Source organism: Kitasatospora sp. NBC_01539 (assembly GCF_045040525.1).
GTDB lineage: Bacteria > Actinomycetota > Actinomycetes > Streptomycetales > Streptomycetaceae > Kitasatospora.
This window is the reverse complement of sequence record NZ_CP109390.1, coordinates 1,317,021-1,547,706: the sequence shown is the minus strand read 5'-3', so window position 1 is coordinate 1,547,706 and position 230,686 is coordinate 1,317,021. Positions and strand designations below refer to the sequence as shown.

The 230,686-nt window shown below is 71.9% G+C and carries 173 protein-coding genes and 6 pseudogenes (2 of these 179 only partly in view); 93 read left to right on the top strand and 86 right to left on the bottom strand.

What is annotated here, in order from left to right; all coding sequences use genetic code 11:
• The 5 genes from OG335_RS06495 to OG335_RS06475 all read left to right on the top strand — a co-directional run.
• On the top strand, nt 1–1,605 hold the 3' portion of the coding sequence (locus OG335_RS06495; protein ID WP_405010042.1) for a glycoside hydrolase family 27 protein. Its footprint begins 168 nt before the window's first position; 1,605 of the gene's 1,773 nt are visible here — the last part of the coding sequence; its start codon lies off the left edge, out of view; its stop codon occupies nt 1,603–1,605.
• Nucleotides 1,606–1,652: 47 nt separating this feature from the next.
• Nucleotides 1,653–3,401: a glycoside hydrolase family 27 protein gene (locus tag OG335_RS06490; RefSeq protein WP_405010041.1), complete on the top strand. Its 1,749-nt coding sequence runs from the start codon at nt 1,653–1,655 to the stop codon at nt 3,399–3,401.
• A 678-nt stretch (nt 3,402–4,079) separates the two neighbouring features.
• The gene (locus OG335_RS06485) at nt 4,080–5,003 is read left to right on the top strand and encodes a 5-dehydro-4-deoxyglucarate dehydratase (protein ID WP_405015322.1); all 924 of its coding nucleotides are present in this window, start codon (nt 4,080–4,082) and stop codon (nt 5,001–5,003) included.
• Between the two features lie 82 nt (nt 5,004–5,085).
• Complete coding sequence (locus OG335_RS06480; protein WP_405010040.1) at nt 5,086–6,300, top strand: hypothetical protein; 1,215 nt, start codon at nt 5,086–5,088, stop codon at nt 6,298–6,300.
• Nucleotides 6,301–6,559: 259 nt separating this feature from the next.
• A complete protein-coding gene (locus OG335_RS06475) occupies nt 6,560–7,876 on the top strand; it encodes a glucarate dehydratase family protein (RefSeq protein ID WP_405010039.1) in 1,317 nt (438 codons plus the stop codon).
• 117 nt (nt 7,877–7,993) lie between these two features.
• Here OG335_RS06475 and OG335_RS06470 read toward each other — a convergent pair whose 3' ends face one another.
• Nucleotides 7,994–8,884, bottom strand: coding sequence for an SDR family oxidoreductase (locus OG335_RS06470; RefSeq protein ID WP_405010038.1), 891 nt, complete (start codon nt 8,882–8,884; stop codon nt 7,994–7,996).
• 394 nt (nt 8,885–9,278) lie between these two features.
• Here OG335_RS06470 and OG335_RS06465 point away from each other — a divergent pair, with 394 nt between their 5' ends.
• The 5 genes from OG335_RS06465 to OG335_RS06445 all read left to right on the top strand — a co-directional run bounded on the left by OG335_RS06465 (nt 9,279) and on the right by OG335_RS06445 (nt 16,591).
• Nucleotides 9,279–9,953, top strand: coding sequence for a FadR/GntR family transcriptional regulator (locus OG335_RS06465; RefSeq protein ID WP_405010037.1), 675 nt, complete (start codon nt 9,279–9,281; stop codon nt 9,951–9,953).
• A 459-nt stretch (nt 9,954–10,412) separates the two neighbouring features.
• Nucleotides 10,413–11,600: a sugar ABC transporter substrate-binding protein gene (locus tag OG335_RS06460; RefSeq protein WP_405010036.1), complete on the top strand. Its 1,188-nt coding sequence runs from the start codon at nt 10,413–10,415 to the stop codon at nt 11,598–11,600.
• Nucleotides 11,600–13,150 carry a sugar ABC transporter ATP-binding protein gene (locus OG335_RS06455; protein ID WP_405010035.1) on the top strand — a complete coding sequence of 517 codons (1,551 nt, stop codon included), beginning with the start codon at nt 11,600–11,602 and terminating at the stop codon, nt 13,148–13,150. The genes OG335_RS06460 and OG335_RS06455 overlap by 1 nt, the downstream gene beginning before the upstream one ends.
• A 5-nt stretch (nt 13,151–13,155) precedes the next feature.
• Entirely contained in the window at nt 13,156–15,348 is a 2,193-nt protein-coding gene (locus OG335_RS06450) for an ABC transporter permease (protein ID WP_405010034.1), read from the top strand.
• Nucleotides 15,349–15,424: 76 nt separating this feature from the next.
• Nucleotides 15,425–16,591, top strand: a complete 1,167-nt coding sequence (locus OG335_RS06445; RefSeq protein WP_405010033.1) for a flavin reductase — start codon at nt 15,425–15,427, stop codon at nt 16,589–16,591.
• An 871-nt stretch (nt 16,592–17,462) separates the two neighbouring features.
• Here the strand turns inward: OG335_RS06445 and OG335_RS06440 are convergent.
• On the bottom strand, nt 17,463–18,254 hold the full coding sequence (locus OG335_RS06440; RefSeq protein ID WP_405010032.1) for a hypothetical protein: 792 nt from the start codon (nt 18,252–18,254) through the stop codon (nt 17,463–17,465).
• 219 nt (nt 18,255–18,473) lie between these two features.
• Nucleotides 18,474–19,172: a hypothetical protein gene (locus OG335_RS06435; protein WP_405010031.1), complete on the bottom strand. Its 699-nt coding sequence runs from the start codon at nt 19,170–19,172 to the stop codon at nt 18,474–18,476.
• A gap of 112 nt (nt 19,173–19,284) precedes the next feature.
• Here OG335_RS06435 and OG335_RS06430 point away from each other — a divergent pair, with 112 nt between their 5' ends.
• A complete protein-coding gene (locus tag OG335_RS06430) occupies nt 19,285–19,935 on the top strand; it encodes a TetR/AcrR family transcriptional regulator (protein ID WP_405010030.1) in 651 nt (216 codons plus the stop codon).
• Nucleotides 19,936–20,187: 252 nt separating this feature from the next.
• On the opposite strand, the gene OG335_RS06425 is transcribed toward OG335_RS06430, so the two are convergent.
• Nucleotides 20,188–21,468, bottom strand: coding sequence for an acyl-CoA dehydrogenase family protein (locus OG335_RS06425; protein WP_405010029.1), 1,281 nt, complete (start codon nt 21,466–21,468; stop codon nt 20,188–20,190).
• Nucleotides 21,469–22,605: 1,137 nt separating this feature from the next.
• Here OG335_RS06425 and OG335_RS06420 point away from each other — a divergent pair.
• Both OG335_RS06420 and OG335_RS06415 read left to right on the top strand, forming a co-directional pair.
• Nucleotides 22,606–23,127, top strand: coding sequence for a nuclear transport factor 2 family protein (locus OG335_RS06420; protein ID WP_405010028.1), 522 nt, complete (start codon nt 22,606–22,608; stop codon nt 23,125–23,127).
• Nucleotides 23,128–23,796: 669 nt separating this feature from the next.
• The gene (locus OG335_RS06415) at nt 23,797–25,350 is read left to right on the top strand and encodes an ABC transporter substrate-binding protein (protein WP_405010027.1); all 1,554 of its coding nucleotides are present in this window, start codon (nt 23,797–23,799) and stop codon (nt 25,348–25,350) included.
• A 237-nt stretch (nt 25,351–25,587) separates the two neighbouring features.
• Here OG335_RS06415 and OG335_RS06410 read toward each other — a convergent pair whose 3' ends face one another.
• From OG335_RS06410 to OG335_RS06395, 4 genes are all read right to left on the bottom strand, one after another.
• Nucleotides 25,588–27,327, bottom strand: a complete 1,740-nt coding sequence (locus OG335_RS06410) for a CocE/NonD family hydrolase (protein WP_405010026.1) — start codon at nt 27,325–27,327, stop codon at nt 25,588–25,590.
• Nucleotides 27,328–27,775: 448 nt separating this feature from the next.
• A complete protein-coding gene (meaB, locus tag OG335_RS06405) occupies nt 27,776–28,762 on the bottom strand; it encodes a methylmalonyl Co-A mutase-associated GTPase MeaB (protein WP_405010025.1) in 987 nt (328 codons plus the stop codon).
• A gap of 14 nt (nt 28,763–28,776) precedes the next feature.
• Complete coding sequence (gene scpA, locus OG335_RS06400; protein ID WP_405010024.1) at nt 28,777–31,005, bottom strand: methylmalonyl-CoA mutase; 2,229 nt, start codon at nt 31,003–31,005, stop codon at nt 28,777–28,779.
• The gene (locus OG335_RS06395) at nt 31,005–32,843 is read right to left on the bottom strand and encodes a methylmalonyl-CoA mutase family protein (protein ID WP_405010023.1); all 1,839 of its coding nucleotides are present in this window, start codon (nt 32,841–32,843) and stop codon (nt 31,005–31,007) included. Before OG335_RS06395 ends, scpA begins: the two co-directional genes overlap by 1 nt.
• Nucleotides 32,844–33,721: 878 nt before the next feature.
• Between OG335_RS06395 and OG335_RS06390 the strand changes: the two genes are divergently transcribed.
• The 8 genes from OG335_RS06390 (at nt 33,722) to OG335_RS06355 (ending at nt 42,135) form a co-directional block, all read left to right on the top strand.
• The gene (locus tag OG335_RS06390) at nt 33,722–34,099 is read left to right on the top strand and encodes a hypothetical protein (protein WP_405010022.1); all 378 of its coding nucleotides are present in this window, start codon (nt 33,722–33,724) and stop codon (nt 34,097–34,099) included.
• A complete protein-coding gene (locus tag OG335_RS06385) occupies nt 34,096–35,289 on the top strand; it encodes a CaiB/BaiF CoA transferase family protein (RefSeq protein ID WP_405010021.1) in 1,194 nt (397 codons plus the stop codon). The genes OG335_RS06390 and OG335_RS06385 overlap by 4 nt, the downstream gene beginning before the upstream one ends.
• 211 nt (nt 35,290–35,500) lie before the next feature.
• Nucleotides 35,501–35,995: a flavin reductase family protein gene (locus OG335_RS06380; protein WP_405010020.1), complete on the top strand. Its 495-nt coding sequence runs from the start codon at nt 35,501–35,503 to the stop codon at nt 35,993–35,995.
• A gap of 129 nt (nt 35,996–36,124) precedes the next feature.
• Entirely contained in the window at nt 36,125–37,249 is a 1,125-nt protein-coding gene (locus tag OG335_RS06375; RefSeq protein WP_405010019.1) for a zinc-binding alcohol dehydrogenase family protein, read from the top strand.
• A complete protein-coding gene (locus OG335_RS06370; protein ID WP_405010018.1) occupies nt 37,246–38,904 on the top strand; it encodes a bifunctional 3-(3-hydroxy-phenyl)propionate/3-hydroxycinnamic acid hydroxylase in 1,659 nt (552 codons plus the stop codon). Before OG335_RS06375 ends, OG335_RS06370 begins: the two co-directional genes overlap by 4 nt.
• Nucleotides 38,870–40,012: a DUF3500 domain-containing protein gene (locus tag OG335_RS06365; protein ID WP_405010017.1), complete on the top strand. Its 1,143-nt coding sequence runs from the start codon at nt 38,870–38,872 to the stop codon at nt 40,010–40,012. The genes OG335_RS06370 and OG335_RS06365 overlap by 35 nt, the downstream gene beginning before the upstream one ends.
• 87 nt (nt 40,013–40,099) lie before the next feature.
• Nucleotides 40,100–40,975, top strand: coding sequence for a fumarylacetoacetate hydrolase family protein (locus OG335_RS06360; protein ID WP_405010016.1), 876 nt, complete (start codon nt 40,100–40,102; stop codon nt 40,973–40,975).
• A gap of 482 nt (nt 40,976–41,457) precedes the next feature.
• Nucleotides 41,458–42,135, top strand: a complete 678-nt coding sequence (locus OG335_RS06355) for a GntR family transcriptional regulator (protein WP_405010015.1) — start codon at nt 41,458–41,460, stop codon at nt 42,133–42,135.
• 101 nt (nt 42,136–42,236) lie between these two features.
• On the opposite strand, the gene OG335_RS06350 is transcribed toward OG335_RS06355, so the two are convergent.
• Nucleotides 42,237–42,836, bottom strand: a complete 600-nt coding sequence (locus OG335_RS06350; protein ID WP_405010014.1) for a nuclear transport factor 2 family protein — start codon at nt 42,834–42,836, stop codon at nt 42,237–42,239.
• An 83-nt stretch (nt 42,837–42,919) separates the two neighbouring features.
• On the opposite strand from OG335_RS06350, the gene OG335_RS06345 reads away from it, so the two are divergent.
• Nucleotides 42,920–43,807: a LysR substrate-binding domain-containing protein gene (locus OG335_RS06345; protein ID WP_405010013.1), complete on the top strand. Its 888-nt coding sequence runs from the start codon at nt 42,920–42,922 to the stop codon at nt 43,805–43,807.
• Nucleotides 43,808–43,887: 80 nt separating this feature from the next.
• Here OG335_RS06345 and OG335_RS06340 read toward each other — a convergent pair whose 3' ends face one another.
• Nucleotides 43,888–44,403, bottom strand: coding sequence for a MarR family winged helix-turn-helix transcriptional regulator (locus tag OG335_RS06340; protein WP_405010012.1), 516 nt, complete (start codon nt 44,401–44,403; stop codon nt 43,888–43,890).
• 65 nt (nt 44,404–44,468) lie between these two features.
• On the opposite strand from OG335_RS06340, the gene OG335_RS06335 reads away from it, so the two are divergent.
• Together OG335_RS06335 and hisC are read left to right on the top strand one after the other, a co-directional pair.
• Entirely contained in the window at nt 44,469–45,539 is a 1,071-nt protein-coding gene (locus OG335_RS06335; RefSeq protein WP_405010011.1) for an amidohydrolase family protein, read from the top strand.
• Nucleotides 45,540–45,601: 62 nt separating this feature from the next.
• Complete coding sequence (hisC, locus tag OG335_RS06330; protein ID WP_405010010.1) at nt 45,602–46,741, top strand: histidinol-phosphate transaminase; 1,140 nt, start codon at nt 45,602–45,604, stop codon at nt 46,739–46,741.
• Nucleotides 46,742–46,908: 167 nt separating this feature from the next.
• Here hisC and OG335_RS06325 read toward each other — a convergent pair whose 3' ends face one another.
• From OG335_RS06325 to OG335_RS06315, 3 genes are all read right to left on the bottom strand, one after another.
• The gene (locus tag OG335_RS06325) at nt 46,909–47,943 is read right to left on the bottom strand and encodes an ABC transporter permease (protein WP_405010009.1); all 1,035 of its coding nucleotides are present in this window, start codon (nt 47,941–47,943) and stop codon (nt 46,909–46,911) included.
• Entirely contained in the window at nt 47,940–49,508 is a 1,569-nt protein-coding gene (locus OG335_RS06320; protein ID WP_405010008.1) for a sugar ABC transporter ATP-binding protein, read from the bottom strand. The genes OG335_RS06325 and OG335_RS06320 overlap by 4 nt, the downstream gene beginning before the upstream one ends.
• Before the next feature lie 149 nt (nt 49,509–49,657).
• The gene (locus OG335_RS06315; RefSeq protein WP_405010007.1) at nt 49,658–50,704 is read right to left on the bottom strand and encodes a substrate-binding domain-containing protein; all 1,047 of its coding nucleotides are present in this window, start codon (nt 50,702–50,704) and stop codon (nt 49,658–49,660) included.
• A gap of 978 nt (nt 50,705–51,682) precedes the next feature.
• Here OG335_RS06315 and OG335_RS06310 point away from each other — a divergent pair.
• Together OG335_RS06310 and OG335_RS06305 are read left to right on the top strand one after the other, a co-directional pair.
• The gene (locus OG335_RS06310) at nt 51,683–54,334 is read left to right on the top strand and encodes a glycoside hydrolase family 97 catalytic domain-containing protein (RefSeq protein ID WP_405010006.1); all 2,652 of its coding nucleotides are present in this window, start codon (nt 51,683–51,685) and stop codon (nt 54,332–54,334) included.
• Between the two features lie 129 nt (nt 54,335–54,463).
• Nucleotides 54,464–56,137 carry a glycoside hydrolase family 27 protein gene (locus tag OG335_RS06305; protein ID WP_405010005.1) on the top strand — a complete coding sequence of 558 codons (1,674 nt, stop codon included), beginning with the start codon at nt 54,464–54,466 and terminating at the stop codon, nt 56,135–56,137.
• 174 nt (nt 56,138–56,311) lie between these two features.
• Here OG335_RS06305 and OG335_RS06300 read toward each other — a convergent pair whose 3' ends face one another.
• Nucleotides 56,312–57,595, bottom strand: coding sequence for a glycoside hydrolase family 6 protein (locus tag OG335_RS06300; protein ID WP_405010004.1), 1,284 nt, complete (start codon nt 57,593–57,595; stop codon nt 56,312–56,314).
• A gap of 98 nt (nt 57,596–57,693) precedes the next feature.
• Nucleotides 57,694–58,659 (bottom strand): glycoside hydrolase family 6 protein, encoded by a 966-nt coding sequence (locus tag OG335_RS06295; protein WP_405010003.1) that lies wholly within the window; start codon nt 58,657–58,659, stop codon nt 57,694–57,696.
• Nucleotides 58,660–59,055: 396 nt separating this feature from the next.
• Here OG335_RS06295 and OG335_RS06290 point away from each other — a divergent pair, with 396 nt between their 5' ends.
• The gene (locus OG335_RS06290; protein ID WP_405010002.1) at nt 59,056–59,508 is read left to right on the top strand and encodes a CorA family divalent cation transporter; all 453 of its coding nucleotides are present in this window, start codon (nt 59,056–59,058) and stop codon (nt 59,506–59,508) included.
• A gap of 137 nt (nt 59,509–59,645) precedes the next feature.
• Here the strand turns inward: OG335_RS06290 and OG335_RS06285 are convergent, their stop codons facing one another.
• The 10 genes from OG335_RS06285 to OG335_RS06240 all read right to left on the bottom strand — a co-directional run bounded on the left by OG335_RS06285 (nt 59,646) and on the right by OG335_RS06240 (nt 73,157).
• A complete protein-coding gene (locus OG335_RS06285) occupies nt 59,646–61,358 on the bottom strand; it encodes a ThuA domain-containing protein (RefSeq protein WP_405010001.1) in 1,713 nt (570 codons plus the stop codon).
• A gap of 116 nt (nt 61,359–61,474) precedes the next feature.
• A complete protein-coding gene (locus tag OG335_RS06280; RefSeq protein WP_405010000.1) occupies nt 61,475–64,321 on the bottom strand; it encodes a PQQ-dependent sugar dehydrogenase in 2,847 nt (948 codons plus the stop codon).
• A gap of 462 nt (nt 64,322–64,783) precedes the next feature.
• Nucleotides 64,784–65,797: a sugar phosphate isomerase/epimerase family protein gene (locus OG335_RS06275; protein WP_405009999.1), complete on the bottom strand. Its 1,014-nt coding sequence runs from the start codon at nt 65,795–65,797 to the stop codon at nt 64,784–64,786.
• A 51-nt stretch (nt 65,798–65,848) separates the two neighbouring features.
• Nucleotides 65,849–67,249: a nucleotide pyrophosphatase/phosphodiesterase family protein gene (locus OG335_RS06270; RefSeq protein ID WP_405009998.1), complete on the bottom strand. Its 1,401-nt coding sequence runs from the start codon at nt 67,247–67,249 to the stop codon at nt 65,849–65,851.
• A complete protein-coding gene (eboE, locus tag OG335_RS06265) occupies nt 67,246–68,430 on the bottom strand; it encodes a metabolite traffic protein EboE (RefSeq protein ID WP_405009997.1) in 1,185 nt (394 codons plus the stop codon). Before eboE ends, OG335_RS06270 begins: the two co-directional genes overlap by 4 nt.
• Nucleotides 68,430–69,281 carry a TatD family hydrolase gene (locus tag OG335_RS06260; protein ID WP_405009996.1) on the bottom strand — a complete coding sequence of 284 codons (852 nt, stop codon included), beginning with the start codon at nt 69,279–69,281 and terminating at the stop codon, nt 68,430–68,432. The genes eboE and OG335_RS06260 overlap by 1 nt, the downstream gene beginning before the upstream one ends.
• Nucleotides 69,281–70,015 (bottom strand): EboA domain-containing protein, encoded by a 735-nt coding sequence (locus tag OG335_RS06255; RefSeq protein WP_405009995.1) that lies wholly within the window; start codon nt 70,013–70,015, stop codon nt 69,281–69,283. Before OG335_RS06255 ends, OG335_RS06260 begins: the two co-directional genes overlap by 1 nt.
• Entirely contained in the window at nt 70,012–70,986 is a 975-nt protein-coding gene (locus OG335_RS06250) for a sugar phosphate isomerase/epimerase family protein (protein WP_405009994.1), read from the bottom strand. Before OG335_RS06250 ends, OG335_RS06255 begins: the two co-directional genes overlap by 4 nt.
• Before the next feature lie 87 nt (nt 70,987–71,073).
• Nucleotides 71,074–71,916, bottom strand: a complete 843-nt coding sequence (locus tag OG335_RS06245) for an SCO3242 family prenyltransferase (protein ID WP_405009993.1) — start codon at nt 71,914–71,916, stop codon at nt 71,074–71,076.
• A complete protein-coding gene (locus OG335_RS06240; RefSeq protein ID WP_405009992.1) occupies nt 71,913–73,157 on the bottom strand; it encodes an inositol-3-phosphate synthase in 1,245 nt (414 codons plus the stop codon). Before OG335_RS06240 ends, OG335_RS06245 begins: the two co-directional genes overlap by 4 nt.
• A 460-nt stretch (nt 73,158–73,617) precedes the next feature.
• Here OG335_RS06240 and OG335_RS06235 point away from each other — a divergent pair, with 460 nt between their 5' ends.
• The 6 genes from OG335_RS06235 (at nt 73,618) to OG335_RS06210 (ending at nt 81,192) form a co-directional block, all read left to right on the top strand.
• Complete coding sequence (locus OG335_RS06235; protein ID WP_405009991.1) at nt 73,618–74,784, top strand: ROK family protein; 1,167 nt, start codon at nt 73,618–73,620, stop codon at nt 74,782–74,784.
• Nucleotides 74,781–76,349 (top strand): sugar ABC transporter ATP-binding protein, encoded by a 1,569-nt coding sequence (locus OG335_RS06230; RefSeq protein ID WP_405009990.1) that lies wholly within the window; start codon nt 74,781–74,783, stop codon nt 76,347–76,349. The genes OG335_RS06235 and OG335_RS06230 overlap by 4 nt, the downstream gene beginning before the upstream one ends.
• Nucleotides 76,346–77,350, top strand: a complete 1,005-nt coding sequence (locus OG335_RS06225) for an ABC transporter permease (RefSeq protein WP_405009989.1) — start codon at nt 76,346–76,348, stop codon at nt 77,348–77,350. The genes OG335_RS06230 and OG335_RS06225 overlap by 4 nt, the downstream gene beginning before the upstream one ends.
• Nucleotides 77,351–77,429: 79 nt before the next feature.
• Nucleotides 77,430–78,479 (top strand): substrate-binding domain-containing protein, encoded by a 1,050-nt coding sequence (locus OG335_RS06220; protein WP_405009988.1) that lies wholly within the window; start codon nt 77,430–77,432, stop codon nt 78,477–78,479.
• An 80-nt stretch (nt 78,480–78,559) separates the two neighbouring features.
• Nucleotides 78,560–79,753, top strand: a complete 1,194-nt coding sequence (locus OG335_RS06215; RefSeq protein WP_405015321.1) for a Gfo/Idh/MocA family protein — start codon at nt 78,560–78,562, stop codon at nt 79,751–79,753.
• Nucleotides 79,754–80,007: 254 nt separating this feature from the next.
• Nucleotides 80,008–81,192 carry an ROK family protein gene (locus tag OG335_RS06210; protein WP_405009987.1) on the top strand — a complete coding sequence of 395 codons (1,185 nt, stop codon included), beginning with the start codon at nt 80,008–80,010 and terminating at the stop codon, nt 81,190–81,192.
• 105 nt (nt 81,193–81,297) lie between these two features.
• On the opposite strand, the gene OG335_RS06205 is transcribed toward OG335_RS06210, so the two are convergent.
• From OG335_RS06205 to OG335_RS06155, 11 genes are all read right to left on the bottom strand, one after another.
• Nucleotides 81,298–83,082: an IlvD/Edd family dehydratase gene (locus OG335_RS06205; RefSeq protein WP_405009986.1), complete on the bottom strand. Its 1,785-nt coding sequence runs from the start codon at nt 83,080–83,082 to the stop codon at nt 81,298–81,300.
• Nucleotides 83,079–84,008, bottom strand: coding sequence for a dihydrodipicolinate synthase family protein (locus OG335_RS06200; protein ID WP_405009985.1), 930 nt, complete (start codon nt 84,006–84,008; stop codon nt 83,079–83,081). Before OG335_RS06200 ends, OG335_RS06205 begins: the two co-directional genes overlap by 4 nt.
• Nucleotides 84,009–84,015: 7 nt before the next feature.
• Complete coding sequence (locus OG335_RS06195; protein ID WP_405009984.1) at nt 84,016–84,687, bottom strand: GntR family transcriptional regulator; 672 nt, start codon at nt 84,685–84,687, stop codon at nt 84,016–84,018.
• 80 nt (nt 84,688–84,767) lie between these two features.
• Nucleotides 84,768–87,575: a glycoside hydrolase family 2 TIM barrel-domain containing protein gene (locus tag OG335_RS06190; RefSeq protein ID WP_405009983.1), complete on the bottom strand. Its 2,808-nt coding sequence runs from the start codon at nt 87,573–87,575 to the stop codon at nt 84,768–84,770.
• A 221-nt stretch (nt 87,576–87,796) separates the two neighbouring features.
• A complete protein-coding gene (locus tag OG335_RS06185; protein WP_405009982.1) occupies nt 87,797–89,338 on the bottom strand; it encodes a glycoside hydrolase family 28 protein in 1,542 nt (513 codons plus the stop codon).
• Nucleotides 89,339–89,450: 112 nt separating this feature from the next.
• Nucleotides 89,451–91,547 carry a PQQ-dependent sugar dehydrogenase gene (locus OG335_RS06180; protein WP_405009981.1) on the bottom strand — a complete coding sequence of 699 codons (2,097 nt, stop codon included), beginning with the start codon at nt 91,545–91,547 and terminating at the stop codon, nt 89,451–89,453.
• A 425-nt stretch (nt 91,548–91,972) separates the two neighbouring features.
• Nucleotides 91,973–94,354 (bottom strand): ricin-type beta-trefoil lectin domain protein, encoded by a 2,382-nt coding sequence (locus tag OG335_RS06175; protein WP_405009980.1) that lies wholly within the window; start codon nt 94,352–94,354, stop codon nt 91,973–91,975.
• Between the two features lie 1,138 nt (nt 94,355–95,492).
• Nucleotides 95,493–98,558 carry an alpha-mannosidase gene (locus OG335_RS06170; RefSeq protein WP_405009979.1) on the bottom strand — a complete coding sequence of 1,022 codons (3,066 nt, stop codon included), beginning with the start codon at nt 98,556–98,558 and terminating at the stop codon, nt 95,493–95,495.
• A gap of 56 nt (nt 98,559–98,614) precedes the next feature.
• Nucleotides 98,615–99,523, bottom strand: coding sequence for a carbohydrate ABC transporter permease (locus OG335_RS06165; protein WP_405009978.1), 909 nt, complete (start codon nt 99,521–99,523; stop codon nt 98,615–98,617).
• Nucleotides 99,524–100,417 (bottom strand): carbohydrate ABC transporter permease, encoded by an 894-nt coding sequence (locus OG335_RS06160; protein ID WP_405009977.1) that lies wholly within the window; start codon nt 100,415–100,417, stop codon nt 99,524–99,526.
• Nucleotides 100,414–101,799: an extracellular solute-binding protein gene (locus OG335_RS06155; RefSeq protein ID WP_405009976.1), complete on the bottom strand. Its 1,386-nt coding sequence runs from the start codon at nt 101,797–101,799 to the stop codon at nt 100,414–100,416. The genes OG335_RS06160 and OG335_RS06155 overlap by 4 nt, the downstream gene beginning before the upstream one ends.
• A gap of 143 nt (nt 101,800–101,942) precedes the next feature.
• On the opposite strand from OG335_RS06155, the gene OG335_RS06150 reads away from it, so the two are divergent.
• On the top strand, nt 101,943–103,178 hold the full coding sequence (locus tag OG335_RS06150) for an ROK family protein (RefSeq protein WP_405009975.1): 1,236 nt from the start codon (nt 101,943–101,945) through the stop codon (nt 103,176–103,178).
• A 231-nt stretch (nt 103,179–103,409) separates the two neighbouring features.
• On the opposite strand, the gene OG335_RS06145 is transcribed toward OG335_RS06150, so the two are convergent.
• From OG335_RS06145 to OG335_RS06135, 3 genes are all read right to left on the bottom strand, one after another.
• The gene (locus OG335_RS06145) at nt 103,410–103,811 is read right to left on the bottom strand and encodes a hypothetical protein (protein WP_405009974.1); all 402 of its coding nucleotides are present in this window, start codon (nt 103,809–103,811) and stop codon (nt 103,410–103,412) included.
• A 213-nt stretch (nt 103,812–104,024) separates the two neighbouring features.
• On the bottom strand, nt 104,025–105,506 hold the full coding sequence (locus OG335_RS06140) for a glycosyltransferase (RefSeq protein WP_405009973.1): 1,482 nt from the start codon (nt 105,504–105,506) through the stop codon (nt 104,025–104,027).
• On the bottom strand, nt 105,503–105,664 hold the full coding sequence (locus tag OG335_RS06135; protein ID WP_405009972.1) for an LPXTG cell wall anchor domain-containing protein: 162 nt from the start codon (nt 105,662–105,664) through the stop codon (nt 105,503–105,505). Before OG335_RS06135 ends, OG335_RS06140 begins: the two co-directional genes overlap by 4 nt.
• A 263-nt stretch (nt 105,665–105,927) precedes the next feature.
• On the opposite strand from OG335_RS06135, the gene OG335_RS06130 reads away from it, so the two are divergent.
• Nucleotides 105,928–106,089: a hypothetical protein gene (locus OG335_RS06130; protein ID WP_405009971.1), complete on the top strand. Its 162-nt coding sequence runs from the start codon at nt 105,928–105,930 to the stop codon at nt 106,087–106,089.
• Nucleotides 106,090–106,322: 233 nt separating this feature from the next.
• Here the strand turns inward: OG335_RS06130 and OG335_RS06125 are convergent, their stop codons facing one another.
• The 6 genes from OG335_RS06125 to OG335_RS06100 form a co-directional block, all read right to left on the bottom strand.
• Complete coding sequence (locus OG335_RS06125) at nt 106,323–107,021, bottom strand: hypothetical protein (protein WP_405009970.1); 699 nt, start codon at nt 107,019–107,021, stop codon at nt 106,323–106,325.
• Nucleotides 107,022–107,182: 161 nt separating this feature from the next.
• Complete coding sequence (locus OG335_RS06120; RefSeq protein ID WP_405009969.1) at nt 107,183–108,295, bottom strand: PP2C family protein-serine/threonine phosphatase; 1,113 nt, start codon at nt 108,293–108,295, stop codon at nt 107,183–107,185.
• Between the two features lie 351 nt (nt 108,296–108,646).
• A complete protein-coding gene (locus OG335_RS06115) occupies nt 108,647–108,958 on the bottom strand; it encodes an SCO5918 family protein (protein ID WP_405009968.1) in 312 nt (103 codons plus the stop codon).
• Between the two features lie 192 nt (nt 108,959–109,150).
• Nucleotides 109,151–110,644 (bottom strand): DEAD/DEAH box helicase, encoded by a 1,494-nt coding sequence (locus tag OG335_RS06110; RefSeq protein ID WP_405009967.1) that lies wholly within the window; start codon nt 110,642–110,644, stop codon nt 109,151–109,153.
• 366 nt (nt 110,645–111,010) lie between these two features.
• Entirely contained in the window at nt 111,011–111,214 is a 204-nt protein-coding gene (locus OG335_RS06105; RefSeq protein WP_030918248.1) for a cold-shock protein, read from the bottom strand.
• Between the two features lie 775 nt (nt 111,215–111,989).
• Nucleotides 111,990–112,214 (bottom strand): hypothetical protein, encoded by a 225-nt coding sequence (locus tag OG335_RS06100; protein WP_405009966.1) that lies wholly within the window; start codon nt 112,212–112,214, stop codon nt 111,990–111,992.
• Between the two features lie 1,057 nt (nt 112,215–113,271).
• Here OG335_RS06100 and OG335_RS06095 point away from each other — a divergent pair.
• The 5 genes and pseudogenes from OG335_RS06095 to OG335_RS06075 all read left to right on the top strand — a co-directional run bounded on the left by OG335_RS06095 (nt 113,272) and on the right by OG335_RS06075 (nt 118,909).
• On the top strand, nt 113,272–113,883 hold the full coding sequence (locus OG335_RS06095) for a hemolysin III family protein (RefSeq protein ID WP_405015320.1): 612 nt from the start codon (nt 113,272–113,274) through the stop codon (nt 113,881–113,883).
• A 181-nt stretch (nt 113,884–114,064) separates the two neighbouring features.
• Entirely contained in the window at nt 114,065–115,309 is a 1,245-nt protein-coding gene (locus OG335_RS06090) for a PP2C family protein-serine/threonine phosphatase (RefSeq protein ID WP_405009965.1), read from the top strand.
• A gap of 150 nt (nt 115,310–115,459) precedes the next feature.
• Nucleotides 115,460–115,569, top strand: a pseudogene (locus OG335_RS06085) (cation transporter); the annotation flags it as partial.
• Between the two features lie 257 nt (nt 115,570–115,826).
• Complete coding sequence (locus OG335_RS06080; RefSeq protein ID WP_405009964.1) at nt 115,827–115,994, top strand: hypothetical protein; 168 nt, start codon at nt 115,827–115,829, stop codon at nt 115,992–115,994.
• Between the two features lie 437 nt (nt 115,995–116,431).
• Nucleotides 116,432–118,909, top strand: a complete 2,478-nt coding sequence (locus OG335_RS06075; RefSeq protein ID WP_405009963.1) for a beta-glucosidase H — start codon at nt 116,432–116,434, stop codon at nt 118,907–118,909.
• 270 nt (nt 118,910–119,179) lie between these two features.
• On the opposite strand, the gene OG335_RS06070 is transcribed toward OG335_RS06075, so the two are convergent.
• The 3 genes from OG335_RS06070 to OG335_RS06060 all read right to left on the bottom strand — a co-directional run bounded on the left by OG335_RS06070 (nt 119,180) and on the right by OG335_RS06060 (nt 122,392).
• Nucleotides 119,180–119,959 carry an IclR family transcriptional regulator gene (locus OG335_RS06070; RefSeq protein ID WP_405009962.1) on the bottom strand — a complete coding sequence of 260 codons (780 nt, stop codon included), beginning with the start codon at nt 119,957–119,959 and terminating at the stop codon, nt 119,180–119,182.
• 72 nt (nt 119,960–120,031) lie between these two features.
• Nucleotides 120,032–121,276 carry an MFS transporter gene (locus OG335_RS06065; protein WP_405009961.1) on the bottom strand — a complete coding sequence of 415 codons (1,245 nt, stop codon included), beginning with the start codon at nt 121,274–121,276 and terminating at the stop codon, nt 120,032–120,034.
• A 216-nt stretch (nt 121,277–121,492) separates the two neighbouring features.
• A complete protein-coding gene (locus OG335_RS06060; protein ID WP_405009960.1) occupies nt 121,493–122,392 on the bottom strand; it encodes a LysR family transcriptional regulator in 900 nt (299 codons plus the stop codon).
• 154 nt (nt 122,393–122,546) lie between these two features.
• On the opposite strand from OG335_RS06060, the gene OG335_RS06055 reads away from it, so the two are divergent.
• The 10 genes and pseudogenes from OG335_RS06055 to OG335_RS06010 all read left to right on the top strand — a co-directional run.
• Nucleotides 122,547–123,488, top strand: coding sequence for a fumarylacetoacetate hydrolase family protein (locus OG335_RS06055; RefSeq protein WP_405015319.1), 942 nt, complete (start codon nt 122,547–122,549; stop codon nt 123,486–123,488).
• Complete coding sequence (locus tag OG335_RS06050; protein WP_405009959.1) at nt 123,485–124,456, top strand: cyclase family protein; 972 nt, start codon at nt 123,485–123,487, stop codon at nt 124,454–124,456. Before OG335_RS06055 ends, OG335_RS06050 begins: the two co-directional genes overlap by 4 nt.
• A 130-nt stretch (nt 124,457–124,586) precedes the next feature.
• Nucleotides 124,587–125,714: an FAD-dependent oxidoreductase gene (locus OG335_RS06045; RefSeq protein WP_405009958.1), complete on the top strand. Its 1,128-nt coding sequence runs from the start codon at nt 124,587–124,589 to the stop codon at nt 125,712–125,714.
• Complete coding sequence (locus OG335_RS06040) at nt 125,711–126,721, top strand: amidohydrolase family protein (RefSeq protein WP_405009957.1); 1,011 nt, start codon at nt 125,711–125,713, stop codon at nt 126,719–126,721. The genes OG335_RS06045 and OG335_RS06040 overlap by 4 nt, the downstream gene beginning before the upstream one ends.
• A 12-nt stretch (nt 126,722–126,733) precedes the next feature.
• Entirely contained in the window at nt 126,734–127,669 is a 936-nt protein-coding gene (locus OG335_RS06035) for a VOC family protein (protein WP_405009956.1), read from the top strand.
• Nucleotides 127,670–127,766: 97 nt separating this feature from the next.
• On the top strand, nt 127,767–128,729 hold the full coding sequence (locus tag OG335_RS06030) for a fumarylacetoacetate hydrolase family protein (RefSeq protein ID WP_405009955.1): 963 nt from the start codon (nt 127,767–127,769) through the stop codon (nt 128,727–128,729).
• A 65-nt stretch (nt 128,730–128,794) separates the two neighbouring features.
• Nucleotides 128,795–129,507: pseudogene (locus OG335_RS06025) on the top strand (SDR family oxidoreductase).
• A 14-nt stretch (nt 129,508–129,521) separates the two neighbouring features.
• Nucleotides 129,522–130,298 carry a CoA transferase subunit A gene (locus tag OG335_RS06020; RefSeq protein WP_405009954.1) on the top strand — a complete coding sequence of 259 codons (777 nt, stop codon included), beginning with the start codon at nt 129,522–129,524 and terminating at the stop codon, nt 130,296–130,298.
• Entirely contained in the window at nt 130,298–130,948 is a 651-nt protein-coding gene (locus OG335_RS06015; protein WP_405009953.1) for a 3-oxoacid CoA-transferase subunit B, read from the top strand. Before OG335_RS06020 ends, OG335_RS06015 begins: the two co-directional genes overlap by 1 nt.
• An 82-nt stretch (nt 130,949–131,030) precedes the next feature.
• Nucleotides 131,031–131,387, top strand: a pseudogene (locus OG335_RS06010) (DUF4158 domain-containing protein); the annotation flags it as partial.
• Between the two features lie 87 nt (nt 131,388–131,474).
• Here the strand turns inward: OG335_RS06010 and OG335_RS06005 are convergent.
• From OG335_RS06005 to OG335_RS05970, 8 genes are all read right to left on the bottom strand, one after another.
• The gene (locus OG335_RS06005) at nt 131,475–131,915 is read right to left on the bottom strand and encodes a MarR family winged helix-turn-helix transcriptional regulator (RefSeq protein ID WP_405009952.1); all 441 of its coding nucleotides are present in this window, start codon (nt 131,913–131,915) and stop codon (nt 131,475–131,477) included.
• A gap of 104 nt (nt 131,916–132,019) precedes the next feature.
• Nucleotides 132,020–132,901 (bottom strand): fumarylacetoacetate hydrolase family protein, encoded by an 882-nt coding sequence (locus OG335_RS06000; protein WP_405009951.1) that lies wholly within the window; start codon nt 132,899–132,901, stop codon nt 132,020–132,022.
• 36 nt (nt 132,902–132,937) lie between these two features.
• On the bottom strand, nt 132,938–133,972 hold the full coding sequence (locus OG335_RS05995) for a cupin domain-containing protein (protein ID WP_405009950.1): 1,035 nt from the start codon (nt 133,970–133,972) through the stop codon (nt 132,938–132,940).
• Nucleotides 133,973–133,991: 19 nt separating this feature from the next.
• Complete coding sequence (locus tag OG335_RS05990; protein WP_405009949.1) at nt 133,992–135,206, bottom strand: FAD-dependent monooxygenase; 1,215 nt, start codon at nt 135,204–135,206, stop codon at nt 133,992–133,994.
• A 341-nt stretch (nt 135,207–135,547) separates the two neighbouring features.
• On the bottom strand, nt 135,548–138,190 hold the full coding sequence (locus OG335_RS05985) for a family 78 glycoside hydrolase catalytic domain (RefSeq protein WP_405009948.1): 2,643 nt from the start codon (nt 138,188–138,190) through the stop codon (nt 135,548–135,550).
• Nucleotides 138,191–138,264: 74 nt separating this feature from the next.
• Entirely contained in the window at nt 138,265–139,167 is a 903-nt protein-coding gene (locus OG335_RS05980; RefSeq protein WP_405009947.1) for a carbohydrate ABC transporter permease, read from the bottom strand.
• 5 nt (nt 139,168–139,172) lie between these two features.
• Nucleotides 139,173–140,057, bottom strand: coding sequence for a carbohydrate ABC transporter permease (locus tag OG335_RS05975; protein WP_405009946.1), 885 nt, complete (start codon nt 140,055–140,057; stop codon nt 139,173–139,175).
• A 100-nt stretch (nt 140,058–140,157) separates the two neighbouring features.
• The gene (locus tag OG335_RS05970) at nt 140,158–141,474 is read right to left on the bottom strand and encodes an ABC transporter substrate-binding protein (RefSeq protein ID WP_405009945.1); all 1,317 of its coding nucleotides are present in this window, start codon (nt 141,472–141,474) and stop codon (nt 140,158–140,160) included.
• A gap of 269 nt (nt 141,475–141,743) precedes the next feature.
• Between OG335_RS05970 and OG335_RS05965 the strand changes: the two genes are divergently transcribed.
• The gene (locus tag OG335_RS05965; protein WP_405009944.1) at nt 141,744–142,757 is read left to right on the top strand and encodes a LacI family DNA-binding transcriptional regulator; all 1,014 of its coding nucleotides are present in this window, start codon (nt 141,744–141,746) and stop codon (nt 142,755–142,757) included.
• A gap of 96 nt (nt 142,758–142,853) precedes the next feature.
• Here the strand turns inward: OG335_RS05965 and OG335_RS05960 are convergent, their stop codons facing one another.
• Nucleotides 142,854–143,873, bottom strand: coding sequence for a LacI family DNA-binding transcriptional regulator (locus tag OG335_RS05960; RefSeq protein WP_405009943.1), 1,020 nt, complete (start codon nt 143,871–143,873; stop codon nt 142,854–142,856).
• A gap of 167 nt (nt 143,874–144,040) precedes the next feature.
• Here OG335_RS05960 and rhaI point away from each other — a divergent pair, with 167 nt between their 5' ends.
• The 7 genes from rhaI to OG335_RS05925 all read left to right on the top strand — a co-directional run bounded on the left by rhaI (nt 144,041) and on the right by OG335_RS05925 (nt 154,315).
• Complete coding sequence (gene rhaI / locus OG335_RS05955; RefSeq protein ID WP_405009942.1) at nt 144,041–145,207, top strand: L-rhamnose isomerase; 1,167 nt, start codon at nt 144,041–144,043, stop codon at nt 145,205–145,207.
• A gap of 104 nt (nt 145,208–145,311) precedes the next feature.
• A complete protein-coding gene (locus OG335_RS05950; protein WP_405009941.1) occupies nt 145,312–147,351 on the top strand; it encodes a bifunctional aldolase/short-chain dehydrogenase in 2,040 nt (679 codons plus the stop codon).
• 186 nt (nt 147,352–147,537) lie between these two features.
• Nucleotides 147,538–149,010 (top strand): rhamnulokinase family protein, encoded by a 1,473-nt coding sequence (locus tag OG335_RS05945; RefSeq protein ID WP_405009940.1) that lies wholly within the window; start codon nt 147,538–147,540, stop codon nt 149,008–149,010.
• A gap of 82 nt (nt 149,011–149,092) precedes the next feature.
• Nucleotides 149,093–149,848, top strand: a complete 756-nt coding sequence (locus tag OG335_RS05940; protein WP_405009939.1) for a (Fe-S)-binding protein — start codon at nt 149,093–149,095, stop codon at nt 149,846–149,848.
• Nucleotides 149,845–151,284, top strand: coding sequence for a lactate utilization protein B (locus OG335_RS05935; RefSeq protein ID WP_405009405.1), 1,440 nt, complete (start codon nt 149,845–149,847; stop codon nt 151,282–151,284). Before OG335_RS05940 ends, OG335_RS05935 begins: the two co-directional genes overlap by 4 nt.
• A complete protein-coding gene (locus tag OG335_RS05930; RefSeq protein ID WP_405009938.1) occupies nt 151,281–151,916 on the top strand; it encodes a lactate utilization protein C in 636 nt (211 codons plus the stop codon). Before OG335_RS05935 ends, OG335_RS05930 begins: the two co-directional genes overlap by 4 nt.
• A gap of 164 nt (nt 151,917–152,080) precedes the next feature.
• A complete protein-coding gene (locus tag OG335_RS05925) occupies nt 152,081–154,315 on the top strand; it encodes a SpoIIE family protein phosphatase (protein ID WP_405009937.1) in 2,235 nt (744 codons plus the stop codon).
• A gap of 39 nt (nt 154,316–154,354) precedes the next feature.
• Here OG335_RS05925 and OG335_RS05920 read toward each other — a convergent pair whose 3' ends face one another.
• Nucleotides 154,355–155,044 carry a TetR/AcrR family transcriptional regulator gene (locus OG335_RS05920; protein WP_405009936.1) on the bottom strand — a complete coding sequence of 230 codons (690 nt, stop codon included), beginning with the start codon at nt 155,042–155,044 and terminating at the stop codon, nt 154,355–154,357.
• A gap of 199 nt (nt 155,045–155,243) precedes the next feature.
• On the opposite strand from OG335_RS05920, the gene OG335_RS05915 reads away from it, so the two are divergent.
• The 4 genes from OG335_RS05915 (at nt 155,244) to OG335_RS05900 (ending at nt 162,455) form a co-directional block, all read left to right on the top strand.
• Nucleotides 155,244–156,716 (top strand): MFS transporter, encoded by a 1,473-nt coding sequence (locus tag OG335_RS05915; RefSeq protein ID WP_405009935.1) that lies wholly within the window; start codon nt 155,244–155,246, stop codon nt 156,714–156,716.
• A 78-nt stretch (nt 156,717–156,794) separates the two neighbouring features.
• Entirely contained in the window at nt 156,795–158,588 is a 1,794-nt protein-coding gene (locus OG335_RS05910; protein ID WP_405009934.1) for a glycoside hydrolase family 3 protein, read from the top strand.
• Nucleotides 158,589–158,645: 57 nt separating this feature from the next.
• The gene (locus OG335_RS05905; RefSeq protein ID WP_405009933.1) at nt 158,646–161,231 is read left to right on the top strand and encodes a family 78 glycoside hydrolase catalytic domain; all 2,586 of its coding nucleotides are present in this window, start codon (nt 158,646–158,648) and stop codon (nt 161,229–161,231) included.
• A 27-nt stretch (nt 161,232–161,258) separates the two neighbouring features.
• Complete coding sequence (locus OG335_RS05900) at nt 161,259–162,455, top strand: hypothetical protein (protein ID WP_405009932.1); 1,197 nt, start codon at nt 161,259–161,261, stop codon at nt 162,453–162,455.
• 432 nt (nt 162,456–162,887) lie between these two features.
• Here the strand turns inward: OG335_RS05900 and OG335_RS05895 are convergent, their stop codons facing one another.
• The 3 genes from OG335_RS05895 to OG335_RS05885 form a co-directional block, all read right to left on the bottom strand.
• Nucleotides 162,888–163,769 (bottom strand): alpha/beta fold hydrolase, encoded by an 882-nt coding sequence (locus OG335_RS05895; RefSeq protein ID WP_405009931.1) that lies wholly within the window; start codon nt 163,767–163,769, stop codon nt 162,888–162,890.
• A gap of 144 nt (nt 163,770–163,913) precedes the next feature.
• Nucleotides 163,914–164,918, bottom strand: a complete 1,005-nt coding sequence (locus OG335_RS05890; protein ID WP_405009930.1) for an NADP-dependent oxidoreductase — start codon at nt 164,916–164,918, stop codon at nt 163,914–163,916.
• A gap of 131 nt (nt 164,919–165,049) precedes the next feature.
• Nucleotides 165,050–165,736: an SDR family oxidoreductase gene (locus OG335_RS05885; protein ID WP_405009929.1), complete on the bottom strand. Its 687-nt coding sequence runs from the start codon at nt 165,734–165,736 to the stop codon at nt 165,050–165,052.
• 112 nt (nt 165,737–165,848) lie between these two features.
• Between OG335_RS05885 and OG335_RS05880 the strand changes: the two genes are divergently transcribed.
• Complete coding sequence (locus OG335_RS05880; protein ID WP_405009928.1) at nt 165,849–166,409, top strand: TetR/AcrR family transcriptional regulator; 561 nt, start codon at nt 165,849–165,851, stop codon at nt 166,407–166,409.
• Nucleotides 166,410–166,784: 375 nt separating this feature from the next.
• Here the strand turns inward: OG335_RS05880 and OG335_RS05875 are convergent, their stop codons facing one another.
• Nucleotides 166,785–167,321, bottom strand: coding sequence for a GNAT family N-acetyltransferase (locus tag OG335_RS05875; protein ID WP_405009927.1), 537 nt, complete (start codon nt 167,319–167,321; stop codon nt 166,785–166,787).
• Nucleotides 167,318–168,310 (bottom strand): hypothetical protein, encoded by a 993-nt coding sequence (locus OG335_RS05870; protein ID WP_405009926.1) that lies wholly within the window; start codon nt 168,308–168,310, stop codon nt 167,318–167,320. The genes OG335_RS05875 and OG335_RS05870 overlap by 4 nt, the downstream gene beginning before the upstream one ends.
• A gap of 505 nt (nt 168,311–168,815) precedes the next feature.
• Here OG335_RS05870 and OG335_RS05865 point away from each other — a divergent pair.
• From OG335_RS05865 to OG335_RS05805, 13 genes and pseudogenes are all read left to right on the top strand, one after another.
• On the top strand, nt 168,816–169,034 hold the full coding sequence (locus OG335_RS05865; protein WP_405009925.1) for a hypothetical protein: 219 nt from the start codon (nt 168,816–168,818) through the stop codon (nt 169,032–169,034).
• Nucleotides 169,035–170,328: 1,294 nt separating this feature from the next.
• A complete protein-coding gene (gene kdpF, locus OG335_RS05860) occupies nt 170,329–170,418 on the top strand; it encodes a K(+)-transporting ATPase subunit F (protein WP_405009924.1) in 90 nt (29 codons plus the stop codon).
• 2 nt (nt 170,419–170,420) lie between these two features.
• The gene (gene kdpA / locus OG335_RS05855; RefSeq protein WP_405009923.1) at nt 170,421–172,082 is read left to right on the top strand and encodes a potassium-transporting ATPase subunit KdpA; all 1,662 of its coding nucleotides are present in this window, start codon (nt 170,421–170,423) and stop codon (nt 172,080–172,082) included.
• A complete protein-coding gene (gene kdpB / locus OG335_RS05850) occupies nt 172,082–174,196 on the top strand; it encodes a potassium-transporting ATPase subunit KdpB (protein WP_405009922.1) in 2,115 nt (704 codons plus the stop codon). The genes kdpA and kdpB overlap by 1 nt, the downstream gene beginning before the upstream one ends.
• 19 nt (nt 174,197–174,215) lie before the next feature.
• Nucleotides 174,216–174,845, top strand: a complete 630-nt coding sequence (kdpC, locus tag OG335_RS05845; protein WP_405009921.1) for a K(+)-transporting ATPase subunit C — start codon at nt 174,216–174,218, stop codon at nt 174,843–174,845.
• Nucleotides 174,846–174,956: 111 nt separating this feature from the next.
• Nucleotides 174,957–177,488, top strand: coding sequence for an ATP-binding protein (locus tag OG335_RS05840; RefSeq protein WP_405009920.1), 2,532 nt, complete (start codon nt 174,957–174,959; stop codon nt 177,486–177,488).
• Nucleotides 177,489–177,553: 65 nt separating this feature from the next.
• A pseudogene (locus OG335_RS05835) lies at nt 177,554–177,845 on the top strand (transposase); the annotation flags it as partial.
• 363 nt (nt 177,846–178,208) lie between these two features.
• On the top strand, nt 178,209–178,979 hold the full coding sequence (locus tag OG335_RS05830) for a hypothetical protein (RefSeq protein ID WP_405009919.1): 771 nt from the start codon (nt 178,209–178,211) through the stop codon (nt 178,977–178,979).
• A gap of 200 nt (nt 178,980–179,179) precedes the next feature.
• Nucleotides 179,180–180,817 (top strand): TIGR02677 family protein, encoded by a 1,638-nt coding sequence (locus OG335_RS05825; protein ID WP_405009918.1) that lies wholly within the window; start codon nt 179,180–179,182, stop codon nt 180,815–180,817.
• Entirely contained in the window at nt 180,817–182,145 is a 1,329-nt protein-coding gene (locus tag OG335_RS05820) for a TIGR02678 family protein (RefSeq protein WP_405009917.1), read from the top strand. The genes OG335_RS05825 and OG335_RS05820 overlap by 1 nt, the downstream gene beginning before the upstream one ends.
• Complete coding sequence (locus OG335_RS05815; protein WP_405009916.1) at nt 182,142–186,350, top strand: TIGR02680 family protein; 4,209 nt, start codon at nt 182,142–182,144, stop codon at nt 186,348–186,350. Before OG335_RS05820 ends, OG335_RS05815 begins: the two co-directional genes overlap by 4 nt.
• Nucleotides 186,347–187,624 (top strand): TIGR02679 family protein, encoded by a 1,278-nt coding sequence (locus tag OG335_RS05810; RefSeq protein WP_405009915.1) that lies wholly within the window; start codon nt 186,347–186,349, stop codon nt 187,622–187,624. The genes OG335_RS05815 and OG335_RS05810 overlap by 4 nt, the downstream gene beginning before the upstream one ends.
• 137 nt (nt 187,625–187,761) lie before the next feature.
• Nucleotides 187,762–188,694 (top strand): phosphorothioated DNA-binding restriction endonuclease, encoded by a 933-nt coding sequence (locus tag OG335_RS05805; protein WP_405009914.1) that lies wholly within the window; start codon nt 187,762–187,764, stop codon nt 188,692–188,694.
• Between the two features lie 58 nt (nt 188,695–188,752).
• Here the strand turns inward: OG335_RS05805 and OG335_RS05800 are convergent, their stop codons facing one another.
• The 4 genes from OG335_RS05800 to OG335_RS05785 form a co-directional block, all read right to left on the bottom strand.
• Complete coding sequence (locus OG335_RS05800; RefSeq protein ID WP_405009913.1) at nt 188,753–190,654, bottom strand: DNA/RNA helicase domain-containing protein; 1,902 nt, start codon at nt 190,652–190,654, stop codon at nt 188,753–188,755.
• Nucleotides 190,655–190,789: 135 nt separating this feature from the next.
• Nucleotides 190,790–190,999 (bottom strand): hypothetical protein, encoded by a 210-nt coding sequence (locus OG335_RS05795; protein WP_405009912.1) that lies wholly within the window; start codon nt 190,997–190,999, stop codon nt 190,790–190,792.
• Between the two features lie 8 nt (nt 191,000–191,007).
• Nucleotides 191,008–191,487 (bottom strand): hypothetical protein, encoded by a 480-nt coding sequence (locus tag OG335_RS05790; RefSeq protein ID WP_405009911.1) that lies wholly within the window; start codon nt 191,485–191,487, stop codon nt 191,008–191,010.
• Nucleotides 191,488–191,545: 58 nt separating this feature from the next.
• Nucleotides 191,546–191,962, bottom strand: a complete 417-nt coding sequence (locus OG335_RS05785) for a spore-associated protein A (RefSeq protein ID WP_405009910.1) — start codon at nt 191,960–191,962, stop codon at nt 191,546–191,548.
• Nucleotides 191,963–192,691: 729 nt separating this feature from the next.
• Here OG335_RS05785 and OG335_RS05780 point away from each other — a divergent pair.
• Nucleotides 192,692–193,873 (top strand): PP2C family protein-serine/threonine phosphatase, encoded by a 1,182-nt coding sequence (locus tag OG335_RS05780; protein WP_405015318.1) that lies wholly within the window; start codon nt 192,692–192,694, stop codon nt 193,871–193,873.
• A gap of 132 nt (nt 193,874–194,005) precedes the next feature.
• A pseudogene (locus tag OG335_RS05775) lies at nt 194,006–194,266 on the top strand (ISL3 family transposase); the annotation flags it as partial.
• A gap of 543 nt (nt 194,267–194,809) precedes the next feature.
• On the opposite strand, the gene OG335_RS05770 reads toward OG335_RS05775, so the two are convergent.
• From OG335_RS05770 to OG335_RS05720, 11 genes are all read right to left on the bottom strand, one after another.
• Nucleotides 194,810–195,634: a CHAP domain-containing protein gene (locus tag OG335_RS05770; protein WP_405009909.1), complete on the bottom strand. Its 825-nt coding sequence runs from the start codon at nt 195,632–195,634 to the stop codon at nt 194,810–194,812.
• Nucleotides 195,635–195,712: 78 nt separating this feature from the next.
• Complete coding sequence (locus tag OG335_RS05765) at nt 195,713–196,603, bottom strand: peptidoglycan-binding protein (RefSeq protein ID WP_405009908.1); 891 nt, start codon at nt 196,601–196,603, stop codon at nt 195,713–195,715.
• Between the two features lie 193 nt (nt 196,604–196,796).
• Entirely contained in the window at nt 196,797–197,228 is a 432-nt protein-coding gene (locus OG335_RS05760; RefSeq protein WP_405009907.1) for a hypothetical protein, read from the bottom strand.
• 315 nt (nt 197,229–197,543) lie between these two features.
• On the bottom strand, nt 197,544–197,816 hold the full coding sequence (locus OG335_RS05755; RefSeq protein ID WP_405009906.1) for a hypothetical protein: 273 nt from the start codon (nt 197,814–197,816) through the stop codon (nt 197,544–197,546).
• A 663-nt stretch (nt 197,817–198,479) separates the two neighbouring features.
• Entirely contained in the window at nt 198,480–200,489 is a 2,010-nt protein-coding gene (locus tag OG335_RS05750; protein ID WP_405009905.1) for a BTAD domain-containing putative transcriptional regulator, read from the bottom strand.
• Nucleotides 200,490–201,417: 928 nt separating this feature from the next.
• A complete protein-coding gene (locus tag OG335_RS05745; protein WP_405009904.1) occupies nt 201,418–202,680 on the bottom strand; it encodes a helix-turn-helix domain-containing protein in 1,263 nt (420 codons plus the stop codon).
• Between the two features lie 276 nt (nt 202,681–202,956).
• Nucleotides 202,957–203,463 (bottom strand): hypothetical protein, encoded by a 507-nt coding sequence (locus tag OG335_RS05740; RefSeq protein ID WP_405009903.1) that lies wholly within the window; start codon nt 203,461–203,463, stop codon nt 202,957–202,959.
• A gap of 76 nt (nt 203,464–203,539) precedes the next feature.
• Complete coding sequence (locus tag OG335_RS05735) at nt 203,540–203,857, bottom strand: hypothetical protein (protein ID WP_405009902.1); 318 nt, start codon at nt 203,855–203,857, stop codon at nt 203,540–203,542.
• 453 nt (nt 203,858–204,310) lie between these two features.
• Nucleotides 204,311–205,237: a hypothetical protein gene (locus OG335_RS05730; RefSeq protein ID WP_405009901.1), complete on the bottom strand. Its 927-nt coding sequence runs from the start codon at nt 205,235–205,237 to the stop codon at nt 204,311–204,313.
• 67 nt (nt 205,238–205,304) lie between these two features.
• Nucleotides 205,305–205,652 (bottom strand): peptidase M23, encoded by a 348-nt coding sequence (locus OG335_RS05725; RefSeq protein WP_405009900.1) that lies wholly within the window; start codon nt 205,650–205,652, stop codon nt 205,305–205,307.
• Nucleotides 205,653–205,880: 228 nt separating this feature from the next.
• Nucleotides 205,881–206,291: a spore-associated protein A gene (locus tag OG335_RS05720; protein ID WP_405009899.1), complete on the bottom strand. Its 411-nt coding sequence runs from the start codon at nt 206,289–206,291 to the stop codon at nt 205,881–205,883.
• Nucleotides 206,292–206,879: 588 nt separating this feature from the next.
• Between OG335_RS05720 and OG335_RS05715 the strand changes: the two genes are divergently transcribed.
• From OG335_RS05715 to OG335_RS05700, 4 genes are all read left to right on the top strand, one after another.
• The gene (locus OG335_RS05715) at nt 206,880–207,812 is read left to right on the top strand and encodes a hypothetical protein (RefSeq protein WP_405009898.1); all 933 of its coding nucleotides are present in this window, start codon (nt 206,880–206,882) and stop codon (nt 207,810–207,812) included.
• Between the two features lie 108 nt (nt 207,813–207,920).
• Complete coding sequence (locus tag OG335_RS05710; protein ID WP_405009897.1) at nt 207,921–208,310, top strand: peptidase inhibitor family I36 protein; 390 nt, start codon at nt 207,921–207,923, stop codon at nt 208,308–208,310.
• Nucleotides 208,311–208,462: 152 nt separating this feature from the next.
• The gene (locus OG335_RS05705; RefSeq protein WP_405009896.1) at nt 208,463–208,876 is read left to right on the top strand and encodes a spore-associated protein A; all 414 of its coding nucleotides are present in this window, start codon (nt 208,463–208,465) and stop codon (nt 208,874–208,876) included.
• A gap of 588 nt (nt 208,877–209,464) precedes the next feature.
• Complete coding sequence (locus OG335_RS05700; RefSeq protein WP_405009895.1) at nt 209,465–209,596, top strand: hypothetical protein; 132 nt, start codon at nt 209,465–209,467, stop codon at nt 209,594–209,596.
• Between the two features lie 580 nt (nt 209,597–210,176).
• On the opposite strand, the gene OG335_RS05695 is transcribed toward OG335_RS05700, so the two are convergent.
• Nucleotides 210,177–211,115, bottom strand: coding sequence for a DUF6801 domain-containing protein (locus tag OG335_RS05695; RefSeq protein ID WP_405009894.1), 939 nt, complete (start codon nt 211,113–211,115; stop codon nt 210,177–210,179).
• Nucleotides 211,112–213,457 (bottom strand): helix-turn-helix transcriptional regulator, encoded by a 2,346-nt coding sequence (locus OG335_RS05690; RefSeq protein WP_405009893.1) that lies wholly within the window; start codon nt 213,455–213,457, stop codon nt 211,112–211,114. Before OG335_RS05690 ends, OG335_RS05695 begins: the two co-directional genes overlap by 4 nt.
• Before the next feature lie 220 nt (nt 213,458–213,677).
• Here OG335_RS05690 and OG335_RS05685 point away from each other — a divergent pair, with 220 nt between their 5' ends.
• The 7 genes from OG335_RS05685 to OG335_RS05655 all read left to right on the top strand — a co-directional run bounded on the left by OG335_RS05685 (nt 213,678) and on the right by OG335_RS05655 (nt 221,001).
• On the top strand, nt 213,678–214,361 hold the full coding sequence (locus OG335_RS05685; protein ID WP_405009892.1) for a vWA domain-containing protein: 684 nt from the start codon (nt 213,678–213,680) through the stop codon (nt 214,359–214,361).
• A 110-nt stretch (nt 214,362–214,471) separates the two neighbouring features.
• Nucleotides 214,472–215,329: a protein phosphatase 2C domain-containing protein gene (locus tag OG335_RS05680; RefSeq protein WP_405009891.1), complete on the top strand. Its 858-nt coding sequence runs from the start codon at nt 214,472–214,474 to the stop codon at nt 215,327–215,329.
• On the top strand, nt 215,326–217,275 hold the full coding sequence (locus OG335_RS05675; protein ID WP_405009890.1) for a hypothetical protein: 1,950 nt from the start codon (nt 215,326–215,328) through the stop codon (nt 217,273–217,275). The genes OG335_RS05680 and OG335_RS05675 overlap by 4 nt, the downstream gene beginning before the upstream one ends.
• Nucleotides 217,276–217,336: 61 nt before the next feature.
• A complete protein-coding gene (locus OG335_RS05670) occupies nt 217,337–217,564 on the top strand; it encodes a hypothetical protein (protein ID WP_405009889.1) in 228 nt (75 codons plus the stop codon).
• 37 nt (nt 217,565–217,601) lie between these two features.
• Nucleotides 217,602–218,474, top strand: a complete 873-nt coding sequence (locus OG335_RS05665) for a sensor domain-containing protein (protein WP_405009888.1) — start codon at nt 217,602–217,604, stop codon at nt 218,472–218,474.
• Entirely contained in the window at nt 218,471–220,351 is a 1,881-nt protein-coding gene (locus OG335_RS05660; protein WP_405009887.1) for a hypothetical protein, read from the top strand. The genes OG335_RS05665 and OG335_RS05660 overlap by 4 nt, the downstream gene beginning before the upstream one ends.
• 35 nt (nt 220,352–220,386) lie before the next feature.
• Nucleotides 220,387–221,001: a hypothetical protein gene (locus OG335_RS05655; RefSeq protein ID WP_405009886.1), complete on the top strand. Its 615-nt coding sequence runs from the start codon at nt 220,387–220,389 to the stop codon at nt 220,999–221,001.
• 406 nt (nt 221,002–221,407) lie between these two features.
• Here the strand turns inward: OG335_RS05655 and OG335_RS05650 are convergent, their stop codons facing one another.
• The 5 genes from OG335_RS05650 to OG335_RS05630 form a co-directional block, all read right to left on the bottom strand.
• Entirely contained in the window at nt 221,408–221,893 is a 486-nt protein-coding gene (locus OG335_RS05650) for an NUDIX domain-containing protein (RefSeq protein WP_405009885.1), read from the bottom strand.
• Nucleotides 221,894–222,036: 143 nt separating this feature from the next.
• The gene (locus OG335_RS05645; protein WP_405009884.1) at nt 222,037–222,537 is read right to left on the bottom strand and encodes an NUDIX domain-containing protein; all 501 of its coding nucleotides are present in this window, start codon (nt 222,535–222,537) and stop codon (nt 222,037–222,039) included.
• Nucleotides 222,534–223,910, bottom strand: coding sequence for an NUDIX domain-containing protein (locus tag OG335_RS05640; protein ID WP_405009883.1), 1,377 nt, complete (start codon nt 223,908–223,910; stop codon nt 222,534–222,536). Before OG335_RS05640 ends, OG335_RS05645 begins: the two co-directional genes overlap by 4 nt.
• The gene (locus tag OG335_RS05635) at nt 223,907–225,835 is read right to left on the bottom strand and encodes an ABC transporter ATP-binding protein (protein WP_405009882.1); all 1,929 of its coding nucleotides are present in this window, start codon (nt 225,833–225,835) and stop codon (nt 223,907–223,909) included. The genes OG335_RS05640 and OG335_RS05635 overlap by 4 nt, the downstream gene beginning before the upstream one ends.
• A 186-nt stretch (nt 225,836–226,021) precedes the next feature.
• Nucleotides 226,022–226,669 (bottom strand): hypothetical protein, encoded by a 648-nt coding sequence (locus tag OG335_RS05630; RefSeq protein ID WP_405009881.1) that lies wholly within the window; start codon nt 226,667–226,669, stop codon nt 226,022–226,024.
• A gap of 127 nt (nt 226,670–226,796) precedes the next feature.
• Between OG335_RS05630 and OG335_RS05625 the strand changes: the two genes are divergently transcribed.
• The 3 genes from OG335_RS05625 (at nt 226,797) to OG335_RS05615 (ending at nt 229,304) form a co-directional block, all read left to right on the top strand.
• Nucleotides 226,797–226,928, top strand: a complete 132-nt coding sequence (locus OG335_RS05625; RefSeq protein ID WP_405009880.1) for a hypothetical protein — start codon at nt 226,797–226,799, stop codon at nt 226,926–226,928.
• 161 nt (nt 226,929–227,089) lie between these two features.
• Complete coding sequence (locus OG335_RS05620) at nt 227,090–227,389, top strand: hypothetical protein (RefSeq protein ID WP_405009879.1); 300 nt, start codon at nt 227,090–227,092, stop codon at nt 227,387–227,389.
• Nucleotides 227,390–227,558: 169 nt separating this feature from the next.
• Nucleotides 227,559–229,304, top strand: coding sequence for a glycoside hydrolase family 27 protein (locus OG335_RS05615; protein WP_405009878.1), 1,746 nt, complete (start codon nt 227,559–227,561; stop codon nt 229,302–229,304).
• Nucleotides 229,305–229,594: 290 nt separating this feature from the next.
• Here OG335_RS05615 and OG335_RS05610 read toward each other — a convergent pair whose 3' ends face one another.
• Entirely contained in the window at nt 229,595–229,999 is a 405-nt protein-coding gene (locus OG335_RS05610; protein WP_405009877.1) for a type II toxin-antitoxin system PemK/MazF family toxin, read from the bottom strand.
• 166 nt (nt 230,000–230,165) lie between these two features.
• Between OG335_RS05610 and OG335_RS05605 the strand changes: the two are divergent.
• Nucleotides 230,166–230,686, top strand: a pseudogene (locus OG335_RS05605) (IS701 family transposase); its annotated part runs 397 nt beyond the window's last position; the annotation flags it as partial.

Here is a 230,686-nt window from a genome sequence, read left to right as displayed (position 1 = left end):
TCGGGCTGGAGCAGCTGGAGTTTCATCCGGAAGGACCCGACCGAGGCGAACATCCAGGCGCAGGCCGCCGCGCTGGCCTCCACCGGGCTGCTCAACCACGGCTACACCTACGTCAACATCGACGACTTCTACTACCTCGACCCCGGCACGGACGTCGACGCCTACGGCCGCTGGGTGATCGACGGTGCCAGGTTCCCGCACGGGATGAAGGCCGTCGGGGACTACGTGCACGGCAAGGGCGAGAAGTTCGGCATGTACCTCACCCCGGGCATCCCGGTGGCGGCGTACAACCGGAACACCCCGATCGAGGGGACGTCCTTCCACGCCCGCGACATCGTCTCCGACACCACGCACTACGAGACGAACTACAACTTCCGCGACGGCTCGATGTACTTCATCGACTACGCCAAGAACCCCGCCGCCGCGCAGGCTTTCCTCAACTCGTGGGCGAAGCTGCTGGCCTCCTACGGCGTGGACTACCTGAAGATGGACGGCGTCCACACCTCCGACAAGGACGACGTCCAGCACTGGTCCCAGGCACTGGACCAGTCCGGGCGCGTCATCCACTTCGAGCTGTCCAACTCCCTCGACATCAACCAGGGCCCGTTCTGGAAGCAGTACGCCAACGGCTGGCGGGTCGGCGGTGACATCGAGTGCTACTGCAGCACCCTGACGAACTGGAACGCCGTCTCCCAGCGGTTCAACACCCTGCCGGCCTGGGTGCAGTACGACTCCTCCGGCGGCTACGGCGACCCCGACTCCATCGAGGTCGGCAACGGGACGAGCACCGGCCTGACCGTCGACGAACGCCGCACCCAGCTCAGCCTGTGGGCCATCTCGGCCGCGCCGCTGCTCCTCGGCACCGACCTGACCCACATGGACGCCGGCGACCTGGCCCTGCTGACCAACGACGAGATCCTCGCCGTCGACCGGGCGGGCCGTCCCGCCCACCCGGTGGTGCAGGGCGCGCAGCAGCAGACCTGGTGGGCCTACAACTCCGACGGCTCCTACACCGTCGGCCTGTTCAACCTCGGCGGCTCCACCGCGAACGTCACCGCGAACTGGTCGGACCTGGGCTTCACCGGAAACGCCACCGTCCGCGACCTGTGGAGCCACACCGACCTCGGCACCTCCAACGGGAAGTTCACCGGATCGGTCCCCGGCCACGGCTCCCGCGTGCTGCGCGTCACCCCGGCCGCCGGTCACGGCACCATCGGTGCCCCGCTGGTCAGCAAGCTCTCCGGCCGCTGCGCCGACTCCCCGCAGGGCACCACCTACAACGGGGTGCAGCTGGAGGTCTGGAACTGCAGCAGCAACGGCAGCCCGAACCAGAACGTCACCTACAGCACGTCGGACAAGACCCTTCGTCTCGAAGGCAAGTGCTTCGACGCCCACGACAAGCAGACCGCCGCCGGCACGCACGTCGAGATCTACGACTGCAACGGCGGGACCAACCAGCAGTGGAACAAGAACGGCAACGGCACCATCACCGGCGTCCAGTCGGGGCTCTGCCTGGACGTCACCGGTGCCACCAACCCCAACGGCGCCGGCCTGGAGCTGTGGACCTGCAACGGCGGGGACAACCAGCAGTGGACCTTCAAGTGACCCGCACACCACCGACAACCAAGGCATTCGCACAACGTGGAGGACAGATGAGATCTCGATGGGTAGCAGTGGCGCTGGCAGCCGCCGTCGGCGTGGGACTGGCGGGTCCGCAGGCGCTGGTGCAGACGGCCGCGGCGTCGGACAACGGCATCGCCGTCAACGCCCCGCTGATGGGCTGGAGCGGGTGGGGGTTCCTGCAGCGTGACCCCTCGGCCGCCAAGTTCAAGGCCCAGGTGGACGCCCTCGTGTCGAGCGGGCTGAAGGACCTCGGCTACAACTACGCCAACATGGACGACTTCTGGTACAAGTGCCCGGGCAGTCAGGGCCCCGACGTCGACTCCAACGGCCGCTGGGTGACCGACGGTTCGCTGTTCCCGGGCAGTGACGGCAAGGACGGCATGCAGTCCCTCGCGGACTACGTGCACAGCAAGGGCCTGAAGTTCGGCCTCTACGTGACGCCGGGCATCTCCGCCCAGGCGGTGGCGAAGAAGACGAAGATCGCGGGCACCTCGTACACCGCGGACCAGATCGCCACGACGAGCAGCGCGAGCAACTTCAACTGCAAGGGCATGCGCAACATCGACTTCAGCAAGCCCGGTGCGCAGGAGTTCATCGACTCCTGGGCCGACCAGTTCGCCGACTGGGGCGTGGACTACCTGAAGCTGGACGGTGTCGGTACGTCGAAGACGGCGGACGTCACGGCCTGGTCCAAGGCGTTGAAGCAGACCGGTCGCCCGATCGCGCTGAACCTCTCCGCCAGCCTGTCGGCATCCAACGGTCCCACCTGGTCGTCGCTGGCCAACTCCTGGCGGATCGACGGTGACATCGGCGCCAGCCCGAAGGGCTACAGCTTCCCGCTCACCAGCTGGACCAACGTCTCCAAGCGGTTCGACGACGCGGCCACGTACCAGCCGTACGCCGGGAAGGGAGGATGGAACGACCTCGACTCCTTCGGTGTCGGCAACGGTGACGACGACGGCATCACCCCGCCTCAGCGGCAGACGAACATGGCGCTGTGGGCGCTGGCCAGCTCCCAGTACATGCTGGGCGCCGACCTGACCCACCTCGACGCGGGCGACAAGGCGCTGCTGGCCAACAAGCGGCTCATCGCGATCGACCAGGACGGCATCCCCGCCGCCCGGGTGATCAAGACCGACACCGAGCAGGTCTTCGCCAAGCGCGAGAAGAACGGCACCTGGTACATCGGCGTGTTCAACACCGACACCTCCTCCAGCCACACCTTCAGCCTCCCGCTGGCCCAGCTCGGGCTCACGGGCACGGCGAAGATCACCGACATGATCAACAACGACAAGCCGCTCGGCACCGTCAGCACCTACACCACCGGCGTGGCCGCCGGCGGCGTCGCCCTCATCTCCGCGGTTCCCACCTCCGGCACGGGCGGCACCGGCGCACTGGTGAGCGCCCAGTCCGGCAAGTGCATCGACACCGCCGGCGGCAACGTCTACTTCCCGGGCACCAAGGAGCAGATCTGGGACTGCAACGGCGGCATCAACCAGCAGTTCTCGCCGACCTCCTCGGACGAACTGCGCACGATGGGCGCCACCGAATGCCTCGACGTGTACGAGGGTTCCACCACTCCTGGCGCCAAGGTCGATCTGTGGCCGTGCAACGGCAGCTCGGCCCAGAAGTGGACGGTCAGGAGCGACGGCACCGTCGTCGCCCAGAAGTCCGGTCTGTGCCTGGACGTGACGGGCGCGAAGACCGCGAACGGCACTCCGCTGCAGCTGTGGACGTGCAACGGCACCTCGGCCCAGAAGTGGTCCTGGGCCTACTGACCCCTGACCCCACCCGATGACCTCCGGTCCGACCGTGTCCCGGCCGCTTCGCAGTGGCCGGGACACGGTCGGACGGGAGCCGGCACGATCTCCCCTCGCGCTCGCGTCCTCGCGCCCGGGTCTTGCGCCCGGGTCTCACGCCCGGGTCCTCGCGCACGTGCGGGCCGCGGACCTCGGTAGCGCGACCCCCCCAGGGTCCGGACCGGTCCGGACCCTCCGACCGGCGCGTCGACGCGTCGAGGCCTCGCCGCCCCCGCTGCCCTCGGTCGCCGGGCCGCGCGAGCACCCCGTCCTTGCCCGCGTCCGGGATCACGCGGTGCGATGTCGTTCACGAGTGTGCGGCCGGCCGTCACGCGGCCCCTGGCGGTCGGCCGTCGGCGGACCGCCGCCGGGTCGAGCCCTTCCGCTCCCCGGCCCTTCCCGCCGCCGCCGAAGGCCGAACCCGCCCGGCCGCGGACGGCGTTCCTGCCGTCCTCCCCGGGCCTGCCGTACGAGAGGGCCCGTGGCCCCGGCGGCCCCGGGGGAGCGCGGTGCGTGCGGGCACGCCGCGCCCGCCTCCCCTCCCGTACATCGCCCTCGTCGGACTTGACCCGGCTCCGGTCGGGTTTTACTGTCATGACAGATGTTCTCAAACATGAATACCGTCCACATATATGAACATGAGGAGTGGCATCCACGATGCTCGAAGGTGTGCAGTTCTTCCCCGTGACACCGTTCACGCCGAACGGCTCGATCAACCTGGAGGTGTTCGCCGAGCACGTGCGAACCGGCCTCGACCACGGAGCCGGCGGCGTCTTCGTGGCCTGCGGAACGGGTGAGTTCCACGCGCTGTCGCTGGAGGAGTACGCCCAGGTGGTGCGCACCGCGGTCGAGGTGACGGCCGGGCGGGTGCCGGTCTTCGCGGGTGCCGGCGGGACCCTGCCGTTCGCGCAGCAGTTCGCGCGGCTCGCGCACGAGGCCGGGGCCGACGGCCTGCTGCTGCTGCCGCCCTACCTGGTGCAGGCACCCCCGGCCGGCCTGGTCGCGTACACGAAGGCCGTCGCGTCGGCGACCGACCTCCCGGTGATCGTCTACCACCGCGGCAACGCGCGCTTCGACGTCGCGTCGGCCGTCGAGGTGGCCCGGCTGCCGCAGGTCATCGGGCTGAAGGACGGCTTCGGAGACCTCGAACTGCTCTCCCGCATCATCCTCGGCATCCGCTCTGCGCTGGAGGACGACGGCAAGTCCTTCCTGTTCTTCAACGGCCTCCCCACCGCCGAGGCGACGGTGCCCGCCTACCGCGGCATCGGTGTGGAGCTGTACTCCTCCGCCGTGTTCTGCTTCGCCCCCGAGATCTCGATGACCTTCCACCGGGCCGCCGCCGCGGGGGACACGGCACTCGTCGAGCGCCTCCAGCACGAGTTCTTCCACCCCCTGGCCGCGCTGCGCGACCTCGTCCCCGGATACGCGGTCTCCCTCGTCAAGGCCGCCGTCCGCCGGCGCGGCCTCGACGTGGGAGGGGTCCGAGCGCCCCTCGTCGACCCGTCCCCCGAGCACCTGGAGGTCCTGTACCGCCTCACCGACACCGGGCTCGCGATCTGCGCCCACGAGGCCCTCCGGTGAGCCGGGCGATCCGGATCGCCGGCGCCACGGCCGGCCCCGTCGCGCTTCGCGCTCCCGCGCCGCCTGCCAGGAGGACCCCCCGGTGGTGACCGACGGCGACGGCTCCCTCCGTCCCGCAGCCCCCCCGGGCCGCGCGGTGGGCTACGCCTACCCCTGGGACTTCCGTGACGACCCTGCCGCGGCACAGCGGGCCCGTGCCCTGGGACTCGACGCCGTCGCCGTCGCCGCCGCGTACCACACCGTGCGCTCGGCGAGTCCCCTCCATCCCACCCGGCGCCTCACCGAGGTGCCCCACGCGGCCTCGTACGTGCCCGTACGGGCGGAGGCCTGGCGCGGACGCCGGCTGCGTCCCGCCCCGGCGGCGTGGCTCCCCTCGGCCGACCCGTTCGGTGACGCCTGCCGCGCGCTGCGGCAGGTCGGCCTCGACGTCTACGCCTGGACGGTCCTCACCCACAACAGCCACCTCGGCCGGTCACACCCCGATCTGACCGTCCGCAACGCCTACGGAGAGCACTACTCCTACGCCCTGTGCCCCTCGTGGGACGAGGTCGCCGACTACTGCGTCACCCTGACGGGCGAGGTCGTCGGGACCGGCTACCCGGACGGGCTGGTCCTGGAGGCGTGCGGCCCGCTCGGGGCCGTCCACGGCGGCCACCACGACAAGGCCGGACTCGCCGGGTGGAGCGCCACGGACCAGCAGCTGTTGTCGCTGTGCTTCTGCGGCGCGTGCGGGCGCCGGTATGCCGCTGCCGGCCTCGATCCGGCGCACACCGCCGCGTGCGTGCGGAGCGCTCTCGGGCGCCCGGGATCCGCCGACAGCGTGGAGGAGGCTCTGGGTCCGGAAGCGGCCGGCCTCCTCCGCGAGGTCCGGGGATCGACGGTCGGCCGGTTGGGCACGGCGGTCGCCGAGCAGGCGCGCGCCGTGGACCGCGGTGTGCGCCTGGTGCTGCACGCGGCCCCCGACCCGTGGGCGACCGGCGCGTTCACGGCGGTGGGCCCGGTCCATCTCCCGCGGATGGACGTCCTCGTGGCGTCCTGCTGGGACCCGGGACCGGCGGGAGAGGCCGCCCTGCGCGGTCTGCGCGCGCTGGCCGGCCCGGACGTCGCCGTCGGCGGGTACCTCCAGGCCGACGGCACCTGGGGGGGAGCCGAGGGCGTGGCGGACCGCGTGGCCCGCTACCGGGCGGCGGGCATGGAGGAACTCCACCTCTACCACCTCGGCCTGGTCGGTGAGGAAGGGCTCCGCCTGATGGCGTCCATCCGTGCCGCGGCGGGCCTTCCCCCGGCCGCGGCGTGAGGCGCCGACCGGCTGCCCGACCCCTCCGCCGGTCCCGCCGGTGGCGGGGATGCCGTCGGTGACGGGCGCGGCCGTACGGCGTGCCGGGTGATCCGTTCGCCGATGCCGGCCCGGCGTCGGTGTCGTCGGTGTGCCCTGAACCCCGGCCGCACCGGCGGTCGGTACGCGGTCCGGCCCCGGGGCGCTTCAGGTGCGGGATGCGTTGACGGCGTGGTCGGCCGGACCTAGGCTTGTACGCATGGGTGAACAGAATTCACATATGAAGACGAGCCGAGTGGCGGACACGTCGACCGGCCTTGCCATCGCCGAAGTCCGGCTGACCCCGATCCTGATCGCCGACCCACCGCTGCTCAACACGCAGGGCATCCACCAGCCGTACACGCCGCGGCTCGTCATCGAGGTCATCACCGCCGACGGCACGTCCGGAGTCGGCGAGACCTACGGCGACACCCGCTACCTGGAACTCGCCGCACCGCTGGCCGCCGCGCTGCCCGGCCACTCGGTCAGCGATCTGAACGGCCTGTTCGTCCTGGCCGAGCAGGTGTGCACCGACCCCTCCGAGGTCTCCGACTCGGTCGACGTCGGCGGACTGCGCGGTGTCCAGACCGCCGACAAGCTGCGGCTCTCGGTCATCTCCGGCTTCGAGGTCGCATGCCTGGACGCCCTCGGCAAGACCCTCGGACTGCCGGTGCACGCGCTGCTCGGCGGCAAGGTCCGCGATGCCGTCGACTACAGCGCCTACCTCTTCTACCGGCTCGCCGCCCATCCGCAGGGCCAGGGCGAGTCCGACGACTGGGGAGCCGCCCTCGACCCCGCGGGCGTGGTCGCGCAGGCCCGCCGGTTCGTCGACAGGTACGGCTTCGGCTCCTTCAAGCTCAAGGGCGGCGTCTTCCCGCCCGACGAGGAGATCGCGGCGGTCCGCGCCCTCGCCGAGGCGTTCCCCGGGCAGCCGCTGCGGCTCGACCCCAACGGCGCCTGGTCGGTGGAGACCTCGCTGTACGTCGCCCGCGAACTCGCCGGCGTCCTGGAGTACCTGGAGGACCCGGCCAGCACCACCGAGCGGATGGCCCGGGTCGCGGCCGGCACCGACGTCCCGCTGGCCACCAACATGTGCGTCACGACGTTCCCGGAGATCGAGGAGGCCTTCGCCCGCAAGGCCGTCCAGGTCGTGCTCTCCGACCACCACTACTGGGGCGGACTGCGCAACACCCGCGAACTCGCCACGATCTGCCGCACCTTCGGCGTCGGCCTGTCCATGCACTCCAACACCCACCTGGGCATCAGCCTGGCGGCCATGACGCACGTCGCCGCCACCGTGCCCAACCTGGACTACGCCTGCGACTCGCACTACCCCTGGCAGACCGACGACGTCATCACCGAGCGGCACGTCTTCACCGGCGGCCGGCTCACCGTCTCCGACCGCCCGGGCCTGGGCGTGGAACTCGACCGGGAGGCGCTCGCCGACCTGCACCGGCGCTGGCTGGACGACGACGGCACCATGCGCGACCGCGACGACGCCGCCGCGATGCGCAAGGCCGACCCGGAGTGGACCACGCCCGCGGTCCCCCGCTGGTAGCGGGCGGACCCGGCCCCGCAGTCCCGCGCCCGCGCACCCGGGGTCCGGTGCCGTTCAGGCGGCTGCGGGGACTCCCGGGCGCGCCGCGCGGAGGCGAATCCTCCGGCGGGGCGGCCGTCAGCCCGGCTGCGCAGCGCCCGCAGCGCTGAAGGCGGCGAACTCCGTGCGGGTGAACTGCTCGAAGGTCGTCGGGGTCCGGCCGAGCAGCCACGTCAGCACGTTGGGGTTCCCGATGAAGTCGTGGCTGCTGTAGCGGCCGCTGATCGCTCGCAGGAGCCGGGCCTGGTAGGGGAACTCGGCCGGGTCGTCGGTTCCGAGGGCGGCCTTGAGGAACACCTCGGAGTCGATCTGCTCGGCGACGACGTCGCGACCCGTCACCTCCGCGATGACGTTCGCGAGGTCGTGGGCCGTGTAGCGTCCGGGGGCGACCAGCTCGTAGGTGGCGCCTGCGTGGCGGTCGCTGTCGAGGAGGACGTCGGCGACCACTTCGGCCACGTCGCCCACGTCGACCATCGACTGGTGGCGGTCGAGTGCCCAGGAGAGCAGGAAGACGCCCCTCTCGAAGGCGGGCTTGAGCCGGTGGCGCAGCATGTAGTTGGCGGGCTGCAGGATGGTGAACTCCATCCCCGACGAGAGGAGGTGCTCCTCCAGGTCGCGCTTGATCTCGTGCTGCACGAGGTCGGTGATGATCGGGTGGAGCGCCGAGCTGAGGACGAAGTGCCGTACGCCGGCCGCCCGGGCGGCATCGATGGCGGCGAAGCCCATGTCGCGTTCCCGGGGGTGGAGGGCCGGCCCGACGTAGTGGACCTTCTCGACACCGTCCATGGCCCGGGCCAGCACGTCCGGGTCGCTGATGTCGCCGACGACGACGTCGGCCACGCCGGTCTCGCGGAGGGTGCGGGCCGACTCGTCGGAGCGGACGCAGGCGCGAAGGGCGACTCCGGCCGCCAGGAGGCGCGGAACCAGCAGCTTGCCCTGGTTGCCGTTCGCCGCTGTCACGAGTATCACTGTCGTCTCCTCTGTGCGGTGCTGCGGTGTTCTGTTCGGTGTTCTCGCCCGGACCCGGACCCGGACCCGGAGGCCCCTGGGGCGTCGCGACGACCGGGGCGCGTACGCATCCGACGCGCCCGATCCCATCGCCACGCCTTCGGGCTTCGCTGTCCTCCCGTCCGCGTTCGTCGGCGGCAGGGGCCGGCCGGTCCCGGCTGCGCCGGGAGCGGGCCGGGTCCGGGTACCGGGCGAACCTTGGCGCTAATGAGCCTAACCATTAGGCACGGATGGTCCAGCATGCGATTCCCGGGCGGTTCCGTCAAGGCGTCGGCCGGGCGGGATCCCCAGGTCGGCCCCGCTCGACCGACCCCACCCGGAGCCGGTCGCCGGAGGTATCCGTTAGCCTCCGTGCATGGTCCTTTCTGCGCCCCGCACCCGTGCCGAGGAGGTCGTGGTCTACGTCGAGGACGCGATCGAGAAGCGTGGGCTGCGTCCCGGTGACCGCATCGGCACCCGGGCCGATCTGCGTGAGCAGACCGGTGTCGCGAAGGCCACCGTCAACGAGGCGATCCGGCTGCTGCAGGAGCGGCGGCGGATCGCGGTCCGGCCCGGTCCGGGCGGGGGGATGTTCGTCGCGGCCGCCGATCCGGTGGTCCGGCTCGGACGCACGCTCCTCACCGTGCACGGCGAGCCGCTGGCGGTCGCCGAGGCCATCGAGGTCCGCGAGCAGCTGGAGCCGCTCGTCGCCGTGCACGCGGCGCAGCACCGGTCGGCGAGGGACGCGCGCGAGCTCAGGTCGCTGATCACCGCGATGGGGAAGAGCCTCGACGACATGCCGAGGTTCGTCTCGCTCAACTGGGACCTGCACCTGCGGATCGCGGCGATCTCGCCGAACGCCGTCCTGCGGGGCACCTACGTCGGTCTCTACGAGTTCGTCAACCACGTGTCGCTGGTGAACCCGCAGCCCCGTGACGGCGACTACCTCGCGCAGCGCCTGCGGGTCCACGGCGACCTGGTCGCCGCCATCACCGCCGGCGACGTCACCGCCGCCCGGCACGCCGCGGAGGCGCACCGCCACTCGGGCTGAGCCCGCCGGACTGCCGGTCCGGATCCCGCTTCGGCCTCGGTTGCCGAGATTCCGGTAGGTGCCGCCGCCCCCTGCCGCCCGCCGTCGCCGGCCCCCTGCCGCCCGTCGCCGCCATCGCCGGTCCGCTGTCCCGTTCGGCCGCCCCGCCCTCGTGTCCTGCCGTCCGGCCGTGCCGCCCGCGGGGGAGGCGTCGCGCTCCACCTGCGGGTCGACGCGGCCGGGTCGGCTTCGGCGAGCGACTATCGGACCTAACCATTAGGTTTTGATCACCATCCTGAAACGTGGACGTCACGGCACGGCAAAACCCTTGACACGTCCATCGGCTCGATGGAGGGTACGGCCTATTGGTTCGGCCCATTTGTCTCAGGATCCTGTCACGGAGCCTGCGCGGACAGCCTGGGAGCGAACCCGTTCGCAGCGTCAGATCCCTGCCCTCACAGCCCCACAGGAGTGTGCACGATGCTCGCAAAGACCACTGATTCGAGACGAGTCGTCGGCGGAAGCCGCACGAACCGCCGCAACGCCTGGCGGACGGTCGCGGCCTGCATCTCGGCGGTCGCCGTCGTCGCGGTCTCGGCCTGTAGTTCCTCGTCGGGCTCGGCGGACTCGCCCGCCGCCGCGAAGCCGGCGCAGGCTGCGAACGTCGACGCGGCGAAGGCTGCCATCGCGCGCTACGTCGCCCCGCCGACCGCCTTCCCGGTGACCGAGGCGCTGGCGCAGAAGCTCCCGGCCGGCAAGAAGTTCGTCTACCTGCAGTGCGCGACCCCCGTCTGCGCCCTGGTGGGCACGTTCGTGCAGCAGGCGGTCAAGGGTGCGGGCGGGACCCTGACGGTGATCAACGCCGGTGCGACGGCCCAGACGGCACAGGCCGCCGCATCGAGCGTCAACGCGATGAAGCCGGACGCCGTCATCCTCGGCGCGATCGACCCGGCCCTGTTCGGCGGCGGCCTGAAGAAGCTCTCCGACGCCGGCGTCAAGGTGGTCTCCCTCCAGATCGCCAAGGACGTGAAGCAGTACGGCATCACGTTCAACTACCTGGGTGAGGAACTGAGCCGGCGCAACGGCAAGCTCCTGGCCGACTGGGCGATCACCCACAAGGGCGCCGAGGCCGACACGGTGCTCTACACCCTGCCCGCCCTCGACATCTCGGGCCCGGTGCAGAAGGCCTTCCAGGACGAGATGAAGGCCAACTGCCCCTCCTGCAAGGTGCGCGTCGTGCCCATCGACGTGAGCACCATCGGGACGACCGCGCCGCGCACCATCGTGACCGACCTCCAGGCCCACCAGGGCACGAACACCGCGGTGTTCGTGAGCCTCTCCGCGGCCGGCGGCCTGCCGGCGGCGCTGAAGGCCGCGGGCCTGTCGGTCACCACCGTCGGCTTCGGGCCCACCACCGGCAACCTCCAGGACATCAAGAACGGTGCGCTGACGGCCGCGCTCGCCATCGACTTCCCGGTCTCCACCTGGACGGCGGTCGACGCGACCGCCCGTCTGATCACGGGCGGCCTGCCGACGGCGGGCGAGCAGGCCGGCGAGGTGCCCGAGCAGTTCCTGGAGCAGAAGGACATCACCTTCGACCCCACCCACGGCTGGTCGGCGTTCCCCGACTACGCCCAGCAGTTCGCCAAGCTCTGGCAGGTGTCCTAGTGGCGGACACCACGGCGCCACTGCTCCGGATCGAGGGCATGTCGAAGACGTTCCCGGGCCTGAAGGCCCTGGACGACGTGTCGCTGGAGGTCCGCCCGGGCGAGATCGTGGCGGTCCTGGGGCACAACGGCTCGGGCAAGTCGACCCTGGTCAAGATCCTGGCCGGCGTGCACCAGGCCGATCCCGGGACGGTCGTCGAGGTCCGTGACGCCACGGGAGCACTGGTGGCGGGCCCGGCGGCCCGGGAGGGCCTGCACTTCATCCACCAGGACCTCGGCCTGGCCGACATCCTGACGACGGTCGAGAACCTCGGGCTCGGCACCTCGGCGCGCGGACGGGCGTTCGCGCCCGTCCGCGGCGCCGCCGAGCGCCGCCACGCCCGGCAGCTCCTCGCCCGGTTCGGCGCCGACCTGGACGTGACGATCCCGGTCGGGAGACTGTCGCCGGCGCAGCGGGCGATCGTCGCCATAGCCCGGGCCATGGACGGCTGGACCCGTCCGGACAACGTGCTGCTGCTCGACGAGCCCACGACGGCGCTGCACGGCGACGAGGTGCAGGTGCTGTTCGAGGCGGTCCGGCGGGTCGCCGCGTCCGGGGCGGGGGTCGTCTTCATCTCCCACCGGCTCGACGAGGTGCTCGAACTCGCCGACCGCGTCGTGGTGCTGCGCGACGGGCGGGTGGTCGCCGAGGAGACCACCAGCCGGCTCGACCACGACGCCATCGTGAAGCTCATCGCCGGCCGCGAGATCGCGGACACGGCCGCGACCCCTCGGGACGCGACCGGCGAGCCGGTGCTGACCGTCACCGGCATCAGCGGCACGGAGATCAGCGACTTCTCCCTGACCCTGCGGGCGGGCGAGATCGTGGGCGTCAGCGGCATCCTCGGGTCGGGACGGGAGCAGCTCGCACCGATCCTGTTCGGGGCCCAGCACCGGACCGGCGGCCGGGTGGAGGTCGACGGGCAGGAACTGATCCCCGACGACACCCGGACGGCGATCGAGAGCGGGATGGCGTACGTGCCCGCCGACCGCCGCCGACACGGCGTGGTCATGGAGATGAGTGTCCGGGAGAACCTGACACTGCCGCTGATGCGCCCGCTGCGACGGGCCTTCGGGCGCCTGGACGGACGGGCCGAACGGGCACTGACCCGCTCGTGGATGCAGACCGTCGGGCTGCGCCCGGCCAGTCCGGAGCAGCAGCTGAAGCTGTTCAGCGGCGGCAACCAGCAGAAGGTCGTGCTGGCCAAGTGGCTGCGGGTCCGTCCTCGCGTGCTCCTGCTCGACGAGCCCACCCAGGGCGTCGACGTGGGCGCCATCGCGGCCATCTACGAGCTGGTCCTGGCCGCGCGACGCGACGGGACGGCCGTCCTGCTCTGCTCCTCGGACACCAAGGAGCTCGTGTCGCTGTGCGACCGCGTCCTGGTGCTCAAGGACGGCCGGGTGGTGAGCGAGATCCCGCGCGCGTCCCTGACCGAGGAACGGCTGATCCGCGACGAGCTGGGACTCGAGACCGCCGGAAGCAGTCGCAGCGGCACGAACGGACCGGAGTGAGGAACATGCAGACATCCGAGATCACCACGGATCCCGCGCGGGCCGCCGCCGGCACCGTGCCCGATGCGGTGCACGAGGTGCACTGGTCGGTGGGGTTGCGGCGGGCGGTGGCGTTCCGCAACGTCTCCGCGCTGTATCTGCTGGCTTTCATGGTGGCGGTGTTCGCGCTGTGGGTGCCGGACACGTTCCTGACGTCGGGGACGTGGCGGTCGCTGTTGTCGGATCAGGCGATCACGTGTCTGGTGGCGGTCGGTCTGGTGGTTCCGACGGCGGCGGGTGTGATCGATCTGGCGATCGGTGCCGAGGTGGGGTTGGGTGCGGTGCTGGTCGCGCGGTTGCTGGTGGGGCATGTGCCTCTTCCGGTGGCGGTGGTCCTGTCGCTGTTGGCGGGTGCGGCGGTCGGGGGGTTCTCCTGGCTGATGATCACTCGGGCCCGGATTCCGTCGTTCATCGCGACTCTGGCGATCGCGTCGCTGCTGGCGGCGGCGACGGCGTGGGTCTCCGACAGTCAGCAGATCGTCGATCTGCCCGCCGGTTTCGCCGAGCTCGGTACGGGCCAGCTCTTCGGCATCACGTATCCGGTGTACGTCATGCTCGCCGTGGCGGGGCTGCTCTGGTACGTGCTGGAGCGCACGCCCGCCGGCCGCCGCGTCTACGCCACGGGCGGCAACGCGGGTGCCATGGGCGGCAACAGCGAGGCCGCCGCGCTGGCCGGGGTCCGGGTCTCCCGGATCGTGCTGTCGGCGCTGGTGACCTCGGGTGTGGTCGCCGCACTGGGCGGGCTGCTGCTGACCTCCCAGCTGTCGACCGGTGACCCGACGGTGGGGCCCGGTTACCTGCTCCCGGTGATCGCCGCGGTCTTCCTGGGCTCCACGCAGTTCCGCGGCGGCCGGTTCAACATCTGGGGCACCGTCGTCGCCGCGTACACCCTCGCGGTGGGCGTCAAGGGCCTGCAGCTCGCCGGTCTGCCCGTGTGGATCCCCGACCTGTTCAACGGCGCCGCCCTCCTCGCCGCCGTCGGCCTCGCCGCCTGGCGCCCGCCGACGGTCACCCGCCGGGAGGCCCTGCGCCGGCTGGTCCGGAACAACACCACCACCGCCCGGGCCGGCAGGCGAGCCCGGCGGAGTGCGCTGCTCGCCCGGGCGGCCACCCCGACCGCCGCCGCCGGCACCGTGCCCGATGCGGTGCACGAGGTGCACTGGTCGGTGGGGTTGCGGCGGGCGGTGGCGTTCCGCAACGTCTCCGCGCTGTATCTGCTGGCTTTCATGGTGACGGTGTTCGCGCTGTGGGTGCCGGACACGTTCCTGACGTCGGGGACGTGGCGGTCGCTGTTGTCGGATCAGGCGATCACGTGTCTGGTGGCGGTCGGTCTGGTGGTTCCGACGGCGGCGGGTGTGATCGATCTGGCGATCGGTGCCGAGGTGGGGTTGGGTGCGGTGCTGGTCGCGCGGTTGCTGGTGGGGCATGTGCCTCTTCCGGTGGCGGTGGTCCTGTCGCTGTTGGCGGGTGCGGCGGTCGGGGGGTTCTCCTGGCTGATGATCACTCGGGCCCGGATTCCGTCGTTCATCGCGACTCTGGCGATCGCGTCGCTGCTGGCGGCGGCGACGGCGTGGGTCTCCGACAGTCAGCAGATCGTCGATCTGCCTGCCGGTTTCGCCGAGCTCGGTACGGGTCAGCTCTTCGGCATCACGTATCCGGTGTACGTCATGCTCGCCGTGGCGGGGCTGCTCTGGTACGTGCTGGAGCACACTCCCGCCGGCCGCCGCATCCACGCCACCGGCGGCAATCCGCAGGCCGCCGCGCTCGTCGGCGTGCGTCCCTCCCGGATCGTGCTGTCCGCGCTGGTGACCTCCGGCGTGGTCGCCGCACTGGGCGGGCTGCTGCTGACCTCCCAGCTGTCGACCGGTGACCCGACGGTGGGGCCCGGCTATCTGCTCCCGGTGATCGCCGCGGTCTTCCTGGGCTCCACGCAGTTCCGCGGCGGCCGGTTCAACATCTGGGGCACCGTCGTCGCCGCGTACACCCTCGCGGTGGGCGTCAAGGGCCTGCAGCTCGCCGGTCTGCCCGTGTGGATCCCCGACCTGTTCAACGGCGCCGCCCTCCTCGCCGCCGTCGGCCTCGCCGCCTGGCGCAGGACACCCGGTACCCGCACGATCGATCCGGGTCGCTCCAAGCGCCCGCAGCCCGCAGCCCGATAGCAGTCCGAAGCCGAACGCGGGCGCCCCGGTCCCTCCGGGGCGCCCGCGCCGACACGAGAAACCGAAGGAGAGCTTGATGGTCAAGGCCGTCGACCCCGCACTGTTCCGCGAAACGCTGGGGCACTACCCGACCGGGGTGGCCGTGGTCACAGCGGTGGCCGAGGACGGACGCCCCGCCGGCATGGTCGTCGGGACGTTCTCGTCGGTCTCCCTGGACCCGCCGATGGTCGCGTTCTTCCCGTCCGTCAACTCCGGGAGCTTCCGGCACCTCCGGACCGCCTCGGCGTTCTGCGTCAACGTCCTGGCCGCCGATCAGGAGCCGCTCTGCCGCCGCATGGCGACCGGCGGAGCGGACAAGTTCGACGGCGTGCGCTGGCGGCCCGGGCCCCTCGGCTCGCCCGTCCTGGAGGACGCCGTCTCCTGGATCGAGTGCACGTACGAGGACATCCGGGAAGCGGGCGACCACTTCGTCGTCCTCGGACTCGTCCACGAGCTGGCCGTCCAGCGGCCGACCCTCCCGCTGCTGTTCTTCCAGGGCGGCTACGGGCGGTTCTCCCCCGGCTCCCTCATCGCCACCCCTGACCCCGACCTGATCCAGGCCGCACAGCTGGCCGAGACGGTCAGGTCCCTGGTCGAGGACCTCGGCACCGAACTCGCGATGGACTGCGGCGTCCTGGTCAAGATCCGCGGGGACGCCGTGCAGGTGCTCGCCGCGAACCGGGGATCCGCCGCCGAGCCGTTCCCCCTCGGCCACCGGCAGCCGATCGTCCCGCCCCTCGGAGCGGCCTTCCTGGTGGACTCGACCCCGGCGGAGGTCGAGGAGTGGCTGGGGCGTGCCCCCGACGACGGCCACGACCGCCGCGATCTCCACCGCGCCCGGCTCGACCAGGTGCGCGAGTGCGGCTACTCGCTCCTCGCGGCCGAGCCGCGACTGCTCCAGCACCAGCAGGAGGCACTCTCCGCGTTCGAGCTGTCCGACCGTCTGCCGCGCACCGAGCGCGCGGTCCGGCAGGCCACCTCCGAGCTGGCCGAACTGTTCTGCCCCGACCTCCTGCCGGGCGAGCTGTACGACCTCGCGTCGATCGTCGCTGCCGTGCCCACCGGCGCGGGCATGCCCCCGATGGCGATCCGGATCAGCGGCATGCCCGCCGCCGTCCCGGCGGAACGGATCGAATCCTGGGTCGGCAGGCTCAAGCAGACCGCGGCCGCCGCCGGAGCGGCCATGACCGGCGCCCGCGGGTAACCGGCAGCGGCGGCGGCTCCGTCCGGGCCGGACCGGACGGAGCACCGGCACGACCGCGGGGCGAGATCCTGAATCTCCACGGCTTCGCGTTCGACGCCCGGCATCGACCTCCGCCCCCGGAGCGAGGACTCCGGAGCGGGGCCTCCGGCGGCCGGTCACGTGGAGCCGTCGGACGACCTGCACCGGGCCGTGTCACAGTCACGTCGGCGCTGTCTCGTCCGGAACGTCTCCTGCTTCGCCACGGTCGTGCTGCCGCAGGCCGGGACGGGCGGCGGCAGCACGACCGGCGCCGGCGGTGGACCGACCGTCGGCGTGCTGCTGTTCCTGACCCGGGCCGTGCCACGTCCGGCCGCCGTGAGCCGGGCCGACCGCGGCTTCCGCGCGCACGGCGGCCCGCGGCGTCCTGGTCGGACTGCGACGCAGCACGGTGCCGGGGGCTGCCCTGGCACCGTGCTGCGTCGAGGTGATGGTCTGTTGTCGGCAACGGGTGAAACGATTTCAGCCGTTGCCGACATCTGTGGCGCAGCCGTGAGCGGCATGCGCGGCGTCAGCATGCTCCACTCCAGGCCGTCAGGACCGACCCGCTCTCGCCGTCCTCGGCCTACGCGTCCCTCGGCCTGCCCGCCCACCTCGGCCGGGGCCCGGGCACGCTGCCGGACGATTCCCCCTGCGCACGGCTCCGTTGCACCGGACGTGGGAGAAGTCCGGGCCCTTGCCGGGCGTGCCCGGGAGCCGGCCGGCCGCGTGCCCGTCGGTCCGGACACGTGCGCTGCACGGGCTCAGGCCGTGGCGGAAGCCGGGTGTGGTCCTCGGGTCGGCGGCCGCCGCGTCGGCCGCGGAGAGTGTCGTGCCGTCCGTCGCCCTCGCGCGGTCACCGACGCGTACGGCGGGCCGGTTCGGATGCGGCGGCGAGGGTGCGGGTGAAGAACGCCGCCACGGCGTCGACGGTCCCGATGGCGGCGAGGGGGTCGTGCTCCGGGCCGCGGTGCAGGACGGAGGCGCAGCCTCCGGCGGCGGTGACCACGTGGGCGAGGCGAGTGCCCTGGCTCGCGGCCACGCTGTGGTCGTTGGCGCGGTGAACGACGAGGAGGGGTACGTCGTTGCCGGTGGCGAGGGCGATCTCGCTGACCCGGTGCAGCACTTCGGCGTCGGGGTGGCGGCGTGACACGACGGCGCGCCGCGAAGGGGTCAGGTCCGGTGCCCGGGTGGCGCCCCAGGCGCTGTCGACGCCGGCCAGGGCCTGGACCCGGCACCGGATGCTGACGGTGCCGTAGGCGGCGAGGGCCGCCAGGTAGGCGCCCTCACCCGAGCCGAACAGGCCTATGCGGTCGACGGCGGGGCCGAGTGCGGTGCAGCCGGAGCGGAGCAGACCCACCATGCTGCGGATGCCGTGGAGGGCGAGGTCGAGTGGCAGCGGGCCGGGTTCGCGGACGACGGCGACGGCCAGGCCGTGCGCGGCCAGCGCGGGTGCCCACCGGCTTCCGGTGCCGCCGGTGGTCCGGGCCTGCGTGTACGGGGAGACGTCGATGACCAGCGGGAGCCGGGGACGGGAGGCGATCGGCAGGTGGAGGTCGACGACCGGTGCGTCGGGGTGGGTGCTCAGGATGTCCCGCTCGATGCGGGTGAGGGCGGGGCGGTCGGCTCTGTCGGCCGGAGACTGCATGCCGGCTCCTGTTCCGTGGGTTCCGTGGAGGGGCGGGCCGGGCCCTGCGGCATGCTGTCCGGGAATGCCGCAGGGCCCGGCCCGACCTGGTCCCCGGCGGGCCGCGGTGGCGGCTTCGACGGGAGTGGGGTGCCGGGCCGGTTCAGCGGCCGCGGCGGTTCGCCGGCCGCACCCGCACGGCTCGTGGCCGCCGGGGGGCGGACCGTGCCGGACCCGGTCTCAGCTGCGGGCCGCGGCCGCGGCGGTGATCCAGTTCTTGAACTCGATGGCGAAGTGCCGGAGGTGGTGCTCCAGGACGTCCTGCGGGCACGCGGTGGGCATGTAGACCGACAGGCTGGAGGTGAAGCCGTCCTCGGTGTCGCCGAACTGGATCAGCACCCGCCCGATGATCGTGCCGTCGGCGAGGAAGAGGTTCGTGGCCTGCTTGTGCGGGAAGTCGGCCTCCGGGAGGCGTTCGTCCGCGTCCGCGGCCCACGCCATCGCCTCCGTGCCCCAGCCGCCCAGGTAGAAGGAGCTGACGTGGGGGCCGACGTTCTCCACCACGTGGACCAGCCCGTCCGCCTGGTTGGTGATCGAGTAGTGCTCCGGGTGCGCGGCGAGGAGGACGTTCTCGTCGGCGAAGGCCTCGTCCATCCAGACCAGGAACTCGCTCGCCTTGAGGTCGCCCTGCGTCGCGAGCACCGTCGTCCCTCCTCTGAAGCTGCCGTCGGAGGCGAGGGCGCTCTCGCGCAGGGAGGCGTTGCCCTCCTCGATGTCCGCGGCCAGGAGGTCGAGCAGGCCCTGGCGGCCCAGCCGTGCCCTGAAGCGGGCCAGGGCGCGGCGGGCGTAGAACAGCTCGAGGTCGTCGATGTCGGCGGTGCCGGGAGGCCCCGACACGAGCGTCACGGTCACGGGCGAGGGGGTCTGGTCTGCGGTCATTCCTGCGTCTCCTGTGAAATGTGAATGCGAATGTACATTTCCGATAGTACGTAAGCGGGTGCGCGCCTTGTCAAGGTCATGGGCGGTGGCTGTCGCCGATAGCATGCGGACCATGACTGACGAGCCGAACCGCCGCGTGCACTACCGGGAGCCCCGGCAGGCACGCAGCGCAGCGACACTGGCTCGCGTCCTTCAGGCGGCGGAGGAGCTCGCCGCCTCGGTCGGCCTGGAGGAGATGACGATCACCGGCGTCGCCGCACGCGCCGGGGTCGCGGTCGGCTCGATCTACCGCCGCTTCGAGGGCAAGGAGCAGTTGATCACCGCCCTGACGGAGCGGATGCTGGAGCGGCGCGAGGAGTACGTGGCCGACCGGCTGCGCGAGGCCGAGCCGTCGCTCTCCGGCGTCATGGACGCCTACGCGCACGCCTTGCTGCAGTCCTTCGCCGACAGCAGCACCCTCTTTCCCGAACTGCTGCGCGCGCGGGGAGCCAGCGCCCCGGACCGCGGGGCCCGCGCCGTCACCGAGATCCAGCGACTCCTGCTCGACGCGGCAACCCCGTACGCCGGCCAGATCCGGCGCTCCGACCCGCAGGCGGCGCTGGACACCGTGGCCCGCGCCGTCCTCGGTGCCTGCTTCCACACCGCCGTCCACCCCGACCGCCCCGTCGGCGAGGCCGCCCTGCGCCGGTACGCGGACGAACTCGGCGACATGGCGACGGGCTATCTCCGCACCCCCGACCGCCGGCCCGCCGCTCGCGCCTGAGCCGCCGCCTGAGCCGCCGGCAGGGCCGGGCACCGGCGACCCGCAGGCGCCGAGAGCATGCCGGGTACGGGTCCGTCCGGCGTTCTCCGCTCGGGTGCCGATGTCCCTGCCGCGAGCGGGCTGCCGGTGCGGCGGTCCGGCGTCGGTGCCGTGCGCGCGGCGGAGGTGTCCGCGGGGCCTTCTGCTGCCGGCCGGACCGCCGACCGTTCCTCCGTCGAACAGCCGGCGGTCCGGCCGCCGTCGTGCGGGTCCTCAGCCGGCCTTGTTCACCGCGGTCGGTGCGGCGGGGGCGAAGCGGTCCAGCGTGGTGATGCCCGCGACCTTGTGCGGCTGGGCCCCGGCCATCAGCCGTCCGTAGTTCTCGGAGAGGGCTTCCAGGTTGAGGGCGCCGTGCAGGGTGATGACGCGCGCGTCGCGCCAGGCGCGCTGGATGGGTTCGCTCTCCATGATCGCGGTCGAGCCGGAGTTCCGCTGGAGCAGCTCGATCGCCTCCGCGCACCACTTGGCCGCGTAGGCCGTCTCCATGAGGACCCGGCCGCTGAACATCTGCATGTACGCCGGATCGGCCGGCGTGCCGGCGGCGGCGAGCGCCCCGAGACGGTCGGTCTCCTCGGCGTTGGCCCGGGTCATCAGGACGGCGGACTGGATCTTGGAGTGGACCTCGGCGAGCATCAGGTGCGTGAGGGGGGCTTCGAGCTGGTTCTTGTACGTGGTGCCGCGGACGGGCCGGCCGGCGGAGCGTTCGAGGAACCGCTCCAGGGCGCCCTGGGCGAGGCCGATCGACATCCCGGCCATGGTGCTGAACGCCCAGCCGAGGGAGGGCACCTTCCAGAGGTCGCCCTTGAGGCCGTTGTCGAGCTCCCCGCCGACAATGTGACGGAAGTCGACGCCGCGGTGCTCCGGAACGAAGAGCTCGTCCGCCGCGAGGGTGATGGAGACGCTGCCGGTGGCGCACATGCCGGCGACCTGCCAGTCGTCGAGGAACCGGAGCTCGTCGCGCGGCACCTGGAGACCCACCAGGTAGGGGCCCTCGCCGTCGTCGGCGATGCAGCCGAGGTTCGTGAACGGTGCCCAGAGCGAGTCGCTGCCGAAGGTCCAGGGGCCGCCGGAGACGATCCATCCGCCCTCGACCCGCTTCGCGCGCCCCCGGGAGGCCGGGAAGTGGCTGGAACCGGCGACCCGCGGTCCGACCCAGTCCGGACCGTAGACCTCCTCGACGACGCGCGCGCCCGAACCCGCAGGGATCCAGTTCGTCGAGGCTCCTGCCCAGACGCTCCACCCGCACGAGCCGTCCCACTTGGAGACCTCGGAGATGACGTCCAGTTGCTCCCGGACGGTCAGCTCGTAGCCGCCGAACTCGGCCGGGCTGCCGATGTCGAAGACGCCGGTGGCATCCAGGTCGGCGATGGTCTCGTCCGAATGACGGCCCGCGCGCTCCGCGTCGAGCGCGCGCTCCCGCAGGGTGGGCCCGAGTGCGCGGACCTTTTCGAGGATCGTCGTCAGCCGGTCGGACGGTTCGTGGGTCGAAGCCATCGTCGTTGTCTCCTGTCATGATGTTCGTGCAGATCGAGGCTGCTCTGGTCCTGCCGGGGAACACCTCGGAGGCCCCATCGGCAACCGGGCGTTGTCATGGACGCCGCTGGGGCGATGGCGGTGGGCGACGGTGGTCGCGGTCGCCCCGGAACGCCGGCGCGTCCTCCGGCCGGGTGCCGCAGCGCCCGCCGCCGGAGTGCCGGACGGCCCCGACGCCGTCGTGGCCGGCGGCCGAGGCGTCGGGCCCGTGCGAACCGGTGGTGGGTGTCGGCACGGTCGTGGTACTCGATTCTGGCTGGGCGGCGGTTCGGGCGCGCGTGGTGGCGGATGCCGGCGCCAGGGTGCCGGCGAGGACGTCGGCGCCCGGCCCGCACGGTGCCGGGACGAAGGGGCTGCGACGGGCGACGGCAGTGCCGACCGGGTTCGCGCGGCTCCGCGCGACGCGGTGCTCGCTGTGGTGAACCTGATCCGAGCTGCCGCCGCTGAGCCGTCGCAGGCCCGGCGGAAGAGATTGCCGTCATGGGCACCGTAGGAGGAGGCATAGTGAAGTGTCAACATTTCTGCCATGTTTCACCGAGGTCGGCCAGTCATGAACCCCTGGGGTCCGGGATCGCCCCACCCGGCGATGGACCTCTGACATCTGATCCGTTCCAGGTGGGGAGCCGTATGGGGCTGTAGCGGCGCCAGGATCCGCCACCCCGGGGGAGCATCCTCGGTGTTCGCCCCCGGTTTCCGGCGGGTAGCGCCCGGCCGCTCGGCATGACGAAGAGTGTTGACAGTCTTTCGGTGGCTCCTGATGATGGTGCCCATGCCCGCCACTCCTTCCGTCGGCCCCGTGCCGTCTCCGGGCACGGCGGGGGCCGATCCGACCGCTGCCTTGCCGGAGCCGCCGGACGGTAGTGCCGTTATCGCAGGCTGACTCTTGATCGACACCGCACGCACGCCGGGACGTGCCGCCACAACCGCGGGGCCGGAGAACACGCCCCGTCGACAGGCGCACGCGGCATCCCGCCCGGACCGCGCTCGCGCGGCCGGCGCCACGGCACCGTCCCGGGGTGAATCGGCGTGGCGGGCGAACGATCGTGCTGCCATCGGACCTTCCACCCGGCGGCGGCTTCAAGGACAAGGAGCACGAACATGGCTGAACACGACAAGGCAGAGATCATCGAGGTCCTGAACCTCTACGGTCTCGCACTCGACGCCCACCAGTGGGACCTGTTCGACCGCGTCTTCGCGGAGGACGTGACGGCGGAGTTCGGTCCGGCCGGTGCCGCGTGGAAGGGGCTCGCCGAGTTCAAGCGCTCCTTCGCCGAGTTCCACGAGGGGCTCGACAGCCACCAGCACACGATGATGGGCCACGTGGTGCACGTCGACGGAGACAGGGCCAACGCCTTCAGCTACGGCAACTGGCTCCTCGTGCGCGACTCGGCCGACGGCGGCCCGTCCTGGCAGGGCACGGGCTGGTACGACGACGAGCTCGTCCGGACCGACGGCGGGTGGCGCATCCAGCACCGCGTCTGCCGGCTGATGTCCTGGACCGGCAACCCGCTGGTCCCCGAGCCGAACGCCGAACACCACCCCGACATGCACACGAACGTGCTGCGCCGGCACGCCGAGGAGGGAAGGATCGCCTTCCTGAAGGCCATCCAGGCACAGTAGACACGGAGGCGGCGTCCCGCGGAGCGGCGTAGCGGGGATCTCGGAGCAGTCCCCGGTCGACGGGTGGCCGTCGCGCGTCTCCCGGACCGGACCGGCGCGTCATCGGACCGTGCACGCCGCCCCCGTCCCGCCGCCCCGCTCCGCCCCACGGAGTCACGGCCCGTGCGCCGGGCCCGGCGCACGCCGCAGGAGCCGATCGGGGCCGACGCCCCGCTCGGATCGGCGCCGAGCCGGGCAGGCACACCCCCGCGAAGGGCCGACACGGCCGGCTGCGGACCACGACGGACACCCGCACGGCCGAAGCCGGCTCCGCCACCACCCCGGCGTCGACGAAGGCACGGTCCGCGGCCACGCCCACCCTTCTCCACGTCCGCGTACACCTCCACGGACACCTTCCGCGTCCATCTCCACGTCCGCCTCCACGGACAGCCGTAACCCCGGGCCTGCGGCCGACCCCGACGGGACGGCCGCCCCCGCACGTGCCGACGACCGACCGCGGTCCTGCCCGTTCCCGCGCAGGACCGCGGTTCCGTCCCGGCCCTTCGCCTGCCGGGACCTCCGAGCAGAGCCGGAACGCTTCCGGTTTCCCGGCCGGGAAACCGGAACCCCGTGCGTCCCCACCGCGCATGACGCCACCCCGTGACCCCGGCGTGGGACCCCACCCCCTGCATGGAAGACGAGGACCCGATGCTGCCCGCACCCCGAAGACACCTTGCCGCTGCGTTCTGCCTCTCGACGGTACTGGCGTGCAGCGCCTGCAGTGGTTCAGGCGTCACCGCGTCCGGGGCCGGCGGCCGGACGATCACCATCGCCACCCCGAGCGCACTGCCCGACCTGGACCCGTACTCCTGCACCGGCGGCCAGGACCAGACCATTCTGGGCGCCACCTACGACACCCTGCTGCGCCTCGCCTCCGACGGCAGCTTCCAGCCCTCCCTCGCCACCTCCTGGCGCTACGAGAGCCCGGTCCGGTTCACCCTCCGGCTGCGCGAGGGCGTCACGTTCGCCGACGGGACGCCGCTGGACGCCGAGGCGGTCAAGCGGAACCTGGACCGGGCCAGCCTCTCGGGCGGCGCCGCCACGGCGAACTTCGCCGCCGCGGTCCGCTCGATCGCGACCGAGGGCCCGACCGGCATCGCCCTCACCCTGCACCAGCCGTACCCGGACCTGCCGGCCGTCCTGGCGGGCTGCACCGGCATGATCGTCAACCCCGAGCGCCTCATCACCCCCGAGACGCTGGCCTCCGCCATGGACGGCTCCGGCCCGTACGTCTACGACGCGGCCGGCAGTGACGGCACCCGGTACGTCTTCCACCGCAGGAAGGGCTACTGGGACCAGGACTCCTACCCCTTCGAGAACGCGGTCTTCCAGGTCATCCCCGACATCGAAGCCGGGTACGACGCCCTCGCCGCCGGCCGGGTGGACGTCGCGGCCGGCCCTTCCACCACCCTCCCCGGCACGGGAGCGGCCGCCATCCGCGGTCAGGACGTCGAGTACCTGGTCAACCTGCTCGACCGCGAGGGGACCCGAGTGCCCGCCCTCAAGGACGTACGGGTCCGGCGTGCCCTGAACCAGGCCGTCGACCGGGCCGCGATCAACACCACCTTCTTCGGCGGCACCGGACGGCCCACCGCCCAGGTCGTCCCGCCGGGCGCGCCGGGCTACGACGCGGCACTCGACGGCGCCTACCCCCACGACGTGGCCAAGGCGAAACAGCTCCTCGTCCAGGCCGGCTACCCGAACGGCTTCACCCTGCAGGTGCTGTCCACCCAGAACTTCAAGTCCGACGCCATCCTGCAGCCGGTCATCGCGCAGTGGGCCGCGATCGGGGTCAAGGTCCAGAAGGTCGTGCAGCCGTACGACGAGTACCTGCACAGCCTGGCGAGCAAGGTCTTCCCCGCGGTGGTCATGCCCATCCAGGGCACCCCGCCGTACAGCGCGCTCGTCAACAACTTCGGCGAACGCAGCCAGCGCAACCCCTACCGCAGCACCGACGCCGTCCTCGCCGCGGCCACCCGGCAGGCCTCGGACGCCACCAGCCCCAAGGCGGTGGACGGGCTGCACGGCATGAACGCCCGGCTGATCGACCAGGCCTGGTACGTCGGCATCGGCTCCAGTGCGGTGACCTGGCTCTACAACCCGAAGAAGCTCACCGGCGTCGGCGTCCAGGACGGGGGGTACAGCCCCCGTCTCTACAACTGGCAGCCGGTACAGGATTCCTGACCCGGCCGTCGTCGTCGTACCACTGTGCGCCCGGACCCGCCAGGGTCCGGGTGCACAGTCGTGCGAGGGCCCGTTCTCGTGCCGGAGGAGTTCGGCGGGCCGTTCCCCGCGCCAGGCCGCCGAAGGCGGGGCAGGGCTTCGCCCGTGCTGCGGCCTGCATGGCCGCAGCACGGGCGGGACGACCGCGGAGGCGCTGATTCAGGTCGGTGAACCGGTGCCTCCGCGGCCGAAGCGGAGCTAGGCGGTCCTGACGGGGAGCTGGAGGTAGGACGGGTGCTCGCCGCCGGTGTGGATGATGTGCCTGCCCTGGTTGCGGGGGATGTAGTCGCGGGTCATCGGCATGAGTCCGCCGAGGGCGTTCTGTCCGCTGACGACGAGGCGGAGCTGTTCGCCGGGGTGGAAGACCAGGCCGACCGGGAAGAGGTCGACCTCGATGTCGACGATCTCGCCGGGGCTGAGCTTCTCGGTCCGGTCGAAGGTGTGGGCGGGCACGTCGTCGGTGGTGAGTGCCTTGTCGAGGTGCCGGGCGGAGACGCGCAGGCGTCCGTTGGAGCCCTTGTACCGCAGCACGGAGGCGCCGTTTTCGGTGAGGTCGTGCAGCATCGCGCTGCGACCGGGCACGGTGAACTGCTGCAGTGGGGTGCCGTGGCGGTCGAGCTTCTGGACGAGGACGAACAGGTCCATGTCGTCCGCGCCGTCCGCCTCGACCCGCAGCCGGGCCTTGGGGTAGCCGACCAGCGTCGTCTCCTCGTCGAAACCGACGACGAAGGAGGCCAGGCCCGGGCCGGCTCCGGTGTCGTAGACGGCCTTCGCCTCGCCGGCGGGCGGGGTGGTGGTGAGGGTGCGGGTGAGGCCGTCGAGGTAGTACTTGGTGGAGGTGACGCCTGCCGGGGGGAAGGTGTCCGCGGGCTGGTTGACGCGGTCGCCGCCCTGGAGGTCGAGGAGGCTGTAGCGGACGCGGGGGGTGTGTTCCCAGCCGTTGTCCCGGTCCTTGAGGTAGTGGTCGAAGAAGCGTCGCAGGTCCTCGACGTTCTCGTCCTCGTAGTAGTCGGGCCATTCCTGGGTGTTGTGGATGCGGAGCCACTTGTCCTGGGAGGCGATCCGGCGCCACCCGCGGAAGGTGCCCGCGGTGTGCAGGGTGTTGGAGTAGCTGGCGACGATGTAGGCGGGGACCGTGATCCGCTCGAAGCGGGGGGTCTTGTCCTCCCACAGGTCGTCCACCAGCGGGTGGTGTTCGACTTCGGTGAGGATGTCCTCGCGGAGGTTGTTGCCCTCGTAGCTCTGCTTCTGGAGTCGCTCGGCGAAGCCGGTGTCGGGCATGCCGCCGCGCATGACGAGGTCGCGGTAGACGTCGCTGAGGCCCTCGACGGGGTTGATCGCGGCGAGGTGGGGGGGCTGTTCGGCGGCGGTGAACCACTGGGCGATGGCGAGGTAGGAGGTGCCGGTCATGGCGACCTTGCTGTTGCACCAGTCCTGGACGCCCAGCCATTCGATGAGGTCGTGGCAGTCCTCGCCCTCCTGGCGCCCGAACATCGCGCTGTCGCCTTCGGAGTTGGCGATGCCCCGGGGGTCGGGGTTGCAGACGGCGTAGCCCTGCGCGCACCAGTAGGCCGGGTCGGGGCCCTCGAACTTCTGGAGTCCGGAGAGCGCCCCGTTGTCGATGCCGAGCATGGTGAACAGGCCCAGGACGCTCGGGGCGGTGCCGTGGTTCTTGCCGTAGGGGCTCCAGGCGACGAGGACGGGGACCTTCTCGGTGCCGGCGGGGCGGAAGACGTCGACGCGGATGGTGGTGCCGTCGCGCAGGGTGACGGGGACGTCCTTGTCGAGCACGACGTCGGCGGGCAGTGCCCGGAAGCGGGGATCGATCCGGGAGCCGGCCGGCAGGGTGCGGGTGCCGGGGTCGAACTCGTTCAGCAGCCCGTGTACCGGGCCCGCCTGGTAGTGCGACGGCTCGAACGCCTTCTCATCCTGGATCATTGCCGTTTCCTTCATCTCTGGGTGGGGTCGAGACCGCTGCCGTGCCCTGCCCGGTCGGGCAGGGCACGGCAGGGCTGCCGGAATCGCGGCCGCACGGCCGGCGATGGACGGAGCGGACGGGGGGAACGAAGCCGAGGGCTCGGGAGTGCATCCGTGACCGGTAGCCCTGCATGCCGTACGCTCCTCCGGCGCAGTGCCGGGGGCGATGCGGACTGGTCCGTCCGGCGATCGGCTCGGCGACGGCAGGCCCGGGAGGGGTGGGGGCTCTGCAGACCGGAGCGCGATACATGCATCAATGTAATCTGTAGCCGAGTTCCAGTCCAGGAGTGGGACCTGATCGGGGCCGGCCGACCCGTTCACTCACGGCCCTGTCACCGGAGGCAGCCGCCCGGATGCGCTCCCGGCCCCGCTGCCGGACCTCGGGCGGGGGGTTGCGCGGCGCGACGCCTCAGGTGCCGCTCTCGCGGAACGCGGCCAGGATCCGTCCGGCGGCCAGAGTCGCCGTCAGCCCGCCGTCTCGGACCTGCTGCTCCAGGGCGGGTGCCAGCGCGCGTACCGCCGGATCGGCATGGAGCCGGCCGAGGAGCTCATCGTGGACCATGGCCCAGGTCCAGTCGACCTGTTGGGTGCGGCGGCGTGCGTCGAGGGCGCCGGTGGCGTGGAGGGTGCGGCGGTGCTGTTCCAGGCGTTCCCACAGGGTGTCGAGGCCGGTGTTGTCGCGGCCGCTGCAGGTGAGGACGGGTGGGGTCCATTCGGCGTCCGGTGGCGTCAGCAGGCGGAGGGCGCCGGTGAGTTCGCGGGCGGCGGTTTTGGCGTCGTGTTCGTGGGGGCCGTCGGCTTTGTTGACGGCGATGATGTCGGCGAGTTCGAGGATGCCTTTTTTGATGCCCTGGAGTTGGTCGCCGGTGCGGGCGAGGGTGAGGAGGAGGAAGGTGTCGACCATGTCGGCGACGGTGGTTTCGGACTGTCCGACGCCGACGGTTTCGACGAGGACGGTGTCGTAGCCGGCGGCTTCCATGATGATCATGGATTCGCGGGTGGCGCGGGCGACGCCGCCGAGGGTGCCGGAGGTGGGGGAGGGGCGGACGAAGGCGTTCGGGTCGGTGGCGAGTTTCTCCATGCGGGTCTTGTCGCCGAGGATGGAGCCGCCGGTGCGGGTGGAGGTGGGGTCGACGGCGAGGACCGCGACGTGGTGGCCGCGGCCGGTGAGCATGGTGCCGAGGGCTTCGATGAAGGTGGATTTGCCGACGCCGGGGACGCCGGTGATGCCGATCCGGACCGCGTTGCCGCTGTGCGGCAGCAACTCGGTCAGCATCGCCTGCGCCAGGGACCGGTGGTCGGGCCGGGTCGACTCGACGAGCGTGATGGCGCGGGCGACGACCGCCCGCCCGCCGTCGAGCACCCCCTGCACGTACTGGTCGAGGTCGAGCGCCATGGTGCGTGCCGGCCTCAGAGCTCGTGTCCGAGGTCGGCGGCGAGGGACTTCAGCAGGCCGTACGCCGCGTCCGGGATGACGGTGCCGGGTGGGAAGACGGCGGCGGCGCCCATGTCGAGGAGGGTGGGGATGTCCTGGGGTGGGATGACGCCGCCGACGACGATGGTGATGTCTTCGCGGCCGGCTTGGGCGAGTTCGGCGCGGAGGGCGGGGACGAGGGTGAGGTGTCCGGCGGCGAGGGAGGAGACGCCGACGATGTGGACGTCGGCTTCGACGGCCTGGCGGGCGACTTCGGCGGGGGTCTGGAAGAGGGGGCCGACGTCGACGGTGAAGCCGAGGTCGGCGAAGGCGGTGGCGATGACCTTCTGGCCGCGGTCGTGGCCGTCCTGGCCCATTTTGGCGACGAGGATGCGGGGGCGGCGGCCTTCGGCTTCCTCGAAGCGTTCGACGAGTTCGCGGGTGCGGTGCACGTTTTCGGAGGGTCCTGCTTCGTCGCGGTACACGCCGGAGATGGTACGGATCTGGCCGGAGTGGCGGCCGTAGACGGTTTCCAGGGCGTCGGAGATCTCGCCGACGGTGGCCTTGGCGCGGGCGGCGTTCACGGCGAGGGCGAGGAGGTTGCCGTCGAGGGTGCCGTCGCCGGTGGGGCCGTTGTGGGCGGCGCGGGTGAGGGCGTGCAGGGCGGCGGTGCAGGCGGTTTCGTCGCGTTCGGCGCGCAGTCGGCGGAGTTTTTCGATCTGCTGGGTGCGGACGGAGGTGTTGTCGACGGTGAGGACGTCGATGGGCTGGTCGGTGGCGGTGCGGTATTTGTTGACGCCGATGACGGGCTGGCGGCCGGAGTCGATGCGGGCCTGGGTGCGGGCGGCGGCTTCCTCGATGCGCAGTTTGGGGATGCCGGCGTCGATGGCTTTGGCCATGCCGCCGGCGGCCTCGACTTCCTGGATGTGGGCCCAGGCGCGGGCGGCGAGGTCGTGGGTGAGTTTTTCGACGTAGGCGGAGCCGCCCCAGGGGTCGATGGAGTGGGTGGTGCCGGATTCCTGCTGGAGCATGAGCTGGGTGTTGCGGGCGATGCGGGCGGAGAAGTCGGTGGGCAGGGCGAGGGCTTCGTCGAGGGCGTTGGTGTGCAGGGACTGGGTGTGGCCCTGGGTGGCGGCCATCGCCTCCACGCAGGTGCGCGTCACGTTGTTGAAGACGTCCTGGGCGGTGAGGGACCAGCCGGAGGTCTGTGAGTGGGTGCGCAGGGAGAGGGATTTGGGGTTCTTGGGGTCGAACTGCTTGACGAGTTTGGCCCACAGCAGGCGGGCGGCGCGGAGTTTGGCGATCTCCATGAAGAAGTTCGTGCCGATGGCCCAGAAGAACGACAGGCGCGGGGCGAACGCGTCGACGTCGAGGCCGGTGCCGAGGCCGGCGCGGAGGTATTCGATGCCGTCGGCGAGGGTGTAGGCGAGTTCGAGGTCGGCGGTGGCTCCGGCTTCCTGGATGTGGTATCCGGAGATGGAGATGGAGTTGTAGCGGGGCATCTTCTGGGAGGTGTAGGCGAAGATGTCGGAGATGATCCGCATGGAGGGCTGTGGGGGGTAGATGTAGGTGTTGCGGACCATGAATTCTTTGAGGATGTCGTTCTGGATGGTCCCGGCGAGTTTCTCCGGTGGGACGCCCTGTTCTTCGGCGGCGACGATGTAGAGGGCGAGGACGGGCAGGACGGCGCCGTTCATGGTCATGGAGACGGACATCCTGTCGAGGGGGATGCCGTCGAAGAGTTGGCGCATGTCGTAGATGGAGTCGATGGCGACTCCGGCCATGCCGACGTCGCCGGTGACGCGGGGGTGGTCGCTGTCGTAGCCGCGGTGGGTGGGCAGGTCGAAGGCGACGGAGAGGCCCTTCTGGCCGGCGGCGAGGTTGCGGCGGTAGAAGGCGTTGGATTCTTCGGCGGTGGAGAAGCCGGCGTACTGGCGTACGGTCCAGGGCTGGTTGACGTACATGGTGGGGTAGGGGCCGCGGAGGTAGGGGGCGATGCCGGGGTAGGTGTCGAGGAAGTCGAGGCCGGTGAGGTCGTCGGCGGTGTAGAGGGGTTTGACGCCGATGCCTTCGGGGGTGTCCCACACCAGGTCGTCGACGTCCTTGCCGGTTTCCTGTTGCCAGGCCTGGCGCCACTGCGTGCCGGTCACCGTCGGGGCGGTGCCGTCCGGGTCCAGCCCGATCGTGGTGAAGTCGGGAATCGCATTCCCCGGACGGTCTCCCATCAGGACACTCCCATACGGTCGAGGGCGGCGGAGAGTACGGCGACGGCGTCGCATCCGCCGAAGAGGTAGGAGTCCACGCCGGCGTACTGCCCGGCGGGACCTGCCAGGTACACGTGCTCGGCCCCGGCGGCCCGGAGGTCCCGGGCGAGGGGCTCGGCCTGCTCCGCGTAGAGGGCGTCGCTGGAGCACAGGCAGACCTGGTCCGTTCCGCTCGCCTCGAAACCGCCTTCGGTGACGGGCTCGATGCCGCCCGCCCGGAAGAGGTTGGCGGCGAAGGTGAGGCGCGCGGTGTGCGCGGCGGCGGGCCCGATGGCGGCGAGATGGACGCGGGGCCGGGCGCCGGTCACGGCGAGGTGGGCGTCGGAGCGGGCGCGCAGGGCTTCGAACGCCTCGTCGCGCCGTACTCGGGGCAGGCCGCCGGAGAGTGGTGCGGGTGCGGGTTCGCGGACCAGGGCCTTTTCGGCGAGGTTCGGGAACTCGCTGACGCCGGTGACGGGTTCGCGGCGCTTCGCGAGCGCCTTCGAACGCTCCGCCCAGGTGGCGGCGGTCTGTTCGGCGACGAGGCCGGAGGTGAGGGCGGCCCGCTGGCCGCCGGCGGCCTCGATCTCCTGGAACCACGCCCAGGCGGCGTGCGCGAGCTCGTCGGTGAGCCGCTCCACGTACCAGGAGCCGCCGGCCGGGTCGATCACCCGGGCGAGGTGGGACTCCTCCAGCAGGATCGACTGCGTGTTGCGGGCGATCCTGCGGGCGAACGCGTCCGGCAGGCCGACCGCCTCGTCGAAGGGCAGTACCGTCACCGCGTCCGCCCCGCCCACGCCGGCGGCCAGGCAGGCCACGGTGGTGCGGAGCATGTTCACCCACGGGTCGCGGGCGGTCATCATCACGCGGGAGGTCACCGCGTGCTGGCGCTGCGCGGAGGCCTCCGGCGCCACCCCGGACACCTCGGCCACCCGGGCCCAGAGCCGGCGGGCGGCACGGAACTTGGCGATCGTCAGGAACTGGTCCCCGGTGGCGGCGAGGCGGAACTCCAGCTGGCCGGCGGCCGTGTCGACGGGCAGTCCGGCCGCGGTCAGCGCCCGCAGGTAGGCCACTCCCGTGGCCAGGGCGCAGCCGAGTTCCTGCGCGGGTGAGGCGCCGGCTTCGTGGTAGGGCAGGGCGTCGACGGTCAGGGCGCGCAGGCCCGGGTAGGTCTGCGCGCAGCGGGCGGCGAGCGTCGTGGCGTCGGCGAGCAGCGTGTCGGTGGGGTCGTCGTCGCCGGTGCGGGCGAGCAGGCCCAGCGGGTCGGCGCCGAGTGTGCCGGAGGCGGCGTCGGCGGGCACGTCGCGGGCGGTCAGCAGTGCGAAGAGCTGTTCGGCGGCGGGGGCGAACTCCGCTGCGGCGTCGAGTGCGAGGGCGGCGAGGTCGAGGTAGACGCCGTCCAGCGCGTCCGGCAGTGCCGCGAGGGGCAGCCGGCCGGAGCCGAGCGCGAGCCACAGGGAGGTGGCGCCGTTCTCCAGGTCGGCGAGGACCGCCTCGTTGGTGCGGCGCGGGTCCGGGTCGGCGTGCAGCTGGCGCACGTCCCAGCCGGAGACCGTGGCTCCCTGGGGCCGGCCGCCGCGGACGAACGGCGGGAAGCCGGGGAAGCCGGCGTCGGCCGGGGCGTCCTGGGCGGTGTACAGCGGGCGGGCGCGGAGCCCGTCCTGGAGCTGGGTGGTGAGCGCGTCCTCGGCCTGCTCGCCGCTCGCGGGCTGCGAACCGGATTTGCGCAGCACGCCTTCGACGAGGCGCTGCCACTGCTCACGGGTCGCATCGGGGAACTCGGAGGCCAGGGGAAGCCTGTCGTCGGGCAGGACTGTCATGGAGGTCCTAAAGGAGGCGCTGGACGTGGTGGTGGGGCGGTCACGGCGGGCGGTGGACGTGGCGGAGCCGGGACCGGTTCGTTCGGCGGCGGCCCGGACGGACGGGGTGCGTGTCGCGCCGGGCCGCCCGGCGTACGGGTCGGTGCTCGCCGACGGTGGCGTGCCGTCGCCGTCCACCCCGTCCGTCTCCGCCCCGTCACGCCCGGAGGTGCCGTGGGCGTGACGGGTCCGCATGAGGGTGTGCGGTCAGACAACTCAACAGGAAGCACAAGAAATATGTCAACACTTTCCCGGCGGTCGGCGGAGGAGCGGCTCCGGCTCGTGGTCGATGCCCGGCGGTGGCCCGGCGGGTGTGCCGTTCCGGCCGCGGCCCGCCGCGTGCCGCCGGACCCGACTACTCCCATCTGCTGTTTTCTTTGACGGGGCGCAACCCGCTGCAAGGCCGGGCGCCTGCCGCCGGCCGGTCGAGGGCCGCCTCGACACGGGCCTCGGGCGGGGCCGCGGCGTGACGGGGCTTCGCGGCCTGAGGAAACGCGGGATGGCCGTCTCGAATCCGAGCTCAACGAGTCCGGAGCAAAATGTTGACATCTTTGCTGTGGCTCGTATCGTGGTGTCACAGCCGCCACCGCTTCGGTCGGGCCCGCAACGGCCCGTCGGTGGCGGTCTGGGGCAGGTGTCCGTCAGCGACCGCACCTGCGCCCCGCAGACCCGGGTGAGGATGCGGCCGGCGCCGTCATCGCCCGCCGCGTCCTCCCCGTCCCGGAACCGTGCGGGCAAGCCGGTGCGACGCCCCGCCGGCAGCCCGGACCGCGCCCCGTCGAGGGCATCCGCCGCTGCCGGTGCCCGACCAGCAGCCCAGCCAGAATCGAGTACCGCCCGTGTCGATAGACATCGTCCCGCTCACCGGGGCCCAGCGTTTCGAGCCCGCCGGCCACCACGGCGTCGGACCCGTCCACCTCTTCGGCGGAGAGCAGTACGAGGGTGCCGTGACGGTGGCCCTGTCGCACTACCTGCCCGGCGGCGCGGCGGACATGTCGCCCGTGCCGGTGGAGACGCTCTACCTCGTGCTGACCGGCACCCTGACCCTCACGGACGCCGACGGCGCCACCCACGTCCTGAACGCCCTCGACGGGGCGCGGCTCACGACCGGCACGGCCCGCAGCGTCGAGAACCTGACGAACCTGCCCGCGAGCATGCTGGTGATCCGGCCGAACCCGGCCGCGCTGCCGTCCTGTGCGCCGGAGGCCCGGTCGTGACCGGCCCGCTGGAGGGGCTGCTCGTCGTCGACCTCACCCGCGCGCTCGCCGGACCGCAGGCCGGGATGATGCTCGGTGACCTCGGAGCCCGCGTGATCAAGGTCGAGAGCCCTGCCGGGGACGACACCCGCTCCTGGGGCCCGCCGTTCGTCCGCATCGGCGACAACACCCCGGAGTCGACGTACTTCCTGTCCTGCAACCGGAACAAGGAGTCGATCGCGCTCGACCTGAAGCGTGACGAGGACGCGGAGCGGCTGGCCCGGCTCGTCGAGCGGGCGGACGTCCTGATGGAGAACTTCAAGCCCGGCACGCTGGACCGGCTCGGGTTCGGCAGCGCGCGTCTGATGCAGCTCAACCCGCGCCTGGTGGTGTTGTCGATCAGCGGCTTCGGGCACGACGGGCCGGAGGCCCACCGCGCCGGGTACGACCAGATCGCGCAGGGCGAAGCCGGACTGATGTCGCTCACCGGCCCGGACGAGGACCACCCGCAGCGGGTCGGCGTGCCGATCGGCGACCTGCTCGCCGGCATCAACGGCGCGTTCGGCGTGCTGGCGGCGCTGCGGGACCGCGACCGCACCGGCAAGGGGCAGATCGTGCGCACCTCGCTGCTGGCCGCGGTCGTCGCCGCGCACGCCTTCCAGGGCACCCGCTGGACCGTGGCCGGGGAGGTCGGCCGGGCGCAGGGCAACCAGCACCCGACCATCGCCCCCTACGGACTGTTCCGCTGCGCGGGCGGCAGTGTGCAGATCGCCTGCGGGAACGACGGCATGTGGCACCGCCTCTGCGCGGCGTTCGGCATCGGTGCCGACGACCCGAGGTACGCGACGAACGCCGACCGCCTGGCGAACCGGGAGAGCCTCACCGAGCTGCTGGAGAAGGCATTCTCCGGCCACGAGGCGGACGCGCTCCTGCGGACGCTGGAGGAGGCCGGCATTCCCGCAGGCCGGGTCCGCACCCTCGACGAGGTCTACGAGTGGGAGCAGACGCACTCCCAGCGCCTTCTCGTCGACGTCGAGCACCAGAGCCTGGGGAAGATCACCCTGCCCGGTTCGGCCCTGCGGACCTTCACCGTCGACGCCACGGGCGCCGAGACCGAGACGACCCGCGTCGACCACGTCCCGCCACCCGTCCTGGACGCCGACGCCGACGCCATCCGCGCGTGGCTGGACGCCCCCACGCCGCGGTCCTGAGCCCGCGACCGGACCCGCCGCCCGCGACCGGACCCGCCGACGCGGGGCGCCGGGGACGCACCGGGGAGGCTTCCCCGGACCGCAGCAGCCCTGCCGCCGCACGGTACGGCCGTTCGGTGCGGCGGGCAGAGCCCCCACTGGTGACACACAGGGCGATCACGTCCATGCCGACCGGGACGAGCGCACGGCGCCGACCGGACAAGGAGTTCCGATGAGAGATATCGAGCCGGTGACGGCCGCGGAGCAGCTGCGGCGGGCCTTCGGGTGTTTTCCGTCCGGGGTGACCGCGCTGTGCGCGCGGGGTGACGGCGGGCCGGTGGGTCTGGCCGCGAGTTCGTTCACGTCCGTGTCGATGGAACCGCCGCTGGTGTCGGTGTGCATCCAGCACACGTCCACCACGTGGCCGAAGCTGCGGGAGCGGCCCCGGCTGGGGCTGAGTGTGCTGGCCGAGGGGCAGGACGAGGTCTGCGCGCGGCTGGCGAGCCGGACGGGTGACCGTTTCGCCGGGACGGACTGGTCCGCCTCCGAGCACGGCAGCGTGTTCGTGGAGGGCGCCACGCTGTGGCTCGACTGCTCGATCCACGAGGAGGTCCCGTTCGGCGACCACGACATCGTGCTGCTGCGGGTGCACGGCATCAGTGCCGCCCCGGACACCTCCCCGCTCGTCTTCCACGCCAGCCGCTTCCGGAGCCTGGCCGGCGTCTGACCGGACGGCGGGTCGGTGCTCCGGCACGACGACACACCGCCGGACGCGGTCCCGCAGGCCCCCTTCGATGAGCCCCCGGTGCCCAGAGCTTGAAAGTAGAGATCCATGCTGCGTGAAGGAAGACTCGACGTGCGGGACGGGACAGTCGCGGCGATCGTCGACGCCCCCGGTGCCGAACCGCGGCTGGGCCCGGTCGCGCTGCCGCCGCGGACGGCCGGCACCACCCTCGTGTCCGTGGTCGCGGCACCGCTGAACCCGCTCGACCTGGTCATCGCCTCCGGGACGTTCCACTCCGCCCGCCACGAGGAGCCCTACGTCCCGGGCAGCGAGTGCGTGGGCGTCGTCCTCGAATCCGACCGCTTCCGGCCCGGCACCCTGGTCTACGCCGAGTGCCACGCCTCGCCGGCCACCCCGGGCACCTTCGCCACGCAGGTGCTCGTCGACGACGAGGACCTGCTGCCGCTGCCCGACGGCATCGACCCGGTGCGGGCGGCGGCCGTCGGCAACTCCGGCACGGCGGCGTTCATGCCCCTCGTCGAGGAGGCCCGCCTGCTCCCCGGGGAGACGGTGCTCGTGCTCGGAGCCACCGGCGCGGTCGGACAGATCGCGATCCAGGTGGCGCGGGGACACGGGGCGGGCCGGGTGGTGGGCGTCGCCCGCGACCGCGCGGCGCTGGAGCGCCTGCCCGCCCTCGGTGCGGACGCCGTCGTCGAACTGCGCGCCGGTGAGGACGCCGACCAGCTGGCGGCCCGGCTCCTGGAGGCGGCCGGTCCGGTGGACGTCGTCCTGGACGGCGTGTACGGGCTGCCGCTGGAGGCGGCGCTGCGGGCGTGCGCCCCCCGCGCCCGCCTCGTCAACATCGGCAACCCGGCCGGCGCGACCGCGCTGGTTCCGGCCGGTCTGCTCCGCGGCAGGCAGCTCACCCTGTCCGGTTTCGCCGGCCTGCACACCCCGCTGCGGGACAAGCGGGCGGCCCTGACCTGGCTGTGGACCGCCCTGGTCCGCGACGAGCTGCAGGTCGAGGTCCGCACCTGCCCGCTCGGGGAGCTCCCCTCGGCGTGGCGGGCGCAGGCCGCCTCGCCGCACGCCAAGTACGTCATCCTGCCCGAGGGCGTCGAGCGCCCCGGCCCCACCCCGACACGACGGGAGCACACGACCGTGACCCATCCATCCGCACCGCCCGGGACCGCGGTGGCCGACCCCGGGCCGGCCACCGCCGCGGGCACCTCCGGAGCGGGGGAGCAGGGCGCATGACGACCCGACCCGAGCCCGGATCCGCCGCAGCCCTGCGGCCGGTCGTCGACTGCGTGGTCGTCGGCGGTGGCCCGGTGGGCCTGCTGACCGCGGTCCTCCTGGCGCAGGCCGGCCTGCAGGTCTCCGTCGTGGAGCGGCAGGCGCAGCGGTACCCGCTGCCGCGGGCGTGCACCATCGACCACGAGGCGCTCCGCATCCTCCAGGCCGCGGGCCTCATGGCCGACCACGCGTACCTGTTCGAGCCGTCGCAGGGCGAGCGTGGCGGGTACGAGTTCCGCAACGGCGAGGGCGAGCTCCTGCGGGCCATCGACTGGAACCGCGTCGCCGAGTCGGGGTGGGCGAACACCAACGGTTTCCACCAGCCCGACCTGGAGGCGGTCCTGGAGGACCTGGCGGTGGCGACGCCGGGTGTCACGGTGCACCGCGGCTGGACCTTCCAGGACCTGGACCAGGACGCCGGAGAGGTGTCCGTGCGGGTCGCCTCCAACGACCGGCCGGCCGAGGCCGTGGAGATCCGGTCGCGGTGGCTCGTCGCCGCGGACGGGGCGAACAGCCCGGTCCGTACCCGGCTCGGCATCGACGTCGGGGACTCGGGGTTCCAGGCCGACTGGCTGGTGGTGGACTACCAGCCGCTGGTGGAGGAGGACTGGAGCGCCTTCGTCACCCAGTACTGCGATCCGGCACAGCCCGCGACCGCGGTCAACAGCGGTCCGGGGCGGCGGCGGTTCGAGTTCATGCGCCGCGCGGACATGACGGTCGGGGAACTGGGCCGCGACAGCACGGCGTGGCAGCTGATGGCGCCCTGGGGCGTGACCCCGGAGACCGCCCGGCTGGAACGGCACGCCGTCTACACGTTCCGCGGGCGGTGGGCGCAGTCCTGGCGCGAGGGCAACGTCTTCCTGGCGGGCGACGCGGCCCATCTCATGCCGCCCTTCCTCGGGCAGGGGCTGTGTGCGGGTCTGCGGGACGCCAGGGCGCTCACCTGGCGCATGGGCCTGGTGCACCGGGGCCTGGCGTCGCCGTCGGTGCTCGACACGTACGGTCCCGAACGCACCGGGCACGTGCGGGAGATCATCGACGAGGCGGTGGCCGCGGGCCGGGTCATCTGCGAACTCGACGCCGACCGGGCGGCCGTCCGGGACGCCGAGATGAAGAAGCGGTCGGCGGATCCCGGTGCCGCCGCCCAGGAGCCGCCGCACCCCCGGCTGGGCGAGCCGTCGCTGACGGTCCCGAGCAGGGGTGCCGACGGACGGCTGGCACCGCAGGCGCGGGTCCGGGCCGGCGACCGGGTGGGCCTGTTCGACGACGTCGTCGGCGGCGGCTGGCAGTTGGTCAGCCGCGCCGGGGATCCCGCCGGGCTCCTGGACGACGAGGACCTGGCGTGGTTCCGGCGGATCGGCGGCGTGATCGCCGACGTGTCGGACACGGGCCCCGTCCAGGACCTCGACGGTGCCTACGAGCGCTGGTTCACCGCGCACGGGTGCGAGACGTTCCTCGCCCGGCCGGACTTCTACGTGTTCGCGGCCGGCGAGCACACCGACATCCCCCGCTTCGTCTCGCACCTGCGCCGGGCGCTGGGCCGGGGCACGTCCGACCACGAGGAAACCAAGGAGGAACGTCATGACGGCGACGCCGCATCCGCATTCACACGGTGACCTTCCGGAGGCGCACCTGCCGCGGCAGGGAGGCTCGTTCGACGCGACGCTGATCACGTTCGCGGCGATGGCGCTCTTCGACGGCCTGACGGCCGACCAGCGCGCACGGGTGCTGCTCCTGCACACGGACCCCGGCCGGACGCACTGGAACTTCCTGCCGGAGTCCGGCCGGCACGGCCTCCCGCTCGGAGAGCTCGACCGTGCCCAGGAGGTGCTGGCGCACCGGCTGATCGCCGAGTCGATGTCGATCCCGGCGTACGCCCGGGTGGTCCAGGTGATGGCCAACGAGCACGTGCTGCGCGAGCTCAACCTGCCGGTGTTCGGTCACGTCGCGGCGGCCTTCCGCGACGCCCGCGGCTACTTCCTCAGTTTCTTCGGCCAGCCGCAGCCGGACAGCACGTGGGGCTGGCGGCTGGTCGGTCACCACCTGTCGATCAACGTCACCGTCGTCGACGGCGACCTGGTCAACGCCACCCCGTTCCTGCTCGGCGCCGAACCGGCCCGCTTCGGCCCCTTCCGGATCCTCGGCGAGGAGGAGGACGCGGCCTTCGTGCTGCTGGACAGCCTCACCGGCTCCCAGCAGGAGCAGGCGGTCATCCACTCCAAGCCGCCCGCGGACTTCGTCACCCGCACCGTCGCGACCGTCGGCGAGGTCGAGTACCCCGCCTACCACGGGGTCGGCCGCCGCGACGCGATGATCACCGACGAGGACCGCAAGGCCCTGGCCTACTTCCGCGCGCATCCGCGCGGCATCCGCGCCGGCGACCTCTCGGCCGTCCAGCGCGGACACTTCGACGACCTGCTCGCCCGGTTCGTCGAGCGGGCCCGCCCGGGCCTGGTGGGCTTCGAGATGGACCGCATCGCGGCCGCCGGCGGCGTCGACGACCTGCACTTCGCCTGGGCCGGCGGCACGTCCCTCGAACTGCCGCACTACTTCCGGATCCAGGGCCCGGTCACCCTCGTCGAGTTCGACAACGCCGAGGACAACGCCAACCACGTGCACAGCGTCTGGCGGGACCCCTCCAACGACTTCGGCGCCGACCTGCTGATGCGGCACCACCTCGAACACGACCACACCGGCCCGCACGCGGATGACGACGTCATCTGACCGGCGGAGCCTGCGTCTGCGACACACCGACCATCGACGGAAGAGAAGTCTCCCGGGCCGAGCCCGGGGACCAGGAAGGGAACCCCAGTGAAAATCGTGGGCGTCAGGCGATCACGCAACGACTCCACCGTGGAGGTCGCGACCCTGTCCGAGCAGGGCGACGAAGTCACCGTCATCGCCGCCCTCGCGGACTTCTGGGCCGACCCGGCCGGGCATCTCTCCCGCCCGCCCACGGGCCCGACCCTCCCCGTCGCCTCGGTCGAGCGGGTTCCCCCCGTGCTCCCCGACGCGCGCGTCTTCTGCATCGGGCTCAACTACTCGGACCACGCCGCGGAGGGCAGCTTCCGCGACCAGGACCTGCCGCCGTACCCGACGCTGTTCGCCCGGTGGACCCGGTCCCTGACCGTGGACGGGGCCGAGGTCCCCGTCCCCTCCAACGAGGAGGGTCTGGACTGGGAGGGCGAGGTCGTGGCCTGGGTCGGAGCGCCGCTCGTCGACGCCACCCCGGAGGAAGCCCTGGCAGCGGTCCTCGGCTACTCCGCCTTCAACGACCTGACCTCCCGCAGGGCGCAGAAGCTGACCTCCCAGTGGACCCTGGGCAAGAACGGCGACCGGTCCGGCCCCCTCGGCCCGATCGTGCCCGCCGCGGAGGTCGGCGACCTGAAGCAGGGCCTGCAGCTCCGGACCCGCGTCAACGGCGAGACCGTGCAGGACGCCCGCACCGACCAGATGATCTACCCGGTCGGGGAGACGCTGTCCCTCATCTCCCACACCCTGACCCTGCGGCCCGGCGACCTCCTCGCCACCGGGACGCCGGCCGGGGTCGGCTACGCCCGTACGCCCCCGCGGCTGCTGCAGCCGGGCGACACGGTCGAGGTCGAGGTGGAGCGCCTGGGCACGGTGCGCAACACCGTGGTCGGCAACCACCACCGGTCGGAGGCCGTCCGCGCCGTCCACCACTGACCGGCCGGCGGGATCGGGGCTCCGCTGCCCCCGAAGCCGGCCGTCACGACCCGGGACCCCCGTCCCGGGTCGTGATGCACCCGGTCGCGGTGCACCCGGTCGCGGTGCATCCGGTCTGGTCCCTGCCGTGCCGTGTCCCCGCACCGTGTCCCCGCACCGGGTCCCCTGCCCGGAGAGTGTCGACACTTTTTCGTCACCCTGCCGACGAGGCGGGCCGGGTGTGCGTGTCGGTGTGGGTGCGGGGCCGGGCTGCGGCGCCGGCCGGAGCGGAATCACCCCGAAAGTGTCGGCAGACCGGTCGCGGGCGTCGGCTACGGTGGAGGGTGCGGTCGGTCCGCGCAGTCAGGCCGTCCAGTCAGTCCGTGCGGTCCGTCCGTGGGGTGGGGTGGGCTGCGGAGATCCTGTGGGAAAACGTGAGAGGCCGGCGTGCGATGACAGCACTGTCAGTTGAGGTGGCGGACAGATCGGCGCATCCCGACGAGGTGAGCCGGGCGCATCACGCGCTGCGGCGCGCGATCATGCACGGCCGGTTGCGGGCCGGTGACCCGTTGTCGCAGGTCGAGCTGGCCCGGCAGCTCGGGGTGAGCCGGGGCCCGTTGCGGGAGGCGTTGCGGATCCTGCAGCGTGAGGGGTTCGTCCAGCAGGAGTCGCAGCACCGGGCCCGGGTGGCGGCGTTCGGTGACGAGGACCTCGACGAGCTGTACGCGATGCGGATCACCCTGGAGTCGCTGGCGATCGGTATCGCGGTGCCGCGGATGACCGGGGAGCACCTGGAGCGGCTCGACCGGCTGCTGCTGGAGATGGACGACAAGGCGCGGGCCGGGGACGTCGAGCAGTGGGAGTGCCCGCACGAGGAGTTCCACCGCGCCCTGGTCCACCCGTCCGGTCCGCGGTTGGAGCGTGAGCTGGCCCTGCTGTCGGACCACGCGACGCGTTACCGGCTGGCTTTCGTGTCGTGGAACCCGCTGGAGTGGCAGGCGGGTACGAGTGAGCAGCACCGGACGATCGCGGAGGCGGTGAAGGCGCGGGACGCGGACGCGGCCGCGCACGCGCTGGCCGCGCACCTCGGCCGCACCGCGCTGGTCGTCCTCTCGATGGCCTCGCCCACCTACGAACCGGTGCGGGTCCGCAAGGCCCTCGCCGCGGTCTGCGCCCCGTAGGCCGGCCGCCGGCCGCCGGACCGGGTGGGCCTCGCGCGCGGGCGTGGCCCCGCCGGGGTGGGAGCGGTGGGGACGGTCTCGTGGCAGGACCGCGGCCTGCGTCAGGCCGGGGGCTGCTCGCCGAGCCAGGCGAACGCGGACTTCACGATGACGCTTTCCAGTTCGCTGCCCTGGGTCGCGAAGGTGCGCTGCACGGGGAACCCGCTCCTGTCGAGCAGGTAGGCCAGGGCCGCGTACTCGCGGGGGTAACCGGCCACCACCTCGGGGTCGATCTCCGCCGTCCCGGTGGGGAAGGTGAAGGTGGCGAAGTCGTACACGCTCTTGCGGTCGGCTATGCGCCAGACGCCGTCCCGGCGCTCGATCCGGTCGATGAACCGGTTGTGACCGTTGCAGCCCAGGCCGAGGCTGTCGTTCTCGACGACGATGACCGCGTTGGTCTCGCCGACGGCACGGGTGCCGTCGGCGGAGAAGGTCACGGCGGGCGGCGTGATGAGGTGCTTGGTGCGCAGGCCGGTGGTGGACATCCGCGCGGACGCGTCGACGAAGTCGGAGGCCGCGCCCTCGAACCAGGTGATCTCGATCCGCGCGTCCGGGTGGAACAGCTCCCGGAGCCGGTCCCACCGGCCCTGGTCGCGGTGGATCCAGCCGGTCATGAGGTCGGCGATGTCCTGACGGTCCTGAAGTGTTGTCGATGTCGGCATATGTACAGTCTTGGACAGCATCTTCCATCGCACAAATTGTTAGATCTGATCTATTGTTCGTTGAAAACGATCGGAGGCCGGGCGTGGAACTGCGGCACCTGCGGTACTTCGTGGCCGTCGCCGAGGAGAGTCACTTCGGCCGTGCGGCCGCGCGGCTGCACGTGACCCAGTCGACGCTGAGCGCCCAGGTGAAGGCGCTCGAACGCGAGGTGGGAGGTCCGGTCTTCCTCCGTACCAGCCGCCGGGTGGAGCTGACGGAGGCGGGGGAGCTGCTGCTGGTCGAGGCGCGGCGGACGCTGGCGCAGGCCGGCCGCGCCCTGGACGTCGCCCGGCAGTCGGTCCGAGGCGAGATCGGGGCGCTCCGGATCGGGTTCTCCGGGATCGCCGTGCTGGAGGGCACCCTCTCCGCGGACCTGCGCCGCTTCCACGCCGCTCACCCCCGGGTGGAGCTGCACCTGACCGAACTCCCGCCCGCCGCACAGGTGCAGGGCCTCCGCGACGGCACGCTCGACATCGGGTACAGCCCCGACAACGGCCTCGGGGACGTGGACGACCTCGTGGTGGGGCGCAGGGCGCGGACGGTCCTGTCGATCGCCCTGCGCCACGACCACGCGCTGGCCTCCGCCTCCTCGGTCACACCGGCCGATCTGGAGGGCGAGGACCTCGTCGTGTACGCGGCCGACGAGGACGACGAGAGCGTGCTCGACCGGTTCGGGGCCGCCCGGGCGACGCACCGGGGGCGCGTCCACCTGGTGACCGGCACCCTCGGCGTGCTCGCGCTCGCCTCGGCCGGCGTGGGGGTGGCCGTGGTGCCGGCCGCGGCGGAACGCATCGGGCTGCCGGACGTCGTCTTCCGGCCGCTGCGCGGCATGGCGGCCGAGGTGGACGTGGTGCTGCTCGGCCGCCCCGACGACCTCGCCGGCCCGGTCCGCGCGTTCGTGAGGTCGTGCGCCCCGGCCGTGGAGGCGTGAGCGGGCCTCGGAACGGCAGGTCGGGGGCCGTCGAACCCCGGGCGGGCCGGTCCGGGCGCGGTGCTGCCCGGCGGGCGGGGCTACGGGTACCCGAGCCCCCGGGAGGTGCCGGAGGCGGGGGAGGCGGGCGGGGCGTCCTCGACGGCACCGAGGATCGACTGCAGATGGTGCAGGGCGTCCTCCAGGGTCGCGGCCGGCACGGCGGACAGCACGCGCCGGAGCGCCGTGGCCGCCTGGGCGGTGGCGGCCTGGGCGGTGGCGACCCCCGCGGGCGTCAGCCGGACGTTGTGGCTCCGGCCGTCCGCGGGGTCGGGCACGCGGGTGACGAGGCCGCGGGTGTCGAGCCGGCGGAGGACGTTGCTCAGTCCGCCGGTGGTCAGCAGCAGGCGCGCCGTGAGCTCCTTGGGCCGCAGTTGGTAGGGGCTGCCGGCCGACCGCAGCGCTCCGAGCACGTCGAGCTCCGCGGCCGTGAGGCCCTGGGCCGTCAGGGCGGGGGTGATGGCCTGTTCGAGGAGGCTTTCCAGGCGTACGACGTGCTGGGAGAACGACAGGGCCAGGCGGTCGTCGCCGGAGTCGTCCGGGCTGGTGGCGGTCATGGCCTCACTCTAGCAAGGAGGCTTTTCTGATAGCTTTCAAGAAAGCTATCTGTCGAGGAGACCTCATGCCGACTGTCACTGCGATCGACGGCGTCCGCGTGTTCACGGGCACCGGCCTGACGGAGCCCCGCCGCGTCTGCGTCGAGGGAACGGACATCGTCTCCGGGGGCACCCCGGACTCGGTGGTCGACGGTACGGGCAAGGTGCTGCTCCCGGGCCTGATCGACGCGCACATGCACACCGTGCGCGGCCGGGACGACCTGGAGAAGCTGGCGCGGTGGGGCGTCACCACCGGTCTGGACATGGCGGCCTGGCCGCTCCCGTTCGTCACCGACATGCGCGCCCAGCAGGGTGTGGCGCAGATCCTCAGCGCGACGACGCCCGCGGTCGGCCCCGGCGGCAACCACGCGCGGATGCCCGGGTTCCCCGCGGACGGCATCGTCACGAGCCCGCGGGAGGCGCGCGCCTTCGTCGAGCGCCGCGTCGCCGACGGCGCCGACTACATCAAGATCGTCACCGAGTCCGCCCCGCCCGCCGGCATGGACCAGGAGACCGTGAACGCGATCGTCGACGCGGCGCACGGGCACGGTCTCCTCGTCGTGGCGCACTCGATCACCACCGGCGCCTTCCACGTGGCGGTCGACGCCGGCGTCGACATCAGCACGCACGCACCCCTGGACGCCGTCCTCGACGACGACACCGTGCAGCGCATGCGGGCCGCCGGAACGGTCTCCTCGCCCACGCTGACGATGATGCGGGGCATCGCCACGGCGCGCGCCGCGGCAGGGCTCAGGTACGAGCACGCCCGCGACACCGTCACGAAGTTCCACGAGGCCGGCATCCGGCTCCTGGTCGGCACCGACGCGAACTCCGCCCCCGGCGTCCCGTTCGCGCCCGGGCACGGCGAATCCCTGCACGACGAGCTGGCGCTCATGGTCGACGCCGGGCTCACCCCCGTCGAAGCACTCCGCGGGGCCACCGAACTCACCGCCCGGACGTTCGGGCTGGACGACCGCGGCGTGATCGAACCGGGCCGGCGCGCCGACCTGCTCCTCGTCGACGGCGACCCGACCACGGACATCACCGCCACCCGCACCATCGCCGGTGTCTGGATCGCAGGGGAGCGCGTGCGATGAGCCCGGGCCCCGCCCCCGCCCCGGCCTCCCCGGCGACACCGTCGGCCTCGGCAGCTCCCCGCATGAGCAGGGCGAACCCCGACGGACCGGGGACCCGCGCCCACAAGGGCCCACCACCCCGGCTGCGCGCCCTGCTCGACACGATCCCCGCCTACGTGCCCGGCCGTCCGGCCGCTTCCGCCGACGGGCCCGGCTGGAAGCTCTCCTCCAACGAGAACCCCTACCCCCCGCTCCCCGGCGTGCTCGAAGCCGTCACCGCCGCCGCCGGACGGATGAACCGTTACCCGGACCCGCTCTGCACCGAACTGACGGACCGGCTGGCGGCACACCTCTCGGTGCCCGCCTCCCACCTCGCCCTGGGCACCGGCTCCAGCGGACTGCTGCAGCAACTCCTGCACATCGGCGCCGGCCCGGGCGACGACGTCGTGTACGCCTGGCGGTCCTTCGAGTCCTACCCCATCGTCACCCGGCTGTCCGGGGCACGTCCCGTGGAGGTGCCGCTCACCCAGGACGAGGCGCACGACCTCGACGCAATGGCGCAGGCGGTCACCGACCGCACCCGGCTGGTGTTCGTGTGCACGCCCAACAACCCCACCGGCAGGGCGCTGCGCCGGGACACCCTGGAGCCGTTCCTCGACCGCCTGCCGCCCGACGTGCTGATCGTCCTGGACGAGGCGTACGCGGAGTTCGACGGCGACCCGCACCGCGCCGACGGCCTGGAGCTCCACCGGGACCGGCCGAACGTCGTCGTCCTGCGGACCTTCTCCATGGCCTACGGCCTCGCCGGCCTGCGCGTCGGCTACGCGGTGGCCCACGAACCGGTCGCCGACGCGCTGCGCAGAGTCGCCGTGCCCTTCGGCGTCTCCACGGCGGCGCAGAGTGCCGCCGTCGCGTCCCTCGACCGGCAGGCCGAGCTGACGGAACGCGTCGGGAGACTGGTCACCGAACGGGAACGCCTCCGCGGAGCACTGCTGGAGCAGGGCTGGACCGTGCCCGACAGCCGGGCCAACTTCGTCTGGCTGCGCCTCGGCCGGCTGACCGGGGCCTTCGCCGACCACTGCCGTGACGCCGGTGTCTCCGTGCGGCCCTACGGCCGGGACGGCGTCAGGATCACCGTCGGCGAACGGCGGGCCGGCGACGCCCTGCTGGCCGCGGCAGCGCGCTTCCGCCGGCAGGCCTCCGCCCCGTCGCCCGGCGGCTGAGGACCGGCCGGACACGGGGCGGACGAGGGCGGCCGGGCCGCACGCAGAAGGCTGCCCCGCCGGCGGTCGGGCCGGCGGGGCAGCGGTGCAGGGGCAGGACGTGAGGGGTGCGGCCTGCCCGGGGCGAGGAGGCGTCCGGCGGGGACCGACGCTCCGGTGTGCCGCGGTCAGGCGGGCAGGCCGATGGCGCGTTCGCCGCTGCGGCGCTGCTGGATGACGACGGCGACGACGAGCAGCACGCCCTGGGCGACGTTCTGCCAGAAGGTGTTGATGCCCTCGACGGTGAGGCCGTTCTCCAGGGCGCCGAGGAGGGCGACCGCCAGCAGGGTGCCGCCGATGCCTCCCTTTCCGCCCTTGAGGGCGCAGCCGCCCAGGGCGGCGGCGGTGATGGCCTTGAGTTCGAGGCCTTCGCTGCCGGAGGTGGGCTGGCCGGAGCCGGTGCGGGCGGTGAGCAGGATGCCGGCGACGGCGGCGACCACGCCGATGAGGGCGTAGACGGAGACGAGGTACTTGTTGATGTTGATGCCGGCGAGGCGGGCGGCGGTGTCGTTGCCGCCGATCGCGTAGATGTTGCGGCCGATGTCGGTGTACTTGAGCAGCAGGTGCACGGCGAGGGAGGTGAGGATGAGGATCCACACCATCACCGGCAGGCCGGCGATCTTGCCGCGGCCGAGGAAGACGAAGACGTCGTCGTTGAGGACGTAGCCCTGGGCGCGGCCGTTGGAGATCAGCTGGGCGAGGCCCTTGTAGGCGGCGAGCCCGGCGAGGGTGGCGATGGTGGGGTTGACCCGGCCGTAGACGATGACGACGCCGTTGAGGGCGCCCACGAGGACGCCGACACCGACGGCGGCGGCCATGCCGACGAAGGCGTTGGAGCTCGCACTGGTGAAGGCCATGGCGCTGACGACGGAGGCGACGCCGGCCTGGGAGCCCACCGAGATGTCGAGGCCGCCGCAGATGATGACGACCGTCTGGACGACGGCGAGCAGACCGGTGATGGTCGCGGCCTCGGCGATCACCTGGATGTTGTTGACGCTCAGGTAGTTGTCGTTGAGCACGCCGAACAGGGCGAGGACGGCGACCAGCGCGCCGATCAGGCTGAGGTTCTGGCCGCCGACCGTGGCGAGGAAGGTCAGCGGGTTCGGGCCCTTGCGCCGGTCGGGGCCGCTGTCGGCGGCTCGGCGGGTGGTCGTGGTACTCATGCGGATGCTCCAGGGGCGGGGGCGATGTCGTCGGCCATGGCGAGGTTGAGGATGGCTTCTTCGGTCGCGTCGGCGCGATCGAGTTCGCCGGTGATGTGGCCGTTCTGCATGACGACGATGCGGTCGGCGAGTCCGAGGACCTCGGGCAGTTCGGAGGAGATGACGAGGATGGCCACGCCTTCCTCGGCGAGGTCGGCGATGATCCGGTAGATCTCGGCCTTGGCACCGACGTCGATGCCGCGGGTCGGCTCGTCCAGGATCAGCACCTTGGGCCTGCGGGCGAGCCAGCGGGCCAGGACGACCTTCTGCTGGTTGCCGCCGGAGAGCTTGCGGACCTCGTGTTCGATGGACGGGGTGCGCACCCGCAGCCGGTCGGCGTACTCCTGCGCGAGCTCGCGCTCGGCGGCGCGGCGGACGAAGCGGAAGCGGCGCAGGCGCTCCAGGACGACCAGCGAGGTGTTGTCGCGGATCGAGCGGTGCAGGAACAGGGCCTGCGCCTTGCGTTCCTCGGGTGCGAGGCCCAGGCCCGCGCGGATGACGGCTCCGGGCTTGCCCGACGGCAGTCGCTGTCCGTCGAGGGTGACGGTGCCGGAGTGGATCGGCAGGTCACCGGCGAGGGCGAGGGCGAGCTCGGAGCGTCCGGCACCGATCAGCCCGGCGAGACCGACCACTTCGCCGGCGTGGATCTGCAGGTCCACGCCGCGGACGTCGTCGGTGGTGACGCCCCGGACGTCGAGGACCAGGCGGTCGGTGGCGACGCGGGTGCGGGAGAACATCGAGGACAGGTCGCGGCCGACCATGAGGCGTACCAGCTCGCCCTCGCCGGTGGTCGCGGCGTCCTGGACGCCGGCGAGGGCGCCGTCACGCAGCACGGCGATGCGGTCGGCGAGCTGGAAGATCTCCTGCATGCGGTGCGAGACGTACACGACGGCGACACCCTCGTCACGCAGCCGGCGGATCAGTGCGAAGAGCGCGTCGACCTCGTGCTCGGACAGTGAGGAGGTCGGCTCGTCGAAGGCGACGACCTTCGCCTCGCTGGTCAGCGCCCGCAGGATCTCGACGATCTGGCGCTGCGCGGGGGTGAGCTGGGAGCCGAGCAGTCCGGGGTCGAGGACCTTGTCGAAGCCGTACCGCTTCAGGTCGGCGTTGATGCGGCGGCGGAGCTCGGCGCGGTCGAGGCGCCGTCCGGCCTTGCGGGGCAGAGAGCCGGCGTAGACGTTCTCCGCGACCGAGACGTGCGGGATGATCTCGGGTTCCTGCGGAATGATCCGGATGCCGGCGCGGCGGGCGTCGGTCGGGGAGGAGAACTGGACGGGCCTGCCGTCGAGGACGACGGTGCCCTCCGTGGGCTGGTGGTCGCCGGTGAGGATCTTCAGGAGGGTCGACTTGCCGGCGCCGTTCTCGCCCATGAGGGCGGTGACCTGACCGGCGGGGAAGTCCAGGGTGACGTCGCCGAGAGCCTGCACCGCGCCGAACCGTTTCGAGACGTGTCGCACGCCGGCACTGCCGGGAGGCGGTGCGCCGGGCGGGCGGGGATCCGGGTTCGTGTCGTGTGCTGGGCTCACGGTGGTCACCTTCGGGTTGTGCGGGAGGCGGGACGCGGGAAGCGCTTGTCGCGCCGGGGCCGGTGGAACGGGTGGAGGGCGCCGCCCCGGGTCCTGTCGGGGCGGGGGGCCGGGGCGGCGCCGGTCATGCCTGGCGGGTGCGCCGGGTGTCAGCTGCAGGTGACGCCGGCGGACTTCCAGGTGGTGGCGTCGACCATGGTGGTGGGGGCGAAGGCCTCGGCCGGGAAGGCCTTGCTGTTCTTGAGGTTGTCGTACATGGTCTGGACGGCCAGCGCCCCGACGTCCTTGCCGTTGATGAAGAGGGCGGCCTTCATGCCGGAGGGCTTGCTGCCGCTCCAGTCCTTGCAGGCGAGGTAGGCGCCGAGGCCGACGCCGATGACGTTGTCGGCGGTGATGCCGGCGTTCTCCATGGCGGTGACGCCGCCCTGGACGTTCTCGTCGTTGCAGCCCCAGACGATCCAGTGCTTGACGCCCGCGTTGGCGGTGATGGTCGCGGCGATCTTGTCCTGCGCGCCGGTGGGGGTGTTGTCGGTGGCGACGTCGATGTTCTTCACGTCGGCGCCGGCCCCGGCGGTGAACGCGTCCTTGGCCGCCTTCACGCGGTCGCCGCAGACGGTGACGTCCTGCTTCCAGGCGGAGATGATGCGGGTCTCGGCCGGGTTCCAGGAGGCCTTCTTGAACTCCTCGGCGGCGCGCTTGCCGACCTCGCCGCCCATCTGCTGGCCGGAGAAGCCGATCCGGGCGACGAGGCCGTCCTTGGCGCAGGCGGACGGGTCGGGGCCGGTGGCGCAGATCTGGTCGTCGGAGGTCAGCAGGGCCACCTTGGCGTCCTTGGTCAGCTGCACGACCTGGGGGCCGACGGCCGGGTCCGGGACGACGATGATGACGCCGTTGGTCTTCTGCGCGATGGCGGACTGGACCTCGCTGACGGTCTTGTTGGCGTCGTTGCCGAGGTTGACGACCTTCAGGTCGATGCCGAGCTCGGCGGCCTTGGCCTTGGCGCCGGCCGCCTCGCCGACGAAGTACTCCTGGTCGCCCTGCTTCTGCAGGTAGGTGATCGAGATCTTGCCGTTCACCGGTGCCGCGGGAGCGGCGTCCGGCTTCGTCGACTCCTGCCCGGTGGAGCAGGCGGTGGTCAGGCCGAGGGTGAGCAGCAGGCCGGTCGCGGCGACGGCGCGGCGGGTGGTGCGGAACATGGGCAGAGCTCCTTGAGCGCGCGCCGGGATGGCGCTGGGGGGTGCGGGGGAATGCGGTGATGTCGGGAGTGCATGCCGACCACGGTGGGAGAGGAGCGGACCCCTCCGGAGCTGTCCGGCCGACTGCGGCGACCAACCTCACCAATAATCAACATGTTCAAACGGTATGCAACATATGACATCTCTGTTGCGCAGCAACGTCAAGGGGATGGGAGGACCGATATCGCCTCGTGACCATCCCTCGCACGCGCCTCGCCCCGCCGGGATTCGTTCAGCCAAAAACCTAAATGGACATGCCTGTTGGGGCACTGATCCGCCGGCCGGCGCAGACCTGCCCCGCGGCACCCCACTCCCCGGGCACACCCGCTGCCGACCTGCCACTTCACTCACATTCCGACACCGGGGCCGACAGGCGGTCGACGGCAGTCGGAAGAGGGCGGTCGCGACGGGCCTGCGGGGGCCTCTCCCCCCTCGCTCCGGCGGCGACGACGGCGCCGGCGCTCCTTCCGGCGGCGGCCCGCGCGTTCCGTCGACCCCTCCTGTCAGGGGTATTGACTTGGCGCGCCGGCCACCGGTCTGATGGAGCTGCCTCCGTTCGACCTTGTTGGTTCCGGACTCCTCCCGCGAGGAGTTGCTCACGGTCCACCGCTCGGACGCGCACCGACCGCGCCGGTCGGCCCCGGCACGCCCGCCGGGAGCCCCGCGTCCTCCAGCGGCGACCGTGCTGCCGCGGACGCGCCCGCCGCGTCCCACCGGCCCCCACCAGGGGCATCGGCCCGTACGCCGACGGCGGTCCGGTGCGGCCGTCCCCGCCCGGCCCGGTCCGGTCGTGCACTCCTTCCCGCGAGGAGTCGCTCACGGTCCACCGCCCGCACGCGCACCGACCGCACCCGTCTTCCCGTCCCCACCCCAGCGCCGCGCTGCTCCCGTACGCCCGCCGGCAGGAGCCGCACGTCCTTCTCCCGAAAGGAATCCCCCATGTCGGAAGGGAAGTTGCGCCGAGCACTGCTCACGCGCCACGCCCTGGCCGCGGCCCTCGCGGCGACCTTCTTCTCCGCCACCCCGGGCGCTCCCGCCGCCCACGCCGCCACCGCCGCGGCGGCCACCACGTGGACGGTCGCCGGGCCGTCCGCGGGCTCGCCCACCTCCGCGCAACTCGCGCTGACCGACGGCCAGCTGACCTTCGGCGTGTCGAACCAGGGCCGGGCGATCCTGTCGCCGTCCCCGATCGGCATCGAGACCACCGCGGCCGACCTCACGCGGAACCTGGCGTTCACCCGGCGCCAGGACCGCACGGTCACCGAGGCGTACGCGATGACGACCGGCAAGCAGCTCAACCGCCGCACCACGTACAGCGAGACGACGCTGTCGTTCATCGGCGCCGGCGGCGCCGCGCTGGACGTCGTGGTGCGGGTCTCCGACACCGGTGCCGCCTACCGCTACGTGCTGCCCGGCAGCGGCTCGGTGACGGTGCGCCGCGAGGCGTCCTCCTGGAACGTCCCGACGTCGGCCACCGCCTGGCTGGTGCCCCCGCACCGCGAGGACCAGGGCAAGTGGTTCCAGACGACCGCCGGCGGAGCACCCGCGAACACCTACGGCATGCCGGCGCTGTTCCAGGTCGGCGGGACGTACGCGCTGGTGGCCGAGACCGACCTGGACGGCCGCTACGCCGACAGCCGGCTGACCCACGCCGCCGGCTCCGGCACGTACTCGACCACGATCACCGGCGCGCCCGTCACCGCGACCCTGCCGCTGGCCACCCCCTGGCGCACCGCGGCCGTCGGCGACCTGGCGAGCGTCACGACCTCGACCATCGTCGACGACCTCGCGCCCGCCTCCAAGGTGGCCGACACCTCGTGGGTCGAGCCCGGCACCGTCGCCTGGTCCTGGCTGACCGAGCACTCCAGCCCCGGTGACCCGGCCCGCCAGCGCCAGTACGTCGACTTCGCCCGGCACAACGGCTGGGACTACGTCCTGGTCGACGAGGGCTGGCAGTCGAGCTGGGTGCCGGACCTCGTGGCCTACGCCGCGCAGCGCGGCGTGCGGGTCATCCTCTGGTTCAACTCCGACAGCCTGCAGACCGCCCAGCAGCGCGACCAGTGGCTGCCGCTGGTCAAGAGCTGGGGCGTGGCCGGCCTCAAGATCGACTTCAGCTACGAGTACACCCAGCCGACCCTGAAGTGGTACGACGCGGTCCTCGCCCAGACCGCGCAGCAGAAGCTGATGGTGAACTTCCACGGCTCCGCCACCCCGCGCGGCATGCAGCGCACCTGGCCGCAGGTGATGACCGCCGAGGCGGTGTTCGGCGCCGAGCAGCAGCAGAACCGGGCCGTCTTCAACACCTACCTGCCGTTCACCCGCAACGCCGTGTCGAGCACCGACTTCACCCCGGTCGTGTTCAGCCTGACCAACCGCGACACCACCGACGCCCACGAGCTCGCCACCGCGGTGGTCTTCGAGTCGGGCTGGCAGCACCTCGCGGACAACCCGGAGAGCTACCGCTCCCGGCCCGAGGCCCTGCGCATCCTCGACCAGCTCCCCACCGCGTGGGACGAGACGCGGCTGCTCGGCGGCACCCCCGGCCAGGAGGCCTACCTGGCCCGGCGCGGCGGCGGCCGGTGGTACCTCGGCGGCATCTCGGCGCTGGCGGCGAAGACCTTCCAGTCGCCGCTGGGCTTCCTCGGCGGCGGCCAGTGGCTGCTGGAGACCGTCCGGGACGGCTCGGGCGGGCTGCTCAGGGAGACCAGGGTCGTCACGAACACGGACACGCTGTCCGTTCCCGAGGCGCGCAACGGCGGCTTCGCATCGGTCGTCTGCCCCTACACCAGCGGGATGACGACCTGCGGCACGACCGACACCGACGGCATCCTCAAGGGCCGCGAGTCCGGCCTGTGCGTCGACGTGCCCGGCAACAGCCAGGCCAACGGCACGGCCGTCGCCCTGTGGGACTGCAACGCCGGCGCCAACCAGGCGTGGACCCTGAACCCGTCCGGCCGGCTGTCGGTGTACGAGACGAAGTGCCTGGACGTCAAGGGCGCGGGCACCGCCGACGGCACGGTGGTGCAGATCTACGACTGCAACGGCACCGGCGCCCAGAAGTGGGCGGTCAACGCCGACGGTTCGATCGTCAACACCGGCTCCGGCAAGTGCCTGAGCACGAACGGCCACGGCACGGCCCTCGGCACCGGACTGGCCATCCGCACCTGCAACGGCGGCGCCGACCAGAAGTGGGCGCGCGGCGACGTCTCCGCCCCCCTCAAGGGGCAGGAGTCGGGCAGGTGCCTTGACGTGCCGAACGGCAACGAGGCCAACGGCACCCGGCCCGCGCTGTGGGACTGCAACGGCGGCACCAACCAGCTCTGGACCTCGACGGCCACCAACCAGCTGCGGGTCTTCACCAACGAGTGCCTGGGAGCCGTCGGCGGGGCCACCGCAGACGGGACCGCCGTCGAGATCCGCGACTGCAACGGCTCGGCCGCGCAGCAGTGGCGGGTGCGGGCCGACGGCGCGGCCGTGAACGTCGGCTCCGGCACGTGCCTGGACGCCACCAAGCACGGCACGGCCAACGGCACCCTCGTGGCGCTGTGGACCTGCAACGGCGCGGCCAACCAGAAGTGGGCGCGCGGCTGATGCCCCCGGCCCGCCCGCGGCCGGACGCGGCACGCGCCGGCCGCGGGCGGGCCGAGCCCCCGATCCGACGTGGTCGATCTCATCCGGTATCGGCGGATCGTACGCCGATCATCTCGCCAGGAGCCGTACATGCCTCACGAACAGCACAGTTTCCGACGACGTTTCGCGGCTTCGGCTGCTTCGCTCACGCTGGCCGCCGGCGGTCTGGCAGGTGCGACCGCGGCGACCCTGGGAGTCGCGGTCGGTGTGCAGGTCGCCGCCGTGGCCGCCGCGCCGGAGGCCGCCGCGCTGGAGAACGGTCTGGCCCGGACGCCGCAGATGGGCTTCAACAACTGGAACACCACGGGCTGCGGATCGCAGTTCAACGAGGCGATGGTCAAGGGCATCGCCGACATCTTCGTCTCCGACGGCCTCAAGGCCGCCGGTTACACCTACGTCAACGTCGACGACTGCTGGGCGCTGCCCTCGCGGAACGCCGCGGGCAACCTCGTCCCCGACCCGGTGCGCTTCCCGAACGGCATCAAGGCCGTCGCGGACTACGTGCATTCCAAGGGCCTGAAGTTCGGCATCTACTCCAGCGCGGGCACCAAGACCTGTGCGGACAACGGCTTCCCCGGCAGCCTCGGACACGAGAAGCAGGACGCCGCCCTGTGGGCCTCCTGGGGTGTGGACTACCTGAAGTACGACAACTGCAACAACACCGGCGCCGACGCGAAGACCCGGTACACGACGATGGGCGACGCCCTCAAGGCGACCGGCCGCCCGATCCTCTACAGCATCTGCGAGTGGGGCTCCAACTCGCCCTGGAACTGGGCGCCGCCCATCGGCAACTCCTGGCGCACCACCGGCGACATCAACGACACCTGGTCGAAGATGATCGACATCTCCCACAAGAACCAGTCGCGGGCGCAGTACGCCAAGCCCGGTGCCTGGAACGACCCGGACATGCTGGAAGTCGGCAACGGCGGCATGACCGACGCCGAGTACCGCACCCACTTCAGTCTCTGGGCGCAGATGGCCGCACCCCTGCTCATCGGCAGCGACATCCGCAGTGCGAGCCCGGCGACGCTGACCATCCTGAGGAACACCGACGTCATCGCCGTCGACCAGGACTCCCTGGGCAAGCAGGGCACCGTCGTCTCCTCGTCCGGCGGGCTCGTCGTGATGACCAAGCAGCTCGCCAACGGCGACCGCTCGGTCACCCTCACCAACGAGAACGGCTCCGCCGCCACTGTCGGCACCACGGCCGCCGCGGCCGGGGTGCCGAGTGCGTCCTCGTACAGGCTCACCAACCTGTGGACCAAGGCGGTGTCGTCGACGAGCGGCACGATCAGCGCATCGGTGCCCGCGCACGGCACGGTGATGTACCGGGTCTCGGCCGGCACCGGTAGCAGCACCGGTACGACCCACCCGCTGATCAGCGCCTCCTCGCAGCGCTGCCTGGACGCGGAGGGCGACAGCACGGAGCCCGGCACCAAGATCGAGATCTGGGACTGCCACGGCAGTGCCAACCAGGCCGTGACGCTCACCGCCGTCGGCGAGCTGCGCCTCTACAACGGCTCGCAGTGCATCGACGCCTACGACAAGGGGACCGACCCGGGCACCGTGGTGCAGCTGTGGACCTGCAACGGCGGAGCCAACCAGCAGTGGAGGCTCAACCCCGACGGGACCGTCACCGGCGTCCAGTCGGGACTGTGCCTCGACGTCAAGGGCGGCAACAAGCCCGAGGGGAACGTCAACGGGACCCAGCTGCAGCTGTGGACCTGCGGCGGGGGCGCCAACCAGCAGTGGAGCCTGGGCTGATCCGTCCGTCCGTCCGCCCGTCCGACCGGAAACGGACCCGGCACGCACGCGTCAGGCGTGCGTGCCGGGTCCGTTTCCGGGATGTCCGCCCCGGCCGTCGAGGATGTGCCGTCCGGGGACGAGGCGGTTCGGGCCGCTGCCGGAACCAGGGGCCGGGACGCCCGGGAATCCGGGTCAGCGGCGGTTGAAGGTCAGGGCGGGGACGGCGTTGCGGACGAGGGTGCGGGCCTGGGCGGGCCACCACGCTCCGGCGGCGGGGTCGACGACGCCGTACTCCGGGTCGACGGTGCCTCCGGGGATCCCGCGGTTGCACTCGCCGTCGGACTGGCCGACCGTCTTGATCCAGAGGTAGGCGTCGACGAGCGGGACGCCGGTGTTCGCGGTGGGTCGTGCTCCGATGCCGCGGCCGGGGGCGTTGCACCAGGTCTGCGGGTCGGGGTAGGTGCCGGTCGGCGGGTTCCAGGTGCCGCGGCCGTTGCGGCTGGTGTCCTGGACGAAGTGGGTGAGGTCACCGGTGGGCGGGGTGCCGGCGTTCTCCTGGAACCACTGGTCGGTCCAGTGCCAGGTGCCGGGGTCGTCGGCGTCCACCGCGTTCCCGGGCAGGCCGTCGTTGGGGGCGGCGGGGGAGTAGTACTGGCTTGCGCACCAGTCGGCGTGGCCACGGGCCCAGTCGGGGCCCTTGGCGGCGAACCAGAGGCACTGGGAGACCCACGTGCCGTAGTGGTCGGTGTCGTCGGCGGCCAGGTAGTTGGAGACGTTGAGGGAGAAGCCCTGGGTGCGCTCGACCCCGGCCTTCAGGAGGCGGTCGGCCATGTCTCCGACGGGGCGCCAGTGGCTGTTGCCCGCGTCCAGGTAGACGGAGGTGGCCGCCTGGGCGGCGAGGGCGTCGACGGCGGCGTTGAGGTCGGCGATGCGGCCGGCCGTGAGGGCGCCGGTGGGATCGGTCTCCGGGCCGCAGTCGGAGGGGAGGTTCGCGAGTCCGTCCGGTTCCAGGACGACGACGGCCTTCCGGTCGCCGATGCCCTGGGCGAAGCCCTTGATCCACGCCTGGTAGGCGGCGTCGGACCCGGCTCCGCCGGCGGAGTACAGCGAGCAGTCCCGTCCGGGGATGTTGTAGGCGACGAGGACCGGGACGGTGCCGGTGCGCCTGGCGCTGCGCATGAGTGCGGCGACCTTGCCCTGTACCTCGGCGGGGGTTCCGCCGGTGAACCAGGTGGCCTCGGGCCAGCTGGCGAGCCTGGCCATGTCCGCGGCGCCGGCCAGGTCGCCGTGGGCCAGGTCGGTGACGGCCTGCTCGGCGGCGTCACCGGCGGGGTCGACGTAGAAGCGGGTGTCGGCCGGCAGCGACTTGTCGGCCTTCGGGGTCTGCGGGGAGGGTGCGGCCGCGGCGGGTGCGGCTGCGGCGAGCAGCAGCGCGAGGGCGGTCGTGACGACGGATGCGGCCGGGAGGTGGGGCATCTGGTGGTTCCTCGGATTCGGGGGAGCGGGGAGGGCCCGGCGGTGCGCGCGTGGTCGGGGGCCGCCGGGCCCGGTCGGTTTCGTCGGGGCTGCGGCGGTCAGTAACCGTAGATCATCTTGTAGGCGACCTCCGGCAGGAACTGCCCGGCCGTGGAGCCGGCGCCGACGCCGCAGTTGCCGTCGGACTCGCCGGGGGTCTTGATCCACAGGAGCATCTCGGCGCCGCCGCCGAGCTGGGTCTGCGTGCCGGTCCTGCGGGTCGCGGGGTTGCACCACTCGCCGTTGGAGCCGTTGCCGTTGCGGCTGGTGTCGACCGCGTACGGCCTGGTGTAGCCGTAGGAGGAGCTCAGGGTCGCGTTGACCGCGTTGCCGTAGGTGGTGTTCTGCGCGGTGGTGTAGAAGTTGGAGACGTTCAGGGAGAAGCCGTGGGCGCGGCTGACGCCGGCGGCGTTCAGGTGCTGGGCCATGGTGGTCGAGCTGATCCAGCCGGGGTTCCCGGCGTCGAGGTAGACCCAGGTGTTGGGTGCCAGGTTGGTGAACTGCGTGATGGCGTTGTTGAGCATGGCGTTGCGGTCGGAGATCTGGGCCGCCGTCATGCAGCTCTGGTCGCCGAGCGCGTCGGGTTCGAGGATCACGACGGCGGGACGGGTGCCGATGCCGCTCGCGAAGGCCGCGATCCAGGTGTTGTAGGCGGCGACGGATCCGGCGCCGCCGGCGGACTGGCCGCCGCAGATGTCGCGGTTCGGGATGTTGTAGGCGACCAGGACGGGCAGCTTGCCGGCGTTCGCCGCGGCCCCGACGTAGGCGCCGGTCGCGGTGCCGATGGTGCCGCTCCAGTTGCCGAACCAGCGGGCCATGGGGACGGCGGCGATGGAGGCCCTGACGGCGGCGGCGCGTCCGTCGCCGGGGTTGGCGGCCGCCCAGACGGCGGCGCTGCCACCGGGGTCGACGTAGAAGCCGCTGGTCATCGAGACCGGGGACGCGGCGTGCGCCGCGGTGGGGGCGGCCAGTGCCAGCGGGAGGGCGAGCAGGGCCGATGCGAGCAGACGGGTGGGCCTTCGCATGGTGGGACTCTCCTTCGGGGTGGGGGGTGGGGGTGGAGCCGCCGGCTCGGAGCGGCCGGGGCCCGGCAGGAGTGGGGTGCGGACGTGCAGGATCCGGGAGGCCGTCACGCCGGGGGTACCCGGTCACGGCTGGGGGGCCGCGGGCACGGATCGGCGTTCGCGACAGTGCTGGCAACACCCGAATTTTGGAAGCGCTTCCAGTCCTGATCCAGGATGGCTCGGCTGCCGCGGCCATCGTGGAGTCGCGGTATGACCGTTGTCAAGGCTGGTGCGTACCGTGCTCTTCCCGCGGGTGCGGCAGCGGTATACGGTCCATAACTGGAAGCGCTCCCAGCGAGACAGGGGAAGCCCCGGGCGTTCGGCCCGGGACGACACGAGACGGAAGGCGGTGCCGCGATGCTGCAGGCCCTGCTCCGTGGATCGCCGAAGTACGGGACGAACGGCGAGGTGGAGAACCGGTTGAGGAACGCGCTCGATCACACGATCCGGGTGACCGAACGCGTCGCCACGATGCGGACCCTGCTGGACAACGCCCTGACCGTGCACGCCACACTCGTCTCGCTCGAACAGAACGAGGCGATGCGCCGGATGTCCGGCGCGAGCCTCGCGCAGGGCGAGGAGAGCCGGCGGCTCGCCCGCGAGACCATCGAACAGGGCGAGGAGGTCAAGAAGATCTCCTCCTGGGCCGCGATCCTCTTCACCCCGACGCTCGTGGCGTCCGTCTACGGCATGAACTTCGACCACATGCCCGAGTCGCACTGGGCCTGGGGTTACCCCATCGCCCTCGTCCTCGTGTTCGGCCTCGGCGTCGGCCTCTGGGAGGTGTTCAAGCACAAGCGCTGGCTGTAGCCCGACGGCGTACGGGGCAGCACGCGAGCCCCGCAGCCGGGCCGGGGCGTCGGGTGCGGGTGACGCCGGCGGACTCCCGGGTGCGGGGCTCGTACGGGGCCGGGGCCGGCCGGTGTCGGCCGGCCCCGGGAGGAGGGTCAGGCGGGCAGGGTCCACTTCTGGGCGGCGCTGCCGTTGCAGGTGTAGAGCTGCACCTTGGTGCCGTCCGCGGTGGCGGCGGCGGTCACGTCCAGGCACTTGCCGGACTGCGGGTTGCGCAGCTCGCCCGCCGTGGTGGGCGTCCACTTCTGGGCGCCCATGCTGTTGCAGTCCCACAGCTGGATCTTCGTGCCGTTCGCCGTGCCGGCGCCGGCCACGTCCAGGCACTTGCCGGACTGCGGGTTGCGCAGCTCGCCCACCGCGGTGGGCGTCCACGTCTGGGCGCCGGTGCCGTTGCAGGTGTAGAGCTGCACCTGGGTGCCGTTCGCCGTGCCCGCTGCGGCCACGTCCAGGCACTTGCCCGCCAGGCCCCGCACCGGACCCGCCACGGCCGACGACAGGTCCTTGATCCGGACGTTCCGGAACGAGACGGGGTCGCCGGTCGCGTGGTTCTGCAGGCCGATGTATCCCTGCTGGAGACTGCGGACGGGGTCGGTGTTGGTGAAGTCGTTGATCTTCACGCCGTTGAGCCAGACCTGCAGCCGCTCGCCCTCCACCTTGATCTCGTAGGTGTTCCACGAGCCGGGCGCGTTGAGGGCGGCGTCCCGGGCGGCCTGGTCGGCCGCCTTGAAGCCGTAGACGGAACCCGTGGTGCGGGAGGCGTCGTCGGAGGCGTCGATCTGGATCTCGTAGCCCTTGTCGACGGCGGACTGCGGGTCGTCGGAGGCGGGGAACCCCACGAAGACGCCCGAGTTGTTGTCCCCGTTCATGCGCCAGTCGAGCTTCAGGGAGTAGGAGTGGAACTCCTTGGCCGAGTACCAGAGCATGCCCATGCCGCCCTGCGAGGTCAGGGTGCGGTCGGCCAGGGTGAAGGAACCGGGCCCGGCCTGCTTCCAGCCGGTCGTGCCGCTTCCGTTGAAGAGCGGGCTGTAGCCGTTCTCCGGGCGGCAGTCGGCCTTGGCGACGCCCGCCGCGTAGCGGATGCCACCGAGCAGGTGCTTCAGGAACGGGCCTTCGCCGTACGACTCCTTGGTGTGCCCGAGGCCCGTGTAGAACGCCCGGCCTCCGCTGTAGTCCTGGCACCAGGAGATGGGGTGGTCGCCCATCGTCCCGCCGGAGTAGCTGCTCTCGTCCACCGAGGCCAGCACGTGCGTGGTGCTGCGCGGGTTGGTTTGGTAGTTGTACCACTCGTCGGTGTGCGTCCAGGTGGCGCCGATGTCGGCGGTGGCCGGGTCGCCCTGGTCCTCGGTCCGGACGGTGGCCTGCTGGATGGACGGGTGGGAGGAGAAGTAGGCGCCGACCAGGTTTCCGTAGAACGGCCAGTCGTACTCGGTGTCGGCGGCGGCGTGCACCCCGACGTAACCGCCGCCGGAGGCGATGTAGCTCTCGAACGCGGTCTGCTGGGTGCCGTTGAGGACGTCGCCGGTGGTCGAGAGGAAGACGACCGCGCGGTAGCGGGAGAGGTTGGCGCTCGTGAACGCCGTCGGGTCCTCGGTGGCGTCGACGGTGAAGTTGTTGGCCGTCCCGAGGCTGCGGATGGCCGTGATGCCGCTCGGGATGGAATCGTGACGGAAGGTGACCGTCCTGGAGAAGACCAGGACCCGGTAGGCCGGGTCGGCGGCGGCCGCGGGTGCGGCCGTGGCGAGGGGGACGAGGGAGGCGGTGAGCAGCGCTCCGGCTGCCGCCGCCGTCCATTTGGCAAGAAATCGCATGGTGGGGGGGGACTCCTTGGTCAGCGGTCGATTCGTCGACGGGTGGTGCCGAGGGAGGAGCGGGGGGCTCGTACGGGGCCGGGGCCGGCCGGTGTCGGCCGGCCCCGGGAGGAGGGTCAGGCGGGCAGGGTCCACTTCTGGGCGGCGCTGCCGTTGCAGGTGTAGAGCTGCACCTTGGTGCCGTCCGCGGTGGCGGCGGCGGCCACGTCCAGGCACTTGCCGGACTGCGGGTTGCGCAGCTCGCCCGCCGTGGTGGGCGTCCACTTCTGGGCGCCCGTGTTGTTGCAGTCCCACAGCTGTGCCTTCGTGCCGTCCGCGGTGCCGCCGGCGGCCAGGTCGAGGCACTTGCCGAGCACGCGGAGCTCGCCCGCCGTGGTGGTCGTCCAGGTTTGGGCGCCGGTGCCGTTGCAGGTGTAGAGCTGTATCTGGGTGCCGTTCGCCGAGCTGGCGGCGGCCACGTCCAGGCACTTGCCCGCCAGGCCCCCCACCGGGCCCGTCCCCTGACGGGTCAGCACGAAGTCGTCCAGGTCGAAGAGTGCCCCGCTGCCGCCCTTGAAGACCAGGTAGAGCGAGGTGGTGGAGGCGGGCCGGTTGGTCAGCTGGGTGCTGACGTTCCGGAAGGTCTCCCAGCCTCCGGTCACCGGCACGGTGGCGCTGCCGAGGAGGGTGCCGGTCGGCGAGCCGGCCCGGACCTCCAGGGTGCCGCCCACACCGCCCGAGGAGACCCGCGCCGTCAGGCTGGTGACGTTGGAGAGCAGGTAGGGGGTGAAGGAGATCCAGTCGCCGTTGCTGATGTCGCCGACCGTCTTGCCGCCGTTCGCCGGGTCGTGACTGAAGACGTTGACGCCGGCGGAGGAGGAGTAGTGCTCGGCCTGGCGGTGCGTCGGCTGGGAGCGGTTCTCCGCGTGGGTGGTCAGGGCGGGCTGGCCGTTGGCGCCCTTGTCGGTGTACTCGGCGTCCCAGACGCCGTAGATGTTCGCGTTGGGGTCGTGTTCACCGTCGGCGATGGTCTGGATCGTGCCCGAGCAGCCGGTGGCCGAGGTCTGCGGGTGACCGTGACTGTCGTGGCCCAGGACGTAGGTGACCTTCACCCGGGAGCAGTCGATGGCGGTGCCGTCCTCGGGGTCGGTGACGGTGACCCGGAACGGGACGGCCTCGCCGTTGTCGATGACGCTGCCGGCGACGGGGAGGTCGAGCTTCACGGTGGGTGCGGTGTTGCCCACCGTCACCGTGACACTGGCCGAGGCGGTGAGCCCGGCGGAGTTGGTGACCACCAGGTTCGCGACGTACTGGCCGTTGGCGGTGTAGGTGTGCGACGGGTTCGCGGCGGTGGAGGTGGCACCGTCGCCGAACTTCCAGGCGTAGCCGAGGGAGCCGCCCGCGGGGTTGCCGGTGCCGGCGGAGGAGAAGGCGACGGCCAGCGGTGCCTTGCCGGAGGTGCGGTCGGCGGCGGCGGCCGCGATCGGGGGGAGTCCGTCGGGGCGGTACTCGATCCGGTAGAGCGCGGAGTTGGCGTCGCCGCCGAAGTTCCCGGTGCCGTAGTCGAGGACGTAGAGGGCGCCGTCCGGTCCGAAGGCCATGTCCATCACCTGGGTGCCCAGCCAGGGGAAGGCGTTGATGGCGTGGACGGAGCCGTCCGTCTCCTGCTCGATCCGCTTGATCCAGCGGCGGCCGAACTCGCCGGCGAAGAAGTCCCCGTCGTACTCCTGCGGGAACTTCACCTGCGAGGTGGAGGCGGCGTCGTAGCGGTAGACCGGGCCGCCCATCGGGGACTCGGAGCCCGAGCCGAAGTCGGGGACCGATCCGCCGTCGTAGGGGATCCAGGCCGCCTGGGCCGGCGGGAGGGCGGTCAGGCCGGTGTTGCGCGGGGAGTTGTTCGTGGGAGCCGCGCAGTTGAACTTCTGGCCGGAGGTCTTGGTGGCGAAGTCGTAGTCGACGTAGGCGTCGTTCTTGCCGGTGCAGTACGGCCAGCCGAAGTTGCCCGCCTTGGTGATGCGGTTGAACTCGACCTGTCCCGCGGGGCCGCGGGTGGCGGAGGCGGACCCGGCGTCGGGCCCGTAGTCGCCGAGGTAGACCACTCCGGTGCCCTTGTCCACCGACATCCGGAACGGGTTGCGGAATCCCATCGCGTAGATCTCGGGGCGGGTCTTCGCGGTGCCCGGGGCGAAGAGGTTGCCCGACGGGATGCTGTAGGAGGCGTCCGCGTTGACCTTGATCCGCAGGACCTTGCCGCGCAGGTCGTTGGTGTTCCCGGCGCTGCGCTGGGCGTCGTAGACGGGGTTGCGCGAGGCGCGCTCGTCGAGCGGGGCGTAGCCGTCGGACGCGAACGGGTTGGAGTCGTCGCCCGTCGACAGGTACAGGTTGCCCTGGGCGTCGAAGTCGATGTCGCCGCCGACGTGGCAGCAGATCCCGCGCGAGGCGGGCACGTCGAGGACCTTCTTCTCGCTGGCCAGGTCGAGGGTGCCGTCCGTCTTCAGCACGAAGCGGGAGAGCCGGTTGACACCGTCGAAGCGCGCGAAGTCGGCGGCGGCGCCGTCGCCGGGCGCGTCTCCCGAGGGGGTGGAGAGCGTCGGGGCGTAGTACAGGAAGACGAAGCGGTTGGAGGCGAAGCCCGGGTCGACGGCGACGCCCTGGAGGCCCTCCTCGTCGTGCGAGTACACCGGCAGCGTGCCGGCCACCTTCGTGTCACCGGCCGCGTTCGTCAGGCGCAGCGTGCCGTCGCGCGAGGTGTGGAGGACGGAACGGTCGGGCAGGACGGCGAGGGTCATGGGCTCGCCGACCTCCTGGACCCCCTTGGCCAGCGTCACCTGTGCGAAGGCCGAGGCCGCGATCTCCGCCTCGCCGGGTTCGTGGGCGTGTGCCGTGGACTGCTGGATCAGGCCGACGCCCGCCACCAGCAGGGCACTGACGACGGCGGACAGGACTTTTCGCGAGCGCCGGGTTGGCCCGGTACGGGTAAGCACGTTGCTTCTCCATGGTGGATGGTGGGTGGGTCCGCGGTCACGTGCCCGATGTCGCGCGGGCCGTCTGCGGGGTGCCTCGACGCCGACGTCGCGGGTCGCTGCGGGCGTACGGGGAGCCGCGCCGGTCCGTGCCGGAGAGGGGCCCTTGGTCTGGGACGGTAGTGGCTTCTATCCGTTACGGGAAGAGCTTTGACAGGCAACGCCCATGACTTTTAATCAACTTGGGGCAAAGGGGTCGCCCGCGAATGCACGCGACCTGCCCGACGTGGGTCGGGAGGGGCCGGGAGGGGCTGGGAGTGGGCGGGTCCGGCCGGTCGCGCGCTGACGTCGCGTCAGGGATGCGCCGGCCGGGCTCGGGAGGCGAACGGTCGGGGCGCGACGGAGAACGGCGGTGGGGGCGGCCGGTGCCGGCCGCCCCCACCCGGGGAACGTGAAGCAGTGCCTCCGGTGCTCGGCGTGCGCTCAGCCGTCGGCGTTCCCGGAGGAGAAGGCGGCGTCGAAGGACCGGGCCGGCGGGGTGAAGGCGTAGCGCCGCAGGTGCGTCAGGGATTCGGGGGCGCCGTGCAGCCGGTCCATCCCCGCGTCCTCCCACTCCACGCTGATCGGGCCGGTGTAGCCGATGGAGTTGAGCATCCGGAAGACGTCCTCCCAGGGCACGTCGCCGTGGCCGACCGAGACGAAGTCCCAGCCGCGGTGCGGGTCGCCCCAGGGCAGGTGGGAGCCGAGCCGGCCGTTGCGGCCGTCCAGGCGCTTGCGGGCCTCCTTGCAGTCCACGTGGTAGATCCGGTCCCGGAAGGCGTCGAGGAAGCCCACCGGGTCGAGGTCCTGCCAGGCGAAGTGGCTGGGGTCGAAGTTGAGGCCGAAGGCGGGGCGGTGACCGACCGCCTCCAGGGTGCGGCGGGCGGTCCAGAAGTCGTACGCGATCTCGCCGGGGTGCACCTCCAGGGCGAACCGCACGCCGACCTCGTCGCAGACGTCCAGGATCGGGTTCCAGCGCTCGGCGAAGTCCGCGTAGCCACGGTCCACCATGGCCTGCGGCACCGGCGGGAACATCGCCACCGTGTGCCAGATCGACGACCCGGTGAAGCCGACCACGGTGTCCACGCCGAAGGCCGCCGCGGCCCGTACGGTGTCCGCCATCTCGGCGGCGGCCCGTCGCCGCACGCCTTCGGGTTCGCCGTCGCCCCAGATGCGGGCCGGAAGGATGGCCTGGTGCCGTTCGTCCACCGGGTGGTCGCAGACGGCCTGGCCCACCAGGTGGTTGGAGAGGGCCCAGCAGCGCAGCCCGTACGAGTCGAGCAGGGCGCGCAGCCCGTCGAGGTAGCCCTCCTCGTTCAGGGCCCGCTGGACCTCGAAGTGGTCGCCCCAGCAGGCGAGTTCCAGACCGTCGAAGCCCCAGTCGCGGGCCAGTCGGCAGACCTCCGTCAGGGGTAGGTCCGCCCACTGGCCGGTGAACAGGGTGAAGGGTCGGGTCATACGGGCGCCTCCTGGGGCTCTCTCGGGGGTGGGACACGACGGGAAGGTCATTCAGGCGGGTCCGGCGTCGGACAGCCCGGCCAGTTCCAGCAGCAGGCCCTTCACCTCGGTGGCGGCGATCCGGTCCCGGGCGGCGGACGCGGCGGAGCAGAGCAGCACCGGCCCGTCCGCGGGATCGTCGGGCAGCCGTCCGTGCGAGCCCCGCACCGCCCGTGCGCCGGCGTCGAGGCCGACGACGTCCATGGTGTACCGCAGGCCGAGTTTCTTGCGGGCCAGCGCGAGCGCCGCACGGCGTTTGGCCGCGCCCGGCGCCGCGGGGTCGAAGAGGAGCTCCGCCGGGTCGTAGCCGGGCTTGCGGTGGATCTCCACCGTCCGGGCGAAGTCCGGGGCGTCGTCGTCGTCCAGCCAGTAGTAGTAGGTGAACCACGCGTCGGGCTCGGCGACCAGCACCAGCTCACCCGCGCGTGGGTGGTCCAGGCCGTGCGCGGCCTTCCCGTCGGCGTCCAGCACCAGGTCCACCCCGGGCAGCGCCTCGCAGAGCTTGCGCACCGCGGCCACGTCCGCCCGGTCCCGTACGTAGACGTGGGCGACCTGGTGGTCGGCGACGGCGAACGCCCGGGAGGTCCAGGGGTCCAGGTACTCCATGCCGGCCTGGGTGTGCACGTGCAGCAGGCCCTCGGCGCGCAGCAGCCGGTTGACGTCGACGGGGCGGCGCGCCTCGGTGATGCCGTACTCGGAGAGCACCACCACGGTCGCGCCCCGTCGCTCGGCCGCGTCCAGCAGCGGTCCCAGCTCGGCGTCCAGCTCCCGGGCGGCGGCGGCGCTGCGCGGGTCGGCCGGGCCGTACCGCTGGAGGTCGTAGTCGAGGTGCGGGACGTACACCAGGGTCAGGTCGGGGTCGTGGTCGGCCATCACCTGGCGGGCGGCGCGGCAGATCCAGCGGGAGGAGGCCAGGCCGGCGCCCGGCCCCCAGTACTGGAAGAGGGGGAAGGTGCCCACCGTGCCGGTCAGCCGGTCGTGCAGCTCGGGCGGGTGGGTGTAGCAGTCCGGGTCCTTGCGGCCGTCGGCGTGGTAGACCGGGCGGGGGGTGACGGTCCAGTCCACGTCCGCGCCCATCGCGTACCACCAGCAGATGTTGGCGACGGTGTAGCCGGGGCGGGCGCGGCGGGCCGTCTGCCACAGCTTCTCCCCGCCGACCAGTGCGTTGTGCTGACGCCACAGCAGCACCTCGCCGAGGTCCCGGAAGTACCAGCCGTTGCCGACTACGCCGTGGCCCGACGGCGGCTCGCCGGTGAGGAAGGTGGACTGCACCGAGCAGGTGACGGCGGGCAGCACCGTGCCCAGTTCGGCACGGAAGCCGCGTTCGCCCACCGCCCGCAGCCGGGGCATGTGGGCCAGCAGCCGGGGGGTCAGCCCGACCACGTCGACGACGACCAGGGGGTTGCCGCTCATGCGCTCAGCTCCGTGGTCTCGGCCGGGACGGCGCCGCGGACGGACAGTTCCCGTGCCGCCCAGGCGAGTTCGGCGGCGATGCCGTCGGCCAGTTCGGCCTCGGTGCGGGGCCGGGCGCCGTCGGGCAGGACCTCCCAGGTGTAGGTCTCCACCTCCAGGTGGTCGCAGCCGGGGCCGTCAGGACGCAGCAGGTCGTCCAGGGCGGCTCGCAGCACGGGGGTGGTGGAGCGCAGCGGCGGCGCGGGGTCCGCGTGCAGCGGCACGTGGTAGTGGACGCGCCAGGGGCCGGGCAGCCGCCGGTGCACCGCCTCGTCCAGGTCGTCGGTGCCGTGGCCGGCGGGGGAGCGCACCTGGTGCAGGAAGCGCGGTTCTGACCAGCCGTGCAGTGCCGCACCGGCGGTGGCGGGGTCCGCGACCTCCAGCGCGGCCGACAGCTGGACCTTGACCACGGGCAGCCCGGCGGCTGCCAGCCGGGCCAGCGCGGCCCGCGGATCCTCGTGGGCGCAGGCCAGATGGGCGAGGTCCAGGCAGATCCCGATCCGCTCGGGGTCGGCGCCCCACAGCAGGGCGGCGGCCTGCTCGGTGGTCTCCACCACGCATCCCGGCTCGGGTTCGAAGCCCACGCGCACCTGGCGGCCGGTGCGTCGTTCGAGCTCCGCCAGCCCGGCGGCGAGCTGGTCCAGCGCCCGGGCGCAACGGTCGGCGCGGTCGCCGTCCCAGGGTGTGCGCCAGGCCAGGGGGAGGGTGGAGACCGAGCCGCGGGCCGCGTCGTCCGGCAGCAGGTCGGCGAGGACGGCGGCGAGGTTGAGGGTGTGGGCCAGCCGCTCGGGGGTGGTCCAGTCCGGCCGGTACACCCGGTGCTTGACCACGGGCGCGTGGAACGCCTGGTAGGGGAAGCCGTTGAGGGTCACCACCTCCAGGCCGCGGGCGGTCAGTTCGAGGCGGAGCCGGGCCCGGGCGGCGGGGTCGGCGGCGAGGGCGGCCGCGACGGGGGCGGCGAGCCACAGGCCCACGCCGAGGACCGGCGTGTCCAGGGTCCGGCGTACCGCGGCGGCGTACCGGTCCAGCTGGTCCACGATGCCGGGCAGGTCCTCGGCGGGGTGCACGTTGGTGCAGTAGCCCAGGTGGAGGGTGCGGGGCCGGCGGGTGGGTGAGGCCGGGTCGGGCAGGTGGAAACGCATCAGCTGCCCCCTCGGCGTACGGAGTTCCCGGCGAACGCGTCCGCCGGCCGTGAGTCCGTGCCGAGCTCCAGCCGGCCCGACCGGGAGTAGAAGTCGACCGGGTTCCGCCACAGGACCTGGTCCACGTCGTCGGAGGTGAAGCCGGCGGCCAGCATGGCCCGCCCGGTCTCCTCGGTGAGGAGCGGATCGGAGTGGCCCCAGTCCGCCGCCGAGTTGACCAGGATCCGGTCGGTGCCGTACCGGAGCAGCAGGGCCACCGTGCGCTCCGGTGTCATCTTGGTGTCCGGGTAGACGGAGAACCCGGCCCAGCATCCGGCGTCCAGGACCCGCTGCACCGTCAGCTCGTTGAGGTGGTCGACCAGCGCCAGGCCGGGGTCGATGCCGGACTCCCGCACCACGGCCAGCGTCCGGTCGGTGCCGGCGGCCTTGTCCCGGTGCGGGGTGTGGACGAGTGCGGGCAGTCCGTGCTCCACCGCCAGTGCCAGCTGGGCGGAGAAGACGCCGTCCTCCTCGGGGGTCATCGAGTCGTAGCCGATCTCGCCGACCGCGACCACGCCGTCCTTCTCCAGGTAGCCGGGCAGGACGTCCAGCACCTCGCGGCAGCGCGGGTCGTTGGCCTCCTTCGGGTTGAGCGCCAGGGTGCAGTGGTGGCTGACCCCGTACAGCGACGCCCGGTACGGCTCCCAGCCGAGCAGCGCGTCGAAGTAGTCGGTGAAGGAGGAGACCCCGGTACGCGGCTGGCCCAGCCAGAAGGCCGGCTCGACGACCGCCCGGATGCCGGCGGCGGCCATCCGGCGGTAGTCGTCGGTGGTGCGGGAGGTCATGTGGACGTGCGGGTCGAAGATGCGCATCAGCTCTCCTGCTGCGGAGGGTGCGGGCGGTCCCGGGGGTCGTCGACGGGACGTTGGGCGGCGTCGGCCGGCTGGTTCCGGCGGTGGGCCAGGCGCTCGAGCAGGACGGCGGCGTCGGCCGGTACGGGGCGCCCCGCGGCACGCCGCTCCTCGGCGAAGCCCGCCAGCATGGTGGCCAGGGTTGCGTCGGCGCGCCGGTCCAGACGGTGGACGACGGTCAGCGGCACCCCGGTGAAGACGCACTTCAGCACGGACTGGCGCCAGATCGCGTCGTCGAGGTGGTCGGCGGCGGGGCCGAGTGCGGCGGCCAGCAGCCGGGGGTCGTTGGTGCGGACGGCGTCGAGCAGCAGCGGTACCCCGAGGTGGCCGATCCCCAGCAGGGGCAGGGCCTTGAGCACGGCGCGCTTCTCGGCGGTGTCACCCGCCCGGTACGCCTCCGTCACCACCTCGGCCAGCGCGGCGCCCTCCAGCCCGACGGCGCCGAGCAGCACGGCGCGGGCTGCCTCGTCGGCCGTCCATCCGGGCACGGTGGGCAGCGGGCTGCGGCCGCACCGGCGGGCGGCCGCAGCCAGACGGCGGCCCAGCACCGATGCCCGGGTGTCACGGTCGGCGGCGGTCACGTGCCGGGCCGCCGAGGCGAGCCAGTCGGCAGCGGGCAGGAGCGCGAGGGCGGTCCGGAGCTCCGCGAAGGAGGGCGTCGGCCCGGTCGCGGGCGGGAGGGTCGTTCGGGTCACCTGTTCCTCCGTCGGGTGCCGGGTGGGGTGGTCTGCAGCCGCCGGGAGTCCTGGGGGCGCCCGGGGGCGCCGGACGGTTCCCGCGGCGTCGGGGCGGTGTTCTCCGGATCCGCCCGGCGGGCGGCCGGTCCGGCGGCGGCGTGCAGGAAGGCGAGCGACTCGGCGGCGACCCGGGGGGCGGCGTGGGAGTGCCGGGGCAGTTCCACCGAGGTCAGGCCGCGGTAGCCGGATGCGGCCAGGGCACCCAGCACCGGCGGGAAGTCGATCTCGCCGGTGCCGAACTCCAGGTGCTCGTGCACGCTCCGCCGCATGTCGTCGATCTGGACATGCACCAGGTACGGTGCGGCCGCCGTCACGCAGTCCGGCACCGGGTCCGGCTCCAGGCAGCGGCAGTGGCCGATGTCGAGCGTGAGCCCGAAGCGCTGCGGGGCGCCGAGGCGGCGGCGCAGCTCGTGCCAGTCCGCGAGGTCCGCGACCAGCATCCCCGGTTCGGGCTCGAAGCCCAGCACGACGTCCGCCCGTTCGGCGGCTGCGACCAGCTCCGCGCAGCCTGCCGTCAGCCGCTGCCAGGCGGTGCCGGGTTCGGTGCCCGGATCGGGTGTGCCCGACCAGAGGGAGACGGCCTCGGCGCCCAGGTCGGCGCCGACTTCCACGGCGTGCCGCAGATAGGCCAGGCGGGGGGCGGGGTCGTCGTCGAGCAGGGTGGGGCGGTGCTTGCGGCGCGGGTCGAGCAGGTAGCGGGCGCCGGTCTCCACCACCACGGCCAGGCCGAGTTCGCGCAGCAGGTCGGCGACGGCGGCCGTGCGGCGGGCGAGGTCGGGGGCGAACGGGTCCAGGTGGTGGTGGTCCAACGTCAGGGCGACGCCCTGGTAGCCGAGGTCGGCGATGATCCGGAGGGCGTCGGTCAGCCGGTGGTCGCCGAAGCCGTTGGTGCCGTAGCCGAAGCGCAGCGGTGAGGGGGGGCCGGTCATGCGCGGGGGGCTCCTTCGGGGACGCGTGGGGGTGGGGGGGGGCTCGTGCCGGACCGGGCGCAGGTGCGGAACGGACGGAGCGCCGGGTCAGGTCGGGGACATCCGTCGGGCGAGCAGCCTGCCCGCCACCGTCGCGGCGGCCAGGGCGAGGGCGGTCCGCGGCCGGCCGTGCCGGGCCGTGAGGGAGGCCTGCAGGGACGGCAGGGACGTGATGCCGGCGGTGACCGCCTCCCGGATCCGGGAGGCGGTCGGCGACCGTACCGCGGCTGCCTGGGCGGATCCGTACCCGGCGGCGTACCAGCCGGCGAGGGTGCCGGCGGTGCCCGTCGTGCGGGTGCCGACCGCGGTGGTCAGGGCGAGGGTGGCGGCCAGGGTGGCGGCGGGGAGCGCGGGGGCCGCGCCCGACACCTCCGCGCGGGACAGCGCGGTCACCGTCCAGGTGTGCGCACCGACCGCCAGCGCGGCGGGCAGTGCGCGGCCCGGTCGCCCGCCGCTTGCTCCCAGCAGGACGTTCAGTGTCCTGCAGCAGGCCATCACGGGCGGGCCGGCGGCCCCGCCCCGTGCCGTGAGGTCGTAGGCCCACAGGGCACCGGCCAGCGGTACGGCCGCGGCCAGGGCCCGGTAGCCGCCGGCCGCCGCGGCAAGGGTGACTCCGGCGCAGGTCAGCCCGGTGGCCAGGGCCAGTGCGGTGGCCGGTGAGACCCTGCCCGAGGGGATCGGCCGCTCCGGCCGCTCCCTGGCGTCCAGCTCGCGGTCGGCCCAGTCGTTGGCGGCCATTCCGGCCCAGTAGAAGGCGATGGAGGCAGCTGCCAGCCCGGCCGTCCGCGGGCCGAGGCAGCCTGCGGCGGAGGCCCCGGCGACGAGGTCGCCCGGTACGGAGAGGGCGGCTGGCGCCCGGACCAGCTCGGCCAGGTCGGGCAGCGTCGTCACCGGGGGGTCCCGGCGGCGCAGTCCCTGCCGGTCCGGTCCGGGGAGGCGCCGGTCCGGTCGGGGGAGGTGTCCGGGTGCTCCGCCGGGCCGCCCAGCCGCTCGGCGAAGGTGCACAGCCGCGCCCACTGCTCCGCCAGGCCGTGCGGCAGGTCGCCCTCCGGGTCGAGCGGGTCCTTGAAGAAGAAGGCGAGGTCGGGCAGGGGGCCGGCGATCCCGGCGCGGTGGGCGGCGGCGGTCAGCCGGGCGAGGTCCAGGACCAGGGGTGCGGCCAGCGCCGAGTCGCAGCCGTGCCAGGTGAACTCCAGTCGCATCCGGGTGTCCAGGAAGCCGGAGAAGCTCACCAGGTCCCAGGCGGTCTTGAAGTCTCCCAGGTCGGGCACGTAGTCGATCCGGCAGTCGCCCTCGGGCCGGTGGCCCAGGATCGCCGGGAGCACCTGCTGCTTGCTGGCGGTCTTGGCGGCGTTGGCGCCCGGGTCGGCCAGGGAGGCGCCGTCGCCGCCGCCCAGCAGGTTGATGCCGGACCAGCTGCGGACCCTGAGGTTGCGCATCGCGAACATCGGGGCCAGCACGGACTTCAGCAGCGTCTCGCCGGTCTTGCCGTCGTGTCCTGCCAGGGGGAGGCCCCGACGTTCCGCCAACTGCCTCAGGGCAGGCAGTCGTGCACCGGTGGAGGGGGTGAAGTCCACGTAGGGGCAGCCCTGTTCGAGCGCGGCGAGGGCGTAGAGCGAGCTGGGCGGCAGCACGGCCGCACCGGGTTCCTCCAGGGCGTCGCGCAGGGCGTCCAGGTCGTCGTGCGCGGGGTGCGGCGTCGCCGCGGGCTCGGTGTTGGAGAGGTTGACGACCACGACGCGGGACAGCGCGTGACGGTGGGCGAACTCGGCGAGGTCGGCGCGGACGGCGCGCACCGCGGAGGCCTGGTCGGGGTGGTCCCCGGGTGCGGGGGCGGGACGTAGATCGGCTTCGACGGCGGCCAGTTCGGTGGCCAGTGCGGCCACGAGCCGCGCGGGGACGACGCCGGAGTCGGCCAGCTCCCCGGCCTTCTTGCGGAGCCGCAGGTCGGACGTGTCGTGGCCGCCCACGACCAGGTCGGCCCACTCCGGCAGTGCGGCAGCGGCGAAGGGCGGGAGTTCGGTGACACAGCCGTCGGGTGCGGCGAGGCCTGCTCTCAGGGCCAGCAGGCCGAGGACCGAGGTGGTCGCAACGGAACCGCGGGCACCGATGAGCCAGAGTCCGGTGGGCATGGAGCCTCCATGCGGGAGGGGCGGGTGCGCGGGAAGCCGCGGTGTCCGCGGGGGGTCACGGCGGCGTCACGAGCGTGGGCGCTCCGATGGCGGGCTGTCAAGAGACTAACGGGGGAAGGAACTTAAAGGCGCGTCAGGGGAGACATACTTTTGACCCACTCGTAGAAAAGTTTCACCGTTCTCTGCCAAAGATCTGGACAGAGGCACCGCGCCGTCCCTACGGTCTGGCAGTGCAGCCCGGGCCCGTCAGGCCGCGGGCCGCCGGTCGGGCGACGTCCGTACGGTCGCCCGGCACCACCACTCCGTCGATCCGCAGGTCTGCCGCCTGCCGCCTGCCGCATGCCCCGGGGCGGGAGGCGCATGCCCCGCCGGCATCCGCACGGTCCACCCACCACCCGGCGGGCGCGACGGTCCCCGCGACGCCGTCGGACTCCCGTCCTTCAGAAGGAGGTGATCCCAAGTGAGCGTCCGGTACGGCGTACTGAGCCTTTTACGCGATCACGGCCCGCTGTCCCGTGCCGAGTTGTCCGGCCGGCTGGAGGTGCCGCGTCCGCGACTGCTGGCCGAACTCGACCGCATGGTCGCCGCCGGCCACGTGCTGGAGGCGGGGCCCGCCCTGTCCAGGGGAGGCCGCCGCTCCACCCTGGTCGAACTCCATCCCGGTGTACGCTTCGCCGCCGTCGACCTGGACACCGACTGGGTGAACGTCGAGATCACCGACGGCCGCCTGGAGCCGGTCGCCTCCCGGGCCGAAGCCTGCGACGTCCGCTCCGGTCCCGCCGTGGTGCTGGAGCGGATCGGCGAACTGCTGCACGCCCTGCGCGCCCAGGGCCACTACGCCCGCCTGAGCGCCATCGGCATCGGGGTCCCGGGGCCCGTCAGCTTCCGCGACGGCGTCCCCGTCTCCCCGCCGATCATGCCCGGCTGGGACCGCTTCCCCGTGCGCGACGAGCTCGCCCGCGCACACGACTGCCCCGTGGTGGTGGACAACGACGTCAACGTGATGGCCCTCGGCGAACAGCACAGCGGTGTGGCCCGGGCCGTCGACGACCTGCTCTTCGTCAAGATCGGCAGCGGCATCGGCTGCGGCATCCAGATCCACGGCCGGATCTACCGGGGCGCCGAGGGGTGCGCGGGCGACATCGGCCACCTGCAGGTCGAGGCCGGCGGACCCGTCTGCGCCTGCGGCAGCACCGGCTGCCTGGAGGCCTACTTCGGAGCCACCGCACTCGCCCGGGACGCCATGGCGGCGGCCCGGTCGGGCCGGGCCCCGGCCCTGGCCGAGCGGCTCGCCGCCACCGGCGTCCTCACGGCCGAGGACGTCGCCGCCGGCGCGACGGCCGGCGACATCGCCTGCGTCAACCTGATCCGCGAAGGCGGTCGCCGGGTCGGCCAGGCACTGGCCACGCTCGCGAACTTCATGAACCCGTCGATGATCGTCATCGGCGGAGGGCTGGCAGGGCTGGGCCACCTGCTGCTCGCCGAGATCCGCAGCGTGGTCTACCAGCGCTCGCTGCCGCTCGCCACCGGCAATCTGCCCGTGGTCCTGTCCGAACTCGGTTCCCGGGCCGGCGTCGTCGGCGCCGCCCTGCTGGCCAGCGAACTCGTCTACGGGAGACCTTCATGACCGACCCCCCGGCCCCCGCCCGCACGGACCACGCCGCCGCCGGTGCCGACGAAGCGCCACTCCTCACCCTGCGCGGCATCGTCAAGACGTTCCCCGGCGTCCGCGCCCTGGACGGCGTGGAACTCACCGTGCGCCCCGGCGAGGTGCACTGCCTGCTCGGCCAGAACGGCGCCGGCAAGTCCACCCTGATCAAGGTCCTCTCGGGAGTGCACCGGCCCGACGCGGGCGAACTGCGCTGGCAGGGACGGCGCACGGCGTTCACCGGGCCGCAGGCCGCCATGCGGGCCGGGATCGCCACGATCTACCAGGAACTCGACCTGGTGCCCGACATGACGGTCGCGGAGAACATCTTCCTCGGCCACGAGCCGCGCACCGCCGGCTTCGTCCACCGCGGCGCCGTCAGGGAGAACGCCAGGGCCGTGCTCCAGCGCCTCGGCCACGGAGAGATCCCGGTCACCCGCCCCGTGGGCAGACTCCCCGCCGCCGCCCAGCAGATCGTCAGCATGGCCCGAGCCCTCTCGGGCAGCGCCCGGCTGATCATCATGGACGAGCCCAGCGCGGTGCTCGCCCACGACGAGGTCGAGAACCTCTTCCGGATGATCCGCACGCTGCGCTCCCAGGGCATCGCGGTCATCTACATCTCGCACCGCCTGGACGAGATCCGCGAGATCTGCGACCGGGTCACCGTCCTCAAGGACGGCCGCACCACCGCCGCCGACCTGCCCGCCGACACCCCGGCCGCCGAACTCGTCTCCCGGATGACCGGCCGCTCGCTGGAGTACGTCTTCCCGCCCCGGCCCGAGGCGCCGCCGTCCGACGGCGAACTGCTCCGGGTCGAGGGCCTCACCCGGCGCGGTGAGTTCGCCGACGTCTCCTTCACCGTGCGCCCCGGCGAGATCGTCGGCATCGCCGGGCTGGTCGGCTCCGGCCGCTCCGAGGTGCTGGAGACCGTCTTCGGTGCCCGCCGCCCCGACGCCGGCCGGGTCGACGTCGACGGCGTCCGGCTGCGGCCCGGCAGCGTACCCGCCGCCGTCCGGGCGGGCCTCGGCCTCGCCCCCGAGGAGCGCAAGAGCCAGGCGCTGCTGCTCGGCGAACCCGTGCAGCGGAACATCGGCCTGGCGACGCTGAGCCGGCACGCCGCCGCCGGCTTCGTCCGCCGCGGCGCCGAGCGGGCCGCCGCGGCCGAGGTCGCCGACCGGCTGGAGCTGCGCCCGCGCGACGTGGGCCGCAAGGTCCGCACCCTCTCCGGCGGCAACCAGCAGAAGGTGGTGGTCGGCCGCTGGCTGCTCGGCGGCACCCGGCTGCTGCTGCTCGACGAGCCCACCCGCGGCGTGGACGTCGGCGCCCGCGCCGAGCTCTACCGCGTGATCAGGGAACTGGCCGACGGCGGCGTGGGGGTGCTGCTGGTCTCCAGCGAGGTGCCCGAAGTGCTCGGTCTCGCCGACCGGGTGCTGGTGATGCGCGAGGGCCGGATCGTCCGCGAGGCCCGCGCGACGGAGATCGACGAACCGACGGTACTCGACCTCGTCATGGCGGGGTCCCTCCTGGAAGGAGCGGTCCAGTGACCGATCTCGCCCCGGCACACGCGCCGGCGACCGAGCCCGGGTGGTGGAAGGGAGACGCGAGCGAGCCGGTCCGGCGCAACCTGGGCCTGGCCACCGTCCTGGTCGCCCTGGTGGTCATCGGTGTGTTCAGCGCCTCCGACCAGTTCCTCACCAGCGGCAACATCCTCAACATCCTCACCCAGGCCTCCGCCATCGGCGTCATCGCCCTCGGGATGACCTTCGTGATCATCGGCGGCGGCATCGACCTCTCGGTGGGCGCGCTCACCGCCCTCGCCGCGGTCTGGTGCACCACCGTCGCCACCCAGGAGTTCGGCGCGACCGGCATGGTCTTCACCGCCGTCCTCGTCGGCACGCTGGCCGGCACCGTCAACGGCCTGCTGGTCGCCTACGGGCGCCTCGTGCCCTTCATCGCCACCCTGGCCATGATGGTCGGCGCCCGCGGCCTGGCCACCAAGATCTCCGACAAGCAGACCCAGCCGGTCGAGGTCGACGCGATCAACCGCTTCGCCGAGGCCAAGGTGGTCGGCATCCCGGCACTCGTGCTGGTCTTCGCCGCGGTCGCCGTCGCCGGCTGGGTGCTGCTCAACCGCACCACCTTCGGCCGCCGCACCGTCGCGGTCGGCGGCAACGCGGAGGCCGCCCGGCTGGCCGGCATCAACGTCCGCCGACAGACCGTCTACCTGTACGCGCTCTGCGGCCTGTGCTGCGGCATCGCCGCCGTCATGGTCGTCGCTCAGGCCAACGCCGGCTCCTCCGGCCAGGGCGACCTCTACGAGCTGGACGCCATCTCCGCCGCCATCATCGGCGGCACCGCCCTCACCGGTGGCCGCGGCAGCGTCGTCGGCTCGCTGATGGGTGTGCTGGCGTTCACCACCATCACCAACCTCTTCATCCTCAACAACCTGCCGACCGAGGTCCAGAACATCGTCAAGGGCGCCATCATCGTCGGCGCCGTCCTGGTCCAGGAGTTCCAGCCCCGTGAACTGCTCCGGCGGCGCTGAACCACCTCCCGTCCCCGTGCCGTACGGCCCCCGGGCCGCCGGCCGCACGTCCACCCCCTCCACCCGCGAAGGACATGCCATGAACACCCAGCCCCAGCCGCTCTCCCGCAGAAGGATCCTCTTCACCGGTGCCGCCGCCGGTGCCGGCGCCCTCCTGGTCGGCTGCACCTCCAACAAGCACGACGAGGACCCGGTCGCCGCCGCCCCGGTCGCCGACACCAGCGGGGCCCCCGGCAAGGCCATCACCATCGGCTTCTCCGTGCCCGCCGCCGACCACGGCTGGATGGCCGCCATCACCTCCAACGCGCAGGGCCGCGCCAAGCAGTACAAGGAGGTCACCTTCAAGGCCGTCGAGGCCGGCGAGGACGCCACCGCGCAGCGCGCCGCCCTGGAGACCCTGATCCAGTCCAAGCCCGACGTCATCATCGTGCTGCCGCACGACGGCGCCCAGCTCACCGCCTCCGGCCGCAAGGCCATGCAGGCGGGCATCCCGGTCATCAACCTGGACCGCGAGTTCTCCGACGAACTCGCCTTCCGCGTGCTGATCAAGGGCGACAACTACGGCATGGGCGTGGCCGCCGGCCACTTCATCGGCGGTCGGCTCAAGGCCGCCGGCAAGACCAGCCCGGTCATCGCCGAGATCGCCGGAATCGACAACCTGCCGCTCACCCAGGAGCGGAGCAAGGGTTTCAAGGACACCCTCGCCACCTACGGCTTCACCGTCGGCCACCGGGCCGCCGCCGAGTTCACCATCGACTCCGGCCAGCGGGTCGCCGCCAACCTGCTCCAGGCCGCCCCCGTGCTGGACGCGCTCTGGAACCACGACGACGACCAGGGCGTCGGCGTGCTCGCCGCCGTCGGCCAGGCCGGACGCAAGGAGTTCTTCATGGTCGGGGGCGCCGGCTCCCGCAAGGCCATGGAGCACATCCGGGACGACGACAGCGTCCTCAAGGCCACCGTGACCTACAGCCCCAGCATGTCCGCCTCGGCCGTCTCCCTGGCCAGGCTGGTCGCCAACGGTCGCGGCATGGGCGACCTGGCGGAGCTGGGCGTGCCCAAGGAGATCCGCCTCGCCTCGGAGACCATCACCAAGGAGAACGTGGCGGGCTACCTGCCGCTCGGCTTCTGACGCACGCCCGGGGTACCGGCGCCGCGCCGGTCCCTCCACGACAGGGAGAGAAATTGTCCACTCAACGACTCCGGATCGGCATGATCGGACATGCCTTCATGGGCGCCGTGCACTCCCAGGCATGGCGCACCGTGAACCACGTCTTCGACCTGCCGCTCCGGGTCGAGCAGACGGCGCTGTGCGGCCTCCACCCCGACCAGGCCGAGGCCGCCGCGCACCGGCTCGGCTGGGCGGAGCACCTCACGGGCTGGCGTGAGCTCGTCGCCCGGGACGACATCGACGTCATCGACATCTGCACCCCCAGCGACAGCCACGCCGAGATCGCCGTGGCGGCACTCGCGGCGGGCAAGCACGTGCTGTGCGAGAAGCCGCTGGCCAACACGGTCACCGAGGCCCGCGTCATGGCGGCGGCGGCCGAGGAGGCCGCGGCCCGCGGGATCCGTTCCATGTGCGGCTTCACCTACCGCCGTGTGCCGGCGCTCGCGCTGCTGCGCAACCTCATCGCCGACGGCCGCCTCGGCGAGATCCGGCACGTACGCGCCGCCTACCTCCAGGACTGGATCACCGATCCGGAGTTCCCCCTGGTCTGGCGGCTGCGCAAGGAGCGGGCGGGATCCGGCGCGCTGGGCGACGTGGGCGCCCACATCGTCGACCTGGCGCACCACCTGACCGGCAGCCGGCTGACCGGGGTCACCGGGCTGACCGAGACCTTCGTCCCGGTGCGGCCGCTGCCCGCCGACCGGGAGACGGGCAACGGCGGGCTCACCGCGAAGGCGGCCGCCACGCCCGAGCGCGGGCTGGTGACGGTCGACGACGCGGCGGTCTTCATGGGGCGGCTGGAGAGCGGTGCCCTGGCCACCTTCGAGGCCACCAGGTTCGCCACCGGCCGCAAGAACGCGCTGCGGATCGAGGTCAACGGGTCGCTCGGCTCGGCCGCCTTCGACTTCGAGCGGCTCAACGAGCTGGAGTTCCTGGACACCGCCCAGCCCGCCGCCGAGCAGGGCTTCCGGCGGATCCTGGTCACCGAGCCCGACCACCCCTACCTGGCCGCCTGGTGGCCGCCGGGTCACGGGCTCGGCTACGAGCACAGCTTCACCCACCAGGCCCGCGACCTGGTCGCGGCGATCGCCGAGGGGCACGACCCCCGGCCCTCGTTCGCCGAGGCGCTCCAGGTGCAGCTGGTGATCGACGCCGTGGAGCGGAGCGCGACGAACAACTCCTCCTGGACCGTCGTGCCGGAGGCCACGGCGGAGACGGAGGCCGAGGCGGCCTGAGAGCCGGCCGCCCGTACTGTCCGGTGGCCACCCTGCCAGTTGGTGGCCACCGGACAGCCACGTCGCTCCGGACGATCCGTCGCACGGACAAGTCCGTTGCGGGACCGCGGCGTTCGTCCCGTGAAGGGACAAAGGCGCCAATAATTCAGCCAATACCCTTTCCGAACACGAAGCGTGACTGCTAGGTTCGACGGGAACAGCCAGGGGCGGAGACGCTACCGGGGCACGGGGAAGGGAGAGGTGGAGTGCGGCGGATGACGGCTCGGGTCGCCAACTCCCACCAGAGCACGCTGCTCCTCCGGCTACGGGACAGGGGATCCCAGTCACGGGCCGTTCTGGGCGAGGTGATCGAGCTCTCCCGCTCGAAGCTGGCCGTGGAGATCGACCGGCTGCTGGAGACGGGCCTGGTCGTCCAGGACGGGGTCGCGGCCTCGCGCGGCGGACGTCCCTCGCACAACATCCGGCTCTCGCCCGACCTGCGCTTCCTCGGCATAGACATCGGCGCCACCTCGGTCGACGTCGTGATCACCAACGCCGAGCTGGAGATCCTGGGCCACCTCGCCGAGCCGCTGGACGTGCGGGAGGGCCCTGTCGCCGTGTGCGAGCGGGTGCTGGCGATGGTGGCCGAGCTCCGCGCCGCCGGCCATGCCGAGCACCTCGACGGGGCCGGGGTCGGAGTGCCGGGCCCGGTGCGCTTCCCGGAGGGTGTCCCGGTCGCCCCTCCGATCATGCCCGGCTGGGACGGCTACCCCCTCCGCGAGGTCCTGGGCCAGGAACTCGGCTGCCCGGTCCTGGTGGACAACGACGTGAACGTGATGGCGCTGGGAGAGCAGCAGGCCGGCGTCGCCCGCTCCGTCAGCGACTTCCTGTTCGTGAAGATCGGCACCGGTATCGGCTGCGGCATCGTGGCCGACGGCCGGGTGCACCGCGGCGTCACCGGCAGCGCCGGCGACATCGGCCACATCCAGGTCGAGCCGAACGGGCACCTGTGCATCTGCGGCAACCAGGGCTGTCTCGAAGCGTACTTCGGCGGCAACGCGCTGATCCGCGACGCCCGCGCGCTCGCCGCCGATGCGCGCTCGCCCGAACTCGCCGCGCGGCTGGCATCCGCCGGTACGCTGACGCTTGCGGACGTGGCCGTGGCCGCGGCCGCGGGTGACAGCGCGGCCCTCGAACTCATCCGGCAGGGCGGCCACCGCACCGGCCAGGTCATCGCCGGCCTGGTCAGCTTCTTCAACCCCGCCATGGTGGTGATCGGCGGAGGCCTCACCGGCCTCGGGCACACGCTGCTCGCCAGCATCCGCACCCAGGTCTACCGGCAGTCGCCGCCGCTGGCGACCGGCAACCTCCCCATCGTGCTGAGCGAACTCGGCTCCACCGCAGGCGTCACCGGCGCGACCCGCCTCATCAGCGACCACCTCTTCTCCGCCGCCCACTGACTCCGGGTACGGTCCGTCGGGCACGGGCGCACGGGGCCGCCCGCGGCGAGGCGGGCCACCCGGCCGCGGGCCACCGCCGCCTCGCCCGCGGCCACGACGCACTCCTCAGCGCGGATCGGGGACCGCGTCCACGCCCGGCGCGGCGAGGAAGTCGAAGTCGCAGCCCGCGTCCGCCTGGGTGACGTGCTTGTTGTAGAGCGCGCCGTAGCCGCGCGTCGACACCGGCTCCGGAGGGACCCAGGCACGACGGCGCTCCTCCAACTCGGCTGGTTCGACGTTCAGTTGCAGAAGGCGACGCTCGACGTCGAGGGTGATCAGGTCGCCGGTGCGGACCAGCGCCAGCGGGCCGCCCGCGTGCGACTCGGGGGCGATGTGCAGCACGCAGGTGCCGTAGCTGGTGCCGCTCATCCTGGCGTCGGAGATCCGCACCAGGTCGGTGACGCCCTTCTCCAGCAGGTAGGCGGGAATGGGCAGCATCCCGTACTCCGGCATGCCCGGTCCGCCGAGGGGGCCGGCGCCGCGCAGCACCAGGACGGTGTCCCCGGTGACGGCGAACGCGGGATCGTCGATGCCCTCCCTCAGCTCCGCGTAGGAGTCGAAGACGACGGCGGGACCGGTGTGGCTCAGCAGCTCCGGGGTGGCGGCCAGGTGCTTGATCACCGCGCCGCCCGGGGCGAGGTTGCCGTGCAGGACGGCGAGGCCGCCCTCCTCGTGGAGGGGCTCGTCATGCGGACGGACGGCCGGCCCGTGGATCTCCGCGTCCGCGAAGTACCCGGCGAAGGAGTGACCCGCGACGGTGATCCGGTCCGGATGCAGCGCTCCCGGCACCTCGTTCAACTGCCGCAGCAGGGCGGGGAGTCCACCCGCGTAGTAGAAGTCCTCCATCAGGTACCGGCCCACCGGACGGACATCCGCGAGTACCGGGACCCGGCGGCCGATGACGTCGAAGTCCTCCAGGGAGAAGGGGACGCCCAGGCGCCGGGCCATGGCCGTCAGGTGGATGAGCGCGTTGGTGGAGCCGCCCAGGGCGAGCACGGTGGCGGCCGCGTCCTCGAACGCCTCCCGGGTCATGACCGCGGCCGGGGTGACGTCCTCCTCGACGAGACCGACGACCCGCCGCCCTGCCGCCGCCGCCATCCGGTGATGGGCGGAGTCCACCGCGGGAATGGCGGAGGAGCCGGGCAGGGCCATGCCCAGGGCCTCGGCGGCGGCGGTCATCGTGGACGCGGTGCCCATGGTCATGCAGTGGCCGGGCGAACGCGCCAGGCCGCACTCCACCTGCGACATCTCGCACTCGCCGATCCGGCCGGCCCGGTACTCGTCCCAGTAGGCCCACAGATCGGTGCCGCTGCCCAGGGTCTTCCCGCGGTGGTGGCCGCGCAGCATCGGCCCGGACGGGACGACCAGGGCCGGCAGCCCGGCGCTCGCGGCACCCATGAGCAGCGCGGGCACGGTCTTGTCGCAGCCGCCCATCAGCACCGCACCGTCCACCGGGTACGACCGCAGGAGCTCCTCCGTCTCCATGGACAGCAGATTGCGGTACAGCATGGGCGTGGGCTTCTGGAAGGTCTCCGAGAGGGTCGCGACGGGGAACTCCAGCGGGAACCCGCCGGCCTGCCAGACGCCGCGCTTGACCTGCTCGGCCCGCTCCCGCAGGTGCATGTGACAGGGATTGATGTCGGACCAGGTGTTGAGGATCGCGATGACCGGCTTGCCCAGGTGCTCCTCCGGAAGGTACCCGAGCTGCCGCATCCGCGAGCGGTGGCTGAAGGTCCGCAGGCCACCGCCGGTGACGTCGTCGGCGCTGCCGAACCACGCCTCGCTGCGCAGCGGCTCCACCCGCCCGCTGCTGCCCCCGGCGTCGGCCGCCGGGCCCCGGTGTGCCGTCACAGCCAGCCCTCCGTCCGCCACTGCGCGATCAGTTCGCCGATGCCGTCGCGGACCGCCGGTGGCAGGATCCGCGACGGCGGACGCACCGCCCGCCCACTCAGGCCGAGTTGGGCCAGCGCCTCCTTGACCACGCTGACGTTGTCGGCGGACGCGTCGGCTGCGCGCAACTCCTCGAAGACCCGCGCCGACTCCCACACCCGCATCGCCTTCGGGTAGTCCCCGCCTTGCAGGGTCTCCAGCAGGGCGAGCGACAACCGCGGGACCACGTTGACCAGGCCCGAGGTGAAGCCGACCGCGCCGGTCGCCCAGTAGCCGGGGGCGTGGAGCTCGGCCAGCCCGGCTATCCACGCGAACCGCTCCAGACCCGCGTCCCGTGCCACGGACGCGAAGCGCACCGGATCGGGGACCGCGTACTTCACGGCGACGACGTTCGCGCAGTGGTCGGCGAGAGTCCGGATCTGCTCGCCGCTCACGCGCTCGTCGCGGACGTAGAGGACGACGCCGAGTTCCGGTACCGACTCCGCGATCGCCCGGTGGTAGTCGATCCAGCCCTCCGTGGAGCGGTAGGGATGGACGGGCTGGTGCACCATGACCGATCCCGCTCCCGCCTCGCGGGCGTGCAGGGCGGCGGCGATCGCTCCCGCCGTGTCCAGGCCGACGCCCGCCACCACCTCCGCCCGGCCTGCGACCGCCGCGACGGTCGACTCCACGGCCCGTCGGGTCTCCGCCTGGCCGAGTGCGTAGAACTCGCCCGTGTTGCCGTTGGGGGTGACCACCCGGACTCCGTGGTCGACCAGCCGGCGGACCAGTGTCGCGTGGTCGTCCCAGTCCACGCTGCCGTCGGCGGCGAAGGGGGTCACCGGAATCGCGATGACGGTGGCGAGTCGGGTGCGAAGGTCGTCCAAGGGTGCGGCCTCCAGTTTCATGGCGTTCCTAACTCGCTGAGTTCTCAGGGAAGTTGCGTGCAACGAAGGCGCCGATGTGGGCGCGGAGCAGGTCGTCCACCAGGTCGGGCTTCCTGCTCTGCGCGGCCTGCAGGATCGCCCGGTGCTCCTGCGCCTCCATCTCCCAGGAGGGCCGCACCGCCCAGGCGGCGCTGGACACCAGGGCCGTCTGGTCCCGCAGCCCGTCCAGGCAGCCGATCAGCAGCGGGTTCCCGCAACCCGCGTACAGGGCCCGGTGGAAGTCCCGGTTCGCCAGCGAGCGTTCGGCTGCGTCCGCCGCCCGGTCCGCCCGGTCGAGGGCGTCCGCCGCCTCCCCCCACGAGCGGTTGGCGCCAGCTGCGGTCCGCGCCGCGGCAGCCGGCTCCAGCAGCAGCCTCATGTCGTACACACTGCGCGCCAGAGCCTGGTCCACCTCGCGCACCGAGGCGCCCTTGTAGGGGCTCATGGTGACCAGGCCCGTCCCGGCCAGCGTCTTCAGCGCCTCGCGCACGGGCGTCTTCGACACGCCCAGTCGTGCGGCGAGTTCGGTCTCCACCAGGGGCCGGCCCGGCTTCAGCTCTCCTACCAGGATGGCGTGTTTGACCGATTCCAGCACCGCCTCGGTGCGTGAGGGGAGCGAGCCGGGACGCGGATGGCCGGAGTGGACGAGCGCATCGGACACAGGGGAGGCTCCCAAGAGATGATCTCATATACGATATGCATGACGCTATGGCTTGGCCGGAGGCCGGTCAAGGGCGTCCGTCAGTTTCCGAAGTGGAAGTACAGGGTGCGGGCGTAGGTCCCCGCCGCGGTGTTCGGCCGGCCGGCGGGTCCCACGGAGGCGGCCGGGTGGAACTTGTTCCCGATCGCGGGGATGCCGTCGAGGAACGAGAGGTCCCCGCCGGGGAAGGGGGCGGCGGCGTTTCCCGAGTCGGCCGGCTGCGCGGGGGTGAACAGCCTCAGGAAGACGTTCTCCTGGGCGGACACCATAGTGATGGTCCCTTCGGTGGTCCGCAGTGACGCCCAGTACAGGCCGGCGTGGTAGCCCTTGAACTCCGGGTAGACGAAGCCGGTGCTCCCGGTGGCGGTGTCGTTGTGGCTCTTGGTCCACACGTCCGTGGTCACCCCGCGCAGCCGGTTCTTCCAGACCCGGTACGGCCCTCGGCCGAGCCAGGTCACGCCGGTGACCTTCGACTCCGGGTAGTCGAAGTTCACTCCCAGGAAGTCGTGTGTCCCGGTGAGGCCGTAGGTGTAGTCCAGGCGGAGCCAGCCGTTGGCGTCCAGGCGCCACCGCACCGACCTCAGATCGCCGGAGTAGGTCGCGGTGACGGTGTGGGCACCGCCGTCCTGTGCGTGCGTCAGGCCCGTCAGCGTCGAGGTCCCGGCCGCCAGGGCCGGTCCGTTGGACAGCGAGACCGTGGTTCCGTTCCTGGTCACCCTGCTCAGCCGTCCGGTGGCGCGGGCGATGCCCACCGTGGTGGCGCCCGCGGTCATCGTCACCGTGTCGTTCGTCTGGGTCGCGGCCACCGGCGGGGCACCCGGGACCGGGACGACGATCCGGCGCACGTGGTCGGCGGCCTTCCTGACGGTCCAGACCCAGGTGACGAGCTCCGCCCCGGACGCGTCGGTGGCCGTCAGCCGCACCGCGTCGGATTCGGCCCAGTTCCCCGGCAGCCCGAGAGTGAGCACTCCGGTGGCGCCCGGGGCGATGCTCGGACTGGCGCTCGTGCCCTGCGCGGTCACCGTGTGGCCGGTGCCGCCCGGCGCGGCGTAGATGACCAGCTGCCAGCTGAACCTGACTGTCGAGGTGTTGGTGAAGGCGTAGCGGTTGGTCAGGCGGACCGTTCCGTCGAAGCTCGCGGGGAAGGTGTTCTCGTAGTAGGAACGGCTGGCCAGCTGGATCGGCGACCAGATGTCCCTGATCGTGTAGTAGCTACCCTCCTTCTCCCGGAACGGGCCGACGATGCCGTCGGGACCCCGGTTGCCGTGCGTGTCGATCGCGCCGCCGCCGTCGTCACGGCGGATGCTCTCGTCGATGAGCGACCAGATGAATCCGCCGGCCGAGCGCGGTGCGTTCGCCATCAGCTGCCAGTAGTCGTCGAGTCCGGCGCCGGCGCCGCCGTCGTAGAGGCCGTGCAGGAACTCGGTGGGCATGTAGACCGTCGAGCCCGCCAGCTTGGACTGGACCTGGGAGTAGGTCGGGTAGTGGTTGGTGTCGATCCCGCCGAAGCTCGACCAGGGGTGGAGCACCACCCGCTTCTGCGGGTCCCAGGAGCCGAAGAGGCTGTCGAGGGCGGTGTTCCAGCCGCCTTCGTTGCCGTTGTCCCAGAAGAGGATCGACGGGTGGTTGACGTCCCGGGTGACCATCGCCTGGACGAGCGGGGTGCCGGCCGCGGTGCTGTAGCTGTGCTGCCAGCCGCCGAGTTCGTCCAGGACGTACAGCCCCAGTTCGTCGCAGAGGCCGAGGAAGTAGGCGTCCGGCGGGTAGTGCGACATCCGGACCGCGTTGACGTTCATCGACTTCATCAGCACGACGTCCTCGCGCGCCAGGCGGGGGCTGGAGGCGCGGCCCAGGGTCGGGTGGAGGGTGTGGCGGTTCACGCCCTTGAGGAGCACCCTGACACCGTTGACGTAGACGCCGTCCCCCGCCCGCACCTCCACCGTCCGGAAGCCGAACCGCTCGGTGATCCCGTGGACCTGCGCGCCCGAGGCGTTGGTCAGCACCACCTCCGCCTGGTAGAGGTTCGGGGTCTCGGCGGTCCACCGCTTCGGGTCGGTGACCTTCGTCGACACGGTGACGAGGGTGGCGCCCGACGGGACCGCGGCCGAGACGCTGCCGCCGACGTTCGTGCCGTCGAGCGTCTTGATCTGGACGGCCACCCGGCCGCTGCCCACGTTCCCCGCCAGGTGGACGTCGGCGGTGAACGTCCCGTCGGCCTCGGCCCGCACCGCGATCCGGTCGATCCGCGCGATGGGGAAGGCCTGGAGGTACACCGGCCGGAAGATGCCGCCGAAGTTCCAGTAGTCGCCCTGGCGCTCGGCCTGGTTCACCGAGGTGTCGGCGGAGTCCTTGTCGACGGTGACTTCGAGCAGGTTGGTCGTGCCCGGCAGGAGCAGCGACGTGACGTCGTACCGGAAGCGGTAGAACGCACCCTGGTGCTTGGGCCCGGCGGACTTTCCGTTCAGCAGGACGGTGGTGTCGGTCATCGCCCCCTCGAAGACCAGGAAGACCTGCCGGCCCGCCCACGCGGCGGGCGGTGTGAAGCCGTGGCGGTACTTCCCGCTCTCGCCCGGGGTGAGCGTGCCGCCGTAGTTGTACGTGCCGTAGCCGGAGAACTCCCAGTTCGACGGCGTCGGGACGGTGCCCCAGACCCCGCTCCTGCGGCCGGCCGTGCACAGGAAGTCCCACGGGACGGTGCTGTCGACGTCCCGGCCGGTCAGGTACATCGTCTGCGTCGCGGCCCCGTCGGCGATGCTCGCCGACGCCGGGAGGGCGGCCCGCGTCGCCGCTGCGGCGGACAGCCCCACGGCCGCGCCGAGGGTCAGGAACCTGCGTCGTTGCACATCCATCGAATCCTCCAGGGACAGGGGCGCAGGGGGGCGATCACCGGCCGTGAGGTGCGGGCACGGTGGCGGCGTCGGTGCGGGCCGTCCGTTCGGCGGGGGCGCCGTGGGCGCGGGGGAGTGGCCGTGACGGCGTCGACGGGCCGGCCGGCCCCCGACGGGATCCGGGGGCCGGGGCGGTCGTGCGACGTGCTGACGTCGAGCGCTGCCGCGCGGAATCCCGCCGGTCAGCAGCTCTTGGTGGAGCCGGTGGCGTTGACGCGCAGGCTGCCGCCGGTGGTGTTGACGCCGTTGGTCACGCAGTAGCCGTTGACGGTCTGGAAGCCGGTGTCGTAGGCGCTGCCGGTGCCGCGCTGCGCGGTGAACCGGTCGAGGGTGACGGCGGTGTCGCCGTCGGCGATGACGGCGGGACGGTTGTCGTTGGCGGCGAACCTCACCGAGGAGCTGGTGAAGCGGATGTTGTCGGCGTTGTGGAGGTACCAGCCGTACGAGGGCCGGGTGCCGATGCTGGTGGGGTTGTAGCTGATCGCGTCGTTGCCGGGCACGGCCGTGGAGATCGCCGATCCGCCGCCGGGCACCGTGATGTTGACGTTGGTGAAGGTCACCCCGCTGATGCGGTTGCCGCCGGACTCGCCCCACAGGGTGGGCGTGACGCTGGGGCTGTTCCCGGTCGCGGTGACGTTGTCGTAGGTGACGTTGCTGATGTGTCCGACGCCGGGATTGTTGCCGCAGCGCTTCCTGGTGCCGATCTTCTGGAAGATCGGTGAGTGGACGTTGGTCATGGTGATGTCGCGGTAGTGGACGTCGGAGATGTTCGCCCCGTCCATCGAGACCATGCCCAGCCCGGACTTGTTCGCTCCGGTGATGGTGATCCTGGCGAACTGGTAGTCGGTGAAGTCACCACAGGTCTCCGAGCCGAACATCAGCGCGTTGCAGCACCGGGCGGACAGCTTGGAGTCGGTCACGGTGACGTGGCCGTTGGGCAGCTTGGCGCCGAGCGCGTAGTCGCTCTTGAAGACCAGGGCGTCGTCGTTGGCGGAGATGTTGGCGTTGGTGACCTTGACGTTGGTGGTGGAGATGATGTTCCAGCCGTCGCGGTCGCTCGCCGTGTCGATGACGAGGTGGTCGGAGACGACCTGGTCGCAGTTGTTGATCAGTGCGGCGAAGTGGCCACCGCGGCGCAGGGTGATGCCGCTGAGCGTCAGGTTCCTGCAGCGCGTCAACGAGATGATCTTGTCGGCCTGTCCTGCGGCGGGGTCGTTGCTCGCGGTCAGGTAGCCCATGCCGTCGATGGTCCCGGAGCCGGTGAAGCCGATGTTGGAGAGGTTGTCGCCGTAGAACATCGCGTCGTGGAAGTGGCTGTGCCCGTAGTCCTGGTAGGCGTCGTACGGGTTGGGCTCGGCGGCGTCGTAGGTGTTGGCTATCGACCCCATGACGGTGGAGCCGGCGTCCAGTTGGATCGTCACGTTGCTCTTGAGGTGGACGGTGTTCTTCGACTTGAAGTTGCCGGCCGGGAACTCCACGATGCCGCCGCCGGCGGCGTTGGCCGCGTCGACGGCCTTCTGGATCGCGGGGCTGTCGTTGACGTGGCCGTCGCCCAGGGCGCCGTAGGCCCGGACGTTGAAGACGGCTGCGGCTGCGGCTGCGGCTGCAGCTGGGGCTGCGGTCGCGGTGCGCGGTGCCGCGCTGCCGGCGTACGCGGCGGTCGACCCGAACAGGCCGATCACCAACGCCACGACGGCACCCACCAGGATGCTGGTCCGATGCATGTCTCTCCGATTCCTCGATGCCGCGTCGACGGTGCTGACGCTGCTCGTGCGCGATGCGGAAGGCGCCCGGCCCGGGGGCGTCGTCGGGGACCCTTCGGGCCGGGCGCCGGTGTCAGCCGAGAGCGACGTGGAAGAGCTTCTCGTTGCTGTTGTTCGGGATGCTGTCCTTGTCGCCGGTGGTGGAGGTGGTCAGCCACAGGCCGCCGTCGGGAGCGGGTTCGACCGTGCGCAGCCGGCCGTAGGTGCCGTTGAAGTAGATCTGCACGTTGGTCAGTTCGGTGCCGCTGATGACCTCGCGGTACATACGGGTGCCGCGCTCGCAGGCCACGTAGAGGACGTCGCGGACGACGGCGATGCCGGAGCAGGAGCCGTCGGCGGTGGTGTAGGTGTGCTTCGGGGCGATGTACCCGGCGGTGCCGCAGGTGCCGCTGGTGCCCTCGCAGGCGGGCCAGCCGTAGTTGCCGCCCTTGGTGATCAGGTTCGTCTCGTCCATGACCGAGTTGCCGAACTCCTGCTCCCACAGGCGTCCCTGGGAGTCGAAGGCCAGCCCCTGCGGGTTGCGGTGCCCGTAGCTCCAGACGTAGGTGCCGAACGGGTTGTCCGAGGGAACGGTGCCGTCGGTGTTCAGGCGCAGGATCTTGCCGTTGAGGCTGTTCCTGTTCTGCGCGTTGTCGCCGTTCTGCGCGTCACCGGTGCTCGCGTAGAGCTTGCCGTCCGGGCCGAACCGCAGCCGCCCCCCGTCGTGGAACTTGTTGCGCAGGATGCCGGACAGCAGGACCTGCTCGCTGCTGAGGGTGAGCTTGTCGTTCTCCAGCTTGATCCGCACGATCCGGTTGTCGGTCGGCGAGGTGTGCATGATGTACAGCCAGTGGTCCGTGGCGAAGCTCGACGCGATCGCCAGCCCGGTCAGACCGCCCTCGCCGTCGGTGTTGTCGACGTTCGGCACGGTGCCCACGGTCGTCTTCGCGCCGGTGGCCGGGTTGAGGTGGACGATGTCGTGGGCGTCGCGGCGGGTGTAGAGGATCGTCCCGTCGGGCAGGGTCGCCAGGCCCCAGGGGATGTCGGTGTCGGTGCCGATCTGCGTGACGGCGCACACCGGGCTGCCGCACGCGGCACCGGTCTTCACCGTCACGGTGTTGCTGTGCGTGGAGGTGTTGGCCTGGGCGTCGCGGGCCACCACGTAGTAGGCGTAGGTGGTGTTCGCGGTCAGTCCGCTGTCGGTGAAGGCCGTGGCAGGCGGGGTCGTCCCGTTGGCGGTGACCGTGCCGGCCTTGGTGCTGCCGCGGTAGATGTCGTAGTACTTGACGCCGATGTTGTCGGTGGAGGCGGACCAGGTCAGGGCGACCGTGGTACCGGAGACCGTCCCGGCGAGCGACCCGGGCGCGCTCGGCGCCTGGGTGTCGACCTGGCACTGCGGCGCGGTGATCGGCACCGTCGAGCTGGCCTGCGAGACGTTCCCGGCCGCGTCACGGGCGTTGACGTACAGCCCCCAGGTGACCCCGGGGACCACCGTCAGGCTGGTCGACAGGGTCGTCCCGCTGACCGACTTCATCAACTGGCCGTCGTGGTAGACGTCGTAGAAGGTCACACCGGTGTTGTCGGTCGACGCGTTCCACGCGAACGTCACCGAGTCGCACAGCAGGTTGCTGACCCGCGGGTTGCCCGGCACCGTCGGCGGCTGGGTGTCACCCGCGGTGGTCCTCCACTGCTGGTTGTTCTGGCCGTTGCACGTCCACATCTGCACCAGGGTGCTGTTCTCGGTCTTCGCACCGACCACGTCCAGGCAGAGCCCCGACTGCACGCCGGTGATGGTGCCGTCGCTGTTGATCTTCCACTTCTGGTTGGTGGCGCCGTTGCAGGTCCAGATCTGCACCACGGCACCGGCGGTGGTGGAGTTGTGGGCCACGTCCAGACACTTCGGGCTGTCGTAGACCCGCAGCTCACCGGCCGACGTGAAGGTCCATGCCTGGTTGGCCTTCGAGGAGTCGCAGTCGTAGATGTTGATCCCGGTGCCGTCGGTCGTCTTGTTGCCGGCCACGTCCAGGCAGCGGCCCGACGCCACGGAGGTCACCGCGGAGCCGGTCGCCGCGGACGCGCTGGTGGGGCCGGTCGTCACGGTGGCGACCAGCGCCGCGACCATGGCCAGCGCGGCGACGGCGGCCGTCGACCATCGGCGATGGCGCCGTCTGTGCAGGGCTTTACCGAACACGGAGATCTCCTTGCGGATCGATGAGGAACTCGGGAGCGGATTCGCCGACCCGTGCGGTGCCCGGGGGCCGACAGGGCTGAGGGGGGTTGTTCGGTCAGCCGCGGCGCACCTCTGTGCCCGCGCTGCGGGCATCCGTGTGGTTCGCGGCGCTGACACCGCACCCGGGCCACCCGGTGTGTGGGGCTGTCCGCGGGGAGGGTGCCGCCTCCAGGGCTGCCGCCACTCGAAGGTGATACATCATATCTTTTCTCCTTCGAGGGTCGGGGGCCGTGATGGAGTCGTGGTACCGGCTGCGGTGCGGACGCCCGCCCGGCCGCCGGGCGGGCGGCCGGGCGTACTCCGTGGGCCGGAGTACGCCCGGCCCGGGTCGGCCGGAAGCCGGGTGCCGGGGCGGTGGTCCCGGCGGTGGCTTCAGAGCGGGGTCGTCACGTGGTGGGGAGGTTCCACCGCTGGTTGGTGCCGCCGTTGCAGTCCCAGATGTTCAGCTTGGTGCCGTTGGTGGTGTTGGAGGCGGGGATGTCGAGGCAGCGGCCGGAGGCGGGGTTGACCAGGGTGCCGTTGTTGACGGTCCACTGCTGGTTGGTGCCGCCGTGGCAGGTCCACAGGTCCACCGCGGAGCCGTTGGCGGTGGCTCCGCCCACGACGTCCAGGCAGAGGCCGTTGACGGTGACGGCGCTGTTGCCGACGGTCCACCGCTGGGCGGGCGAGCCGTTGCAGTCCCAGATGTCGACGACGGCGCCGGCGGTGGTGGAGGCGGTGTAGTCGTCCAGGCACTTGGCGGTGTTCAGGGCGGTGGTGACCGGTCCGGTCACGGTGCCGCCCGCGCTGCCCGAGCCCGGGGTGATCGAGAGGTTGTCGAACTGGTCGGTGCGGTAGCCCTGGATGCCCAGGCCGGCCTGGCCGGACTGGAAGGAGGTGTCGGTGACCGAGCCGAGCTGCCTGCCGTCGACCTTGGCGGTGATCTGCGAGCCCTGGAAGGCGAGGGACAGGTTGTGCCAGGTGCCGGTGCCCAGTGCGGTGGTGGTGCCGGTGGCCAGGGTGTGGTTGGAGCCGTCGGTGTACATCTTCTCGATCCACCACTGCCCGGTGTCGCGGATGCGCAGGTAGTAGGCGTTCATGTGCGACTGCGGGCGCTGCTGGGTGTTGGCGCGGCCGAGCAGTTCGGTGGTGCCGGCGCCGCGCAGGAGGACGTCGGCGCTGACGGTGTAGTTGGACCATGCGGTGTCGCCGATGAGCGCGTAGGCGTCGGAGTCGTCCTGCCACTCGATCGGCTTGACGGGTGCCATCTGCTGGACGCACTGGCCGGTGCGGCCGGTGCAGGGCTGGACCTCGTAGGAGCCCTGCATGTCGGAGAGGTACTTCGCCTCGGTGCCGTTGGCGTTGCCGTCGAAGTTGTCGCTGTAGGGCAGGGCGAGACCGTGTGCGGCCGGCGCGGTGGCCGTACCCTTGCCCGCGGTGTTCAGGGTGCTGACGGTGTAGGCGTAGCCGGGCTGCATCGTCAGGGAGTACGAGCCGCCGGACGGGGTGATGTCCTGGGTGTGGACGAAGGACGTGGCGTTGCTGGGCGCGCTGAGCTTGGTGGCCCAGACGTGCACGGTGCCGGTGGACAGGCCGCCCTGGACGTGGACGTTGACCGTCTGCGAGGAGGTGGAGGTGGTGGTCTCCAGGACCGTGGAGTAGTCCGAGGACGTGTTCGACTTCAGGGTGACGTAGGAGCCGTTGGACTCGGCGCCGCCGAGGTAGCCGGAGGCGGAGTCGATGAACTTCCAGCCCGGCTGGGTGAACTGGGTGACCTGCGCGGTCGCCCAGGTGCTGGCGCCGATGGTGTAGTTGCCCGACCAGGGAGAGCCGGCGGTGGCCAGACCGACCGTGGAGTACGGCAGGTTGGGGGTGATGGCGGCGATGAGCGGCCAGTTGTAGTAGCTGGTCAGGCGGGCGTCGGTGTAGCCGCGGGTGATCTGGCGGATCAGTGCGGGGGCGCCGGTGTTCATGTCGTTCGAGCCGCCCTCGGAGTTCCACAGCGGCTTGCCGTTGTTGCGGGCGGTGGTCGTCGTGGAGCAGGTCTGGCCGATGTTGTCGTTGCCGTATCCGCAGGTGTAGTGGGTGCCGATGATCGAGACGGCGTTGTTGAACGCGGCGTTGTTGGCCATGTCGTCGGCCACGTCCCAGCCGTTGTCGTTGGCGACGATCTGCACGCTGTTGTAGCCGTGCGAGTTCAGTGCCGCGCGCAGCTGGATGTACCAGTTGGCGTCGTGGCCGCGTTCGTTCCAGCCGCCGAGGTACTTGATGGTCAGGCCGTGGGTCTTGGTGCAGTCCAGCCAGGACATCAGGTAGTTGATGGTGTCGGTGGACCAGAAGCCGCCGTTGATCCAGCCGGGTGCGGTCCAGGCCAGGCCGTACAGGGCGATGTTGGGGTTGCGGGCCTTGGCCTGCTCCGCCAGCCAGAACTCGTAGCCCGCGTTGCAGTTGATCACGCCGCGGCTGTGCTCGATCGACGGCTCGGATCCGTCGGTGGAGTTGGCGTCACCACCGATCTCGATCTTCAGGGACTGCAGGCTCGCCCCGTACCCGGGCTTGAACATGTAGTCCAGGATCTGCGACTGCTGCGCCGCCGGATAGTCCCTCAGCAGCCGGGAGTTGCCGCCACCGCCGCTGATCGCGCCGACGCCGTCGAACGTCCGGCCGCCCTGGCCGCCGTCCACGGTGATGGTGGTGGTGGCCGCCTGGGCGGGGGCGACACCGACCGTGAGCATCGCGGCGATCAACCCCAACAACCACAGGGGGAGGAGTTTTCGGGTGTATTTCACGGAAGGATCCTTCGGCTGGGGATTCGTGCACGGCACGTGGTGGTGTGGAGCAGACCGATGACAGGGGCGACGCGGCGTGGGGCGTGGCACATGGACAGCTCCTCGGTCACGCACCGGCCGGGCGGCGCCAGGTGTGGGTGGAACGGCGGCATCGGGAACCGACGGCTGACCGCGGGTGGAGGGCATGCCTCTACGGAGCTGTCCGCAGATTGCGGCAACCCGCAGCGACCAACAACCAACATGTTCAAACGGTATGCAACATATGACATCTCTGTGGCGCGGCGACGTCAAGGGGTTGGGAGCCCGATATCGCCGTGCGGTCAATGTCCGCGCACGCACCGGCGGGTGAGGGTCCGTCCGGTCGAATCCGTCATTCGGAAGGCCCGTCGGCCCGTCGGCTCTGGTGCCGCTGCCGGTGCTGCGGCACCCGGACTCCCGGTCGTGCGGGCTGCCGACCCACCGCTTCGCCAGCGATCGAAGCGGCGAGGAGCGTGGTCGTGCCTGGTCGGACGGCCCGGCAGGGCGGATCGCCCGGCCAGGCGGACCTCCGGGTGGATCCTTGAGTTCCTCGCGACCCTCCTTCGGCCACCGGCCCCGCCAACCCCTCGGTCGACCCGGCGGTGCGCATCGGTCGGCGTGGTGCCGACCGGTTCGGCCGATGCGTGCCGCCGCCGCGGCCCGCCGGCTCTTCCCGTGAAGGGTATTGACATGCCTGCGCCCCGGCGGTCTGATGTGGTTGTTTCCGTCGAGTCCTGTTCGGTTCTGTTCCTCCTTGCAGGAACTGCTCACCCTCGCACGGGAGTCCCCCATGTCTCCTTGTACGCCGGAGGACTCTCGACCCGCCGCCCGCCGCCCGCCGCCCGCCGCCCGCCGCCCGCCGCCCGCCGCCCGCCGCTGTGCTGTCCTGCTGTCCTGCTGTGCCCTGCCGCCTGGCCCTGCCGCCTGGTAGGGCCGAGCGGCAGGGCTGGCGGCGGACGTCGTCACGCCCCTCCGGCCACGCGGTCGCGGACGCGCAGGCTTCGCGGGGCCCGTGCCGGCCGGTGGTGCTGATGCTGCGCCGGTTCCGTGCGCGCGGCCGCGTGTACGGCCAGGCCCGCGATGCCGGAGCCTCCCCCCGCCGTCACCGCGGGGCGGCCGGTCATGCTCGCGTGGCGGGGGCCGGAGTGAGGCGGAGGGTCAGGATCTGGAAGGGCCGCAGCGACAGCCGGACCTCCGAGCCCTCCACGGTGTGGCTGCCGTCGTGGGCCAGGGGGCGCTCCAGCAGATCGGTGACCACGACGGCGACCGGTGCGAAGCTTGGCGTCAGCGTTGCCCGGACCCTTCCGCCGTGGGCTTCGTGGAGGCGGACGATGACGTCGCCGGAGCCGTCGTCGGCGAGTTTGACGGCCGAGACCAGGACGGCGGCGTGGTCGACGGAGACGAGGGGCGCGACGACGCCGGTGCCGGGCAGGGTCCGCTCGGGGAGGTTGAGCCGGTAACCCTCCTCGATCGCCTGGGGGACGCAGACCCCGAGCAGCAGCCCGTAGCGCAGCCGGTGCCGGCCCTGGTCCGCCTCGGGGTCGGGGAAGCGGGACGCCCGTAGCAGCGAGAGCCGCACGGTGGTGGTGGTGCCGCCGTCCGGGCGCGTGTCGCGGGTGACGTCGTGGCCGTAGGTGGAGTCGTTGACCAGCGCCGCACCCCAGCCGCGCTCGCCGACGTGCAGGAAACGGTGTGCGCAGACCTCGAACTTGGCCGCGTCCCAGCTGGTGTTGGTGTGGGTCGGCCGTTCCACGTGTCCGAAGGGGATCTCCGCGGTGGAGTGGGCGGCCCGCACGTCCAGCGGGAAGGCCGCCTTGAGCAGCTTCTCGCGCTCGTGCCAGTCGATCACCGTGTCGACGTCGAGCCGTCGGCTGCCCTGTTCCAGGGTCAGGGTCTGCTCGATCCGGGAGGAGCCGAAGGTCCGCACGATGTGGATGCCGGTGTCCGTCGCACGGACCGACTCGGCGTCGGTGAGGTTCCGCACCGTGTTGCGGTAGAAGGCGTCGATGTCCCAGGCGTCCCACTGGTTGGGGAAGTCCTGGTGCAGTTGCAGCAGGTTGCCCGGACGGCCCGGGGCGAGCGCCTCCCGGTCGGCGCCGAGGTCGTAGGCCGAGGTGATCAGCCCGCGGTCGTCGACCACGATGCGCACCAGCGCGTTCTCCAGGACGAGGTCGTCGCCCCTGCGGGTCGGGGCGGTCGCCGACGGTCGGTGCGCCCGGGGCGCGGCGCCCATGGCCGGGACGCCGTCGCGGGCGTGCGGGGCGGCGTTGAAGACGACCGTCCGCCCGTCCGGGCCGGGAGGCCCGGCCAGGGCGCGCTGGGCGTCGCCGACGAGTTGCTCCAGTTCGCCGATCACCGCGCGGTAGGTCTCCTGCGCCTCGCGGTGCACCCAGGCGATGGAGGTGCCGGGCAGGATGTCGTGGAACTGGTGCAGCAGCACGGTCTTCCACAGCCGATCCAGCGCCTCGTAGGGGTACGGCCTGCCGTGGTTCACGGCGGCGGTGGCTGCCCACAGCTCGGCCTCGCGGAGCAGGTGCTCGCTGCGCCGGTTTCCCTGCTTGGTCGTCAACTGGCTTGTCAGGGTGCCGCGATGGAACTCCAGGTAGAGCTCGCCGACCCACACGGGCGCGTCCGGGTAGTCGGCGAGCGCCCCCGCGAAGAACTCCCCGGGCGTCTCGATCACCACCTTCGGCGACCCCTCCAGGTCGGCCAGCCGGGCGGCGCGGGCCAGCATCTCACGGGTGGGACCGCCGCCCCCGTCGCCGTAGCCGAACGGGACCATCGAGCGGTTGGTGCGGGCCTTGTCCTGGAAGTTGCGCTCGCTGTGGGCGACCTCGGCGCCGGACAGGTCGCTGTTGTAGGTGTCGACCGGCGGGAAGTGGCTGAAGATCCGGGTGCCGTCGATGCCCTCCCACCAGAAGGTGTGGTGCGGGAACTTGTTGGTGGTGTTCCAGGAGATCTTCTGGGTCAGGAACCAGCGGACCCCGGCGAGTTTCATCACCTGGGGGAGTGCGGCGTTGTAGCCGAAGGTGTCCGGCAGCCACATGTCCTCCGTCTCGACGCCGAACTCCTCCAGGTAGAAGCGCTTGCCGTGGACGAACTGGCGCGCCAGCGACTCCCCTCCGGTGATGTTGGTGTCCGGCTCGACCCAGAGGCTCCCGGTGGGCAGGAACTGCCCCGTCGCGGCCTTCTCCCTGGCCCGGGCGTAGACCTCGGGGCGGTGCTGCTTGAGCCAGGCCAGTTGCTGCGCCTGGGACATGGCGAACTTGAAGCCGGGCTGGTCGTCCATCAGTTGGGTGACGTTGGAGACCGTTCGGGCGACCTTGCGGACGGTCTCGCGCAGGGGCCAGAGCCAGGCGGAGTCGATGTGGGCGTGGCCGATCGCGGAGATCCGGTGGGCCCGGGTGCTCGCGGGCGCGGCCAGGGCGGGGGCGAGCTCCGCGCGCGCGGCGGCGGCCGTGCCGCCGACGTCCTGCAGGTCCACCGCGTCCAGGGCGCGTTCGACGTCCTGCAGCAGTTGCCAGCGGCGGGTGGATCCGGGCGGCAGCTCGTGGATCAACTGGCCGAGCACGTCCAGGTCCTGGACCAGCTCGAACACGGTGGGGTCGAACACCGCCAGGTCGGCCCGGCGCAGCCGGTACAGCGGCTCGCCGGGCGGGGCGTCGGGGTCGTGGAGCCAGGGGGCGGGGTCGCCCAGCGTCGTCGGGTGGAAGGAGAGGACGTCCGGACCGGTGTGCATGACCACCGGATTGGCGGCGGCCTCGACGTAGTACTCGAACCCGGCGCCGCCACGCGACGGTGCGCCGATCGGCAGGTGGGTGCTGCGGGGGTTGAGCGCCTTCACGGCGGTGCCGTCCGGGCGGTGGACCAGTCCTTCGGCGGAGAAGCCGGGTGCCGTGGTGCCGAAGCCGAGGTCCAGCACCGCCTCCACGGCGAGCCCGTCCCAGTCCTCCGGGACGGTGCCGCTGACCCGGAACCAGCAGGTCGCCCAGGCAGGTCCCCAGCGGTCGCCGACCGCGGCCGGGCGGTAGCGGGCGCGGAGCGCGACCGGGACCGGGACCGGCTCGCCGCGGACCTCCCAGATCCCGACACTGAGCGGGACCGAACGCGCGTGCACCGCGGGTCTGATGCGCTGGTCCAGCACCCGGGCGAGCCTTGCCTCGGTCACGGCGGGGTCGTTGTGCACGTGTGGCCTCCTGGGAGGGACGGGGGTGCGGTGGCGTGCGGGCGGCCGGGAGGGGCTCAGCCCTTGAGGGCGCCGCCGAGGGCGAAGCCGCCGCCGAGCCGGCGGGCGAGCAGCAGGTAGAGCATCAGCACCGGGACGGAGTAGATGATCGAGAAGGCCGAGAGCTGCCCGTACTGGGTCTGGTTGTGGGCGCTGAGGAAGGTGAACACGCTGACCGAGGCCGGCAGCTTCTCCGGTGACAGCAGCAGGATGAAGGGGACGAAGAAGTTGCCCCACATCCCGATGAAGGTGAACACCGTCACCACGACGACGCCGGGCCGCATCAGCGGCAGGACGATCCGCCACAGCACCTGCATGCCGGTGGCGCCGTCGATCCTCGCGGCCTCCTCCAGCACGATGGGCACACCGTCCATGAAGCTCTTCATCAGCCAGATGCCGAACGGCAGCGCCGCGGCGCCCAGGAAGAGCGTGGTCGCGAGCATCGAGTCGATCAGGTCGACCTGGACGAACATGCTGTAGACCGGGATCATCACCGCAGTGATCGGCAGTCCGGTGCTGAACAGGACGGTGTAGAGGAACGGCCGTCGCAGTCGGGACCGCAGCCGCGACAGCGGGTAGGCGGCCAGCACCGAGCACAGCACGCACACCAGAGTGCCCCCGCCGCACAGCAGCAGACCGTTCAGCATGGGCCGGTAGGTGGTCTCGGCGTCGAGGACGGCACGGAAGTTGGCCGCCGTCGGGGACGGCACGGCGAGTTCGAAGCCGGAGCGCGAGCTGACGGACGCCAGCAGCATCCACAGCAGCGGGATCAGGTAGAGCAGCGAGAACACCAGCAGCACGACGTCGACGGACGCGCGTCCGCCGCTGCCCCGGCCCCGGGTCCTGCGCGGCCGGGCCGCGACCGGCGGGGTCCGCGGCTGCGGTCGGAGTCCGTCCGTGCGCGGGGGGCTGTCGGAGACGGCCATTCAGTCCTCCTCCACCTTCAGCATGCGGATGTAGACGGCGGAGAACAGGCCGCCCACGGCAAGCAGCACCAGGGCCACGGCCGTGCCGTAGCCGATCAGGCTGTTCTGGAAGGCCTGTTGGTACATGAAGACCGGCAGCGTCTGCGAGCTGTTGCCGGGACCGCCCCGGGTCATGGTGTAGATCAGGCCGAACACGGACAGCGTCTGCAGGGTGACCAGCATCAGATTGGTCAGCACCGCGCGCCGGATGACCGGCAGGGTCACCCGCCACAGCCGCTGCCAGGGCCCGGCGCCGTCCATCTCCGCCGCCTCGACCAGCTCCTGCGGCACCTCGCTCAGGGCCGCGGAGAACACCAGCATCGAGAACGCCGTGCCCCGCCAGACGTTGGCGATGCAGACCGCCAGGACGGGCAGGGTGTACAGCCAGTTCTGCTGCGGCAGGTGCAGCAGCCGGAGGATCGCGTTGAGCGAACCCTGCTGGTAGAAGAAGGCGTACATCAGGTAGCCGGCCACCACCTCGGGCAGGATCCAGGCGGCGACGACGACGGCGCCGGTGATCGACCGGACCGGCTTGGACGCCTTCTCCATCAGCGCGGCCAGGGCCAGCCCCAGGCTGTTCTGGCCGATCACGGCCGACCCGATCACGAACACCAGGGTCAGCTCGACCGCGTTGAGGAAGTCCGGGTCGTCGAACGCGCGGGTGAAGTTCCGCAGGCCGACGAAGTGCGTGCCGGAGGCCCCGGTGAGCTGCAGGTCGGTGAAGGCGTAGTAGACGCAGTACCCGATCGGGCCGGCCAGGAACACCACCAGCAGCACCAGCGAGGGCAGCAGGGGCAGGCCCCGCAGCAGGCCCCGCAGCGGGGCGCGCGCAGGCACGGCAGGGACGCTGCTCACCGGGTGCTGTGGACGGTCTTGTCCGCGCCGACGGCCGACGAGACGCCGTCGTCGTAGGCGGTCGCGGCCTGGGCGACGGAACTCTGACCGGTGGTCACCGCTTCCATGGCCTTCTGGATGGCGCTCGACACCTGCGTGTAGGCGGGGAGGCCCGGGCGGTAGTAGGTGGAGGAGACCAGCGCGCTGAAGAACTCGTTGGTCGGCAGCGCCTTGAGGTAGGAGGGGTCGGCGGCCACGTCCTTGCGGACCGCGATGGTGGCGTTCACGCTGTTCCACTCGGCGGAGGCGGCCTCTGTCTCCAGCGACTGCAGGAACTTCCAGGCCAGATCCGGGTTCTTGGCCTTCGCCGGGATCGACCAGGCCCAGCCACCGGACATGCTGACCTTGCCGGGGGCCTGGCCGTTCTGGGTGGGCATCGCCGCCATGCCCATCGTGGCCTCCCACTCCGTCCACGGCTGGGGGCCGGTCCTGATCCAGTTGTTGGGCATCCAGGAGCCGTCGATGTCCATGGCGAGCTTGCCCTGCGGGATGAGCCGGGTGGCGACCGCGGAGGCGAAGTCGGTGCCCAGTGCCTGCTGCGCGGAGGGCGCGAGGCCCTGGCTGTAGACGGTGTGGACGAAGTCGAGCGCGTCCTTGAAGCCCTGGCTGCCGACCACCCACTTCTGCTGCCCGGCGTCGTACAGCGCGCTGTCGGCGGCGGGTGTTCCGTACAGCAGCATCTCGAAGCCCTGCATGGACGACTGCTCACCGCCGGCGATGCCGGTGTAGAGGTTGAGCGGTATCACCCCGGGAGCCCTGGACTTGATCGTCCTGGCCGCGCCGAGCACGTCGGCCCAGGTCTTCGGCTGCCAGGGCACGGGCAGGCCGGCCTGCGCGAAGATCTTCTTGTTGTACCAGATGCCACGGGTGTCGGTGTTGTCGGGAACCCCGTAGGTCCTGCCGTCGGCGGCGTACTTCATCGCGGCCTTGGCCGGCGCGGCGTACTGGCTCCAGTCGGACCAGGAGTCGAGGTAGCCGTCCATCGGCCTGAGGTAGCCGGCCGCCACGTCGGAGTTGATGGTCGCGGTGTCCTCGTAGACGAGGTCGGGCGCGGTCGAGGAGGAGCGCATCATCAACTGGATCTTGGTGTAGTAGTCGTTCTCGGCGGCCGTGACCGGGATGAGCTTGACGGTGGTGCCCGGATTCGCCTTCTCGAACGCGGCGACCATGGGGCCCAGGTAGTTCGCCTGGACCTTGTTGCTGTTGTTCAGCTGCTGCTGGTAGACCACCTTGATCGTCTTCTCGGCACCGCCCGGGCCGGACGTCGTTCCCGAACCGCAGCCCGACACGGCGAACGCCAGAGTGACCGTGACACCGATGGCGCCGAGTGGTGCTTTCCGCATGCTGGACCTCCAGGAATGGGAGCGCTGTCGTCGGCCGAAGCTAAATCCAATGGATGGACTAAGTCAACGCTCCGGACCTGTAGACTTCCCGTCCAGCCGGTGCACGTCGGGCCCGTGCACGGGGACGGAAGAGATGAGCAGCGGTGACGCAGGGCGGAACGAACCTTCCACGGGTCGGGGGCTACAACCAGGCGGTCGTCCTCGACGCGATCCGCACCGCGGGCTCGGTGAGCCGGGTCGAACTCGCCCCGCTCACCGGGCTGACCAGCCAGACCGTCTCGAACGTGGTCAGGAGGCTGCTGGACGCCGGACTCGTCGCGGAGTCCGGGCAGGCCCCTTCCAGCGGCGGGAAGCGGCGCACCTTGCTGTCGCCGCGCGCTGACGGCGCCTACGCGATGGGTGTGCAACTGGACCCGGACGTCGCCGTGGTCGTGCTGGTGAACCTCATCGGCGAGGTCGTCGCGAGCAGGCGGCTGCGCCTGACCGACCCCGGCGTCCCGGCGGACGTGGTGGAGCGGGTGGCGGGCGCGGCACGCCGACTCGCCGCCGGATCCGGGATCGACCCCGCCCGCCTCCTCGGCACCGGAATCGCCACCCCCGGCCCGATCGACGGCCGGGCCGGGGCCGTCGTCTCCCCGCCGAACTTCCCCGGCTGGGGGCGGGTACCGCTGCTGGACATGTTCGCCGCGGCCACCGGCATGCCGGTGGCCATGGACAACGACGCCACAGCGGCCGCCATCGGCGAACGCTGGATCGGCGGCAGAGCCCGCGCCGGCAGCTTCCTCTTCATCTACCTGGGCACCGGCATCGGCGCGGGCATCGTCCTCGACAACACCGTCCTGCACGGGGATTCCGGCAACGCGGGCGAGTTCGGCCACATGATGGTCGAACCCGGTCCGCTGATCTGCCACTGCGGCGGCAACAACTGCCTGGGGCCCTACGTCGCCCCGGCCGCCGTCATCGCGGACCTCCTGGACCGGCACGGCCGGGCCGCCGCCGAACGCATCGGCGTGACCGGTGCCGCCGAGGCGCTGCACGGGGACTGGAAGGCGCTGCGCCAAGCCGCGCGCCGGGACGATCCCGCCGCCCGCGACGCGGTCCGCAAGGCCGCGCGACTGGTCGGCCAGGCCGTCCGGGGCGCGGTCACCCTGCTGGACGTGAGCCGCGTGGTGTTGGGCGGCGGGGCTCTGCGCGGCATCGAATCCATCATGTGCGAAGAGGTCGACACGGCCGTCAACAGGATGGCGAACGCCACCCGCACGGTCGCCGTCGAGAAGAGCGTGATCGGCGACGCCGTGGGCGCGGTCGGCGCCGCCTCGCTCATCCTGCACGGCAACTACGCCCCGGGCTGGGGCATGCTCACCGAACAGTCCCCCTGAACCCGGGCCGCCTGAACCCGGGCCGCCTGGACCCGGACAACGCGTGCACGGGCCTGCCGGGCCTGCGGTCCCTCGAACGGCCGGACCTCCGGGGCTGTTCCGGCGGACGGCGATCGTGCCGGATCGAGGCGGGGAGGGGGAGCGGCCGGTTGCTCCGGTGCTTCGTCGCGCGTGCCGGTGGGACCGCTGTTCGGCGGTTCCACCGGCACGGCTCCCGGACGGGAGGTGGTTCTACTGGACGGTGAGGAAGAAGCCGGAGTTCACGTTGGTTCCGTCCGCCCGGAACGTGGCGACGGTGATGGTGTGGACGTCGTTGCCGCAGACCGGGTGGGGTTCGGTGAGGGCGCGGATCGAGCCGCCTCTGGAATCGTGGCTGCGCAGGGTGGCGGTGAGCACGCTGCGGCTCAGGTCGATACCGGGGTCGGAGACGTGGACGCAGTACACGCCGGTGCGCTTGCGTTCGACCGTGTCGATGTTCTTGGCCTTCGTCAGTGTCCCGAACGGGGACACCTGGGCGGCGGCCTGGGCGTACGGGGCGATGGCCTCCACCGGTGCGGCCGTGGCCGTGCCGGCCCCGGCTGCGAGGGTGGAGGCGGCCAGCGTCGCCAGAAGCACGGACGTTCCCTTGCGCATGATTCCCCTTCAGGAGTCAGTGTCACCCGGCGGACGCCGGAGCGGTCAACAGCAGTCTGATCACGGGCCGCGCCGTACACGTCCGACACCCCCCGGCAGCGCGAGCACCTCCCGTACGTTCACCCCTGTGCAGCAGTGCCGGGAGCCGGGCGGGAGCGTCCGGGCCGCGTCCGGCCGGATCGGTCGTGCGGCAGCCCCGGCCGGGCACTCCCGTCAGGCGGGGGCGAGGTTGACCTCGACGGTGGTGCGGGTGCCCCAGTGGTTGACGCGGCGGCAGGTGGCCATGGCGTAGAGGTACATGGGGCGCAGGACCAGGGCGCGCCAGAGGGCGGCGAGGGGGGCCGCGGCGAACAGGACCAGGGTCTGGCGGCGGGTCATGTCGGTGCGGGAGACGGTGAACAGACGCAGGGCCATGAGGTAGCTCATGGCGGTGCCGATGAGTGCGCCGAGGGCGGCGATGGTACCGAGGTGGTCGCGGTAGCCGGGGTGGAGGAGGACGGCGGTGGGAATGGCGAGGCCGAGGACGATGTGGAGGTACTCGGTGACGGTGGTCCAGAAGACGATGCCGGTCAGGGGCATGTAGCGCAGCCACCACAGGTGGCGCACGGTGGTGCCGCGCATCCAGCGCATCTGCTGGCGCAGGTAGTGGGACCAGGTCTCGGGGGCGAGGGTGAAGACGAGCGACGAGGGCTGGTGCACGGTGTCGCCGGCGAGCATGGCGTAGAAGGTGAGCATGGAGTCGTCGTTCATCTGCATGGGCCGCCCGCAGAACTCCTCCCGCTCGTAGACGCCGGCGGCGTCGCGGACGACGTCGGCGCGGTAGAAGGCGAGGGTGCCGGAGTTGATGGTGACGCGGCGCAGGACGGACTGGGCGCTGCGCAGGCCGCGGGTGAAGGGCAGGTAGAGCAGGTTGATGAGCCGGGTGAGGGCGCCGGTGTCGTGGTTGAGGACGAGGACCTGGCCGGCGACGGACTGCACCTCCGGGTCGGCGAACGGCTTGAGCCCTTCGGCGACGGCGTGGACGTCGAGTACGGAGTCGCTGTCGAGGGTGACGAAGACGTCGGCGTCGTCGTCGGCGAGGACGTGCATCTGCGCCCAGCGTTTGCCGCGGTTGGGCGTGCGGTCCCAGGTGACGGCGATGTCGTGGGCGGCGGCGCGTCCGATCAGTTCGGCGCGGACGTCGTCGTAGGTGATCGGGGTGCCGTCGGGGTGGGCGGATCCGTCGTCGACCACGCGGATGCGGGTGACCGGGCGGGACTGGACGAGGACGGAGTGCAGGCAGGCGCGCAGGGCTGCCGGGTCCTCGTTGTAGACGGGGATCTGCACGGTGACGGTCAGGCCGTCCAGCGCCGCCCGGGCCTGGGCGGGGGCGGTGCGGGGACGCTCCAGCCAGGCGACGGGAACCCACCACAGCAGGAGGAAGGAGACCAGCCACGGGATGGACATCACGCCCGATCCGGTGTGTCCGGCGATCTCGCGGACGGCGGCCGTGGTGTGGGCGATCGCCCAGCCGGCGAACGCGGTGACCGGTGCGACCGCGGTCAGGACCAGCAGCCGGGAGGGTGCGTGCCGGGCGCCGGGCAGGTCCTGCACGCCCGGCCACCGGTTCTGCGGTGCGCCGCGGTCGTGACCGGTGGTACGGGTGGTGCCCGGCACCTGCACGCCGGGCACCACCGCCGGGACGGGACCGGTCACCGGGAGACCGGGCCCGTGCCGCGCCGGAACCGCAGCCTCACCAGCGCGACACCCGCCAGCACGAGGACGGCGCTCGCGGCGACCAGCCACAGCTGACCCGCCGCCAGGCCCGTTGCCGCCAGCGCGCCGCCCGGTCCTGCGATCGATCCGTAAGGCATGGCAAACCTCCCTGATTGTCTCCTTTGTGGTGATCCGATGCTAAGTCGGTGATCGCGATGAACCGGGCAGGCACAGGTGTGAAGTCCCCCGCGGACGGGCGGGGCTGCCCGGACGGCCCGGGGGCACCGCCCCGGCGTCTGCACCGAGGCGTGTTCCCCGTCCGCCCGGCATCGAACGGCCGGAGGCCGTGCGGGTGCAGGCTTCCCCGGGGTCTCGCCGGGGCCGTGACAGCCGGCCGTGGCCGGTGGGGGTGCGGTCGTCAGTGGCCGACGCGCCCGGCCCGGACCACGAGTGGAAGACGGCGGCATCCGTGCCCGCCCCCTGCGAGGAGAGCGCCATGACCGAGCACATCGCGCCCGCGCCCGCCGAACCGGCGATCGCCGCCGCCGACGAGCCCGTCCTGCGCCGCTTCCCGTTCGGATGACACCCGGGGCGCGGAGGACGTGGCCGCCGGTGTCCCGGTGATCGCCCCGCAGGGCTTCCCGGAGCACGCGGTGAGCGAGAGCATCCATCTCGGAGCCCCCGACCCCGGCATCGCCGTCGCCACCCCTGACCCCGCGACCCACGGACCGCAGGGAGGCCCGGCGCCACAGCGCCGGGCCTCCCGGAGTTTCGGACCGGCCGCCGTGGCGACCGGTGCGGCTCGGCCTCCCGCGGCTACCGGACGGTCTTGAAGCCCGGGCTGCCGGAGGAACCCATCGTGACCTTCAGGGTGGCGTAGCCGGGCTCGCCGTCGTCGGCGTGCTCGCTCCAGTACTGGCAGGTGTAGCCGGTGTCGGAGTCGAAGTCGACGGTCTTCGCGACGGGGATCTCGTCGCAGGCGAGCCTGCTGGTGTCGGTGCGCCCGGAGTCGGCGCCGTAGCTCTCCCACAGCAGGTTGTAGACCATCTTCGCCACCAGCAGGCCCTTCTTCGGGGTGCGGGTGTAGGAGATGATGAAGCTGCCCGGCTTGTACGAGTCGCTGATCTTGACCTCGTACGGGACCTGGGCTCCCTCGTAGGTGACGGTGCACTGGCTGACGGCGCCGGCCTTCTGGGTCACGCCGTTCGGGCAGTCGGCGCTGGTCTCGCCGGGCACGTGGGCGCGGCTGAGGAGGGTCTCGCGCAGGCTGTGCTTCAGCTTCTCGGCGAACGGCGTGTCACTCTCGGGAGCCGGGAGGACCTTCAGCGCGTCGCCGCCCCGCATGACCACGTCCTTCTGCGGGCCGTCGATCGCCACCGGCAGCGCCTTCCCGGCAGCGCCGGCCGAGCCCGCCGCCTTGGGGGAGGCACCGGCGGAACCGGCCGTGAACGTCTCGTCCAGGCCGGAGCCGCCGCCCGCCGAACTGCATCCGACGGCCAGCAGGCCCACTGCCATCGCGCTTATCAGAGTCTTTGCCATTCGCATGGGCGGACTTTACTGTCCCGTGGGAGTGCGGTGGCGCCCGTGTCCGCGGCTCGAAACGCCGGCTCCGCCGGCGCCCGTCGGGACGGGGCCGTGGGCCGGGTACGCGGCGCCGGCCCGGCCCTGCCGCGGGATCAGTCCACCGCCGGGGTGAGGCCGTCGCGGTCGCCGGGGCGTCCGCGACGGACGCTCAGGACGGCACGGTCGTCCGTCGCGGGGCCCGCGGCCCAGCGGTCGACCGCCACGATCAGCAGGTCGGCGGCCTGACGGGCCGTGGCGAACGGGGCGGCCGCGGCCAGGGCGGGCAGGGGGTCGTAGAACTCGCCCGCACCGTTACGGGCTTCGGTGAGACCGTCGGTCACCATGACGAGGACGGACCCGGCCTCGAAGGGGGCGGAGACGGGCACGGACCTCACCTCGGACAGGCTTCCCAGGCCGAGGGGCAGGTCGGGTGTGCCGGGGGAGAGCGGGACCACCCGCCCTCCCCTCACCAGGTACGGGTCGGGGTGCCCGCGGTTGAGGACCCGCACGCTCGCCCGGTCGTCGGGGAACTCGACGAGCAGGGCGGTCGCGAAGAGCGTGCGGGCCGGCCCGTCGGCGTTCGCGGCCTCGCGTTCCAGCGCGGCTTCCATCCGGGCGGCGAGCGCGATCAGGTCGGCCTCCCGGGAGGCTGCCTCCCGGAACGCTCCCAGCAGGAGCGACACCGTGGCCACCGCCCCCAGCCCCTTGCCCTGGACATCGGCCAGGACGAGCCGGACCCCGTCGGGGCCGCGCTGGGCGGCGTACAGGTCGCCGCCGACCCGGGTCTCGTCCTGGGCCGCCTCGTAGCGTGCTCCGATCTCCAGGTCACCGATCCGCGGCGGCAGGGGTGGCAGCAGTACCCGCTGGACCTCCTCGGCCACCGTGCGCACCACCTGCAGCCTGCTCTCCTGCCGGGTCACGAAGCGGTGGACGGACACCGCCACCACGGCCGCCACCACGACATCGACGATCTGCTCCACCCCGGAGACCTGACCGAGCCGCCGCTGTAGCGCGCCGACCGCCACCGTGGCGAGCACCGCCGCCGCCAGCACCGCCCACACGCCCCTGGGGCGGAGGACCGCCCCGCCCATCACGCACGCGGCGACCATCAGCGGAGTCGCGGAGTAGGCCCTCGGAGTCAACAGCTCGAAGGCGACCGCCGCAGTGATCATCGTCGGCGGCGCCCAGCGCGCGAGGGACGCCCACCCCGCGGTGCGTCTGCTCATGTCTTCCCCGGCTCCTTTCGGCGTCCCGCTCCACCGGCCGGCTGTCACCGGCCCACCACCCATCGTCGACGGTGCAGACCCGCTCCCGCAGCCCGCCACGCCCCCCGACGCCCACGGCCGACCCGGACGCAGGGCCGTCCGCCGGGCTCGCGCACACTTTCGAGGTGGTCACCTCGTGATCCTGGAACCGCAGCTCAGCACAGGTGACAGAGGTGTCGGCACCCACAGGCCGCCGGGGCGCCGGGCGGCCCCGAGCGGCGAGAAGCTGCTGGTACGTGGTGAGGGTCCGGCCCGCATGCGCAGGTCGGACCCTCACCGCTGTCCCGGTTGCGGCTCGCGCCTGCCCGGCGGTCAGACGGCCACGGGGACGCCGAGCATTGCGGAGGCCTGCTGGACCGGGTCGAGGACACGCGTGGGCGCGGCGGTCAGGGGAAGACCGCGGCAGGTGAAGCCGAGCTGGGCCATGGCCCGCAGGACCTCAGCGGCGCTGAAATCGCGGCGGTCCTGGCGTGTGATGACCTGGCCGACCTGCTTGACGGGGTAGGCACGGCGGCCGATGACCACGGATTCGCCGATGATCGGCTCGGGCTTGACGCCCTTCATCGAATCCACGACGCCGCTCTTGGTGAGGTCGAACGAGAAGCGGGCGATGACACAGCGCATGATGCCTCACAGAGAGAAGAAGGGGGATGGGCTTGCCGCGGTGAGGCGGTTCAGCGGGTAGGAGCGAGGACGCCCGGAGCGCTGTTCTGTCCGTCGAGGACGGGCAGGCCACCCGCCGGACGGGGCTGCATCCGGACCGGCGACACAACGTGTCTCCTGCGGAGACGGGCCGGTTTCCCGATCACGCGGTGCTCAGGCCGCCGCATCGAAGGCAGCCTGCCGCACGCTCACGCGCCGGGCGGCCGAAGCGGGACTGCGTCGACCGCGGGAGGCCGCGCTGCGCTTGCGCCGCTCGGGCGCCGGCGCGGTGACGGTGATGGTGACGGGCACACCGGTGGGGGTCCGGGCGCCGGTGATGCGGGCCAGCTCCTCGTCACCGGAGCGGACCGGGGTGGAGGCGGGGGTGATGCCCGCGGTGGTCATCATGCGGGCCGTCTCGCGGCGCTGGTGCGGCAGGACGAGAGTGACGACGGTGCCCGACTCGCCGGCCCGGGCGGTGCGCCCGCCGCGGTGCAGGTAGTCCTTGTGGTCGGCCGGCGGGTCCAGGTTGACGACCAGGTCGAGGCCGTCGACGTGGATGCCGCGGGCGGCGACGTTGGTGGCGATGAGAGCGGTGACCTGGCCGGTGCGGAACTGCTCCAGGGTGCGGGTGCGCTGGGGCTGGGTCTTGCCGCCGTGCAGGGCCGCGGCCTTCACCCCGTTCGCGAGCAGGTCCTGTACCAGGCGGTCGGCGCCGTGCTTGGTGTCGGTGAACATGATCACGCCACCGTCGCGGGACGCGATGTGCGCGATCGTGGCGTTCTTGTCGGTGTTCTGCACGTGCAGGACGTGGTGTTCCATGGTGCTGACCGTCGCGGCGGACGGGTCCACGGAGTGGGTGACCGGGTCCTCCAGGAAGCGGCGGACCAGCCGGTCGACGTTGCGGTCCAGGGTGGCGGAGAACAGCATCGTCTGACCGCCCTCGGCGACCTGGTCGAGGAGCTCGGTGACCTGGGGGAGGAAGCCCATGTCGGCCATCTGGTCGGCCTCGTCCAGCACGGTGACACCGACCCCGTCCAGTCGGCAGTCGCCACGCTGGATCAGGTCCTTGAGCCGGCCGGGGGTCGCCACCACGACCTCCGCCCCGCGGTTCAGCGCCTGCGCCTGACGGCCGATCGACATCCCGCCCACCACGGTCGCCAGGCGCAGTCGCACTGCGTGGGCGTAGGGCGTGAGGGCCTCGGTGACCTGCTGGGCCAGCTCGCGCGTGGGCACCAGCACCAGGGCCAGCGGGCGGCGGGGCTCGGCTCGGCGACCGGCGGTGCGGGCCAGGAGGGCCAGGCCGAAGGCGATGGTCTTGCCGGAGCCGGTGCGGCCACGCCCGAGGACGTCGCGGCCGGCCAGCGAGTTCGGCAGCGTGGCGGCCTGGATCGGGAACGGGGAGGTGACGCCCTGCCGGGTCAGCGTCTGCAGCAGCGCCTTCGGCATGTCCAGCTCGTCGAAGGACTCGACGGCGGGCAGCGACGGCGTGGTGCTCACCGGCATCGCGAACTCACCTTGGGAGAAAGAACTCTGGCGGTCCATCCGGTCGGAGGAGCGCCGGCCGTCGGCCGGCCGGGAACCGTAGAAGGAGCTGCCGCCGGCGCGTGAGCCTGCGGCGGAGCGTGAGGTGGCGTTCTGGTACGAGGAGCGACTGGAGCGGTTCATGCGGGAAGACCTTCCTCGGGGCGGCACGTCACGAGGAAGGCTCCGCGGCGCGGGGCGCCGGCGGAGACCGCAAGGGAACGGGCCGAAAGTGTGACGGGCGGAGCGTGGACGGTGGAACCGTGCGGCACGTCACCTACGGTCGGCGCTCACCGGGCAGGGCGAGAGCGAAGAACCTCGAACCGTGGGATGTCACGGCAGGGCGCCGATCCGGACGCGGCGCTGTGCGTCTCGCGTGGGACGGCCGCCGGTGGCGGAGCCAGGGGGCCTGAACGGCCGGAGATATGTCGTGACGCAATGCCGAGGGGCCCGCACCGGGCATGTACGCGGTGCGGGCCCCTCGCTGCCGGGCGGGTGCCGTGGCAGAAACTACAGCGGGCGAATGTTCTCGGCCTGCGGGCCCTTCTGGCCCTGCGTGACGTCGAACTCGACCTTCTGGCCCTCGAGCAGCTCGCGGAAGCCGTTGGCGTTGATGTTCGAGTAGTGGGCGAAGACGTCCGGGCCGCCACCCTCCTGCTCGATGAAGCCGAAGCCCTTTTCCGCGTTGAACCACTTCACAGTGCCATTAGCCATAAATAAATCTCCTTCAAGGGGCTGTCCGGAGTCCGCACCGCGCGGGCCCCGAGTCGCCGCGATGAGCACCCACCCGGGACGAGCCGGGAAACAGAAATGCGCCTGCGACACATCAGCAGGCGCACACAAAGTTCATGGGAACCACTACTGCAACTAAGACGACTCTAGCAGGCCGCGGCCCGCCGCGGCGGAGTATTTCACCTCCGATTCTGCAGGAGCCTCCCGGTGACAGTCTCCCGCCGTGCCGGCATGCGCCTCAACGCACATCAACAGCAACCTGGTCGAGGGCATGGATGAACGCCGGATCCATGCCGGCGGCGCGTGGGGGATTTCCGCGAGTCCGAAGCGCCTGCCCTCGCTGCGGCAGTCTCGCGCAGGCGGCGCACCGCCGCACCCCTATCCCCCTCCTGGCGACTGCCGTACGGCGCATACGAGGTTCTGGCCCGGTGTGAACTCGAATGGTTCGGAAATTTCCTCAGGGCGCGGTTCCGATTGCCTGCGAACAGGTTCCTGACCGGCTTTCAGGCGGCTCGGCCGTCCGGCAGGGCAGGTTGGCGGCTGCAATTCCCACCGTCCCGGCCACCGTGGCTGTGCCCATCGCGCCCACCCGGCTGGGCATGGTGGGCGCGGCGGGACGCGGCGCACCGTCTCCGCCCGACCCCCTCGGTGCGGCCGGGGCGCCCGCCCCCGCGCCGGCCACATCCCGGACCACGTGCGCTGCTCCCGGGCGGGGACCGACTCGCCGAGCTGCTGTCGGGCTGTTGCGCCGGGTCGGCTATCGGGGTGCCGGCGGGCTGCCTCCGGGTCGCCGGGCGGTGTCGATGGCGTCCCGGAGGGCGGGCAGGTCGGCGAGGGCGGCCTGTTCGGCGAAGCGGGCCAGCAGTCGGCGCAGGACCCGCTCGTCCCGGTCGTGCACGGCCTCGGCGATGGCCGTCACCAGCGACGCCTGGGTGTGGGGGTCGGGGATGCGCCCGCGCGGCGCTGCCTGCGGCGCTTCCACCGCTCGCCTCCGTTCGTTCGTGGTCCTGGGCCGTCCGGCGGGCCTTCCGCCTGCTGCGGCGACCGGCCGGGCCCTGTGCGGGGCGAAGACTACCTACCCGTCGAGCGGCGGAAAATCTATTCCGGCTGAAGTAGACATTGCCTGGTGTCGTGGCTAGTGTTTCTCTCGTAGAAGCGGTCAAGAGGTACCCGCCAGACACGAACTGGCGGGTAGCAGTAAGGGATTTGGCAGGTCGGCACGGTTGCAGGGCACTGAAGCCGGGATTGAGCAGTAAGGCGACAGGGCCGGTGGCCGGGCCGGATGGCCCGCAGTGATCAGGGGCCGTCAACGGCGGTACCGCTGTAAGCGCAGGTGCAGTACCAGCAGGTGAAGTCGAGTCGAGCGGTACCAGCAGTCGCTGTACGCGGTATCTCAGCAAAGGCGCCAGGACTGCGGGCGCGCGTGCTGGGAGTCCGGCAGTGGGGTTCCAAGCCGAGCAGGTGAGCAGGACGGGCGACGGGGCTGGCTGCCGGATCCGGTGGACCGTCAGGACCACCACGGCAGTACCGGGCAGGTTGCAGTGACCGCAGTTCGCAGTACCGGCAATCAGTCAGTACAGAGGATGAACGGAGGGGACGGAGCGCCATCAGGATCGCCCGGCCCGTGAGGCACACCCGGGCGGACTCCGAAGACCCCAAGGCAAGGACGGTGGTTTCCGGTCACGCATACGCGATCCCCGCACGCCCCATCCCCCGGGGCCACGCGGACATGAGGAACCCGGCCGGAGGCCGGTAGATGGTGTGAAACCCTTCGGGGCCCCGGGAGCCGCAATGGCCCCGGGGCCCCTCAGCGTGTCCGGGCACGACAAGAAGAGGTGCGGTGACCAGGTGCGTGAGCGACGTACTGCGCGTCTTCGGGCCACCGCCGGACCGGTTCACCTGGTCGGCCGATTGCCCCGCTATGCGCTGATTCTCATAATGTGCGCATGATCGCCGAAGACATCCACCCGTCGGCACCCGACCGTGCGTTCCCGCTGGAGGGCGGGGTCGGGCGGGCGGTGGCCGTGGTGAAGCCGGGAATGCGGGGGTGGTTGCACGCGGGTGCGTTCCCGCTCGCGCTCGTGGGCGGCGCCGTCCTCGTCGCCCTGGCGCGTTCGGCAGGCGCCGTCGTGGCGTGCTCGGTGTACGCGGTGTCGGCGTTGCTGTTGTTCGGCACGAGCGCGGTGTACCACCGCGGGGACTGGGGCCCGCGGGGGGAAGCAGTCCTGCGACGGCTGGACCATGCGAACATCTTCCTGATCATCGCGGGTACCTGCACGCCCTTGGCGGTGCTGCTGCTGCCCGTGCGCCAGGAGATCGTCCTGCTGTCCCTGGTGTGGGCCGGGGCTGCGGCAGGCATCGCGTTCCGCGTCCGGTGGATCGGGGCGCCGCGCTGGCTCTACACCCTGTGCTACATCGCCCTGGGCTGGGCGGCGGTGTTCTACCTGCCCGACTTCGCGCGCACCGGCGGTGCCGCGGTCGTCGTGCTCGTCGTCGCCGGCGGTCTGCTCTACACGGCCGGCGCCCTCGTCTACGGACTCAAGCGCCCCGACCCCTCACCGCGCTGGTTCGGATTCCACGAGATCTTCCACGCCCTCACCATCGCCGCCTTCGCCGCGCACTACACGGCCATCCTCCTGGCGGTCACATGACCGTCGTTCGGGCATGCTGAGGAGAAGGGCGTACAGGGGCGGGCCCCGGCCGCACGCGCACCGGGGACGCAGTCCCGACGCCATCGAGCAGTGAGGAGTCGCCGTGACCGCAGGGCGGCCGGACGGGGACGGCGGGCGGGCCTCCCGCCTCCCCGGGAGCGGGAGCCGCCGGGGTGGGGCGATGACTCTGGCGGGCACGTTGGCGGCGGCGGAGGCCGCAGCGCCCGTGGAGTCGGTCGACGTGGTCGCGCGCATGCTCAAGGAGCACCTCGGGGCCGCGTCGGTGTCGTTCCTGATCACCGACTTCACCGGCAGTTCCGTCGTACGGCTGGGTGCCGCGGGCAGCGTCGAGACCGATGAGCCCGCACAGCGCATCACCTTGCGGGGCACCGTGTACGACGACGTGATCCGCACCCAGCGGCCGAGCGTGGAGCACGAGGGCGAGGACGAGGGGACGCCGGTTCGGATCGTCGCCCCGGTGACCAACCGCGGAGACGCCATCGGACTCCTCGAACTGTTCCTGCCCACGGCGCCGGATGCAGAGGTGATGCGGGAGATCGGTGAGACGGCGCACGCACTGGCGTACATCGTCATCGCGAACCGGTCCTTCACCGACGTGTACCAGTGGGGCCGGCGCACCACCCCGCTGAGCCTCGCCGCCGAGATCCAGCACCGGCTGCTCCCGGCGTCGCTGGCCTGCGAGGCGGCACAGTTCGCGGTCGCCGGGGCATTGGAGCCCGCCGACCACGTCGGGGGCGACACCTTCGACTACGTGATCGACCGGGACACCGTCCAGCTCTCCGTCACCGACGCCATGGGCCACGACGTCCGGGCAGCGCTCCTGGCCACGCTCGTGGTGGGCGCCCTGCGCCGTGCGCGGCGGGCGGGCGCCGACCTCGTGGAGCAGGCCCGCCAGGCCGACCAGGCCATGCAGGACCACGGCCGCCAGGGCTACGTCACCGGTCAGTTGCTGCGTATCAGCCTGCTCGACGGCAGGGCCGAGTTCATCAACGCCGGGCACCCGTGGCCACTGCGCATGCGGGACGGGGAAGTGCAGCAGATCGTTCCGCAGGTCGATCTGCCGTTCGGCATCCAGCCCTCGCAGACCTACCGGGCGCAGTCCCTGGACCTGCGGCCCGGCGACCGGCTGGTGATGCTGACGGACGGCATGCTGGAGCGCAACGTCAAAAGCCTGGACCTGCCGGACCTGATCGTCCGCACCCGTGCACTGCATCCCCGTGAAGCCGCTCGCACCCTCATCGGGGCGATCGTCGACGCGAGCCATGGTCACCTGAAGGACGACGCGACCGTCATGTGCCTGGACTGGCACGGTGCCGGCCGCTCCCGGCGGGACGCCGCCACCGGCGCCGACCTCACCAACGCCTCACAACCGTCAGGAACGGGACGGACCGCTCCCGGGCGATGACCCGGGCCCCACGGCGCCGCGGCGGTCGTCCGGCTCTGCCTGCCCGGTGTCCCGGTCACCAACGGCGCCTACTACGACAGCGGCGACATCTCCACATCCCTCGGCCCGTCCTCGGCCCGACGCGAGGCGCTCGCCCGCCGCATCCGCCTGATGGTCGCCGCGACCGTCACCTCCAACGTGGTCGAGGCAGCCGTCGCGATCACCGCCGTACCGTCGCCTCCTCCACCGCACTGATCGGCTTCGGCCTGGACTCCGCCATCCGCCGAGCCGACTCCATCACCGAGCGTGACAATCTTCATGGCCAGGTGACTCCCCCCGCCAGATGGCCGCCGGTGGGGAGATCCAGCCGGACACCAACCGCCGAGGACGGTGCAGTCCCGGCTGGACACCTCCTGCATCCTTCGGGGCCTGCTCCGGCGGGGCGGTCGATTTTCCTTCTCACTCAGTGAGAGAGCCGTAGCAGCAGGGCCCGCCGCACTCCCATCCTCGAGTCACCCCTGGAAAAAGGAGTGCTCCCATGGCGGTCGTACCGTCCCGTTCCCCCGGGCCCGCAGGCCCGACACCGCGTGTGGCGGACCTCCTCGCCCTGCCAGCAGGCACCGTCGTGTGCGGCGGCCGCGGCGAGAACACCACCATCGCCACCGGGACTCCCCGCCTCCAGGAGCGGATCACCCGCAGCCACTGACCCCCACCACCCACCTCGGTGGGCGCCGACACCTCCCGCGGCGCCCGCCGAAGCGCAACACACGGCAGAGGAACCCTGCCGCACCGGCAGTACGGCGGGTCGGAGTCCTCGTGCGGCAGCCCCACTCCTGCCCACTCCGTCGCCGGGACGGCACCTGCTCCCCATCGCCGTCCCGGGCCTCCCGAGTGCCCTCGGACGAGCGTCGATGACGGAGGCCACGGCCCGGCCCGTCCCCGGGCCGGGCCGTGGCCTCCGTCACCGGCGGCTTGCCCCGTGAACGGGCCCGGCCCCGTCTCGGCTGCGGACTCACCGAGTCTCCCGTGGCCGAGCGCGGGCCGAGCCGCCGTCGACGAACGGCACACCCCCACCCCCCACCCCCCACCCCCCCACCCCGGGCACGGCCACCACCGTGCCCGGGTGACCGATCGGAGATCCGCATGCACCGTCGTGCATTCCTCACCACAGCCGTCCTGACCTCCCTCGCCACCACGGTGGCACCCGCCGTCGCTGCGACCCCCCGCACCGCGTCGGTGGCGGCGCAGGGAACCAGCCCCCGGAGCCGCGCCGCCCAGCTCCTCGCCGTGATGACTCCCGCGCAGAAGGAAGCGCTCGTCCGCTGCGACTTCGCTGCTCTCGCCTCTCTCGGCATCCCCGCGCTCACCATGGCCGACGCCTCCGCCGGCCTGCGGGGCGAGAGCGGCGTCACGGCGTTCCCCGTCCCCGTCGCACAGGCCGCCACCTTCGACCCCGAGCGTGCCGGCGCCCTCGGTGAGGCGCTCGGTGCCGAGGGCCGCGCCAAGGGCTACAACAACCTGCTCGCCCCCACCATCGACATCACCCGCCACTGGCGCTCCGGCCGCCAGGCCGAGGGCATGGGCGAGGACCCGTACCTCGCCGGGACCCTGGCCGCGAGCCTCACCGCGCGGATGCAGCAGCAGGGCGTCGTCGCCACCGTGAAGCACTTCTCCGCCTACACCCAGGAGACGGACCGCATGTCCGTCAACGTCTCGGTGTCCGACCGTGCCCTCCACGAGATCTACGAGGCGCCCTTCCGGCGGGTCATCGCCACCACCCCGCTCACCTCGGTGATGATGTCCTACCCGAAGATCAACGGCACGTTCGCCACCCAGAACCCCACCCTGTTCGCCGACCTCAAGACCACCATCGGCCTGCAGGGCTACACCGTGCCCGACTTCTGGGCGGGCGACGACCAGGTCGCCGCGGTCCGCGCGGGCATGGACCTCGCCGGCCTCGGCCCCGGCGGCGTCCAGACCCCTGCCGGCAGCATCGTCTCCGGCGTCAGCACGGCACGGCTGGACGACGCCGCCGGCCGCATCCTGACCACGATGTTCGCCGCAGGCCTGTTCGACAACCCGCTGCCCGCCCCCGCGGCGAACGTCAGCACCCAGGCCCACCAGGACCTCGCCCACGACCTGGCCGTCCAGAGCACCGTCCTGCTGCGCAACCGCAACCAGGCCCTGCCACTGGCCGCGCCCACCTCCATCGCCGTCATCGGCCCCGCCGACACCGGCGCGGTCACCGGCATCTCCGGCTCCACCTACGTCGACCCCGGCGCCTGGACGACGCCGCTCCAGGCCATCCGCAACCGGGCCGGCAGCACCCTTGTCACGTACACCCCGGGCACCGTCGGCGACGTCCCGCTCAGCCCCGTCCCCACCACCGTGCTGCGCACCCCCGACGGCACCGCGGGCCTCACCGTCAGCTACTACGCCGGCCCCCAGGCCACGGGCACGCCCATCGCCACGCAGATCGTGGCGAACCTCGACTTCTCGCAGACGCCGCTGACCTCGCTGCCCCCGATCTGGTCCGCGCGCTTCACCGGCACCCTCACCCCCACCGCCACCGGCCTGCACCGCTTCTCGCTGCTGCCCTCCGGTACCGCCACCCTGACCGTCGACGGCAGCACGGTCGTCTCCGGTACCCGGCACATGCGGCGCTTCTTCCTCGGCCCGTTCGACTACCCGCTGCAGGGCACCACCACGCTCACCGCCGGCACCCCCGTCGGCATCGACGTCACCTACACCAACGCCACCGCCCAGTACGGCCAGTGCGGCCTCACCCTCGGCTGGCAGCCCGACTCGCTCATCGCGGCAGCCGTCGCGGCAGCCAAGGCCGCCGACGTCGCCGTCGTCTTCGCCAACCGGATCGCCGGCGAGGACATGGACCACGCGGGCCTCAGCCTGCCCGGTGACCAGGACCAGCTGATCGCCGCGGTCGCCGCCGCGAACCCCCGCACCGTGGTCGTCCTCAACACCGACGGACCGGTCGCCATGCCCTGGCTCGGCAGCACGGCCGCAGTCCTGCAGGCCTGGTACGGGGGCCGGGGCATGGGCACGGCCCTGGCCGCCGTCCTCTTCGGGGACGCCGACCCGGCAGGCCGACTGCCCGTCACCTTCCCCGCGGGCGCCACCCAGGGCCCCGGCGGCACCACGGCGACCTACCCCGGGAACGGCACCACCGTGGCCTTCGACGAGGACATCGCGGTCGGCTACCGCTTCTACGACCGCAACGGCCAGAGCCCGCTGTTCCCGTTCGGCCACGGCCTGTCCTACACCAGCTTCGCCCTCGGCGACCTCACCACCGCCTACGACTCCACCGCCAGGACCCTCACCGTCAGCGTCACCGCCACCAACTCCGGCTCACGCACCGGCTGGCACGTCGTCCAGCTCTACGCGGCCCTGCCCGCCGCCGCCGATGCCGAGCCCCGGCGCCTCGTCGGCTACCGCAAGATCCAGCTCGCCCCCAGGGCCAGTACCCGCCTGACCTTCACCGTGACCGCGACGGACCTGTCCGTGTGGAAGTCCGGCGGCTGGTCGCTCACCCCGGGTCTCCACACCGTCTACGCGGGGCACTCCTCCCGTGACCTGGCCGTCCAGCGGGCGTTCACCATCTGATCCGCGCCGCTGTTCGAGTCGGAGCCCCCGCAGCCTGCGCACGGCTGCGGGGGCTCGGCCATGGCCGCAGTGTCACATTCCCGCGGCCGCGCCGGGCCCGGCCAGGCCGTCGGCCGGAGAGGGTAGGGCGGTCGGTGTCCGACGCCGGGGACGGGCGCCGCTCATGCGGAAGCGGCACCGAGCCGGCGGAGCCGACCTGATGCCGCATGTCGTGCTGCGTCCACGGGCCGCGGACGCGTTGCCTGCGGCCGGTGCCGGGCCGGGCCACCGTCACGCGGAGGCCGCCCGTTCCCGACGTGGATCGGGCACCCCGAGCGAGCGTCCGATGCCCAGGCACGCGGCCCGGAGGCCGGGTACGCACAGGTGCGCCGACCCGTCGTCGGGCATGATCAGGGACATCGCCGCAACCACGGCACCCGACCGGTCGCGCACCGGGACGGCGACGGAACACGCACCTGTGACGAGGTGCCCGGCGCATGTCGCATGCCCCGTCGACCTGACCTGTGCCAGCACCCGGCGCAGTTGCGCCGGGTCGGTGATGGTGCGCCCGGTGAACGCGTGGAGCGGTCCGGACAGTACCTCGTCCTGCAACGACACGGGGGCGAAGGCGAGCAGGACCAGCCCGGCCGACGAGGCGTGCAACGGCAGCCGTCCGGCGACCTCGTTCACCGGGGCGACGGCCGGCGCCGAACCGAGCCGTTCGACGAACAGGACGTCATGCCCCTTCAGCACGCCCAGCTGCACGTGATGCCGGTGGACGGCGCTGAGGTCCTCCATGAACGGCATCGCCGCCCCGCGGAGTCCGCTGACGGCGGAGGCGCGGGATGCGACCTCCCACAGGCGCACCCCTGCGCGAAGCCTTCGCTGCTCGTCCCGCTCCAGCCAGCCCGCGGTCACCAGACCGTCGGCGTACCGGGAGACCGTGGCCACGTGCAGGCCGGTCATGCGTGAGAGTTCGGACACGCCGAGGACCGGGCTGTCGGGCCCGAACGCCTCGACGATGCGCACCACGCGTTCCATGACCGACCCGCCGACCGCCGACCCGCTCATCCCGTCACCTCTCGTTCCTCCGATGGGCCGACCGCGGAGCCGGCGCGGTCGGCCCGTCGGGCTGCTTCGTCGTCAGGCGGCCGTGCCGCCGGGGGCAGCCGCCGGTCGGGGGATCCGGATGCGGGTGGCGAGGAGCCCCGCGGCGGTCAGGGCGGTGGCGGCGGCGAGCACGCCCACGGCGCCGGCCAGGGTGCCGGTGACGTGGGCGACGGCGATCAGTGCGAGCGGGCACAGGAACTCGCCCAGGAAGAAGGCACTGTTCCACAGGCCGCTGCCGCGTCCGCGGTCGCCGTGCTGCAGCAGGGCCATGGTGCGGGTGAGCAGGGCGGGCAGCAGCATGCCGGTGCCCAGGCAGTTGACGATCGCGCCCGCCACCAGCAGCGGGACGCCGTCCGCGAGGCACATGAGGCCGAAGCCGGCGGCGCAGAGCGCGAACACGTACGGCAGCAGTGCCTCGGTGCGCGAGGCGAGGCGGGAGAAGGCGGCGGCCCCGGCGACGGTGGCGGCGCTCGCGCAGGCGGCGGCCAGACCCACCGTGGCGGTCGAGGTGATGCCGAGGTCGTCCAGCAGGTAGGCCATCTCCACCGGCACGGTGTAGAAGACGACGGCGCCGAAGAAGGTCAGTGCGCAGGGTGCGGCGAGACGGCGCCACGGGAACGCCCGCCCCGGCTCGTGCCCCTCCTCCGGGGTGGCCTCCGCCGGTGCCGGGCGCAGCCGGGCGGCCATCAGCGGTGCGAGCAGCAGGGCTGCGGCGTACGCCCAGAACGGGGCGCGCCAGCCGGCTGCGCCGACGGCTCCGCCGAGGGCGAAGAAGACGGTGGCGGACAGCGAGGCGCACATGGTCTGGACGGCGAGGAGGCGTTCGCGTTGCCGTCCGGACCAGTGGTCGCCGATGAGGGTGGTGCAGCAGGTGATGATGGCGGCCTCGGCGATGCCGACCAGGGCGCGGCTGGCGACGATCGCGCCCAGGGAGTCCAGGTAGAGCGGCGCGGTGCCCAGGACGGCGTAGGCCGCGGTGGCGGCGGTCAGCAGCCGTGTGCGGCCGAGCCGGTCGACGATGACGCCGGCGAACGGGGCGAGCAGGCCGAGGGCGAGGGCGGGCACGGTGAGGGCGACCGGCACGAGGACGTCGGCGCCGGGCGTGTTCTGGAAGTGGTCCTGCATCCGGGGCAGGACGGGGGCGATGAGGACGGCGCCCAGGACGGGCAGGCAGCTGCCGATCATCAGCAGGACCGCCATGGAACGGGTGCCGGTGGGCGTGCCGGCCTCGGGGGCGGGCAGCGATCTCGTGCCGGGTGCGGGGGAGGGGAAGGACATGGCGGCTCCGTTCGGACGGGTGGGGACCGCGGCCGGGCACGGGGACGGAAGCCGGCACGCCGACGCGCGCGGGGCAGGTGGCTCCGGGCACGGTGGGGCCGGCCGGGTGGCGTTCCGGCGGGTGGCAGCCATCCTGCGGGTGTTCCGCCGGAGTGGGAATGCCCGTGCCGATCGCTTGTGCGGATGCGTGTCATCCGCGGGACGGATACCGCCGTCTCACAGGGCCGCCCCGACCCGGGCGGCGGTCTCGCGCAGCCAGGTGTGGGCCGCGTCCCGGGTGTGGGCGGGGTGCCACCACAGGGCCTCGGTGAGCGGTACGGCGTCGAACGGGCACGGCAGGGTGCGGACGCCGCTGTGCGGACCGAGCCGGGCCGCCAGGCGTTCCTGGACGAGGGCGACGCGGGTGGTGCCGGCGACCATGGCGGGCAGCAGTTGGAAGGTCTCCACGGACACCTCGACGCGGGCCTCGATGCCGAGCAGGGAGAGCTGGCGGGCGGCGGGTGCGTCGTGGGTGCGCTGGTAGACGGCCCAGGGCAGGCGGGCGAGGTCGTCCAGGGTGAGGTGGTGGCCGACCTCGGGGTGGTCGTCGGCGACCAGGCAGACCCAGCGGTCCGCGAAGAGGTCCGTGGAGGGGAAACCGCTGATCACGCCGTGCGGCATCAGCAGGCCGTCCACCGAGCCGAGCGAGGTGCCGATCGACTCGACGAGGGCCGGTCCGACCTGGAGGAAGCGCAGCCGGACGGCCGGTGCCTCGTCGTGCACGACCCGGGCCAGCTCTGTGCCGAAGACGGCGACGGCGTAGTCGGAGGCGAGCAGGGTGAACTCGCGCCGCTCCACGGTGGGGTCGAAGGACGCCTGGCAGGTGAAGACACGTTCCAGCAACTCGCATGTGGTGGAGGTGAGTTCCAGCAGGGCGGTACCGAGCGGGGTGAGGGTGTAGCTGTTGCCGGTGCGGGAGAGCAGGTCGTCGCCGAAGTGTTTGCGCAGCCGGGCGAGGGCGGCGCTCATGGCCGGCTGGCTGAGACCCATCCTGGCGCCGGCGCGGGTGACGTTGCGCTCCTCCAGGAGCGCTCGCAGGGCGGGGACGAGGTTCAGGTCGAGGGTTGCAAGGTTCATCGAGGGTTCCGCCATTGCATTTGTCCAGTGGATGCCTGGCATCCAGAGAATCGATTTCCATGATTGCCGGATCGGGGGCCACATTAGTCGCATCGCATCAGGAGGAAACCTCGTGGCAACACACGCGCAACTCGCCGGCCCCTTCGCCCTCGGCATGTTCGCCGGCGGCGACGGCAGGCCCTTCCCCGGCCTGGTGGCCGGCGGCCTCGTGCTCGACCTCGGCGGCGTCTCCGGGCTGGGGAACCCCACCACCACCCGTGACCTGCTGGAACGCTGGGACGAGGCCCTGTCCGTCCTGCGCGTTCTGGCCGGGGACGCGGACCGGTCGTGGCGGCCGCTGGAGGGCCTGCGGACCCTGCCGCCGGTCGAGCCGCGGCAGATGCTGCAGTCCGGGGCCAACTACCGGCAGCACGTGATCGACCTGGCCCTGGCCCACCGCTCCGCGGACGACCCGCGTACGGTCGAGCAGGCGCGGGCGGACGTCGCGGCGATGATGGACCGCCGGGCCGCCGAGGACCAGCCGTACATGTTCATCGGCCTGCCGTCCTCGATCACCGGCCCGTACGACGACGTGGTGCTGCCCGCGTGGTGCGAGAAGCCGGACTGGGAGCTGGAGCTGACCGCCGTCATCGGCCGGCCCGCGTACCGCGTCAGCCCCGGGGAAGCACTGGAGCACGTCGCCGCGTACACCATCGCGAACGACCTCACCGCCCGCGAACTGATCTTCCGCAAGGACATGCCGGAGATCGGCACCGACTGGCTGCGCAGCAAGAACGCCCCGGGCTTCACCCCGCTCGGCCCCTACCTCGTGCCCGCCGCCTTCGTCGCCGACCCCTCCGGTCTGCAGGTCACCCTCACCCTCAACGGCGAGACCATGCAGGACGAGTCCACCAAGGACATGATCTTCGACGTGGCGCGGATGGTCTCCTACGCCTCGCAGACCACCACGCTGCTCCCCGGCGACCTCGTCCTCACCGGCAGCCCGGCCGGCAACGGCATGCACTGGGGCCGCCTGCTGCGCGACGGCGACGTCATGGACGGCACCGTCACCGGCCTCGGTGCCCAGCGCACCCGGTGCGTCGCGGAGCAGCGATGAGCGCCCCCGACCGCACCGACCCCGTCGGAGAGATCGCCAAGGCCGCCGCCGCGCACTCCAACTGGGGCCGCTGGGGCGACGACGACCGGCTCGGCACCCTCAACCACCTCGACGCGGCCAAGCGCCTGCAGGGCGCCGCGCTCGTCCGGCAGGGCGTCAGCTTCTCGCTCTCCCAGCGCTTCGACATGAACGGCCCTCAGAAGGGCTGGCGCCGGCGCACCAACCCCGTGCACACCATGCTCGACACCGGCACCGACGCCGCCGCCGGCCACCAGCCGTTCCCGCACGGCATCGGCGGCGCCGACGACGTCATCTCCATGCCGCTGCAGTGCTCCACCCAGTGGGACGGCCTCGGCCACATCTTCGACCACGGCAGGGCGTGGAACGGCCGAGACGCCGCCACCACCGTGACCTCCGAGGGCGACCTCGTCACCGGCATCGAGCACATGGCCGCGCACGTCGCCGGCCGCGGGGTGCTGCTGGACGTCGGCCGGGCCCTCGGCACCGACGGCGAACTCCCGGACGGCTTCGCGGTCACCGAAGCCCACCTGCGCGCCACCATCGAGGCCCAGGGACCGAGTTCGACGGTCGGCCGGGGCGACATCGTGGTGATCCGCACCGGACAGCTCACCCACGCCCGCCGCGAGGGCTGGGGCGACTACGCCGGCGGCGCCGCCCCCGGACTGTCGTTCACCACCGCCGGCTGGCTGCACCGCACCGAGATCGCCGCCGTCGCCACCGACACCTGGGGCTTCGAGGTGCGGCCCAACGAGTTCGACGAGGCCTTCCAGCCGCTGCACCAGGTCGCCATCCCCCACATCGGCCTGCTGATCGGCGAGATGTGGGATCCGGACGCCCTCGCGGCGCACTGCGCGGACGACGGCGTGTACGAGTTCTGGCTCACCGCCGCCCCCCTGCCGATCACCGGCGCCGTCGGCTCCCCGGTCAACCCGGTCGCCGTCAAGTAACCCCCGACAGGGGCCGGCCGGTCACCCCCGGACAGCCGCCGGCCGGCCCCGCACCCCTTCCCGCCCCGCCCCACCCCCCTCTCCCGTCCGCCGCTCGATGCAGCGCGGCTCACCCGTCAGGGAGTCACACATGGCAAGCGTCAGCTCCGTCCTCGTGGTCGGCGGTGGCACCGCAGGCAACGGCCTCGCCGTGCTGCTGCGCAGGTCCGGCATCGACGTCGACCTCGTCGAGGCCAAGGCCGACTGGAACGTCTCCGGCTCCGGCATCACCCTGCAGGGCAACGCCCTGCGCGTGCTGCGCGAGATCGGTGTCTGGGAGCAGGTCCGCGCAGCGGGCTTCGGCTTCGGCTCGGTGGGCATCACCGCCCCCGACGGCACCGTGCTGCACGTCGCCCGTGACGTGCGCACCGGTGGTGACGACCTGCCCGCCACCCTCGGCATGCAGCGCCCCCGGCTGCAGCGCATCCTGATCGACGCCGTGAGTGCCTCCGGCACGAAGGTCCGCCTCGGCACCACCGTCGAATCCCTGGAGTCGGACGACACCGGCGTGTGGGTCCGCTTCGACGACGGCACCGGCGGCCGCTACGACCTCGTCGTCGGAGCCGACGGCATCGGCTCCGCCACCCGCGCCATGATCGGCATCACCGAGCGCCCCGAACCCACCGGCATGGCCATCTGGCGCACCCCCGCCCCGCGCCCGTCCGGCGTCGAGCGCACCGACCTCGCCTACGGCGGCCCCTGCTACATCGCCGGCTACTGCCCGACCGGCCCCGACACCGTCTACGCCTACCTCGTCGAGCCCAAGCGCGACCGGGCGACCATCGACCCGGCCACCTACGCCGACGAGATGCGCCGCCTCGCCGCCGGATACGGCGGCCACTGGAACGAGATCGCCGCGAGCATCACCGACCCCGAGCAGGTCAACTACACCTGGTTCGACCGCCACCTCGTCGAGGGCCCCTGGCACCGCGGCCGCGTCGTCCTGGTCGGCGACGCCGCCCACGCCTGCCCGCCCACCCTCGCCCAGGGCGCCGCGATGTCCCTGGAGGACGCCTGGGTGCTCGCCCAGATCCTCACCTCCAAGGACGAGTTCGACGAGCAGCTGCTCCTCGACTACCACGCCCGCCGCATCGCGCGCGTGCGCATGGTCGTCGACAACTCCTGCCGGCTCGGCCAGTGGATGCTCGACGGCGTCCGGGACGCCGACGTCCCCGGCCTGATGGGCCGCACCATGAACGTCCTCAAGGAGCTGCCGTGACCACGCCCGTCGTGACCGCCCCCACCGTGGACGTCCACGCCCACCTGCTGCTGCCCGAGGTCGAGGCCCTCGTCGCCGACGCCCCGGCCCTCGCGGAGGCCCGCGCCCTGGACGCCCGCCGCAACGGCCCCGAGGCCCTCGCCGTCAGCGGCCCCATGGTGCGCGAGCGCATCCCGCTGCTCACCGACGTCACCGCCCGCCTGGCGGCCATGGACGCCCAGGGCGTCGACGTCCAACTGGTCAGCCCGTCGCCCTCGCACTACCACTACTGGGCCGACGAGACGACCGCCCGCCAGGTGTGGCAGACCGCCGACCGCGTTACCGCGGACCACTGCGCCAAAGCCCCCGAACGGCTGCGCGGCCTCGGACTCGTCCCCCTCCAGCACCCCCACCTCGCGGTGGAGGCGCTCGACCACGCCCTGGACGGCGGTCTGCTCGGCGTGGAGATCTCCAGCCACGCTCCGGGCGTCGAACTCTCCGACCCGCGCCTGGAACCCTTCTGGGCCCGCGCCGCCGCCACCGGCGCGATCCTCTTCCTCCACCCCTTCGGCTGCACCCTCGACGAACGCCTCGACCGCTGGTACCTCTCCAACACCGTCGGCCAGCCCACCGAGAACGCCGTCGCGCTCTCCCACCTGATCTTCTCCGGCGTCCTCGACCGCCACCCCGGCCTGAGGATCGTCGCCGCGCACGGCGGCGGCTACCTCCCCACCCACATCGGCCGCTCCGACCACGCCTGGCGCGCCCGCCCCGACGCCCGCGGCTGCGCCCGCGAGCCCAGCAGCTACCTCAAGGACCTGTGGTTCGACTCCCTGGTCCACGACCCGTCCGTGCTGAGGCAGTTGATCGAGTCGGCCGGAGCCGGCCGGGTGCTCCTCGGCTCCGACTTCCCCTTCGACATGGGCACCGGCGACCCGCTCGGCGCCCTCACCGCCGCCGGCCTGCCCGACCCCGACCACCACGCCGTCCGCGGCGGCAACGCCGCAGCCCTGCTGGGCCTCGGCTGAGGAGGAACCGCCATGACCCGTCTGCTCACCCATCTGCGGCACGTCGACCTCGCCGTGCCCGACTACGACAAGCAGCTCGACTTCTACGCCGGCGTCTGGGGCCTCACCAAGGTCGCCGAGGACAGCGGCATCGCCTTCCTCGCAGCCGAGGGCTCCCCCGAGCAGTACGTGGTGCGCCTGCGCAGGGCCGAGGAGAAGCGCCTCGACCTCATCTCCTACGGCGCCGCCACCCCTGGCGACGTCGACACGCTCGCCGAGCAACTGCTGGCCGGCGGCGTGCAGCTGATCAGCCGCCCCGGTGCGGTCGACACCCCCGGCGGCGGTCACGGCTTCCGTTTCTTCGACGTCGACGGCCGCACCGTCGAGGTCAGCGCCGACGTCGCGCCGCGCCTGCACCGCAGGGTCGAGGAGAAGGAGTCGATCCCCGTCCGCCTCTCCCACGTCGTCGTCAACTCGCCCGACCTGGACCGCACCCGCGCCTGGTACGAGCAGCACCTCGGCTTCGCGCTCTCCGACAGCCTCGCCTCCCCGCACATGGGCGAGGTCATGCACTTCATGCGGATCAGCAACCAGCACCACTCCATGGCCATCGCCAGGGGCCCGCACACCTCGCTGCACCACGTCTCCTTCGAACTGCGCGGCGTCGACGAGTACATGTACGGCACCGGCCGGGTCCTGCGCTCGGGCGCCCGCAAGATCTGGGGCCCCGGCCGCCACCTGGCGGGCAACAACACGTTCTCGTACTTCCTCGACCCGCACGGCAACACGGTGGAGTACACCACCGAGCTGGAGGAACTCGACGAGGACACCTGGCACCCGCACGTCTACGACTTCTCGCAGCCCGAGGTCACCGACCAGTGGGGCACCGCCAACGCGATGAGCGAGATCGTCGCCAAGGAGTCGTTCAACGACGTCGACCGCGGCTGCTTCACCGCCCCGCCCGTCTGACCCCAGCTCCGGTGCCCGGAGGCCGGGCCGCACCCTGACACGGCCCGCCGGGCACCGGACCCGTCCCGCGCCTACCGCCACCCACCCGAGGAACCCCATGCGCCTGGCCACCTACGAGTACGACGGCGAACGCCGCTGCGGCGTGCTCGACGGAGACCGCCTGCACCCGCTGCCGGCCGACGTCGACCTGCTCCACCTGGTCCGCGCCGGGCTGCCGGCCCTGCTCCGTGCAGGCGAGGAAGCCCTGGAGGGCCTCGCAGGCCCGGACCTGGCCGCCGTGCGCCTGCTGCCTCCTCTCCAGCCGCCCACGATCCGCGACTTCGTCGCGTTCGAGGAACACGTCGAGGGCGTGCGGCGCAGCGTGGAGGGGGTCGGCGGCGTGCCCGCTGCCTGGTACGAAGCGCCCACCTTCTACTTCGGAAACCCCTACGCCGTCATCGGCGCCCACGACGACGTGCCGATGCCGCCCGGCTCGTCCGTGCTCGACTTCGAGCTGGAGGTCGCCGCCGTCATCGGCCGCGAGGGCCGCGACCTGACGCCGGAACAGGCCCGCGACCACATCGTCGGCTACACCGTCTTCAACGACTGGTCCGCTCGCGATCTGCAGTCCCGCGAGATGAAGGTCGGCCTCGGTCCCTGCAAGGGCAAGGACACCGCCACCACACTCGGCCCCTGGCTGGTCACGGCCGACGAACTCGAACCCCACCGCGACGTCGACGGATTCCTGCGCCTCGCCCTGACCGCCGAGGTCAACGGCACGGTGGTCGGCCGTGACCTGCTCTCCAACATGGGCTGGACCTTCGAGGACCTCGTCGCCTACGCCTCCCGCGGCACCGCGGTCCGCCCCGGTGACGTGCTCGGCTCCGGCACCTGCGGCAACGGCGGCTGCCTCGCCGAACTGTGGGGACTGCGGGGAGTGCAGGACCCGGCCCCCCTGCAGCCGGGTGACACCGTCACCCTCACCGTCCAGGGCATCGGCACCGTCTCCAACACCGTGGTCCCCGGCACCGGACCCCTCCCGGTCCCCGCCGCCCGCAAGCGCCCCCGGACCCGGCCGTGACGGCCGACCGGCTGCGCGGCAAGGTCGTCGTGGTCACCGGTGCCGCACAGGGACAGGGGGCGGCGATGGCGCGCGCCCTCGCCGACCAGGGGGCAGAGGTCATCGCCACCGACGTGGTGGACGGTCCGGGCATCCGCCGCCTCGACGTCACCTCCTCCGACGACTGGACCGCCCTCGCCGACCGGCTGGGCGAACGCCACGGACGTGTGGACGGGCTCGTCAACAACGCCGGCATCACCCGGCGGGCCCGGCTCGGGGACATCCGGCCGGCGGATTTCCACGAGGTCCAGGCGGTGAACGTCCTCGGCCCGCTGCTCGGGATGCAGAAACTCGGCCCGCTGATGCCACCCGGCTCCTCGATCGTCAACATCGGCTCCGCCGCCGGCCTCACCGGCCACTACCCGGTCGCCTACACCGCTAGCGTGGGCCCCTCCTCGCCGAAGGCGGGCGAGGAGGGAGGGCTCTTCGCGGCGTGTCCAAGGCCGCCTGCGTCGAACTCGGCCCACGCGGCATCCGGGTCAACCTCGTGCACCCCGGCTTCATCGAGACACCGATGACCGCCTCGGCCCCGCCCGCCTTCCGCGAGGCCAGCCGGCGACTGACACCGCTCGGCCGCACCGGGGCACCGGAGGAAGTCGCCCCTCTCGTCGTCTTCCTGATCTCGGACGACTCCTCCTACCTCACCGGAGCGGAAATCCCCGTCGACGGCGGCTACACCGCGCACGGCGGCGCCAAAGCCGTCTCCGACGCGCTGCGCGAACCATCCCCCGAGGCCTGAAAGGAACCCAGCACGTGGACAAGGTTCGACAGAGTGCCGCAGCGGCGGTCTCGGACATCCCCGACGGTGCGTCACTGGCCGTCGGAGGATTCGGCCTCAGCGGGGTGCCGACCGTCCTCATCTCGGCACTCCACGACCAGGGCGCATCCGGACTCGGCGTGGTCTCCAACAACTGCGGCGTGGACGGCGCGGGTCTGGGCCTGCTCCTGGCCGCGGGGCGCATCGCCCGGGTCACCGGAAGCTACGTGGGCGAGAACAAGGAGTTCGCCCGCCAGTACCTCGGCGGCGAGCTCGAAGTGGAACTCGTCCCCCAGGGCACGCTGGCCGAGCGGCTGCGAGCCGGTGGCTGCGGAATCCCCGCGTTCTACACGCCGGCCGGCGTCGGCACCCAGGTCGCCGACGGCGGACTGCCCTGGCGCCACCACCCCGACGGCAGCGTCCACGTGTGCTCCCCTGCAAAGGAGATCCGGGAGTTCGACGGACTCCACTACGTGATGGAACGGGGGATCACCACGGACTTCGCGCTGGTCAGGGCCGCCAAGGGCGACCGCCACGGCAACCTCGTCTTCAACAAGTCCGCGCGCAACTTCAACCCGCTCGCGGCCATGGCCGGCCGGATCACCGTCGCCGAGGTCGAGCGGCTCGTCGAGCCGGGTGAGCTGGAGGCCGACGAGATCCATCTGCCCGGCGTCTTCGTCCAGCGCGTCGTCGCCCTCACCGGGGACCAGGCCGCCGACAAGGCCGTCGAACGACGCACGACCTCGGCAACGCACGGAACGGTGGGACCCTGATGCCCTGGAACCGCAACGAGATGGCGGCCCGCGCGGCCACGGAGCTGACCGACGGCTCCTACGTGAACCTGGGCATCGGACTCCCGACCCTCGTCCCCAACCACCTGCCGCCGGGCATCGACGTGGTACTGCAGTCGGAGAACGGCATCCTCGGTGTCGGCCCCTACCCGGACGACCCCGACGTCGACCCCGACCTGATCAACGCAGGCAAGGAGACCGTGACCGCCCTGCCCGGAGCGGCGTTCTTCGACTCCTCGCTCTCCTTCGGCATGATCCGCGGCGGCCACATCGACGCTGCGATCCTCGGGGCCATGCAGGTCTCGGCCCGCGGTGATCTCGCGAACTGGATGATCCCCGGCAAGATGGTCAAGGGCATGGGCGGTGCCATGGACCTCGTCCACGGCGCCCGCCGGGTCGTCGTCCTCATGGAGCACACCGCCAAGGACGGCACCCCCAAGATCGTCCAGGAGTGCTCGCTGCCGCTCACCGGCCGGGCATGCGTCCACCGCATCATCACCGACCTCGGTGTCCTGGACGTCACACCCCGTGGACTGGTCCTCGTGGAGACGGCACCGGGCACCACCGCCGACGAGGTCGCCGCACGCACCGCTGCGCCCCTGACGCTCCGCGAGAGTGTGACCCCGAGGTAGCGGGTGACCGCCCGCGCCCACCGGTACACCGCCGGAGCACGCGGCCGCCCGGCGGTGTCGGTGCCGAGCCCGACAGGCACGCATCGCCCGGGCGGCGGCCCGGCGGCTCGCCTTCGGACCGGCGTGCCGGCAGGACGCGCAGCCCCTCGGTCCGGCCCGCGCGAAGCGGGGCCCGGCGAAGCGGTTGGGGCGGGCGGCGCAGTGGGGTCGTGTGCGGATGCTCGGGGTGTTCCCGACCGGGGACCTGTCTGCCGTGCCCGCCGCGGTCGTGCGGTTCGCGGCCGAGCAGTTCGGCATGGAGCCGGACGAGTTCGCCGCGTACGGGGTGCGGCGGCAGAACCGGTACGAGCACGCGTGGGAGATCCGGGACGCCTACGGCTACCGCGAGTTCAAGCCCTCCCCGGGGGCTGTCGCCGAGCTGACCAGCCTCCTCGCATCCGGTGCTCGCCGGCAGGCGCCACGACAGCCTGATCGCTTCTCGCGGTGCGTCCTGGTCGGAGAGGGCGGCGGGGAGGCTTCCCCGCGCTCAACGTCCGACGGCGCCGTCCAGGTGGGAGATCTTCCGAAGGACGCTGACGGCGAGGTCACGCTCGGCGGCCGGCAGTGCTTCCAGGAGCTGTTCGTTCACGTTTTCGGCGGCCGGGATGAGGCTGCCGAGGAGTTGCTCGCCGTCCGGCGTGAGGTCCACGAGAGTGCGCCTGCGGTCCTCCTCGTCCCGTACCTGGGTGACGTACCGCTGGTCGGTCAACCTGCGGACGATGTGGTTGACCGTGGAGCGGTCCAGGGAGGTGGCGGTGGCGAGGGTGCGCTGGTCGATGCCGGGGTCTCGGGCCAGGGCGTTGAGAACCGCGAACTGCTGGGAGGTGACCTCCCGTGAGACGTGGGCCGCCCACAGGGCGGTGTGCACCTGTTCCGCACGACGGATGAGATGCCCGACGTAGTCTTCCAGGTCGAGCGCGCGTACCAATGCTTCGTCCTTCTCCGGCCGAGGTGGCGCCGCTCCGGTCGCGGGCGGGCTCCGCCGCGAGTTTACAATCCGACGGCACCACCTCGGCCGCCACGGCCCGGGTGTCAGTTCGGCGGTGTGGGTGCCGGGCGCCGTCCGGGGCGTCGGCCGTACGGGGTGGCGCGGGAGGCGTCCACGCCGACCTCCAGGCGGCCGACGCGTTCGATGTCGACCACGACGCGGTCGCCGTGGCCGAGCGGGCCGACGCCGGCGGGCGTACCGGTCGCGATGACGTCGCCGGGGTACAGGGTCATCACCGAACTGGTGTAGGCGATGAGTTCGCGCACGCCGAAGATGAGGTCGGCGGTGTTGGTGCGCTGGCGGGTGGTGCCGCCGACGTCGCAGCGCAGGTCGAGCGCGTCGGGGTCGGGGATCTCGTCGGCGGTGACGATCCACGGGCCGATGGGGGTGAAGGTGTCGAAGGACTTGCGGGTGGAGCGGTCCTCGTCGGAGCGGACGGTGATGTCGAGCAGGCAGGTGTATCCGAAGACGTACGACAGCGCCTCGTCGGCGGTGACGTGGGAGGCGGTGCGGCCGATGACGACGCCGAGTTCGCCCTCCTGGTCGGTCCGCTTGTCGTCGTAGGGCAGGACGATGTCCTGGCCCGGGCCGATGACGGAGGAGTTGGCCTTGAGGAAGACACCGAGTTCGGCGACCGAGGTGGTGTACTCCATCTCGGCCTTGTGGTCGAGGTAGTTGACAGGTGCTCCGACGATTTTGCCGGGGAGCGGGAGGGGTGCTTCGAGTGCCGTCCCCGGCAGGGGCGTACGGGGTGCGGTGGTGAGGTCGGGCTGGTGGACCTTGCCTGCGGCCAGCTGCTCGATGTGCCGGTGCAGGGGGCCTGCGGGGCCGTAGGGCCCCGGGCCGGCGAGTTGTTCGGTGACGTCGACCAGCTCGTCGCCGTCGATGACGCCGAGTCGGCCGTGGCCGAAGAGGGCGAGGCGCATGCGGGGTTCCTTGCGTGGATGGTGGGCGGGGAGGGTTCAGGCGCCGGGGTCGGCCGTCTCGGAGCGGTAGAGCCCGAGGGAGCGCATGACGGGTTCGTCGCTGTAGGAGAAGAGCACGGCGTCCCGGGAGGAGGTGTTGAGGTGCCGGTACGAGGCCCAGCCCGGGACGGCGAAGGTGTCGTGCTCGGACCAGTCGAGGCGTACGCCGTCGACGACGGTGGCGCCTTCACCGCGGACCACGCTGAATACGGTGGAGGCGGTGTGGCGGCGGCCGGCTCCCCGGAAGCCGGGGCGCAGGCGGTGGATCCGGCAGCCGATGGTGGGCATGACGGGGCCGCCGGTCCAGGGGTTGGTGTACTCCAGCACGATGCCGTCGACGCCGCTGCCCTCGGCGGTGTCCGCGACGGCGTCCAGGGCGCGGGCGGTCTCCGTCCAGGTGTACCGGGTGACGGGGGAGTTGGGGCCGTCCTGGGTCAGCCAGGCCGGGGTGAGGCGGCCGTGCAGGAACTGGCGGCTGCCCGCGTCGTCGGGGCGGGTGACCGGCTGCAGGCGTTGCGGGTACTTCTCGTAGAAGCCGGCTTCCAGCGCGTTGACGAGGGGGTAGTCGAGGGCGTCGAGCCAGATCATCGGCGCGTCGCCCCGGTGGGTGTGGTCGTGCCAGTGCCAGCCGGGCGTCAGGAGCAGGTCGCCGGGTGCCATGCCGACGCGTTCGCCGTTGACGGTGGTCCAGGCGCCGCTGCCCTCCAGGATGAAGCGGAAGGCGTTGGAGGTGTGCCGGTGCGCCTGGGCGGTCTCGCCGGGGAGGATGACCTGGAGGCCGGCGTAGAGGGTGTTGACGGTGGCCGGCGGGTCCGTGAGGCCGGGGTTGACGAGCATGAGGACCCGGCGCTCCGCCTCGTCGAGGGAGAGCGTCTGCGAGAAGTGCAGCAGGTGCGGGCGCAGTTCCCGCCAGCTCCACCGGTACGGGACGGCCCGGCTGCGGGGTTCGGCGGGGAAGAGGTTGCCGTAGAAGCGCCACAGCGGGGCGGCGCCGAGGTCTTCCAGCGCCTCGTAGACGTCGTCGTCGGTCATGATGTTCTCCCGGTGGGTGTCAGGCGACGGGCATGGTCTCGGGGGCCGGTGTCCACACCCACGAGATGTCGTCGAAGTCGTCGGGGGAGCGCCCGCCGAGCAGGGCGTTGCGAAGGGTGGCGCCCATGCCTTCCACGTGGCAGATCTCACCGAACCGGTGGGCACCGGTCTGGATGCGGGCCGCGCGTTCCCGGCGCCGCTCGGCGTAGGCGGCCAGGGCGCCCGCCACATCGGTGAACTCCTCCAGCGCCCGGCCGAGGGCCACGGCGTCCTCCAGTGCCTGGCCCGCACCCTGGGCGAGGTACTGGAGCATCGGATGGGCCGCGTCGCCGAGCAGGGCGATCCGGCCGTGGACCCAGGTGTCGAGGGGGCGCCGGTCGAACAGCGGCCAGCGGCGTTCCCTGGAGAACAGCGGCAGCGCATCGCGGACGGCGTCGCACGTGCCGGTGAAGCGCTCCTCCAGCTCCGCTTCGGTGCCCCAGTCGTCCGAGTCGGGCGTGTAGTGGTCGCTCTCGAAAACGGCCACCTGGTTGTACAGCTCGCCCCGACGGACGGGGTACTGCACGAGGTGCATCCGCGGGCCGGCCCACACCATCACCGCTTCGGACGCGGCGTGCCGGGCCATCTGGCCGGTCATCCTGCCGGTCGGCAGTGTGCCGCGGTAGGCGACGTACCGGGAGCAGACGGGGTCGCCGTCGCCGACCAGTGCGCGGCGCAGCCGGGAGTGCAGGCCGTCGGCGGCCACGACGGCCGAGGCGGTGAGGACGGCGGTGGTCTCCTCGAAGTGCAGGTGCACCCGGGAGCCGTCCTGTTCCGCGTGGGTGACGGTGTGGCCGGTGAACAGGGTGACGCGGGGGTGGGCGCGACAGGCTGCGAGCAGTGCCGCGTGGAGGTCAGTGCGGTGGGTGACCAGGTAGGGGTGCCGGAAGCGTTCGCGGTAGGCCGCGCTGCGCAGGTCGAGTTCGGTGATCCGGTTGCCGCTGAGGGCGTCCATCATCACCAGGCGGGGTGGCGTCACGGCCGTGCGCTGCACGTCGGCCAGGACGCCGAGTCCTTCCAGGGCGCTGGAGGCGTTGGGGGCCAGCTGGAGGCCGGCTCCGATCTCGCCGAATTCGGCGGCGCGCTCGACGAGGGTCACGCGCAGCCCCGCGCGTGCTGCCGCCAGGGCTGCGGCGAGGCCGCCGATACCGCCGCCGACTACGGCGAGCCGGCAGGGGTCGGGGGATGAGGGCATACGGCCTCCTCGGGGAGTGGACGGGTTGGGGGCATGGCCGCTGGTGGGAGCCGCCGCTAATGATTGGAGCATCAATCATTGATGTACTGATGATATTAGGAGGTGGCCGCGGGTGGGTCAATGGGCCCTGCTCACGGGAGCGGATGACGGTCACGGCCGCGGACCTGCCGGGGTGGAGCGGGTGGCACTCGTGGAAAGGCCGTGCCCAGGGGCATGCAAAGAGCCGGTCGGGACCGACACTGCGTCGGTCCCGACCGGCTGGGACGCGGTCGGTCGGCGGTGAGGACGGTGACGTCCTCGTGCCCCCGCCGTCGGTGGTGACGGCGGGGGCACGGGCCCGGCTAGGAGCGGTGGCGTGCCACGGAGGCCGCGAGGGCCCGGGCGACGGAGCCCGGGTCCGTTCCGCCGACGGCGCCGGCCGTGTCGACGGTGTGTTCGCCGGGCCCGAGGACGAGGGGGGCGAGGCCGGGGAGGTCGACCGTGCCGAGGCAGCCGGCGGGCACGGTGATGCGGGCGGTCATGCCGTCCGCGGTCAGCTCCCAGGAGAGCGCGGCCGTGCCGTAGGGGGTCTCGTGGCGGGTGTTCGCCCAGGTGATGCCGCCGCCGGGGCGGGGCCGGTAGGTGAGGGTGCGGTAGCCGGGCTCGGCGGGGGCGATGCCGCCGACGGTGCGGTGCAGCCAGTCGGCGACGGCGCCGAGGGCGTAGTGGTTGAAGGAGGTCATGCCGCCGGGGTTGAGGGTGCCGTCGGGGCGCAGGCTGTCCCAGCGCTCCCAGACGGTCGTGGCGCCCTGGGTGACGGTGTAGAGCCAGGAGGGGCACTCGGTCTGGGTGAGCAGCCGGTACGCGGTGTCGAGGTGCCCGGTCTCGGCGAGGGCGTCGCAGATGAGCGGCGTGCCGACGAAGCCGGTGGCGATGCGGGCGTCGTCGCGCAGGACGAGGGCGGCGAGCCGGTCGCCGGCGCGCATGCGGGCGGCGGGGTCGTCGAGCAGGTCGAAGGCGATGGCCAGGCAGTACGCCGTGGGGCTGTCGCTCGTCATGCGTCCGGAGGGCAGCACGTACCGGTCGCGGAACGCGGCGGCGACCTCGTCTGCGAGCGCGTCGTAGCGCCGGGCGTCGTCGATGTGGCCGAGGGCACGGGCGGACCGGGCCAGGTGGCGGGCGGAGCGGGCGAAGTGGGCGGTGGCGACGAGGTGGCGGTCGGTGCGGCCGGCGGCCGGGTCGTCCGGCGGGGCGATGGGGTCGAGCCAGTCGCCCAGCTGGAACCCGGTGTCCCACAGCCGGGTCGGGCCGGCGAGGCGCTCCACCAGGTCGACCCAGGCCCGGCCGGTCGGGTAGTGGCGGCGCAGCAGGCCGAGGTCGCCGAAGCGCTCGTACAGCACCCACGGGGTGAGGGCCGCCACGTCGCCCCAGGCGGCGCCGGGCCGGATCGGGGTCCAGACGTCGTTGCCGGGGATGACCGGCACGTACCAGGGGACGGTGCCGTCGGGGAGCTGTTCGATGCCGACGTCGGTGAGCCAGGAGTCGAGCATGCCCGCGCAGTCGTACAGGAAGCTCGCGGTGGGGGCGAAGACCTGGAGGTCGCCCGTCCAGCCGAGGCGTTCGTCGCGCTGGGGGCAGTCGGTGGGGATGTCGACGAAGTTGCCGCGCATGCTCCACACGACGTTCTCGTGGAGGCGGTTGACCAGCGGGTCACTGCACTCGAACCAGCCGGTGCGCCGCATGTCGGTGTGGTGGACCCGCGCGGTGACGGCGCCGTCGGCGAGGTCGCCGGGCCAGCCGGTGATCTCGGCGTGCCGGAAGCCGTGCAGGGTGAACCGCGGCTCCCAGGTGCGCGGCCCGTCTCCGGCGAGGACGTAGGTGTCGCGGGCGTGGGCCTCGCGCAGGGGTGCGGTGGCGAGTTCGCCGTCCTGGAGGACCTCGGCGTGGCGCAGGGTGATGCGGGTGCCGGCGGGGCCGTCGACGGTGATGCGCAGGCGTCCGACGAGGTTCTGTCCGAAGTCGAGGAGGTGGCGGCCGTCCGGTGTGCGGGTGACCGTGACGGGGGCGACCTCCTGGGTGCAGCGCACCGGCGGGCCCTGGGGGGCGACGAGGGTGCGCGGGTCGCGGGTGCCGGTGGCGACCGGGGTCCACCGGTCCGTGTCCGTGCGGCCGGGGGTCGACCAGGCGGGGTCGTCGAGGCGGGCGTCGAAGGTCTCGCCCTCGTACAGGCCGCTGGTGAGGATCGGGCCCGGGGCGGCGCTCCAGGCGGCGTCGGTGGCCACGACGGTGGTGGTGCCGTCGGTGTGGGTGATCTCCAGCTGGGCGATCAGCGACAGGTCGGTGCCGTAGATGTCGCGGGTGCCGCCGTCGAAGCCGAACCGGCCGCGGTACCAGCCGTCGCCGAGCCAGGCGCCGATGGTGTTGGCGCCCTCGGCGAGGTGGTCGGTGACGTCGTGGGTGCGGTACCGAAGGCGCTCGCCGTAGACCGTCCAGCCGGGGGCGAGGACGTCGTCGCCGACGCGCCGGCCGTTGATCTCGGCCTCGTACAGGCCGTGGGCGGTCACGTACAGGCGGGCCCGCTCGACGGGCGCGGCCAGGTCGAAGTCCCGGCGGACGCGGGAGGGTCGCCGATCGGAGTCGGGGTCCTCCGGCCAGGCGCCGCCGACCGGGACGGCGGCCCAGTCGGCGGCGTCCAGCAGACCGGCCTCGACGGTGCGGGGCTCGCTCCACGGCGACGGCTCCCCGCTGCCGGCCCAGACGCGGACGCGGACCGCGACGCGCTCCCGGGAGGCCAGCGGCTCGCCGGGCCAGGGCACCAGGCTCCGGCCGGGGCCGTCGACGCGCCCGGTGCGGTGGGTGCGTCCGTCGCGGCCGAGTTCGATCTCGTACCCGTCCTGGGCGGCGGTGCCGGCCGGGAGGAGCCAGGACAGGCGCGGCCGGGCGGTGCCGGCGCCGAGGCCGTCCGGCAGGTGCTCGAACGACACCGGGGCAGGCTGGAGGAGCATCACAAAGGGGACCTTCCGTGACGTGGGTGGTGCGGCCCCGGGCGAGGGGGAGGGGGGAGGGCGGGGCGCGGTCGTCAGCCCTTGACGGCGCCTCCCGTGAGGCCCTTCATGACCTTCTGGTTGAGGAAGAGGTAGATCAGCAGCGTGCCCGCGACGTTGATGCAGATCGCGGCGAACAGCGGCCCGTACTGCGTGGCCCCGAAGTCGCCGGTGAAGTTCAGCAGGCCGACCTGCACGGTCCGCAGGTCCTGGCTGTTGGTGAAGGTCAGTGCGACGAGCAGGTCGTTCCAGATGAAGAAGAACTGCACCAGGCCGACGGTCAGGATGGCGTTGCGGATCATCGGCAGGCTGATCGTCCAGAACGACCGCAGGATGCTCGCACCGTCGAGGGTCGAGGCCTCGAACACCTCGCGGGGCACGGACTTGTAGTAGGTGGCCATCATGAACACCGTCAGCGGCAGGCCGGTGCCGGTGTAGGTGAGGATCAGCGGCCACAGCGTGCCGGAGAGACCGGTGCGGAAGTAGACGGAGAACAGCGGCAGCAGGATCATCTGGGCGGGCACCATGACGCCGGCCAGGAAGATCAGGAGCGTCAGGCTGCGCCCCCTCCACACCATGATCTGCAGGGCGAAGCCGGCCGCCGCACCCATGAGGAGGATCAGGGCGAGGGAGGGGACGACGGCGAGGACGCTGTTGCGGACGTACAGGCCGATGTGGCCGGTGGTCCACGCCGCGGTGTAGTTGCCCCACTCCCAGGTGGTGGGCAGGCTCCAGGTGGAGTTGTTGAGGTAGTCGCTGTTGGACTTCAGCGAGGTGAGGAACATCCAGACCAGCGGGTAGACCTCGATGACGAGCAGGACTCCGATGACCGCCTTCACCCAGAGCTTCCCGAGGGGGCGGCGCTTCGGCGGCCGGGAGCGATGGGATCCGCGGGAGGGCCGGGATGCCGCGGCCTGCAGCGGCGCGTCGGTGGACATGGGGGTCAGCCCTTCGTGAGGTCGCGCCGCGAGACGCGGAAGACGACCAGGGTCACCAGCAGGCACAGCACGGTCAGCAGCAGCGCGATCGCGCTGCCGTAGCCGTACTCGCTGTAGGTGAAGGACGTCTGGAACATGTAGAGGGTCAGCGGCGTGGTGGTGTTGCCGGGGCCGCCGTTGGTGAGGGCGACGACGGAGTCGAAGACCTTGAGGGTGCCGTTGATGCTGAAGATCACGGACGACATGAGGACGGGGAAGGACAGCGGCAGGATGATGTGCCGGATCAGGCGCAGGCCGGAGGCGCCGTCGAGGCGGGCCGATTCGAGCGTCTCCTCGGGGATGTCGACCAGACCGGCGAAGAGCAGGACGGCGTAGAAGCCCATCGACCGCCAGATGTCCATGATGATCAGGACCCAGAACGCGCTGCCGGAGCTGCCGAACCAGTCGATCGAGTCGATGCCGACCATGTTCAGCAGCGAGTTGACCGGGCCGGTCTGCGGGGCGACCTGGAAGAACTTCTGGAACAGCAGGCCGACGGCGACCGTCGGCAGCACGACGGGGAAGAAGACCAGGGTGCGGACGAACGCCGAGGCCTTCTTCAGGTAGAAGGTGTACAGCAGTGCGAGCCCGTAGCCGGCCAGGACCTGGCCGACGGTGACGACGACCGCGTACTTGACGGTGAACCACAGGGACGAGTGCACGGTCGAGTCGGAGAACAGGCGCCGGAAGTTCTCCAGTCCGCTCCAGGTGAAGCCGTCGATGGCGTTGCCCGTGGTGAACGCGTACCCCAGTGACCACACCATGGGGACGAGCATGATGAGGGAGTACACGAGCAGGGCTGGACCCACCAGGATCATGATGGCCCTGCGGTCACCGAGTACGCGGTGCATGGTCGTGTCCTTCGTTGTAGTGGATGAGCGGCCCGGAGGTCTCCGCCGAGGGCCCGGGAGCGGCGGGGGCCGCCGCTCCCGGGCCGTCAGCGTCCGGGGCTCACGTGCCGGACTGGGCGTCCTGGACGAGCTGCATGAACTTCTCGGGGCTGGTGCTGCCGGTGACCAGGGAGGCCGCGTTGGACTGGCTCACGGTCGTGGCCTTGGTGCTGAACAGCGCCTCGAACCAGAGGACGTTCTGCCGGGAGGCGTCGATCGTCTCGCGCACCTGCTTGGTGACGGCGTTCTTGTCGGCGACCGGAGTGTTGACCTTGAAACCGGAGATGGTGCCCTGGTCCTTCAGCGCGGTGCTGCCGTAGTTCTCGGTGATGCACTTGACCCAGGCGCCGGTGTTCTTGTCGAAGCTCTTGGCGTTCAGGGCGATCGGCAGGCCGACGTTGGACGGGTACTGGTCGATGGCGCCCTTGCCGCCGGTGACCGCCGGGAAGGGCATGAAGCCCACGTTCTCGGCGCCCACGGTGTTCTGCTTGGGGTCGGCGATGTTCGACAGCGCCCAGCTGCCCATGTAGAACATGCCGGCCTTGCCGCTGAGGAACTGGTTCATCGCGGTGTCGTAGTCGATCGAGCCGACGCCCTGGCCGAAGTAGCCCTTCTTGCCGAGCTCGGCGACCTTCGCGGCGGCGGCCACGTACTCCGGGTCGGTCAGCTTGGCACTGCCGTTGGCGATGCGCTCCATCGCGTTCGGGCCGAGCGAGCGGTACAGGTAGCCGCTGACGAGACGGGTGATCGGCCACCCCTGCTGGCCGGAGGCGGCGAAGGGCTGCACGCCGGCGCCCTGCAGCTTCGCGGAGGCGGTGAGCAGCTCGTCCCAGGTCTTCGGCACCGAGAGGCCGTGCTCGGCGAACAGCTTCTTGTTGTAGAAGATGCCCTCGATGTTGTACTCGTACGGCAGCACCGCGAGCTTGCCCTCGTACAGCGCCTTGATGGTGGAGACCGCCGCGGGCTGGATCTGGTCGTAGACGCCGAGCTTCGTGAGCTCGTCCTCCAGGTTGGCGACCTTGCCGGACTTGTAGAGCTGGTTGGTCAGGGCGGGGGCGTTGCCGGCGGCGAACTGCACGGGCAGCGCGCCCTGGCCGGCGAGCAGCTGGAGCTTCTGGTCGAGGCCGGTCTGCGGCACGGTGTCGACCTTGAGCGGCAGGGCCTTGTTCTGCTCGGCGCACGCGCCCTGGGAGAGGGTGGTGAGGGCCGTCTTGACGGTGGTGTTCTCCACGACCGAGAGGTAGCTGAAGTCCTTCGGCGCGGCGGCGGCGCCCGAGCCGGTGCCGCCGCAGGCGGAGGCGAGGAGGACGACGGCGGCGGCGCTCGCGGTGAGGCCGACGAGGCGGGCTCTACCGGGGCGGGCGGAGGAGATGGTCACGGCTGTGCTCCCTGGCGTCATTGAGGAGGAGGCATCGCGGCGAAGACGGCGGGACGCGCTCAGACGGGGTCCCGGTTGTGTAGAACGTTCTTCGCTGGAAGTGCCACTACAGTGCCCGCGTGGGCCAGCTGCGTCAAGACACGAGGGCGTAACGTCGCGGTCATATCTTCCGCAGCGGCCCTTCGGCCTGCAAGAATCGTGTAGAACGTTGTTCATCCAATGAGACCGGAGGGGTGCCACGCATGGAATCGGCGAAACGCTCGAAGCGCGTGACCATCACGGACGTGGCCCAGCACGCCGGCGTGTCCACGGCCGCGGTGTCCAAGGTGCTGCGCAACGCCTACGGGGTGAGCCCCGCCATGCAGGAGCGCGTCCGTGCCGCGATGGCCGAGCTGGACTACCGTCCGCACGCGGCTGCACGCGGCATGCGCGGCCGCACGTACACGATAGGCGTGCTGCTGGACAACATGCGCAACACCTTCTTCGCCGACATCATCGACGGCGTCCAGGAGCAGCTCCGCGACAGCGACTACACCGTGATGATCGGGGCCGCGGGCTTCGGCGCGGAGGGGCAGGCCCGCACCGTCCGCGCGATGGTGGACCGCCAGATGGACGGGCTCATCCTGATCGCCCCGGGGAGTCCGCGCAGCGAGGTGCTGGCCACCGCGGCCACGGTGCCGACCGTGATCATCGGCCACCACGACGCGGCCGACGTCCACGACTCCGTGGTGGACGCGGACGGGCTGGGTGCGGGTCTGGTGGTCGACCACCTCGTGTCGTTGGGGCACCGCCGGATCGCCCTGCTGTCGGCCCCCGGCACCAGGGCGAGCAGGTGGAAGCTCACCCCGGAGATCGTCCTGACCGGTGGCTACCTGGAGGCGATGGAACGCCACGGACTCCGGGACTCCGCCGAGGTCGTCCCCACGGACTACTCCGACGAGGGCGGCTACCGCGCAGGCCTCCGACTGCTGGGCGGCCCCAACCCGCCGACGGCCGTCATGGCGGGTGCCGACGTGGCCGCCCTCGGCGTCTACCGGGCGGCCGACGAACTCGGCCTGGCCATCCCCCGCGACGTGTCGCTGGTCGGGTACAACAACACCGCCGTCGCCGCTCTCGCCCCGGTGCAGCTCACCAGCGTCGACCAGGCCGGGCACACCATGGGCTCCACCGCGGCACGCATGCTCCTGGAGCGGGTCGAGGGCCACCGGACCCGTGCCATGCAGACCTCCATGACCCCGCGTCTCGTGGTCCGCCGCAGTACCGCTGCGCCGAAGGCCGACTGAACGGACCGCAGGAGCGCGGTCCCGGTGCAGCCCTCCGCCGTCGCGACGGCACCGTGGGATCGAACGGTTTCAAGGACTCAGGACGCGTGGCCGATCTCATGCACCCCGGAGGCTGGAACGCCGGACCACGATCTCCGGCTGGAAGAGGACCTGGCGGTGCCGGTGCCCGGCGGCGGCGTCGCCGGTCTCCTCCAGCAGGAGCTCGGCCGCGGTCCGGCCCATCGTCTCCGCCGGTTGGCGCACCGAGGTCAGGGGCACTGCGGCCGCCGCGGCGAATTCGATGTCGTCGTACCCGACGATCGCAAGGTCCTCGGGTACGCGCAGGCCGGCGGCGTAGGCCGTCTGGAGGACTCCCAGGGCCAGCAGGTCGTTGGCGCAGAACACGGCGGTCGGCCGCGGCGTGAGCCCGAGGATCCGCGCACCGGCGTCCCGGCCCGCTGCCACGTCCAGCCGGTCGACGCCGACGTCGACCAGGCACTCCGGGCCGTACCCCTCCTGCCCCAGTGCTCCCAGGGCGCCTTCGCGCCTGTCCCGCACCTGCTGCAGGGGGTGGTTCCCGCCCACGAAGGCGATGTGGCGGTACCCGCCCTCCAGCAGGTGCCGGACGGCCATGGCGCCGCCCGCGACGTCGTCCACCGCGACCGAACAGGCATCCGCGCCCGGCAGCACGCGGTCCACGAGGACGAACGGGACGCCGTTGCGGCGCAGCACCGCCGTCGCCGCAGCGGTGGCGTCCGCCGGGGTGAGCAGGACGCCGCGCACCCGCTGCTCGGCGAAGAGCGACAGGTAGTCGGCCTCGTCGGCGGGGCTCTGCGCACTGTTGCAGACCATCACGCCCAGGCCCGCCGCGCGGGCGGTCTTCTCGGCCCCCTTGGCGACCGAGACGAAGAAGGGGTTGCCGAGGTCGAGGACGAGCAGGCCCAGGATACGGCTGCGGCCGGCCCGGAGCTGCCGGGCGGACTCGCTGCGGACGTAGCCGAGTTGGTCGATGGCGGCCTGGACGCGGTGGCGGGTGTCCTCCCCGACCACGTCCGGACGGTTGATCACGTTCGACACCGTGCCGACGGAGACGCCGGCCAGCCGTGCGACGTCCTTGATTCCAGCCGTACCGCCCATGAGCTCGTTCCACCCCGCGCCAGCAGTTGAAAAGTTTCACCGGCCGTCGGCCCGGTGCCGATCTCAAGTTACGCCAGCTCCGTTCGTCACACCAGCAGCGTCTTGACGGTGCGGACGATTCGACCTACGGTCTTCTTGAAACGATTCAACTGCTTCGAGGGGTGCCCGTGTCCGAGCGGTCGGCTGTAAAGAGTGCGCTGAAGGCCCAGCGCATCGAGACCCCCTCGTGGGGCTACGGAAACTCCGGAACCCGGTTCAAGGTGTTCGCCCAGCCCGGTGTGCCGCGCGACCCGTTCGAGAAGCTCGCGGACGCCGCCCAGGTCCACGCCGTGACCGGCGTCGCACCGAAGGTGTCGCTGCACATCCCGTGGGACCGGGTCGAGGACTACGCCGAACTCGCCGCGCACGCCCACGGCCTGGGGGTGGAGATCGGTGCGGTCAACGCCAACGTCTTCCAGGACGACGACTACAAGCTCGGCTCCGTCACCCACCCCGACGCCCACGTGCGGCGCAAGGCGGTCGACCACCTGCTCGAATGCGTCGACATCATGGACGCCACCGGCTCGCGCGACCTCAAGCTGTGGTTCTCCGACGGCACCAACTACCCCGGCCAGGACGACATCGCCGCCCGTCAGGGCCGCCTCGCCGAAGCCCTCGCCGAGGTGTACGCCCGGCTCGGTGACACCCAGCGGATCCTGCTGGAGTACAAGCTCTTCGAGCCCGCCTTCTACACCATGGACGTGCCGGACTGGGGTACGGCGTTCGCCCACTGCCTCACGCTGGGCCCCAAGGCGCAGGTCGTGGTGGACACGGGGCACCATGCCCCCGGCACCAACATCGAGTTCATCGTCGCGTTCCTGCTGCGGGAGGGGAAGCTCGGCGGCTTCGACTTCAACTCCCGCTTCTACGCGGACGACGACCTGATGGCCGGCGCGGCCGACCCCTTCCAGCTCTTCCGCATCATGCACGAGGTCGCCAAGAACGGCGGTCTGGACGCGCGGACCGGCGTCGCGTTCATGCTCGACCAGTGCCACAACATCGAGGCGAAGATCCCCGCGGTCATCCGCTCCGTGATGAACGTCCAGGAGGCCACCGCCAAGGCCCTGCTCGTCGACCTCGACGCGCTGGGCGCGGCCCAGCAGAGCGGTGACGTGCTGGCGGCGAACGCGGTGCTGATGGACGCCTTCGCGACCGACGTCCGTCCCCTGCTGGCCGAGGTCCGCGAGGAGACGGGCCTGAACCCGGACCCCCTCGCCGCCTACCGCGCCACCGGCTGGGCGGAGAAGACCGCCGCCGAGCGCGTCGGCGGCGAGCAGGCCGGCTGGGGCGCCTGACCCATCCCGCCCCGCGGGCCGGCCGGCTTCGGCGCACCCTCCGGCCGACCCGCACCCCCTGCGATGTGAGCGCCACCCCGCACCGACGAAGGAAACCTCCCACCATGGCTCTGCACCTCGAAGTCGCCGCGCTGCTGGCCCGCTCCAACCGGCTCGGCTCCGACCCGCGCAACACCAACTACGCCGGCGGCAACACCTCCGCCCAGGGCACCGGCACCGACCCCGCCACCGGCCGCGACGTCGAACTGCTCTGGGTCAAGGGCTCCGGCGGCGACCTCGGCACCCTCACCGAGAGCGGCCTCGCCGCGCTGCGCCTGGACAGGCTGCGCGCCCTGGTGGACGTCTACCCGGGCGTCGAGCGCGAGGACGAGATGGTCGCCGCCTTCGACTACTGCCTGCACGGACGCGGCGGCGCCGCACCGTCCATCGACACCGCGATGCACGGCCTCGTCGACGCCGCGCACGTCGACCACCTCCACCCGGACTCCGGGATCGCCCTGGCCACCGCCGCCGACGGCGAGAAGCTGACCGCCGAATGCTTCGGCGACACCGTGGTGTGGGTGCCCTGGCGCCGCCCCGGCTTCCAGCTCGGCCTGGACATCGCCGCCGTCAAGGCCGCCAACCCGCAGGCGATCGGCTGCATCCTCGGTGGCCACGGCATCACCGCCTGGGGCGACACCAGCGAGGAGGCCGAGGCCAACTCGCTGCACGTCATCCGCACCGCCGAGGCCTTCCTCGCGGAGCGGGGCAGGGCCGAGCCGTTCGGCCCGCTGCTGGACGGCTACGGCCCGCTGCCGGAGGCCGAGCGCCGCGAGCGCGCCGCCGTCCTCGCCCCGTTGATCCGCGGCCTGGCCTCCACCGACGCCCGCCAGGTCGGCCACTTCACCGACACCCCGCCGGTGCTGGACTTCCTCGCCCGCGCCGAGCACCCGCGCCTCGCCGCGCTCGGCACCTCCTGCCCGGACCACTTCCTGCGCACCAAGGTCCGCCCGCTGGTCCTCGACCTGCCCGCCGGCGCACCGCTGGACGAGGCGGTGGCCCGGCTGAAGGAGCTCCACACCGCGTACCGCACCGACTACCAGGCCTACTACGACCGCCACGCCACCGCCGACTCGCCCGCGATCCGCGGCGCCGACCCGGCGATCGTCCTCGTCCCGGGTGTGGGCATGTTCTCCTTCGGCAAGGACAAGCAGACCGCCCGCGTGGCCGGGGAGTTCTACCTCAACGCGATCAACGTGATGCGCGGCGCCGAGTCCGTCTCCTCCTACGCGCCGATCGAGGAGAGCGAGAAGTTCCGCATCGAGTACTGGGCCCTGGAGGAGGCCAAGCTCCAGCGGATGCCGAAGCCCAAGCCCCTCGCCTCCCGGGTCGCCCTGGTCACCGGCGCAGGCTCCGGCATCGGCAGGGCCATCGCCCATCGCCTGGCCGCCGAAGGCGCCTGCGTGGTCGTCGCCGACCTCAACACCGAGAACGCCGCCGCCGTCGCCGAGGAACTCGGCGGCCCTGACAAGGCCGTGGCGGTCACGGTGAACGTCACCGACGAGGAGCAGATCGCGGAGGCCTTCAAGGCCGCGGCCCTCGCCTTCGGCGGCGTCGACCTCGTCGTCAACAACGCCGGCATCTCCATCTCCAAGCCGCTGCTGGAGACCACCGCCAAGGACTGGGACCTCCAGCACGACATCATGGCCCGCGGCTCCTTCCTCGTATCCCGCGAGGCCGCCCGCACCATGATCGAGCAGAACCTCGACGGCGACATCGTCTACATCGCCTCCAAGAACGCCGTCTTCGCCGGCCCGAACAACATCGCCTACTCCGCCACCAAGGCCGACCAGGCCCACCAGGTCCGGCTGCTGGCCGCGGAGCTGGGCGAGCACGGCATCCGCGTCAACGGCGTCAACCCCGACGGCGTCGTCCGCGGCTCCGGCATCTTCGCCGCGGGCTGGGGCGCCCAGCGTGCCGCCACCTACGGCATCGAGGAGGAGAAGCTCGGCGAGTTCTACGCCCAGCGCACCCTCCTCAAGCGCGAGGTGCTCCCCGAGCACGTCGCGAACGCCGTCTTCGCCCTGACCGGCGGCGACCTCACCCACACCACCGGCCTGCACGTCCCCGTCGATGCCGGCGTCGCCGCGGCCTTCCTGCGCTGACACCACCCCGAACCGCTCCGGCGGCCCCCGCCGCACACGCTCCGTCAGGCGGGACACGAGGGTGGCGGCCGGTGCGCACCACCGGCCGTTCGGCCCCGGAGCACCAAGGTGCGGCCGCGCCGACGACGTCGCGGCCGCACCGCCCGACCACCCTGTCGCCCCCGTACCACCGAGGACCACCCTGTCGTGAAACCCACCCCCTCCACCCCGCCCACGGCCTTCGCCGCGGCGGACCTCGGCGCCACCAGCGGCAGGGTCGTCGTCGGCCGGGTCGGCCGCGACACCCTCGGCCTCACCGAGGTCCGCCGCTTCGACAACGGGCCGGTCCAGCTCCCCGACGGTCTCCACTGGAACGTCCTCGGCCTGTACCAGGGCATCCTCGACGGACTGCGTGAAGCCGCACGTTCCACCACCATCGCCTCCGTCGGCATCGACAGCTGGGCCGTCGACTACGGCCTGCTCGACGACGACGGCGCGCTCGTCGCCACCCCCTTCCACTACCGCGACCCGCGCACCGCCCCCGTCGTCGAACAGGTCTGGGGCCGCATCCAGGCCCGGGACCTCTACCACATCACCGGCCTGCAGCACCTGCCCTTCAACACCGTCTACCAGCTCGCCGCGGAGAAACACCTCCACCGGGCCCGCACCCTGCTGCTCATCCCGGACCTCATCACCCACTGGCTCACCGGCACGACCGGAACGGAAGCCACCAACGCCTCCACCACCGGCCTGTACGACGCCCGCACCGGCACCTGGTCGCAGCCGGTCCTCGCCGCGCTCGGCCTCGACCCGGCCCTGCTGCCCCCGCTGCGCCGCCCGGGCGACCTCGCCGGCACCCTGCTGCCGCACGTGGCGGAGACGGTCGGACTCCCCGCCGCCACGCCCGTCACGGCGGTCGCCTCCCACGACACCGCGTCCGCCGTGGTCGCCGTCCCCGCCACCACCACCGACTTCGCCTACATCTCCTGCGGCACGTGGTCCCTGGCGGGTCTCGAACTCGACCGGCCCGTCCTCACCGACGCCTCCCGGGCCGCGAACTTCACCAACGAACTCGGCATCGACAACACCACCCGGTACCTGCGCAACATCATGGGCCTGTGGCTGCTCAGCGAGAGCCAGCGCACCTGGCGGGCGCGCGGGCTTCCGCACCACCTGCCCCCACTCCTCGACGAAGCCGCGCGTGCCCGTCCCTTCGCCGCGCTCGTCAACCCCGACGCCCCCGAATTCCTGGCACCCGGCGACATCCCGGCCCGCATCGCCGAGTACTGCGCCCGCACCGGCCAGACCCCGCCGGAGAGCCAGGGCGCCGTCGTGCGCTGCATCCTGGAGAGCCTCGCGCTCGCCCACCGCCACACCCTGCGGCAGGCCGCGGAACTCGCCGGACGCGACATCCGCGTCGTCCACCTCGTCGGCGGCGGCAGCCGCAACGAACTGCTGTGCCAGTTCACCGCCGACGCCACCGGCCTGCCGGTCGTCGCCGGCCCCACCGAGGCCACCGCCCTGGGCAACGTCCTCGTCCAGGCCCGCGCCCACGCCGTGGTCGGGGACCGCTCCGACATGCGCCGCCTGGTCTCCCGCACCCAGGACCTGCGCCGCTACACCCCGAAGGGCGATGCGAAGGCGTGGAACTCCGCCGCCGCCCGCATCGGCCTGTCGTGACCGGAGAACGAGAAGCCGGAGAACGAGAAGCCGGAGAACGAGAATGAGCACCCTTCCCCACCTCCCCGACCCCGGAGCTGCGATGCGTGTCGCGTTGTTCGTCACCTGTGTCAACGATGCCCTCTTCCCGGGTACGGGCAGGGCGGTGGTGGCGTTGCTGGAGCGGCTGGGGGTGGAGGTGGACTTCCCGGCTGCGCAGACGTGTTGCGGGCAGCCGCAGTTCAACACCGGGTACCGGCGGGGGACGGAGCCGCTGGTGCGCCGGATGGGTGAGGCGTTCGCGGGCTACGAGTACGTGGTGACGCCGTCGGGTTCGTGTGCGGCGATGGTGCGGGAGAACTATCCGCGGATCGGGGCGAAGGCGGTGGCGGAGGGGCGGGGGAGTGAACTCGCCTCGGTGGCTGATGTCTTGGTGCCGCGGGTGTTCGAGCTGACGGAGTTCCTGGTGGACGTGCTCGGCGTGGTCGATGTGGGGGCGTACTTCCCGCACACGGTGACGTACCACCCGTCCTGTCACGGGTTGCGGGTGCTGGGGCTGGGGGAGCGGCCGCGCAGGTTGCTGGAGGCGGTGAAGGGGCTGGAGTTGCGGGAGTTGCCGGGTGCGCAGGAGTGCTGCGGGTTCGGCGGGACGTTCGCGGTGAAGAATCCGGATGTGTCCGCGGCGATGGGTGCGGACAAGGTCCGCAACGCGCTCGCCACCGGTGCGGAGGTGTTGTGCGGGGCGGACAACTCCTGCCTGCTGCACGTCGGTGGCACCCTGCGCCGGCAGGGCGCGCCGGTCCGTGCGGTGCACCTCGCGGAGATCCTTGCTTCCACCGAAGGGGAGTTGTTCGCATGAGTGGCACCTACCTGGGCATGCCCGCTTTTCCTGAGGCTGCCAGGGTCTCCACGAAGAACGAGCGGTTGCGGGCGAATCTGACCCGGGCGACGCGGACGATCCGCGACAAGCGGGCCGTGGCGGTCGGTGAACTCGACGACTGGGCGCAGCTGCGGCAGGCGGGCAAGGACATCAAGGACCGCACGCTGGCCCGCCTGGACGAGTATCTGCTGCAGGCGGAGGCGGCGGTGCAGGCGGCCGGCGGCATCGTGCACTGGGCGGCGGATGCGGCGGAGGCCAACCGGATCGTGGCCGGTCTGGTGAAGGCGAAGGGCGAGCGGGAGGTGGTGAAGGTCAAGTCGATGGCGACGCAGGAGATCGGGTTGAACGAGGCGCTGGCCGCGGAGGGCATCACCGCCTACGAGACCGACCTCGCGGAGCTGATCGTGCAGCTGGGGGACGATCTGCCCTCGCACATCCTGGTGCCTGCGATCCACCGCAACCGCGGGGAGATCCGGGACATCTTCACCGAGGCGATGGGCCGCTGGGGCCGGCCTGCGCCGGAGGGGCTGAGCGACCGTCCGGCGGATCTGGCGGAGGCGGCGCGGCTGCATCTGCGGGAGAAGTTCCTGCGGGCGAAGGTCGCGGTCTCCGGCGCGAACTTCCTCATCGCCGAGACCGGCACGCTGGTGGTGGTGGAGTCGGAGGGCAACGGCCGGATGTGCCTGACCCTCCCGGAGACGCTGATCTCGGTGGTCGGCATCGAGAAGGTCATCCCGACCTGGCGTGACCTGGAGGTGTTCCTGCAACTCCTGCCGCGCTCCTCGACCGCGGAGCGGATGAACCCCTACACCTCGACCTGGACGGGCACCACCGACGGCGACGGACCCGCCGAGTTCCACCTGGTGCTGCTGGACAACGGCCGCACGGCCACGCTCGCGGACGAGGTCGGGCGGCAGGCGCTGCGCTGCATCCGCTGCTCGGCGTGCTTGAACGTGTGCCCGGTCTACGAGCGGGCGGGTGGTCACGCGTACGGCTCGCCCTATCCGGGGCCGATCGGGGCGATCCTCAGCCCGCAGCTGCGGGGCCTGGCCTCCGAGGTGGACGCTTCGCTGCCGTTCGCGTCCACGCTGTGCGGGGCGTGCTACGAGGTGTGCCCGGTGGCGATCGACATTCCCGAGGTGCTGGTGCACCTGCGGGAACAGGTTGTCGAACAGAGCTCCGGCCACCGTGTGGAGCGGGCCGCGATGAAGGCCGCGACCTGGCTGCTGGACCACCCCGCCGCGTTCGGCGCCGCCGAACGCGTCGCCGCGAAGACCCGCGCCCTGCACCCCGGGAAGCTGCCGCTGCCGGGCCCGGCGAAGGCCTGGACCGACACCCGCGACCTGCCGCAACTGCCCGCCGAGCCCTTCCGCGACTGGTGGAAGAAGAACCGCACTCCCGAGGTGGACCGATGAGCTCCCGCGAGCAGATCCTCGCCCGCATCCGCACCGCCCGCACCGACGTCCCCGATGGCCCGGACGACCGTCCCGTTCCGCGTGACTACTGCGAGTCGCACGTCGGGGACGCCCCGGCCGCCGAGGTGCTCGACCTGCTGGTCGAGAATCTCGCCGACTACCGGGCGATCGTCCACCGCGTCACCCCCGAGGGCCTGCCTGCCCTCCTCGCCCGCCTGCTGTCGGAGCGAGGTGCCCGCAGCGTCGCTGTCCCGGAGGGTCTGCCCCGGCACTGGCTCGCCGAGAGCGCTGCCGAGCGGCTGCCCGACGACGGCACCCTCTCCGCCCGGCAGCTCGACACCGTGGACAGCGTCGTCACCGGCTGTGCGCTCGCCGTCGCCGAGACCGGCACGATCGTGCTCGACGCGGGGCCCGCCCAGGGCCGCCGCCTGCTCACCCTGGTGCCCGACCACCACGTCTGCGTGGTCCGCGCCGACCAGGTCGTCGCTTCCCTTCCCCAGGCCCTGCCGCTGCTGGACCCGGCCCGACCGCAGACCTGGATCTCCGGCCCGTCCGCCACCAGCGACATCGAACTCGACCGCGTCGAAGGCGTGCACGGCCCGCGCACCCTCGACGTCGTCATCGTCGCCTGACGACTCCCCGGGATCCACTCCTCGGACGGACCGGCAGGGCCGCCTTGTCCGCAGGGGCGCCATGCCGCCGTGTGCAGGGAGGTCCGCCACGCGCGAGACTGAGGAAGCGGACGGGACACCGGCTCTGCGGACCTGTCCGGGCCCTCCGAAGGCAGGTGAGAAGCGTGGGAGTTCCCCCCGGGTGCGGGGCGCTGCTTCTGCTGGAGGGTGACGAGGTCCTCGGCCTGACCGGCGAGGCCGTGCGACTGCTCGGCGGATCCGCGGAGCGCATCCGGACGACCGCCATGTCCGGTCTTCTGGACCCGTGGCCCGGCCAGCCGCAGAGGGAGAGCGCCGCACGTCCGTGGCGGGCCCGCGTCCGGGGGACACGGGAGCAGGTGAGATGCCGTGTGGCGGTCTTCCGCGACTCGGAACCGGCCAGAGCCGTGCTCCAGCTGGTCCCGGAGAAGGACGCCGAGCACCTGGAGCAGGACGAGGCACTGCTGCAGGCGCTGTTCTCGCAGACGAAGTTCGGCCTTGCAGTGCACGACGCGGATCTGAACGTGACCCGGGTGAGTCTCAACGCCGAGTTCCGCGCACCGCACGACGGACTGATGGTCGAGCCCTCCGGCGGACGACCGCTCACGGAGACGCTGGTGGCGCAGGACGCCGCGACGATCGCCGGCCTGTTGCGCCGTGTCCTGGAGAGGGGGGAGCCGCTGCTGGAGCTGCCGCAGCGGGCGCGGCGGCTGGATCAGCCGCTGACCGATCGGTTCGTCTCCCTGTCGGCGATCCCGCTGGCGGGCTCCGACGGTCGTCCCAGCGGTGTGGTGGCGACCTTCACGGACATCACGGCCGAGCACCGGGAGAAGGAGGGCCGTCTGCTCACCGGGGAGGCGGCCCGCCGGATCGGCGCCGACCTCGACCCGGTCCGGTGCGCGCAGGAACTGGTCGACGTCCTGGTGCCGGCCTTCGCGGACGCGGCGGCCGTCGACCTCGCTGAAGCCGTTCTCCTCGGCGAGGAGCCGGGGGCGTTGCGGCAGGAGGCGCCTCACCGGCGGACCGCCCACCGCGGGGGCGACGGTCGTCTGCTCCCGACGGGCCGGGACGGTGAACGGGCGACGATGGAGGTCGAGCTGCGGGCCCGGGGCCAGGTACTGGGCCGGGTCGTGGTGGGCCGGTCGCCGGAGCGGGGAGCGTTCGACTCCCTCGACGAGGGGGTGGCAGGGGAGATCGCATCCCGTACGGCCCTGAGCATCGACAACGCCCGGCGGTACGTCCGTGAGCGCCGGAGCGTCGAGGTGCTCCGGCGGAGCCTTCTGCCGTCCCGGCCGGAGGAGATCAGCGCAGCGGACATCGGGCTTCTCCACACACGGGCGGGGGCCGCGGGCGCCGGTTCCGGCGCCTGGGTGGACGTCGTGCCGCTCTCGTCGACCAGGGTGGCCTTCACCGCCGGACGGACCACCGGCCACGGTATTCGTGCCGCCGCCGCCGCGGGACGGCTGCGGACGGCGGTCCAGACGCTGTCCGACCTCGATCTCGCGCCCGAGGAGCTCCTGACGCACGTGGACGAACTCGTGCGGCGTCTGGCGCGTGCCGACGGGCTCGGCCGATCGGATGCCGGACAGGCCGGGGAGGCCGGGGAGGACGAGGTCGGGGGCGAGGTGGGCGCCACCTGCCTGTACGCGGTCTACGACCCGGTCACCGGCCTCTGCGCGATGGCGAGCGCCGGCCATCACGCTCCTCTCCTGATCTCGGCCGACGGCGGGACGCTCCCCGTCCCCCTGGTACCGGGCCCGCCTCTCGGGCGGGAGAGCACGCCGTTCGAGACCGTGGAGTTCCATGTCGAGCCGGGCAGTGTGCTGATCCTGTCCGCCGGCGGACCGGCCGAACCGGTCGCGTCGCCCCCGTCCAGCGATCGGATGACGGGAGACCCGGAAGCGGTGGGTGTCCTTCGGAAGGTTCTCGACGATCCGCTTGCGGAGAACGTGGTGCCGGACGGAGTGGCCCTGGCGGCCCGGGTGCGGGTGCTGCCTCCGGGCAGCACGGCGTACTGGCAGTTCCCGGCCGATCCGTTCGTCGTCGCGCAGGCCCGCGAGGCCGTGACGGGTAGCCTGGCAGCCTGGGGGCTCCAGGACATGGCCTTCGTCACCGAACTCGTCGCGAGCGAGCTGGTGACCAACGCCATCCGGTACGCCGGCGGACCGGTGGGCCTGCGGCTGATCAACGATCGGTCGCTGATCTGCGAGGTGTCCGACCCGAGCCAGACCCAGCCGCATCTGCGCCACGCCCGTCTCACGGACGAGGGCGGCCGCGGGTTGTTCCTCGTGCACCAGCTGACCGAGCAGTGGGGGAGCCGGTACACGGGCGCGGGCAAGACGATCTGGACCGCGCAGAGCATCGAAGACGCCACCCGGTGAGGCTGTGCCGTGAGGTGGCTGACCCGGGGGAGGGCTCCGCTACTCCCCGAGGCCGCTCCCGTCCGCGGTGAGCCGGCGGCAGAGCCGGTCGAGGTAGTTCCGGTACGCGCCGAGCATGTCCCATGTCCCGTCGCTGAGTCCCCACTGGATCTGGAACCCGTCGGCGACGGCGAGCAGTTCGCGCGCCACGGTGGTGCCGTCGGTGCCGGGGTCCAGGGCGCCGGAGGAGACGCCCTGCCCCGCCGCCTTCTCGATGAGGGCGGTGATGCGGGCGTAGCGCTCGCGGAAGTAGGCGTGCGCCGGGTGGTCCTCGGCCGTGGCCTCGGCGGACAGCAGCGTGTACATCTGCATCAGTCCGGGCTGGGTGAGGTTGAAGGCCGTGTGCTCGCAGATCAGGCCGAGGAGCTGTACGAGGTCGGGCCGCTCCAGGTCGAGCCGGCTGTAGAACAGTTCGACGGCCTGCAGTTCCCGGACCTCCAGGACGGTGCGCAGGAGCTCGCGCTTGTTCCCGAAGTGGTGGAGGAGCCCGGCGTACGAGATCCCCACGTCGGCGGCGATCTTCTGCATGGAGGCGTTGAGATAGCCGCGTTCGGCGAAGTGCCCCATGGCCGCCTCGACGATGCGTCGGCGGCGGTCGTCGGCGGCGGCGTAGGTGCCGGTGCGCCGGCGGGTGCGGGCCGGTTTCTCCGTGGGGTTCGCGGCAGGCGGGGTCGGTTCGGCGTCGGGCATGGTCAGCAGCTTAGAGCGGTGGAGGAGGGCCTGATCCGGCATGTCCGGGTTACGGCTGGGTGTGACCCAGGTTACACTGCTAAAAACCTATATCGATGTCTGTTTTTAGCCTACGGTGGGCACCACCCCACCCCCTCGCCGCTTCCGCGGTCCGGCGGCCGCCCGCATGCGCGCCCGCCGACGCCCCGAAGGGACACCGATGTCCACCTCCGCGCCCCCCACGCCCGCGGCCCCTGCCGCCGACTCCGACAGACGCCTCGGCGGACGCCTCACGCTGGTGCTGCTCGCCATGCTGTGGCCCGCCCAGATGCTCACCGTCGCGGGTGTCTTCACCGCGCTCACCCAGGCGTCCATCGCCCAGCACTTCCACACCACCCAGATCGCCTGGTTCACCCTGGTCTACTCGCTGGTCGTGACCTGCGTGACGCCCTTCGTGGCACGGGCCGGAGACCTCTTCGGCCGCCGGCGCGTCATGCTCTGGATCCTCGCCGCCGGCATCGTCGGCGACCTCCTGGTGGTCATGGCGCCCAACTACGAGACCATGCTGGTGGGCCGCGGCCTCGCAGGCCTCTACGGCCCGATGGCCGCCCTCGTGTACGCCTCCGCCCGCGACGTGTTCCCGCCCCGCCACGTCGGCCTCGCGACCGGCGCCATCGGCAGCTCGGCCGGCATCGTCCTGGTCACCTGCCCGCTGCTGGGCGGCTGGCTGCTCGACCACTTCGGCTTCAAGGGTGCCCTCTGGGCGCTGACGGGCGGCGTCGCCCTCGGGTTCGTCCTGGTGCTGTGCTTCGTCCCGAAGATCCCCCCGACCGAGACCAACGTGTCCTTCGACTGGTGGGGCGGCCTCCTGCTCGGCGCCAGCGCCACCGCGATGATCTACGCCATCGGGCAGGGCGGCACCTGGGGCTGGACCGACGCCCGCCTGCTGGGCCTCCTCGGCCTGTCGGCCGTCCTCGCGGTCCTCTTCGTCCTCGTCGAGCTCCGCGCGGCCGAACCGCTCCTCGACGTCCGCATGCTGGCCCGCCGCGACGTGGCCAGCGTCCTGGTGAGCACGGCCGTCGGTCAGGGCACGTTCTTCGCGGCCGGCACCATGATCGTGTTCGTCGCGCTCTTCCCGCACATCCCCGGCGTCTCCGACGGCCTCGGCTGGACGGGCACCCACAACGCGGTCGTGGGTCTCCCCGCCGGCGTCCTCATCATCCTGGTCGGCCTCGCCGCCGGTGTCCTCACCCGCAGGATGGACCCCCGCATTCCCTGGCGCGTCGGTCTGGCGATCACCGCCGCCGGCATGGTCGGCCAGGGCCTGTACCACCACAACGAGATGCAGATCATCCTCTTCGGCTGCCTGACCAACCTCGGCGCCGGTCTCGTCCTGGCCTGTGCGGGCATCCTCCTGCTCGGCGTGGTCTCGCAGAAGGAGCAGGGCGTCGCCAGCGGCATGTCGATCATGCTGACCAACCTGATGAACACCATCGCCACCCAGATCCTGTTCTCCGCGCTGAACAGCGACAGCCGGGTCCTCGACGGCACCAGCTTCTACCTCGACGGCGGGCTGCGCAGCGCCTACTTCGCCATGGCCGCCTGCATGGCCTTCGCGCTCCTGCTGTCCGTCTTCATCCCCAAGGTCCTGCGCTCCGACCAGATCGAGTCCGGCACCGCCGTCTCCGCCTGACCCGCCCCGTGTGGGGTGCGCCGCACCCACCCGCGGCGCACCCCCGCCCTCCTGCACCCCCCGAAGGACGCCTCCCGCATGACGGTCACCACGTCGACCAGCCCCGCCCTCCACCCCTACCAGGACCCCGGCAAGCCGGTCGGCGAACGCGTCGCGGACCTCCTGGGCCGCATGACCGTGGAGGAGAAGGCAGGCCAGCTCTTCCACGCGATGACGACCCTCGGCGACCGGGGGGAACTCGCGGACGACCCGCAGCGGGCTTTCGGTGGGTTCACCGTCCGGCAGATGGTCGCCGAGAAGGGCATGACGCACTTCAACCTGATCGGCGCCGCCACCGCACGCGAGATGGCCGAGTGGCACAACCGCGTCCAGGAACTCGCGGCCGCGACCCGCCTCGGCATCCCGGTCACCCTCTCCACCGACCCGCGGCACGCGTTCACCGACAACCCCGGCACCGGCATGGCGGCCGGCCCCTTCTCCGAGTGGCCCGAGTCCCTCGGGCTCGCCGCGGTCGGCGACCCGGAGCTGGTGCGGCAGTACGCCGACACCGTGCGCCGCGAGTACCTCGCGGTGGGCCTGCGCCTGGCCCTGCACCCGCAGGTCGACCTGGCGACGGAACCGCGCTGGTCCCGCATCTGCAACACCTTCGGCGAGGACGCCGACCTCACCTCCCGACTGGTCGGCCCCTACCTGGAGGGGCTGCGCGGCCCCGGCGACTCCCTGGGCCCCGACAGCGTCTCCGCGGTCGTCAAGCACTTCCCCGGCGGAGGCCCGCAGAAGGACGGCGAGGACCCGCACTTCCCGTACGGCAGGGAGCAGGTCTACCCCGGCGGCCTCTTCGACCACCACCTCGCCCCGTTCCGGGCGGCCCTCGCCGCAGGCGCCACCCAGATGATGCCGTACTACGGCATGCCCGTCGGCACGCCGTACGAGGAGGTCGCGTTCGGTTTCAACCGCGGCATCGTCACCGGTCTGCTCCGCGAGGAGCTCGGCTTCGACGGCATCGTCCTCAGCGACTGGGGCATCATCAGCGACAGCGACATCATGGGCGAGCCGCACCCCGCCCGCGCCTGGGGGGTCGAACACCTCGACCGCCACGAGCGCATCCTCAAGGCCCTGGACGCCGGGGTCGACCAGTTCGGCGGCGAGGCCTGCCCGGAACTCGTCGTCGACCTCGTCCGTGACGGACGGCTCCCCGAATCCCGCCTCGACACCTCCGTCGGACGCCTCCTCGCCGAGAAGTTCCGGCTCGGCCTGTTCGACGACCGCCGCCACGTCGACCCCGACCACGCCGAGGCCACCGTCGGACGCGCCGACCTCCGGGCCCTCGGCGCCGCCGCGCAGCGCAGGTCGGTCACCCTGCTCAAGAACACCGACGGCCTCCTGCCGCTGCCCGGGCGCCCCCGCCTCTTCCTGCAGGGCGTCGCGCCCGGCACCGCCGCCGCCTACGGCCGGCCCGTCGACGACCCGGCCGACGCAGACCTCGCCGTCATCCGGCTGGACACCCCGTTCGAACCCCGCAGCGGACGCTTCGAGTCCTTCTTCCGCGCCGGCCGCCTCGACTTCGCCCCCGAGCGCCTCGCGGAGATCCTCGACCTCATGGCGAAGGTCCCCACCGTGGTCGCCGTCCACCTCGACCGGCCCGCCGTCATCCCCGAGATCGCCGAACGGGCCCACGCCCTCCTCGCGGTCTACGGCGCGAGCGACCGGGCGGTGCTGGACGTCCTGTTCGGCCGGGCCCGCCCCGAGGGCCGACTCCCGTTCCAGCTGCCACGCTCGATGGCGGAGGTGGAACAGGGCCGCCCGGACGTGCCGCAGGAGAGCACCGACCCGGTGTACCCCTTCGGCCACGGCCTGACCTACACCGCCTGACGCCCACCGAGCACGAGAGCACGCACGAGAGCACGAGAGCACGAGAGAGCCGCACCCATGAAGGTCACCCGCCTCCGCTTCGAACACCACCACGAACCCCTCGGCATCGGCGAACCCCGCCCCCGCCTCTCCTGGACCGCCACCGGCACGTTCCGGCACCAGGACGCCTACGAGATCGAGACCCGCGACGCCCACGGCACCACCCGCACCCACACCGTCCACTCCGCCGACAGCGTCCTCGTCCCGTGGCCCGACACGGCCCTCACCTCCCGCGAACGCCGCGAGGTACGCGTACGGCTGTGGGCCGACGGCAACCCCGGGCCCGGCCCCTGGAGCGCCTGGCACCCCGTCGAGGCCGGTCTCCTCGAACCCGCGGACTGGACCTGCCCCGCGGTGTCCCCCGACAGCGACGACCCCGCCGCCGCCGACCCCCGGCCCGCCCATCTGCTGCGCACCGAGTTCCACCTCACCGCCCCCGTCGCGTCCGCCCGCCTCCGCACCACCGCGCTCGGCGTCCACGAGGTCGAGATCAACGGCCACCGCACCGACGACGACGTCCTCGCCCCCGGCTGGACCAGCTACCGCGACCGGCTACGCCACCGCACCCACGACGTCACCCACCTCCTGCACCCGGGCACCAACGCCATCGGCGCCCACCTCGCCGACGGCTGGTACCGCGGACGCCTCGCCTTCAACGGAGGCATCCGCGACATCTACGGCGACCGCACCGCCCTCCTCGCCCAACTGGAGGTCCGCTACACCGACGGCACCACCGCCACCTTCGGCACCGGCCCGCACTGGCGCTCCGCACCCGGGCCGGTCACGGCCGCCTGCCTGCTCGTCGGCGAGACCCACGACGCCCGCCTCGAACGGAACGGCTGGTCCGAGCCGGGGTTCGACGACTCCGACTGGGACGGCGTACGCGAGGCCGCCCTCGACACCGCGACCCTCGTCGCACCGACCGGGCCGCCGGTGCGCCGCACCGAGGAACGCGCCCCCGTCGAGACCCGGCACCGGCCGGACGGCACCGTCCTGCTCGACTTCGGCCAGAACCTCGTCGGCCGCCTGCGCATCCGCGTCCGCGGCGAGGCCGGGCACACCGTCACCCTGCGCCACGCCGAGGTCCTGGAGGACGGCGACCTGTGCACCCGCCCCCTGCGCGGTGCCACCGCCACCGACCGCTACACCCTCCGCGGTGCCCCCGGCGGTGAGCAGTGGGAGCCCCGCTTCACCTACCACGGCTTCCGCTACGCCGAACTCTCCCACTGGCCGGGCGAGTTCGACCCCGCCGACGTCACCGCCGTCGTCCTGCACACCGACATGGAGCGCACCGGCTGGTTCGAGTGCTCCGACCCCGCGCTCGACCGCCTGCACGAGAACGTCGTGTGGAGCATGCGCGGCAACTTCCTCGACGTCCCCACCGACTGCCCCCAGCGCGACGAACGCCTCGGCTGGACCGGCGACCTCCAGGTCTTCGCCCCCACCGCGAGCTACCTGCACGACTGCGCCGGCATGCTCACCTCCTGGCTGCGCGACCTCTCCGCCGACACCGCACGCGACGCAGGCCGGGTCACTCCGATCTTCAGCCCCCAGATCCCCGTCATCGTGCCGTTCCCGGTGCCGGAGGGGAACCAGCCGATGGCCGGCTGGGGCGACGCCGCCGTCATCGTCCCCTGGACCCTCTACCAGCGGTACGGGGACCTCGACATCCTCCGCCGCCAGTACGACGACATGCGGCGCTGGGTCGAGACCGTCCACGAGACGGCCGGCCCCGACCACCTCTGGACGGGCGAATTCCAGTTCGGGGACTGGCTCGACCCCACCGCCCCGCCGGACGCCGCCTGGCAGAGCAGCACACCCAACGCACTGGTGGCCACCGCCTACTCCGCCCACAGCACCGCCCTCGTGGCCGAGACCGCCGCCCTGCTCGGCCGCACCGACGACGCCGAGCACTTCCGCACCCTGGCCGCCGACATCCGCACCGCCTTCGTCCGGGCGTTCGTCACCGCCCCCGGCCGGCTCACCGCAGACACCCAGACCGCCCACGCGCTCGCCCTCCGGTTCGGCCTCCTCCCCGACGAACAGCACCGCACGGCGAGCGCCGACCGGCTCGCCCAGCTCGTGAAGGAATCCGGGCACACCATCGCGACCGGATTCCTCGGCACCCCCGTCGTGTGCGACGCCCTGTCGGAGCACGGCCACCTCGACACCGCCTACCGGCTGCTCCTCCAGCGCCGACCCCCCTCCTGGCTGTACCAGGTCGAGATGGGGGCGACGACGACGTGGGAGCGCTGGGACAGCATGCTTCCCGACGGCACCGTCAACCCGGGCGAGATGACGTCGTTCAACCACTACGCGCTCGGCGCCGTCGCCGACTGGATCCACCGCACCGTCGGCGGACTCGCCCCCGGCGCCCCCGGCTACCGCACCCTCGTGATCAGGCCCCGCCCCGGCGGCGGCATCACCTGGGCACGCACCGCCCACACCACGCCGTACGGCCGTGCCGAGGTCCACTGGCGCCAGGAGGACGACGGGCACCTCGTCGTGGAGACGCAGATCCCGCCGGCGACGACCGCGATCCTCGAACTCCCGGGAGCCGAAGCCCTCCACCTGGGGCCCGGCCACCACGTCCACCGCACCTGACACCCCGCGCGCACAAGGCAGACCTCCATGCCAGAACCGCAACACACCGACCCGGTGGCCCAGTTCACCCGGCAGCTGAACCACCTGGTGGCAGCACTCGACCCGGGGGAGGGCTGGTACGCCTTCCTCCTCCAGCAGGACGAACGGGCCGTCCGCGCCTACCTCGACGGTACGAGCGTCCCCCCGTGGGACGTCGTGTCATCCCTGCTCGACGATTCCGACCACAAACGAGGTGTGATCGAGGGAGCCCGCGACCGGGCACGGGATCTCCACCGCGCCGCCGTCGGCGCCCACGACCGCCGGATCGGGCGGCCGGCCCTCCTCGGCCGGCTCGACACGGCACGCGACGAACGAGACGAGGCGGCCGCACAGCTCCGCAGGCTCTACGAGCCACGCCCGGGAGGGAGTTCGCGGCCGCAGCCGACCGCAGACCTGTTCCCCGCACGCGACCGCCACGAGCGGGCGTCCGCGAGGTTCCTGGAACTCGAAGCCCGGCTGGCGTTCCTCGATGCCGCCCTCGCCGCGGAGCCCGGAGCGTCGGCACCGCACCCTCCTCCCGCGGCGACCCGGCGCACTGCGCGAGCGGCCAGTGCGGCGCTGGCAGCCATCGCCTTCGGTGCACCGCAGGTCCAGGAACCCGAGGCCAGGGCCGTCCTGCCGCAGCCGGTGGCGGATCCCGCAGTTGCAGCCGCGGCCGTCGGCGCCGCGAGGTCCGCGACCGTCCGTCTCGCCGACCTGCGGGCGAAGGGGCTCGGGGGGCAGGCCCACATCGCGCTGTGCGAGGCCGTCACCGGTCCGGACGGCCATACGGTCGCCCTGCTCCGGGAGCTGGAGACGTCCGGCCAGGCCGCGGAGATCCCCACACTGCTGTGGGAGGCGGCGTCCCTTCCACCGGCCCGTCTCGCCGCACTCGCCTGCGCACTCTGCGATGCGGACCGGGAAGCGGACGCCCGGACTCTCCTCCGCAACGCCTCCTCCCGCCCCGCCGCCGACCTGACGGCAGCGGCGTCGGCCCTTCTCGCCGCCCACCGTGGGCCTCAACTCGACATGCTCCTCGAACCGCTCCTGAGGACACGCCGGTACCAGCAGGCCGTTCTGATCGGGCAGCAGGAGACAGCCCTTGTGCCCGCCCTGCTGGACAGTGCCCGGCGGATGTCCGAACAGCACGGGCGTGAGCTGTCCCACGCGCTGAGAGCAGGCGGCCTGGGAACGGCCGTCCCGTAGTCGTCGATCCCGCTCGCTCTGTCGGTGGGATCGACGAACGGGTGAAGCCGGACGGGCCGCGTGACGGTGCCGTTCAACACCACTGGGGCGGGGCCGACGCGGATGGCGCGGATCCGGGCTGTCTCAGGGGGCACTCTCGTGGACGACCTCGGTATCGGTGCAGCCCTGCGCGATGCGGGCGAGCACGTCACGTTCGGCAGGGTCTGCGGTGAGGTTCCGGCGAAGCTCGGTGGACACCCACTCGGATGCTTACCGGGCGTCGGCATGTTCGTGGCCAGGTAGTGAGGCGGATCTGGCATGTGGTGTTGAGGGCGTTCCCGGCGCCGGCCCTGCCCGTGGGCAGTAGAGGTGCAAATCGGGGACTGCCCCGCCTCGCCCCCTCCTCGTCCCGGGCGCGACGGGGACGAGGAGAGGGAGAGGTGGCATCGGCGGTCAGGAGTCGGGCCGTGCTTCGAGGAAGGCGAGGGCCCTGGCCACGAACTCGTCGTGGAACTGGAAGATCCCGCCGTGTCCGGCGTCCGGGTAGAGGGGGACGAGTTCGCCCCGGGGCAGTCCCGCGGCGAGGTCGAGGGTGTTCCTGCTCGGCACCATCCGGTCGCTCTCGCCGTTGGCCACCAGGACTGGCTGGTGGATGTGGGACAGGTCGGCCGGCGCCTGCAGGCCCCATTGATGGATGGCCTTGAGCTGGGAGAAGTAGGAGGTGAGGGAGATCGCCTTGTCCCGGTGTTGCGTTCGCTCCTTCAGGCGGGCCAGGAACGCCCTGCCGGCCCGACGCCCGTTCGCGGTGCGGGTGAAGAAGAGGTAGAGCTTCGGGTCCTGAAGGGTGAGCAGTGCTCGGAGGGTGTCGACGTGGGAGATCCGGGTCACGTTCTTGATGCCCTCGCCGCCGGCAGGTCCGGTGCCCGCGAGGATCAGACTGCGGACGAGTCGCGGTTGGGTCTGTGCGATCACCTGGGCGATCATGCCGCCCATCGAAAAACCGAGGATGTCCACCTGGTCGAGCCCGAGCGCCCGGACGAAGGTGACGGCGTCATCGGCCATGTCCTCGATGGTCCCCGGTGTCGAACCGGTGGACGCGCCGACGCCCCTGTTGTCGAAGGTGATCACCCGGTGCCTGGCGGCGATGCCGTCGACGACGCGGGGGTCCCAGTTGTCGAGTACTGCGGCGAGGTGGGTGAGGAAGAGCACCGGGACGCCGGACCGGGGACCGAGTTCGCGGTAGGCGAAGGTCACTCCGTCGGCGGTGACGGTGCGGGTCGGTGCGTTGCGGTACGACGTCGTCACGTCGCCCCGGCCTTCATCTGCGTCGTTCATGTGGGTGCCCTTCGGGTTCGGCTCCGGGAGTCCCTCGTCCGCGCAGGCGGGCTCCCGGGCCTGCCTGGCTGCGGGTGCGGTGTGCGGAGCCGATGGCCGGATGCTTCGGCGGTGCCTACGATGCGCCCGTGGTCGAACTCGGCCTCACCGCATCGCGACGACGACCTTGCCGGCCTTGGCGCGGCCCTTCTCGGCGTACTCCATGGCTTCGCGGGTCTGGTCGAAGGGGAAGACGCGGTCGACGACGGGGCGGATCTCTTCGGCGTCGACGAGCCTGGTGAGTTCGCGCAGTTGGTCGCCGTCGGCCTTCATGAACAGGAACGAGTAGGTGACGCCCCGGCGCCTGGCGCGGCGCCGGGTCCTCAAGCTCAGCGCGTTCATCGCCTGCCGCAGGACCGGGTTCGCGCCGAGCTCGCGGGCGAAGTCCGCGTCGGGCGGCCCGGCGATGCTGATGACCTTCCCGCCGGGCTTGAGGACCCGCAGCGACTTCTCCAGGGTCTCGCCGCCGAGGGTGTCCAGGACGACGTCGTAGCCGTCCAGGACCTGCTCGAAGTCCTGGGTGCGGTAGTCGATGACGACCTCCGCGCCGAGTTCCTTGACCAGGTCGGCGTTGGCCGCGCTCGCGGTGGTGGCCACGTGCGCGCCAAGATGCCCGGCCAGCTGGAGGGCGATGGTGCCCACTCCGCCGGAGCCCGCATGGATCAGGACTTTCTGGCCCGGCCGGACCTGCGCCTTCTCGACCAGCGCCTGCCAGGAGGTGAGGGCGACCAGCGGGAGGGAGGCGGCCTGCGCCATGGTGAGGGCGGCGGGTTTGGGGGCCAGGTCGTCCTGGTGGACGGCGATGAGCTCGGCGAAGGTGCCGATGCGGTCCTTGTCGGGCCGGGCGTAGACCTCGTCGCCCACCGTGAACCGGGTGACCGCCGAGCCGACCCGGACCACCACTCCGGCGAGGTCGTTGCCCAGGACGAGGGGGAGGCGGTACGGCAGGATCCTCTTGAAGGCGCCGTCGCGGATCTTGAAGTCCAGCGGGTTGACGCTCGCCGCGTGGATCTCGACCAGGACATCGTCGGGGCCCGGCTGCGGATCGGGCATCTCGGCGGCGTGCACCGCGGACCGGTCGCCGTACTTCTCGATCAGGTAGGTCTTCATTTCTCCGTCTCCGTGTCTCGTCCGCACAGGGACGGGATCTCCGCTCGCTTCCGGGCTTGCCCCGGTACGAGTCACTTTCTGGTATTCGCCGCTGGTTCATCGCGCCCCACGCCGATGCGGCGGAGCGCGTCTCACACCGCGTTCGGCGATGCGGCCAGGCTCTGCTTGACGTACCGGGTGGTCTCGTCGGCGAGGATCTCGGGCAGGCCCGCCTCCACGGCGGACAGGGCCTGGGCGGCGATCTCGGCGGGGTCGGCCTTCTGGTCGGCGGGAACGCCGGCGGCCATGTCGGTGTCCATGTACCCGACGTGCAGCGCCGTCACGGTGATGCCGCGGGGCGCCAGTTCCTCTCGGGCCGCGCCGGTCAGCGCCCATGCCGCCGCCTTCGCCGCGGCGTAGGCGCCGAGGCCGGCCGGGTGCAGCCAGGACAGGACCGACAGCACGTTGAGCACGCCGCCGCCGCCGTTGGACTCGATGACCGGGGCGAAGGCCCGCGTCACGGCGAGCGGGCCGAAGAAGTTCACCTCCATTTCCAGGCGCACCGCGTCCGGGCTGCCCGCGAGCAGCGGCGTTCCGGTGGAGATGCCCGCGTTGTTGACCAGCAGCGTCGCGTCGGCAGCGATGCGGGCCGCCGCCCGGATCGACTCCGCGTCGGTCACGTCGAGCCGCAGCGGGACGGCGCCCGGGATGTCCACCGTCTCGGGGCGGCGGGCCGCCGCGTACACCTTGGCCCCGCGCTCGACGAGCTGGGCGGCGAGATGCCGCCCGAGCCCCCGGTTGGCGCCGGTGACGACCGCGACCGCGTCCTTCAGTTCCATGAGCACTCCCGGTGTCGCGGGTGGCAGTCGGCCACCCAAAATAGATTGCATCCAACATCTAAACTGGAGTCTAGAATAGATTCGACTCGACATCCAACTGGGAGGGTGACCGATGGGCCGCGTATCGCAGGCACAGGCACGGGACAACCGCCGACGGGTCGTGGAGACCGCCTCCCGGCTCTTTCGGGAACAGGGCACCCGCGTCAGCCTCGCCGACCTCATGAAGGCCTCCGGCCTGACCCACGGCGGCTTCTACAAGCAGTTCGCCTCCAAGGAGGCACTCGTCGACGAAGCCACCGCCCACGCCTTCGCCGAACTCACCCGGCACCACAAGGACGGGCTCGACCGGTACGCCGGACAGCGCGACGCCGCCCAACGGACGCTGATCGACACCTATCTCTCCACCGAGCACCGCGACAGCGCCGCGGACGGGTGCCCCGCCGCCGCACTCGCCACCGACATGGCCCGCGATGGCGGAGACAGCGAGGCCCGCCACGTCTACACCCGGGGAGTGAGCGACTTCGCCGACTGGCTCACCACCGAGGACCAGGACGGCATCACCCGACTGTGCACCATGGTCGGCGCACTCGTCCTGTCCCGGGCCACCAAGGGCTCCCCGCTCTCCGAAGAGATCCTCACCACCGCACGCGAGGCGCTGACGGCCACCGACTGACCGGAACCACCGCGCAGGGCGGCACGCCGCAGAAAGGGCGCGTCGCTCCGCACCCTGCCGTCATCCACGTCTCGCGAACGGCTCCCCCGCGTCGCCTCACCCCGCCCGGGTCCGACGCGGGTTCCGCACATCCGCACCACCCAGCCCTGCCCGGCTGCTGTTGCGAGACCCTCCCGACCCGGGCCCGGACGCCCACCCGGCCGACCCAACCACCGCCGAGCCCCCAGCTACGACGTCGGACTCGCCCTGGTCGCCAACCAGTAGCAAACAGGCAGGCGAGGAGTCGGTAGCTGGCACGATCAACCGCGATCTCGCTGGTCTGGGCAGCCGTCAACGGGGGACGATGGCTAACCTGTCGAGCAGCAGTTGAAGGGTTCACTGCGCGCAGTTGCGGATCATTGCTACGAGGGGCGGGGCTTCAGGGGTTGGTCGGACATTGTTGATCGCCCGGTAGCCCCAGGATTCGTACAGAGCCATGACCTTGCCGTCGCCGGCGGCGGGGTTGACCATCAGGCCGACCTGCTTCTCCGGGCGTCGCTGGAGGAGGGCGTCGTGGATCCGCCGGGCGACGCCGGTTCCGCGCCAGGGCTCGCGGACTCCGATCTCCTTGAGCGCGAGGGTGGGGATATCGGTGATGTCGGCCGGCATGGACTCTGCCATGCGCGTCCACCAGCGGTCTCCGGGCCCCACAGCGTTGCCGTACGCGTACCCGACGGGCTCGTTCTCGACGAAGCCGACGACGGCCTCGAATCCGGGTTCCGTGCCGTGCCGGTCGAGGCGTTCGGCGAAGGCGGGTAGGGCGTAGTTCGGCAGGTGCAGGAGCGGGGCCCGCACGTCGGCGTACACCTCGATCAGGGTGGCGCGTATGTCGGCAAGGTCAGTGAAGTGGCGTGCTGCGAGAGGGGCGGTCACGCGGAGATCCTCCCGGTGTCCTGGGCGAACTGGTGCCAGGTGCGGGTGTGTTCGCTGTCGCCGGCCACGGTACTCAGTGTGGCGCCGAAGCCGCGCAGCATCCCGGAGACCCGGGGGTGCGCTGCGAGCGGGCGCGGGATGCTCATCGCGGTGGTGACTGCCGGTTCGACGTCGCCCTGGCCGAGCTGCGCGCGGGCGAGGCGTGCGCTGGTGATGGCCTGGCTGCGGCGCATGTGCGGGCGCAGGAGGGCGAGGCTGCGGTGGGCTTGGGCCTCCGCGTCCTCGTAGCGGCCGAGGGCGAGGTAGGCGGCGAGGGCGAGGGAGTCGAGTTCGGCCTGGTCGTAGTGGGTGGTGAGCCAGACGGGGCGGGGCCGGTCCGGCTGGGCCCGGTCGAGGGATTCCTGGGCCCGGTCGATGGAGCGCCGGACAGCGTTGGCGTCGCCGGTGAGGCCGTGGATGGCTGCCTGGCGGGCGTGGCCGAGGGAGGCGAAGAGGGGGTCGCGGCGGGTGAGGCCGAGATTGCGGGTGACGTCGTTGGTGGCGAGGGCGTCTGCGGGTCGCCGCATGTGGCGGTACAGGCTGCCGGCGTGGGACCAGATACGGAACTGGATGGTCTGGTCGCCGGACATGAGGGCGAGTTTCGCGGCGCGCTCGTGGTGATCCTCGGCGGCCTGGAAGCGGCGGCCGTCGATGGCGGCCCACATGGCGCTGCTCATGAAACCGGCGGCGCAGGCGTAGATGCTGTCGCGGACGCGCTGGCTGGCGGAGCCGTGCTGCTGCAGTTCGAGGGCCTCGCGGGCCAGGGCGACGGCGTGGGTCTCGATCGCTTCCTGGCCGCCGTGACGGTGGTCGCTGGCGATGAGGCCGGCGAAGCGGGTCTGGAGCTGGACGACGTCGGTCATGCCGATTCGGTGCGGGGCGACGAGCGCTGGGGCTGTGGCGGAGACGGCGGCTCCGCCCACGGCGGTGACGAAGGAGCGGCGGTTCACGGGGTCCTCCGGTGCTGCGGCCCCGCGGCTACGGGGTGGGACGAATCCGAGGTCTGGACCAGTACACCCGAATACTCCCTCAAGAGCCTTGCGCATCTTGACGGGGGCCACTTGGACGTGCCGCTCAGCCAGTTCTGGACGGTCCGCTCTGATACCGTGCCGAGTTTTCCCGTGAACTTCTCGATCTCCGTGTTGACCAGGCGCGCCAACTCGGCCTGGTTGACCTGGGCTTCCTGCATGTGCTTGTGGAGTGCGAGGTTTCGCGCCAGGAACACAACGTAGCGTCACGGTCACGCCAAGCGCAGACGTGCAGGTAATGAGATGGTCAAGTTTTCGGGTCGACCGCGCATCGAACAGCCCTGACTTTTCCTAACTGTCCTACCTCGCAGCGACGTTAACTGGTCATCAGTCGAAGCGGACGGACATCCGACCTCCCCGCCTCGGCGCCCGTTGACCACCGCATCCTCATAGGGCTGCGGCACCCGACTGCCGCGAGGAGACGCCGATGCTTCCACTGCTGAGCGAGTTCGACGTGCACAGCCATGGCCACGCCGCGCGCGCCACACGGGATCAGGTCGTGAACTCCGTGAAGGCCTGGCGGGTACCGCTGTCGAACGACGCCCTGGACAGCGTCCGGCTGTGCACCTCCGAACTCGCCGCGCACATCCTGGCCGACGGGTACGTGCACGTGGTAGGGCGCCGGACCGATTGCGGGCGGGGCTAATTCACCAGCCACGACCTGCTGCCCGGCGTCGTCACCCTCGGCGCCGCATCGCCGACCACTCGCTGTGGGATGCCATCAGCACCGCCATCCTGCGCCAGGTCATCCGCGCCGGCCAGGCCCACCGGCTTTACAACCGGTGGTGCCGCACCCACGGCACCACCGCCGACACCACACCCACGGCCACCTCGCGGCCGACACCGTCCTCGGCCTGTCCGACGACCAGTTCGCCGCGCGACCTCCGGGAGTTCGTCAGAGCGGTCCTCCCCGAAGCCGACCGCATGGCGGTCACGCTGTCCCGTGGCGCATGACGCGCCGATAGGAGTCGAGTTCGGCCCTGAGCGCGCGCTCCCGCGATGCAGGATCCGACAGGTAGTGATCGCCTCCGTCCAGGAACAGGCTGCCGTGGCCCTCCCCCGGGCCGCCAGCTCGTCGGCGAACCTCCTGGCGTCGTCGGACGAGGTGATCGTGTCGCGGGTGCCGTGGATCATGAGGACCGGGCACCGGACGTCTCCGGGCAGCACGGCTCCCGCGGGCCCGCGCAGGACCGCCGCGTGCGGGCGCTGGAATGCCGGCACGGACTTCTCCCACCGAGCTGGGTCGATGATCGCCGATACGACGGTGGCACCGGTGAACGGCGCCGGCCGGCAGGCGGGGGCCTACGGGCAGCGGAGGGCGACGGACGCGGCCGGGCCGCGGGCGTCGAGGGCCCCGTGCCATCACCCGCCTCACCCGCGAGGAACGCTCGGCGGCCGTATCCCCCGGCGACAAGTCCTCGCCGTGGCGGTCGTCCACCGCGGCCCCGACCCCGGCCCTGACTCCGGCCCCGACCCGGAGGACCGGCAGGCCGCAGAGGCGCTGAGCCGTGACGGGGAGCTCCGGCACCCGGTGTCCCGCTGACCGAGGTGCCAGACGCCCACCGCAGCATCGGCCGGCCGGTCGCCGGCTTTGTCGACCACCTCGCCGCAGAGAACGCCTACGACCCGCCTGCACGCAGCAGACCGTCATCGCGCAGCTCGTGGCCCCGTCGTCCCGGAGGAACGCGCCCGGGCGTCAAGGCGGCGTCAAAGTTCCGGAGACGGCCGTATGGAGAGCGTCAGGGCCGCCGGAAACGCGCTGATCCGCTGCTTGGCTTCATCTGCCGGCCTCCCGCCGGCGCCGCGGGGGAGCCACCGAGCCGCCCGCGGCCAGGCACTGAACCCCTTCGGGTGGAGCCCATGTCAGACCTCGTCTTCGTCGGTGTCACGGTCGCCGTGTTCGCCGTCATCGCCCTGATCGCGCGGGGGGTGGAGAGGCTGTGAGCGGAGACAACCTCGTCGGCCTCCTCGTGGCGGCCGGCCTCGTCGGCTATCTCGTCCTGGCGATCGTCCACCCGGAGAAGTTCTGACCATGAGCTCCACTGCTGCGGGCTGGCTGCAGGCCCTCGCCCTCGTGGGCGCTCTGGCCCTGTGCTACCGCCCTCTCGGCGACTACATCGCCCGCCTCCTCACCACCGCCCGACACCTGAGAGCCGAGCGCGTCCTCTACCGCGTGGTCGGCGTGGACGGCGACGCCGACCAGCGCTGGCCGGTCTACCTGCGCTCGGTCCTCGCGTTCTCGGCCGTCTCGATCCTCTTCCTCTGCGGCCTGATACGCCTCCAGTCGCATCTGCTGCTGAGCCTGGACGTGCCGCAGATGCCGGGCCACCAGGCCTGGAACACCGCGATCTCCTTCACCACGAACACCAACTGGCAGTCCTACAGCGGCGAGTCCGCGATGGGCCACCTGGTGCAGATGGCTGGCCTGGCGGTGCAGAACTTCGTCTCCGCCGCCGTCGGCATCGCCGTGGTCGCGGCCCTGATCCGCGGCTTCACCCGCAACCGCACCGACCGGGTCGGCAACTTCTGGGTCGACCTGACCCGCATCGTGCTGCGCCTGCTGCTGCCGCTGTCGATCGTCTTCGCGCTGGTGCTCGTCGCCAACGGCGTGGTGCAGAACTTCCACGGCTTCCACGAGGTCACCACCCTCACCGGCGGCACGCAGGCGATCCCGGGCGGCCCGGTGGCCTCCCAGGAGGTCATCAAGGAGCTCGGCACCAACGGCGGCGGCTTCTACAACGCCAACTCCGCCCACCCGTTCGAGAACCCGAACGGCTTCACCAACGGGCTGGAGATCTTCCTGCTGTTGGTGGTCTCGTTCTCGCTGCCCCGCACCTTCGGCCGGATGGTCGGCGACCACCGCCAGGGCTACGCGATCGTCGCCGTCATGGGCCTGTTCTGGGTCGCCTCCGCCGCGCTGGTCACCTTCGCCGAGTCCCACCACTCCGGTACGGCGCTGAACGCGGCCGGTGCGGCGATGGAGGGCAAGGAACAGCGCTTCGGCGTCGCGGCCAGCTCGCTCTTCGCGGCGTCGACGACGCTGACGTCGACGGGTGCGGTGAACTCCTTCCACGACTCGTTCACGCCGTTCGGCGGCGGCCTGGCGATCTTCAACATGATGCTCGGCGAGATCGCGCCCGGCGGCACCGGCTCCGGCCTGTACGGCATGCTGATCCTCGCGATCGTGGCGGTGTTCGTCGCCGGGCTGATGGTCGGCCGCACGCCCGAGTACCTGGGCAAGAAGCTCGGCAGCCGGGAGATGAAGTTCGCCTCCCTCTACATCCTCACCACCCCGAGCATCGTCCTGGTCGGCACCGGCGTCGCCATGGCCCTGCCGGGGGAGCGGGCCGGGATGCTGAACTCCGGGCCGCACGGCTTCGCCGAGGTGCTGTACGCCTTCACCTCCGCCGCCAACAACAACGGCTCGGCGTTCGCGGGCATCACCGTCAACACCGGCTGGTACGACACCGCGCTGGGCCTGGCCATGGTGTTCGGCCGCTTCCTGCCGATGGTGTTCGTGCTCGCGCTGGCGGGTTCCCTGGCCCGCCAGCAGCCCGTCCCCGCCACGCCGGGCACGCTGCCCACCCACAGGCCGCTGTTCGTGGGGCTGCTGTCGGGCGTCGTCGTGATCGTCGTCGGCCTCACCTACTTCCCGGCCCTGGCGCTCGGGCCGATCGCGGAAGGTCTCCACTGATGTCCACCACGCTCACACCCGCCCCCGCATCGGCGGACCAGGACCCGGCGACCGGGCACAGAGTCTCCGGAGGCCTTCTCGACCCGAAGCTGATCGTCGCCTCCCTGCCGGACGCGGTGCGCAAGCTCGACCCGCGGGTCATGGTGAAGAACCCGGTCATGTTCGTGGTCGAGGTCGGCTCGGTCGTCACCACGCTCTCCGCGATCGCCGACCCGTCCGTGTTCGCCTGGTCGATCACCCTCTGGCTCTGGCTGACCACGGTCTTCGCCAACCTCGCCGAGGCCGTTGCCGAGGGCCGTGGCAAGGCCCAGGCCGACACGCTGCGCAGGAGCCGTACCGAGGCCATGGCCCGCCGCCTCACCGGCTGGCCCGCCAGCCGGGACGAGGAGGAGGTGCCCGGCACCGCCCTGCGGCCGGGCGACCACGTGGTGGTCGAGGCCGGGCAGACCATCCCGGGCGACGGCGACGTCGTCGAGGGCGTCGCCTCGGTGGACGAGTCGGCGATCACCGGCGAGTCCGCCCCCGTCATCCGCGAGTCCGGCGGCGACCGCTCCGCCGTCACCGGCGGCACCAGGGTGCTCTCCGACCGGATCGTGGTGAGAATCGCCTCCGAGCCCGGCAAGACCTTCGTCGACCGCATGATCGCCCTCGTGGAGGGCGCCGCCCGGCAGAAGACCCCGAACGAGATCGCCCTCAACATCCTGCTTGCGTCCCTGACGATCGTCTTCCTCATCGCGGTCGTCACCCTGCAGCCGATGGCGACCTACGCCGGGGCGCCGCAGTCGACGGTCGTGCTGGTCGCCCTGATCGTGGCGCTGATCCCGACCACCATCGGCGCGCTGCTCTCCGCGATCGGCATCGCCGGCATGGACCGCCTGGTGCAGCGCAACGTGCTCGCCATGTCCGGCCGTGCGGTCGAGGCCGCCGGTGACGTCGACACGCTGCTGCTCGACAAGACCGGCACCATCACCCTCGGCAACCGCCAGGCCGCCGAGTTCCGCACGGCCGCAGGCGTGGGCATCGACGAACTCGCCGACGCCGCCCAGCTCTCCTCCCTCGCGGACGAGACCCCCGAGGGCCGCTCCATCGTCGTCCTCGCCAAGACCGCGTACGGTCTGCGGGCCCGCGCCCAGGGCGAGCTGACACAGGCCGCCTGGGTGCCGTTCACCGCGCAGACCCGGATGTCCGGCGTCGACCTCGCCGAGGACGGCGGCGTCCACTCCGTGCGCAAGGGCGCGGCCGGCTCCGTCACCCACTGGGTCGCCGAGAACGGCGGCACCGTCGGCAGGGACGTCGTCGAACTCGTCGACGGGATCTCGGCCGCCGGTGGCACCCCTCTCGTCGTCGCCGAGCGGACCGGCCGCGGGACCCCTCGCGTCCTGGGCGTCATCCACCTCAAGGACGTCGTCAAGGACGGCATGCGCGAACGGTTCGACGAACTGCGCCGGATGGGCATCCGCACCGTCATGATCACCGGTGACAACCCGCTCACCGCCAAGGCCATCGCGGACGAGGCGGGCGTGGACGACTTCCTCGCCGAGGCCACCCCCGAGGACAAGATGGCCCTGATCAGGAAGGAGCAGGAGGGCGGCAAGCTCGTCGCGATGACCGGTGACGGCACCAACGACGCCCCCGCCCTCGCCCAGGCCGACGTGGGCGTGGCCATGAACACCGGGACCATGGCCGCCAAGGAGGCCGGCAACATGGTCGACCTCGACTCCGACCCCACCAAGCTCATCGAGATCGTCGAGATCGGCAAGCAACTCCTCATCACCCGAGGCGCGTTGACGACATTCTCGATCGCCAACGACGTCGCCAAGTACTTCGCGATCATCCCCGCGATGTTCGCCGGCGTCTACCCGGGCCTGCGCCACCTCAACATCATGGGCCTCCACAGCCCCGAATCCGCCATCACCTCGGCGATCGTCTTCAACGCCCTCGTCATCGTCGGCCTGATCCCGCTCGCCCTGCGCGGCGTCAAGTACCGCCCGTCCGAAGCCGGTTCACTGCTGGCGCGGAACATCGGAATCTACGGCCTCGGCGGCCTGGTCGTCCCGTTCGTCGGGATCAAGGCCATCGACCTGATCGTCCGGTTCATCCCCGGCCTGAGCTGAGAAGGAGGAGAAACACATCATGTCCAAGCCCCTGCCCACCCCCGTCCGCACCCACCTCACCGCGCTGCGGATGCTGCTGGTGATGACCGTGATCCTCGGCCTCGCCTACCCGCTGCTCGTCACCGGCATCAGCCAGGTCGCCTTCCCCGCCGAGGCGAACGGCTCGATCGTCAGCAGCCAGGGGAAGGAGGCCGGCTCCGGCCTCCTCGGCCAGACCTACGACCTGCCGAAGAAGAACCCGGCAGACCCGGACGAGCAGGCCCGGCCCGACCCGAAGTGGTTCCAGCCCCGGCCCTCCGCCTACGGCTACGACCCGAAGAGCTCCGGCGCCTCCAACCTCGGCCCCAACAGCGAGGACCTGCTCAAGAACGTCGAGGACCGCCGGTCGGCCATCGCCGCCTTCGACGGCGTCCCCCCGGCGAGCGTGCCGGCGGACGCCCTCACCGCCTCCGGCTCCGGCCTCGACCCGCACATCTCCGTCGCCTACGCGAAGCAGCAGGCCGACCGGGTCGCCAAGGCCCGCAACCTGCCCCCGGCGACGGTGAACGCCCTCGTCGAGAAGTACACCGAGGGCCGCCCGCTCGGCTTCCTCGGCCAGACCGGCGTCAACGTCGTCCTGCTCAATGCGGCACTGACCGAGCGGAAGTGATGACGCCGCTGCGTACCGCCGCTTAGCCGGTCCGGCGGAGCAGCGGGCCGCACGTATCCGATCACGATCACGACATCGCCAGGCCACCCCCGCCACGAGAGAGCAGCGCCCATGTCCCGCGACCTCGCCCCCGGCACCGCCGCCTGCAGGGGCCGGCTGAGGGTCTACCTCGGCTCGGCCCCCGGCGTGGGCAAGACCTACCGGATGCTGGACGAAGCGCACCGGCGGATCGACCGCGGCGCCGACCTGGTCGTCGGGTACATCGAGTGCCACGGCAGACGCAACACCGAGCACGTCCTCGGAGGCCTGGACGTCGTACCGCGGCTCACCCGCAGCCACCGGGGCGGTGAGTTCCAGGAGATGGACCTCGACGCGGTGCTGGCCCGGCGGCCCTCGGTGGCACTGGTGGACGAACTCGCCCACACCAACGTCCCCGGCGGGCGCAACGCCAAGCGCTGGCAGGACATCGACGAACTCCTCGACGCCGGCATCGACGTCATCACCACCGTCAACATCCAGCACCTGGAATCGCTGAACGACGTCGTCGAGAAGATCACCGGCATCCCGCAGCGCGAGACCGTCCCCGACGAGGTCGTCCGCCGCGCCGACCAGATCGAACTCGTCGACATGGCACCCCAGGCCCTCAGACGCCGGATGGCGCACGGCAACGTCTACGGGGCGGAGAAGGTGGACGCCGCGCTCTCCCACTACTTCCGCGTCGGCAACCTCACCGCCCTGCGCGAACTCGCCCTGCTGTGGGTCGCCGGCCGCGTCGACGAGGGCCTGCGCGACTACCGTGCCGCGCACGACATCGACCGCGTCTGGGAGACCACCGAACGCGTCGTCGTCGCCCTCACCGGCGGTCCCGAGGGCGAGACGCTGATCCGCCGAGCCGCCCGCATCGCCGACCGCACCGCCGGCGGCGAGCTGTTCGCCGTCCACGTCACCCGCAGCGACGGCCTCGCCGGGGCCTCCCCGGGCAGCCTCGCCGAACAGCGCCGGCTCGTCGAATCCCTCGGCGGCAGCTACCACGTGGTGGTCGGCGACGACATCCCCACCGCGCTGCTCTCCTTCGCCCGCGCCCACGACGCCACCCAGCTCGTGCTCGGCACCAGCCGCCGCGGCCGGACCAGCCGCTTCCTCACAGGCCCCGGCATCGGCGAGACCACCGTGGACGCGTCCGAGGACATCGACGTCCACATGGTCACCCACGCCTTCACCGGCCGCGGACGGCTGCCCCCGCTCGGCCGCCGCCACTCCCGCCGCCGCACCGCCTCCGGCATCGCCTCCGGCCTGGCACTCCCCGCGCTGCTCACCGCCGTGCTGTCCCAGGTGCCGAGCCTGAACCTCACCACCGTCGCCCTCATCTTCCAACTCGGCGTCGTGGCGGTCGCGCTGCTCGGCGGCGCCGTCTCCGCGCTGCTCGCCTCCGTGGCGGCCTCGCTGCTGCTCAACTACTTCTTCATCCCGCCCGTCCACACCTTCACCATCGGCGAGCCCAACAACGTCATCGCGCTCGTGGTGTTCGCCGTCGTCGCGCTCACCGTCTCCACCGTCGTCGACCGCGCCAGCCGCCTCACCACCAGGGCCGCCCGCGCCACCGCCGAGGCCGAGACCCTGAGCACCCTGGCGGGCAGCGTGCTGCGCGGCGCCGACGCCGTACCGGCCCTGCTGGAGAGGACCCGTACCGCCTTCGGGCTGGACTCCGTCGCGCTGCTCGACCGGGCCGGCGGCGCCGCGATCGCCCGCAGCGACGTCGACGGCGATCCGGCATCCGACCGCGTCGTCACCGAACTCCCCGTCGACGGCGAGGCGCTGCTGATCCTCTCCGGCCGTCGCCTGCCCGCCGCGGACATGCGGGTGCTCACCGCCTTCGCCGCGCACGTCGCCGCCGCGCTGGAGCGCGACCGGCTCGCCACCGCTGCTGCCGAGGTCGAACCGATCCGGGCCGCCGACCGGATGCGCACCGCGCTCCTCGCGGCCGTCGGCCACGACCTGCGCACCCCCCTCGCGGCCGCCCTGGCCGCGGTCGGCTCCCTGCGCAGCCCCGACGTCGAGTTCTCCGACGACGACCGTGCCGAACTCCTCGACCTCGCCGACGAGTCCCTTGTCAGGCTCACCCGCCTGGTCGACAACCTCCTCGACATGAGCCGCCTCCAGGCCGGAGCCCTCACCCTGCACCTCGCACCCGTCCGCCTCGACGAGGTGCTGCCCCGCGCGGTCGACTCGCTCGCCGACCCCGACGCACCCGTCCGTCCCCTCGGCCTCGACACCGCCCCCGCCGTGCTCGCCGACCCGCCGCTGCTGGAGCGGGTGCTGGCCAACGTCATCACCAACGCCCTGCGGCACAACGCCCCCGGCGCACCCGTCCTCGTCACCGCCAGCGGCCACCTGCACCGGGTGGAGATCCGGGTCGTCGACCGCGGCCCGGGCATCGCCCCCGAGGACCGGGACCGCGTCTTCCTGCCGTTCCAGCGCCTCGGCGACACCGACAACACCACGGGTGTCGGCCTCGGCCTCGCCCTGTCCCGCGGTCTGGCAGAGGCCATGGGCGGCACCCTCGGCGTCGAGGACACCCCTGGCGGCGGCACCACCATGCTCCTCACCCTGCCCGCGGCGGGGGACGACCCCGACGGGTCATGACCGGATCCCACACCGCCGGTGTCGACGCGGTCCGGATGACCGGGCCGGAAGGCGCCGTGCGGCTCACACCCACCGCGGCCGACCGCTGGACCCACCCGGTCCTGGCCGCCCACACCCAGCTCCGCCCCGCCAGAACCCTGTCCGCCGATCTCCGCCGACCCTGGGAACGGCCCCAGCTCCCCGAACGCCTCACCCCGCCGGGTCCGACGTGGGTTCCGCAACATCCGCACCGCCCAGCCCTGCCCGGCTGCTGTTGCGAGACCCTCCCGACCCGGGCCCAGACGCCCACCCGGCCGACCCAACCACCGCCGAGCCCCCAGCTACGACGTCGGACTCGCCCTGGTCGCCAACCAGTAGCGAACAGGCAGGCGAGGATTCGAACGCGGCAGAAGATGATCATCGGAGGTAAAGCAACAAGCTGGGACCACCGCCGTGCCGCCTGCGTGGGAGTGACGAGGATCCGCGGTTTTCCTCACCCCTGCTCCTGCTTCTCGGATCGCCGATCCGTGAGGCATCTGGGGAGGCCCGGCGAGCGGGGCACTGCCCGCCGTACGCCGGATCGCGGATACGCGCCGTACGGCCGTGAGCTTTCGGCCACCTCGCCGCGATCACGTCCGACCGATGATCAATGCCCCTAAGGTGGGGCCGAGTTGATCTCGGGGAGGAATTGCCGTGTTCGGTAGGGGTCGTTGGGGTGGGGCGTCGCGGGTTGTGGCGGTCGTGGGCGGGGGTGTGCTGCTGGTCGGCTCGGGTGCGGTGCCGGCCTCGGCGTCGGCTCCGGCCGGTGACGTCCTGGACATCACCGCCGCCCACACCGCGGGGAGCGTGCTGACGTGGTCGGGCACGTTCTCGTGCGACACCCTGCTCGCCGCGACGCTCACCGTCCACGCGGTCGACACCGACGGGCACAGCGGCACGTCCACCGCGGCGGTCCTGTGCCCCGCGACCGGGCAGACGATCGGCGGGGCCGTCGGCACCGGCCTGCTGGGCCTGGGCGGCACCTGGGGCGAGCGCATCACCGTCACCGCGACACTGCGCGACGTCCTCCTGACGCCGCTGGCGACGAACACCTCGACCCTCGTCGACAACCACCTCGACGAGATATCCGTCGACGGCGACGCCGTCACCGGTAACTCGGTCCAGTTGAACGGGACTTTCACGTGCGACGACCCGTCCCGTACCAGGATGACCATCGTGACCGACCTCGTCGTGACCGGCCCCGGCGGGGCGTCCAGCACCGGCCACACGACCGTGTCCGTTCCCTGTCCCACCGACCCGGACGCCGAGGGCACCTGGAGCACCGCCGTGCCGCTCGTCGCGGCCACGTCCCCGGCGGCCGCACAGCGAGCGCAGACCTCCGACGACGAGATCCCGCACGAATTCGCGGGCAGCGGCTTCATGTTCAGCGTCGGCAACCTCGTCATCAGCCAGGGCTCCCGGGTGAAGATGTTCAACCGGGACTCGGACAACGTCCATGTGCCCGACGCCTGAACAGCTTCCCCGTCCGGTGGATCACGGCTGACCGGCGCAGCGGCAGGGCGGATACGCGCCGACCTCCACCGCGGCCTGCTCCGACCCGCCTGCGGCATCATCTGCCTGCGACGACTCCGCACCTCATCCTGAAACGATCAGTTGATCGACTTTCCGGGTTCCGGGCTGAGGTGCCGGTGGCATCTCGTAACCTCGACTCCATGGACCACCCAGTCCCGCACCGTTCGGACGAACTCCCCGACCCCGCGTCTGCGCTGTCGTCGGCCGGTGACGGCGTCTGGCAGCGCCTCGCCGCGTACTCCTATCTGAGCGCCCCCGAGCGTCTCGAGTACGTGGCCGTCATGCGGGTCTTCTGCTCGACGCTCCTCGCGGACCTCGCCGTGCCGGACGTGGTGGCCAGACTCGCACGGGATGAGGCGTGGCACGGGCAGCCCGGCGTCGACGTGGTGACGGCGCGGCTGGAGCAGCTGGTGAAGTGGGGCAACCTGCTGCGCAGCAGTCACACGGTGAAGGCAGCCAGCATCGCCGAGTACCAGCGTTCACGCGCTCGGTACCAGCTCTCGAAGCTCGGGGAGCAGGTGCAGCGCGATGCCGAGGAGGTGCTGGCGAGCGCCGATGCCGCGCGCGAGGTCAGCAGCGAGCTGCTGGCCCTGGTCGACCGCGGGTTGCGTGAGATCGCCACTGCGGTCGGCACGCCGGGGGGTGCCGATCCGCAGGAGGCGCTGGAGAAGGTCAGCACCCTGTTCGTGCAGTTCGCCGAATTCGCCGAGTCGGTAAGGGACTTCTACGCCTACCTCGGCCAGGTGCTGGCCCGGTACGACCTGGACGGTGCCGAGTACCAGGGGTTCAAGGAGCTGCTGCTGGACTACGTGGAGGCGATCACGGAGGAGGTCGCCTTCCGGTCGCCGAGGATCGCGGCCACCCTGGGCCGGCTCTGGCCGGACCTGGAGGAGCTGCTGAAGTCGATCGGCGCGCACGCCACGGGGTTGGGTGCCCTGGGCGAGAGTCTGCCCGAGATCCGCGTGCAGCGCAGCCGGGGGCGTGAACTCGCCGACTGGGAGGCGCTGCGCGACTGGTTCGTGGACACGGATGGGCGTGGCAGCCAGGTGGACCAACTGCGGGACGCGACGTTGCGCGCGCTGCAGTCGCTGCTGGCCAACGCCAAGCGGATGCTGCGTTCGGCGGCGGGGGAGATGTCGCGCCGCCGGGATCTGCTGCGGCTGGCGGCCTGGTTCGACGCCGCCGATCCCGAGGAGGCGCACGATCTCGCGGTTGCGGCGTTCGGGCTCTACAGCGCACGGCACCTCGGCCTCGCCCCGGACCCGGACGGCACCGTGCCCGCGTATGTCAGCTGGTGGAGCGGTCCGACGGTCGAGGTGCCGGTGGCGCTGCGTGAACGCGGCAGCCGGGCGCCGCGCGGCCGGGCGGCCGCCGTGGAGGACCACTCGGAGCAGAAGACCCGGCTGCTCGCGGCGGCCCGCGAGCAGGCCGCCGCCCGGTGGGAGGCGGCCGACGAACTCCGCAGCGTCGCCGACCGGTTCGGTCAGGTACGGCTGAGCGCCCCCGCCATGGCACTGCTGCTGGAACTGCTGACCGCGGCGCTCGGGAACTCGACGCTGCGGTGGGCCGACCCGCCCGCGCCGCACGGCTTCGGCCTCCAGGACGCCCACGCCGTCGAGGCCGAACTGGACCTGCGCCTGACGCTGCGCCGGGTACCGGGACGCACGACCGTGCTGCGCTCGGTCGACGGAGACCTGGCGGTCGACGACGTGGAGATCGGGATCACCACCGCCGAAGGGACCGGCCCGGGTGGCGCGGTCGAGGAGGTGAGCGCCTGATGGCACTGCCCTCCTCGCACGACGTCGCTCTCACCGCCGAGCGGCGCAGCGCCGCCCGGCTGCTGCTGCGCCACCCGCTGGTCACCGCCGACGGGCCGCACGCCGACACCTTCCCGCTGGTGCGCCGGCACGCGGACTGGCTGGTCCAGCGGTTCCAACAGGTCCTGGGCTACCGCCTGCTGGTGGAGGCGTCGTACGCGCGCCTGTTCAAGGCGGGCCTCGGACCGGGCTCCGGGCACCGGATGGAGCGCTCGACCGGTACGCCGTTCACCCCGCGCACCTACGCCTACCTGGCGCTGGCCCTGTCCGTGCTGGTGACCGCGCCCGAACAGCTGCTGCTGTCCCGGTTGGTGGCCGACCTCCGGGCGGCGGCGGCCGACGCGGGCCTGACGGTCGACGATTCCGGCCGTGCGGTGGAGAAGCGCACCCTCGCGGCGGCCCTTCGCCAACTCGTCGTCTGGGGCGCGTTGACCGAGACCGAGGGAAGCGTCGGCTCGGTCGCCGCGGAGCAGGACGGTGAGGCCCTGTTGACCGTGAACCGGGACATCGCCCGCTCGATCGTGGCAGGCCCGCTGAGCCACAGCAGCGACGGTGCGGACCTCGTCCTGCGCGCCGCCGATCCCGGATTCGGCGGGCCGCGGACCTACGTGCGCCGACAACTGGTGGAGACCCCTGCCGTCTACCTCGACGAGCTCACCGACGCCGAGCGCGAATGGCTGCGCACCCGCCAGCGGCGAGAGGCCCAGGCCTTCGCCGAACTGCTCGGCCTGGAAGCCGAGATCCGCGCCGAGGGCATCGCCATGATCGACCCGGAGGACGAGCTGACGGATCTCCAGCTCCCCGGCACCGGGACGGTCGCGCAGGCAGCGTTGTTGCTGGTCGACCGCCTGGTGGGACGGCTGTGCCCGGAGGGAGCGGGGCATCCGGCGACCGGCGGCCGCCTGACGGTGGGCGTGCCGATCCCTCCGGGCCTCGTCGGCGAGCTGGTCGACGAGTTGCTCGACCAGTACGGGCAGCGCGCGAACTGGCACCGCGGATACCTGGGGGACCCGTCCGCCCTGCGCGCTGACGCCCTCGAACTCCTCAGCCGCATGCGGCTGGTGGCCCGGGCGGGCCGACTGCGCTCCGACGGCCACGGGGTGCCGCCGCAGTACCCGGTCTCGGCCGGCGACGGCCGGGCGGTCACCGACGTGTCCGCGGCCCGGCCCGGCGTCACCGGCGAGTGGGTGCTGCTCGCCGCCGCCGCCCGGTACGCCACGGTTGTCTCGATCAAGCGCGCCGATCGACGGCTCCCGCAGACCGACCGCAACGGAGAGACCCCCTCGTGAACCGGACCCAGCCGCCCCCGCAGCACACGGCCCCGCACCGCTTCCGGCTCAACCGGGCCGGGATCCTCAACGTCTGGCAGTACGACCAGCAGGAGTTCCTCTTCGGCGGCGGCCGCCTGCTGCTGCGCGGGAAGAACGGCGCGGGCAAGTCCAAGGCCCTGGAGATGCTGCTGCCCTACCTGCTCGACGCGGACGCCCGCGCCCTCGACGCGACCGGGACCGGTCGCACCACGCTGGCCTGGCTGATGCTCGACGGCTTCCAGCAGACCAACCGCCTCGGCTACCTGTGGGTCGAGTTCCGCCGGGTGGACGAGGACGGCACCGAGCACCACCTGACGGTCGGTGCCGCGGTCAGCGCGTCGAAGTCCACCAACTCGGCCAGGCCGTTCTTCTTCACGACCGCACTGCGCGTGGGGGAGGACCTCGACCTCGTCGAGTCCGGGCAGCCGCTGCCGCTGGAGCGGCTGCGGTCCGCCGTCGGCGCCGACAACGTGCTGGACCGGCCCGCCGACCACCGCGCCAGGGTGGCCCGTGAACTGTTCGGACTGGGCGACGCCGCCCGCTACCGCAACCTCACCCAGCTGCTGCACCGACTGCGTCGCCCGACCACCGGGGACCGGATCGAATCCGGCGGCCTGGTGACCGTCCTCGGTGAGACCCTGCCGGCGCTCGACGAGGACGTGATCGACAGCGTCGCCCGCAACCTCGACGACCTCGACAGCGTCCGTACCGACCTCGGGCGGCTGGAGCGGACGGACGAGGCGCTGCGCCGGTTCCTGGACAGTTACCGCGGCTACCTCCAAGGGGCCCTGCGCCGGCGGTCGAGCGAGGTCCTCGCCGAGCTCCGCACGCTCACCGAGCGCAGGCTCGCCGCCGGGGAGGCCACCAGGAAGGTCACCGCGCTGCGCACCGAAGCCGCTGAGGCGGCCGAGCGGCACGACGTGCTGGCGCAGGAGCACGCGACGGCCGAGGCGGACCTGGCCACCCTGCGGGCGAGTTCCGGCTACCGGAGCCTGCACGAACTGGGCGAGCGACGTCGCACCGTGGCGGCGATCCAGGCGACGGCCCGGGTCACCCACACGGCGCTCGGGCGGGCCCACGACGCGCAGGCGGCCGTCGGGTCCGCGCTCACCGCGGGGGCGGGGCGGACGGCGGGTCAACTGCGCGAACTCGGCGCGGCCCACCGCGAACTGTGCGGGCAGGCCGAGCGATCCGGACTGGCACCGGCGCACCTCGGCGATCCGGTCGGCGGCACCGCCTCGGTGCTCGCCGCGGCGGCCGAGCAGGAGGTCACCGACCCGGACGGCGATACCGCCCTGATGCACACCGAGCGGGTGGAGGCCTTCGACACCACGGGGACAGCGGCCTCCCTGCGCTCCTGGAGCACCCGACTCGCCGCCGCCGAACCGGTGGTGAAGACCCGGCTCCGTACCGTCGGGGAACTCGCAGGCCTCCTCGACGGGCTGCGCGAGGCCGAAACGAAGGCACGGGAGGCGGACACCGAGCACGAACGTCTGGAGGAACAGGCCCAGGGCGAGGCCGACCGGGTGGCGGAGCGCGAGGCGGCGGTCGTCACGGCGAGCGCTGCGTACGCGGCCGAGGTCGGGGCATGGGCGGACCGGCTGGAGGAGCGATCGGGGGCACCGGCCGAGGGCGTGCGCGCCGCGGTGCGACGCGACCTCTCCGCGGAAGCGTCCTTCGAGGACCGCACGCTGCCCGTCTCGGTCGCCGAGGAGGTGACGTCCGCCGCGTTCCGGGCGCTCGAGCCGTACCGGCGCGACCTGGCGGACCGGCGTGAACGAGCCGCCCTCCGCTCACGCGACCTCACCCGGGCGCTCGACGCCGTCCGCGCGGAGAAAGCCGAATGGGAGGAGCGCAGCGACCCGGTCCCGCCGAAGCCGCCGCACCGCGACGCCCCTCGATCCCCCCGCACCGGAGCCCCGCTGTACCGGCTCGTCGACTTCGCCCCGCAGCTGAGCGAGGTGGAACGAGCCGGTATCGAGGCGGCGTTGGAGGCGTCAGGGGTCCTCGACGCCTGGGTCGGCGCGGACGGTACGCTGCTCGACCCCCTCACCCTGGACACCGTGCTCACCGCCACCACGCCCGCCGACGGACCGTCACTCGCCCAGGCGCTGCATCCCGTGCCCGCCGGCGACAGCGGCGTGACGGCAGCGCAGGTCGCCCGCATCCTGGCGGCCGTCGCCCTGGTGCCGACCGGTGCCCCGCTCGGCACGTCAGCGGGCGGAGCGGTGAGCGCGGACGGCCGCTGGCGGCTCGGCGTCACCGGCGGCGCCCACACCAAGCCGGTGGCGGAGTACGTCGGTGCGGAGGTCCGGGCACAGACCCGCCGACGCCGCATCGACGAGCTCGCCGAACGCCTCGCGGGCCTCGAAGACGAAGCACGGGCCGCGCAGTCCGAGCTGGAGGAACTCACCCAGCGCCAGGACGACCTCGAACTGCTGCGGCGTCCGCCGCGCGAGCAGCAGCTCACCGGGGCCTGGGCGCGTCTGGAGGAGACCGAGCGGGTCGCGGCCGGCCTGCGACAGCAAGCCGCGACGGCGGCCCGCGCAGCCCAGGACGCCCGCTCCGCCTGCGTCGACGCCCGCCGCCGCGCCGAAGCCACCGCCACCGCGCACGACCTGCCGGCCGACCGGGACACGCTGCTCACCGTACGGTCCGCGCTGGACGCCCTGGCCGACGGAACCCGACGACTGCGCGGTCGCGTCGACGCCACCGCCGAGGGCCTCACCGCCCACCGCGACGAACGCCGCAGCTACGAACGGGCCCGCACCGCCCGGGAGGAGGCCGAGCTGGAGTACACGCGGCGGGCGGACGAGTTGGCGAAGGCCCGCCGGGAGATCCGCACACTGGAGGGCGCGGTCGGAGCGACCGAGCAGGACATCCTCGCCGAGGAACAGGCCATCGTCCGGCGCCTCGACGAGATCGGCGAAGAGCTGCCCAAGGCGAGGCGCACGGCCGGGCGCCTGCACGACGACGTGGTGCGCGGCGAACTGGACGAGCGGACCAGGCACGACGAACTCCAGGCGCAGGAGACCGAGGTGATCAGGTGCGGACGCGCCCTGCGGACCGCCCTGGCGACACCCGACATCGTGCGCGGCGCGGCACTGGGCGAGCTCGCGGCCGAGCTGTCGATCCCGGACCCGGCCCAGGAGGACGCCAGGACCAGGCTGCGAGCCCTGCAGGCCCTGGTCGAGGCGGTGCAGCGAGGCCTGGACCCCGAGCGCCGCGACGTCTCCGACACCGCGCTGCTCAACCGGTTCAACGAACTGCGCGACCAACTCGCCGGCGGCTACGACGCGACCCTGGAGGAGCCCGACGGCATCAAGGTCTGCCGGCTCGTCGACGACACCGGGCCGCACGACGTGGCACTGGTCGGCGAACGCATCGCAAGACAGGCCGACGACGCCCGGGCCCGGCTCACCGACCGCGAACGGGAGGTCTTCCAACGCTTCCTCACCGGAGAGTTGGGCGACCACCTGTCCGCGCAGCTGCTCGCCGCGGGAGCGCTGGTCGACGCGCTCAACACCACCCTGCGGTCCGTCCGCACCTCGCACGGCCTCGGAGTGGAGCTCGACTGGCGACTGGCCGACACCGTCGACGCGGACATCCGGGCAGCCGTCGAACTGCTGCGCAGCCCCTCGGGGTTGCGCACCCGCGAACAGACGGAGCAGCTGAGGGAGGTACTGCAGCGCCGCATCGAGGACGCGCGCCGCGCCGACCCGGCTGTGGGCTACGCCGCGCACCTGCGGACCGCGCTCGACTACCGGACGTGGTTCACCTTCCAGCCGTGGGTGCTGGACGACACGTCCACCGCCCGCCGACGCAAGTTCACCGGGCGGACCGGGCTCAGCCAGGGCGAGCAGCGGGTCCTCTCCTACCTCGCACTCTTCGCGGCCGCCGCCGCGCACTTCACCACGCTCGCCGAGACCGCCCCGCGGGCGCCCCGGCTGATCCTCCTCGACGACGCCTTCGCCAAGGTCGACGAGCCGACCCACGGCCGGCTCGGCCGCATCCTCGTCGACCTCGACCTCGACTTCGTCCTGACCAGCGAGCGCCTGATGGGCACCTGGCCCGACGTGCCCGCACTCCAGATCTACGAGTGCCTGCGCGACCCGCACGTGCGCGGTGTCGCCACGCTGCACTACACCTGGAACGGACGCAACCGCCGTCTGGTGACCGTGTGACGCTTCCGCCGCAGACCCGCGAGTTCCTGGCCCGGTCGGACCTCGGCCGGCTGTGGACAGCGGTCCACCACCGGTTGGAACGCAACGGCCTCCAGCCGAACGGCAGCGTCCGGCTTGCCGGTTGCACCGCGGGTGAGCGCGAGGCGCTGTCCCTGCTGCTCGGCCGCCGGGTCACCACCGGTACCGCCACGATCCGGCTGGCGGACCTGGACAGCAGGCTGCGAGCCACTGCGGCAGGTTGCGGGCTGGTCGCGGCCGTCGAACAGCTGGGGCTGTCGCTGACCGACCGGCGGGCGGTACGGGACACCGGACGGCAGGAGCGGGCCGCGCTGTGGACGGCGGCCGAAGCGGCGGTCGCCGCATCGCCGCTGGCCGGCCAGGGCTGGGCGGGCGACTGGCTCGACGACCTGCGCCGCACCGGCGCGCTCGGCAGGCTCGCGCCCCAGGACGCGGCGGGCGTGCTCCACCAGGCGATCCGAGTGCTCGGGCTGCTCCGATCCGACCGGGGAGAGGAGGCGGCGCCGTACGGCCGCGGGGAGCTCGCGACCCGGGTGACCGGCACGGCACACGGCCTGGACGACGACACGGTCCTGTCCCGCCTGGTCCTGCGCGGCCTCGCGCGGGCCGTGGGCAGCGAGCCGCCCGAGCACGCGCCCGGTCGGCGGGCCCTTTGGCGGGCCGCAGCCGTCGTCCCCGACGAGGTGTCGAGCACCGTGCTCACCTACGGCCTGCGTCCAGTGGGCCGCGGGTGGCGCGAACGGGCCCTGCGGGAACGGGCCGACCACCATGCCGAATCCCACCTGACACTGCGTGAACTGCGTGAGCTGGACGTCGTACCACCCTCGGACACCCTGGTGCACATCTGTGAGAACCCCCGAGTGGTCGAGGCGGCAGCCGAGGCCCGCTGCGGGGGCGTCCTGGTCTGCACCTCGGGCAGCGCCTCCACCGTCGTCCTCGAACTCCTCGACGCCCTCGCGGCCGCCGGCCTGAGGCTGCGGTACCACGGCGACTTCGACTGGCCGGGCATCACGCTCGCCAACCGCGTCATGCGACGGTACTCGGCCCTGCCGTGGCGGATGGCCGCCGAGGACTACGAACAACTCGCCGCCCACGCCCGGGACCAGGGCAGCCCCGGCCTCCCGCTCGTCGGCGCCCCGGTGGAGGCGGGCTGGGACGCCGACCTCGCCGCCGCCATGACGGTACTGAACGTGGCCCTGCACGAGGAGTCGGCACTCGACCGGCTCGTCGCCGACCTGGCGCCGGGGAAACCCTGACCACGGGACCAGCCGTCAGGTGAGCGCGAGTCAGTCAGGACGGAGGACCGGGCCCGGCCGCAGCGGGTTCGGGCAGCGGTGGATGTGCGGGCCTGCGGCTGTGGTCGCGTCGGTGTCCCGGAATACGCTGGGCGGCTATGGACTGGCTGGAGCGGGTGGCGAAGCTGAGACGGTGGACGAACAACGACGTTCGGGCGCCGCACAAACCGCTGTTGCTGCTGTACGCGCTGGGCAGTTTCCAGCGCGATGCCGACGGCGAGCTGAGGTACAGCGCGGTCGAGGAGGAGCTGAAGCGGCTGCTGGAGGAGTACGGGCCGTCCCATCCGACCACCCCCGCCTACCCTTTCCACCATCTGGTCAGTGACGGCGTCTGGGAGGTCAGGACCGACCAGGGGCCCGGGAGCCCCGGGAGCGGTGTGCGGGTCCTTCGCTCCAGCGGTGCGGCCGGGAGGCTCGCGCCGGAGTTGCGGGCGGCGCTGCGGAAGGAGCCGGCGCTGCTGGGCCGGCTGGCGCGGGTGCTCCTGGACTTCCACTTCCCGCCGTCGCTGCACACCGACCTGTGCGAGGCCGTCGGACTCGACTTGGACCTGGCCGGGACCGAGGGCCTGGTTGAAGGCGTCCCGGGTGGGAGGGAGCGGGCGGCGCGACGGCACCGGGACCGGCGGATGCGCGAACTCGTCCTGACCGCCTACGAGTTCCAGTGTGCCTTCTGCGGCTACGACGGGATGCTGGGCACGAGCGCGGTCGGCCTGGAAGCAGCCCATGTGCGGTGGTGGTCCTACGACGGGCCGGACGAGGTCGACAACGGCCTGTGCCTGTGCTCCCTGCACCACAAGCTCTTCGACAAGGGCGTCCTGGGCCTGGGAGAGGGACACCGCGTACTCGTCTCCCAGCGCTTCGTCGGACGCAGCGAGGCCAGCAGGCAGCACGTGCTCGCCCTGACCGGACGGCCGGTCGTCGGCCCGCAGGCAGGGATCGCACCGGTCGCGGACCGGCACCGGAAGTGGCATGCCGAACAGGTCTTCCGAGGCGAGCCCCGGCAGTCCCCGAACCCGCTGTCCACCGTCTGACCGTGGCCGTCCGACCGCCGGCCCATCAGCGTCGACCACGCGGGCAGTCGGGCGGACGTCAGCTGTGACGGCCGTGCCCCACCTCGACCCGCCCCGCCCGCTGCCCGGTGACCAGCCCACGCAGCTTGGTACGCGTCTCCGGGTCCGTCGAGTACACGACCGTGCCGATCATGCCGCGGGTCAGCAGCACCTTGTAGGTGTTGCGGATCAGGCGGTCGATGTCGGCGTCGCTGGTGGACTTGCGGAAGACGGTGTCCTTGGAGGCCGTCCGGTCGGTGGTCCACCGGTCGGTCCGCCAGACGAGGTCCGGCCCGAGGATGACGCCGCTCCAGTCGTACTCGAAGCCCTGGGCGGTGTACACGCAGCCGACCTGGCCGAAGCCGGCCGGGTCGGTGGCCCACAGCGCGGCCGGAGGCGCACCGGCGATCGAACGGTCGCCGTACACGTTCCACGGTCGGGCCCAGTCGCCGATGCGCACGTCGAGGGGGAGCGGATCACCCGGGGCGACCTTCGTGGTCCACTTCCAGCAGTAACCGGCCGACATGCGGGCGCCGTAGCCCTCCGCGCGCCGGGCGTCGAGGAACGCCTCCAGCTCCTGAGGGGTGTCCACGACCTCCAGGACCACCTTGCCGTCGGGCTCCCAGCCGACGGGGCCACCGGGCTCCAGGCCCAGCAGGCGCACCACCCAGCGCAGGTAGGCGTCGCTGCCACCGCAGCGGAACTGGCTGTCCAGCTCGACCACCTGGCACTCCAGGCCCTTCACCGCGGCAGCCGCCCTGATCTGGGCCACCGTGCCCATCTCGCCCGGCCGGACGACCTGGTGCTCGTCCAGCAGGAACACCGGCACCCGGGCGGCATCGATCAGTTCCTCGATCTGGGGCCTGCCGGTGCGCTGGGCAGCCCGGGTGTACCGGTTCGCCGACGTCTCCCGGATCCGGTGGGCCTCGTCGCAGATCAGCACGTCGAACCCGTTGCGCTCGGCCGTCATGAAGCTGTTGAAGTACTTGAACAACTCCTGCACCTGCCGCTTCCGCGCCCCGGCCACCCGGCGCATCGTGGTGGTGAACGAGCTGGACCCGGTCGCGTGGAAAGCGGTCACGCCACGCCGGTACAGATCGCCCAGCAGGGACAGCGCGATCACGCTCTTCCCCGTGCCCGGACCGCCCGTGATGACGACCACCTGCTTGTGGTCGGACTGCTGCGCCCGGCGCACCGCGCGCAGCACCAGCTCGTAGGCGACCCGCTGCTCGTCCAACAGGACGAACTGCTCGCGCTCGCGGACCTCCTCGGCGGCCACCGCCATCAACTGCCTGGACGGGGCCACCTTGCCCGCGAGCAACAGGTCCGCCGCCTCCGCACCGGAGACCGGCTTCAGCTTCGAGCGCAGGTACTCGACGAACTCCCCGCGGCGCTCGGCGGTGAAGAGCCGGCCGCGCTCGTCCTGCGGCACCTCGTAGAGGCCCTGGACGCCGAACTCCGTCGCGTTGTGGAGGAAGGCCACCCCGGACAGCCGCTCGGGGTGGTCGGCGAGCGCCCCGTTGAAGGAGATCAGGTAGTCGCAGTAGCCGCGGACCTGCTCGATCGGGTTCAGCACCGGCCGGGTGTACGCGTCGACCCGACACAGCAGCGGCTCGCCGTCCTCCGGGAGCGCGCTGCTCCACTGCTTGAGTTCGACCACCACGTACGAGGGCTCCCCCGTGCCCGGGTGGACGCCGGCGAGCACGACGTCCGCGCGCTTGCTGTTCAGCGGGAGCGCGTACTCGAGGAGCACCTCCACCATGCCGAGCCCGGCGTCCAGGAGGGCATTGGTCAACTCCGGGATGCTCATCTCCCAGGAACGCACCTCGGACGGGCTGGGCTTGTGGCCGTGCTGGTGGACGAACTGGTCGATGAGGCGCACGAACAGTGATCCGGCCAGCCTCTCGGCGGCGACCGCGGACGCGGAGTCGCGGAACAGCAAGACATGCTCCCAGGCAGCACGAAGTGACTCGTGCGGGTGGGGGCATGTCCCTGGAGGGAAGCCCGGCGGGCCGCGCTGATGACTGGGCCAAACCTACAACGGAGTGTCTGCGCTCGTGTCCGAACGGCTGAGCATTCACCAACGCAGGGCGGGCCGGGTGGGGTTGCCCGGCAGTGGTCCGGTGACGGTGACCTGGTGTTCGCGGGCGGCCTGGTCCAGGTGGACCGGAGAGGTGTAGCCGCTGTCGACCAAGTGCTCGGTGGGCAGCAGGCCGCGGCGCGCCAGGCGGGTGTGGATGCCGGGCAGGACCTGGCTGTCATGCGTGGTGGCCGCGGTGGTGGCCACATCCGTGATCACGTTGGGGCCGTCAGGGGCACAGGTCTCGGTGAGATGGGCGGCGAAGCCCTTCCACTGATGATGTGTCCGTGACGTGCGTGGCGGGCCGTGGTGTCGCAGGGGGAGATGATCGTCCGGGCCCACGGCGGCAGGCCCGGCCCGCCGTCCTCGTCGGTGTGCCAGAGCAGACGTCCCGCGGTGTCGCGGTGGTGGTTCTGCACCATGATCTGCCGCAGGGCCTGCACGCGGGGGCCGGACGCGGGGCCTGCCCCGTACTGATAGAGGTGTTCCAGGAGCCGGACGGCGTCGTCGCCGGTGGCGAGGATCCTGGTCTTGGGCTTGGTGGGGTTCTTGCCAAGACGGACCGGGCGGCCGTATCGGCGCCCCCACTCCTCGTCGACCAGGCCGTCCAGCAGGTGCCCGGCGCTGCCGGAGACCTCTTCCGGCGCGGCCCGTACCGCCTCGGTGATCAGCTCCAAGCGGGTCAGGTCGCGCACCGCGGCCAGGACGTGGGTGGAGTCGGTGCGCCGATCGGTCGTCCGGAGGATCGAGCGATCAGCCGCAGTGGGAGTCGAAGCCGCCGCTGATGTTGTCCCCGATCCCGCCCTGCCAGTCGATGCAGGAGTTCGGTGCGTAAAGGTACACCGGGCCGGCGTAGGAGGTGTAGTAGTTCTCGTCGAGATCCGCCCAGGTGGAGGCGCCGGCCTTCTTCAGGCCGGCGAGCATCAGCAGTGCGGGGCCCGGGTTGTTGCGGGTCGTCACCACGCAGTTCTTGCCGGTGGAGCGGTTGTACGTGAGCCAGACCGTGCCGCCGGAGTTGAGGTCCCGGTGGTCGATGGTGCTGTAGCCCGAGCCGCAGGCTCCGTTGTAGGAGGCCGCCTGGGCGGTCGTCGGTACGGCTATCGCGGTGGCGCCGGCCATCAGGGCCAGCACTCCGGCCCGGGCGACGGTTCGCTTGCTTCGCTGGTGCATCTGGTACTGCGCTCCACTCTCGTCCGACCCGCCAGGGCTGTTCCCGGACGGGAGTTCGAGAGCGTAGGCGGTGGCGGTATCAGCCACGTATCACCGCGGGGGCGCGGGCGGTGACGGCCGGTCCGGATCGGGCGGCCGGCTGCGGGAGGTGGCTCCGCGCGCAGGAGGTTCCGGTGCGTAGCCGGGACGGTGACCTCCCGCACACCGGCCGGCAGGGCCCCGGTCAGGCGGACGTCCTCGATCACGATCGCCAGGTCGCCGGCCGGCAGCCCCGGCAGGGCGGTGCTCCAGGGGGTGAGGTGAGCCGGGCGCAGCAGGGTGTCGGCCGCTGCGGGGTGGAGGTGGACCGGCGTGGGTCGGAGGTCCAGGTGCGGGCCATGAGCAGCGGCAGGACGAAGGGGGACCCTCCGGGACGGATGGAAGTCTCGCTGCACAGCGGCGCGGCCGACCGCCCGCACCGTGTCGAGGTGGAGTTCGACAGCAGCCCCGGCCCCGATGGTCACCGGCTGGTGAAGTCGAAGGGATCCGCAACCGTGGACCTGCGCGCATGGTGGCCGGCGGATCGCGCGGTCCAGGGCGCAGGGTGGTCCGGCCGCGGAGGTCGCCGATGAGCGGTAGAACGTAAGGGTGGAGAACGAGAGCAGCCCGGACGAGGACGCACGGCCGTACGGTGTGGCGCGGCCGGGGATCGACTACCGGGCTCTGTTCGCGGTCGCCCCCAGCTCCTACATGGTCCTGGGCCCGGATCTGGTACTCGCCGACGTCAACGAGGCGGCCTGCCGGGCGACCGGCCGTACTCGGGAGGACCTGCTCGGGCGGTACCTCTTCGACGCCTTTCCGGAGAATCCGGCGGACCCGAATGCTGACGGGGTGCGGAACCTGCACGCCTCCCTGCACTGGGTCCTGCGTTCGGGGGAGCCGGACACGATGGCGCCGATGAAGTACGACATTCCCGTCGCCGACCGGCCCGGCGTGTTCGAGGAACGGTGGTGGTCCGCGATCAACACCCCGGTGATCGGGACGGACGGGCAGGTGGAGTGGATCATCCACCGGGGAGAGGACGTGACCTCGTTCATCCTCTCCCGACCTCACCCGCGAGAAGGCGGGGCACTCAGCGACGCAGAGGCGATGGAGGCCGAACTGTACGCGCGGGCGCGCGAACTCAAACGGCTGAACGAGGAACTGCGCCGGGCCCACGAACGGGAACGCCAGGTCGCCATCACCCTGCAGGAGGCCATGCTCCACTCGCCCCACCTGGCCCGGCACCGGGACACCGCGGTGCGCTACCTGCCGGCCGCCGGTTCACTGAACGTGTGCGGCGACTGGTACGAGGTGGTCGACCTGCCCGAGGACAGGTTCGCCGTCGCGGTCGGCGACGTCGTCGGCCACGGCCTGGAGGCCGCCGCCGTCATGGGCATGCTGCGCAGCGCGCTCTCCGCCTCCATCCGGGCCGTCGAACGGCCCGCGAGGGCCCTGGACATCCTGGGCCTGTACGCACGCTACGTGGAGGGTGCACTGGCCACCACCGTCGTCCAGGCCGTCATCGACACCCGCGCCCGCCGCATCATGTACAGCAGCGCAGGCCACCCGCCCCCCGTCCTGCTCCACCCGGACGGCACCCACGACCTTCTGGACCAGGCCACCGACCCTCCGCTGGGGGCCCGCCCCCAACACGTCCCACGCCCCCAGGCCGACCTGCCCTACACCCCCGGCGACACCTTCGTGCTCTACACCGACGGTCTCATCGAACGCCGCGGCGAGGACATCGATGTCGGCCTGCAACGCCTCACCGACGCGCTCGCCCGTCACGCCCGCCACAACCCCGAACGCCTTGCGGACGCCTTGCTCGCGCACCTCGGCGTCAGCAGCGGCGCCCGCGACGACATCGCCCTGGTCGTCATCCGCCTGTGACCCGCGTACCCAGGGCCGTACGGCGGGGGCCGGAACGGGGCGCCCCACACCCGGTGCGCGCTTGGGAGACGTCGGCGGTGCGTCGTGGTTCGAGATTCATGAGGAACGACAGCACCGGCGCAGCCCGCCGTCGCAGAGCCGCTGACGCCGACAGAGGGCAACGACGCCGAGCTCACCGACTGGATCACCACGGTTCGCGCCGCAGACCTGCCCCACCTGCACTCCTTCGCCAACGGGCGGGAACTCGACCGCGCCGCCGTCGACGCCGGACTCACCCTCCCGTTCCACAACGGCCGCACCGAGGGCGCCGACACCCGAACCGAACGGATCATGAGACAGATGCACGGCCGAGCCGGATTCCCCCTACTCCGCCACCGCAACCTCCTCTCGTGATCACTACACAGCGCTACCACCGATTACGACGCGGAGCCGTCCTTTTTGCAGACCCGCTGAGCCCGTTCCCGGGCGGGGCGAGGGTCCGGAGCCCCCGGGTGGGTGTCACCCGTAGTGACCACCTGGTCGGCTTGCACTGGCGGGTTCCGGGATGCGGAGCGGGTTGGCTTCGGTCCGTGACGGCACTGGAGACGGTCAGCGCGCCGGTCGGCGTACGGCATTCGCACGAGGTCAGCGATGTGCTGGCAGTGGCCGGCGCCGTCCCGTTCTGCACGGAGCGGTTCGGCCGCGGTGTCCTGGGAGCGCTTCGCCGGGCCCTGGGCCGTCAGATGGCCGCACCTGTCACAGCGGCGTCTCCGGAGGGCGTTCCCCCGTGGGCACAGCTGTTGGACGAGGCGTACGCCGCACGTACCGAACTGCTGGGGCCATGACGGCCGCACGGTCGAGTTGGACTACGCCCACGGCGTGTACGAGTCGCTTGCCCGGGTGTGCGGCCATCATGAGTACCCGCCGGTGAACACCGCCTGTGCTGCTGCTAATTGATCAGAAGTGGAGCATGTGCTGGAAGGAGGACTCGGCGCTGCTGACGCGGAGGTGGCTGCGGGTGCCGTAGGCGGTCGGGTTGTTCCAGTTGTACTCCTCGACGTCGAAGGAGCCGTCGGAGTAGACGGCGTTGACGTAGGCGACGTGGCCGTAGTCCCCGTGGACGTCGTTGACGGCGATGGCGCCGACGGTGGGGGTGGTGTTGACCGTGACGCCGACGCGTCGGGCGGCGTCGTCCCAGGTGTTGGCGTTGCCCCAGGTGGTGCCGCCGTAGGAGTTGCTGAAGTTCGGGACGCCGAGACGGGTGGCGATGCGGTAGGCCGCGAAGGCGGTGCACTGGTCGGCGTAGAAGCCGCGGGTGCCGTGGTCGTAGTCGTTGGTGGGGCTCTGGTTGCCGCCGCCGCTGCTGCCGAGGAACTGGTGGGAGGCCTCGTTGTTCTTCAGGGTGGCGTTGAGGTTGCCCTTGGCGCCGGGGGCGAAGTCCTGGCTGGCGCCGGCGTAGCCGCTGTTGTAGTAGACGCGGACGGTCTTCCCGGTGCGGTTCCACACCGATGCGGCGTTGTTCTTGACGCAGACGCCCTGGCCGTTGCCGGCGCTCTTGAATTCGTAGCAGGTCGGCTGGGTGTCTCCGAGGTCGCTGATGGAGCCGGTGAAGTCGGAGACCGAGCCGGCCTCGTCGCTGTTGTAGTAGTAGCAGAACTCTCCGCTGTCGCAGACCCCGTCGCGGGACGCGGCGAAGGCGGGGGCGGAGGTGGCGGCGATGAGGGGGACGGCCATGGCCAGTGCGGTGCCGGCGACGGTGAGCGTGGTGCGTATGTTCTTCATGGCTCTCTCTTTTCGTGACGTGTCATCGACGGGTGCTTCGGTCGTGCTCGGGTGGTGCCTGGGGGGTGCCGTACGCGGTCAGTGGGTGCGCTGGTACTCCTCCCAGGTCTGGATGGGGATGCGGGGGCCGTCGTCGGCGGCGTGGTTGGCCAGGCCGTTGAGGCCGAGGTAGTAGTCACCGGTCTGGTTCTGGGCCTGGGTGGCCAGGTCGGTGTCGCTGATCGCCGCGGCGTGGATGTGCCACGGCCAGTCGCCCTGGTTGGGGTTGCGGACCCAGGCGGCGAACCCGACCTGGCGCAGGGCCTTGGCGACGGCGGTGCGGGTGGTGCTGGACATGCCGTCGACGTTGATGTCCACGACGCCGCCGCCGTCGTGGGTGCCCGCGGAGGTGGGATCGCCGCCGGGGTTGTAGGAGCCCTGGTCGAGGGTGAGGTGGAAGCCCAGGAGGCGTTCGGCTTCGGTGAGCATGTTCTGGGTGCGGGTGTTGATGGTGTATCCGTCGCGCTGCAGCTTCGCGCCGACGCTGAGCTGACGGGTGATGGTGTAGCGGCCCTGGCCGAGGGCGGTGAGGGAGGTGGTGCCGGGCAGTCCGTTGGCGTCCAGGCCGGTGTAGCCGAGGGAGCGCTGGTAGGCGGCGTAGGCGGTGATGGTGGTGGTGCCGAAGTAGCCGTCCACCCAGCGGGCTTCGAGGAGGCCGCGGGCCTGCAGGGCCTGCTCGACGGCCAGGACCGAGTCGTGGGCGCCCGGGGTCTGTGTGCTGTCGGCGCGCCGGGGATCGATCTGCGCGGCCAGGACGGTGGCTTCCATGTTCACCACGGGCAGCGCGGCAGCGGTGGCCGCCGGCGCCTCGGTGGGGGACGACGGGGTTGCCGCGTGGGCCTGTGCGGCGCCCAGCACCAGGCCGCTCAGGACGGCGACGGCCGCGAGCAGTCGGGTTGCGGAGCTCCGGGTCTTGATGACGGATGCCATGCGGTGATTCCTTCTGGTGTGGTGGAGGATCGGCCCTGACCTCGTCCCGGTGTCGGGCACCGGGCGGGTGAGAGGTCCGATGGAGGGCTCCCGGCGGGGGAGCACTCAGCAGCACCGCTGGTCGGTGCTGCTGAGCGCTGACGTGGTCGCCGCGGAGAAGGGCGGCCCACGGCGGTCGCCGTGGGCCGGACGGTCAGCAGCGGACGTCGGTCTTGACGGCGATTTCGCCGGAGTAGGGAATGGGGCCGGTCCCGTTCCAGCCAAGGGCCTGGGTGCACTCCGACAGGGTGTTGGCGCCGGAGGACCAGATCTCCACGGAGTTGTGGTCGCACTGGGGGTCCTGGACGTGTCCGCCGGTGGTGACGATGGCCGTGCACACGTCCCAACTGCTGTGGGAGGAACGGTAGCCCTCCCACACGTACAGGTAGGAGTAGTTCTTCCCGCAGCCCTTGTACTGCTTCACCGACGCCATCGTCTGCCCGCCGACGTTGAGGTAGGCGGTGCTGCCGATCTGCGTGACGCTGGAGCAGCCGCCGGGGGTGGTGGCGCTGGCGATCCCGGGAACGGCGATGAGCATCGGCACGGCAAGGGCCGTGACGGCAGCGATCTTGGCGAAGACGCGCATGGTGGACAACCTTCTTTCAGGAAAAGGGAATGGAGGAGATGCCCCCGGCCGCAGCCAGGGCGTTGGAGTGAGCTTCTTCCGCGGACAGGCCGCACTGCCGGGCCCCCGGTACCGGACGGGGCGCTGAGGAGGGCGGCGCCGGCGCAGGTGCGCGTGCCGCTGCCCGGCGAAGCCGGGTGACCGGTAGCCGTTCTGGTGCCGGTTCGGGGACCGGTACTGCTCGATGGACATGACCGGCTTCGCGGAATCCGTCGGACAGTCAGCAATAGCCGTTGTGGGCCCCGGCGTTACGGCGGTCGCCGTGGCGCCGGACGGTCAGCAGCGGACGTCGGTCTTGACGGCGACCTCGCCGGAGTACGGAATGGGGCCGGTCCCGTTCCAGCCCAGCGCCTGGGTGCACTCCGAGACACTGGCGGTATTGGTGTTGAGTGCCGGCCCGTCACGGCCGTCGAGGCCGGCCTTGGCGCCGAACATCGTAGCGGCGGCCGCGGGAGCGGCGGCGAGGACGGGTGTCCCCAGCGCCGCGGCGGCCACCGCGAGGAGCGAAGTGGGAGTGCGGATGAGTTTCGTGCGTATGCGGGCGTGCATGCCCAAGGTCCTCGATGAGTTGGGGGTGGTGCGGCGGCCGGCTGGTCGCGAATCCAAGGGAATCCTCCACGCTGCGCGTATCACGCCCGTCATTGGTCAGTAACTCGGCCTCTGACTCGGGATACGACCAAGTCACAGGTGTCGCCCGGTCATGAACTTTGTGTACGAGCGAATTTGCAGCTCGCTTCTCGGGCCGAGCGGCGCGATACCGGTCCGAGACGGCGGTGGTACGCGGAGTCGCCATGCTCGCGTGGTGGCCGGCAATCCGATCTGCCCCCCTCCTGGATAAAGGGCACAATTCCACGGGGCGGAACTGTGCCGTCAACGTCAGGACCGGCAGCCTCTCCGGCACACCGACCCTGACCCAGGTCCCGCTGATCGCCTGACGCCAGGACGACCCAGAGGGCGGCGGCCCCGGCCGGTGCACGGCCATCGAGTGCCCGATGGATCCGGGCCGCTCCGACATCCACTACAGCTCCTGCGCCGGTCCGGTCACCGTGCGCGGCGCAGGGCACTGCGTCATGGTGACCGGCAGCACCCACGACACCGACGGTACGAGGGCTGACTACCGCTGCCCGGTGTTCCATTGCTGAGCCGACCTGACGAGGCGTCCGGCCGCCGCCGGAGCCCGGGCCACGCGGCGTCCGGACGCCGGGTCAGACCTCAGCGGCCCAGCGCGTACCCGGAGTCGGCGAGCGTGACCGGCCGTTCGGCGGCGGCGCGTCTGTCCTGCTGCGCCGGCACCACCCCGGGCCGAAGGCCGCCCTGCTCGCGAGCGAAGGCCCGCAACAGGGCCGGATAGCTGTATCGGCCGGGCGCGTCGGTGAGCAGCAGGTGTGCGTCGACGAGCTGTTCGAGCAGGTGCTCTGCAGCGGGCAGCGGAAGGTGCAGTGCCTGGGCGGCCTGCACGGTCGAGAGGGGGCCGTTCGTGGCCGTGGCGAGCAGCCGGAAGGCCCGCGCCGCGGCGGGCTCGAGTGCCCGGTAGCTGGGCTCGACACTGGCCCTGATGTCCAGGCTGCACACCCGCAGTTCGTTCAACAGCATCAGCTGGTCGGCCAGCCGGTCCGCGAGGTGCCGCATGCTCCAGCCGGGGCGCGCGCCCAGCCGGGCCGCGCAGATCCGCAGCGCCAGCGGAAGTCGTCCGCAGGCGGCGATCACCTGGGTGGCCGCCTGCGGATCGGCTGCCAACCGTGCGGTTCCGACCAGCCGCCGCAGGAGCAGCTCGGCCTCCGCCGCCGACAGCACGTCCAGTTCGAGCGGCAGTGCCCCGGCCAGGTCGGCGAGTCGGTAGCGGCTGGTGACGAGCGCCGCGCAGCCGGGGTCGCCGGGTAGCAGCGGGCGGACCTGGGCGCTGTCGCGGGCATCGTCCAGCACCACCAGGACCCGACGGCCGGTCAGTAGGGAGCGGTAGAGCGAGATCCGGTCCTCCAGTCCGACCGGCACCAGGTCGGCGGGAACGCCGAGCGCGATCAGGAAGGTCCGGAGCACGGCGGCGGGAAGGGCCTGGCTGTCGCCCGTCCCACGGAGCTCGGCGTGCAGCGTGCCGTCGGGGAACGCGGCCCGGGTGGCGTGCGCGACCTGGCCGGCCAGCGCGCTCTTGCCGACGCCGGGCTGGCCCGAGATCACGGAGGTGAACGGTGCCATGCGGTCCACGGCGGTCAGTCGGCCGGTGAGCAGGGACGTCTCCCCTGCACGGCCGGTGAAGTCGGGTAGCGCCGCAGGTAGCTGGCACGGCGTCACAGAAAGCGCCGGTCGACCGCGCGCGGTCCGGTCGGGTGCCGGGTGCCCGGCCGCGCCTGCGCCCGCTCCGGCCCCCGTGCCCGCTCCGGCCCCCGTGCCCGCTCCGGCCCCCGTGCCCGCTCCGGCCCCCGTGCCCGCTCCGGCCCCCGTGCCCGCTCCGGCGTCTGCTGCCGCGCCGGCGCTCGCGGAGTTGATGCTGATCGGCTCGGGGCGGGGCCGTGTCGGCCCGTCAAGGGCAGGGTCACCGCGCAGGACACGCTGGTGAACCTCGCGCAGCTCACTGCCGGGCTCGACGCCGATCCCCTCGATCAATGTCTGCCGCACCCGCTGGTAGACGGCCAGCGCCTCGCTCTGCCGACCGCTGCGGTACAGCACCGTCATGAGCTGGGCCCAGAGCAGCTCCCGCTCCGGGTGCTCGGTGGTGAGTGCCTGTAGCTCGGCGGCGAGTGCCCGGACGTCGCCGCCCAGCCGCAGCTGTGCCTCCAGCCTCGCCTCCACGGCGTCCAGGCGGGCTTCGGCCAGCCACCCGGCCTCCTTGCGGAGCAGCGTGTCCGAGGGGATGTCGGCCAGCGCGGGTCCGCGCCACAACTGGAGGGCGGTGTCCAGCTGTGCGGCGGCGCGCTCGAAGTCCTGTCGGCGCAGCGCGGCGATGCCCTCGTCGCGCAGGACGGTGAAGCTCTGGAGGTCGAACTCCTGTGCGTCGACGTTGATCCGGTAGCCGCCGGCGGTGGTCTCGATCCGCTCACCTGCCGCCCCGAGCGTCTTGCGCAGCCGCATCACGTAGTTGCGCAGGGCGGTGGAGGCGCTGCTGGGCGCGTGCCCGTCCCAGATGGCCTCCGTCAGGAACTGCGCCGACGTCGGTTGCCCGTGCCGGATCAGGAGCGCTGCGAGCAGCGCCCGCTGCCTGCCGCCGGGGACGGTGCGGGTCTGCACTCCGTCACAGACCACAAGGGGCCCCAGGATCCCGAATTCCACTCGTCTGTTCTCCTGCGCCGTCGGTGTTCCGAACGGTGCACGCGGGCTTGCCGGGTGCACCGTGCTGACGGACACGATCTTGTGCGACGACTGGTTGTCAGGACAGCCTGGTTGGCGATGGACAATCAATTCCGTACAAGCGCACGGCGTTCCGCTGTCCTGACAAAGTCCGTACAACGTCCTGACAACGTCCTGACAACGCCCGAGCGCACCGTTGGGCCAGCCGGACAACCACCGTGCGCAGGGACGATCGGAAGTCAGCCGTAGTGGCTCCAGCCGCTGGTCCACGAGGTGCCCGTGCAGAAGCCGCCCTGGTGCACGCAGGCGTTCGCCGCGCCGAGGGTGACCGAGCCGGCGTCGTACGTGAAGTTGTCCGGATTGCCGGCCGAGATCCGCCCTGCGCGGCCGGTGTCGCGTCCGTTGCCACCTTGCCACCCGGGTCGGTGGCCACGGTGGTGACGCGGTTCTGAGTGGAGGAGCCGTTGTTCGGCAGGTGGACGACCGCGTCGCCCGGCAGGATCTGAGGGCTGTGGGCTGGTAGGAGGCCGAGGTGTGCGGGGTGCCGTTGTTCCGGCCGTAGGTGTGAAGGCCGGCAGTACCGGCGTCCAACCCGCCGGTGTGGAAACCGGAGTTCCGCCGGACCCACTGCACGAAGTCGGCGCACCAGTACTCGGGACCGCCTGAACCCTCACCGGAGCAGCTGGTTTCGGACTGCGAGCCGCCGAGGCTGTTGTGAGTCGGGGTGTTGGCGCAGGTGCCGGCCGTCTTGTCGATGGTGGCGGCAGCAAGCGAAGCGGCGGCCGCGCCGCGTCGGACATTCTTCGCGTGCGCGGTAACTTTTCTGTCGCACCCGGCGGGCCGGATCAGGCCCTACGGCGCGTCTGACCTAGACGGGGTAGCGGCAGGCGGTCCGTGCGGCCGTGCTCCGGTCGTCCCCGCCCAGCGACAGCGGCCGCGTCCGGGTGGGAGCCGCGGGGGGAAGGGTCAGTGCGTCCAGCACATCGGTGGGGCCGTCCCCACCCAGGCAGGCGACGGCGACCAGCTGGATCGGGCCCTGATCAGCCGTTGGCTTCGCGATCCGCCAGGGGAGCACGAATCCGTCGAAGCCGACGCCGATCAGGCCGAGCTGGTGCCAGCGCGGCACGGGCACGGTTTGGCCGCTGTCGGAGAAGTACCCGGCGAACCCCACGATGCCGAGGTAGGAACCGCTGGCGCGCAGTTCCACGGCCTCGGGGTCGGAGGGCCGTGGCGCGACCGCCAGGGAGATCGACGATGGAGCCGGGAACTCACCCGGGCAGCGGTCCGGCCTCAACCCCCACGGCGGATTGCCGTGCACCACCGCCGACGAGACCATCCCGCCGCTGCCCAGTTTGAACCAGCGCACATCGGGAGTCCCGGCCGTCTCGTCCGTCTCGGCGTCACCGATGCAGAAGCCGACGAACTGGACCCTGCACCCGGGCGGGATCTGGTCGATCACCGGTGCGCTGCGGGTGGCGCTGCTGCGGACCCGGGTGCTCCCGCTGTAGGTCGTGCCCTGGAAGGCTGTCCCGCCGGCCGGGCCGACCGGACAGCCGGATCCGGAGACCGTGTGTGTGTCGCCGGACCCGCGTCCGAGACCCACGAGCAGGCCGGTCAGCACCAGCACCAGCACCAGGGCGACGGCCATGACGGGCAGCCACGCCCGCGAGGACCACGGGCGCCGATGCGGTGCTCCCGGCTCCTCGGTGTCGACCGGCTCGGGCTCGAAGCCCTGTTTCCGGAACGCGTCCACCATCGGGGCTCGGGTCTCGGCGTCCGCCTGCGTCGGCTCGATCACCTCCGAGACGGTCAGTGCGGCCTGCACACCCGACGGCCGGACCCGCGGGTCGGCTCCGGTGCTGCCGGCGAGCCGGCGGTCGAGTGCGTACCAGTGCTTCTCCCAGAGCTCGACATCGCCACCACAGGCGCCGACATACGCCAGCGTCACGCCCAGTGTGGGCCTGCGCACGCCGCCGGCGGCGTCGCTCAGCGTCGTGGCACTGAAGCCTGCGGTAGCTGCGAGTGCCCGGTAGGTCGGGTTCCCGGCGGCCTGCCGCAGACACCTCAGCTCGTGGGCGAACGCCTGCAGTGGGCCGTCGTCGGGGTCGAGCGGTCGTGGCCTACGGGGCAACGGACTCCCCTTCGCCGCCCACGATTGGTACCGACATCCCCGGATTCCCCCTCAGCTCTGTTGCCGTCAGCCGTAGCCGGTCTCGCTGCCACGAACCCCCGGCCCCACTGCTGACCTGCGGCAATATGGAACGCGCACCAGATGGCTGATCGTCAGATTGTTGCACAGGGGGCGGATGTCCTTGACCGGAGATGGACAGGGCGCTGCCCCGGGAGCAGAGGCATCCCGGGGCAGCGCCCTGTGTGTGTCGCGGAGGTGTCCGGCGGGTGGGGCCGATCAGGTGTAGCAGTAGTTGAGGTTGCCGGTCCCGTGGGAGGTGCCGGTGTCCCAGGTGGCGTTGCCGCTGCTGTTGAGGAAGACGAGGTTGCCGTCGTTCCGGAGCTCGGCGTGGCCGCCGGGCGCCGGGTTGAGCGCGCCCATGGTGCAGACGATGCCACCGGAGGAGTTGAGGAGCTTGACGTATCCGGACCGCGACCAGTCGACCCGCACGACGCCGTGGCCGTTGGTCCCCGATGCCCAGACCGGGTAGGCATCGGCTCCGGTGAACTTGTAGAGCACCAGGTTGCCGTTGGACTGGAGGATCAACTGCGACATGCCGTTGTCCGCCGACGCGCTGTGCCCGGCGGTCCAGTCGGACTGGGCGAGTGTGAAGTTCGCGACGAAGCCGGCGGCCGACGCGTTGGTGGCGGTCAGACCGAGCGCGCAGGCGATCGCCGTGCCTACGAGGGCGGTGCGCAGGATGCGCCTGCGGGCCGTGGAGCGACCGGGCTTGCTGGGTGTCACGAGGGTCCTTCCGGAAGGCCGCCGCACAATGGCGTGGGGCGGCGGAGGTTGTGGGTGTCGCGGTGCTGCGGGTCGATCAGGTGGTGCAGTGGTCCCGGTTGCCCACGCTCTGGTTGCAGGTGCCGTCGGCCCGGGTGGGGCGGCCGTCGGTGTCGTGGAGGACGAGGTTGCCGTCGGACAGGAACGTCGGCCTCGCGCTGTAGCCCGCGCTTGCGGATGCACCCGTGTGCCGGCTGGGCTGGGAGCGGGTGAGCCTGGCGGCCGTGATGCCGCCGGGCAGAGCCGTCGCGTCGGTACCGGACGTGGCCGGCGCGGTGACGGCCGCCGTGCAGACCAGGGCGGTTCGCACTGCGGCCTTGCGCAGCCGCGACGCGCGCAGCCGGCTGATGCGCAAGAGACATCCTTCGGTTCGAGCAGGGGAGCGGAGGTGCACGTGGTCCCGCGTGGTCCCGCTGAGGAGCTACGGTCCGGAATCGGTGGGACCGGTCCGGTTCGGGACCAACCTAGGAAGGGCGCGTATCAGCCGGATAACGCCGCTGTCACACCACCACGGGCCCGGTGGCGGACCCGACAGGGGCGCTGGGCTTCGTCCCGTGGACGGCTGGGAGTCGGCGCTCCTGGAGGGGTGGGCTGAAGTCCGGGCCGCGGCCCGTTGCTGCCTGTCCCGGGGCCCGGCCCCCGCCGTCGCAAGTGCGCTGACGGGAAGATCGACCGACGGTTTGCCGGTTGCTGTCGACGATCCTCCTGGATGCAACCGGCCGCGCCGATGCCCTGCGTGACAGCGGGGACGTGGGTGGGGATCCTCACGCTCCGGAGGCCGCACAGGCTTCGCCGTGTCGGGGTGCTGTCAGCTGCCGAGGCGTGCGATCACCTCGCGGGCAAGGCCGATCTTGCGCTTCTGGAAGGAGCTCAGCCTGTTCAGGGCCTGGGAGTTCTCCTCGATCATGCGCGTCTGGGTCTCTGCCTCAACCGCACTCCAGGTCTTCAGCAGACCTGTGTCGGTCTTGCAGTCCATGTCCGCCAGAGCCACGGTCTTCTCGCGCTCCGTCGGCTCCGCGGTGTCGAACGCCCGATCCCCTACGGAGGCCATGGGGTCCTGGTACCGGTAGCCGTGGCGTTCCATGCAGGTCGACCACGCGTGGAAGGAGGATACGACCGCCGGGTCCGCCAGGGACCGCTTGAAGCTCTCCTTGTCGATGGCCGCCGCGGCGGCGATGTCGGACTCAGGGCGCGGGCCGCCGTCCAGCCGGGCCTCGGCATCCCCGTAGCAGCCGCCGGGTGGAATCGGGCGGCCGTCGGGGCTTGTCGACTGCGGCACTCCCGCACGAGTCGCTCCGAACAGGATCGCTTCCTGCGTCTCGGTGGGCTGCTTGGTGGCGCCTGTCCCGCCGGCCGGTGGCGGGAGGTGGTATCCGAGGTCGCGGGCGACCTCGCGGTCCGATATCCCGTAGCGCCTGGAGGATTCGGTGACCAGCGGCGGGTGCTCCGGTATCCGGTAGTCCAGACCGAAGCCTCCCAGGCACTCGTTGGCCAGGAGGACCTTGGCCCGGTCGACCGCGCTGGACTCCTCGGCAGTGAGAGCGAACCTCTCGATAGGCATGGAAACGCCGCCCGAGGGCGCGGCCGAGGGGCGAACGTCCACGCTCCGACCGCCGGGCTCACCGCCGGTTCGGTCCTCGGCTGCCGAACAGGCGGCCGTCGCCATGAGCGCGGCCGCGACAAACACAAGAGCGCGTGATGCCCCGGTCGGCAAGCCCTGTCTCCCCACAGTCATCCACTTCTCTCCACAAGGAATATGGCGGCCGCGTGGGTACGCGGCCGCCACGGATTCATGACTCCGATCAACCGAAGTTGACGCAGCCCTGGTTGACCGGAGAGTTCCGGAAGTACACCGACGCGTTCTCGTTGTACGTGTTCGAGAGCTGCCAGGCGACCGGGTACTCGGTCTTGTGGAACTTGTCGCAGGGGCCGGCGTAGCCGCTGTTGAAGTAGACCGTCACGCTGGAGTCGATACCCCAGATCCGGGCCTTCGCCGAGGCTGCGTTGTTCTTCAGGCTCTGCCCCTGCCCGGCACCGCTGCTCTGGAAGGTGTACCCCGACAGGTCGTAGACGCCCTCGCCGCCATTGGGGGTGGTGGAGTGAATGGTCGTGTGCGAGCCGCCGTAGCCGGTGTTGTAGTAGAGGACCACGCACTGGGCGTCACAGTCGCCGACGTTGTACGAGCCGGTCGAGATTCCTGCGCTCGCCGGAGAAGCTGTGGCGAGGGTGCCGACAACGGCTGAAATCGCTATTGACGCAGTGACAAGTGCCTTACGAGCAACAAGCATTGAATCTCCCATGTTCTTGATCATTTTCGAGTGGCCCAAGCGCACCCAGCGGCGGGGCGGGTGCGTTGCGGTGGCGGTGCGCCGCGGCGGTCAGCCGCAGTGGACGTTCTGGCGGTAGACGTACACGGTCTCGATCTCGCCGCCCCAGTCGATGCAGGTGCCGGCCGCGGAGACGTACACCGGGCCCGCGTAGGTGGTGAACTGGCCGTAGTTGCCGATCCAGTCCGGCGAGCCGGCCACCCGGACCAGTGCGTTCATGTACAGCCGGGCGCCCGGGTTGTCGCGCACGTTCACGACGCAGTTCTTGCCGGTGGACCGGCTGTAGGTGAGGTAGACGGTCCCGTAGTCGCCGACCTCCAGGGAGTCGATGACGGTGTAGCCGCTCCCGCAGACGCCGTTGTAGATGGCGGCTTCGGCCGAGCCGGGCACGAGGACCACTCCGGCCAGGGCGGCGGCCGCGACCGCGACGGCGGTGGTGGCACGGTGGACGAGCTGGCGCATGAGAACTCCTCGCACGGGGCCGCGTCCGTGCGGCACCCGGGCTCGGGCGGTGGCGCGACCTGCGGCGACGCTAGTTGACCATGATCGCGTGCGGGTATCACGGGGGTATCGCGTACACGCACCGGAGAACGGTCGCGGCACCGCCGTTCCCCTGGCCCATCACATGGCGTTCAGGGCGGTGAACTGACTGACCGTCGACACCGCGTGAGGTTGCCGACCGACTTGGGACGAGGTGCTCGACTTCGGAATGTCCCGCGCAGGTTCAGATCCTGTCGTCCCGCCAGTGACGTCGGAGCCCCGCTGACCGGACGAAAGTTCAGGTCGGCAGGTACAACGCGCTGATCCGGCTCGCCCGGCATGACCGGCCCGGGCGCCGGGGCTCCCGGCCTGCGCCGACGGGTATCACGGGGATGAGACCACCGCGATACCTCCGCGCACCACGATGGCGCCCCAGGACGAGGGCCCACCCGGCGGCCCACTGCCAACGGACCGGAAGAGGACGCAGGACGAGATGCGGAAGATGTGCAAGCACCTGGCCACGAGTGCAACGGTGACCGCGATCGAGGCTGTCGGCGTATGAGTTCCGCCGTGCAGCAGCGATCGGCCGGCAGCCGTGTGAGAGTACGGCTGGCCGGCCTGGCCGGGATCATGTGCCTTGCCCTGGCGGGTTGTTCGTCATCCGGGGGTCCAGCCACCGAGGCGGTGCCGACCACGCAGTCTCCGTCTACGCTCCCGGCGAGTGCTGATCCGCATCTTCCTGTCGAGACGTATCTCTTCTCCGAGGCGGAGTCGGAGAAGCTGGCCAGGGCGGGAGCCGTACTGCGCAAGGCGTGCCTGCAGCGGTTCGGTCTCGACTACGCCATCAGCCCCGCCGGCCCGCCGACCGGACCGCGCACGTTCATGGACCGCCGGTACGGCGTGACGGACCGGGTTGAGGCGGCGACCAACGGCTACCACCTCGGCGACCGCGACCCGCGCACTCACCCGGTCCACCCGACGCAGTTCTCCGCCGAACAACAGCAGGTGCTCACCGGACACCTCCCGGGGAAGACCGGTTCGGACGACACGAAGCTCGAGGTCAACGGCGTACCGGTACCACCCGGCGGCTGTTACGAGGAGGCGAAGCGGGGCCTGGCCGGTTCGGGGGAGCTGGGCCCGAGCAGCGTGGCTCAGCAGGCCAACTTCCAGACCTTCGAGGCCAGTATGTCGGTGCCGCAGGTCACCCAGGCATTCGAGGCGTGGTCCGGCTGCATGAAGAACAAGGGCTACTCCTACCCCAATCCGATGGATGCGATCGGCGACCGCCGCTTCCTGGGGGACTCGCCCACGCCGCTGGAGCTCCAGGTGGCGACGGCTGACGTGACCTGCAAGCAGCAAGTGGATCTGATCGACACCTGGTTCGCGGTCGAGACTTCCCTGCAGAAGGAATTGATCGCACGGCAACAAGCCGATTTCACGGCGGCGCTCGCGGCGAAGACCGAGCAACTCGCCAAAGCCGACGCCGTGCTGCGCGATCAGTGAAGTAGTGGGCTGACACTTTTTCACGTCCGGGCGCGCCCACCCTTCCCCAGGCAGGCCGAGGGGATTGCACACACGCCTGGAACGTCCGTCACGAGAGGACCCAAAGAAATGAACCGTACCCTCAAGCTCGCCGCAGCAGCCCTGGGCGCTGCCCTGCTCGTCCCCGCCCTCGCCACCTCCGCGCAGGCCGCCGTCGGCGACTGCCCGGATGGCAAATTCTGCCTCTTCTACAACTCGAACCAGCAGGGCTCCCACTTCACGATGTCGACGAGCATTTCCGACCTCGCCGGGTACACCTTCACCAGCTCCGGCAACGGCCAGGGCCAGCACGTCAAGAACAACGCCGCATCGGCGGTCTCCAACGTGTGCGTGACGGTCCGGGTGTACTACAACTCGAACTACAGCGGCCCGGTCGACATGTTCAACTACCGCAATGCCGCGAACCTGGTCAACACGTACAACGAGAACGCCTCGGTGAAGTTCGCCCAGGACTGCTGAGCCCCACCCACCTGGCAACCGGCTCCCGGTACGCGTTCCGGCGTACCGGAGCCGGGATTTGGCGGTTATCGCGGCAACACCACCGCAGGAGCGCCGAATCGCGCCCGACCATCCCGCACCTGATCTACCGCCATATTTGGAGCATCAACGCCATGAAGCGAAGCATCAAGCAGAATCTCGCCCGGGTGGGCGTCGCTGTGGTCGCCACCGCCGCCGCCGTGGTCGCCGTCCCCTCGGTGGCGCAGGCCGCCGGCTACAACGGGGTCTGCGGTTCGGGCTACCGCGTCGTCGACTCGATGCCGCTCGCGGGTGGCACCGCGTTCCTGACGTACAACAGCTCGACCGGGCAGAACTGTGCCGTGACGGTCCGCAACAGCACCGGCAGTCCGGTGTACGTGCTCGCATCCATCAGGGTCGCCGTCGGGGGAAGCCCCTGGCACAAGGACGGCGACTACTACGGCACCTACGCCGGACCGGTCTACGTGTACGCACCGGGCCAGTGCATCGACTGGGTTGCCCAGATCGACGACGACTCGGCACAGCAGCTCGATTCCCACTGCGGCTGAGGTCGTGGAGGTTCGTCGGCACAGGTCGTTCTGACGGTGCGACCGCGCCTGTCAGCCAACGTGCCTGCTGCTGAACGGAGTCAAAACCATCCTGCCGAGTGGCACGGGCGTCCGCGGTTTCGGCTCGGACGAGCGGGCGGCGGGTGAGGTCCTGCGGGTGGGACGACCGTCGACTGCCGCCGGGCACGGGAGTGGCCCGTGCCCGGCGGCAGTGACGAGGCGTCGGCCGACGAGTGCCCCAGCCGCCGGCAGTTCTTCCGCTCGATACCGGACAGCAGGCCGAGCACGAAGGCGCGGGCGGTCGCCTGCGGCTCCACCCGTCGGAACCGGCCCACGATCCGGGCCGTGGACTGGTCGGACATCGCCCGCCAGTGGGCGGCGTCTCTGCTGTGGCCGCGGCCATCGCATGATCTTCAGGAGTCCACACAACCCCCGGCGATTACGCGATGGCCGTTCCAGCCGTCGCGCGGGTCGGACGCGATCGCAAGGCCACACGGGAGTACGGGGCTGATCGAGCGCTGGGGGTCAAGGGGTCGCAGGTTCAAATCCTGTCGTTTTGACTGTGAAGTCGGTTGTGAGAGACGGTACTTGGGAATCCGCAGGTTCGAAGTCGAGGGTGCGGTAGAGGCCGGCGCCGGCCTCGGTGGCGCGCAGTTCGACGGATCCGCAGCCGCGGTCCTCGAAGGCTTCGACGAGGGCGTGGTGACGGCGCGGCCGTGACCGCGGCGCTGGTGGGCCGGGTCCGTGGCCACGGTGTGGATCCGCCCCCACAGACCGGTGGGGAAGGCGGGCCGAGGTAGCCGCGGTAGACGATGCCGATGGCACAGGCCGCGAGCCCGCCCTCGGTGGGGACGACGTAGGCGAGCAGGCTCGGGCCGGTGCCCGGACGGGCGCGCATGTCGTCGCGGAAGACGCTGCGCCGGTGCTCGGTCAGCGGGCCGCCGTCACGGACCGCGACGCGCAGACGCGGCAGCTCGTCGGCGTCCTCGGGCCCGGCGGGACGGACAGTCGTGGTCATCGGCTGGTCTCCCTCACGCGTCGGGGAATGCCTCCGGGGCACGGCGGCGGGGGACTACAGGGGTGGACGCAGGTCCGGCGGATGCAGCGGTCCCGGGGCCAGGCTGTAGGGCCCGCGTTTCGATGAGCTGTAGGGCCTGTGCTTCGACGGACACGGGGTCCTGTGGGAACGCACGACTCCACGCCCGGTGGGTACTGATTCTGCCAATGCCGCGTGGGCGATCGGCGCGTTCCGACAACGGGAGCATTCGTCGGAACGGGTGTGGCCGAGTACGGCGGACGGTCAGGCCGAGGGCTCGGATGCTCCACGGCGTTTGGATCGCCGGTGGAGGACGGCGGCAGCGGCAAGGGCTGCGGCGACGGCTGCTGAGATCGCGGCTGTGACCAGGCCGGCGCCCTGGGGGTGGGCGGTTGGCGCCCGTGGGGCGTCGGTTGCGGTGGGGGCGGACGCCGGCGGTGGAGGAGCCGGCGAGGTGATGCCGGCGGAGGCGGTACTCGCGACGGCGGAGGGGTCTGTTCCCGACGGGGTGATGCCGGCGGAGGCGGAGGACGGGGCCGGGGCGGACGGAGGGGCGGTGGGGGACGGGGTGGGGGAGGCTTTCGCGGGGGTGACTTCGAAGGGGGCAACGGTCTTGTCCTGGCCCGCGTTCAAGGTGCAGGGGACGTCGATCCGGCCGGGTGCGGCCAGGTTGCCGTCGGCGTCCTTGGGCACGAGGTGGAGGGTGAAGTCGCCGACGGTCACGCGCCCGGTGCCGGGGCGGGTGAAGGAGAGCCGGGGCGCGTTGCCGGTGGCGGGGATCTCGAAGGCACCTGAGGCGGGAACGGGGGTGCGGGTGATGGAGAGGTGGACGGGGACGGCGGTCTCGCCCTGCGGGGCGAGGACGCGGGTCTCGGCGTCGACCGAGCCTTCGATGGTGCGCACCCCGAGGACGTAGCGCAGGCCGAGGGTGAAGGAGGCTTCGACGGTGGCGGCCGCCTGGATGGCGAAGCGCGGGCTGGACTCGCCGACCGACAGGGTGGCTGGGATGTCCGCGGAGATCCTGGCGGTGATGGCCTGTCCGCCGATGGTCGGGAAGACGCAGGTGTATTGCAGGGTGGGGGCGGCGGGCCGGGCGACTGCGGGGGCGGTGGCGAGGGTGCCGACGAGGGCGGTGGCGGTTGCGGCAACAGCCGCACGGCGGGTGCGCCTGCTCGGGCGGTGCGTACGGGATCCGGCGCTCATCGTGCCCCTTCCGTCGAGTGGTCGCGCCGGCGCTGTTCGCGGCCGTGGCGCTGCTGGTGACTGCGGCTCAGGTGACTCTGGATCCGGGCGTGGCGGAACTGGTAGACCGCCCCGACCTGGCGGAGCACGCCGCGATGGTGGGCGTCCTCCAGGAAAGTGATCAGCGCCCAGGGCAGTTGCCCCGTCAGCGGCAGCCAGATGCGGGCCAGTGCCACCCACTGGCCCCAGGCGGTCAGGCTCAGTCCGTAGCTGAGCCCGGCGCCGAACGCGGCCTCGAGACCGAACACGAGGCCGACCTCGAAGCCGCGCACCGGCCCGTACACGATGCCGTTGAGCAGGCCGACACCGAGGCCGATGACGAGCGCCCAGGTGAGCAGGTGGAAGACGACGTTGCGGCGCTCGATGTGCAGCAGGTCGGCTGGACTGACAACGGATTCGGTGCGGACCGGTGCCTCGAACAGGGCGATCAGGCCGAAGACCAGCCCGGTCGCAAGGGCGATCGGCGGAACGAACAGCAACCCGGCCGTGAGGCCGGCGCCCTGGCCGTCGGCGAGGCCGAGCGGGGCGACCAGCCCTTCGTCGACCAGGATGAGCAGCACCATGCCGGCCGCTCCACAACCCAGACCGATCAGGAACCGGGTGAGTGCGTTGCGGCGGGTGCGCAGGGTGCCGACGCTGACCCGCAGCCGGACGGGGGACGGTCTCGGGGCGGCGCGGGTGCGGGCGTGCCAGTACACGAGGCCGAACAGCGCCCCGGCGACGGAGCCGTGCAGGAGGCCGACCACGAGGCCGCGGACAACGGCGAACCGGAGGCCGTGCGAGGTGGCGACCAGGTCGACCGGCACGTTGCCGACCGCGGTGGTGACGCCGAAGGCGAGGCCGGCCAGGAAGGCGATGATCAGGGCGCGCGGAGTGCGGCCCATGCTGGTGCCGATCTCCCACCAGGTGAGGTCCTGCTGTTCGCGACCGAGCCGGGTCAGGTGGTCGGCGAGGCGGCCGAGCCAGCGCTCGGCGCGTTCCGCATCCCACGATCCGAGCCGGCGGTGGGCGGTATCGAGCCGTTCGGCGGGACGGGGGCGGTAGACGGCGGGGACGAACCCGGTCAGCAGGTGCTCCTCGATCGCCTCGGGGTCGGGGAAGCGGTCGGTGTCCAGGAGCTCGCCCGGTCGCCGTTCGGGGTGGTCGCTGTACATGGTGCGGGCGAGGGCGATCATCAGCGGGGTGCGCAGCGCGGCGGCGAGGTTGGCGCGGCCGGTGCTCTCCGCAGTCCGGGCGGGGTCGAGGACGGCCTCCCAGGTCGCGCCCTGCCCGTCGGTGTCGGCGGGCCCGGGGAAGGCCGGGTCGGTCCGGGGCAGGTAGCCGCGCAGGTCGTCGAGGTCGAGGTCGCGCAGTTCCAGGACGACGGCGGCGGCCAGCGGGGCGTGGGCCGTCCGGACGGCGGCGGTGAACTCGGCGTGGCGGCTGGTGAGGACGAGCGGCAGTCGGGAGAGGTTGAGTGTTTCGAGGGCCGGGGCGCGCAGGCCTTCGGCGAGTTCGTCGAATCCGTCGAGGACGGGGAGGACGAGGTCGTCGTCGAGCAGGTCCGCGGCCAGTGTCTTGCCGCTGGGGACCCGGCGGGCCAGGTGCGGGTAGTCGCGCAGCAGTCGGGCGATCAGCCAGTCGCGCAGGGCCACGGCGGTCGGGTCCCAGGAGCCGAGGCTGAAGATCACCGGCACCCGTTCGTTGCGGGTGCGGGCGTCCAGCAGGTCGAGGGCGAACCGGACGGCCAGGATCGACTTGCCCGATCCGGCGCGGCCGAGGACCACCAGCCGGCCGGACGGTATGCGTTGGTAGATCCCGGCGACCCGCCGCAGGTCGCCGCTGAGGTCAGGTTCGGTGAGGGCCTCACCGGGGGCCAGCAGGAGGGCGTTCGCCGGCTGGTCGGCCGTCCCCGCCGGCACCTGCTGCCAGCGCACCGGCAGTGCGAACGGGTGGTGCACCCGGTGGCGGGCCTCCTCGCGGCGCCAGCGCTGCCGGCTCTCGCGGGCCAACTCCTCGGCAGCGTCGGCGAGGGAGCCGTGGTCCTGGGGCGGTGGGAGCGGTTCCGGTGGGGGCGCCGGCGCTTCCGGCGCGGCCGGGCCGGTGCCGCCGCCGAGGGCGCTCAACCGTCGGCGGTCCTCGGGGCCGGCGTCGAGCGCGTCCGCGATGCGGTTGATGGTGCCGAGCCGGTGGTCGAAGGACCGGTCGGTCTCGATCCGGCGGACGGTGCTCTCGCCGAGCCCTGCCCGCTCGGCGAGCTGGAACTGCGTCAGACCGGCCCGCTTCCGTAACCGGCGAACCAGTGCTCCGAGCGTCTCCGCCACGCCCCACCCTTCCCCCGGGAACTCGAAAACAGAGGTGAGCCTACCTCTGACGACCGGTCACATATGACCGGCGCTGTGACCTGTGCACTCGCCTGACGCGACGCCAGCATCGGTGGTGCGGACAGCCGGTTCCGCGGCCCTGCGGCGCACTCCGTTGCGCGGCCCGGACCGCCCCGTCCGCGACACCAGTTGCGTGAACTTGAGGGAGGCGGTGTTTGCGATGGCGGAGGCTAGAGGCGTCCTGCTGCCGGCCTACGTGGTGGCCGACGAGTCGGGCTCGATGGCGCCGTACCAGCGTGAGCTGGGGGACGGGGTGGCGTCGCTGTGCGAGGGGCTGCGGGCGGAGCCGATGGTCGCGGCCAAGCTCCGGCTGGCCGTACTGGGTTTCTCCGACGACGTCCAGGTCAGGCTCGCGGTGGCGGACATGCGCACCGAGACCACGGTGCCCCGGCTGGTGATCCGCGGGGTGACCAACTACCGGGCCGTCTTCGAGGACCTGCTGCAGCGGATCCCCGGCGACGTGAAGTGGCTGCGCGGCGAGGGCTACCGGGTGCACCGCCCGGTGGTCTTCCTGCTCAGCGACGGCCAGCCCACCGACGGCACGTCCTGGCGCGCGCCGCACGCCGAGCTGACCGACCGGGACCGCACGCCGACCGCGCCCAACATCATCGCCTGCGGTCTCGGTGACGCCCGGGCGCAGACCATGGTCGACGTGGCGACCCGCCCCGAGTTCGCCTTCCTCGCCAAGTCCGGTACCGACGTCGGCCGGGCGATCTCGGAGTTCTTCCACTCGCTCACCATGAGCCTGGTGGCCTCCGGACAGGCCCTGAACTCGGCCGACCCGCAGCTGGTGGTGAACCGGCCCGACCAGTTCACCATGGCCATCGACGAGGTCGGCCGGTGACGCCCGCCCGCCGGGACGCCTCGGACCCAACGCCGCCGGCGGTGCCTCCGAGGCCCGCCGGGCCACCCCCGGCGATCCGGCCGGACCCGGCGCCGTGGCAGCGGATCACCGTGGACGTGCCGGGCCTGGAGTTCGAGGCCCGGCCGCCCAGCCAGTACGCCTTCGACTTCCCCGACAGCGAGTGCGAGGGCTGGTCCACCGACCGGCTCACGCTGCGGTTCGCCTCCGTCCGCGGTGCCAAGCACCGCTACTACCGTCAGCCGCGCCAGGACGCGGCGCGCGCCGCCGTGCACGAGGCCACCGGCAGCATCGTCTTCGCGGTCGCCGACGGTGTGTCCAGCGCCGCCGAGTCCCACCAGGGCGCCGTCGAGGCGTGCCGGGCCGCCGTCGAACGCATCCTGCACCTGCTCGACCGGGGCCCGGACCGGCTCGACGGAGCCGATGTCGCGGCCCACGCCGCGCAGCGGCTGCGGGAACTGGCGCGGTGGCGGCTCGGCGTCCCCGCACCGCAGCTGGCCGAGGTGACCCGCCTGTACGCGACCACCCTGGTGGCGGGGGCGGTCCGCGCCACGGGCGACGCCCTGGAGGCCGAACTCTTCCGGATCGGCGACTCCGGGGCGTGGCTCCTCGACCGGGCCGACGGCGGCTACCACCCGCTGTTCGGCGGCAAGGCCGCACCGGGCGCTCCACTGGTCAGCAACGAGGTCTCCCCACTGCCCCTGGTCCCCGAACAGCTGGAGACTGCCGTCGGACGGTTGGCCGAACCGTGGACGCTGCTGATCGGCACGGACGGCTTCGGCGACCCGCTCGGCGAGGGCGATGGCCGGGTCGGGGAACTGTTCGCCCGGCAACTTTCCTCGCCGCCGACGCCGTTGTGGCTCGCTCATGTGCTGGACTTCAGCCGGGAGACCTTCGACGACGACCGCACTCTGTTGGCGATCTGGCCCCGGGCCGGGGGACCGAGGTGAGCACGCGGCCGGCCACCCCGGTCGAGTTCGCCGCGCTGACCCTGGGAGCGGAACTCGGCCGCGGCGGCCAGGGATCGGTCCATCAGGTGCGCAACAAGCGCATCAACGAGTCGGCGGCCGAAGGCGGTTGGGAGGTCGTCTACAAGGAGTACGCCCCCGCGGTGCTGCCGCAGGTGGACTCGGCCGCGCTGGCTGCTGCGGTCGCGCTGCCCGGGCGGCTGACAGGCGAACAGGGGCGCTGGCTGTGCGAGAAGACCGCCTGGCCGGCCACAGTGGTCCGGCGCGGCGGGCAGACGTGCGGCTTCCTGATGCGCGCCGTCCCCGACCGCTTCCACTTCACCCTCCGGACCCTGGCGGCCGGTAACCAGGGCCCGCCCCGGCTCGCCACCCTGGAGTACCTCCTCAACGAGGACGCCTACGTCGCCGGGATCGGACTGACCGTCACCGACCAGGACCGGCTCCTGCTGCTCGCCGACCTCGCGACCACCCTCGACCGCCTGCACCGCTTCGGCGTCACCGTCGGCGACCTCTCGCCGAAGAACCTGCTCTTCACCCTCACACCGCGGCCCGAATGCTTCCTCATCGACTGCGATGCGGCCCGCACTGACCTTGCGACGGTGCTGCCGCAGGCCGAGACCCCGGACTGGCACGTCCCCGCAGGCGAGGAACGGGCGACCCGACACAGCGACACGTACAAGCTCGCCCTGCTCGCCGTCCGCCTCTTCGCTCGTAACCAGAGCACGACCGACCCGGCCGCCCTGGCGGCAATCGACCCGGCCCTCGGCGCCCTGGCCCATGCCTCGCTCGGGACGGACCCGGCCGCCCGGCCGGCGCCCGCCACCTGGGCCGAGCAACTGGCCTCGGCGTCCGGCAGCCTGAAACCCGGCAACAGGCCGAGAACCAGTGGCGGAACGAAGCGAAACCCACCTGGCGGACCGGCCATCCCGCGACCTCCCGTCGGCAACGGAGGCGGATCGGCCGGTCCGGCAGCCACCGGTGGCACGGGGACGGGCGGCGCTGCGGCCAGGGCCGGCAAGGTGCTCGCCGCCGTGGCCGCCACCGTGGCCCTGCTGCTGCTCGTGGCCCACCGTGACGACTCCCACCCGGCCGACGCCCGCTCGGCCGCCGACAGCCACCCACTGACGGACAGTCACACGTCACCCTCGCTCGGCAGTTCTTACCTGCCCTCGCAGCCCGATCCGACCCTCGGCAGCACCCGCCCGAGAACCCCGCCCCCGACACCCACCCCGACACCCACCCCGAGTCCGAGTCCGACCGATCCGGTTGCCACCGCGCGTGTCGGCGACTGCTTCTTCGACACCGGGACCAGCAGTCAGGCCGATCTCACCCCGACCACCTGCACCACCGGGACGTTCAAAGTCGTCCGCATCAACGAGGGCAGCACCGACCTGGACGGCTGCACCAACGTGCCCGGCAACGACGAGAGCGTCAGCTCCAAGCGCTACTCGCGGGTCCTGTGCCTCAGCTACCAGAGCCCCGGCGGGGACTCCTACCACGCCCGGCAGGGCGACTGCGTCTTCGGGCCGAACGGCGCGGGCCCGTGGTCGCTGCTGTCCTGCCGGACCGCCGCCTTCAAGGTCCTCGCCGTCTACCGCGGCACCGGCGACCACTCCAAGTGCGACAGCTGGCCCCACTACAACCAGTGGCGGACCGTCCCCGGCCCCAAGGGCGCCGACCAGGACGTCCTGCAGTGCCTGTCCATGGTGTTCCCCGATGACGCGGGCTACGCCACCGTCCGCGAATGCCTGTTCAAGTCGGGCTCCACCTTCACCAACGTCGGCAGCTGCGACCGCTCCAACGTCTACGTCACCGGGCGCACCACCACGCCCGACAACCCCGCGTTCTGCGGCCAGGACGCCTCCACCTACTGGCGCTCCAACGAGTTCCCCGACCTCGGTTACACCGTCTGCTGGCGCCGGCGCTGACCCCGCCGCCGCTGCGCATTGACCAACCCGCCATCCTGCCGACGAAGTTCAAGGACCTGACATGGCATACCGCTACCGGTGCGGCGAATGCGGCTTCAAGACCTCCTGGGGCACCGAGTCCCGGGGCGAGCGTGAGCAGATCGCGCACTACACCGACCGCCACCCCGGCCTGTTCCCCGGCGGAACGGTCGAGGCCAACACCAAGAACCCGGAGGGCGGCATCGGCTGCCTCGGCGTCCTCGCCGTGCTGTTCCTGCTGTTCGTCCTCGCCGTCTCGTGCAGCCGATGAACCGCGCCGACCCGAACACCAGCACCAGGAGAACGTCATGACGAAGCATTACTGGAACCAGGACCCGGCCGCACCGGCGCCGCCGACCTGGCAGCAGACGCCACGCGCGGTGCCACCTCAGCTCGGCCACGGCGGCGCGGCGCCGTCCGTGCCCGTGCAACCTTCTGCCGGGCCGAGCGCGCAGCCGCCGGCCGCGTCGGTGACGCCGCCCGGGGCGCGGGCAGCGCGCCGGGGAATCGGGGTGCTGCGCCACTGGCGGCTGCCGGTGGCCGCAGTGGTTCCCTGTCTCCTGCTGGCCGGCATCGGGTGGTGGTTCTGGCCGCAACAGCCGACGGTCCTCCCTCCGCACATCGCCGAGGGGACCGTCCAGGCAGACCTGCTCAGCGCCGACGGCGTCAGCAAACTGGCCGGAACGACGGTGGTGGCCGGGCCCCAGTCGAACCGGCCCCACGCCCCGCTCGCCGTGGCCCCGTCGGAATGCGCTGTCGCCGCCGGACCGACGACGCAGTCGGTCTACGGGCAGGCGTGGAAGGCGTTCCTCTCGGCGACCTACCAGGACGCCGCAGGCTCGGGCAGCTACACCGTCAACCAGGTGATCGGCGTGTTCCCGGACAGCGGGAAGGCGGCCGCGGCCTTCCGCACGCTCACCGACGGCCTCACCAAGTGCCCGTCCTCGACACTCACCGACCAGGCCGGACGCACGTCGAAGTGGACCTACGCGGCGCACCCCGCCACCGAGGTCGCGGTGGCGTGGACCGCGACGCAGGGCGACACCGCGAACTGGGCCTGCTACCACCAGGCCAGGGTGAAGGGCGCCAGCCTGATACAGGCCTCCGTCTGCCAGGCCGGTGACGGCGGGCCATCCGTCTTCATGATCGCCGACGAGCTCACCGGCAAGGTGACCGCATGACCGCGCCCTCGCGCACGGCGGCCGCGCGCCGCAGGCGGACGCTGCCCCGGATCCTGCACCTCGTGCTGATGGCACTCCTGGCACAGATCGCCGCCGTGGGGGTCCAGACGATCGCGCCGACCGACGCCGCGGCGGTCACGGCCCAGGCGGGCACGCTCGCCCCCGTTCCGCTGGTCACGCCCCGGGGGTTCGAGGCCGCCCTCGCGACCCTGCTGGTGGAGATCGACGACGCGAACCGGCAGGCGGCGCAGCTTGCCCAGCAGGGGAAGGACGTGGTTGCCGAGGCGGAGCGGATCACCAAGGAGGCCGCCGCGATCCGCGACAGCAAGGCGGCGCTCAACGCCAGGGTCGCCGTGGTGAACCAGGAGATCAGCGCCCACAACGAGCGCGCGAAGGCCGTAGAGGGGGAGATCACCGCCCACAACGCCAAGCGGCGCACGTTCCAACTCCCCGAAGAGGCGGGCCCTGCCGCCGCCTACGACGACGAGGCACGCCAACTGGAGTCCAGACGGAATCAGGAAAACGCCGTCGAGGACAAGATCCAGAGCGAGCAGAACCAGATCCGGCAGGAGGCTTCCCAGGTCGACACCAGGTCCTCCCAGCTCGACGCCGCCTCCAAGAACAACGACACGAAAGCCTCCGACCTCAAGACGAAGGAACAGCAACTCCAGTCCCGGGACCAGCAACTGCTCGCGCAGATGGCTCAGGCGATCCAGAGTCTCGCCTCCGTTCCGTCGAACCCGGCGGCCGCCATGGACCAGGGCGGTGACGCGCCCGCTCCGGCCCCGCACCCCGGCAACCGGTCGGCCGGCCAGGACGAGGACACCGGTGACAGTCCCTACCGGCAACCCCGGACCGCCGCACTGACGCAGTACGCGAAGCAGCACGGCACCACCGTCGACACCCGACCCGGCACGGCGTACCTGACGCCCGACGCCGTCCGACGGCTCACCCCCGCGCAGGCAGCCACCCTCGGCAGCCCGTCCATCAGCTACGACGGCCTGGTCCGCAAACCCAACGGCCACTACACGGCGCTACGGGCGCAGGCCCCGGCCGCCACCACTTCCCCCACCCCCACCCCCACGCCGGCCCCGGCCCCGGGGGCCCTCGGCTCCGGCGGTCTGATCGCGTACCGCAACGGCGAACAGCTCCCCGTCGACGAGGTCACGACGGTGGACGAAGCCCCCGCCTCTCCGGAGCCCGCCCCGGGACCCAGCAACCCGGCCTCCGGGGGCCCCTCGGACTCCGCCGCGGGACACGGCGACCCGGCCCCCGTGGGGAACGGCGACCGGAGGGTCAGCGCCTGCAAGGACCTCAAGCCGTCGAGTGCCACGGACCTGGACGGCGGAGGATGGGTCGACTACCTGCCGTCGGACGACCGCGGCCGCAACCGGGGGGTCCGGGCCTGTCTCGAAGGGAAGCCCGACTCGAAGAACAGGGGCCAGGACGCGGCCGGCACCATCCGGGGCTGGAAGGACGCCGAAGCGCGGGCCAAGGCCCTCGGGTTCGCCCCGGGCAAGACCATCGCCCGCTGCCACTCCGTGCCGAAGATGGCCGGCGGAACGGCGGACGAGCGGAACCTGACGCCGTGTTTCCAGCTGGGGGCCAACATCAACCAGGCGACCGGCGGCACCATCACCAACAGCATGCGGAGCTTCGAGACCAGGGCCGGGAGCAGCATGGACGGGGGCTGTGTGCTGTACAGCGTGCGTCCGCAGTACAACAGCACCGGCAGCACCATTAGCACCATTCCGTACAAGTGGTACATGGCGCTCTACGCGTGGGACGCCACCACCGGGGCGTACCGGGACTTCGCGTCGACGGCCGTGGAGAACGCCAGGTACGGCCCTGCCGGACTCGTGAACCTCGGAAAATAGCCTCCGGCGAGAGCGGGCGGCCGACAGGAGTGGACATGGATGTCGAGGAGATGCTGGACAGGTTGGGCGCGCAGATCGGGCCGCCGCCGGAGGGCGGGGTGGTACCGGTGCCGTGGGAGCTCGGACCCGGGGTGATGGGTTTTCAACTGCCCGTGGACTACCGGGCGTTCGTCGACCGGTACGGGTCGGTCAGCATCAGCGGCGAGTTGCACGTCTACGCGCCGTCGGGAGCGCGCAGTGTCGAGGTCGGTGCACCGCTCGGCTTCGAGGGGTTCCTGTACGACACGACGGACCCCTACGGATACTGCGCCTGGCTGGCCCAGGCATATCGGGACGGGGACGTCGAGGAGTGCCCGTACCCGTTGTTCCCGGCCGACGGAGGGCTGCTGAAATGGGGCAACAACTACAACTCGGACCATTTCTTCTGGCTGATGCGGGGCCCGGACCCGGACCGCTGGCCGGTCGCCGCCAGGTTCCACGTGAGGCGGGACTGGGAGCTGTTCGAGGGCGGCTTCCTGGAGTTCCTGCTGGCGGCGGTGACGGAACGGTACCCCTACCACGGCGCCGTCGTCCCCGGCGGGGTGCAGGAGGTCGGCGACGGCCGTTCCTACCGCCCCCGGGGCGACTGGGCGAAGCAGTTGTGGCAGTGAGCCCGCGAACACGGTGCCGGGCAGTAGCAGCAACGGACCTGCTGCGTACCGCGGGCTCTGTACGCGCTATGGTGCGCGAGTCGGACTCTGAACGGCCATGCCGAGGAACATAGTTACTGCCCGGAGTCGTTGCCCGCAGAGCCCCGGAACTGCCCACTCGTTGTCCATTCCGTGCAGGCACTGTCCGCTTCGCCGTGGAACCCACACAGGCGTTCCAGGAGCCGGTCCACCCGTCCGTCGGGCCGGTAGAGGGTGCGGTGGGCGTACGGGTGGGCGCCGCCTGGAAGGGTGACGACGCCCTCCTCGGTGACCGTGCGGCCCTCGGTGATGGCGCAACCGCAGATCGACGTCCGGGGGCAGGACGGCCTGGTCGGCGGCGGGCGGGCGGTGGTGGCGGCCGGGCACGTCAGGCCCCGACGAGAGCACGCGGGTCGACGGTGTCGTCCCAACCGTGGGTGGAGAAGCCCCGGTTCCGCCCGGAGAGGTAGGCGGTGAGGGCGGCGTGGGAGGTGGAGAACATGGGGGAGGGGAGGGTGTCGGTGCCCAGCCAGACGACGGCGAGGTGCTTGTCGGGTTCGGTGTTCGTCAGGTCGCCCAGCCAGGAGGTAGCGGCGAACACGGAGAGCAGGAACGGCCCTTTGCCGTCCCAGCCCTGCCGGACCTGGATCGTGTGGACCAGCCGCAGTTCCTCGGGCGCGACGACGAGCCCGGACTCCTCGAACAGCTCCCGGGCGGCGGCCTCGTCGAGGCGCTCGCCCTCCTCCACCTTCCCGCCCGGGATCGTCCAGGCGGGGGTGGTGGACCAGCTGTCGTTCGCGTAGTGGATGCAGGCGATCCTGCCCGCCTGCTCGTCGTGGGCGATGACGGCGACGGTCTGGCGCAGGGTCTGCATGTCGGTTCTCCAAGCAGTAGCGGGAAAGTGACGTTCACCGGAGGGGCGGGGTCTGTGAAGCATCGCGAGCCCGGTGACCGGCCCACCTGCGACAGCGCGCAGCAGGCGGTCGGCGTTCGGGGGCAGCACCGGCGGGATGCCGTTCATGCCGGCCACCCGATGACGGACATCGCCCGGCCCACGGCGATCCCGGCCAGGGCGTGTGCGGTGTAGGGCACGGTCTCGTCGGGAAGAGCTGCCAGGTCCCACCACCGAAGCTCGTGACACTTTTCCGGCTCGCGGTTGCCGATCTCTCCGCTGTAGCGGGTGGGATGGAAGAAGAGCTGGAGCCGGGAGCGGCCGTCGTCGGCGTCGAGGTGGTGGAGGGTGTGGACGAGGAGGAGATCGTCCTCGGCGATGGTGATGCCGAGTTCCTCCTCGGCCTCACGGGCCATTGAACGCAGCACGGACTCACCCGCTTCCATGTGCCCTGCGGGAACGTGCCACTGGTTCTCGGCGAAGGAGGTGTTCCTGCGCAGACCGAGCAGGACCTTGCCGCTGTCGATCAGGACGAGGTGGACGCCGACGACGAGGGTCGGCGGGTCCACCGCGGGCGCGGGGGGTGCCGGGGTGGCCGCGCGGTCGGTGCTGCGGAGTCGGGTCACGAGGTCCTCCCGGTGTCCTGGCCGACCGCTGCGGCCGGCAGCGGCAGGTAGTGCTGCACGGAGGGCGGGACCTTGAGCAGCGGTACGTCGTCGAGGGGGGCCATGCGCACGGCCAGGCCCTCGGTGCCGAGCCGCAGGTCCGTCTCGTGGCCGCTCCAGTGGGCGTGCAGGACACGGGTGAGCGGGAGGCCGAGGTCGTGGTGCGGGCTGGGGAGGGGCCGCAGCCCGGTGATCTCGATCCCGGCCTCCTCGCGGACCTCGCGCACCGCGCTCTCCCGGGCGCCCTCGTCGGCTTCGCGCCAGCCGCCGATCGGAGTCCAGTAGCCGGGCCGGGCCATGCCCGGCCCGGCTTCGCGCAGGTGCATCAGCAGTCGACCCGCAGGGCCGGTGACGAAGACCAGGACGCCCTCGAAGTCGTCGTCGGCCGGCACGGGGCGCTCCGGGTAGAGCGGCACACCGCGGCGGTGGGCACGCAGCACCTGCCGGAGCCGCTGGTAGCGGTCCGGGGACATCAGGTCGCGCCAGTGGTGGGCTCTCTCGAAGCGCCACCCGGTGTGCTCGCCCGCATCGAGACGGATCCGGGCCTGCTGCTCCGCGGTCAGCGTGCCGCCGTCGAACACGTAGCCGCAGACGGGGATGGGATACCCGGTGCCGGCCTGTTCGTGGACGACGGCGACCAGGCGCCGCCGGGCGATCACTTCGGGGTTCTCCGCGGCGAGGTCGAGGCCCAGCTCCTCCTCGGCCTCGCGCAGGGCGGTGGTGAACGGGCTCTCTCCGTGCTCGACGTTGCCGCCGGGGAAGTTCCACACGGCGGGGTCGACGGTCGAGCGCATCCCCAGGACGCAGCCCTGGGGGTCGGTGACCAGGAAGCATCCGTAGGAGCTGGGACGGGCGACGGTGGTGACGTAGCCCCCGACCGGTCGCCAACCCGGAAGGGCCGGCCGCCCGCCGAGCCACTCGATCACCGAGCGCCGGCCCTCGCTCGTCGCCGGCAGCCGGTCCGCCGGAGCCCATGGGTGGGCGTCGTGGTCGGGCGAGAGGACGATCGGGGTGCCGTCCGGTACGACGGTGGTGAGGACGAACTGCCGCACTCGCCGGCCGCGCTGGTTGGTGAAGTCCAGGCTCCGCGCGTACTCCAGCTCCAGATCGGTGAGCCCGGTCTCCTCGGCCGGCTCCCGCGCCGCGCCGGCCGGCACGCTCTCGCCCTCCTCCCGTGCGCCGCCCGGGTACTCCCACAGGCCGGGAAGGACGTCGTGCGCGGCCCTGCGGATCATCAGGACGCGCCCTGCGGTGTCGCGGACCACGACACCGACGCCGATCCGCTCGATGCCCTCGCGGAAGGCCGGGCCGGTCAGGACGTCGAAGTCGATCACGAGTCGTTCTCCTTGCTCTTCACGGCGGACGGGTTCCGCTGGGCGGGGACGCCGGTGCGCTCGTTCTGCAGGTCCCACAACTCCCTGAACCGGCCGCCCTCGTCGGCGACCAGTTCGGCGAAGGTGCCCTCCTGGAGGACCTTGCCGTCTTCGAGGACCACGATCCGGTCGGCGACGGCCACGTTGGTGAGCCGGTGGGTGACCAGGACGACCGCCCGCTGCCGGGCGACGGCCCGCAGGTTCCGGAAGATCCGGTGCTCGGCCCGCGGATCCAATGCCGCGGTGGGTTCGTCCAGCACGAGCAGTCCGGCGTCGCGGTGGAAGGCGCGGGCGATGGCGAGGCGTTGCCACTGTCCGCCGGACAGTTCCTCGCCGCCCATCCACTCCACCGCGAGGAGGGTCGACAGGCCCCGGCGGAGCTTGGCGACGACCTCACCGGCGCCGGAGGCGTCCGCGGCGCGCATCACGGCCTCGTCGCCGTCGGCGGTCGGCTGGCCCAGGGTGATGTTCTCCCTGCAGGTCATCGGCCAGCGCGCGTAGTCCTGCGGCACGACCGCGACCTGGCGCCACAGGGCGTGCGGGTCGAGGTCGCGGGTGTCGCGCCCGTCCCACCGCACCGACCCGCCGTCCGGCAGGTAGAGCCCGGCCAGGAGCTTGGAGATGGTGGTCTTGCCGGAGCCGTTCTCGCCCACCAGGGCCAGGATCTCGCCGCGCTCGACGTGCAGGCTCACCCCGTCCAGCGCTTTGCGTTCGGAGGCCGGGTAGGCGTAACTGAGGTCCTCCACCGTGATCCGGTCCGGTGCCTCGGGAACGGTCGTGCCGCGCTGGGGCCGGTGGCCGCCGGCAGTGTCCAGGAAGCTCGACCAGTCGTCCAGGTACATGCCGGTGCGGAACAGGTCCGCGCCGTAGCCGACGATGCCGCGCAGGCTGGTGCCGACCGCGGCGAGCGCGAACACCGCGGCGCCGCCGCGCGGCAGGCTCATCCGGCCGGTGCTGACCAGCCACAGCATCGCCGCCCAGACCAGGGCCGTGCCGAGGCCGGAGGCGGCGGCCCCGGCCACCGACACTCGGGCGCTCTGCGTCGCCGCCTGCCGGGAGCCGGCGTCCAGCCGTCGGCCGACCTGCTCGTACTTGTCGAGCAGGAAGTCTCCCATGGTGTCGGAGCGGACCTGGTCGGCGTTGCGCTTGAGGTGGATGTACCAGCGAAGGTTCGCCATGATCCGGCGGTCGCCGATCGCGGCCCGGTTCGCCAGGAAGTGCACCCGGGCGGCGCGCACCGACGCGACGCCCTGCGGCAGCGCTGCCAGCACCAGCAGCGGGAGGAGGGCGGGGTGGAGCACGGTCAGCACGCCGGCCGCGCCGAGGAGCGAGGCGAGGGAGGCGAGCAGGTTCTGTGCCTCCCCGACGATGTCCACGCAGACCTCGGCGCCGCGGTCGGCGGCTTCCAGTTCGTCGTTGTAGCCGGCGTGGTCGTAGGCGGTCAGCTCGGCGGCCACGGTGGCGCGCAGCACCGCGGCTTCGGCCTCGCGGGAGATGCGCGGGGACAGGTGGACGGTGACGGTCTGGATCGTGATGCCGAGCAGCGAGCGGGCGCCGGCCGCCGCCGCGATCACGAGGATGGACGGTGCGGCGTGGGCGAGCTTCTCGCCGGCCTGGCCGGGGCCGAACAGGGCCGAGATCGTGCCGGTGGTCGCGAACAGACCGGCCGCGCCGAGCACGGCGGACACGGCCTGGCAGGCCAGGAGCAGCGCGACGGAGGAGCGGTCGATGCGCCAGCCGAGCCGGAAGGCGCGGACGACGAGCGCGGGCAGGCGGCGTGCCATCGCGCTGACGCCGATCGCCTCGATCGTCTCGATGCGGCGCCCGTCGGCGAGCCACTGCAGTTCCTCGTCGGCGGTCTCGGCCGACGTCGTCGCGGCGCTCAAGCGGTCGCCTCCTTGCGGACGTACCGGAGCGCGAGGCCCTCACGGGCGGGCCGGACTTCGGCCACCGGGGCGGGGGGATTGACCACAGCTCCTCCAGACACAGACAGTGCGCGGACAGGTCAGACACCCGCCGGACGTGCAAGAAGATCCCAAGTAGCGATTACAGGGCCAAAGTTGGGGACTTTCTTACCGGTGGGGAGCGTCTGATGATGGTGCTGTTCGAGCGCGGCGTTCAAGCGGATTACCTCCGGGCGAGCCCGGGTCGAACGGGGACTTTTCGAGCACTGCGGCAGCATGGTCAAGGGCCTCCTCCAGCCCGCTGCGGAGGGTGGCCGGCAGGGTGGCCGACCCCAGTGCGCAGGCGCCGAGAGCCCGTTCGATGATCTTGGTTCGGGCGGGTCCGAGACGGCTCCGGGCGCCGGGGTGGGCGAGGAGATCACGCAGTGCGTAGCCGTCACCGGATTCACCCGTTCGGCCGGTCAGCTGCCGCAGCAGGTTTCGGGCAGCGGGCGCATCCGGGTCGGCCGCGGCCTCGAAGACCCGCTCCCCGGGCCGGGCGTCGAGCTGCTCCAGCATCAGGGCGACGACGGCTGGCTGGGAGGCGGCGCTGATCTGCGTGCCGGACCCGTCGGCCTTGGTGTAGGCGGGGTTGTCCGCGTACGCGGCCTCCAGGGGGAAGCCGGGCAGGAAGCACTCGCGCGGCACGGTGCGGAACGCCTTCTCCGCCGCGTCGCTGGTGATGGTCTTCTGGGCGATCAGGCGGTCGGTGAGCCCGTCGCGCAGCCGCCCGGCGCGGGCGGGGTCGGAAGCGGCATTGTCGCTGAGAGTAGTCATGCGGGTGGCCGTAGTGGTTGTGTGGATGGTGCTGCCCGAGGGCTGGAGTCCCTCGTCGGAGTGGAAGACGGCATCCAACGCCCTTGCAGCCAAGGCGAATTGGTGCCTTAGTGGCAGCCTGGCGCGGTTGGCGTGGAAGGGTAGGTGGTGGGCGATCTCCATGGCCTCCTGGCCGCCGAAGGCTTCGGTCTCGGGTTCGTGGATCTCGGTGAACCAACCTGTGGAGGAGTCCCTCCTCGGCGAGCACGTCCAGGAGTGAGGCGGACCCAGGAGCACCCGGCCCCAGCGCCGGACCCCGGCATGCCCCATACCCGACGACAGCCCCGCGGCCTCCGACGCAGGGATCACCCCGGCTCGGCCGGCACCAACCGAAACAGCGAGGTCAAGGAGGACTTCCAGCTCGCCAAAGGAGTTGCCGGCTTGGACCAGGGCCGGACCACCTGCTGGAAATCCTGGATGCGCTGGACCCTGATCAGCATGCTCGCCACCACCGTCCTCGCCGTCACGCGCGCCCGCACCACCGCGGCACCCTCGGGCCACCGGCTCATCCCGCCCGGCGTCCGCGAGGTCCTGCGGTTGCTCCGGATCACCGCCCGGCCCCGCCCGCGACGCGACCGCGACCACGTCCTGCACTGGTCCGCCCGGCGCCGCCACCACCGGCACCGGGCCGCCCGAGCCCACCGCCGCTGGAACGACATCACCACCACGGCAACCACGTGACCAGACCCACCGATCAACGAACTACAGCCGCCGCGCCAGCCCAGGGCTGAGTGAATCTGTTTGATCGTGTCTACTTTGACGGATGTATTGACACCTGATCGAACACTAGGGCTCAATACAGCACAGTCTGAAACTCCCGACATGGAGTGAATCGACTCGAAGGAGAGTCATGTACAAGCGCGCCCTCGTCGCGACGGTCGCCCTGGCGTCGTCGCTGTTCATATCCCCCCTGACGGGCTCGACGCCCGCACAGGCCCAGGAAAACGGTGCGTCGCGGACGCCGCCGATGGGGTGGAGCAGCTGGAGCTCGATCAGGTACAACCCGACCGAGGCTGTCATCAAGGCCCAGGCCCAGGCGATGCACGACTCGGGTCTGCTGGCTGCGGGTTACAAGTACATCAACATCGACGACTACTACATCAAGAACCCCGGCACCACCGTCGATCAGTACGGTCGCTGGGTCGTCGACGCCGCCAAGTTCCCGAACGGCATGAAGAACCTGGGCGACTTCATCCACGGCCTGGGTGAGAAGTTCGGCATGTACGTGACGCCGGGCATCTCGAAGGCGGCGTACGACCAGAACACCCCGATCGAGGGCACCTCGTACCACGCACGGGACATCGTCTCCAGCACGACGACCTTCGAGTCGAACTACGGGGGGTGGGGCAATGTCATGTACTTCATCGACTACAAGAAGAACCCCACCGCGGCACAGGCGTTCGTGAACTCCTGGGCGAACCTGTTCGCCTCCTACGGGGTCGACTACATCAAGATCGACGGCGTGCACACCAGCGACCAGGACGACGTCATCGCCTGGTCGAAGGCGCTGAACCAGACCGGCCGCACCATCCACTACGGCCTGTCGAACACCCTGGACATCAACAACATCAAGACCTGGCAGCAGTACTCCAACAGCTGGCGGACGGGGGGCGACATCGAGTGCTACTGCTCGACCCTCACCAACTGGAGCAACGTCGGGCCGCGTTGGGAGAACCTGGCTCAGTGGGGGCAGTACGCCGGTCCGGGCGGCTGGAACGACCCGGACTCGGTCGAGGTCGGCAACGGTGACCACAACGGTCTGACCGTGAACGAGCGGCAGAGCGTGATCACGCTCTGGGCGATCACGCGGTCGGTGATGATGCTGGGGAGCGACCTGACCAACCTGGACGCCGGCGACCTCAACATGCTGAAGAACGCGGAGGTGACCAACGTCAACCAGACCGACTCCGTGGTGGCCAGCCGGATCTCGAACAACAACGATCTGCAGGTCTGGGCCACGAAGCAGAAGAACCCGGACGGCAGCTACACGGTGGCGTTGTTCAACCGCTCCGACCGGGCCGGCAACGAGACGGTGACGGCCAACTTCTCCGACCTCGGGTTCACCGGTTCCGCCACGGTGCGCAACCTGTGGGCCAAGTCGAACGAGACCCTCACCAACTCCGTCAGCCGGAGTCTGGCCCCGCACGAGTCCGCGTTGTTCAAGGTCACCCCGTCCGGCACCTCGACCCCGGTCGGCGGCACCCTGACCAGCGGCCTCTCCGGCCGCTGTGCCGACGACCCGAACAGCACCCTGGTGAACGGAACCCAGCTGGACGTGTGGGACTGCAACGGCGGCGGCAACCAGAAGATCACCTACAGCTCCTCGGCCAAGACGCTGAAGGTGCTGGGCAAGTGCTTCGACGCCCACGGCGGCGCCACCACCGCCGGTACGCACGTCGAGATCTTCGACTGCAACGGCGGCGCCAACCAGCAGTGGAACGTCAACTCCAACGGCACGATCACCGGCGTCCAGTCCGGGCTCTGCCTCGACGTCACCGGGGCCACCAACCCCAACGGCGCCGGCCTGGAGCTGTGGAACTGCAACGGCGGCGCCAACCAGAAGTGGACCCTCGGGTCCGGCGTCACGGTGGCCTGACGCACCGGGTCGTGACCATCGTTCCTGATTGAACGGGCTGTTCGCACGGACCGACTTCTGGTCCGTGCGAACAGCCCGTTCAGATGAAGGCAGAGCTGGACGGGCTCAAGTCCCGCTACACTCCCCGCCACCAGGCCGTTGACCAGGGCAAATGGAGAACTCTCACTGGAGTAAGTACTCCAGCCGTAGTTCGTGATCTCGATGGTGAGGGGGTAGAGGAGACAGGTGGCCAGCGTCGATCATCTGGGCGAGACCGGCCACGCCATCGGCGGCGTCCGTTCCTTCTCCGTCTACCCGAGTTCACCGAGACGGAGGGCGTCCCTTATCTCGCTGAGCTTCGCGGTCGTCACCGGGGTCCGCTCCTTCGTCTGTCCAACGAGACGGAGGGCATCCTCAATCTCGCCGAGCTTCGCGGAGGACAGGGCCCCCGCCCGCTCGATCAGGTCGTCCCCGGACACGGTGGTCAGCCACGTGCAAGGGGTAAAACCCGGATGCGGGAACGCGAACCGCAGCACGCCTTCAAAGGGCAGCCCCTCCACGGCGCCCACTTCCACTTCGACGCCCAGACCGCTGATGTCGACGCCCGCTGGAGCAACGACCTGCACCACCCGGAACCCGGAGGCGTCGTCTCCTGAGAGCAGTACGACCAGCCGCCGCTCGTCGAACTCGACCCACCAGACTTCACCACGTTGCACATGTCCTCCTGACGCAGGACGGCAGGCGGACGCTGCACAACCCTGACGCACTGTGGAGACGGGTGCGGCCACCGTTGATCATCGGTGTGTGAAGACTGAAGATCACGCAGTGGCCGCAGGTCACAGCGTAGACCCTACCCGTTGGCAGGAGGCGTTCGAGGGCCTGATGAGCCGGATAGCGGGACGGTTCATGCGGGTCGAACCCCGGCGCCGCGCAATCCAGTTGACGCGGGCTGCTGTCGGACCTGCCGCGCGAGAACTGCTGGACCATCGCCGAACGGGCCGGGGAGGCCACGCCGGACGGCATGCAGCACCTGCTGGGGCGGGCCAAGTGGGACGCCGACCAGGTACGCGACGACCTGCGCGAGTACGTGGTGGAGTACCTGCACGACGAGCAGGCGGTGCTGGTGGTCGACGAGACCGGGGACCTGAAGAAGGGCACCGGCGCGGTCGGTGTCCAACGCCAGTACATCGGCACCGCGGGCAGGAGCGAGAATGCCCAGGTCGCCGTCTACCTGGTCTACACGGGCCGGCGCGGGCACGCCGCAGTGGACCGAGAACTGTACGTCCCGCGCTCCTGTGCCTCCGACCCCGACCCCGACCCCGACCGCTGCCGGGACGCCGGACCCGACCAGGACACCGCGTTCGCGACCAAGCCGGAACTGGCCACCCGCATGATCACCCGGT

What these genes read in the sequence shown, in the direction of transcription:
- OG335_RS06465 (WP_405010037.1), top strand. Translation starts at nt 9,279, where the DNA reads ATGGTCCTTTCTGCGCCCCGCACCCGTGCCGAGGAGGTCGTGGTCTAC.
- OG335_RS06000 (WP_405009951.1), bottom strand. Translation starts at nt 132,901, where the DNA reads ATGCGCCTCGCCCTCTTCGGCCACGGCCGACTCGGCGTCATCGACGGC.
- OG335_RS06460 (WP_405010036.1), top strand. Translation starts at nt 10,413, where the DNA reads ATGCTCGCAAAGACCACTGATTCGAGACGAGTCGTCGGCGGAAGCCGC.
- OG335_RS05670 (WP_405009889.1), top strand. Translation starts at nt 217,337, where the DNA reads ATGGCATACCGCTACCGGTGCGGCGAATGCGGCTTCAAGACCTCCTGG.
- OG335_RS06065 (WP_405009961.1), bottom strand. Translation starts at nt 121,276, where the DNA reads ATGTCCTTCCCCTCCCCCGCACCCGGCACGAGATCGCTGCCCGCCCCC.
- OG335_RS05910 (WP_405009934.1), top strand. Translation starts at nt 156,795, where the DNA reads ATGACGGTCACCACGTCGACCAGCCCCGCCCTCCACCCCTACCAGGAC.
- OG335_RS06105 (WP_030918248.1), bottom strand. Translation starts at nt 111,214, where the DNA reads ATGGCTAATGGCACTGTGAAGTGGTTCAACGCGGAAAAGGGCTTCGGC.
- OG335_RS05695 (WP_405009894.1), bottom strand. Translation starts at nt 211,115, where the DNA reads ATGAGCGCCGGATCCCGTACGCACCGCCCGAGCAGGCGCACCCGCCGT.
- OG335_RS06030 (WP_405009955.1), top strand. Translation starts at nt 127,767, where the DNA reads ATGCGCCTGGCCACCTACGAGTACGACGGCGAACGCCGCTGCGGCGTG.
- OG335_RS05630 (WP_405009881.1), bottom strand. Translation starts at nt 226,669, where the DNA reads ATGACTACTCTCAGCGACAATGCCGCTTCCGACCCCGCCCGCGCCGGG.
- OG335_RS06075 (WP_405009963.1), top strand. Translation starts at nt 116,432, where the DNA reads ATGCACCGTCGTGCATTCCTCACCACAGCCGTCCTGACCTCCCTCGCC.
- OG335_RS05950 (WP_405009941.1), top strand. Translation starts at nt 145,312, where the DNA reads ATGGCTCTGCACCTCGAAGTCGCCGCGCTGCTGGCCCGCTCCAACCGG.
- OG335_RS05930 (WP_405009938.1), top strand. Translation starts at nt 151,281, where the DNA reads ATGAGCTCCCGCGAGCAGATCCTCGCCCGCATCCGCACCGCCCGCACC.
- OG335_RS05650 (WP_405009885.1), bottom strand. Translation starts at nt 221,893, where the DNA reads ATGCAGACCCTGCGCCAGACCGTCGCCGTCATCGCCCACGACGAGCAG.
- OG335_RS05765 (WP_405009908.1), bottom strand. Translation starts at nt 196,603, where the DNA reads ATGGCATCCGTCATCAAGACCCGGAGCTCCGCAACCCGACTGCTCGCG.
- OG335_RS06370 (WP_405010018.1), top strand. Translation starts at nt 37,246, where the DNA reads ATGACGACCCGACCCGAGCCCGGATCCGCCGCAGCCCTGCGGCCGGTC.
- OG335_RS05760 (WP_405009907.1), bottom strand. Translation starts at nt 197,228, where the DNA reads ATGCGCGTCTTCGCCAAGATCGCTGCCGTCACGGCCCTTGCCGTGCCG.
- OG335_RS06095 (WP_405015320.1), top strand. Translation starts at nt 113,272, where the DNA reads ATGCGGGGGTGGTTGCACGCGGGTGCGTTCCCGCTCGCGCTCGTGGGC.
- hisC (WP_405010010.1), top strand. Translation starts at nt 45,602, where the DNA reads ATGAGCAGGGCGAACCCCGACGGACCGGGGACCCGCGCCCACAAGGGC.
- OG335_RS06070 (WP_405009962.1), bottom strand. Translation starts at nt 119,959, where the DNA reads ATGAGCGGGTCGGCGGTCGGCGGGTCGGTCATGGAACGCGTGGTGCGC.
- OG335_RS06060 (WP_405009960.1), bottom strand. Translation starts at nt 122,392, where the DNA reads ATGAACCTTGCAACCCTCGACCTGAACCTCGTCCCCGCCCTGCGAGCG.
- OG335_RS05805 (WP_405009914.1), top strand. Translation starts at nt 187,762, where the DNA reads ATGGACTGGCTGGAGCGGGTGGCGAAGCTGAGACGGTGGACGAACAAC.
- OG335_RS05770 (WP_405009909.1), bottom strand. Translation starts at nt 195,634, where the DNA reads ATGAAGAACATACGCACCACGCTCACCGTCGCCGGCACCGCACTGGCC.
- OG335_RS06045 (WP_405009958.1), top strand. Translation starts at nt 124,587, where the DNA reads ATGGCAAGCGTCAGCTCCGTCCTCGTGGTCGGCGGTGGCACCGCAGGC.
- kdpB (WP_405009922.1), top strand. Translation starts at nt 172,082, where the DNA reads ATGTCCACCACGCTCACACCCGCCCCCGCATCGGCGGACCAGGACCCG.
- OG335_RS06395 (WP_405010023.1), bottom strand. Translation starts at nt 32,843, where the DNA reads ATGACAGTCCTGCCCGACGACAGGCTTCCCCTGGCCTCCGAGTTCCCC.
- OG335_RS05960 (WP_405009943.1), bottom strand. Translation starts at nt 143,873, where the DNA reads ATGGGCGGTACGGCTGGAATCAAGGACGTCGCACGGCTGGCCGGCGTC.
- OG335_RS05685 (WP_405009892.1), top strand. Translation starts at nt 213,678, where the DNA reads ATGGCGGAGGCTAGAGGCGTCCTGCTGCCGGCCTACGTGGTGGCCGAC.
- OG335_RS05890 (WP_405009930.1), bottom strand. Translation starts at nt 164,918, where the DNA reads ATGAAGACCTACCTGATCGAGAAGTACGGCGACCGGTCCGCGGTGCAC.
- OG335_RS06340 (WP_405010012.1), bottom strand. Translation starts at nt 44,403, where the DNA reads ATGACCGCCACCAGCCCGGACGACTCCGGCGACGACCGCCTGGCCCTG.
- OG335_RS06165 (WP_405009978.1), bottom strand. Translation starts at nt 99,523, where the DNA reads ATGGCCGTCTCCGACAGCCCCCCGCGCACGGACGGACTCCGACCGCAG.
- OG335_RS06240 (WP_405009992.1), bottom strand. Translation starts at nt 73,157, where the DNA reads ATGCCCACCGGACTCTGGCTCATCGGTGCCCGCGGTTCCGTTGCGACC.
- OG335_RS06035 (WP_405009956.1), top strand. Translation starts at nt 126,734, where the DNA reads ATGACCCGTCTGCTCACCCATCTGCGGCACGTCGACCTCGCCGTGCCC.
- OG335_RS06215 (WP_405015321.1), top strand. Translation starts at nt 78,560, where the DNA reads ATGATCGGACATGCCTTCATGGGCGCCGTGCACTCCCAGGCATGGCGC.
- OG335_RS05820 (WP_405009917.1), top strand. Translation starts at nt 180,817, where the DNA reads ATGGCACTGCCCTCCTCGCACGACGTCGCTCTCACCGCCGAGCGGCGC.
- OG335_RS06210 (WP_405009987.1), top strand. Translation starts at nt 80,008, where the DNA reads ATGACGGCTCGGGTCGCCAACTCCCACCAGAGCACGCTGCTCCTCCGG.
- OG335_RS05895 (WP_405009931.1), bottom strand. Translation starts at nt 163,769, where the DNA reads ATGAACGACGCAGATGAAGGCCGGGGCGACGTGACGACGTCGTACCGC.
- OG335_RS05935 (WP_405009405.1), top strand. Translation starts at nt 149,845, where the DNA reads ATGAGTGGCACCTACCTGGGCATGCCCGCTTTTCCTGAGGCTGCCAGG.
- OG335_RS05900 (WP_405009932.1), top strand. Translation starts at nt 161,259, where the DNA reads ATGCCAGAACCGCAACACACCGACCCGGTGGCCCAGTTCACCCGGCAG.
- OG335_RS06325 (WP_405010009.1), bottom strand. Translation starts at nt 47,943, where the DNA reads ATGAGTACCACGACCACCCGCCGAGCCGCCGACAGCGGCCCCGACCGG.
- OG335_RS05720 (WP_405009899.1), bottom strand. Translation starts at nt 206,291, where the DNA reads ATGCGCCAGCTCGTCCACCGTGCCACCACCGCCGTCGCGGTCGCGGCC.
- OG335_RS06490 (WP_405010041.1), top strand. Translation starts at nt 1,653, where the DNA reads ATGAGATCTCGATGGGTAGCAGTGGCGCTGGCAGCCGCCGTCGGCGTG.
- OG335_RS05660 (WP_405009887.1), top strand. Translation starts at nt 218,471, where the DNA reads ATGACCGCGCCCTCGCGCACGGCGGCCGCGCGCCGCAGGCGGACGCTG.
- OG335_RS06420 (WP_405010028.1), top strand. Translation starts at nt 22,606, where the DNA reads ATGGCTGAACACGACAAGGCAGAGATCATCGAGGTCCTGAACCTCTAC.
- OG335_RS06055 (WP_405015319.1), top strand. Translation starts at nt 122,547, where the DNA reads ATGTTCGCCGGCGGCGACGGCAGGCCCTTCCCCGGCCTGGTGGCCGGC.
- OG335_RS05755 (WP_405009906.1), bottom strand. Translation starts at nt 197,816, where the DNA reads ATGCACGCCCGCATACGCACGAAACTCATCCGCACTCCCACTTCGCTC.
- OG335_RS06275 (WP_405009999.1), bottom strand. Translation starts at nt 65,797, where the DNA reads ATGACCCGACCCTTCACCCTGTTCACCGGCCAGTGGGCGGACCTACCC.
- OG335_RS06430 (WP_405010030.1), top strand. Translation starts at nt 19,285, where the DNA reads ATGACTGACGAGCCGAACCGCCGCGTGCACTACCGGGAGCCCCGGCAG.
- OG335_RS06080 (WP_405009964.1), top strand. Translation starts at nt 115,827, where the DNA reads ATGGCGGTCGTACCGTCCCGTTCCCCCGGGCCCGCAGGCCCGACACCG.
- OG335_RS05940 (WP_405009939.1), top strand. Translation starts at nt 149,093, where the DNA reads ATGCGTGTCGCGTTGTTCGTCACCTGTGTCAACGATGCCCTCTTCCCG.
- OG335_RS06475 (WP_405010039.1), top strand. Translation starts at nt 6,560, where the DNA reads ATGAAGACGAGCCGAGTGGCGGACACGTCGACCGGCCTTGCCATCGCC.
- OG335_RS06285 (WP_405010001.1), bottom strand. Translation starts at nt 61,358, where the DNA reads ATGCGATTTCTTGCCAAATGGACGGCGGCGGCAGCCGGAGCGCTGCTC.
- OG335_RS06300 (WP_405010004.1), bottom strand. Translation starts at nt 57,595, where the DNA reads ATGCCCCACCTCCCGGCCGCATCCGTCGTCACGACCGCCCTCGCGCTG.
- OG335_RS05885 (WP_405009929.1), bottom strand. Translation starts at nt 165,736, where the DNA reads ATGGAACTGAAGGACGCGGTCGCGGTCGTCACCGGCGCCAACCGGGGG.
- OG335_RS05705 (WP_405009896.1), top strand. Translation starts at nt 208,463, where the DNA reads ATGAAGCGAAGCATCAAGCAGAATCTCGCCCGGGTGGGCGTCGCTGTG.
- OG335_RS05990 (WP_405009949.1), bottom strand. Translation starts at nt 135,206, where the DNA reads ATGCCCTCATCCCCCGACCCCTGCCGGCTCGCCGTAGTCGGCGGCGGT.
- OG335_RS05915 (WP_405009935.1), top strand. Translation starts at nt 155,244, where the DNA reads ATGTCCACCTCCGCGCCCCCCACGCCCGCGGCCCCTGCCGCCGACTCC.
- OG335_RS06090 (WP_405009965.1), top strand. Translation starts at nt 114,065, where the DNA reads ATGACTCTGGCGGGCACGTTGGCGGCGGCGGAGGCCGCAGCGCCCGTG.
- OG335_RS06135 (WP_405009972.1), bottom strand. Translation starts at nt 105,664, where the DNA reads ATGCCTTACGGATCGATCGCAGGACCGGGCGGCGCGCTGGCGGCAACG.
- OG335_RS06270 (WP_405009998.1), bottom strand. Translation starts at nt 67,249, where the DNA reads ATGAGCGGCAACCCCCTGGTCGTCGTCGACGTGGTCGGGCTGACCCCC.
- OG335_RS06365 (WP_405010017.1), top strand. Translation starts at nt 38,870, where the DNA reads ATGACGGCGACGCCGCATCCGCATTCACACGGTGACCTTCCGGAGGCG.
- OG335_RS05880 (WP_405009928.1), top strand. Translation starts at nt 165,849, where the DNA reads ATGGGCCGCGTATCGCAGGCACAGGCACGGGACAACCGCCGACGGGTC.
- kdpA (WP_405009923.1), top strand. Translation starts at nt 170,421, where the DNA reads ATGAGCTCCACTGCTGCGGGCTGGCTGCAGGCCCTCGCCCTCGTGGGC.
- OG335_RS06145 (WP_405009974.1), bottom strand. Translation starts at nt 103,811, where the DNA reads ATGCGCAAGGGAACGTCCGTGCTTCTGGCGACGCTGGCCGCCTCCACC.
- OG335_RS05710 (WP_405009897.1), top strand. Translation starts at nt 207,921, where the DNA reads ATGAACCGTACCCTCAAGCTCGCCGCAGCAGCCCTGGGCGCTGCCCTG.
- OG335_RS05615 (WP_405009878.1), top strand. Translation starts at nt 227,559, where the DNA reads ATGTACAAGCGCGCCCTCGTCGCGACGGTCGCCCTGGCGTCGTCGCTG.
- OG335_RS06185 (WP_405009982.1), bottom strand. Translation starts at nt 89,338, where the DNA reads ATGCATCGGACCAGCATCCTGGTGGGTGCCGTCGTGGCGTTGGTGATC.
- scpA (WP_405010024.1), bottom strand. Translation starts at nt 31,005, where the DNA reads ATGGGAGACCGTCCGGGGAATGCGATTCCCGACTTCACCACGATCGGG.
- OG335_RS06190 (WP_405009983.1), bottom strand. Translation starts at nt 87,575, where the DNA reads ATGGATGTGCAACGACGCAGGTTCCTGACCCTCGGCGCGGCCGTGGGG.
- OG335_RS06155 (WP_405009976.1), bottom strand. Translation starts at nt 101,799, where the DNA reads ATGCGGAAAGCACCACTCGGCGCCATCGGTGTCACGGTCACTCTGGCG.
- OG335_RS06305 (WP_405010005.1), top strand. Translation starts at nt 54,464, where the DNA reads ATGCCTCACGAACAGCACAGTTTCCGACGACGTTTCGCGGCTTCGGCT.
- OG335_RS06410 (WP_405010026.1), bottom strand. Translation starts at nt 27,327, where the DNA reads ATGATCCAGGATGAGAAGGCGTTCGAGCCGTCGCACTACCAGGCGGGC.
- OG335_RS06315 (WP_405010007.1), bottom strand. Translation starts at nt 50,704, where the DNA reads ATGTTCCGCACCACCCGCCGCGCCGTCGCCGCGACCGGCCTGCTGCTC.
- OG335_RS06485 (WP_405015322.1), top strand. Translation starts at nt 4,080, where the DNA reads ATGCTCGAAGGTGTGCAGTTCTTCCCCGTGACACCGTTCACGCCGAAC.
- OG335_RS06120 (WP_405009969.1), bottom strand. Translation starts at nt 108,295, where the DNA reads ATGAGCAGACGCACCGCGGGGTGGGCGTCCCTCGCGCGCTGGGCGCCG.
- OG335_RS06115 (WP_405009968.1), bottom strand. Translation starts at nt 108,958, where the DNA reads ATGCGCTGTGTCATCGCCCGCTTCTCGTTCGACCTCACCAAGAGCGGC.
- OG335_RS05975 (WP_405009946.1), bottom strand. Translation starts at nt 140,057, where the DNA reads ATGCACCGCGTACTCGGTGACCGCAGGGCCATCATGATCCTGGTGGGT.
- OG335_RS06050 (WP_405009959.1), top strand. Translation starts at nt 123,485, where the DNA reads ATGAGCGCCCCCGACCGCACCGACCCCGTCGGAGAGATCGCCAAGGCC.
- OG335_RS06445 (WP_405010033.1), top strand. Translation starts at nt 15,425, where the DNA reads ATGGTCAAGGCCGTCGACCCCGCACTGTTCCGCGAAACGCTGGGGCAC.
- OG335_RS05785 (WP_405009910.1), bottom strand. Translation starts at nt 191,962, where the DNA reads ATGCACCAGCGAAGCAAGCGAACCGTCGCCCGGGCCGGAGTGCTGGCC.
- OG335_RS05905 (WP_405009933.1), top strand. Translation starts at nt 158,646, where the DNA reads ATGAAGGTCACCCGCCTCCGCTTCGAACACCACCACGAACCCCTCGGC.
- OG335_RS05980 (WP_405009947.1), bottom strand. Translation starts at nt 139,167, where the DNA reads ATGTCCACCGACGCGCCGCTGCAGGCCGCGGCATCCCGGCCCTCCCGC.
- OG335_RS06295 (WP_405010003.1), bottom strand. Translation starts at nt 58,659, where the DNA reads ATGCGAAGGCCCACCCGTCTGCTCGCATCGGCCCTGCTCGCCCTCCCG.
- kdpC (WP_405009921.1), top strand. Translation starts at nt 174,216, where the DNA reads ATGTCCAAGCCCCTGCCCACCCCCGTCCGCACCCACCTCACCGCGCTG.
- OG335_RS05865 (WP_405009925.1), top strand. Translation starts at nt 168,816, where the DNA reads ATGCTTCCACTGCTGAGCGAGTTCGACGTGCACAGCCATGGCCACGCC.
- OG335_RS06310 (WP_405010006.1), top strand. Translation starts at nt 51,683, where the DNA reads ATGTCGGAAGGGAAGTTGCGCCGAGCACTGCTCACGCGCCACGCCCTG.
- OG335_RS06435 (WP_405010031.1), bottom strand. Translation starts at nt 19,172, where the DNA reads ATGACCGCAGACCAGACCCCCTCGCCCGTGACCGTGACGCTCGTGTCG.
- OG335_RS06220 (WP_405009988.1), top strand. Translation starts at nt 77,430, where the DNA reads ATGAACACCCAGCCCCAGCCGCTCTCCCGCAGAAGGATCCTCTTCACC.
- OG335_RS05665 (WP_405009888.1), top strand. Translation starts at nt 217,602, where the DNA reads ATGACGAAGCATTACTGGAACCAGGACCCGGCCGCACCGGCGCCGCCG.
- meaB (WP_405010025.1), bottom strand. Translation starts at nt 28,762, where the DNA reads ATGGCGCTCGACCTCGACCAGTACGTGCAGGGGGTGCTCGACGGCGGG.
- OG335_RS06335 (WP_405010011.1), top strand. Translation starts at nt 44,469, where the DNA reads ATGCCGACTGTCACTGCGATCGACGGCGTCCGCGTGTTCACGGGCACC.
- OG335_RS05780 (WP_405015318.1), top strand. Translation starts at nt 192,692, where the DNA reads ATGGTCCTGGGCCCGGATCTGGTACTCGCCGACGTCAACGAGGCGGCC.
- OG335_RS06200 (WP_405009985.1), bottom strand. Translation starts at nt 84,008, where the DNA reads ATGAAACTGGAGGCCGCACCCTTGGACGACCTTCGCACCCGACTCGCC.
- OG335_RS06125 (WP_405009970.1), bottom strand. Translation starts at nt 107,021, where the DNA reads ATGGCAGTGGGCCTGCTGGCCGTCGGATGCAGTTCGGCGGGCGGCGGC.
- OG335_RS05730 (WP_405009901.1), bottom strand. Translation starts at nt 205,237, where the DNA reads ATGACTGTGGGGAGACAGGGCTTGCCGACCGGGGCATCACGCGCTCTT.
- eboE (WP_405009997.1), bottom strand. Translation starts at nt 68,430, where the DNA reads ATGCGTTTCCACCTGCCCGACCCGGCCTCACCCACCCGCCGGCCCCGC.
- OG335_RS06015 (WP_405009953.1), top strand. Translation starts at nt 130,298, where the DNA reads ATGCCCTGGAACCGCAACGAGATGGCGGCCCGCGCGGCCACGGAGCTG.
- OG335_RS05655 (WP_405009886.1), top strand. Translation starts at nt 220,387, where the DNA reads ATGGATGTCGAGGAGATGCTGGACAGGTTGGGCGCGCAGATCGGGCCG.
- OG335_RS05920 (WP_405009936.1), bottom strand. Translation starts at nt 155,044, where the DNA reads ATGCCCGACGCCGAACCGACCCCGCCTGCCGCGAACCCCACGGAGAAA.
- OG335_RS05985 (WP_405009948.1), bottom strand. Translation starts at nt 138,190, where the DNA reads ATGCTCCTCCAGCCTGCCCCGGTGTCGTTCGAGCACCTGCCGGACGGC.
- OG335_RS06350 (WP_405010014.1), bottom strand. Translation starts at nt 42,836, where the DNA reads ATGCCGACATCGACAACACTTCAGGACCGTCAGGACATCGCCGACCTC.
- OG335_RS06440 (WP_405010032.1), bottom strand. Translation starts at nt 18,254, where the DNA reads ATGCAGTCTCCGGCCGACAGAGCCGACCGCCCCGCCCTCACCCGCATC.
- OG335_RS06110 (WP_405009967.1), bottom strand. Translation starts at nt 110,644, where the DNA reads ATGAACCGCTCCAGTCGCTCCTCGTACCAGAACGCCACCTCACGCTCC.
- OG335_RS05825 (WP_405009918.1), top strand. Translation starts at nt 179,180, where the DNA reads ATGGACCACCCAGTCCCGCACCGTTCGGACGAACTCCCCGACCCCGCG.
- OG335_RS06425 (WP_405010029.1), bottom strand. Translation starts at nt 21,468, where the DNA reads ATGGCTTCGACCCACGAACCGTCCGACCGGCTGACGACGATCCTCGAA.
- OG335_RS06450 (WP_405010034.1), top strand. Translation starts at nt 13,156, where the DNA reads ATGCAGACATCCGAGATCACCACGGATCCCGCGCGGGCCGCCGCCGGC.
- OG335_RS06230 (WP_405009990.1), top strand. Translation starts at nt 74,781, where the DNA reads ATGACCGACCCCCCGGCCCCCGCCCGCACGGACCACGCCGCCGCCGGT.
- OG335_RS06250 (WP_405009994.1), bottom strand. Translation starts at nt 70,986, where the DNA reads ATGACCGGCCCCCCCTCACCGCTGCGCTTCGGCTACGGCACCAACGGC.
- OG335_RS05995 (WP_405009950.1), bottom strand. Translation starts at nt 133,972, where the DNA reads ATGACCGACGACGACGTCTACGAGGCGCTGGAAGACCTCGGCGCCGCC.
- OG335_RS06260 (WP_405009996.1), bottom strand. Translation starts at nt 69,281, where the DNA reads ATGCGCATCTTCGACCCGCACGTCCACATGACCTCCCGCACCACCGAC.
- OG335_RS05840 (WP_405009920.1), top strand. Translation starts at nt 174,957, where the DNA reads ATGTCCCGCGACCTCGCCCCCGGCACCGCCGCCTGCAGGGGCCGGCTG.
- OG335_RS06290 (WP_405010002.1), top strand. Translation starts at nt 59,056, where the DNA reads ATGCTGCAGGCCCTGCTCCGTGGATCGCCGAAGTACGGGACGAACGGC.
- OG335_RS06380 (WP_405010020.1), top strand. Translation starts at nt 35,501, where the DNA reads ATGAGAGATATCGAGCCGGTGACGGCCGCGGAGCAGCTGCGGCGGGCC.
- OG335_RS06415 (WP_405010027.1), top strand. Translation starts at nt 23,797, where the DNA reads ATGGAAGACGAGGACCCGATGCTGCCCGCACCCCGAAGACACCTTGCC.